Genomic DNA, 226,928 nt, shown 5'->3' with positions numbered 1-226,928 from the left:
GCGAACAGATACCCCTGACACAACCGCACGCCGAGCGCGCGCAGCGTCGCGAGTTCGCCAGGCGTCTCGATCCCCTCGGCAAGCGGCTCGATCCCGAGGTCCGCGCCGAGCGCGACCACCGCCGCAACGATCGACCGCTTGACCGCCGACGTATCGATATCGCGGATCAGCATCATGTCGAGCTTGATGACGTCGGGATGCAATTCCGCGAGCAGCCCGAGCCCGGCATAACCCGCACCGAAATCGTCGATCGCAGTCGTGAAGCCCTGCGCGCGATAGGCCGCGATGATCCGGCGGACATGCGCCACGTCCTGCATCCGCTCGTTCTCGGTGAATTCGAACATCAGGTTGCGCTTGTCGAACCCGACGCGCGCCGCCGCCGCCAGCGTCGCGCGGATGCACGCATTGGGCTCGTACACCGCGTTCGGCATGAAATTGATCGACAGCTTGATGTCGCCGCCGGGTACGAACAGCGCACCGGCCATCTCGACCGCCCGGACCCGGCATGCCTGGTCGAACGCATAGATCATGTCCGCCGAAACCTGGTCGAGCACCGTCTGCGCGCCCTCGCCACCGGCACCGCGAACCAGCGCCTCATACGCCCAGATCTTGCCGGTCAGGATGTCGATGATTGGCTGAAACGCCATCGTGAAGCCGAAGGGCACCCCGCCTCCGCTCCGGCAGGCGCCGCAACGCTGCGTACCGCCTGCAGCGTTCTGCGCATTCCGCCCGACGGCGACACGGTCCATGAAGCTCATCGTCAATTCCAGGCGCACGTCGGCGAAATACGGTCATGAGGAACGGCGCGACCACGCCCCGCACTTTCTGAATGCAACTCATGTATATTGCATGGATTAATAAACCGTCTTGGCGATGGCCCAGCCTTGTGCGCCCGCGGTCGCAATCCCGGATCAGTTGACTGGGGGCTTGCGACGATAGCTCAGCGCCTCGGCGATATGGATCCGTGTCACCTCGGGCGCGCTGGCGAGATCGGCGATCGTCCGGCCGACGCGGAGGATCCGCGTATAGCCGCGCGCGGTCAGCCGCATCGCCTCGGCCGCCTGCGCGAGCAGCTTGCGACCCGCAGCATCGGGCGTCGCGACGGCATCGAGCACGGGGCCATCCGCCTCGGCATTGGTCCGCACGGGATGATCCCGATAGCGCTCGACCTGAATCGCGCGCGCTGCGGCGACGCGTGCACCGACCGCCGCCGACCCTTCCCCCGCGGGCGGCATCACCAGATCCGCCGCCGTCACTGCCCTGACCTCGACGTGCAGGTCGATCCGGTCGAGCAGCGGCCCCGACACCTTTGCCTGATAATCCGCAGCGCAACGCGGCGCGCGTGCACAGGCGAGGCTCGCATCCCCCAGATGTCCGCATCGGCACGGGTTCATCGCGGCGATCAGCTGGACGCGGGCTGGAAACGTGACGTGCGCATTGGCGCGTGCGACGCTGATCGTACCGGTCTCGAGCGGTTGGCGCAGCGAATCGAGCACCGCGCGCTGAAATTCCGGGAGCTCGTCGAGGAACAGCACGCCGAGATGCGCGAGGCTCACCTCGCCCGGCTTGACCTTGAGCCCGCCTGTAAGGCACGTATACCGGTTTGCACTGCGCACCCGCCCCCGCCCGGCTCGGCTCGCACTGACGTTTGCACTAAGGCGCGCTGGGCATTGCACTACATTTGCATACAAGTTCCGCGATAGCATCGGCGCGAAACCCGTTCTGCCAACCTCCTTTTCCCATAAGCGTGACAGTCGTTCGCTAATACGCCCTCGCTTACGCCGCAATGTCCATCGATCATGGCAGTCAGCAAGTGTCCGGATAACGGTTTACCTTGAAGCATTTCGGACACGACCTACCATTAAGTCGATGTAGACTTACCCCGCTGAAAGTCGCATTACCGGTTTCAGTGCACATAGATTGAAGTGACTGGCCAGCATGGGGTTTGCCAAGCGATGAAGGATGCCGAAGACCAATTAGGGCCTATAACTGTAGACGCGGCAGACATGTCCGACAGTCAAATGAAAAAGGCTCTTGAACGAAAGCCCATTATCGACTCACTGTTAACGTCTAGCCAAAATACTGGTGCGCAGGTTCGCGAAGCAGCAGGAAAACTCCATTGCTCGTCAAGGACGGTTTGGTATCTAATCAAACGTTATGGGGCAACCCGGCGCCTTGTCGATCTTGCTCCTAGACGAAGCCACGGGCGCAGCGGCATGACATTCATTAAACCTGGGGTGGAAGACGTCATCTCTGAGGTCTTAAATCGATTTCATCTCAGCCGCATGCGACCAACGGTGACTCAGACCGTCCTTGAGATCAGACGCAAATGCGCCTTGGCGGGTCTTCCGCTTCCTGACGAAGGCACAATCAAACGCCGGCTAAAAAAGATTCCGGATATCGAAATCGTAGCGGCCCGGGAGGGCAAGAAATTCGCCCGCGAACGATACAAGGCGATGCCAGGGAAAACGCTGGATACTCAATGGCCACTTCAAAGGGTTCAGATAGACCATACGATGGTCGATTTGATCGTTGTGGACGAGTTAAATAGGCAACCATTGCGACGGCCCTACCTGACGATAGCAATAGATGAGTTTTCGCGCGCAATTCTCGGCTTCCATGTGAGCTTAGAGGCGCCTTCTGCGACGTCTGTCGGCCTCTGCCTCGTTCATAGCATCTTGCCAAAAGACCAGTGGGCGGGTCGAATAGGTCTACAGTTTGACTGGCCGATGCACGGGCGACCGGACTGCCTTTACGTCGACAATGGCTCTGACTTTCATTCCGAGGCGGTGGAGAAGGGCTGCATCGCTTGGGGGATGAATATTGAATACCGCCCGCCGGGAATGCCGCATTTCGGAGGCATCGTCGAACGTATGATGCGGACTGCTATGGGTGCGGTCAAGATATTGCCGGGAGCGACCGGCGGCTCAATCGCCGAAAAAGGAGACCGCGACCCTAATGCCGGCGCGGCTATGACATTAAAAGAGTTGGAGCGCTTTTTCGCAACTTTTTTTGCCGGTCAATATCACCGAACTCCCCATACTTATCACAGCAAGACGCCCAATACTCGTTGGAGAGAAGGCATCTTCGGCACCGCGTCTCAACCTGGGCGAGGCATCCCACCATTAATCAATGACCCGGAACGCTTATTGATCGATTTCTTACCCCTCGAGCGTCGGCGCATCACGCAACGCGGCATTCGCTGGGGCGGCGTGCATTACATGGACGATGTTTTACGGGAGTACATGGGTTCAAATCACGTTGATCCATTCGTAGTTCGACGAGATCCAAGAGATATCTCGGCTATCTGGTTTTTATCGCCGAATGATGGTCGCTACTATCACATCCGTTCCCGAGATATTGCTAGGCCGTCAGTATCTCTTTGGGAGCTCGAAGCGGCACGCCAAAAAGTGAGATCGGAAAGAAAGTCTGACTATGACGAGGCCGCCCTGTTTGAGGCCGTCGAAGCGCAGCGTAGCATCGTCGAAAGGGCCGCGGAAAGTAAAGCCGCTGCTCGAAAAGGTCGTCTCGCCGTTGAAAGGCGCGCACGAAACGCAGAAGGCACCCGCGCATCGTACGAAGAGCACGGTGACAATCTCGCCCGTTCCAGCTCCCATAGGCCTTGGAGCTTCTCGAAAATGCCTGATTTGCCAGAAGATGATATTTTTGAGATCGACGAATGACGGACGATCGCCGCCTTTCAAAAACGGCGCGGGATTTACTCGGTTCGACTGCCGAGACGCGGATCAATGCGATTCAGCGAATCCCTTTTATATCCTACGCAGCGGCAAAACTTATCCGAGCGCGGATGGAGCAAATTGTCATTGCGCCAAGGTCGCACCGGCCAGCAAGCATGTTAATTGCCGGTTCCACCAACAATGGAAAAACAATGTTGGTACAAAAATTCGTTGAATCACACTCTTACTGCGATGATCCTAACGCAGATGCGTCATTAGCATCAGTTCTTTACGTACAGATGCCCCCCACCCCCGATCCGCGTCAATTCTATATGGCGATACTAGACCGGTTGCAAGCTCCAGTACGAAGAACTGCTGCTTTGAGCCAGCTTCAAAGTCAGACAATACGGCTTCTCGGCCTGGTAGACACTAAGGTCCTAGTCATCGATGAGATTCATAACATACATGCCGGCAGAATAGAACAACAGCGAGGTTTTCTAAATCTTCTCAGGTACATTTCCAATGAGCACGGTATTCATCTCATCGCTTGCGGATTAGCGACATCTGTAAGAGCTCTACAATCTGATGAACAACTCGCGAACCGTTTCGAGCATTGGCCCCTACCTAAGTGGCGGGTCGACGGCTACACCAAGGCGCTATTAAACACGATCGAGACGGTCCTACCGTTACAAAAACAGTCAGGCTTATCCGATCCCGAATTGATTAATCGTATCGTTGGCCTTTCGGAAGGCACGATAGGAGAAATAGTAAGATTGATATTGTCCGCTGCTTGTGAAGCAATCCGGTCTGGGCAGGAATTCGTAGATAACGTACTTATCGACGAACTTCGGTGGATTCCTCCGAGTGAACGTCGCACTGCCGCGGAGCACGTGCTTGGAGTGAGAACGTAAGTGTCTCAACTCCTACCCTGGCGCCCAAAGCCGTTTGATGACGAGCTTCTCTCATCGTGGTTACGACGTGTCGCGTATGGCAACTCATCTAAGCTACATACATTTTGCCATCTGAAGTGGCCCGGCCTTCAAATATGGAACAGGGATTTAGACTCGTTAGGATCTGAGTCTTTCATTAACGACCTTTGTTTGATGACGGGAACGGCTGAAAACCGAGGGCATGCTACATCACTGAGATCTCTGGAAGGTATCGTAATTGATAGACTCAGATTGACCGGCCTCACGCGTTGGATCCTGCCTCTGGGCATCTATCATCGAACCAGGAGACGCTCTGGACAGCAATGGTGCCCTTCCTGCCTAAAAGAAGGAAAGGCTCCATATTATAGAAGGGCGTGGCGATTGGGATTCTCTACGACGTGCTCTAGGCACGGATATGTATTAGCAGATCGTTGTCATCAGTGTGCACAACCAGCATCTCCTCATCGGGGGGAGGACCCATACTGCAACCATTGCTCCACCGATCGTAGGGATCATCCGACGACGTTCGGGGACGCCCTGACACTGCAGCTCGAACATCGCATGCGAGCAATATGGTTAGGCCCGCCCTCCGCCATGCCGGAGCTTGGATGTGGGCACCCGCTCAGCTATTTTGCGCTCGTCCGTCAAATTCTAAGCATCGTGACCTCTAACCCCCGAGCCAGTCGACTCAGGGATGTCGTTTGTCGAGAACATGGCTTAGATTCGGCGCCCCCCCTATTTGAGTCGAAGCTGCCAATGCCTGAGTTTCTTTCGGTTGTTGAACGCCATCGTATGATGGCAATCGTAGCTCGGCTTCTTCAGGGCTGGCCCTTCAAATTTGCCGCGTTTTGTGCGGAAGCTGGGATGTGGCGATCATGGGCCGTCCGAGGCAACTCCGGAGTCCTGCCGTTCGCTTACGATGCAGTTGTTGATACATATTTGACATCACCTGACGCGCCGCCTCGCAAACTAAAGCCCGTGAGCTTACTATCGCGGCCCCACGGTCGTCCTTGAATAGCGATGCAATTCGTGTTCGTAATCGTCCGTGTTGGCGTCGTTCCACGGCTTCGGTCTGAGAAGCTATCACACGCCATGCGAGGTGCCGTCGTTTTGGTTGGCTCCTGATAGGAAGCGGCATGATCGGTTGGGGAATTACAATTTATCGACAGCCGCCGGGGGACTATCCTTTGAGGCTGAACCGTACATCAGTGCTGGCCAACTGGAAGGTTGGGTCAAGAGGTACAATCTGGCTTGATCAACTGGTCGAGCACGGGGAGGCCCAGCTGCTGAAGGCCGGTGGTTATCCCAACCTGTACACCGCGTTGGCGGGGTCGATAGTGCCGCTATTTCTTGGAGAGGTACCTCCAGCAGAGGACGACGTGCCGTGGCGTATGCCACGAGAAATTACTATCAAGCTCGCTGAGCTGGAGCTGTGCCAGGCCGACGAAGTGCTGACCATCACGGCGTGGGATCAGAGCTGAAGGCTGGCCACTGGCCACTGGCCACTGGCCACTGGCGGGGGAGATAACCATTCGCTTACTTGTGAAGCGTGATAACAGTTGCCCAAGGTAATCTTATACTCACGGTTCAGACACCTCTTCGTAACAGCCTGCGCGCCGCAGTTGGCGGACGATCCCGTTGAACGCCGCGGTTACCCCTTGCGCCCTGCCGATCTCGTTTTCCTGCCGGGCGGCGTCCCAATAAAGTTCGAGCGGCCAGCGTTCCGGGCAGTGCGGCAGGAGGCAGCGGAGCGCCAACCGGATCTCGACGACATCGACGCGCGCGTCCGAGCAGCGCGCAACGCCGCCCCGCAATATATGCACCGATAGCGCGATGACAACGCGTTGATGGCGGACGAGCTTGGCCATCAATGAAAGTCGTGAGATTTGAACTTCACGACAGCTTCCGGGTCCATGCCGTCCGCATGGGGCGGCCAGTAAGAGTTACGCGGGTTCGGGTTCCAGCCCTTGTCGCCGCGGTCGGGGGAGCCGGCATGTTTTGCGCCATCACCGCGGCCGGTCCGGTGCAGGAACGACATCTCGCCGACCCGGTGCAGCAAATCCCCATGATCGATGATCCGGTCGCAGATGACGTGGATGACCTCGCCCTCCTTCTGCACCCTGCCCTTCATGCCGATCATCGACGCGGACATGACGGTACGGCGTTGGCGCTCGAACCGATCGGGCCACAGGATGCCGTTGGCGATCCCGGTCTCGTCTTCGATCGTGATGAACAGAACGCCTTTGGCAGACCCCGGCTTCTGGCGAACGAGAATGATGCCGGCGACCTCGACATGGCGTCCATCGCGGATGGTGGCCAGGTCCGCGCATTTGGTTACGCCACGCCTGGCCAGCTCATCGCGGACGAAGGTCAGCGGATGCGCGCGCAGCGAGAGTTGCAGCGCGCGGTAGTCCTCAATCACCTCACGACCGTCGGTCAGTGGCCGTAGTTCGACATCAGGCTCAATCCCTTCCGCGCTGACGGCCTGGTCGGCGCGGTCGGCCGCGGCGAACAGCGGCAACGGCGCTTCGCCGAGCCCCCTCACCTTCCACAAGCCCTGCCGACGATCGGCACCGAAGCTGTGAAAGGCATCGCCGTCGGCGAGCTTCTCGATCGCCGCGCGCTGCACGCCCGATCGCCGCCATACGTCTTCGACGCTCTCGAACGCGGTCAGCTCGCGCGCACCGACGATCTTCGCGCCATCTGCGTTGGACAGCCCGCGGATCTGCCGAAGCCCCAGCCGTACGGCGAGGTACCGCCCGCCATACGGCTCCAGCGTGCAGTCCCAACGGCTTGCGTTCACGCAAGGGGGGCGAACCACGACGCCATGTTCGCGCGCATCGCGCACGATCTGGGCGGGTGCGTAGAACCCCATCGGCTGCGCGTTCATCAGGCTCGCGCAGAACACGTCCGGGTGATGATGCTTCATCCACGACGAGGCGTAGGAGATCTTGGCGAACGACGCGGCGTGACTCTCGGGGAAGCCGTAAGAGCCAAAGCCCTCGAGCTGACGGAAGGTGCGCTCGGCAAATTCACGCGGATAGCCGCGTTCGACCATGCCCCCGATGAGCTTTTCGCTGAAATGGCTGACACCGCCTGTGAACTTGAACGTCGCCATAGCGCGGCGCAGCTGATCGGCTTCGGCTGGCGTGAACCCGGCACCGACGATCGCGACCTTCATCGCCTGTTCCTGGAACAGGGGCACCCCGAGCGTCTTTTCCAGCACCGCGCGCAGCTCGGGCCGTGGGTATTCCGGCTTCTCCAGCCCTTCGCGCCGGCGCAGATACGGGTGGACCATGTCGCCCTGGATCGGTCCCGGTCGCACGATCGCCACCTGAATGACGAGGTCGTAGAAGCGCCGCGGTTTCATCCGCGGCAGCATGCTCATCTGCGCGCGGCTTTCGATCTGGAAGGTGCCGAGCGTGTCGGCCTTCGAGATCATCGCATAGACGTCGGGATCGTCGTCCTGCAGATCGGCCAAACCGACCCGCAGCCCCTTGTCCGCCTCAAGCATGTTGAAGGCGCGGTTCATGCAGCCAAGCATGCCGAGACCCAGCACGTCGACCTTCATGAACTTCAGCGCATCGATGTCGTCCTTGTCCCATTCGATGATCTGCCGATCTTCCATCGCCGCGGGTTCGATCGGGACCAGATCGTCGAGACGGTCATGGGTAAGGACGAAGCCACCTGGATGCTGGCTCATATGGCGCGGTACGCCGATCAGCTTGCGGGCCAGTTCGAGCGTGAGGCGCAGGCGACGATCGCCGATGTCGAGGTTCAATTCGTTGACCTGCTTTTCGCCGACGCCTTCGGCCGACCAGCCCCACACTTGCCCTGCCAATGACGAGGTCAGATCCTCGGGCAAGCCGAGCGCCTTGCCGACGTCGCGCACGGCGCCGCGCGCCCGGTAGCGTGTGACGACCGCGGTCAATGCCGAGTGGTTGCGGCCATAGGTTTCGTAGATCCACTGGATGATCTCTTCGCGGCGTTCATGCTCGAAATCGACGTCGATATCGGGAGGCTCGCGGCGCTCGCCCGATACGAACCGTTCGAACAGCAGCTCGTGCTTGATCGGGTCGATCGAGGTGACGCCGAGCACGAAGCAGACGCAGCTGTTGGCGGCCGAGCCGCGGCCCTGGCACAGGATGCCCCGGCGACGGGCTTCGCGGACGATCGCGTAGACGGTCAGGAAATACGGCGCATACGCCAAGCCCCTTCGCGCGGAGCAGCTCGGCCATGTCGCCGAGCAGATCCTGCATCACCTGCGCGATCGCGTCTGCGGTGACGATCGGTTCGAGCAGCCGGCGCTCGACGACCGGCATGACCTCGTCGGTGCGCGGCGTGATCGGTTCGGCGACCGCGCCGAGGGCTTGATCGAGCCGCGTGATCGCCGCCAGGCCTAGCCGGCGTGCCATAGGCCCGCGTGCGACAGGCAGGAGATCGGCGACGCGTTCGAAGCCGAACTTGCGGGCGGCGACAAGCGCGGTGCCTGCTAGGCGCAAGGCCGCGACCGGTAGGCCGCTGAGCGCGTCGACCGTCCGCCCTGTGGGCACGATCGCGATGTCGGCCGATCCGAACCGGGCAACGGCGTGGGCCGCGCCCGGTGTGTCGGCGACTGCTACGCGTGCCGTGAACCCGGCACGTTGGCAAAAGGCGCGCAGACGCCGACAGAACCGCTCTTCGCCGCCATGGAGATGCGCGCAGCCGGTCAGGTCGAGCCACAGCCCATCGGGCGGCGTGGCAGCTGCGATCGGCGACCAGCGGCGCACCGCGCGCAGTGCGAGCCGGTCCAGCAACGCAGCATCCGCTTCTGTCTCGGACGGTCGGATGTCGAGATCGGACACCAGCGCACGCGCATGGGTCGCGGCCATGCCGATCGTGATCCCCAATGCGGCCGCGCCATCGCAGGCAGCTACCACCTCTTCGCGCCGGCCAACCTTGCCGACCAGCGCGAGCGGCGCCCGGTGGAACGCAGCTACGGTCGCCGCGACCCTGTCGTGACTGTCGGCTTGCGCAAACCCATGAAACGGATGGTTCGCCGCCTCCGATCGTCGGCCAAGTTCACGCATGGGTGGTTTCGCATGCGCGGGCAGCGCTGCGATCTCACCTTCCACATCCTGCCTGGTTGGCATGTCGGTACGAGCCCACCGCGCACCCGGCCGCCACCCGCCGCCCCGCGGTACCGAACACGCACCGGGATCGTCGTCGACGGGAAGCTGAAGGGCTGGCCGCTCAGGCCGCCGCGTAGCGTGCCGGTCCAGCCGTCTCAGCCGCTCGATGGCCAAGTGCGGCAGGAACAGCGAGACAACCCGTCTCATCGCAGCCCTCCAAAATCATCGAAAATGCTTCGCCGCCACGCTGCCGTGCGACCTCGACCTGCCACCGCGATCGGCCGACGCCGGCAACACCGAGGCGCTCGGATGACGCACTGGCGATCCGCCAGCGCGTCCAGGCCGCAGACGGCTCGGCGAGCGGATCCTGGTCGCGATTACGTCTGCGTCGCAGGATGAGAACGGGAATGTCGGCGTCGGCCGCGACCAGTTGCAGGCGCCGGGTCGCCACCATCGACATCCGGCTAACCTCGGCGATCACCGCCGACGGCGTTCCATCGCGCACCGCGTCTTCGACGACGGCCAGCAAGGCTGCATCGTCACGGGGTTGTGCATGGATCAGGTCGGCAGGCGATAGCCCCGCCTGCTCCAAGCCCGGCGCATAGAGATCGTTGCGACAGCTCACCCACAGCACCGGTCCGCCTGTATGCGCCGCTTCTCGTGCGGCGATGCCTGCGAGGAACAGCGTTGCTGCGGCATCGTCGACCATCGAACAACTTTGTGCGGCGACCTCGTGCAGTGCGCCGGCGCGAAGGCCTCTGCTCGCGAGGCGATCGTCGAGCGCAGGGATGCCGAACGGCATGATGCGGTGATCCACAACCGGCGTTGCGATTGTCCGCAGGTGGGCGATGGTTGTCGGCAGGGACTCGAGGGCGGTGATCATGATGTCTAGACTCTACCTGTTCCCTTTATGTTCCGTTACTAGAACCGTTTGGTCAAGCGTCAGACTCGAGACTCATGTGGATAAGGTTCCAGCTACTGACGCTGCGAAGCACGTTTTGCTATGGGCTGCGGAGCTGGGCTAACGCCCTTGCGAATATGCAAACGACGGCCGTTGGACATGGTGATCGGCGTGCGGAATCCGGCCCGTTTCCCGCGCAGTCGTACCTTCGTCAGTAACCCTGTCGTCGAGCTCGGCAGGGAATGAATTTGGCCACAACCTTCTGCCAAGTGCATGAAATGCAATCCAGATTAGACAGATTTGCATTCGCCATTGCCCTGCCTGGCGGATACCAAGGTGACGCCTTTCAGGCATCCTCTCCTAAAACTTCCCGGGTTGCTTTTGGCGGCCCCTTTTTTTGCCCGGACGCATCCGGCACAGCGTTTCCGGTGCTCCGAGCTACCGGACGTTCGCGTATAGCGATCGGCTGTCATCGAGCATGCTGATGGGTGTCGGGGTGATCCAGTCCGCCCCCCGCATCGGATATGGGCCGTAGAACAGATCGCCGAGCGCACGCCGGTAATGCGCGTTCATCCAACGTCGACGGCGATGCTCAGGACCATCGTAAATCATGTGGCAGCGCTGGCAGAGCGCGGCCAACTGGTGAAGCGCGCTGTCGCTAGGGTCGTGATTGAGATGTGCGCAGGCCAGCACCACCGGTGTCCATTTACCTGAATCGAGGATGTTCTCGGTCGGTCGGCGAACACGTCGGCCGTCGCCGTTACGCCAATACGACCGGCTCCTGTCCCACCAGCGTCCGTCGCCCAGGTGGAAGACCCGTTGCCCATGCGGGCGCCCGCAATGTTCGCAGCGTCCGCCTGCCCGCACGAAGCGGACCAGATGCGATAGCTGCGGCCAATCGATCGGGTACAGGAAGACATGTTCGGGGCGGATCGGCATCGGTGCTGTCCACCAACATCATCGCTACCCGTATGTCTAGCGACGCACTGGCCGTTTTATGTTCTTGCTATGTCCTACGGGTAATCATTCGTGCATTCCTGAATTCAACAGCCAGCTGAGACGAGACGGATCGAATGCGATGGGCTTTTCAGGAACACAGTGGCCGGAAGGGCTGAACGACGAGGGGGCGCTGCGGCGTCTGCAGGCGCTGTGTCTGGCTGCTACTGTAGCCCTGGCAACCACGCGTTGGGGATCAGTGAATCATTGAGGCCGCGCCAGTTTTCCGCTTCAAAAACATTATCTTGGTCGCCCCAAGCATGGTGATCAGCATGGTCTAGAACGATGATCTGCAGTTGATTATCGAATTTCTCCTGCGCTCGGGCGAGCGCTGAAAATATTTGTCGCGTGCTTTGAAGGTCGTCCAACGGCTTACGGCCTCGCGGACTTTTGAGTGCTGGTATTCCGTTAGGATCAGTAACAAGCGCATCAAAAGTATCGCTTGGGAAATACACCTGACTCGGCTGGTCAATTACAAGAAAAGACGGAACGGGATTATTAGTTTTCCGAAGGAGGCATACCCCTTGGACCGCAAGAAGCGTGGCCAGATGGTAGGCCATCCAGTTTTCGCCACTGCCGATCTCCCATAGGTAATCTGGCTTATTGGCACCATCTCGCTCGAACTTTAGATTTAGCTCACGGTGGTCAAGAATGGGCCTTCCTTCAGCTCCGGAAACCTCAAGGGCTTCGACGAAGCGTACAATATAATCAGATATTTGCTTGGCCTTGGCCTCTTCCCGGTTCTTGCGTTCCCCGACGTTGAGCAGTCTTTGTAGATCGCGGATCTGATTCTGCAGCACGTTCGCCTGAACCTGCAGCCCGTCGTCCCCTTCGACGTCACCAAGCATTGTCAATGCCTGCTCGGTTCGACCTATAAAGCGATAGACATTCTCAAGACTCTGGCTTCGGCCCTGCTCGCGATCCACAACGGTTTCGAACTCTTTGCGGGTCCGTCGCAATTCCAGAATAGCGCGCTCCGATGCAATCAAGCCACGTTCGATGCCAAGAATTTCGTGATCGACCATGGGGGCGGTCGACGCCGTGCCCGCAGTGAGATCCGACAGTTCCGAAATCGGTCCATCAAGCGCTTCGAGCGCAATCCGCGCTTCATCGGTGTCTGAACCACAAAGCACGCATTTGTCCGCCATGACGGTGCTTTTCAGCCACCCGGCTCCTGCGACCCGGTTCTGTTGATCCTGTAGGACATCGTCATAATCCGATACTGAGCGGCGCAAGCTCTTCAGGCGTCGCATCCTACGCTTATTAGCCGCGATCTCGACATCGAACGCCTGTTCGCGCTTTCGAATGTCTTCCAGCCGCTGGACCGAAACCGACACCCGCCCCGACGCAGCGACGGTCGTGCCGCCAGCATCAACGACGCTCTGAAGCAATATGATGAGCGTCCGTAGATCCTCAGGTACACCACCGGCGGGAAGAAGATTGAGTTCCTGCGCAAGATAAAAGGCGCCAACAGCGTTGGACTGCCAATTATGCAGTCCATTTCGCCGAACTCGCAACTCTGACTCCAGCTTTCGCAGCTGCTCCTGTAGTAGGTGTAAGCTATGCATCCGCATCAAGTCGTCATTTGTTAGAATGCCAAGAGCAAGCGGTAAAACGTTTCGAAGCTTTTCTCGATGGTTAGATGAGTCAGCTTTGAAGAACATCGTATATGGATTGGCGACTATATGCTGTGGAAGAAAGTTAAACGCGGCCATGTCCCGAAAGGACGCACGCTCGCTAAACCCTTTACCCTCCGGATCGAGTTGCAAATTAGAAAGTCCTGAAAGGGCATCCATCATCAGCTTAAAGCTGACGGCCTTCGCATTTCCAATCGGAACGACCGGCAGTGTTGTCTCGGTATCAGCTCCTTGTTGGATCCAATACTCTTGAGATGCTTGCCTTCCATCGGGTTTTTGTCGAGCCACACGCATGGGCCCCGCGTCCGTCTCTAGCACTAGGCCATACCACGACGCATAGTCCCGGATTTCTCCAACCGGAATCGTACAAGTGCCCGCCCCTAAAACATAGTCGATGATCGAGATAATTGATGACTTTCCTGTTGAACTCCACCCGGTGATTACGCTGACCTTTGTTGGATCAAACCTGACGATGCGTGGCGCGTGACTGGTATCAACGGGCCACACGATAAGCTGGTGAATCAAAAGCTTCATATCAAAACTCGATAATTAAACGACGTTGAAGACTTTGGAGAGATTCAGTAGCAAACCACGTTCCAAGTCGTTTGGCGGCCAGAAACATCTCGTTTACGTGCCCACTCGCGTCTCGAATGGCGAGAGGCAATGCGGGCCCGATCGCCCTGAACGCTGGCAGGCCTTCACCTCCCTCTCGTAATAGAAGACCTGACGATACGCCTACTTGCAGCGCTTCGAGAGCTTCGCGGGCATAGCTTTCGATGCGATACTGGAGACCCGCGACGATATCAGGACGATCCGAGACAGCTTTTAAAAGCCCGCTTTCGAATTTCATGCCTTTGATTTTTTGAACCGAACTGCGGTGATACAGCATGCCCGCGGCTACCAAGAATACGGGCAGACTTGGTGGATCGCCGGTTTTACCCTCCGAGTAGGCGTTGGCAAATTGCCAGAAGGTTCGCGCCCCGAGCGCCGGATTTCGAAGAATAACCTCTTCATGATCCATTTTCACGTGCGGTCACCGCTGAGCTTGAAATGTGGATCCCACCAAACCTTATCGTCATCAGCCAAACGATGATAATGGCCGGCGGTCATATACAATTCGTGACAATCCTGCCCGGCAAGTGTCTCGTGGTGGTCGAAAGTCGCCTGTACCAGTATCTGCCTACCGACGTCCGTACGCGATCCCGTCGGTAAGGCCATTTTAGTGCGTCGGACGATATTGCGCCATCGTTGGCCGAGGCGCTCGCCACGATTGAACCATTCCTCAATCGGTATTTCGCCCTCCGCCGCGAGCCGATGCTTTTCGATATTGAACTGAACGAAGTGCTCTACTGCCTCAAGCACCCAATCTTGTTCTAGATCGATGCGACTCAGGTGCTCGACGAATGGGCGGGCTAGCGCTCGATCACGATCCGCTTCGGTCACAATCACATCGCCAGCGGGCTTAGGCAGGAATCGCTGCCTAGCCACTTGTTCTTCAATCGAACGACACTGGAGAACGCAAGCCTGTCGCGATATGACCCCCGGCTGCTGAGAGCCCCAGAGGTTACGCAACACTCCGGTGATCCAACCAAGCAGTTTATCGAGAACCAACGTTGCATCGACCCTTGGATGGATCGCGAACCCGTTGATCATCTCCTTACGAGCGGCCTCAATTTCGAACGCTTCCACAATCTCGATCCGCGCGATCAGTTGCTCAAGGCGTTCGTCGTCGTGTGCAAGAACGGCATCGATCAAAGCCTGGACTTTTGACACCGATTTTGATCGAAGTTGCGCCGCCGAACGCATGAGCAGGACGACATCTGACGGACTTTTGGTTCCCAAGCTTACGGCCTTGAGAGCCATAACGATCGTGCCTTTGGCAACAGTATTAGTCACAAGCAGGTAACGGTCGCAGAGTTGTCCTTCCAACCGGGGCAGCAAATCTAGCCAAATCTCGAACGTACGCCACAAGGCTTTGCTACGGTTCCCGAGAATATCAACGCCGGGACGGACGGAATTTTTGTCTTGCTCATGAAGAATTGGAATCCCGCCACGCAGCGCAGATACGTCATCGAAATACTCGACGGCTATGGAGACGTCGGCATCGACCTTGCTAAGAAGGTAGAGCGCTCGATCCAGCTGCAGTATGTGCGCCGCGCCCTGTGGGGCTGCCGAGCTAGATCTCAATGACGATGCCAATCGACGCCCCCTCCCCTCAAGCCATTTTCCGCGCCTAACATTCTGCCGGAGGCGCGAGCTTATAGCTATACCGGTCCGAGTCTACGGATGGGACTGCTGAATTGAAGCGGTGTCCAAATCGTTACCAAAGCTAGCGCCGAAGCGCTGACGCCGAGATCAAGGCGAACGTGACGGAAGTTGCAATGTCGGGCGGCTGCAAGGAAGGAGTTGCAGTCTGGTAGATCGGTACGGGTAATGGGCATGAGGTAGCACGGCCCATCAAGGGCAAACACTGCAAATTGAAGCGCTTAAGGTATGTCGAGTGACGCGTTGCTCAAGGCGGGGCGGCCTTTCTTCATGGTCGCATCACCGACGTTGCTGGTTATTCTGCCATTTTGGCCGCAATCATTGTTATGGCTGCGCGCATGCTCAGCTAAGAAGGCAGGAGACCCAAATTGTCCATTGTGCAGTCGACACCGGTCGACATCGATAAGATGACGACCGGCTTAGATTGGACAGTCGTCGACCTGCCGGCTCTCGCTCGCATGATCGCAGTCATTGCGCTGGGTCAAGCCGACCATGCCGCTCGGATTGTCGATGCGCTGGAGCCGAGCGGCGCGGCTTATGCCTATGGGACACTGGTCGCCGACGCCCAGGCGCAGATGACAGTTAATGGGGCTACTGCCACTAAGCGCCGCGTCTCGCGTATCCATCGCGACGGTTTCCTGTTCGAATGCATTTCGTGGATCGTCGCCCGTCAAGAAGCAGGCGCACGCACCTTCCTTAAGGACCCGCATATCGATGCGACCTCGCATGGCTTAGACGGCTTGATCGTCGAACTCGACGCGACCCAGCCGAAAGTCGTCAATGCGACGATCTGCGAGGATAAGTGCACGATCGCGCCCCGCGCCTTGTTCCGCAAGGATGTGATGGCGAAGTTCAGCGATCACCACCAGAACAAGCGCGCCCGTGACTTAGTTGCTAACACTGCCGCGCTGATCCGCGAAAGCGGCATCGATGGCACAAGCGCCTCGCGCGCGGCGGCCCGAGTGCTGGACAAACGCTATCGCAGCTACCGTGCGGCGTTGACCAGCAAGCCCATTCCAGATGCTGTTACGCGCGCCGCCTTGTTCAAGGGCTATTCGGCGCTCGACGGGATCAAGCCTAGCCAGCGGATCGCCGCCACACTGACGATCGACAAATCGCTGCGCGGCTGGTTCCAGCTGCTTGCCGCTGCGGTGATCAGCGCGCTCGACGATTTTCTCGAAGAGCTTGGCGATGCGGAGCTCGTTGACGATGTTTGACGCCCGCACCGCTGAATTGATGAGGCTTGCGCCGAGCATGCCCGGGCTCGATGCCAATGATCTGCCCAAGGCGCTAACGCGACATTATGCCAGGCTGGTCTCCAGTCGCCTCTCCGGCGCCCCTGAACAGCCCGGCGAGGCGGATGACTGGCCTATCGATCGGATCGCCGACGTTTATGAAATCGTCGCTTCGCTTGAGGTAAAGCGGGAATTGCGACGTGCCGCAGCCTTTGTTGCCGGGACCGCGCAGCAGATCATCGCTAGGCGAGCTCGCGCATCGGGTGTGCCACAGGCCACGCAGCTGATCGATCGCGACGGCGTCGATGCCTCGGTCGCCGCGTCTCTGCTGTTCCTCGCCGCGGAGCAGTATGCCGATGCCAATGAAGCCGGCGGCGCAATCGTCATTCCGCAAGCCGGGCTAGAGGAAGCGCGCGAGCTCGGGCGTCATGTCCGCGACCTAGTACGCGGCAACCTTGGCGTGATCCTCGAGCGGCGCGACAGCCGAGTCGAACGCGGGCGTGGGTCGTTCAAAGAGGGGCGCCTGCAGATCAGCGCCTTGCGCGCAATGCTGTCGGCACTTGGCCAAGGCGTTGAGCATCTGGCAGCGCATCTTCTCGCGGGCGCCGATGAAGAGGCACATCTTCCCGCCGCGATCGCCACGTTCGAGAAGGTCCTCGCTCTATCGAGCCAAGTCAGCACGCTGCCGCTGATGCTGTCCGATAGGGGGGATGGCGTCGAAGCCCCGCTTGTAACCCGATATCCGGGCCCCGCCCACCTTGCCTCCCTGTTGTTGCTGGCTACAGGCGGCATTGCTGAGGCAGCGCTTACGCGTCTGCCCGCGCCGAATGGCGCTGACGGCGATTTCTGGAAACGCTGGCTGCGCTTTCGCGCCGAACAAACCCCTTACGTGTGGCGCAACCACCGCGAGGCCATTGCTCGTGAATTTCACCTGCCCGGCAAGTCGGCAGTGCTGGTATTGCCGACCGGTGCCGGCAAGACGACGGTCAGCGTCCTGAAAATCGCCGGCACGCTCGCGCGCGGCAAGAAAGTCGTGTTCCTGGCGCCCACTCATGCCTTGGTCGATCAACTGACCGACGATCTGCAGGCGCTTTTCCCTACCGACCAGTTTGCTTTACAAGTGTCGGGGGATTTTGACTCGCTGCTGCTCGACGATACCCAACTCAAGGACATCGAGGTGATGACGCCTGAGCGTTGTCTCGCTATGGTTTCCTTTTCGCCTGAGGCATTTGCACAAGTCGGCCTGCTGGTTTTCGACGAATGTCATTTGCTGAGCCCGTCGCGCAAGATCGGCCGCGCCCTTGACAGCATGTTGTGCGTGCTTGCCTTTCATAGCGCCGCCCCGAGCGCCGACTTGCTGTTCCTGTCGGCGATGCTCAAAAATGGAGGCGACCTGGCTGCCTGGATCGCAGAGCTTACCAAACGGCCCTGCGAGCCAATCGACCTGTTGTGGAAGCCAAGTCGACAAGCGCGTGGTGTAGTCGTCTATGACGGGCGAAAGGTCACCGAGATTGAGAATCTAGCTTTCTCAATCCAGCGGCATATCGACCAGAAAACGGGCAAGCGTATTAAGGGTCTGCGGGCCCAGGCCGAACGGGCGCTGGTCGCGCGACCATGGGTGATCTGGGGTTTGCAGCATAATTGGATGAATGCCGAACGCGCCTATACCTTCACGCGGGTGACGGACGTGGCGCTGCCGCTGGCCGGCGGTACCAACGGTCAGCGTGTTTGGGCAACGCCGAACGCCAACAAGACTGCGGCCGCCATCGCTCGCAATGCCTGCGCAACCGGCCTCAAGACGATCATCTTCGTCAACACGAAGGCCGATGCGGTCCGTACCGCCGCTGACATTGCAAAGGATCTCGACCCCGTCGCGCTGCTGCCGGCGGAAGAAGCGCTGATGGCCGCGCTTGCTGTGGAACTGGGCGACCGGCGCCATGCAATTTTCGGGGAAGGGAGCCTGGGCGCGGTTCCACACAACGCGGCTATGCTTCGGCTAGAGCGGTCACTCGCTGAAAAGCTGTTCCGGCGCCGCGCCGGTGCCCAGGTCATCGTCGCCACACCGACGCTTGCCCAAGGCCTCAATTTGCCCGCTGAACTGGCGATCCTTGCGGGCGACAAAAGGAGCGGCGATGACGGGCGCGAGGATCTCGAGGCGCATGAACTGCTCAACGCTGCGGCTCGCGCTGGCCGGGCCGGGCATCTCGCCAATGGCGTAGTGATCCTCATTCCCGATCCGGTGATACCATTCAGCCGTGCCCAAGGTCTAAACCCAGCGCTTCGCAAGAAGCTCAAATCGGTCCTGCCCGAGGACGATCGCTGCATTACCGTCATCGATCCGCTCGAGACGGTGCTCGACCGGGTAATGGCCGGTGATTTGAACGACCGCGACGTCCGCTATACTGTCAACCGGCTTGCTGCCCTCAGCGCTGCCGATGGCGGCGCGATAGCCCCCGGCAACCTGCTGCTGCGTTCCTTCGCCGCATACAAAGCGCGCGCCCGCGCTGAGGAGGCGGCGTATATGACGAAGGTCAATGTACTATGGGCGGCAGCGAGGGCCATTGTCGATCGAACGCCGGACGGGGACGTCCTGTTGCTCGCCTCGCAAAGTGGGTTAGCGATCGATCTGCTCGACCGGCTCCGGCTTCGGCTGCAGGGCGGGACCGGCGACCTGCCGATAAGCATCCCCGACTGGCTCGACTGGATTCTCGATTGGCTTAAGGAGGACGAAGGCGCGCGTAACGACCTCCTTAGTGATACCGGTCGAGCCATCAATGCCGCGATCGGTCGCCTTGCTACGGCCAAGCTCGATGCCTTGGCCGTCGAAGCGCTGCGCGCGGCTTCTCGGGCATGGCTAGAAGGCACGCCGCTCAACGAGGTCGAACGGCTGCTTGGCGGCGATCCCGACGGCACGACCGCGGCGCTCCGCATTCTGCCCCGCGCTCGCGAATTTGTCGGCTCGGTCGTGCCCCGAGCACTGGCCTTTATCGCCAGCGTGGTGGCGCGGCTAGTCGAGGAACTGGCGCTTGCCGACGCGCAGCCGACCATCGACGAAACCGTGCTCAAGAGCCTTGCAGCTTCGGTACGGCGCGGCTTCGATACGCCCGCCAAACTCGAATTTGCCAATAGCGAGCGTGCGCTGGTTGGGCGAGTCGAAGCGCATATTGCATATCGGCAGCGCTGGCAGCAGCTTCTGGCCGATCTTGATGACCTTTGATGTGTCAAGCACCTCCCCAAACTGTGCGACCAAATGCAAAGCCTCTACCTACCGGAGTTTAACTACCAACACGACAAACAGCCATGGCCAGCCTAATGGATTACGTAAAGTTAGAGCGACCGCTATTGGCCTTATCCAAGCGCTAGTTGAATGGGAACTAAATGGGCGCATCGGTGTCGGTGTCAACTTTTTCAACGAGTGTCCACAAGGGATAGCTCGCTGACCGGAAGTGGACCAGCTGCTATCTACGACAAAACGTCGAAACGCGATCCTACGTCTCGGAGGTTGCTGACGTATCTAACCTAGGGACGAACTTGTAGACGGTGCCTCGGGAGATGCCGAGTTGGCGAGCGATATGTGCGGGCTTTATACCGTCGGCGATTAGTTGGCGCACCGCATCGGAATCAACACGCGGCTTACCGCCTTTGTAGACGCCCCGCGCCTTCGCTGCCTCGATACCTTCAAGTTGCCGTTCGCGTCGGAGGTTCGTCTCGAACTCTGCAAATACGCCGAGCATATCGAGAAATGCTTTTCCCGCTGCCGTGCTTGTATCGATCGGCTGGTCCGTCGCCTTGAGAGCGATCCCCCTGCCCTTTAGCTCGTGCACAATATCCTGCAGATCTTTCATCGACCGAGCGAGGCGATCAATACGGGTCACTACCAGAGTGTCGCCTTGGCGAAGGAAGTCGAGCAGAACTTGCAGTTCGGTCCGTGCGCCGCGCTCGCTCCCTGATTTTTTCTCCGATCGAATGGTCTGGCAGCCAGCGGCCCGCAGCGCGGTTTCCTGTATCCCGAGATCCTGCTCAGAGGTCGATACTCGCGCGTAACCAAAAAGCGTCATTGGAGCCCCATCTGTTCAATCAGGTTCTAGACCACTTGCACGGAGTGTTCAATCTCTATGCAAGTGACCCTGATTGAACGGGAAGACTGTTCAGCGCCGTGTGTTCATTCACGGTATACCCGGACTGACGTTACCCGCGACGTCCAGTCCCTTTTTGGTAGGTGACGGAAAACCTCCAGATTTTGGTTTCCGCGCAATCGGACGAAGCGTCAGGGTTTGTCGCACGTGCCACGCATAGATAGGGATAGCCCCGGTCGCCTGAGCTTCCGCCTGACGACAATCATGTGTTTTCCGACAGGGCGCGGCGGTCACTAAGCGCTCAAAAGAGGCCGGGTCCTTTCCGCCCAACTTCGAATATTCAGCGTCGCCTTATCGGTACCCGAAACCGGGCGTTCGTTTCGATAGCTGCTAAGCCGCCCAGGCAGCACTCCGTCAGAAGCTGGCAAAGCAAGTAGAAGGTGATAGATCTAAGTTAGATCGGGAGGGCGTCGCAATGCTGGAAAACGCTACCCTTTTGTATTTTTAAAGTGCTGCAGCGCAAAATTGTAAAAGCGCTTCGGCGCCTATCACTCCAGCGTACCGCGGTCTTCCCCATCATTCAGAAATTCTAAATAATCTCACTCTATTTAAAACCGTTTAGGGAGGGAGCGCGATGTTCAGATGGTTGTTCCCACTGAGATCGCCCGACTCGCGCCTTGAGGATGAACTGCTGGCTGAGCAGTATGCAGCTCTGCGTCAGCAAATACCGCTCATGTACGGACTGATGTTTATCGACATCATGTTCCTAGCGGTGTCGTCGTTCGATGACGTTTCACTGTCAATGAGCTTGACGATGCCACTCGCCTTGTCGGTCGTTATCGCGATGCGGGCCGGATTGTGGGTCAGGCGAAGAACGGTTGCGGCGTCGCCGACGAATATCCGTAAATACTTCCGCGGTACAATCATCGCGGCCGCAGTCCTCAGCTTGGCATTCGGTGGGTGGGGCCTCATGTTGTTCGAACACGCCGGTCCGGGCCGTAGTATGTCTGTCGCGCTTTATGTTTTTGTAGGGACCATTAGCTGCTGCTACTGCCTTCTTACCCTACCACCTGCCGGCCGACTGGTGCTACTGTTTGGAGCTATGCCGGTGACGATGCGGCTTCTCGCGTCGGGCGACTGGCAGCTGATTGGTACAGGTGCGAACTTCATCATCGTTGCGATTCTCATCCTGCGGACGATGTCCACGAGCTATGCCGGATTTACAGAGGTGGTGCGAAGCCGGTCGGACATGCAGACAGAGCGCGAGCGTGCGCGAGACGCAGAACATCGGGCACAGGAGCTTGCTTATCGAGATGCGTTGACAGGCTTGCAGAACCGTCGGGCTCTAAGCGAGCAGCTCGATGCGTTCGGCTTCCAGGATCGGTCTGCAACCCATCTCGCATTGCTCGTACTGGATCTCGACCGGTTCAAAGCCGTTAATGACGTTCACGGCCATCCGGCAGGCGACAGCTTGTTGAAGGCGGTGGTCGCACGCTTGGTTGAGATCGTAGATGGCATCGGATCTGTCTACCGACTAGGTGGTGATGAATTCGCGATCATTGTCGAGATCGCTGGACCGGACAGCGGTTTCGCCGCGATGCTTGCCCAAAAACTTGTCGATCGCCTTGCTGACCCTTTCAAGCTCGATGGATTTTTCCACCATATCGGCGCGAGCGTCGGTATCACCGTCCGTCATCGTAACGCGGTTGATCGCGAGGGCATGATGCGGCAGGCCGATATCGCGCTGTACAAGGCAAAGGAAGGCGGTCGCTCGCAACATCGGACGTTCGAGCACGAGATGGACGTCGAGATTACACGCCGATCGATGCTGGAGCGAGATCTGCGGAACGACATTAAAAGTAGCGCCTTCGTGCCTTTCTATCAGCCGATCGTCAATTTCGCCTCAGGGCAGATAGCAAGCTTTGAGATGCTTGCCCGGTGGAACCGCTCGGATGGGGAAGAGATCGGTCCGACCGACTTTATCCCGATTGCTGAAGAATGTGGCCTGGTTGGGGAGCTCATGCTGAAGCTATTCGACCAGGCTTGCCTGGATGCCGCGGCGTGGGGGCCGGGCATAACGCTGGCGGTGAATGTCTCACCGGTCCAGCTCAAGGACCCATGGTTCAGTGAGAAGATTTTAGCGGTGCTCGCGCGGACCGGATTTCCAGCGCAGCGTGTGACGCTGGAAATTACCGAAAACGCCCTGATTGCGGAGCCAACGAACGCCAAGCGGCTTATCCAATCCCTGAAGAACCAGGGGATGCTACTCGCCCTAGATGATTTCGGTACAGGCTTCTCATCAATCCAGCATCTCCAGATGCTGCCCTTCGACAAGCTCAAGATTGATCGCTCGTTTGTGCAAAACTTGGAGAAACACAGCGGATCATTCAAGATGGTACTGGCAATCACACGGCTTGCGGCCAGTCTCGGCATGGAAGTAATCGCCGAAGGGATCGAGGATGATTCTGCTCTCGTGATCGTTCAGGAGCTCGGATGCGCCGAAGGTCAAGGCTTCTACTTCGGACAGCCGACGGGTGCTGACGGGGCCGTCAAGTCGCTTCAGTCCTTGAATTCGCTACCCCTTTCACGGTCTGTGACTATCTGATTGCCGTACCAGCAGAATCATTCCTCCGAACAGGTGCTAATAGTTCCGGTACACTTACCGACGACACGGGTCTCATGCTGGCTCCCGTACCACAGTTCAGTCTGGCGAATGCCACCTTGTCCCTCGGCGCGTGCATCGCGCTCAGGACTTTCCGGATGCACGCGCTGTCAGCGGTAATCGTCAGAACGAAACCTGGACGCGCCCTAAAATTCTGTCCCCAGCGTTGCGTCGATCGGCAAATCTGCTGGCGATGGCGGTGCGGGATACGTCAGTCCCAATATAATCGACGCCGATCGTCAGACGGTCACGACGATGCTCGAGACCCAGCCGCCAGTTGGTGTAACTGCCGCCCGGACGAAGACGCTCCACCCGGATGGGGTTGCGGACGCTGCCGGAAGAGTGCCCGACCTCGGCCACCATCGTCAGCGGCGTACCGGGAATACCGGCATTGGCGTTCGTATAGACATACACGTTGCTGCCACCGATTGCGCGCTGCGACGGCGCGCCGATTACGCCGACCGTGGCGTAGAGCGGACCATAGGCATAGCTTGCCGATACGCCGGCCTCGACATAGTCCATGCGGCCCCGTGCGCCCGCGAATGCGTGGCCGGTGGCGTCGGTACGGATACGCACCGCACCCAGATCCCAGTCGGTTCCCACCGAAAGGTCGACGACCGCATCGACGCCACCGTGTCGCACGCTGTTCCGAAGCGTTACCATGCGCGCCGATGCATCGAGCCGGCCGCGCGAGACGCGAATATCGCCTGCCAGCGCGGCACGTCCCTCACTCCAATTCAGCCCGCGCCGTTCCTCCTCACTCATCACCTCCAAGGTTACCGACCCGGCATCCTGTGAAAACGCGGGCGTGATAAGGCCGCAACTTGCGGCACCGAGCACGCCCGCCCATCGAACGCGCCGGATCATCCTGCGCGCTGCGGACCGTGGATTTGGTCGAGCTCGACGCGCAGCATCTGCTCGTCTTCCTGCGCCAGCTTTACCAGATGCTGCTGCATGTCCGCTGACTTCGTCGCGACCTCCTTCTTGATCGCGCCATGGCTCGTAACGCACCAGCCGGGCCGGGTGCCCGAAATCACCGGTTCGCTGTCGATGCTGCGCACCAGCCTGGTACCCGATGCCGCGACCGCGTGTCGTGCCACCGACATGCTCGCGGCCCAGTCGCAGCGTAGCGACGACGGTCTTCCGCCGGGTGCAACCGCGCCCACCTGCTTATGGGTGATGACCACGTCGCCGCGATATTTGACGGCGACCGGACCGCTGCGGTGATCCACCTGGTTCTGATGATCGACAGTTATGCCGAGGGCCGCACCGGTAGCAGCAAGCACCAAGCCGGCGGTCAGAAAATAGGCCATTTTCGCTCTCCTCTTGCCAACCCGATCCATTCTGATCGGTGAAGCCAATCCTTACGGACGATGATTCTACAACGATGGTTCAGCGTGTCGGTTCAGCTGAACTGCGGCCGCAAGGCGCGTGCGTGCAGGCGGTCCTTCACGTCGAGACGCAACCGCTTCAGCCGAAATAGCCGCAAGGTATCGGGCATGCGTCGCTTCATCTCGACGCGGATCTGCTCATCCAGCCGGGCATGCAACTGGGTCAACTTCTGAGAAAATGTAGGCAAAGCCGCTCTCCAACCAACGATTGAACGATCGGATCAGTCGCGATGAAAGCAGGCGAACAGGCCAGGCCTAGACATCGAGATAACCCGATGCGGTCCGACATCACGTTCGTCCTGAGACGATCGCCAGAGGGGCCCGGCCCGCTCCCTCAAGCTAGGGTTTCGCCGGTCAAGGTCAATAGGAGAGCGAATGGATTCGCACGAGTTGACATTAGGACACGGGTCCCCGATGTTACTGACATGTACGCTCCTGCGACACATAAGCGTTTCCGCGACCACGCCGGCCAACTCGCCGCACGCGCTTAGCCCGAGCTCGCGGCCATTGCCGTTCGAGTTCGGGCTTTATTCGATCTGACCTTTGGGACGCGTTCTGCGCGCCCATGATCTCGAATAAGTGGAAACCGTGTAGTGGAAAACCAATCCTCGAAATCCGACGATTTGTGTCAGGATGACCGTCAGCATCAAACTGCCAATCCAGCACCTCAGCCTTTCCTGCGGATGCGCCCACAAAGCTTTTTCTCGAACAAATTCGATCTGGAAATCGTAGAAGGCTATTCTAAGGCTGATGCCGAAGCCCGGCAGAATGAAGGTAAGGACTGGCTGAGCCGACTTATGGAGCTCAACCTGTTACTTTTGATCGTTTTGGTTGGCGTACCGGTGCTGGTATATTGCGTCTTATCCTCCGTACTTTAGAACACGATAAGATACCGCCTTCGCGTCGCAACCGGGATTGTGGATAAAGGCCTCTGGGTCGTCCCACTGAAGCCTCGAGTAAATGACAATATGTCAGGCGCCCGAGGACCGTTTAGGTACGATAGCTCTGAATGCGAGCGAGTTCCTTTGTGACATTGCAACGCGTAAGCCGATCGGCCGTTGTGGAAAAATGGTAACAAATACCTTACCCCAACGGACCGCGTTGAGTCTGCCGCATCTCGCGGTGCCGCTGACAGCAGCGCTTCAAATTTTGACGCCTGTGTTACCGCAGATCGGGATCGGTGAGCCTATCGGATCCCGGTCTCTGGCGGTCCGAACCTTGATAACCCCGGCAGGCTGGGCATTCTCGATCTGGGGCGCGCTCTACCTCGGCGCCACAGTGTTTGCCGTTTATCAGGCAATGCCCGCACAGCGCCAAAATACGTTGCTTCATCACCTGCGCTGGCCGGCAGCTGGCGCATTTTTGGGAGATGCACTCTGGGCTGCTTACACGCAGTTTTACGGGTTAAGTTTCGTATCGGTTCTGATCATTACCTTCACGCTGACGTGCCTGATCGTTGCCTATCATGCCCTGTCGAATGCGACGGTGTCGAAAACTGCGTGGTGGTGCGCGTACCTTCCGTTGAGCGCGCTCGCCGCATGGTTGACCGCCGCTACCACCGTCAACATCGCGGCTAGCTTGAAATATCACGGCGTGGAGGGCGGTGCAGCCGCTCCTGGGATCGGTGCAGCGGTGATCGTGATTGCTGGACTCATCGCGGCCACCGTGCTGGTCCGAGGACGTGGTAATCTACCGTACGCAGCTGTTTTCCTTTGGGCGCTTGCTGCTATCTTCGCTGCAGGTGGCCAAGCTGCAGGACCTATTGCCGTAGCAACCGGCGCTGCCGCGATCCTCGTTATTTCAGGCTTGGTCGCTGGCTACCGGCGCAGGGTATATGCGTCTGGTTCGATTACAGGTTGAACCTAAATCCGTAGCCGAGACCTAGGGTGAATTGGGTCCGGCGCCCGCGTTCGCGGATGAGGGGTGAATCGCCTGCGTTCTGACCTAGTCGATCCAGGCCAGTGAAAAGCGTGATGGCGCTTCGCCGGTTTAGGGGACGAATTACGGTACCGCCTACACCGTAGGACAATAGTCCGCCTGACGCAGAATACGGTCTAAGTCCGGACCGTCGCGACTGGAGCGCATCGATGCCGAAATACGTCTCGATATACTCGCGGCTTGCCAGCGTTGCGCGAGGCCCGATGTTGATGATGGTCCGTCCCCGGCGCGCCTGGTAAGCAACTGACCCGTCGGCGACAACGCCGTCATGCCCGCCGAAGCCGCGACGAACCTCGATCCGTCCACGCCATGGCCCAGCCCGTTTCTCGACGAAGCCTCCCACCTCAACAGCTGCATCTACGTCGCCGAGGCCGCGTAGCGCGTCACTCCCGCCTGTAATGAGGAACGGCGATCCCCCGCGCTCTTCATCCCGCCCAAAGCGGAGCTTGGCGAGCGGTCCTGCCTTCCACCCGTCCCGGTTCACCCCGTTCCAACCCAAACCGTCGGGGATCGAAGCGAAGATGGTGTCCTTGTAGTTGATCCGCAGGTCGGGAAAGATCGACAAGGCCATGTCTCGCGAGCCTTGCCATGCAGGGCTTAAGACTGGTGCGACGCCGACGGTGATGCTCCATCCGGCAGTGCCTGCCTCCAAAGGCCGACCTGCGGGGGGGGGCGGCCGCAGGTCCGTCTGCGCGAAGCAGGGTTGAGCAGAGACTAGCGCAAGGATGGTTAGAGCGGAGCGCATCCTTATCCCTTTTTTCGGCCCCGTTGATGACGGTCGGTCGGTCATGTCAGCAGCCACCTTATCCCCGCGCGTCGTAAACGCCAGTCCCGGTAGATGGAGTACGGCTATACCCACAGCGTATGACCGGTCCGCTTTCAATGCCGGCGGACGCGTTCAAACTCAGGCCGAAGCAGCCGCTCGCGTTTTCCACAGGGACCAGCCGACGCCGCAACCCAGTATCGCAAAGGTTACCGCCAACGACGCTGCGGGCGGGAATTTGGCGAGCCCGAACATGTCGGCAACGAAGATTTTCGAGCCGATAAATACCAGCAACGCGGCCAAGGCGTATTTCAGGTAATGGAACCGGTCGACCATCGCGGCGAGCGCAAAATAGAGCGCGCGTAACCCAAGGATAGCAAAGATGTTCGACGTGTAGACGATGAATGGATCCGTTGTGATCGCGAAGATGGCCGGCACGGAATCGACCGCAAAGATGACGTCAGCGCATTCGATCATGACCAGAGCCAGTAGTAACGGCGTAGCGATCCGGCGCATGCGCCCCGTCGCTGGGTCCTGCTCTTTCACCCAGAAACGTTCCCCGTGAAGTTGGTCGGTAACCGGCATGCGCTGGCGAACCCAGCGTAAAACGGGCGAACTGGCCACGTCATATTCCGTGTCTGCAGTCAGCCACATCTTGATACCGGTGAAAACCAGGAAGGCAGCAAAGACGTATAATACCCATTCGAACCGATCGACCAATGCCGCACCAAAACCGATCATCACTGCACGCAGGACAATGACACCCAGGATGCCCCAGAACAATACACGGTGCTGGTGGATGCGGGGGATGGCGAAGTAGCCGAAGATCATGGCGATGATGAATACGTTATCCATCGCAAGGCTCTTCTCGATGACGAAGCCCGTCACGTAGTTGAGGCCGGCAGTCGGCCCGATATACCACCAAATCCATCCGCCGAACGCCAGTCCCAGCGTGATGTAACTTGCTGACAATGCAAGGCTCTCGCGTACCCCAATTTCTCGTTGTCCGCGGTGCAAGACACCCAGATCGAGGATCAGCAACGTTGCGACGATGCCGAGAAATGCCAGCCACATCCAGACAGGCGTACCAAGGAATAATAAGGAAAGCTGCTCAGGCATGGGGACCTCTGACAAACGTGATGACGTGGGGCGGGATCAGCGATCAGGAGGGCAGGTATCTCGCGGTGGTGCGCACAAGCGACCTTCCAAGTGCAACTCAAAGCGCTTCAATTGCAGCAGAATTGGAGAAATTGGAGTTCGGCGCGCCATCGCGATACGCGCGCGCTCGTCCAACTGCTGATGCAGTTCGGCGAGTCTGTTGGTTTCCATGCTCAGAGCCTCTTTTCAATCGGTGATCGAAAGATCGGATCATCAACGACGACAGGAGGCAAAGCGGCCAGGCCTATATCGAGATAACCCGATGCGGTCCGACATCACAATCACCCAAGGGAAATTGTCAGAGGGGCCCGGCCCGCTTTTTATAGATAGGTTACGGTTTGCGGTGATCAAGCAGTTTCAATATTTGATAACGACCGTAGTCTGCGCTCAATCTGCCGCACTTCTCATCCCAAAACATCACGCCGATCGGGAAGATGAATCGGTCGAAAACGCCCCTTTCTGGACGCTCAGTTTGGCGAGCCGCAAGCCTGAAAGCCATTCGGCCAGCCATAAGCCGCAACGTGCCCCGCCGGCAGGTGCTCTGCTTGCGGCAGGCAAGCCGTGCGGCGTATGTCGCTACTGCTGGTGGGGGGAAATAAATGGCGAATGGCAGTAGCAGCCGCGGAAACTCGGTTGTCGGCGAGCGCTGGCCGCTCTTCTGGGCAGGCTGTGCGGCGATCAGCGTTGGGGTGGCCTTTCACTTACCAATGCTCGCGATGGCCCATACGATGGGCAATCACCTGTCGGGTATGGCTATGGACGGATGGATGTATCTAGGCATGGCGCTGATCGGCATCGGCGTGCCGGCAGCTATATTTGGCGCTTTACCCAAGAAACGGCCTGATCACAGGGCAGCCGTTGGCGTCGCATATGAAGCGCCCGATGATACCCCTCTGACGCGCTCGCATGCTGCCGTTCTGCTGGTGCTTACCCTCGGGCTCATCATCGACACTATGAAGCCAGCAACGCTCGGCTTCGTGCTCCCCGGCATGCGTGGCGAGTATGGGCTCGCTAAATCGACCGTTGCCCTGCTTCCGTTCGTTGCCCTTACGGGGACCACAGTTGGCTCGTTTCTGTGGGGGTGGCTTGCGGACATCTATGGTCGGCGTGTGTCGATCCTGTTGTCGACGATCCTGTTCGTTTCGACATCCATCTGCGGCGCTATGCCTTCCTACAGCTGGAACCTGGTCATGTGTTTTCTGATGGGGTGCTCGGCTGGCGGAATGCTGCCCGTTGTCTACACGCTGTTGGCGGAGATCATGCCTCCACGGCACAGAAGCTGGGTTCTTGTGCTGGTTGGTGGCACGGGACTGGTCGGTGGCTACCTCGCAGCTAGCGGTGCAGCGCATCTGTTCGAGCCCCTGTTCGGCTGGCGTAGCTTGTGGCTGCAGGGCTTTCCCACCGGTTTGCTGCTGCTTGCGATGGCAAGGTGGATTCCTGAGTCCCCGCGCTTTCTGTTGGAACGGGGTATGGACGCCGAGCTAGCTGACATGGCTCGAAAGTTTGGCATCGTCAGGCGTGCGCCACAAGAAGCCCCAGCGGACGCTGGCAGCGCAGCGGCTCACCACCGCGAATTGACCATCGCCCTGGTGATCACGGCCCTGTCCTGGAGCTTCGTCAACTTCGGCTTGTTGCTATGGCTGCCTTCGGATCTTCAAGATCGAGGCTTCAGTGCCGAGATTGCAAGCGGCATTATCGCCAGCTCAGCACTTGTTGCCCTGCCCACGATCATGATCGCGGCCTTCCTTTACAGCCGTTGGAGCAGCAAGCGCACTCTGATCGGCACTGTGCTTCTCATACTCGCCGGGCTTGCCGGAGCCCTACTGCCGGCGCCTACCCTGGCTTGGCCACCACTGCTCATCGCAGTGATCGCGTTACTGGTGGTTGGCACAAACGGATTAATCGCCGTGCTACTTCCCTATGCAGCCGAAAACTACGCATTACGCGTACGTGGACGCGCTACCGGGCTTATCGCGGGTAGTAGCAAATTTGGTGGCGTTGCTGTCCAGCTGGGGGCCTTCGCTGGATTGATCCCGACGATGGGGGGCGCGGCGATCGCGTTGATCATACCAATGACGCTGTCAGCGGTACTGATCGGACGCTCAGGTAGAGAGACGCGCGGCCGCAGCTTACGTGAGCTGGAAGCAACGGCTTAGCTGTCGGCTCGACATAGGCCTGCGGAGTGTCCTCAGTGGTCAGATATGTGAAAAACCCAGTCGCAATCACGACTGCACGACAAACAGGTGTTTTCCGTCATCCCCGTGATACAAGATCGTTGGTGAGCCACGCGACGAGTATCAAAGTTTTATAACGCGAAACTCCGTGACGCGGTCGCAGAAAACAGGACTTCCGCGGCAATGCTGCGAAAGTCCTGTGTTGTTGCAGTTAGGACTGACCAAGCCAACAGGTACACATGCGGTGCACCGCCTGGTTTAGAACTACATCGTCTGAGACACGACGTCAGGACTTCAGCGATTTCGCCATGTTGAGATGCGCTGCAACCGTCGGTGCCAAGCCCGACGCGAACGTCTTAAGCTGGGGCACTTCGCCAGTTGCGGCATAACCCTTGAGCGTATCGAGCGTTTGCTGATGCCCGGCGACCTGGGCCGCTGCGTACGCGGTGTCGAAATCAGCGCCCTGCTTGGTCTTTAGATCAGCAAGCGTCTGCTGCTGCTCGGCACTCAGCGCCGGGTTGGGCGTCAAAACTGGTGACAGCGTTGCCGTCAGTGCTTTTAACTTAGCAGTCGAACCCTCATGGGCGGTGATCATCTGGCCAGCGAACTTCTTTACCGCAGCAGATGCGCCGTTGGTCATGGCCAGCTCCGAGGTCTGAATCTCGAACGCATCGCTTGCCGCCGCCATGTTGACGAAGGCCTGTCCACCGGAGGCGGGTGCTGCCATCGCATCATTAGAACCAGCTGCGTTCACGTCCATGGCGGTCGTATTGGCGTAGGTGCTGTTATCGACGGCAGTCGTATCGTCGGCCTTCTTGCCGCATGCGGCCAATGACAGGGCCGCTGCCGACACCAGTGCCAGGGTCTTAAAGTTCATCATACTCTCCCTCTGCTCGCATATTACCGCTGCCTGCTCAACGCGTGCCTCCTGAGGACCGTTCCGCACGAGCAACGAACTCCGGACCGATCCTGAAGCGAGTTCGTTCTAGCCGTCTGCCGGCACAGCTGCCGGCCTTATCGGGACACGGTTATGAGCATCTTCAGCACGATCATGAACAAGGTTTTTCACCACAAAGCGGCGCCGGCCGCCGCACCGGCCCAGGCTCCTGCCGCGGCGCCGCAGGCTGCACCGCAAGTCGCGCCGACCGCTACCGCCCAGCCCGCCCCAGCAGCGCCCCAGCAGTCCGTTGATGTCGGTGCGGTCCTCAGCGAGATGGCATCGATGAAAGATGGCGGGGGCAACTACCAGAGCTCGATCGTCGATCTTTTGAAGCTGCTGGACCTGGATTCCAGTCTGACCGCTCGCAAGGAACTTGCTGCCGAACTGAATGTCCATGCAGCAGCCGATGGCTCGGCCGAGCAGAACATCGCCCTCCATAAGGCAGTGATGCAGAAGCTTGCCGATAACGGCGGTATCGTTCCAGACAACCTGCGCAACTAACGCGCCCGATCCGGAGGGGACCGCCCACTATGCGGTCCCCTCCAGCCTTAGACTGCTGGCTGACCGCCCTCAATTTACCGAGATGGACTAGCGTTCGAAGGCGTCGCAGCTACGGCCCCCTGCGCTGCCTGAGCTGGCAGCGTCTGACTACCACGCGGTGGTCCATTTGGTTCTTTCGCAAATCCACGCGCGGCGAGCCAGCAGATCGTGACGACGAGTGCCACGATCATCACGAAGATGATAATTGCCACAGGACCGGCTCGCTTGTTTCCTCGTCTCCGCATCACATGCGCTCCCCAGTCATGCCGTCGATGGTATCGCCGTGCCGTAGCCACGTGGCGACGGGATGTTCCGTGATCTCAAGTCCACCGGTTTTATCGAACACGACAGTCTTATATCCGGACGGCTCTATCGCCGCTCCCCAAAGACCGAACCAAGAATGCCCCCCAATCCGCCGCCAAGACCGCCCCCGGGCGCAGCGCCTGCGGCTCCAGCGCCACCCAGGCTGCCGAGTACAGATCCAAGGATCCCGCCAAGGCCACCTTGCTGCCCGCCCGAGCGCCCTGTCAGATGGCCCGCCACCAGCATGACCAGGATCGGCAGCATCTGCTTCAGAAGGTCGGGCGCCAGGCCGCTGCTCTGCGCCGCGTTATCGGCGACCTCACGACTGCCGTCCTTCGACCCGAAGATACCGCCGAGGATCTGATTACCGCGATCGATCTGCGTCGGCTCGTTGCCCAACACGTTCGCAGCAAGGTCTGCGCCGCCAAGCGTGTTCACATGGGCGTCTAATTGCGTCGTGTTATTCCCCATGCCGCCCAGAACCGACGGCAGCAGCGCCTCGGCGCCGCGCTGGGCTTGCTCACGCGGTATGCCTAGTTGGGCGGCGAGTGCATCGATGCCACCATCAGGCAGCACGTCATTGAGATTCATGTCGGCTTCCTTGTTGTGACGGGTACTAACAGATGCTTGGACCTATCGGTCCGGTCACCTTTGATCGAGCTAGGACCTTGGATCAGCAGGCATGCGCTGTCTGCACATATTAGTCAGGAAGTTCGGGCGTACCTGAGCCAACGGGTCGGCCGGATAGCCAACTAAGCCCTCCCCCGATAAAAAGCAGCCCTGCCCCCATAAGCGTCTTGTCACGGCGTCGCAGGAGAACAAGCCCGCCAGTAACGATGACGGACGGTGCCATGCCGACTTTACCCAGGCCGGTTACGCGTGCTGCACGCGCGACCATGCGGCCGGCAGCGTACTCACGCAAAGGTGAAGGCGTAGACGGTGCGGCTCGTGATACCTCCTTGTCACCATTTGAGGGCTGCGGCCCTGGTCCTGGCTGCGGCGCTATCTCCGGTCCGGAAGCTACCGTGTCGGCTGCGTAGGCTCCGCGATCGCCGAGCGATTCGGTAGGCCCCCTGGTCGTGTCTTGCGTGGTCTGTCGCTCCAGCTCGCAATTGAACTCGGCGCCGAGCAGTAGAATGTAGGCGGACAAGTAAAGCCAGGTCAGCAACACGATCGCGGCTCCCAACGAGCCGTAGGTCGCGTCGTAGCTACCAAAGTTTGCCACGTAGAACCCGAAACCAAGGGTAACGACCAGCCACAACACGGTTGTCAGCACCGAGCCAGGCGTCAACCACGTCCACTTCGCCTCATCGCGATTAGGCGCGTAGCGGTACAGGGTTGCCGCTGCTGCAGCTCCCATACCGGCCATGACCATGTAGGAAACGATCTTCCCCGCTATGAGAACGATGGCAGGGGCGGAAGGGAACAGTGTGTCCAGACTGCCCATTGCGGCTATCGCGATGATAGCGACGATGGCGATGAGCACTCCCCCGGCGGTGATGGCTAACGCGACGAGGTTCAGCCGAACAAAGCTCCGCGTTTCCTCTTCGTCATAGGCGATATTCAGCGAAGTAATAAGCGCGGTTGCGCCTTTCATCGCGCCGTACAACGCGATGCCGAGCGCAAGTAGAAGGCCGAACCCCTTCTTACCGTCCGATGTCGTTACAACGTTGGCCAGCTGTTCGCCGATCAGCTTGGCAGCATCTGTCGGCATGACGGACGTCAGCGACTGGACGTTCTTCATCACTGTAGCAGGTGTAGCAACGAGCCCATGCTTAGCACGACGGCGCCCAGCATAGGCACCATGGCGAGCACGCCGCAGAAAGCCACGCCGGAGGCTACAAGGCTGATGTTATCCTGGCCTGCTTCCTTCCATGCTCGCAGAGCAATGTCCTTCCAGCCTTTTGCAGGGATAGCCCAGGGACTGCCAGCGTCGTGCCCCCTCGAGTCCATCTTGTTCGTCTCGGTCATGCCTTGTCCCTTTACGCGTCTCTTGCATCTGGCATGCGATCGTCGTTCTCACGCTACACACCAATTTTGATACGGTCCTTGAGACAAAGTTGTCTCAAGCTCCCACGGCGGGGGGCGCATCCTTGTCTGGATCTCGTCCGTGTTGCTGATCAAGCAATCGCATGATTGGCGTCACTGTGAGGCCGTGAAGAACGATCGAAAACAGCACGACCAGTCCGAGAAGCCCCCACAGACGTTCTGCAACGTCGACGTCGACGTCGATGTGGTTGAGGCCATAGGCCAGATAATAGATCGACCCGACACCGCGGATGCCGAAGAAGGCCAGCGTCAGCTTTTCCGAGCGGTCAGCCCGGTGGCCGGCCAAGCCAATCAAACCAGTAATCGGGCGGATGACCAGCAGGATTACGAGCGCGATCAGCGCATCTGTCAGCGAAACCGATGCTAGAAGCCCGCTGACCAACGCGCCGCCAAACAGAAGTAACAAGACCATCATTGCCAGCCGTTCGATCTGCTCGGTGACATCGTGCATGTCGTGATGAAAGTCGTGCGTTCGGTGCGTCCCGCGAAACGTCAGAGCGGTCACGAATACGGCGAGGAAGCCGTAGCAGTGGATAATTTCCGTAAAGCCGTAGGAGATGCAAGTCGCAGCCAGCGCGATCAGGCCGTCACCGGTCTGCGCAAGCTTGGTTTGCGCGGGGACGTGGAAGGTCAGCCAGCCAAAGGCGCGGCCAATCAGCCAGCCAGCACCGACGCCGGCGCCAACTTCCCATAATACCCGGTAAGTCAGCCACTCACCCAGCCATGGTTTGCTGCTCCCGGCTGCGGTTGCGGCCACTAGCATGATGGCAAGATGGACGAACGGAAATGCAAAGCCATCATTGAGGCCAGCTTCGGACGTCAGCCCAAACCTTACCTCGTCTTCGTCTTCGCTCTTGGGCGGCCCGACCTGAATGTCGGCTGCCAGGACAGGATCCGTGGGGGCCAGGCTGGCAGCAAGCAGCAAAGCGATCGCCCATGGCAGTCCCATGCCCCATGCCGTCACCGCCGTGATGGCCAGAATGCCCAGCGGCATCGTAATTGCCAACAGCCGCCAGGTAACCGCCCAGTCCCGCCACCTGAACACGCGGTCAATCTTCAGGCCAGCGCCCATGAGCGCGATGATCACGACGAACTCGGTGAAGCGTTCAGTGATTTCGGGGTAAAGAAGCGGCAGCGGCCTGAGGGTGACCTGCGGCAAGGAGAACAGCGCAGCGCCAAGCGCGATACAAACGATCGGCAGCGATAGCGGCAGCTTACGAAGCGCCAGCGGCAGCCAGACAACCAGCGCGGTAAGCAGGCCGAAACCGGTGAGAATGAGAATGTACGGATCGGGCAGCGTAACGAGCATGACGGGTCTATCCAAAGGGGAACGAGACTTCGTCGCAGGAAGGCACGCATAGTGTTTCGAAGAGAAGGCTTACGAGCTTAAGATATAACGGCTTTAGGCAAAAACAGACGACACCCGCTGCTCAGCTGATACTTCGGTCAGATAACGGTGCGGGTCGTGATCCACATTCATGCCCGCTGACGTAGTGCCAGCGGGCAATCACTGCTATTCGTCTTCAGCCTGGATATTGACGGTCGTCTCGGCGAGCTTGGTCATATATTCGTCGCCACCATAGATGTCCTTGGTGGCTGCGTTCAGCGCCTTGGTGTCGTCCTTGAGGCCAAGCGCCTTGGCATAGGCAGCGGCCGTACCGAAACCGGCGATGCCGTAATGCGTCATCCGCTGATATTGCGCGATGATCATGACATCGAGCAGTGGCCCCTTCTCGGGACCCTCTTCAAACACATGCTTGGTGGCTTCGGCGACGAGGCCCTCCATGCCCTTGCAATGCTCCTTCGAGACCTTCTCGTCGTTCAAGGCGATCAGGTCCTTAAGCAGATCGGTGTGCTTCTCGATATCCGCCTGCGACTTGGTCAGCATCTCCTTCAACGATGCATCGCTCGCCTTCGTCGTGATCTTCTTCAGGACTTTCTTCATCTGGTCGTTCGCAGACCACAGATCCTTCAGCTCGTCGGTGTAGATTTCCTGGAGATCTTCGGGTGCAGACATGAGAACGTCCTTATGGTTCACCGAGCGGGATGCGCGGCGTTTGGTTCGCTATTTTGCTCAAGCAGTGCGCGATCAGCCAGCACCAGGCTGCTTCTGCTCATCTTCGTAGTCGGCATCGGTACCGATCTTTCCACCAGCCTCGGCTTCGGCGATGCCCGATGTTTCGACAACGTTGATCTTGCTACCTTCGGCCGCGATTTCATGGGGTACGCGGTCGGCATCCGGGTCCGCAGCGATAGTCATGCCATCACCGCCGCCTGAGCCTGCAACGCCGTTACCGGCAGTTCCACCGTCTTCGCCCGCCTGTCCACCGCCGTGATAGGCAATGTCAGTCTGGCCGCCGTGCGCCATGAAGCCTGTGTTCGTCTCGGTCTTGCCGGCATGAGGGTTGGGATAGGCGCCACCGCCACTTTCGCCGCCCTCGCTGCGACCATGGACCTCGGCGCCACCGTTGTCGCGCGGCGAGTCCGATACGCCGTCCGGGGCGCCCTTACTCGCGGGATTGCCGGGTACGGGGGTCTGAACCTTGTCACTCATCGGTATGTCCTTTTGAATGTGGGGGAATACCCAACCCAACCGTTCTATCGGACCAGGACCAGATGGGAGCGGAAGTCACGGACTCGGCACGGCTGAATGAACTGTCTAGCCTCTCGCCTCCATCATACCGCCCAATCGCCTCAGCCTGAACTTCCGCTGTTTGTCGAAGCATAGCGATCCGGGGAACAATATCGTTCCTACGCAAGCGGGATTCCGGAGCGCTTATATTTTGTATTGATGCCTGTTAATCTAACACCAAAGAGTGCCGCCCTGTTTCAGGCAACACCACACTGTATCGGATGGAGTTGTCACCCCTAATCCGCGATCATGATCTTAGGGTTCTCGCGTCGGGCTATGCCCCGATCGCTCAATATGCGTCGATTGGTCAATGACCACACCGTAATCTCACACGTGAACGGTGCCGAACCGAACGGTGATCCGTTGGGCCCTCACTCGCACACTGCGCGTATCACTGGAATACGGCGGTTTTGCTGGCACGTGAGTGCTCTGACGCGCGTATGCACGAGATCAGTTCCGGGGTAACATTATGCAGACCAAAGCAATTCTCTTCGATATCGACGGTACGCTGGTCGACACCAACGACATGCACGTCCTCGCCTGGGAGGAGGCGTTCGCCACCGTCGGCGCGTCGTTCGACCGCCAGGTGATTCACGACCAGATCGGCAAGGGGACCGACATGCTCGTGCCGACGCTGCTGCCCGACGCGGACGAGGATAAGCAGGAAAAGCTCGGCGACACACACGGCGCAATCTTCAAGGCGAAGTATCTGGAGACCGCCAAGCCGTTCGCGCAAGCGCACGATCTGCTGGCCCACGCACATGGTCTCGGGCAGCAGGTCGTACTGGCCTCTTCCGCCTCCGAGGCAGAACTCGACCATTACATAGATCTGCTCGACGCCCGCGACCTGATCACCGCAACGACGAGCAGCGACGACGTCGAGAAGACCAAGCCCGCACCCGACATCTTCGCGACCGCGCTCAAGAAGCTGCCGGGAATCGATCCCGGCGAGGTGATCGTCGTCGGCGATACGCCCTATGACATCGAGGCTGCGGCCAAGTGCGGGATCGCCGCGGTCGCGGTCCGATCGGGCAAGTTCAAGGACGAGCAACTTCAGTGGGCAGGCGCGATCGCGATCTACAACGACGTGGCGGCCTTGCTCGCCGACTACGCAACCTCACCACTGGGACGCTGATCGACATGGCCATCACCTTGAAACCCCTCCGCGACCAGATCATCGTCGTCACCGGTGCAACCAGCGGCAACGGTCTCGCCATAGTCGAGGAAGCCATGCGCCGCGGCGCGGGCGTCGTCGCCACCGCGCGGAACAAAGCAGCGCTCGAGGCCCTGCGCGATCGCCTGTCGGCCGACGGCGGACGCATCGCGATCTGCGTCGCGGACGTCAGCGACATGCCCGCGGTCGAGCGTGTCGCCGGCGTCGCGGTTGAGGCATTTGGCGGGTTCGACAGTTGGGTCAATAATGCCGGCACGGGCACGTACGGTACGCTTGAACAGGTGCCGGTCGCGGATCACCGTCGCGTGTTCGACGTCAATTACTTCGGCGTCTTGCATGGATCCCTGGTCGCGGCACACCATCTTCGCGGACGCGGCGGTGCCATCGTTAACGTCGGCTCGATCTTGAGCGACCGCGCGATCGTCCAGCAAGGGCCGTATTGCGCAACCAAGCATGCAGTGCAGGCGCTGACCGATACGCTACGGATGGAGCTGGAAAAGGAGGGAGCCGGCATCTCGGTCACGCTGATCAAGCCGGGCGCGATCGACACGCCGTTCCCCGAGCATGCGCGCAACTTCATGGACCAGCCACCACGCCTGCCACCACCGCTCTACGCACCGTCGGTCGTCGCCGACGCGGTGCTGTTCGCGTGCAAGACCCCCCGGCGCACGCTGTATGCAGGCGGCGGGGGCCTGTTGTCCGCGCTCCTGTCGAATGCTGCGCCACGATTGAGCGACAAGATCATGGAACTGGTCGGCACCGTCGCGCAGCAGAAGCCCGAGGATCCTGGCGACCCGGCGCGCCGTGACAACCTCTATACGCCGCGAGTTGATGCGTTGCGGGGAAGTCAGGATGTCCACGCCCGCGCTTCGAGCAGCGTTTTGCAGGTTCAGAAGCTTCATCCAGGTTTCTTGTTGCTGGGCATAGTCAGCGCGGGCATTGCCGTGGCCGTCGGCCGGAAAAAGGGCGATCGCGTGTGACCGTACGCGGCCAAGAAGCTGGTGCCGTACGCAACTTTGACGTCGTGTTGGTCCTGAGCGGCGGCAATGCCTTGGGAGCATTCGAAGCAGGCGTGTACGAAGCGCTGCACGAGCACGACCTCCGACTGGATTGGGTGATCGGCGCGTCGATTGGTGCTATCAATGCGGCCTTAATTGCGGGCTCTGATGCCGATCGTCGGATCGAGACCATGCGGGCGTTTTGGCGACCTGCTTTATCGCCGGGAGCATTGACGCTTCCTTGGGCCAGTATGTTCGAAACCAGTCGGCGGACGACTGCGGTTGGATGGTCGGCAACAGCAGGCCGTCCGGGTATTTTCGGCCCTCTATTATCGGCGTTCACCCCTTGGACGGACGATCAGCCATCGATCTTCGAAACCAATCAGCTTGCGATCACGCTAAAAGCACTCGTAGATTTTAAGCGCCTTAATGCTGGTCCGTGCCGCTACACTGCAACTGCGGTCGATCTAGAAACGGGCAACGACGTTGTGTTTGACAGTACCGCAATCGAGATCAAAGCCGATCACATTCGGGCAAGCGCTGCGCTACCGGTTGCGTTTCCGCCGGTCGAGATCGATGGCCGTTGGCTCGTTGATGGGGGCCTGTCTGCGAACCTGCCGCTAGATCCCGTTCTCAGTGCCCCACCGCCACGGGCGACGTTATGCATCGCGGTCGACCTTTTGCCACTACACGGCCCCAAGCCGGCGACCATAGGCGAAGCCGCCAGTCGCATGCAGGATCTGATCTTCGCCGCCCAGTCCCGCCGATCGATAGACCGATGGAAGGCCGCCTATATAGGGCGTGAGGGCATTACGCTGTCGCTGGTTCGGCTGGCCTACACTGAGCAGGACGAGGAAGTAGCAGGTAAGGCGCTCGACTTTTCGGCGCCTACGGTCGAACAGCGTTGGTCGGCCGGCTACCGCGCCGGCATGCTGGCGGTAAAAGGTGTGCAGACCGAGACGATGTTGATCGGGGTCCCAGGTTTCAATGTCATCGAACTTGAGCGCAGCACATCACTTGGCGATTAGAACGTCCGTGAGGCATTACGCTGTGCGCGCGCCTGCAACTTCTGTGCTGATGGTTTGCTACTCTGGTGTCCGATGTTGACGATATAATGTGGCAGTCGACAGCTGATCTTCGCCGCGACCTCATCCGCAATCATACCTAAAGCCAAAAGCCGTCACGGTGCTTGGTTTCGTTTGGCGTAATTAGGGCTCTACGACGAACGCCCTTGCCCGCGCGACGCGCAACATTCAGTGGTGCAGTCGTTCACGCACGAGAAAGCTCCATCTCTGCTATTGTAGCCATATTGAGGAAGCCGTCCTTCTCAGCCTTGCCAGCGGTGCGATCCCATCAGCAAACCGTCAGTGGTAGTCCCGGCACTCGATCTGTCGCTTCTCGCAAGAGCTCCGACCGTTATTACCGATCATGCGCTGCTCGGAGACGATGGCCGCCAAGCACTGCCGCTCTTCCATGCGCCAGCGCAAGTTCAATATGAACATTTTTACTGCGGTCATCGATCGCGTGGCTTGCGCGCCTTCGTTCTTGCTCTGCTCGTTCGCGATGGTAGGCAACCTTTGCAGTCTCATCCATCGACTCCTTGTCCCCTCATGCACCGTGTCTGTTGATAAACATACGTGAGAGACAACGGGAAGGTTCCCTGTCATTGCACCATTTAACGCTCGCAGCGGTCGCCATATGGGATCGGCAAATCATGGAGCCATCGCCGGTCGATCGGAGTTAAACCGTCGAACGCTACACTCTGGACAAAGACCATGACCTCTGCACGCTGGCCGTCTCGGCTCTGGATTGTGCGCCACGGCGAAAGTGCGGGAAATGTGGCGCGCGACGCTGCCCATGCGGCTGGAGCCGAACGGATCGAACTGTCCCATCGCGACGTCGATATTCCGCTTTCCCCGTTCGGCGAAGACCAAGCCCGTGCGCTCGGCAGATGGTTCGCCAGCGCGGTTCCGGACGACCGCCCCGACGCTCTGTTGGTCTCTCCCTATATCCGCGCGCGCCAGACCCTCGACCTTTTTCGAGCGCAGGGCGGCGCGACCGGCGACGATCCGGTCGGTATCGACGAACGCCTTCGCGAAAAGGAGTTCGGCATCCTGGACGGGCTGACCACCAGCGGTGTCGCCTCGGTATACCCGGACCAGGCTGAGTTCAGGCGCATTCTCGGCAAATTCTATCATCGACCGCCTGGTGGGGAGAGCTGGTGCGACGTGATCTTTCGCCTCCGATCGCTGATGGACACGATCGCATTGCACTATGCCGGACGCCGCGTGATGATCGTCGCGCATCAGGTTGTCGTCCTGTGCCTGCGCTATGTCATCGAGAACCTGACCGAGGAGGAGATCCTGGCAATCGATCACCAAGGAGATGTCGCGAACTGCTCGGTCACCGAGTATCGGTTCGATCCCGAGGGACCGCAGGGTGGAGCGCTCAAGCTCGTTCGCTACAACGATGTCGTCGACCACGAAGGGTCCGCCCCCGTCACTGCCGAGCCGGACCGTACCACGGGAGTACGAGGATGACCGATACCATTCCCCTCGATAGCAACTGGATCGCTGCCAACCCGCCTCCCGTTCACGGCAGCGGAACCACCAAGAATAGCCGGGGACGTGTCTTGGCAATCGGCGGTTCGGCTATGGTCCCCGGGGCGCTTCGGCTCACGGGTGAAGCGGCACTTCGAGTTGGCGCGGGCAAGCTCCAGATGGCGACGATCGCATCGGCAGCGATCGGACTCGGTCTGGTCGTACCGGAAGCGGGTGTTCTCGCGCTGCCGCAAGACGCCGACGGAGAGATCGACTGCGCTGCTGGCCCCTTGCTCGAAAAGTCGCTGAAAGGGTGTGATACGCTGATCATCGGACCAGGTATGGGCTCCACCGACGCTGCCAAGGCTCTCATGCGGCTGATCCTGACGCAGCCCTGCGACAAGGTAACCCTGGTCGTCGACGCCTTGGCGATCGGCTCCGCACGGGATCTGCGCGAAGCGCTTGCTGCATTCGACGGTCGCATGGTTTTCACACCGCATCACGGCGAGATGGCCATGCTGACGGGCTTGGAAGAAGACACGATCTCGCAATCACCAGAAAAAGTCGCGCGCGATGTCGCTGTCCAGTACGGAGCTGTTGTGGTCCTCAAGGGCAGCGATACCATCATCGCGGCCCCCGATGGAACGACACTGCATTATGGTGGTGGAGGCACCGGACTTGCGACAGGCGGATCGGGAGATGTCCTGGCCGGCGCGATCGGGGGCTTGCTGTCCCGTGGCGCTTCACCGATCATCGCAGCCGGTTGGGGTGTCTGGCTGCACGGACAAAGCGGACGACGCGTCGCAACTACAAGTGGGCCAATCGGCTTCCTTGCACGAGAAGTTCCCGCCGAGTTCCCTCGCCTGCTTCCGCAATAGCCTGGCGTTCAGTAACTCAGCGGGCTTTGATTTTGCTGTACGGCACAAACTGACCAAGTGAGACAAAGCCGCGCGGAAAACGCGAGCCACGATCAATCAGCCGAACCGTGTCGATGCTGCAAAGCTGCGACCCAATGGTACGCGTGACGAGTATGTCATCGCGATGCAGCGACTGCGCGCCGGATCGCGGTTCGTTGACGTAGAGCCGGCTCCCAACCCGGTAAACGATAGCTTTGCCGTCTATGATTTCAGATGAGTTGGAGCCCGAGAGGCTGATGCAGTTGACGGGTTTACCCGCAACGCGCCCGACAAGCATTTTCTGCAACTGTACATCAGGAGCATCACGACGCGCTGCGATAGCGGGATTAGCGAGAGTCACCGCTGCGAGAAGCATTAGTTTAAGCATAAGCTTTCCTAGACATTGAGTGCTGAACGAATGCTGATCAAACAGCTTGCTCACCTGCATCCGTGCCGTCCAAGCCCTTTGTCGCACCTCATTAAAAAGGACCTACGGCGGGTTACTTAGACTGCTGAGTCTGGCGGACCCCGCCGCCTCCGCCAGGCGTGTCGGCATCATAGTCCTCGGTAGCGTTTCCTCCGCCCGCTCCGGCGCCGCTACCATGCACTTCACCGGTCTTCTCATCGATATAGGCGCGTCGGCCAGCGTCAGGCGGAATGTCTTCGCCCGGCGCCTTGTTCGCCGCTGCGACATTCGCTTCCCGATTGTCCCGACTTACGCCGACCTCGACGTTGCGCGGTTGGTCCTTCTCATAGCTGTCATACTCTTCGCCCGAGTAATGCCCGACGGTACCGTCATCGTTCCCGCGAAACGCCGGATTATCGTCAGTTTCCGGGGGCGGTAAAGGGTCTGCTGACATTGCCTTACTCCAGAAAATCATACGAATTTGAACATGTAGGGACATCGTCGAAAACGGAGCGCCGATAACGGCGCTCCGCCGTTTTACATACCAGACATGTTCGCCATCGGCTTACCCGCCTGCATCTTCATCGCAGCATCGAGATGCTGTTTCACAATCGGTACTGCAGCCTTGGCCGACATGCGTAGGGGCGCCTGATCCCCGCCGCTCGAATAGCTTTGGTGGAGGTCCAGTGCGGCCTGATGCGCCGGAATCTGCTGACCGATGTAGAGGCGGTCGAAATCCGCTGCAGATGCGGTCTGCAGTTCATTGATCGATGCTGTTGCGCCGGCATCAAGCACGGGCGGCGTTGGCGTCAAACCTGCCTTGGTTGCCACCTTCATGGTCGCGGCTGTTGTCTTTTGATGGTGCTTGATCAGCATCGTCGCAAACTTGCGGATCGCAGGCGTCTGCGACTTCTGCAGCGCGACCTGGCTCGAGTTGATCTCGTACAGATCGCTCATACCGGCAGCCATGACATAGGGCATCGCAGCTGTTTTCGCCTCGGGCGGCGGTGGTGGTGGCGGCGTCTGTGCGAACGATGCCGTGCCTACCGTCGCTGCGAGCAGCATACCGATGTGTTTGATATTCATTGGTTCTCTCCTGATAGTTTCTTGTGGGATTTTCATTAGATAAGGCCAGTTCACAGTAGCTTTTACGAACCGTCTCTGACGACGGCAGCTAACGATCCGTCAGGGTTTCGACCCTCGCGAGCGAGGGCAGCATCCTGTTGTGCTTGGCGCACGTCATCTGGACTACCTTCTCTTGCGGCGGGAATGGCGACTTCAGCCGTTCCTCCGACATTCGCCGAACCGTGCAGTGCTCCTGCGATCTCGCGATCGAATTCGCCCGCTTCAATGGCCGATCGCACGTTGACAAGGTAATCGGCGAAGCGATCTGCGGGGATGAAGTTCGTCGTCTGACCGCCGATGGTCAACGTGGCCCCGTTCCGCGTCGTAGGCGTAAACGCTACATGCTCGCCGTCACGGACAAACCATGTGCCTGAGCGAACACCGTCTGTCGCCCATGCCTTCTCGGCCAGATGCAAGTCCTGCAGCACTTCGTCGCGGTCGGAAGCCAGGTTGTTCGAAGACGGTGATACCGCGTCACGTAGGACAGACGTTGCAGCGTTAATAATGCTTTCTAAAGCCACATCTATTCTCCATAACATCTTGCTGTCACGGCCAGTTCGAGAGACCCGAATGCCGTATCGCCGCTACAATTAGCTGGCTCGGCATGTCAGCATCGAATTCGGGTGAGCGGCGTTACCAAGTTCTCCGAAGAGAAGCTCTTTGCAAAATGGGAGCGCAATATCAGTACCCTCACCTCAGGATTGACGGCGACATCATTGCCCGCTGTTGCCTCGGCAAATCACCAGATACGCCCCATCACCGCGACCCGAAGGACACTTTCAATTACCAAACGACCGAGATAGATTTCGGCTTCATAAGCGCCGCGAATATCTACATGATCCAGGTCAATGGAGCTGTCGTTGAGTGGAATCTGCGCCCGTCTTAGGAGGCTATGCCAATTCGCTTGAGCAAATTGGGAGCAATTTCCGGTAAGACCGCCGCAGCAAACTGCGTTTCAACAGAACATTAGCAACACGTAAAGCCCGTCAGTCCAACGATTTTGCTCGCCTAAAACGCAGCCGCACCCGCGCATCACGAAGCAGTGAGACGGGGATCGCCGTCGCGCTTCGCAGACCCGCGACGGTGGAGATGTTGCGGATGCCGCGGCGGGTGTCGTCAAGCATCTTGCCCATCAGTTCCCGCGGCTCGATCTCGCCTTGTTCCTGCACGAGCGACAGCCGATGCATGGCGTAGAGGCCGATCAGTCCGGCGATCAGAAAATAGAAATCCCAGTTGGTTAGTACGAGCGGTAGGCCGAAACTGCGTTCCGGGTTCGACCACCGAATCAACACTTCGAGTTTCCGCTTTGCAAAAACGTCCGCCAGCAGACCGCCGATGATGGGTGCCGTACCCGCAGCGACCGCGGTCACGGTCGCACTTGCCGCCACATAGGCCGTAGCGCTACCTCTAGGTGACAATTTGAGCGCGATGTTGGTGGCGGTAAGCGTGACCCCGGCAACGGACGCGCCCATCAACAGATGCAGTGCGATCAGCCACAGCTTGACCAGATCGCGGTCCCCGATTTGCGATGCGCCGATCATGCCGACGATCGATACGATGTACGCCGGTGCACAGACCGCCAGAACAGATTTGTTGGCGAAGCGATCGCTGAGCATCCCCCAATAGCGTAGCGCACCGATGTTCGCGATCTGGCTGACCACACTCAGCACCAGGACGAAGCTGACGTTGAAATGAAGCTGCCGGACGATGAACACGGTGAAGAACGGCGTCGCCAGGTTCACCGCAAACTGCCAGCTGCCGACGAACACCAATAGCCGCCGGAAATTGCCGTCGCGAAGCGGCTGGCGAAGCAGCTCGACCAACCGCACCTCGCCGACCGGCACCGGCATCATCGGTTCCGGCATCGCACTAACGACCCGGGCGCTCAACAGGCCGGTGATACAGCCGATCGCGAACATGCTGGCAAACACTAGGTTGCGCGCGGGCGAATGCTCCGCGGTTAGGTCCAACGCAAACGCCGCGGCAAGTCCCAGAGCGAGGCTTATCGCGGTCAGCCAGATGGTGCGCCAGGCAAATATCTGCCCGAGCCGGTTTTCCGGTGCCAGATCGCGCAGCCACGAGTTCCACGCGCAGGTGCCGATGGCGCCCAGGCCACAGAGTATCCACTGGGCGCCGAGAAACGTGAACAACGCACCGGTACCCGTGAAGAACGCGGTTCCCGCCATAACGCCTAACATGAGGCGTCCGGCAATACTGGTAAGAACCGAGATGCGTTTTCGCGTGCGCCGGCGTTCGACCAGCAGGATCGCTGGAAGCTGGAGCAGCTGCGCGAGGAACGGTGCGCTCGCGAGGATCCCGATCATGAGATTGGAGGCGCCGAGATGCAGTGCAAAGGCGGTAAGGATAACGCCGGTCGTCAGCGCTGCTGCGCCACCGGAGAATGCAGCCTCGACGATCAGCAGCGACAGCCCGCGTTCACGCTCCTGCTCGCTGACATGAGCTTGCGGATCGAGCTTAATCATTCGGGAGAGGGGTTACCTGCGAATACGAATACCGGGGCTCGTATGGCGATGGCCTGGTGGTGCGGTGCCAGCGTACCGTCGTCCCGTACGCGGAACACGGTGACCGTGTTTCCCTCTTCGTTCGCCAGGACGAGCAGGCGTTCCTCATCAAGCAACACGAAGGCGCGCGGCGAAGCCCCGCCGCTTGGCACGTGCTGGAGCAGATGTAGATTATGGCCGTCGCTCCAGTCGAACACGGCGACGCTGTCATGGCCACGGTTGGTGACGTAGATACGCCCACCTGAACGATCCAGGGACAGGTGGCCGGCGATGCTCTTACCCTCGAAATTATCGGGCAGGGTCGAGACCGAGTGGATCGCTGTCAGGCTTCCCCCTTCGACGCACAATAGCGTCAGCGTGCTGGCAAGTTCGCTCGCGAGTATGGCCAGCGGCAGGGTCGGGTGGAAAACGAGGTGCCTCGGACCTGATCCGGCCGGCGCCGTGTAAGCCAGATGTCGTTCGCCAAGGCGGCCTGTGATCGGATCGAGCGGATAGGCGAACACCTCATCCGTCCCGAGATCGACGTGGAAGAGCCATTTGCCGTCGGGTCCGAAGCGAACGCAGTGCGCATGCGGGCCTTCCTGACGATCCTCGACGGGTCCGCAACCTGTATTCGCACGAACGTCCGGATTGCCGGTCGGGAGTCCGGACGTGGAATCGAGATGGAACACCGCGATACTGCCGCTGCCGTAATTTGCGACCGCCAGCACGCCCTCCTCCGCGTCGAGCGCGACATAACAGGGGTCGGCGCCACCGGTCACGACGCGCCCGACTTCTCGCCAGCCTTCTGTGGTTTCGCAGAACACGCCGACTGTGCCGGTGCGATGCTCGTCGACCAGGTAATGAAGATCGTGACAGGCAGAATAAGCCTCGAACGACGCGTTTCGTGCACCAGGGAACGGGCCTTCGCACGCCCACTCACGGGTTGCATGAAGACTCAGCCGCTGAAGCCCCGGGCCGCCGCTTTCCGCGTAGGTGCCTACGTAGATCGGTCGCATCACGATATCGCGATCGCGACGAACACCGCCCCCGTCTCTTCCTTCGCGTCGGCCGTTTCAAACGCCTCGTTGATATCGTTCAAGTCGAACCGGTGCGTGATCAAGCTCTTCGCGTCGAGCTTTCCTTTGGCCAGCAGGTCCAGCACCATACCCTGTTCGGGATAGATGTCGCGATAGGCGAAGCTGGCGCTCATCACGATCTCGATCTCCGACATCTGGATACGCTGCCATTCGAGCGGGATGGCGATTTCCCCCGCGTCGAAACCGCCGACCACGACGACCTTTCCGCCCCGCCGGACGAGCTTGGTCGCCAGAGGCAGGGTTTCCGGCATCGACAGGCCGCCGGCGCATTCGAAGCAGACTTCGGCCCCGCGTCCGCTGGTAAAGTCCATAACGCGCGAGATCACGTCCTCCCTCGCGCTGTCGACGATCATGTCGGCGCCGAGGTCCCTCGCCAGATCGAGCGAACTGCGGACGCGGTCGATAATCAGTACGTCTGCGCCGCTCATCTTGGCGAGTTGCAGCTGTCCCAGGCCGATCGGGCCCGCACCGATGATCACGATCTTGTGGTTGACCCCGACGTCGGCGCGGTGATGAGCGTGTAGGCACACCGAGAAGGTATCGATCAGCGCCGCTTCCTCGAAGCTGACGTGACCAGGGAGTTTGTAGAACTTATTCCGCGGGCCGCAGACGAACTCGCCATATGCGCGCGACACGTATTTGGTGCGGACGTCGTATAGATGCTCGCAGATATTGTAGCGCTGAATCCTGCAATAGTCGCAGACGTCGTCGCCCATTACGGTTTCGATCACGACACGGTCGCCGGGCTTCAGATCGGTCACGTCTTCGCCGACCTCGACGACTTCGCCGGCCAGTTCGTGACCGACGATATGGCATTCGAGTTCGGGCTCGGCCTTGTTCCAATGGCGCAGGTCGGTGCCGCAGATGCCCGCGACCCGTACGCGTGCGAGTACGAAATCTCCGGTCGGGATGATCGGTCGCTCGACCTCGGCGATCTCGAAGCGTCCTTCGGCGGTTTTCAGCGCAGCCTTCATGGCGGATCCTTCAGCTCGTCTTCTGCACGCGCGGTTCGATGCGAAGATTGACGATGTCTGCGCGTTCGGAGCGGGTCAGGGCGAAAACGATCGTCTCGGCGATCTCGTCTGCGTAGAGCATCTCGTGATCGGCGATCGCTTGTTCCTTCTGATCGTCGGTGCACTCTTGCATGGGCGTCGAGACGGACCCTGGCTGGATCACGCTGACCTTGATATTCTTTTCCGCTACCTCCTTGCGAAGCGTTTCCGCAAAGGCCTGGATGCCTGCCTTGGTCGCGGCGTAGACGCTTTCGCCGACCGCCTTGATCTCGTTGCTGATCGATCCGACGAACAACAGATGCCCCCCCCCCTGCGCATCCATCCGCAGGATCGCCCGGCGGGCGCTGGCAAGCGTACCGATCAGGTTGGTTTCGACGACATAGCGCCAGGAATCCTCCTCCATCTCATGGATCGGTTGCGCACCGAGCGCCGCGGAGGTCACGAGCATGTCGATCCCGCCCTGCGTTTCGTCCATATGCGCGAAGACCGTGTCGATCCCCTCCTTCGTCGCAGCGTCGGCAACGATGCCGTCGACGGTGCCGGGCCCGGACCCCGCCTGTTCGAGCGCGTGGTCGAGGCTGTCCTGGTGGCGGCCGAAGGTGAGCACGCGCGCGCCGTGCCGGACGAGTTGCGCGACCGTCGCGAGGCCGATCCCGGTCGTTCCGCCGGTCACCAGAATGCGCTTGCCGGTCAGGTCGATCCTGTCAGTCATGATCATTCCCACGTGAGTATGAGTTGGCCGCTGGCCGAAACGTTGTAATCGATGCGATCGGCCGTAGTCCGATACGGGCGGATGATATCGCCGCCCGCCATCGTGACGGTGACCTTGCCGAGCTTTCGCCGCTTTCGGCGCACGATGCTGAGACCGGCGATGCACGTCTCACCGCCGTCCAGCGTGATCGTCAGCGCGCGGTCGCCCGTGCGTTCCATCGACTGGATGAAATGATCGCAGAAGACCTCGAACGGTGCATTCTCGATCCGATGTACGCTGCGTGTCGCAAATACCATCGCGGCGCCCGCGCCATAGACCTCCTGCCCCACCTGCCCGGCCAATTCCCCGCCGGCGTAAAGATCCTCGACCGGAAACGAGAGCGTCCGATCGATATGGCCGTTGGTCTCGCGCTGCTTGGGCGATAGCGCTTCGGGCGGCAGGGCGTCGGGATAGAAATACCAGGCGCGGTCCAGTGCATATCGGCAATATTCCGACACAAGCATGCGTGCGGCGGGCTCGAGGTTCGGGCCGCTGTCTTGGAGATAGCGCTGGAACGCGACGAATGAATCAAAGCATTCGTAGATCGCCATGTACGGCGCATCCTGAAGGCAGGTCACGCCCAAGAAGTTCTTGTAGTGCGCAGCGTGGCCGATCTCGCTCTCCCAGATGACGCAATTGTGGAAGAAGCTCGCGAGATAGACGTAGCTCTGTTCGAGATAGACGGCGCGGTTGGTGATGCGCCACAATCGCATGCAGGCGGCAGCCCCCCAGGCGGTGAGGTTCGCCTGATAGTTGACGTTGAACCGCAAGCCGATCGCAGCCTCGATCGCGGCCCGCGCCTCGTCCAGATACTGCTTGTCGTCGGTCAGCTCGAACGCCTGGAGCATCACCCAGGCATAGATCCCGCCGACATCGGTCTGCCCGCGGCCATCGGCGCCCGCGACGTCGGTGATGACGCTAAAATCGGTGACCTTGTACTGGACCGGCCATTTATACTCGAAATGCCGCGCAGCCTTGATCCCGTAGTCAAGGGATTTGAGCAGAAGCGACTTCGCCGTCTCGTCGCCGTTGAGCGCCAAAATGCCGAGGTTGAGCATCGGATGGTACAGGTACCAGCTGTCGACCGCGTCAGCGTCCTTGTCGTCGCCGACGTTGGGCAGGTATCGCCGAAGCGACTTCAATTTGGGATCGTAGAACTTCTCGAGCCCCGCCTTGAACTCGGCCTCGAGTGGGTGCGGTGCGCCGCTCCACTTTCCCCAATCGTGGATCGCCGCGACGATCGACATCTGCACCATGATGTCCGGGTATTCCGCGCCCGTGTAGGGGTGGACGTACCGGTGGCCGTAATGCTCGATCGTGGCCTCGGGTGCCTCGTCGAGGTCGCGCAGAGTGCGCTCGGCGCGATCGACCCAGTCGCGATATTCGACCTGGGGAAGATCGAACGCCTTGTAGGCGACGCCGAGCATCTGGAGAAAACGCCGTGCTGTTTCGCGTTCATGGGGCGGGGCATCGTGACGAAAGACGAGGATCGCATCGGATAGCGTCACTTCAACACCCGCCTCCAGCACACCGGACGTCGCATCGGTGCCGGGCTTCAGGGTAGGCATGAGATAACCGAGCTCGGGCCATGTCCCACCAACCGCGCCGTCCGGGGTCGTGCCCGTTGCCCGGTAATAGTCGTTCAAGGCCGTCAGGTTCTGCACGTACAGCACGTCGCCGAAACGCGGTCGATCCACGTGCAAGTACACCATGCCGACGTTCAGCCCACGCTGACTGGCTTCGACGCTGCCCTTGGCACCGAGCGGATCGTTCGCTTCGTCCAGCGGATACAGGTCGCGGGGCATGAACGGGATCACCATGGGTGCGGCGGGCGTGAACCGCACCGTGACGCGCAGGTTCTCGAGTGCGTTGGCCCCAGCTCGCAAGATCACGAGGTGCTGACCGAGGGCGCTGCTGACGGTCAACCTTGCCGTTTCCCCCGGCTTGGGTTTGACCGCTTTGCAACTGAACGGTCCCGCGAGATAGGCAGCGCGAAGCGCCACGCCTCCCCTGCCTTCCCGCCGAACCACCACCATGACGGAATCGTCGGTAGCGTGAACTGCGACATCCAGCTCGCCCACCGCGAATGCCGCCTTGGGTTTGGGAACCGGATTTTGCTCAAATTGGCGCAGGCCCAGCAGATACGGGCTGACGGCGTCCTCGGTGGTCTTGCTGATCGTCGCCATAGTCGTACGCTCAAACCTTGGCTGCGCTTGAGCCGCCATCAGCGTAGAGCGATGCGTAACGACGGGTCACCATCGGCAACGCTTCGTCGATCCATTGCGCCATGCTCTGCTCTTCGCGCAGGGATTGCTGCAACAACGCGGTCGCCTGGGTGATCCCAGCGTCCTCTGCCAGCGTCAGCAACGACTTGTACGCAGCGATCTCGAAATGCTCGAACGCGTAATTGGCGAAGCTGTTCTTCAGGATTTCATCACCGGCCACGCTGTGCGAAATCGCCGCCATGCTTCCAGTAAAGCTCAGGCCCGCATCCTTCAGCACCGAACCGCTGGTGTCGAACGTCGCTAATATCTCGTCCAGCCGCGCGATCTGATCGTTGGTCTCCTCGATATGCTCGCGTAGCCGGTCGGCAATCTCGGGGTAGTTCTCGATGCGCGCGACTTGCGGCGTCATGATCGAGAGCGCCTGCTTCTCCACCGCATGAAGATTGACGGCGCCGGTGACGAAGAGGGTCTTTAGCGTATCGGGTGAGGTGCTCATATCTAATCCTTCCAGAATAGGAATTGGCCAGGCGCGACGGAGACGGTCGTCGTCACCCCGTTTCTTCGGCGATCATGTTGTTTTCTGCTGCGTTCTTGACGTCGTGGCTGTTGAGCCCGACGAAGGTCATCACAACGATTGCCACGATCGAGATCATCACCACCGCGGCGATGATGGTCGCGCGTGATCGCCCCCCTTTTCCGTTCTCTATCATGCTATCTGCCCCATGCTTTCGAAGCGCGCGCGGCATCCGCACGCGAGTGGAGGAAGGAGCCCACGCCCCCTCCTCCCCGTCTCAGCCGATTTGCTGGTTCTGTGCGCCGCTATCGGGACGCGCCGGCCCCATTACCGGTTCGTCGCCGAGCGGTTCGTTGCGGAACACGGTGAACTCGCCCTTGCCGTCCATTGAAGGACCCGACGTCCAGCGGCCTTCCGGGAATGTCCCGTCGACCGACGTCGCGTAGAAGTTGTAGTTGTTCTGCTGATCTTCCATGTCCTGCGGGAAGCTGTTGGGGATCGGCAGGTTCATGGCTTCTGCCCCCAGCTCCTCGATTACTGCTAGCCACTGTTGCTGGTGCATGGTGTCGCGCGCGATCATGTAATGAAGCATCTTCTTCATGCCCTCGTCGTGCGCCGCGTTAAACAACCGGACCGCGAGGACACGCCCCGTGCTCTCGGCCGCGACGTTGCAATACATATCGGCTGCAACATTCCCGCTGGCGTAGATATGGCTCATGTTGAACGGCACGCCGTCGGAGTCCATTGGCATCGCGGCCATACCGCCCGAAAGCAGGTTCTTGTGGATTATGCCCTCGATGCTGTGACGCGGGTTTTCCCCGCCCATCACCGCACCAACGATACTGTCCTTGACGCCCTCTTCCTGAAGATGCGTCGGCGCCTTCTCAAGATTCAGCGCGACGGCCGTCGCCAGCATCTCGATATGACCGATTTCTTCAGTCGCCGTGTGCAACAGCATGTCACGATATTTGGTCGTCGGCGCGCGATTGCCCCATGCCTGGAAGAAGTATTGCATGCAGACCCGGATCTCGCCCTCGACCCCGCCGATCGCCTGCTGAAGCATACGTGCGAACGCAGGGTCGGGATTGGTGACCTGGACTGGGTACTGCAGTCGCTTGTCATGATAATACATTGCGCACTCCAAAGATGGTCTCTCGATGAACGCCATCTTCAACGCGGTTTACCTGGTCGGTTTCCAATTAATCCGGACGTTTTAACGTGTGTTAACGCGTTTTTCGAAGCGTCCTTATGAAGAGTGTCTAATATCCGTCCGCTACAGGTCGAGCATTACCAGCTAAACCATTGCTCCGTACAAACGGTTGAAAACATTCGACTATCTCAGCATTAACGCGGCAGCCGCGTGACCGCTGATGAGCTGGTACTTGTTGAGAGGATAGGCATGAAGGTTCACCATCTCAATTGTGGCACGTGCTGCCCCATCGGCGGGCACCTGTTCGATGGCTACAGCACCGGGGTCTCCGCTCACCTGGTATGCCACTGCCTTTTGATCGAGACCGATAATGGCCTGGTGCTCGTCGATACGGGCTATGGCGCGCAGGATATCGCTCGACCGCGCGATCGCCTCTCCCGCTTCTTTATCGCGCTGAACCGGCCGCAACTGCGACCCGAGGAAACCGCGGTTGCGCAGGTCCGTCGGCTTGGCTTCGATCCAAGCGACGTCCGGCACATCGTCGTCACACATCTCGATTTTGATCACGCAGGCGGTATTGAGGATTTCCCCAACGCACGCGTACACGTCACCGCACGCGAGAAGGAGGTCGCCGACGAACGCAAGGGCGGTGCGTTCGTGTCGCGCAAACGCTATCGTCCCCAACAATGGAACGATGCAGCGAACTGGTCACTCTACCCGCTGGGCGGTGGCGAGCCTTGGTTTGGCTTCGACGCCGTACGCGATCTTCAGGGCCTCCCGCCCGAAATCCTTCTCGTCCCTTTGGCAGGGCATACCTGGGGCCATGCCGGCGTTGCCGTGCTTGAAGACAGCGGTCGTTGGCTTTTCTATGCCGGAGATGCCTATTTCCAGAATGGAGAGATCCGAGGCGATCATCGGACCTGTCCTCCGGGATTGCGGGCGTATCAGCGCCTGATGGAAGTCGATGCCGCCGCGCGGATCGCGAACCAACGCCGATTGCGCGCTCTCGCCGGACAACAGAGTGATGCCATCCGAATTTTCTGTGCCCACGATCTGACCGAGTTTGAACGGCTCTCGTTGCAGGAACGGCTGGCCTCCCATCCTGTTCTCGCAACCCTTCCCGGCAATTTGTGATGCCGACCTACTACATGAACGTCTGCGGGCGTGACGGCGTGATACTGCAGACCGACTCTGTTAGCGCGAGGGATGCCGAGGGTGCGTTGATCGAGGCAAACCGACTCTTCTGCCGGCTTGCCTCCCGCTCTTCCGACATTCTCGGTTTGCAGGGCCGTATCGATGTCACCGACGACGACGGTCGGACCGTGGCGCGACTGATCATGACGGAATCGATCGCCGCGATGCGATAACGACCGGAGCCTGGTTCTTGCCGTTCGCGGTCGGATTATGCATATGCGCGGTCCGCACGCCGCCAGCCGGCACTGAAAACAAACGGCCTAGGTCGGCAATCCGCGCAGGGACGGACATGTTAGAACGTCATTTTGCGAAGCTTCGCGCCCGCAACGTGCTGTCGCCAGACGACGAACAGACGATCCGAACGGCGATTGGCGAATACCGCGAACATCCTGCCGATCATGTACTGATCAACCCCGGCGTCGAGTTGACCCATAGTACGCTGCTGCTTGACGGCATACTTTGTCGATACCGAGATCTGCGCAATGGCCAGCGCCAGATTACGGAACTGCACATCGCAGGTGACTTTGCCGACCTGCACAGCTTTACGCTCAAACACCTCGATCATTCGATCATGTCGTTGACGCCGTGCCGGGTGGCAACCGTCCCCCATGATCGCTTGACCGAAATCACTCGGCAATCCCCGCATCTCACTCGGTTGTACTGGTTTTCAACAAACCTTGACGCTGCAATCCACCGCGAGTGGGAAATATCGCTCGGCCGGCGTAGCGCACGCGCGAAGCTTGCGGCACTGATCTGTGAATTGTTCGTCCGCTTCAAGATCGTTGGTCTTACGCAGGGCCTCAGCTACGAGCTCCCTTTGACGCAGACCGATTTGGGCGATTGTACCGGACTGACGAACGTCCATGTAAACCGCACGTTGAAAGATTTGCGGGACAGCGAAATCGTCACCTTCCAGGACGGAAAGGTAACGATCCTCGATTGGGCCGCTCTCACTCATGCAGGCGAATTTGATCCTGCCTATTTATATCTGGAAAAACGCGACCGGTAAGTTCGGCTATATAGTCGATATTCGAACAGCATCAGCCGCACCTTATCGCGGACTGAGTATGTCATTTAGCCGGCGCCTCGCCCCCGCAACCGGTAAGAGATGCGGGTTGCGCAGCCCACCTGAATAGCAAATGGACACGGTCCGGTGTCGCTTGTGATACTACACCAGCAGATAGATCGCGCCACCGTTGCTAGCTTCGGCAACGGCGCGCTTGGTTTCGTCACCTGTGAATGTTAGACCGTTGACGGCGACTACGGTTGATCCTGCAACAAGCCCCGCATCCACCGTGCTCAAATGCTGCCGGTCAGCTTCCGCTCGCCCGATTAACGCAAGCACGGGTTACATTACCTATGCAATCGCTGGCTGGCCTACACCGCTGAACGTCCCGATGATCACTCGCTCGAGACCGACCACGTCCCAAAGTGGAATTCGCTACCTGCTTCGCCTCGCCTTGCCTCGCGCAGAGTGACCCTCCGATTGTCGAACTAGCGTAACTAAAAAGACCTCTGATCAGTTGGGAATTTGACCCTGTTTGCACCACCCAAATGCGGAGGTCCGGCAGGGTATACCTTCTTTGACGGCAAGTTGGTACGAGCGAAACCAGTTAGCTAACGAACGGACACGAAAAAGCCGGTCACCTGCATGACCGGCTTTTTCGTTCAAGGGCGAAGGTAAGTTAGCGCGGAGGTATGGTACCTGTCGTACCTCCGGTAGTTGTGCTGCCGGCTGTACCGGTATCCATAGTGCCACCCGCTGTTCCCGGCGTTGTCGAACCAGGCATCGTAGATCCCGATGCCGATCCTCGTGTACGGCTCCGCCCCTTTGATACACTTTGCGGATCGGTCGATGTTGTCGAGCCGTTCGTGCTGGTGGGCGAGTTTGCCTGATCTACGGTTCCGGTGGACATGCCACCATTCATGCCGCCTGTGGTTGATCCACTACTGGCCGTGCCGCCAGTCGTCGTTCCACCGCCAGCCGTTGTACCGCCAGTTGTTTGCGCCATCGCAACGCCTGGAATAATCAATGCTACCGCAGCTACTGATGTCAGAATACGCATTTTTTGCTCTCCTGTCTGATAGATGGAGTAGCGTTTAGGGGATATACTTGTTCCAACAATCAAAACATGAACCTGCTAATCTAAATCAATGCAGAATGGCTATTAGTGATCAATTTGCGATAATGCAGCCCTATAAAACCAGTGTACTTCTTATTCAGGTTCCTACATGTACCTTACCCACCTACTTAACACAGATGAATATGTTTTCGAATTGTCGCTATTTTGGCCCCTCTCGCCGCGTATGCTGTGCCCCTCAGCGGGGGTAAGTCGTTGAGCCTCATGCCGCTTATTGGCTTCCCATTTGCTTAGGAGAGCATCATGAGCTTTTTTGGTAGCAGTACGCACACGCTTGACGATCTGTTCGTCCACGGTCTCAAGACGGTCTATTATGCCGAACGTCAGATTGCCGAGACGCTGCCCAAGATGGCGGCGATGGCGACGAACCGTGATTTACGTGCCGGCTTTGAGCAACACCTCACCGAAACAAAGAACCAGCGCATTCGTCTCGAGCAGGTGTTTCGTCAGTGTGGGGTTGAAGCTGCGGAGACGACCTGCCCCGCAATCGACGGGATTATCAAGGCAGCCAAGGCGACCGCTTCCGATATCGACGACAAACACGTGCTGGATGCGGCGTTGACGTTCAGTGCGCAGATGGTCGAGCACTATGAGATTGCCCAATACGGCACGTTAATCGCATGGGCGCGGGAATTGTGCCGTGAAGACTGCGCAGCCTTGCTCGCCGAGACGCTGGCCGAGGAAAAGGCCACCGATGACAAGCTGACGCGGATTGCCGAAGCGCGCATCAACCGTACGGCAGAAACGCAGACCGCATAATGACGAGCTTGGTGTGCTGCCGATGGCGGCACATCAGGCCGGGCTGGCAACTGCGACACTATCGACGATCTGATCCGGGCTACCTCGCCGGACGCATTGGCCGACGATAGCGAGCTCTGTTTTACTCGCGGAGGCTTTTAGCGAGTGACGCGACCATGAGACGCAGGGGAAAAGCGCGGTTTCGCCCAGACGTTGTCGATCGCTTTGGTCCACGCCGAATGTGAAGTTCGATAAGCATTAGATGGAGAGTAATATGCCTCAAAGCGACAAAGACAAATATACCGATAAGCAAAAGCGCAAAGCCGAGCATATCGAAGAAGGCTACGAAGATCGCGGTACCCCAAAGGATGAAGCCGAGCGTCGCGCCTGGGCGACCGTGAACAAGGAAAGCGGGGGCGGCAACAAGTCTGGCTCCGGCCGCGGAAAGCCCGATACGCATGAATCATCAGAAGCGGGTGGTAAGAAGGGTGGCGAAGCATCCGCGCACCGGTCGGCAGCAGACCGCTCCGCGTCAGCTAAGAAGGCTGCAGCAACGCGAAAGCGTAACGCCGAAAAGAGCTGATGCTCATCTCTTTCCTTGAGGGATGGCTAGGTACAATGTCGGGGATCCACATCCATTAATTTGCCGATGAAATATCAGCTCTGGAGGTCACAAGGCCGACCTGAACGTCGGTCGCGGTAGACGCAGTCAACCCTCCCATCCATAAAACAGTCATGAGAGCTTATTTTGCATTGATGCTGTGTCTTGCCGGGTGCGGCACCCTACCGAAAGATCCAGACGGTACGCTCGACCGCATTCGGCGCGAACACGTGATCAGGGTAGGCCGCGTACAAGGCGGATCGACCATTGACGCAGCGGATTGGAGGCGAGTTCTAAAACGCCTCGAGGCGTCAACCGGGGCAAAGCCCATCCTCCAGTCCGGGATGTTGGAGCCTTTGTTGCTCGATCTGGAGGCCGGCAAGCTCGATGCGGTAGTGGGTGGGCGTTTCGACGAGAAGACACCGTGGAAGACGCGGGTAAGCCTTGGCCCACCGATCCGTATGATCGAGACGTCAACCGGTAAAACCGCCAGTCATATCGTCGTGCGAAATGGCGAGAACGCGTGGATCATGATGGTACAGCGGGAGACCAAAGCGGCGGGAGAAAGGCCGTGAACGGAGGCATTCCCAAAGAGCTGGCGGGCAGTCTGAGACGTGCAGAACGCCTGGAGTGGTGGTCTATCGCGTGGACGATCAGCGTGATCATCGTCATGGGCGCATCAATGGGCTCCAGCCAGACGATGAAGACGGCCTGGATCGAAGATTGTCTCAGCCTTATCCCTCCAGCAGTGTTTCTGATTGCGAGACGTATCGAGCGCCGCCCCGCCAGCGCACGATTTCCGAACGGCTTTGCACGCGTGCCCAGTCTCGCCTTTGCCATCGCCGCGACTGCGCTGACGGCGTTGGGCGGTACGTTGCTGATCGACTCTGCGATCAGTCTGATCTCGCAGGAGCACGCAACCGTCGCTGCCGTCCATATCAGAGACCAAGAAATCTGGTTGGGTTGGATCATGGTCGCAGCCCAGATCTACTCGATCATCGTGCCCTTGGTTCTCGGATGGTTGAAGCTCCCGCTGGCACGGCAACTCAACGATAAGACGCTGTTCACCGATGCCATGACGCAGAAGGCGAACTGGATGACCGGGATTGCAGGCATAGGCGGTGTGATCGGCATTGGTCTTGGGTATTGGTGGGCGGATGCCTTGGCCGCGGGGCTGATCTCGCTCGACATCCTCAACGATGGTATCCGAGCACTGCGGGCAGCGTCAGCGGAGCTCGTCGACGGCGCCCCTCGGGAGTTGGACAGCACCGACATTGCGTCAGACGCTTCAGCGCTGCACGCGGCGTTAGATGCCCAGTTCCCCGGTGCCGAGGTGCATCTCCGAGAGACGGGACGAGTGATCAGCGCACAAATCGTTGGTGCGGTGCCACCTGAAAAGGAGCTCAACGTCCGTGACTATTGGCCAGGTGATCCTGATCGCGCCTGGCGGCTGGGGCATATCAGCTTCGTTCCACCACCTTGCGATAGTGGCGATGCTCTCGAACGCCAAATATCGTGAAACCGATCCAGCGGCACTTCGCCATCTCAGCGCGTCTTGTTCCCTATCATAGATTAATGATGCTAAAGCGGGTTGGCGAGCTAACATTCATATTTGCCGACAAAGCGGGGTTCGCTCGGTAGGCAGGACAAAAACCAATGCCTGTGTCTGACAAAAACCCACTTATCCGAATGGCGGAAAAACTGGCCGAGCACGCCAAAGTCTCAGACGAGGCAAGGGCGGAAATCTTACAGATGCCTTACATTGCTAGGCAGTTCGAGCCGGGAAGCTACTTTGTCCGGGAGGGCGCTCTTGCCGATAAATGCGGCGTCCTGATGTCGGGCCTTGCGGTCTGCCAAAAGACAAGTGGCGCAGGCGATCGACAGATCGTTTCTATCAAGATTGCCGGAGATATACTCGGGCTACAAAATCTCTATTTGAATACGCCAGACCATAATATCCAAACACTTACGCAATGCGACATAATTATCGTACCGAGTAAAGTTTTAAAAACTGCGTCGGACGCATACCCTGAAGTAAGTCAAGCCATAACGTTGATGATGCTGAAAGAAGCCTCCATGCTTCGTGAGTTATTGTTGAATATAGGCCGACAAGATGCTCTCGCCCGTGTCGCACACTTTCTTTGCGAGTTTGCAGTTCGAATCGGAGGCCCGGATAAAATTAATAATCGTTCGTTTGAGCTGCCAATGACCCAAGAGCAGCTTGGTGATGCCCTCGGGCTTACTGCTGTTCATATCAATAGAATGCTCAAGATTCTCGCGCGAGATGGTTTGATAGCGCGAAATGGAAAAACTATCCGTTTCATCGATTGGGACCGTCTGCAGGAAGTTGCCGACTTCAGTACCCGGCACCTGCATCTACATCAGTGAGTCTAGAGGCGAAGTCGGCGGGCCAATTTCTCGGGCAAGGCCTCATCCATATCGACGGTATCCATTACCGTTCCGTCGCCATCGGTGATGACGAAACAACGCGCTGCATTGTCCTGCCCGGCCAGGATTGCTGCGGCCCAGAGCTGCCGCGCTGCGCCTAAGGCTTCCTCGCGGGCAGCAGCCAGATCCAGCAAGTCACTCCCCTCCTCGTCTTCGATCCGCTGGGTCCCATCTTCGATATGAAGGAAAAAACGGGGCATGCTCTCGGTATCCGTAAACTTGATCAGGGTTAGACTGATGGTTCAGCGTAGCTGACCGATCAAGCGCTCATATTCAGCTTCCGGCACGCCGTAGCCGGCACCAGCGAATTCCTCGAGCTCTTCGCGTTTGCGTACCACAATCAGTCCGCGGGTGGCCTTGATGAACCCGAGGCCCTCGAGCGAATGCAGGGCGATCGTGACGCTGGGTCGGCGGACCCCGAGCATAAGCGCCAAAAAGTCGTGGGTCAGAGGTATTTCGTCGTCGTCCTGACGATCATGGCTCATCAGCAGCCAGCGTGCCAGCCGCTCTTCGACGGTATGCATGGCGTTGGACAGCGCTGTGTAAGTGGTCTGCGTCGAGTAGGCCTGAACGTAGCGCAGCAGCAGTTTTCGAATGCTGGCATGATCGTCGAGCACCTGTCGAAAAATTTCCCCATCGACGCCGTAAGCCGCACCGCTAACCTGCATGAAGATGCGATGTGGGGTGCGGTCAGCATCGAGAACGAGCGGCATGCCAACAAGGCCATCGCGACCAGCGAGGCCGACTTCGATACCCTGATCGCTGCCCGCCATGGCAATGATTGAAGTCAGTCCGCTTTCCGGAAACCAGACGCGTGAGATTGGCTCGTCCGGCGATACCAGGACAGTGCCGCGCTCCAGTTCAGACCATCGCAGATGGGCGCGCAAAACCTCTTGATCGGCGAGGGACAGAGCACGAAGAAGCCGATTATTGAAAGCCATGGTGCCCTTGCGACATCTTTCGTATGTGATGGTCTGCGACCACGCAGACCTGCTGTTGTAGTTGATGCAGATTGGTAGATGCGGATTAGGGCTTGAGCGAGAGCTTCGTCTTTTTTGGTTCGATACCGTACCAAACTCTGGTCAGTCGGTGCTGATAAACCGGGCAGGCAAAGCGTCACGAAAGGGGACCTTCAGGAGCATCTGCCCAGCCTCATTGGTAATCTGGAAGGCTGTCCCGAGTGGCGCCACGCCAGTCAAAATAGCGTTGGCCAGAAGCTGGCGCGCAGCCAGTATGGCCTCGTGCTTTGCGGCTGCTAAGTCGACAGCCTCAGTGCCATCCGGATCCTCGATGACGCCATCGGCAATTTGCTGATGCAGATAGAAGCGGCTCAACCGAACGGACCGATCAGACGGCGATATTCGGCTTCCGGGGTGCCGTACATGCCATCGGCAAAGTCGATGAGCGCGTCTCGCTCCAGAATCGTGATGTGCCCGCGCCGCGCCTTGATGAACCCATACCCTTCGATCATGTGCAAGGCGGTGGTAACGCTGGGGCGCTGTACCGCCAGCATGATCGAGAGGAACTCGTGCGTCAGCGCGATGTCGTCGCCGGTCACCCGGTCGTGGCACATCAGCAGCCAGCGAGCGAGCCGCCCTTCGACCGACTGATTGACGTTGGACAGCGACGTGTAGCTCGTCTGCGAGATGAACACGTGGACATAGCGCAGTAGCGTCTCACGCAGCGAGGCTGACTCCTGACATGCGGCGCGCAAGCCATCGATACTGACACGGTAGCCCTCGCCTTCTACCTGTACCATCGTGGTTTGCGGGCACTGATCGACGCCGAGCAAACAGCCAAAGCCCGACAAGCCCTCGCGGCCAAAAATCCCCGCCTCAACCCGCCGGCTGTCCGCGGTACTAACGACGATCGAGCCAATACCGCTGTTGAAGAAGTGCGCATGCGTGAATGGCTCGCCCGCCTCGATCAGTACAGTGCCCTTGGGCAGATCGACGGGTTCGAGATGCGGACCGATTGCGGCGTAGGCCGCTGCATCGATGACCGACAACAGGCCATTGCGAACGAAAGATTGGGTCGGATGCGGCATACGCCCTCCGCTTGTTCGAAGGGCGAAAGCAATTGGCTTCCAGCCATCTACGCCCGGGGTCGTCCGTAGATGATGCAACACTCTTAGCTGACCGGGGCGTTCCCGTCAGTAAGCAACTCCGTCATCTACCATACCAAACTCCGCAACATGGTTGGCAGGTGCGTTAACATATGTATCTTTCCTGAACATCAGCAGGAGATACACGGTGCGTGATGAAGATTACGGCTATCTGGCAGGTCGCCTGGTGGTCGAACAAAATCTCGCCCGTACAGCCAAGTGCTGCGCATCGTCCGCGGCCCATCAAGGTCTGGCGAACGCATACCTGGTACGTCTTCAATCAATGATATTATCGCCTGCCAGATACAGGTCTGAGATGTCATGTACATCTCGCGAGGAATGGTTGCTCGCCGAGCCTGCACAGATCCGTTCAAAGCCAAACCCATCCATACGCATTCCACACGCCGTAAAGGGGTGACTTGTCATGACCGAACTTACTTCGGCTTATGCCCATCAATCCGATCGCTACGACTATTGGCCGTCGAGAAATCTGCGCAGTTCCGGTTTGTGGCGCTCGCCCTTTCTGGCAAAGGCTGAGCAGCGCGCGCTTGAGCACGCGGTGACCTGGTCCAAGTCCTTCGATTCCCACAAGGATCTGGTTTGCGAAGCTGAGAAGGCAGACAATCTGCTGATTGTCGCTAGTGGCTGGGCCTACCGCTACACCTGCGCTCCTGACGGCGGGCGCCAGCTAACTGCCCTACTGGTGCCAGGCGATATCGCCAATCTCGACATGCTTCTGTTCGAGCGCGTCGCGTATAGCGTCCGAACGCTCACCGAGGTTACGATCGTTGCGTTGCCGCGTAATCGAGCGCTCTCTCTTGTCGACGAGCATCCCGGTATCGCCCGCACCTTCACGGGGCTCGCGATGATTGAAAACGCCATCGCCAGTAAGTGGATGCTGTCGCTTGGTCGCCGGTCAGCGCATGCGCGTATTGCCCATCTGCTCTGCGAGATCGCCATCCGCGTTGGGAATGAAGGTGAGAACGACATCACCTTTCCGTTCCCCTTGCGACAGGAGCAAATCGGTGACCTCCTTGGCCTTACAAACATCCACGTGAACCGGACGGTCCGGCAGCTGCGCAAAGACGGCTTGATCCAACTGTGTGATCGCGTGCTGACCATCCCTGACGTCGCCGCCCTGCGGTACGCAGCCGGGTTCGATCCCAGCTATCTGCATATGCACCGGCATATCGATGCTGCGGCGCGTCCGACGGCAGACGTCGCATGACACAAGGTGGCCAACGCTCCGCGGGGTCGTCGAACTCCGTTCGCAACACCTCATCACATCTCCAGGATCACGACCTCCTGCTTCGCGAGACAAATCACAGGTGCAGCAACGACCTGCAACTCGTTGTCAGTCTGCTGGCGCTGCAAAGCCAACGCGCGATGCACCCGGAAGCCCGTCAGGCTCTGACCGATGCCATGGAGCGGGTGTCCATACTGGCACGAGCCCGCAGCACCATGCACGGCGACCAGAAGCCGTCGATAGAGGCCGCGCTACGCCAGGTGTGTGAGGCTCTCCATGCACAGGCGGAACCGCGGTCCATTCTGGTGTCGCTACAGGTCACCGATGACGTCGATGGCCTGACGCCGAATGAGGTGACCACTCTTGCCCTCGTCGCCAACGAGCTTGCGACGAACGCGATCAAGCACGGGTATAAGGACGGCAAAGCCGGCCATATCCGTGTCACGCTTGGCCGGACACCCGCCGGCGACGTATCGGTGATTGTCGACGACGACGGCCTGCCGTTGGCCGATACGGTGAGGCCGGATCGCAGTGGCCTCGGTCTTGGCTTGGCAAAACGGCTTACCGCTTCAATTGGTGGACTTTTTATCCCCCCCGAACCCGGATCCAAGGCATTCGAACTTCGCGTGTCTGAGAAACTGCGCATAGCGCAGACTGGTTGATGCTCACGGTTGGCGAGGACAAGCCGCTCGCTACGTGACGGTGTTCGATAGGCTTGCAGGAGTAGCGTAGTTGACGAACATTCCTCTTGAGAAAGCGCGATCGATGGCAAGCGATATCGACCGTCTGATTGGGCTCGCAGACACCTATAACGATTTTGCTCTGGGCGCCTTGCTTTGCACAGTGCGTGACTACCTTGAGCCAGCGACGGATAAACAGATACCTCCGCCAACCTGACTTGCGGTCCTGCCTCTTTGGCTACATCATGTCTTTTAAAAAAAGCAGGTGTGAAAGGGTAGCGGATGATCGGCAATGACCAAGTCGCCAATTTTGCTGACCTCATGCTGGCGTTCAGGCGTAGTCGTACCCAGGAGCTGCCGCGCTCTCTGTTTGGCGAACCCAGCTGGGACTTTCTTCTCGAACTGTTTGTAGCAGACGCTCGGGGTGTTCGTATGACGGGGCGACAGATCAGCGAACGCCATCAGATCTCGCCCGCTGTAGCGTCGCGTTGGCTCAAGCATTTGTCCGCCGAGGGTCTTATCATTGGCGATGGCAGTGGCGATCTGGACGACGAATTGACGCTGTCGGGCGCTGCGATGGAAAAGATGGAACGTCTTTTGCAGACCGCTGGCGCGGCGAAGCATGTGCTTTTTTGAAAAGCTGAATTTGGCGAAGCTAACAGGTGCGGCTTGTAGTTCCCCGTGCAAGCCTCGCACTGACGCGAACGTGATGGTAGCACTCTTTCGTTGAAATCATTGGCTAAATATCCAATGATCCCCAATGACTGAAATTTCTCACCCGATTGCTCTCGCGCATGCGCAGGGCTTGCAGGCAGGGAAATCCCCAGAGGGGGCACTTTTGGAATGCCCATGGCCTATCCATGAGTACGAGGCATGCCTGGCGTGGTTTTCTGGCTTCGCCGTTGGGGCTTTAGCCAGATCATCCAACGCCCCGGCACGGGGACGTCTCACCTACGCTCCCGATCGCACCGCCTCCTGATCCTTCTCAGCGCCAGCATCACAGGCGAGCGCTGGGAACACCCCAAACGCTGAACAGTTTTATATAAGCTGGAAGCGTCCTGCCCTTTCGGGGGGAACGGCGGTGAAAGCTCGCAATGCCCTGTTGGTCTTCAGATCCGCAGGGCATTTTCGTAAATATGTGCGGAACCGATACCGCCCCACGCTGTTCTAATCATAACCGGCAGGACACTTGCCCCCCCCTTGGTTCCGCTGGTTCTAAAGCGCTCCGCTGCTCCCCCCGCGGCGGGGCATTTTATTGTCTGCGTGCTTGCGGACAACGGACAATCGGGATTCTGCATCCGCAGCGATGGCTTAGAGACGTCAACGCTAAAGATACGACGGAGCCGTTTTCGCACGTGACGGGTTGATGCGGCATGTCTCCATCAACAGTCCCCTATGCGCTTGCCGTTGACGACGACCCGTTCATCCTCATGGATGTCACAGGCATCCTCGAAGATGCGGGTTTCCGCACCTATGAAGCGGATAACGGCGACGCCGCGATCGCGATCGCTCTCTGAGTACGCGCACACAATCACCCTGCTCTTTTCAGACGTCGATATGCCGGGCGATACTAACGGGTTCGCGCTCGCCCACCACGTCGCGGAGAACTACCCCTGGATCGAGATCGTCATCGGCAGCGGTCACCTCCGGCCGAAGGCGGGTGACTTGCCCGAAAAGGCGACATTCGTCTCCAAACCGTTCAATGCGCAGATGATCCATGGCCATCTCCGCGAGACCTTGCCCGATGGTAAGCTGCCGGAGCCTTTAAAAAAAGCGGTCTAGGCTGACATTTACACCGGGTCCAAGTTGCTGAGTCGAAGAAATTCAACACGCGTATCAGGACGAATTGTGATCGGTAAACGACGAGGAAGTCGACGGGCCTAGCGGTGTTGAGCTGAAGGTTGAAGAGACCAAACCGGCTCGACTTATATCAAAAATGCGCAACCTTGCGGTTGGTATATCTCAGCGGACTTTCAATCTTGAGGTTCTCTCAGCCGTTGCTGATCGTCAGGCAGCCGGTCTCATTTGATGAGGCGATCTCACAGAATAACTTTTTGAAAGGTTGCGCGATTATTCGGGGAGCCCTACTTGCCCGTCAGTTAGATGGAGCACTTAATGTCCGACGATACTTACCAGCCCAACGCTGTTGAACTCGCTACCGAGCTGACAATCGCTTGGCTTAGCAATCCAAATACCCGTACGTCGGCCGACGACGTTCCCACTTTTCTATCGCAGATGCACAGCAGCGTTCAGTCGCTTGTTGGCGGTTCGCAGACCGACGAAAGCCCAGCGGAAGAGCCCAAGGAATACGTTGGCGCGGTAACGGCCCGGAAGTCCCTTGCCAGTCCCGATCACATCATCAGCATGATCGATGGCAAGCCGTACAAGACGCTGCGTCGTCACCTCGCCACTAACGGCATGACGCCAGTGGAATATCGCGAGCGTTATGGCCTTAAGGCCGATTACCCCATGGTCGCTCCTACCTACTCGGAAGCACGTCGTACGATGGCCAAGAGCATTGGGCTAGGTCGCAAGCCTGGCCAGACGAATGTAGCCAAGGCAGACAACAAGCCCGCTTCGGCTCCGCGCAAGCGCAAGACCGAAGAAGCAGCAGCGGAATAATCTAGGTGCTGGCTTCCTAAGGAACTGGGAGCCAGCCATTATGGTGCGTGTAGATCGGCTGCATGCTATTGAGCGACATTCTCTTCCGCGCTAATTGCCTCTTGTTCTGGTGCTGGCAAATGGCGGTATAGCGTCGCGAGCGAGACGCCGATGGTTGGAGCTATTTCGCGAGCAGTCATTCCAGAGGATAAAAGTTTTCGCGCGGCCTCGATGCGTTTGGGTGTCATTACTGTCTTCCGGCCACCTACCCTGCCCTCACGCCGAGCGACGATCAACGCAGCCGTCGTGCGCTCACGTACCAAGTCACGCTCCATCTCGGCCATCGCCGCCATGATATGGAAAACGAGTTTCCCGGCTGTGCCTGCGGTGTCGATCCCGTCTGTAATCGATCTTAGCCCGATCCCCCGCGCCGCCAGATCGACCGAGAGATCGATCAGCCCCTTCATGGTACGGCCGAGCCGGTCGAGCTTCCACACAACGAGTATGTCGCCGGTGCGTGCATGGGAGAGAGCGTCAGCTAACCCGGCGCGATCGGCTCTTGCCCCGCTTGCCTTATCTGAGAAGGTTCGCTCGCACCCGGCGCTGTGCAGTGCTTCGAGTTGCGGAATTAGATCCTGTTCTGGGGTCGATACCCGCGCATAGCCGATCAACATGAAGCATTCTCAAAACTCATGTCTGAGGTCTATCATGACATGGCTCAATCGCGAAAGTGTTTTGAGACGCTCGCATCGACTGCTATAGGTTCTCACATGATGGCGCATCAAAAACGATCGTTTGCGAGAAAATTTAAATATTAGCGAACGGGTTACCCATTGCCGAACTAGCAAGCAGAAGGAGTGCTAGATGAGATGGCTGCTTGCTCCAGATCCATATGTTTGGGAGTCACTGGGGCAATGGGTTCAGCGCATAGGTCAGATATACGGACACCAGTCATCGGAACAGTTTCTGGAACTGTATGGCTTCAACAACCTTAGCAGTTCTCGCCTTTTCTACGATCCACCAAGCGATGTTCTAGAATTAATATCTGAAAAGACAAATTATAGCACGTTGTCATTATCTCAGCGTACGTGGCTTTTTTTTCAAAATATTCCAGATCGCATTGATGTTCACGAGTGCAAGTTGCAATTCTTACATCAATATGTGGTTACAGCATCAGATGCTCCCTCTCTATTTAATCGCCATGGCAAACCAGAGGTTTTTGCCAAACCTCAGGCCTATCGTGAAACCGTCCAGCTGTATAAACAAAATGTTCTTGAGGAGATCACTGCCCTGTGCAGGACCCGTCCTTTGACAAGCATCATTTTCCACAACTTGGCAAAGCTTTTTCTACTCACGAACGAGCCAGTAGAGATATGTTCAGTGGTAGTTGGAAATGGCTGCGAACTATTTGACGTGGGCAGCGCATTGCGAGTTTCTAATCGCGTTGAATTAGATACTATCTGTTTTTATGAAATGATGAAATGGCACGCCCTCCAAACAAGAAGCGTCAATCAAAGATTTAGTAAACTAAAGGGCCGAAAATCAGCCCTGTCACCCTCGGAGGCGCGAGAGGCTCTACGTAGTTTTAAAAGTGGCGAAAACGTCTTAGATATCGCGGGCAGATACGGTGTTGCCAGGTCAACTGTATACTTACACTTAAGGGCTCAGCTATCTTCAGAACACCCCACCGAAGAAATTCGTATAAGCTTAGACAAGAGCGGTAGCTAGTTTCGCGACGTTAGCCTTCAGTTTGCCAGTGCAATCGACTAGCCGCCACTGCAATCCGCAATGCCGCAGTGCAAAGTACAAGACCAAGTCTACACCGCCCCCCGTGAGCGCCGCCATCGAGGCCGAGTGATGCGGCGCGCGAAACGGTCGCGTGCGCGTCAGCCGCCCGCCCGTCAGCGTCCCCGCGACCGACTGGACCATCGACACCTCGAGTGCCTCGGCCGCATCGAGCGGGGGCAGGATTCCCGGCAGGCATGCGGCCATCAGCGACTTGCCCGACCCCGGCGGACCGCAAAGAAGAAGATTGTGCCCGCCCGCAGCGGCGATCTCGAGCGCGCGTTTGGCGGTCTCTTGCCCCCGCACCTGCGCGGGATCGGGCCCTGCCGCTGCGGCGTCGACGATTCCGGGCTCGGGCGCACGCAACAGGCCATGGCCTTTGAAATGATTGATCAGCGCGAGCAGATCGGGCGCTGCGATCACGTCGACCGAACCGGCCCAGGCCGCCTCCGCGCCCTGCGACGCCGGGCATATCAGCCCCTTGCCGATCTGCGACGCGTGAAGTGCCGCGAGCAGGACACCCGGTGACGCCGTGATCCGCGCGTCGAGCCCCAGTTCGCCAACGACGACATAATCGGCGAGCATTTCAGCGTCGATCACCCCCATCGCCGCGAGCAACGCGAGCGCGACAGGTAGATCGAAATGCGATCCTTCTTTCGGAAGATCGGCCGGCGACAGGTTCACCGCGATCCGTTTCGGCGGCAGCGCCAGCCCCATCCCGGCGATCGCGCCGCGCACGCGTTCGCGGCTTTCGCCGACGGCCTTGTCGGCCAGTCCGACGAGATTGAACGCAGGAAGTCCGGGAATCAGCTGGACTTGCACCTCGACCGCGCGCGCTTCCAACCCCAGATACGCCACCGTCGACACGATCGCAGCCACTGCGTTTCCCCCGCAACGCCGCGTTTTTGCCACGTCCTGTGCTATTCATACTGGAATGTGCATCCCCGCAATGCCTCCTGGCCTTGCGCCGTCTTGCGATCCTAACACACCAGCGCCAAATGCCGCCCGTGACCGTCATCCGCCCCCGCGTCTTCCGTATCGGCCAGCTTGCACTTGGCGGCCTGCTGATCGTCGTTGCCCCTGCGCTCGCGCCCGTGCCCGGGCCGGCGGGAATATTCCTGTTCGCCGGGGGTATGGTGCTGGTGCTGCGCAACTCGCCGCGCGCCCGACGCCGCTGGGCACGGCTGAAGCGGCGCTGGCCGCGAACGGGGCATCTCGTCGACCGCGTCATGCGTCGGCGAAGCGCTCTGCGCCGCCACATGCGCAGCAAGGCCTCGCCGGCCGGATCATCCACGCTACAAACGCGAAGCGTCAATTGACTTACCCGCCCCGTTTCCGTAAGCGCCCACCCATCAAGGCCGTCCCCGGGGCGGCCGTTTTCTATTTGATGACCTAGGGAATGACCAATGAAGCGGACCTTTCAGCCGAGCAACCTGGTACGCGCACGCCGTCACGGCTTCCGCGCACGGATGGCGACGGTCGGCGGCCGGGCAGTGATCCATGCACGCCGCGCCCGCGGTCGCAAGAAGCTGTCGGCCTAACAATTCTCGACAAACGCCGCGATTTTCTCGCGGCGAATGCGGGGAAGCGCGCGCCGATGCCGGGATTCGTCCTGCTCATGCGCCCCCGCGACGACGGTGACGACACGATGCGAATCGGCTTCACCGTCACCAAGAAGATCGGCAACGCCGTCGTCCGGAACCGCATGAAACGGCGGTTGCGGGCGCTGGCGCGTGAGCTGTTGGCGGACCGCGGCGTTGCGGGTGCGGATCACGTGCTGATCGGCCGCAATGGCGGGATCGAACGCGATTACGCACTGTTGCGGACCGAGCTGGGCAAGGCGTTCCGCAAGGTAACGCCGCAGGACACTTCCGACACCACCCCGGCGAAGGCCGGGGCCCAAATGGGAAAGCGGCCGTGACCACGCGCCGCCATTGGTTACTCGGCGCCCCCAATTGGGCCCCGGCCTCCGCCGGGGTAGTGCGTGGGTATGGGTGGCGTGGGGCCCAAAGCGTCACGTCCCCCAACGCCCTGTTCTCCCGCGAAGGCGGGAGCCCAGCCTGGGTCCCCGCCTTCGCGGGGAAACAGAATTGGGGCAGGATTGCCCCGGCTGCATCATGCTAGCCCGCCTCCTCATCCTCATCGCGCGCGGCTGGCAACTCGGCCCTTCGCTCGTCCTGCCGCCCACCTGCCGCTACGATCCTTCGTGTTCCGCCTATGCAATCGAGGCCGTTGGGCGCTATGGCGCGCTCAAGGGGGGCTGGTTGGCGGCGAAGCGTATCGCTCGCTGCCATCCGTGGGGCGGGCATGGACCCGACCCAGTCCCAGAGCTGAAGCCTGAGAAATTGAAAGACGCCGCCCTGTGAAAGACGACAAGCAGAATTTCGTGCTGTTCGCGGTGATCGCGGCGCTCATCCTGTTCGGATGGCCGATGATCCAGGGCAAGTTCTTCCCCACCGCAAATCCCCCGGTCACCAAGATCGAGGGTGGCAAGACCAAGCCGCTCGCGAACCCCGCCGCGGATCCCGCCGCTGACGGTGCCGCCGCGATCGGTGACCGCACCGCCGTCATCGCGAGCACGCCGCGCATCCGCATCGAGACGCCTCGCGTCTCCGGCTCGATCAACCTCAAGGGCGCGCGGATCGACGATCTCGTGCTCAAGGGCTATGACGAGACGGTTGCGAAGAATTCGCCCCCGATCCGCCTGTTGTCACCCGCCGGCGCGCCCGACGCCTATTTCGCGAGCTTCGGCTGGCGTGCGCAGGGCCTGACCCCGCCCGCCGCCGACGCCGTGTGGGCGCCCTCGGGCGCGACGACGCTGACGCCGACCACGCCGGTCACGCTCGACGCGACCAACGCGACCGGTCAGCGCTTCCGCATCCAGATCGCGGTCGACCAGGATTACATGTTTACGGTCCGCCAGACCGTCCTGAACGCCGGGACCGCGCCCGTCCCCGTCGCGACCTATGGCCTCGTCAACCGCGTCGGCATCTCGAAGGATCCGTCGTCGATGACGATCCATGTCGGGCCGATGTCGGTCGACAATGGCGGCGCGCACTATCGCCCCGACTACAAGGACATCGACGAGGCGCCGCAGAAGTTCACGACGACCGGCGGCTGGCTTGGCTTTACCGACAAATACTGGCTGACAGCGATCATCCCCGACCAGGGCCAGGCGTTCGACGGCCAGTTCCGCGCGGGTGCGAACAAGGCCTATCAGGCCGACTACGCACTCCAGCCCAAGCAGGTCGCACCGGGCCAGGCGATCACGCAGGTCTCGCGTTTCTTTGCCGGTGCCAAGGAAGTTCGCCTGCTCGATCGCTACACCGATCAGGCCGGCGGCGTCGCCAAGCTCGACTATGCGATCGACTGGGGCTGGTTCCGGATCGTCGAGAAGCCGATCTTCTACTATCTCGACTGGCTGTACCGCACGGTCGGCAATTTCGGCCTCGCGATCATCCTGCTGACGGTCACGATCCGCGGGCTGCTGTTCCCGATCGCGCAGCGCCAGTTCAAGTCGATGGCGGCAATGCGCGCCGTCCAGCCCAAGGCGAAGGCCCTGCAGGAGAAGCACAAGGACGACAAGCTGCGCCTCCAGCAGGAGACGATGGCGCTGTACAAGGCCGAGGGCGTCAATCCGCTCGCCGGCTGTGCGCCGACGCTGCTCCAGATCCCGATCATGTACGCGCTGTACAAGGTGCTGATGCTGACGATCGAGATGCGTCACCAGCCGTTCGTCGCGTGGATCAAGGATTTGTCCGCACCCGATCCGCTGACGCCGCTCAACCTGTTCGGCCTCCTTGCCTTCACGCCGCCGCACTTCATCGCGATCGGCGTCGTGCCGATCATCCTGGGCATCAGCATGTACTTCCAGTTCAAGCTGAACCCGACGCCGATGGACGACACGCAGAAGCAGGTCTTCGCGCTCCTCCCCTGGGTGCTGATGTTCGTGATGGCGCCGTTCGCGGTCGGCCTCCAGGTCTACTGGATCACGTCGAACTGCCTGACGATCATCCAGCAAAAGCTGCTCTACGCCCGGCATCCGGGTCTGAAAGTTCCGGTGACCAAGTGAACGACGTCCCCAACCTCGGCCCCGATCTCGAGCAGACCGACGCGCCGTTCACCGCGGAACAGCTCGAGCATGCGCGCAAGCTGTTTGCCGGCCATGTCGGCTTTCTGAAGTCCGCGCCGACGCTCGAATTCCTGCCCGATGCGACGGTGCCGGAGGTGGCGTTTGCGGGGCGTTCGAACGTCGGCAAGTCGTCATTGCTCAATGCGTTGACGGGCCGCAATTCGATGGCGCGCACGTCGAACACGCCGGGCCGCACGCAGGAGCTGAACTTCTTCGACGTCGGCGCGCCGCTCGCGTTCCGTCTCGTCGATATGCCGGGCTATGGTTTCGCCAAGGCGCCCAAGGATGTCGTCAAGAAGTGGCGATTCCTGATCAACGACTTCCTGCGCGGACGTGACGTGCTCAAGCGCGCGCTGGTGCTGATCGATTCGCGCCACGGCATCAAGGATGTCGACCGCGAAATCCTCGAGATGCTCGACAAGGCCGCGGTCAGCTACCGCATGGTCCTGACCAAGGCGGACAAGATCAAGGCGTCCGAACTCGTCGAGGTCATCGAGCGCACCGCGCTGGAGGCGCGCAAGCGTCCCGCCGCGCATCCCGACATCCTCGTCACGTCGAGCGAATATGGCATGGGCATTCCCGAACTGCGCGCGGCAGTCGTCGAAGCGGTAAGCTAACGCCCGCGCATCCGGCGGGGGTCGCAGAGATTGCCCTCGCCCGTCCGGCCCGCTAGTCCCCGGGCCATGAAACTCGTCATCGGCAACAAGGCCTATTCCTCCTGGTCGCTCCGCGGCTGGCTCGCGTGCAAGCACTCCGGGCTGCCTTTCGAAGAGGTCGTCGTGCCGATGTACGACGCCGACTGGGAAAAGCGCCGGCAGGGTGACGAGTTCGCGCCCTCGTCGGGCAAGGTACCCATCCTGTGGGACGGCGAGGCGGTCGTGTGGGACAGCCTCGCGATCGTCGACTATCTCGCGGACAAGGTCGGTCGCGACCGGTTCTGGCCCGCCGACGAAGCGGCGCGGGCGATGGCGCGCTCGATGGCGGCGGAAATGCACTCCAGCTTCGCCGCGCTTCGCAAGAAGCACAGCATGAACGTCCGCCAGATCTTCCCGGCGCAGCGTCCCGACGACGACGTGCTCGTCGATCTGCAGCGGATCATGGAACTCTGGGCGCAGGCGCGCGCGCGATTCGGTGGCGACGGCCAGTTCCTGTTCGGGCAGTTTGGTGCGGCGGACATCATGTTCGCTCCCGTCGTCACGCGGATCGTGACCTATCAGCTTCCGATCGCCCGCTTCGCACAGGGGTATATGCAGGCGATGTTCGAACACCCCTTCATGCAGGACTGGATCGCCGGTGCGCAGGAAGAGGAATGGGTGATCGAACAATATGAGCAGCCCGCGTCGAGCCCGACGCGATGATCGATCCGCTGGCGCTGGCGCAGGCGCTGCTCGCGGCGGACAGCGTCACGCCGGCACGGGGCGCCGTGTTCGATGTTCTCGAAGCGGCATTGCGCCCGATCGGCTTTGCGGTCGACCGGTTCGTCGTCGGCGAGGCGCCCGACGGTCCGGTCGAGAACATGCTCGCGATCCGGAACGGCAGCGGCCCGCATCTGGCATTTGCCGGGCATCTCGACGTCGTGCCGCCCGGCGATGGCTGGACCGGGTCACCCTGGTCCGCCGAGATCCGTGACGGGCTGCTCTACGGGCGCGGCGCGGTCGACATGAAGGGAGCCATCGCCGCCTTCGCCGCCGCCGCCGGCCGCAGCGACGTCGGCACGCTCTCGCTGATCATCACCGGCGACGAGGAAGGGCCCGCGACGTTCGGGACGCGCGCGCTGATCGACCGGATGATCGCGCGCGATGTCGTCCCCGATCTGTGCATCGTTGGCGAGCCGACCTCGACCGCCAGACTGGGCGACGTGATCAAGATCGGGCGGCGGGGTTCGGTCAATATCTGGATCGAGGTCCCCGGGCGGCAGGGTCATGTCGCGTATCCTCATCTGGCGGACAATCCGATCCCGCGCCTGATCGCGATCCTCGCCGACATCGGCGCGATCGAGCTCGACCGCGGCAATGCCTGGTTCCAGCCGTCGAACATCGAGGTGACCGACCTCACCGTCGGTAATCCCGCGCACAACGTGATCCCCGCCAAGGCGAGTGCACGGTTGAGCATCCGGTTCAACGACGAACACCGCGGCGCCGACCTGATCGACCGGATCGCGGCGGTGGCGGCGCGCCATGACCCTGCTGCGCAGGTCACCGGGCGGATATCGGGCGAGGCGTTCCTGACCGAGCCCGGCGCGTTGTCGGCGATGCTGTCCGGCTCGATCGAAGCGGTCACGGGCGTCGTGCCGGAGCTCTCGACGACCGGCGGCACGTCGGACGCGCGGTTCCTGTCGAAGCTGTGCCCCGTGGTCGAGTTCGGATTGATCAACGCGACGATGCACAAGGTCGACGAGGCCGTCGCGGTCGACGACCTGATCATGCTGACGGATATCTACGCAAACATGATCGAGCGTGCGATGAGCGGTTCCTGATCGCGACGACGATCGCGGGGAATGGCTCGAACTGGGGGGAAAGACATGATCAAGGCATTGCTGCTCGGACTGGCGACGACGGTTGCGACATCGGCGCTGGCGCAGACGCCACCCCCGGCGCCCTCGCGAACGAGCTACATACAGGCAGGCGCGGTACTCGATCGCCCGGGCCAGCCGCCGCGCGGGAATACCACGATCGTGGTCCGCGGCGGCAAGGTCGCGGAGCTGCGCGACGGGTTCGTTGCTGCCGAGCCCGGCGCCACGCTGATCGACCTGCGCAACGCGTTCGTCCTGCCCGGGATGGTCGACATGCACGTCCATCTCTGGGGGATCGGTGGCGACCCGATGCGCGCGCGGCTCGAGGCGCTCAACCGCGACCGGTTCGACGACGAGATGACCGCGGTCGCCAACGCCCGCACCACGCTTGCGGCCGGGTTCACCTCCGTACGCGATCTCGGCGGCGACCCGCGCGGCATCAGGGCGCTGCGCGACGCGATCGACGCCGGCGCGGTCGAGGGCCCCACGATCACCAATGCCGGCGCAATGATCTCGGTCACCGGCGGGCACGGCGACGGCGGCAACGGTCTGGCGGAGGAATTCGCCGACATGGTGCATGCGAAGGAGGTCAACCTGTGCGACGGCCCCGACGATTGCCGTCGTGCGGTGCGTGCACAGGTCGCGCTGGGCGCCCGCGTCATCAAGTTCGCGGCGACCGGCGGGGTGCTGTCCAACGTCAGCGGCGGTCTTGGCCGGGCGATGACGCCTGAGGAAATGCGCGCGATCATCGACACCGCGCACACGCTCGGCCGCAAGGTCGCGGCGCACAGCCACGCGATCGAGGGCACGCGCGCCGCACTGGAGGCGGGCGTCGATTCGATCGAGCACGGCACGTTCCTCGACGACGAGACGATCCGGCTCTTCAAGGCCAAGGGCGCGTATCTGGTGCCGACCGAGATTGCGCCGGTGGCCGCGCTTGCGCAGGCCCGCGGCGGTGCGCTGCCGCCCGCGACGATCGTCAAGGCCGAGTCCGCGGCCGCAGCGATGGCGGCGAGCCACCGCCGCGCCTATGCCGCAGGGGTCAAGGTCGCGTTCGGCACCGACACCGGGGTGTCGAAGCACGGCGACAACGCGACCGAATTCGCGCTGCTGGTGCGGAACGGGCTGACCCCGGCGCAGGCGATCGCCGCGGCCACGGTCGGTGCCGCCGACCTGCTGGGTCGCGACGATATCGGCACGCTCGCACCGGGCAAGACCGCCGACATCATCGCCGTCACCGGGTCACCGCTGCAGGACGTCACCCGCCTCGAACATGTCGCGTTCGTGATGCACCGCGGTATCGTCGCAACGCAGAAACCGATCAGCTGACACCGGGCGTGGACCGCGGCCGTCGAAGCCGGCGGGGCCCCCCGCCCAGCCAGGCACGCAGGAGCATCGTCACCTCCCCGGGGCGTTCCATCGGCGACAGATGGCCGCACGCGCGCAGGATGTGGAACGCCGCGCCCGGGATACGCGCGGCCAGCGCCTTGGCATCGTCGGGGGAACAAATCCGGTCGCGGTCGCCGACCGCCACCAGGGTCGGAACGCGGATCGCGGCGATCGCATCGGTGATGTCGGGACGCGCGAGCAGCGCCTCCTGCTGGCGGTCGAACACGCCTGGTCCGACCCGCTCCGCCATCGCCTGGACGGGCCCACTGACGATTGCCGAGAGCTGCGGATCGGCGTGGGGCGCGGTGGCCAGCGACCCCTGATCGGCGACGAACCGCGGTCGCGCCTCCATCGATGCGCGCGTCCCGAACAGGGCGATCCGCGTGACGCGATCGGGCGCCTGCCGGATGATCTCCATCGCGACATAGCCCCCGAGGCTCACGCCGGCGACCGCGAACCGCGGCGGCGCGTCCGCAAGCACCCGCGCCGCCATCGCGTGGATGCTGCTGTCCCGCGACAGATCGCCGAACTCGGGGTGGACCAGATCGCCCAGGTCCATGATCTGGCGCGACCAGAGCCGGCCGTCGCAGCCCATTGCGGGCAGCAGCATCAAGGGTTCGAGATGTCGTTCCATCGCTGGACTCCAGTGTCGGGACAAGGGGCGCGCAAGCTCGGCTCAGCCTGCGACGAACGGGAAGGCGAGCGCGATGATCCCGACCAGCGTCATCACCGCGCAGACCATCACCGCGGGGAGCAGCGTGAAGCGTTGGTGATCTGCGAGATCGATCCCGGCGAGGCTGACGAGCAGATAGGTCGACGGCACCAGCGGGCTGAGCAAATGGACGGGCTGTCCCATCAGCGACGCACGCGCGATCGCCATCGGCGAGACACCGTAATGCGCGCCCGCCTCGGCGAGGATCGGCAGCATCCCGAAATAGAAGGCGTCGTTCGAGATGAAGAAGGTGAACGGCAGGCTCAGCACCGCGGTGATCGGCGCCATATAGGGGCCGAACGCAGGCGGGATCGCACCCACCACTTCCTTGCTCATCGCCTCGACCATGCCGGTTCCGCCGAGGATGCCGGTGAAGATGCCCGCGGCGAAGATCAGCGACACCACCGACAGGACGTTACCCGCGTGCGCGGCGATCCGCTCCTTCTGCTCGGCGACGCCGGGATAGTTGACGATCATCGCGATCGCGAACGCGATCATCATCAGGACCGACAGCGGCAACACGCCCCAGACCAGCAGCGTCAGCAGCGTAACGACGAGCAGGCCGTTGAACCAGATCAGCCTTGGCCGGCGCGCTTCGGGATATTGCGATACCGCCATGCCCGTGAATTCGGCCTCGTCACGCACCTGGACCGCACCGATCCGCGCGCGTTCCTTGCGCCCGAACCAGACCGCCAGCGCCAGCAGGCTGACGAGCCCGGCGATCATCCCCGGGATCAACGGCAGGAACACCGTCGCCGGGTCGAGCTTCAACGCACTTGCCGCACGCGCGGTCGGACCACCCCATGGCGTCAGGTTCATGATCCCGCTGGTCGCCATCAACAGGCAGCACAGATACAGCCGGTTCATGTCGTAACGCTTGTACAGCGGCAGCAGCGCGGCGATCGTGATGATGTACGTCGTCGATCCGTCCCCATCGAGGCTGACGAGCGCGCACAGTACGACCGATCCGAGCAGGATCCGCGTCGGGTCGCCGTGCACCATCCGGATCAGGCGCCCGACCAGCGGATCAAACAGGCCGGTGTCGGTCATCGTCGAGAAGAACAGGATGGCGAACAACAGCATCACGCCGGTCGGGGCGAGGTTCTTGATCCCGTCGATCATCATGTCGCCGAGACCCGCCGCCTGTCCGGCGACGACGCCAAAGATCGTGGGGATGACGATCAGCGCGACCAGCGGCGTCATCCGCTTGGTCATGATGAGCGTCATGAAGGTGGCCACCATCAGGAAGCCAAGCAAAGCCAGGTTCATGCGAGCAATCCTTATGGGGGAGTTAGAAGGTCACCGCGACGCGCGCGCTGACGGTCTCGCCGTCGTCGCTGCCGATTACGGCGCCGCTGCGGTTGTCGGTATTCCAGTGGATCGCGTTGACCTGCAGCCGGGTGAAGCTGTTGAGGTACCAGTTGACGCCGAGCGTCCCTGCCCATCCCTCGCCACCGGTCAGCAGGTCGGTGTAATCGAGGCTTTCATAGCGTCCGGTCAGCTCGATCGCGCCCGGCCCGCCGTCGAAGGTGGGTCGCTTGACCTTGGGCTGGCCGAAGCTGCCCAGTCGCGGGTTGTAGGGCGGCAGGTCGCCTGTCAGGAAGAACCCGCCCGACAGGCTCCACGCCTTGCTCGTGAAGTCGGGGCGCCCGGCATCGAGCCGCGCGTCGCGCCGCCCCGCCTCCGCCATCAGCCACAACGGCCCGCGATAGCCGCCGAGCTCGAGGCCATAGCCGGTCGTTCCGGTTCCGCCGATCAACGGCCCCGTCGACACGCGCAGGCCGCCGTTGAAGCGGCCACCGATCACGGTGTTGCGCGTCAGCGTGGTCGCGGCCGGGGACAGCGATTCGTCGAACCCCCAGGCGCCGAGATGCAGAACCGCGCTGTCGGTCTTGATCGGGTTCCAGTGTGCACGGGCGAGCACGGTGCGGCCGTCGCTGACCGCCTGCGTGCCGTCGACACGGTCGCCGGTGACCGTCAGCGACGCGTGCCCCGTCTTCCAGAACAGGCGGGGCATGATGCCGATGCCGTAGAAGCCACGCTGCGGAATGATCGCGGTCGCGACCGTCGTGCGTTCGAGGAACGGCGTCGAGTCCGACCCGGTCGAGCCCTCGAACCCGCGGTCGTTGAACAGATGCCCGGCGCGCACGTCGTAATCGAGCCCCGGCTTGATCCGGTCGCGCCAGCCCATGAACGCGGTCACGACATCGACCTCGTTCTCCGAAAAGTCCGCTTCCATCTGATAGAAGAAATGCGTTCCGACCCCGCCTTCGAGCCCGAGGCGCAGCGCGCGCATGCCCGTGGTCGTCAGGTTGCGCGTGTCCGATTTCGACCCGAACGACGAGCTCACATCGGCAAGAATGCGGCCCCGGGGCTTGAACGTGTAGACGCCGTCCGCCGAATGGAACACCGGCAGGCCCGCCCCCCATTCGGTGGTGATGCCCGACGGATTGTCGCGCGCGGCGGCGGCCTGCGCGACGTCGCGATCGGCGGGGCCCGGCGGCACGAGCTGCGGCGCGAACGGGATCGTTCGCCGCGAGTCCGGCGTCGCCTGCGCGACCGCGACGGGCGGTGTCGCCGGGGTGGTTGTCGGTGTCGGCGCCGTCGTCACGGGGGCCGGCGACGCGGCAACGACCTGCTGCCCCTCGATCCGGTCGAGCCGGGCTTTCAGCGCGGCGATTTCCGCCGCCTGCGCGCGGACGAGGTCGGCAAGATCCGCCTGGCTCGGCGTCTGTGCCAGTGCAGGAGTGGCGACTGCGAGTGCAATCACTGCACAGCCGGTACGCAACAGGGTCATCGGGAAGCTCCGGAAAGGGTCGCCTGCCAGTCGCGAAGGAAGCGCTGGCGGGTGATGTGATCAAGATTGACGAGCAGTTGCGGCCCGACGCGGATCGGCCGCGCCTGCACGCTCGGCAGGCGACGCGCGCGCACGTCGGTGCGCACCGGCCACAGGCTGCGTTCGGCGAGAAGCGTCTGGCCGCGGCGGGACAGCAGGAAGTCGAGAAACAGCTTGGCGGCGGCCGGCGCACGCGCGTTGCGGGCGATGAATGCGATGCGCGACGTGACGATGGTGTAGTCGGTGGGGAACACCACGCCGAGCCGGCGATCGCGCTTCGCCTGCTCCAGCGCATAGGAGCCGATGACGTTGTACGCGATCGCCTGGCGCCCGGCGGCGACCGCGGCGAGCATCGGCTCGGTCGTTGCCGAGAGAACTGGCCTAGTCGCCGCGATCGCCTGGAAAAGCGCACGGCTGTCGCGGGTGATCGCCAGATCCTCCGCCATGTACAGATAGCCGACATTCGAGCGGGCGGGATCGAAGGTCGTCACGCGGCCGGTGAACACGGCGCGTCGCTGTCGCAACACCGCCTCGAGCGCGGCATGGCTGCGCGGCATTGCCGCATCGGGGATCAGACGGCGATTATAGACGATCCCGATCGGCTCGGCAGTGACGCCATAGCCCATGTTCTTCCATACCGACCGCGCCGGGAGCGCAGGCTTTTCGGGGCTCGCATAGCCTTGCGCGAACCCGTCGTTGATGAGCTTGACCTGCAGATCCATCGCCGACGACCAGACCAGGTCCGCGGACGGGCGACGGGCTCGCGTCTCGGCGACCAGCCTGCGGTAGATTTCGGCCGAGCCGAGATCGGCATAGCGCACCGCTATCCCGGGATAGGTCCGCCTGAACGCGGCGACCACCGTGATGAGTTCGCCGCGGTCGGCATTGCCGTAGACGGTCAGCACGCGCTCGGCCCGCGCATCGGCGATCAGCGCGTCATAAGAGCGCGGATAGCCGACCGGGCGCTGCGCCACGGCATGGCCCGGCTGGGCTGCGCCAACCGCCAACATCATCAGAAATAGGATCTTTCGCATCCCGGCTCCTCTCGCTTTTCCGCTTCTGTGCTCGGATAAGCCTGACGATGCGATACAAGCCCGACCTGTCAGCAACCTTTCACCGCTGGTCGTCATGCGAATCCTGATGATCGAAGACGATGCCGCGCTCGCCCGCAGCATCGGCGCGCTCCTTCGTGCGGACGGCCATGCGGTCGATCACTGCGCGAGCGGCGAGGAGGCGCTGACGCTGGTGTCGAGCGAGCCCTATGCGCTCGTGATCCTCGACGTCGGCCTTCCCGATATCGACGGATTCGTCGTGCTCGAACGGATGCGACGCACCGGCGAGCGCGTCCCCGTGCTGATGCTGACCGCGCGTGACGGGCTCGACGACAGGGTCCGCGGGCTCGACCTCGGCGCGGACGACTATCTGCGCAAGCCGTTCGAACCCGAGGAACTCGAAGCGCGCGTCAGGGCGCTGGGCCGACGACGCGGCGGCGATCCGGTGCCGATGGTCACGATCGGCGCGCTGACGCTCAACCGGTCGACCGGGCATGCCGAGGTCGCGGGTCGCGTGCTCGACCTGCGGCGTCGGGAATGGGCGGTGCTCGACGCGCTCGCGACGCGGGCGGGACAGGTGGTCCCGCGCGACCTGTTGCTGGCCGAGGTCTTCGGGTTCGACGAGCCCGTCGGGCCCAATGCGATCGAGGTCAACGTCACGCGACTGCGCAGCAAGCTCGGCGATGCCGGGCCACAAATCCGGACGATCCGCGGTGTCGGCTATCTGATCGATGCGGGATAGCCGCGGCGGTCCACTACGGCGCGCGATCGCGCTCCGGACACGGCTGCTGCTCGCGATGGTAGGGCCGCTGGTCGCCGTCGCGATCCTGCTCGGGCTGGCAGGCGCGACGCTGATCGCCGACGTCGTGCGCCGCACCAACGACCGCGTGCTCGCCGGCGCGCTCGGCGCGATTGCCGAGACGGTGCAGGTCGAACGCGGCGACGTCACGCTCGACCTTCCCCCCGCCGCGTTCGGGATGCTGGAGAACAGCGAGCGTGACAACGTCTATTACCGGATTGCCGAAGGCGACACGTTGCTCACCGGCTATGCCGACCTGCCCGCCCCCCGCCCGAACGACCTGACGATCGACGAGCCGCGCTTTCGCTTCGCCAGCTACCGCGGACAGCGCATCCGCATTGCCGAAGTCCGCCGCGCCTTGCCCGCGATCGATCGCCCCGTGGTGGTCCAGGTCGCCGAGACGCTCGACGGCCGCAGCGCGTTGTCGCGGCGCCTCATGATCGCGCTGCTCGTCGGCGAAATCCTCCTGGTGGGGATCGCGGTTCTGCTCGTGCGCCCCGCGCTCGGGTGGAGCCTGCGACCGCTCTCGCGGCTGCGGGGCGCGGTCGAGGCGCGTGACGGGCGAGCCGCGCCCGATCTGTCGCCGCTGGAGACCGGCCCGCTGCCGCTCGAGCTGCGCCCGCTCGCCACCGCGTTCGACCGGCTGCTCGCGCAGCTCGACACCGCCACCGCCGCGACCCGACGCTTCACCGCGGATGCCTCCCACCAGATGCGCACGCCGCTGGCGGTGCTGAAGGTCCAGGTCGCGCTCGCCCGCCGGGGATCGAGCGAAGCGCTCGACGAGATCGCGGATGCAAGTGCACGGCTCGAACGCCTGCTTACCCAGTTGCTGGCGCTGGCGCGTGCCGAGGAAGCCGGCGCGTCTGCCCCGCTCGAACGCGTCGACCTGCGCGAGGTCGCGGTCCGCGTCATCAGCCGGCATATCGGGCAGGCGATCGACGCCGATGTCGAGCTTCAGCTTGAGGCGGAAGCCGGGCCGGTGATGGTCACCGGTCACCGCACGCTGATCGTCGAGATCGTCGGCAACCTCGTCGACAACGGCATACGCTATAATCGTCGCGGCGGCATGGTGACGGTGGCGATCGCGCCCGCAGGCGACGTGCCGGGTGACGAAGTGACGCTCGCGGTGCGCGATGATGGCCCGGGGATTCCGCGCGCTGACCGCGACCGCGTGTTCGATCGGTTCATACGGCTGGAGGCGGGCGACGGCGCGGAGGGCAGCGGCCTTGGGCTGGCGGTCGTCCGCTCCGCCGCCACGCGGATCGGCGCGACCATCGCACTCGAAGATGCGGCACCCGGTCTGATCGTTCGCCTCCGCTTTCCCCGCTAGACGACGCCGCGAACGCGCGCATCGCCACGCGGATCGAATTCGTGAAACATTCGGCACACATAAGCGGCATAAAGCGACGACGATGACCAGCAATCCGCCCCTGCCTGCCGAAACGGTCCTGCTCATCGTCGACGACGACCAGGCCATCCGTACCCTCCTGGCCGACAGCCTCGGCATGCACGGCTTCCGCGTGGAGACCGCGGCGAACGCGCAGGACATGGACGTGATGCTCGCGCGACATCCCGTCTCGCTGGTCCTGCTCGACATCATGATGCCCGGCGAGGATGGCCTGTCGGCATGCCGTCGCCTCAGCCAGAAGGGCGGCCCCCCGATCGTTCTGCTGAGCGCGCTCGGCGAGGAGCCCGACCGGATCCTGGGGCTGGAGATCGGCGCGAGCCATTACCTCACCAAGCCGTGCAGCCCGCGCGAGATCCTCGCCACCGTCCGCGCCGCGCTTCGACAACGCACCGATGCCGACACCCGGGCGAGCCGCGCGTTCGGGTTCCTTGGCTGGCGTGTCGATTTTGCCGCGCACGAACTGTTCGACGCGGACGGCATGTTCGTCGACCTGACCGATGGCGAATTCGCTGTCCTGCGCGCCTTTGTCGAGCGTCCGCGCCGCGTCCTCGCGAGGGACGCGCTGCTCGAGGCGGCACGCGGCCCCGATACCGAAGCCTATGACCGCGCGATCGACGTGCAGGTCAGCCGGCTGCGACGCAAGCTCCGGTCGCGGGGTGACGAGGTCATCCGCACGATCAGGAACGAGGGCTATTTCTTCGTGCCCCGGGTCGTCCGGCTGTGATTTCGGCGAGCGCGCCAAACACGGCCACCCGCCTGACCACGGCGCGTCTGCGGCAGCGCTGGCCCCTGTTCCTGCGGATCTTCGTGCTGATCCTCGGTACGGTCCTGCTCGTCCAGGTGCTCAACTTCGCCGCGGTGCTGCTGGTGCCGCCCCCCACGCCGATCGTCTATTCGACGAGCCGGATCGCCGCGGTTGCGCGCGCCGGGCGCGACCCGTCGGGATTGCTCGCAGTCCGGATGACCGACGAGGCGCCGATCGAGCCGGGCGATGCGCGCGACCGCCGGCTTGCGCGCATGATCGCCGCGGATCTCGCGCTGCCTGCCAGCGCGGTCGTCGTCGAGGCGCGTCACTATGGACCGCCGCTGATGGTCGGCGCGTTCCGGACGCCGATGCCGATGGGCGTGCCCAGGCTGCCCCGGCAGTTTGCGGTCGACAACGGGCTGTTCGGCCAATTTGCGGTTTCGATCCGCGCGTCGGGCGACCGGTGGCGCGTGATCCGTCCCGCGCGCGAGTCATTCGGCCCCTGGCAGGCACGGATCGTGCTGTGGTTCCTCGTCGCGGTGGCGGTCGCGGCGCCGATCGCCTGGCTGCTCGCGCGTCGGGTCGCGCAGCCGATCGCGTTGTTTTCGGCCGCGGCGGAGCGTCTCGGCCGCGACCCGCGTGCACCGCCGATGCCCCTGTCGGGATCCCCCGAGATTCGGGACGCGGCGACCGCGTTCAATCTCATGCAGGAACGGCTCAATCGCTATGTCGAGGACCGGACGACGCTGATCGCGGCGGTCGCGCACGATCTGCGCACGCCGTTGATGCGTTTGTCGCTGCGGCTGGAAAAGGCCCCCGCCGACATCCGCGACGCGACCGAGGAAGACATCAGGGACATGAGCCAGCGGATCGGCGCGGCAATGGCGTTCGTCCGCGACATGACCCGCGATGTCCGTCGCCAGCGGCTCGATCTGCGATCGCTGGCCGAGAGCATCACCGACGATTTCGCCGACCACGGCGATCAGGCGGTCCTTCAGCCCGGGCCGCCGCTCGCAATCCATGGTGACGCACCCGCGCTGAAGGCGTTGCTCGCGAACCTGATCGGCAACGCGGTCAAATATGCCGGCCACGCCGAGGTACGGCTCCACCGCGAGCACGACACCGCGATCATCGAGGTCAGCGATGCGGGTCCCGGGATGACCCCCGACGATCTGGCGCGGGCGTTCGAACCGTTCTTCCGCGCCGAGCGCTCGCGCAGCCGGGATACCGGCGGCATCGGGCTGGGCCTGCCCAGCGTGCGCGCCGTCGCGCGGGCGCATGGCGGCGAGGCGACGATCACCAACCGGCCCGGTGGCGGCCTCGTCGCGCGCGTCGTATTGCCGACATGATGCGGCGGCATAGCAAGCCCCTCCCCCTCTCGCGCAGGACAGGACAGGCATGAAGTTGACGACGTTGATCGGGGTCGGTCTTGCAATCATCACCTCCGGCGCAAGCGCGCAGGACCGTCCCGCCAAGCGTGCGCAGCAGGGCCGCGGACAGCTGTTCATCAGTCCGATGGGCGAGCCGTTCCGTTCGACGCAAAAGCCCGGCGCGGCGCAGGCGTTGTGGTTCGCCGAGGCGGATGCCGACCACGATGGCCGGCTGACGGCGAGCGAGTTCCAGCGCGATGCGCTCCGCTTCTTCGCGATGCTCGACCGGCGTCAGGACGGCGAGATCGATCCCGAGGATATCGGCTGGTACGAAAACGTCCTCGTCCCCGAAATCCGCGTCAGGCAGGGGCGCGGCTCGAGCCCGCGGGCCAGTGGCGCGCAGAAGTCCGGCGATCGCGGCGATCGGGGATCGGGCGGCAGACAAGCGACTCCGCTCGCGTCCGAACGGCTGGGCGCGGGCAGATACGGCCTGTTCGATCTTCCCGAACCCGTGATCGCCGCCGACGCGAACTTCAACCGCGGCGTCGACAAGGACGAATTCGTCAAGGCCGCCGCGGTGCGGTTCGCCGCGCTCGATCGCAACCATGACGGCGCGATCACGCGTCGTGAGCTACCGCGCGCCGGCGCCGAGACGTGGCGCAATGGCAGCGACGCGACACCTGCCGTGCCCGGCGCGCGCTGAGCGTCCGCGCGTCGCGATCACCGTGATAGTCCGGCACCTCGCCCGTAACGAGTCCGCTCTCGAGCACAGGGGCTCAGCCGAGCATCCCCGATATGATCCAGCGCCGGCTGATCGCGGACTTGACGATCGTGACGCCGCAACTGCGACACGCCGATCGCTGGACGAGGGCATCGGCGACGTCACGATGGCGTGATCGCGGCAGGTGGCGCCCGGTACTGCAGTCGGTCGATCGTGATGGCATCGGCATAGGGGCGCTCCGGCAAGACTGCGTGAACCGACCCCTCGCACCCGAACTTGTCCCGAATATTTCGGGATGATGTACGAACACCGCCATCCCGTGCCCGACACCCTCCCGACACGGGTATCGACCGCGCCTAATGCGCGGCCGACGCGTCCACCGGGCGCGCAGGGCGCGGCGCCAGCCAGATGATCGCCGCCGACGCGAAGAAGATCACCGCGGCCAGCGCGAAGATGTGATTGGTCGCGAGCGCGAAGCTCTCCTGCTCGACCAGCCGTTCAATCATCCCCCGCCCCTGCTCCGCTGAGAAACCGCGCTGCGTCATCGTCGCGATCACCTGGTCGCTGCCGTTCAGCACGTTGGTCAGCTCGGCGCGGTTCTGCTGCGCGCCGTTCTGCCACAGCGTGCTGCCGATCGACGTGCCGATCGCCGCGGCGAGCGTGCGCAGGAAGCTCATGACGCCCGCGGCCGACGCGGTTTCGTCGGGATCGACCGCACCCAGCGCGATGATCGTCAGCGGGATGAAGAAGAACGGCATCCCCAGCCCCTGCACGAGCTGCGGCGCTGCGAGAATCCAGAAATCGGCACCGCTGAACCAGAAGGTTCGCAACACCGAGGTAAGTCCGAGCCAGAAGATCCCGAAGCAGACCAGCGCACGCGGATCGACCTTGTTGCTGAGCTTGGCGACGATCGGCGAGAATATCACCGCGAGGACGCCGTTGAACGCGGTGACGTAGCCCGCGTCGGTCGCGGTGTACCCCATCGTCGACTGCAGCCATTGCGGGATGATCACCACCGAGGCGAAGAACGTGCCGAAGCTGAATGCAAGCGCCGCGACCGCGACGCTGAACCCGCGATGCCGGAACACGCGCAGATCGACGATCGGGTTACGCTCGGTCAGTTCCCACGCCATGAAGGTCGCAAAGCCGATCGCCGCGATCACCGCGCAACCGACGATGAAGCTCGACCCGAACCAGTCATATTCGCGCCCGAGGTCGAGCATCACCTGCAACGCGGCGATCCACACCACCATCAGGATCAGGCCGACACGGTCGATCGGCACGATTTCTGTCTTCGTCTCGGCCTGACGCAGCAGCGTGAAGACGCCGATGATGCAGAAGATCGCGATCGGCAGGTTGATGTAGAAGATCCACGGCCACGACCAGTTGTCGCTGATCGTGCCGCCAAGAATGGGGCCGAGGATCGGCGCGGTCACCGTCGTCATCGCCCATGCGCCCATCGCGGCCGCCCGCTGCTTGGGCGGAAAGATCGTCAGCAGCAGCGTCTGCGTCAGCGGCATCAGCGGACCGCCACAGAACCCCTGCCCGATGCGGAACGCGACCATCGAGCCCAGCGTCGGCGCGAGGCCGCAGAGCCCCGAGAACACCGCGAAGCCGATCATCGCCGCCATGAACACCCGGATCGTCCCGAACCGTCGCACCAGCCAGCCGGTCAGCGGCACGCAGACCGCTTCGGCAACCGAATAGGAGGTGACGACCCACGTCCCCTGCGTCGGCGACACGCCGAGACCGCCGGAGATGTGCGGCACCGACACGTTGGCGATCGTCGTGTCGAGCACGACCATGAAGTTGGTCAACGCCAGCACGAAGCCGGCGAGGATCAGGCGCGAGCCGGTCAACGGCTGCGCGGACGTGTCTGCGGCCATCGATCGGGTCCTAGCGGTTGCCGCCGCGCTCATCGCCGCCATCGTCGGCGATGTCGATCTCGGCGTCCATCGACAGCCCGACGCGCAGCGGATGCGCGCGCAGTTCACGTTGGTCGAGCACGATCCGAACCGGCAGGCGCTGCACGACCTTGATCCAGTTGCCCGTCGCATTCTGTGCGGGGATCAGCGCGAAGGCCGACCCGGTCCCGCCCGCAAGCCCGACGACGCGGCCGTGATAGACGACGTCGCCGCCATGAAGATCGGACGTCAGCGTCGCGCGCTGCCCGATCCGGACCTTCTGGAGCTGGCCTTCCTTGTAATTGGCGTCGACGTACAGCCGGTCGACCGGGACGATCGACATCGCGGCGGTGCCGGGCGCAAGTCGCTGACCGATCTGGACGTTGCGCTGCGCGACGACACCGTCGATCGGTGCGCGCACGACGGTGCGCGACAGGTCCAGCTTCGCCTGGCGCAGCTTGGCGCGCGCCGCGAGTACTTCGGGTGCGGTGGCCTGCGTCGTGCCGCGCGTCAGGGCGATATTGGCCGCACGATCCTTCTGCGCCGAAACCTGCGTTGCGGTCGCCTGCGCGATCCCTGCCTGCGCGACGGCGACATTGGCGCGCGCGGTCCGCAGCGCGTTCGTCGCTGCCGTCACCTCGTCGCCCGACACCGCGCCCGCCGCGACCAGCGCCTGGCGGCGTTGATAGTCGATCTGCGCGCGCTCGAGATTGCCCAGCGCCAGCGCGAGCTGTGCGCGGGCGGCGCCCACGTCCGCGCCGCGTGCGTTGGCCTGCGCCTGCAACGCGTCGCCCGTCGCCGCGGTCTGACCATAGCGGCGCTCGGCGCCCGCCAGGTCGGCCTCGGCCTGCGCAACCGCGATCTTCAGATCGGCGTCGTCGAGCCGCATCAGGACCTGGCCGCGCTTGACGCTCTGCGTGTCGCTGACGGTCACGTCGACGACCTGGCCGCTGACGAGCGGCATGACCTGTGCGGTCTCCGCCGCGACATAGGCATTGTCGGTGGTCACGCGCTTCGACAGCACCAGCGCGTCGTACAGGAAATAGGCGGCCGCCGCGATCAACACGACGAGCGCGACGATCAGGAGCAGCCGCTTGCGACGGCCCGGGTTGGCCGTATCCGGCTTGGCGGTCTCCGGCGTGTCATCGTCCGATCCAGCCTGGCCGGGGTCAGGCGCGGGCGGCCCCGCCTGCTGCGTGTCGGCCGCGGGCTTGGGCTCAATGGCCCGGTCGCCGTCGTCGTTGGATGGGAAGGCCATTATCGTGTCCCACTGGTCGGGTTGAGGGGTTGAAAGCCGCCGCCGAGCGCGCGGACCAACTGGATGTCGAGCGCGAACCGCCGCGCATCGATCGCCGCGAGCGACCGCCGCGCGGTCAGCACCGTCTGCTCGGCGCTGAGCACGTTGAGAAAGGTCGAGAGCCCGCCACGATAGCGGAGTTGCGCGACGTGATAGGCACCTTCGGCATCGCGCAGCGATTCCTGCGCGTCGACCAGCTGCACGGCGACCTGCCGGCGACTGGTCACCGCGTCGGCAACCTCGCGCAATGCACCGATCACGATGCGGTCATAGGTCGCGACCGCCTCGTCATAGCGGCCGCGCGCCTGGCGATACTGACCCTGGATCGCGCCGCCGCGAAAGATCGGCAGGCTGATCGCCGGGCCGACATTGCCGATGCTCGACCCGCCCTTGAACAGCTGATCGAGCCCGAGCGACTGGAGACCGATCAGCCCCGACAGGCTGATGTCGGGATAGAAGTCGGCGCGTGCGACCTTGATCCGGCTTGCCGCGGCTTCGGCGCGCGCGCGTGCGGCGGCGATGTCCGGACGGCGCCCGATCAGGCCGATGCCCGCGTCGCCGGGAAGCTCTGCGGTCATCACGCGCACGGCGGGCCGCGTGATCGACAGCGCCCGGTCGGGGCCTGCGCCGACGAGTGCCGCGATCGCGTTCTTGGTCAGCGCGATCTGTTCGGCGTTCGACGCCAGATCGACCCGCGATGCAGGCACAGCGGACCGCGCCTGCTTGAGCTCGGCCTGCGTATCGAGTCCGCTCGCGACCCGGTCCGCGACGAGCCGTTCGGTCGAGTTGCGAACCGCGAGCGCGCGCTGCAGCACGTCCTGATCGGCGTACAGACGCGCGAGGTCGGCGTAGCGGGCGGCAATATCGGTCGCGAGCGTCAGCCTGGCCTGCTCACCCTCGATCCGCGCCGCCTCGGCCTCCGAGGTCGCGGCGACCAGCGATGCGCGGTTGCGCCCGAACAGGTCGAGGTCGAGCCCCGCGTTGAGCGCGATCCGGCCGGCGTCGTTCCATCCCTTGGGGACGAACTCGGCAGGGATACCGTTGTTATAGCTCTGCTTGTTGAGGACGGCAAAACCATCGGCGTCGAGCGTCGGCTGATTGGCGGCCCCCGCGGACTGGACCGCACCCTGCGCCTGACGCACGCGCGCGGCAGCAATCGCGATGTCGGGCGCGCCCGCGGTCGCCTCCCCGATCAGCGCGTCGAGCTGCGGATCGCCGTACCGACGCCACCATCCTGCCGCAGGCCAGGTGCCCGCGGCCGGCGGGGCGGGCGATTCCGCAAGGCTGAGGCCGGACGCATAGGTTCCGGGCGTGGCGAGTTCAGGCCGCGGCCCCAGATCGGGAACCGCGCAACCTGCAAGCGCTGCCGCAACGCCCGCGCAGCCCGTCAATCGAATCAGTTGCATTTGACTACCGTACTCCTCGGTACGGCAGCGACATGCTGCGGCGCCGCAACCTTGTCAATCTATAACCGTACTCTATAGTACGGCCATGGAAGACACCAAGACACGACGGGATCTGAACCGCGAAGCACGCCGAACCGCTATTGTATTGCTCGCTCGCGACATTTTCCTCGAGCAGGGATATGCGGCCACGTCGATGTCGACGATCGCGACGCAGCTGGGCGGCTCGAAGGGGACGCTCTGGGCCTATTTCCCCCAGAAGGAGGACCTGTTCGCCGCGGTGCTCGACCAGGTGACGGGGATATTCCGCGAGACGCTGGCAGACGCGCTGCGCCCGGGTCGCGATTGCCGGACCACATTGCTCGACTTCTCCGAGCGGTTTCTCGCCAAGATGACGAATCCCGACAGCATCCGGCTTCACCGGCTGATCGTCGCGGAGGGTGGTCGCTTTCCCGAAATCGGGCAGATGTTCTATGCGCGCGGCCCGCAGATCGTCCTCGATCGCCTTTCTGCGTATATCGAGGAACGGATGGCGGCTGGCGACCTGCGTGCCGATGACCCGATGCAGGCGGCGATGAACCTCATTCAGCTGACGCAGATGCAGCAGTTCAAGCGGATCTGGGGGGTGGTCGGCACCCCGACGCGCGAAGAGATGCACGAACATGCGCTGAAGGCGCTCGACCTGTTCACGCGCGCCTACGCGCCCTGACGTAAACGGCGGCCAATGGGCACGCACCGCCGGCGGTTGGACCCTTCCCCCCACGCGCGATAGGGTGAACGCCAGGCGACGATGAGGCAGGACGATGATCGCAGATACTGCCGGATGGCTCGCGCTGATCGCGACCTGCATCGCTGCGATCATGACCGCATCGAACCTGGGACCGCGCGTGACGGGCTGGGGGTTCGTCATCTTCACGGTCGGCGCCGCCGCATGGATCGTCGTCGGCGCGGCGACGGGTCAGACGCAATTGCTCTATTCCAACGTCTTTCTGGCGGTCGTCGATCTGTTCGGCATCTGGCGGTGGCTCGGCCGGCGCGCGAAGATCAGCGACACCGTCAGCGCCGAGGAGGCCCGCAGCGTCGAGGAGGACGGCGAGACGCTCTTCTCGGCCGCGATCCTCGACGGCCTGCCTGTCCTGTCGCGGACCGGCGTCGTCGTCGCGCATGCCGTCGACGCACTGGTCGCGTGCCGGGGCGGGCGGATCGACTATCTCGTCATCCGCGTCGGCGGGGTTGGCGGTCTCGGCGAGACGCTGCACCGGCTCGCATGGAGCCGTATCGTCGTCGCCGATCACGAGATCCGGACCGACCTCGATACCGCAGCGGTGGCGACGCTGCCCGTCGCAGATGCGCGTTGAGCATTGGCGCGCCTGCGAACATGCGATACCGCGACGATCCCGAGCGAGCAGAAAGGTCCCCGTGACACCGACCGTCATCACCCCCAGCGGCCCCGGCGCGATGGAAGCCGGATTGATCCTCGACGAGGACGGTCAGCGCTTCGTCGTGCTGACCTTCAAGGAGCCGCAGGGCGAACCCGTGCTCGTGACCTTCACCGTGCCGGTCTTCCAGAATTACGTCGAACACCTTGTCCGCACTGCCAGGGCGGCCGGCGAGGAAGCGAACTGGGGCGTGCCGGGCTAGGCGGCGCCCGGCGCGTCTGCGGATCCAAGGCCGGGCGAGCGCATCAGGGCGCAACCTGCCTGACCGGGCGGATCAGGATTTCCTCCACCAGAACGCGGGGCGGTTGCGCAAAGGCATAGACGAGCGCCTGCGCGACGTCTTCCGAGGTCAGCGCGTCGAGGCTTTCGCGACGCTCGCGCATCGCGTCGCTGACGTTCTGGCCGAACTCGGTCCACACGGCGCCGGGTTCGATCACCGAAACGCGGATCCCCTCCCCGCCCAGTTCCTTGCGGAGCGCATCGTGGAAGCCCACCACCGCGAACTTCGTCGCGCTGTAAACCGACCAGGATTCGGTCCCGTAGCGTCCGCCGACGCTGGACACCGACGAGATCATCGCCCCGGCCCGACCCCGCATCAGCGGGATCGCGGCCTGCGTGCAATGGAGAACGCCGTACAGGTTGACGTCGATCATGCGCTTCCAGTCCGCGGGGTCGCTGGCTTGGAACCGCGCATTCACGCCGAGACCGGCATTGTTGAACAACAGGTCGAGCCCGCCGAACCGCCGCTCGACCTCGGCGAACACCGACGCGACGGCCGCGGCGTCGCCGACATCGGCGGTTAGCGCGACCGCCGCATCGCCGAGATCTTCGACCAGCGCCGCGATCCGCTCGCGGCGTCGCGCCACCAGCACCACGCGAACCCCCTCGGACACGAGCAGCCGCGCAGTCGCCTCGCCGATCCCGCTCGACGCGCCGGTTATCACTGCGACCTTGCCGGTCAGGTCCTGCATCTTCATCGCAAACCATCCTCGCGTCTTTGTCCAAGCGCCTGACAACGCTGCTCCCCTGTGAAGGAGCCGAGATACCAGGTGTTCGTACGGTAGCTGACGCATGTGAACGCACCCGGGATTTGCGCGTTGGACACGGTATCGCGTTTCCGAAGCGCGTCTCATCCCCCTTTCGACAGGACCTCGTCATGGCAGAACCGTTCCTCATCGCCGTGCCGGACGACCGGCTCGCCACCATCCGCGCCAAGGTCGAGGCATTCGACTGGAGCAGCATGCCGGACGCGGGCGAGTGGCGATCGGGCGTCGGCCTCGCCGATCTCAAGCGCCTCGTCGATCACTGGCTGACGCGGTACGACTGGCGCGCGCATGAACGCCGGCTCAACGCCCTGCCCCAGTTCACCGCACGCGTGCAGGGCCAGCGGCTCCACTTCATCCACGTGCGCGGCGACGGCTCGCGTCCCCCGCTGCTCCTGCTCCACGGCTGGCCCGGGTCGTTCCTCGAATTCGAGAGCCTGATCGCGCCGCTCGTCGCCGATGGTCACGACGTCGTCATCCCGTCGCTGCCGGGCTATGCCTTTTCCAGGCGACCGCTGTCGCCGATCGGGCCGCGACAGACCGCCGAACTCATGCACGGGCTGATGGTCGACCTGTTTGGCGCGCGGCGCTACCTCGTCCAGGGCGGCGACTGGGGCGCTGCGATCGGCGGATGGATGGCGCACGCGCATCCCGAAGCGATTGCGGGACTCCATCTGAACATGGTGCTGCTGCAGGCCGAGGATGCGGTACCGAAAAAACCAGATGAGCTCGCCTGGGCCGCGCGCCGCGCCGAACTCGCCAAGCAAGAGACCGGCTATTCGCTCGAGCAGGGGACCCGACCACAGACGCTTGGCGTGGCGATGTCGGACAGCCCGGTCGGCGTCGCGGCCTGGATCCTGGAGAAGTTCGGCGCGTGGGCCGACGTGCCGCGCGACACCCACGGTCGACCCGATCTGTGGCAGGCGTTCGACGAGGATTTGCTGATCACCAACATCATGCTGTATCTGGTCGAGGGGGCGTTCGTCACGTCGACCTGGATGTACCGCGGTCGCATGCTCGAGGATTCGGGCAAGTTCCCCGCCGGGACGCGGATCAAGGTGCCGACCGCGATCGCGGCGTTCCCCGACCCCGTCTTTCCGCCGCCGCCACGCTCGCACGCGGAGAAGACCTACGACGTCGTCCAGTGGACCGAGATGGCCGCCGGTGGGCATTTCGCGGCACTCGAGCAGCCCGGACTGCTGCTCGCCGACATGCGCCGCTTCTTCGCGTCACGATCCGTGTCGGACAAGGCCCCGAAACGCTCGACTGCGCTCCGTACGGCGGGGGTCCTCACCGCGACGCTGGCGGTAGCCGCGGCCTACACCCGCGCGACCGTCAGGCGGATCGAGCAGGACGTCCCAGCGGACGGGAGGTTCATCGACGTCGCGGGCGCGCGATTGCATTATGTCGATCGCGGTACGGGCCCGACGATCGTCATGATGCACGGGCTGGGCGCACAGCTTCGCAATTTCTCCTACGGCGTCGCCGATGCGCTGGCGGACGACTACCGCGTCATCCTCGTCGACCGTCCGGGTTCGGGCTATTCGGTACCGACCGGCGAACAGCCCGGCATCATGCGCCAGTCGGCGATCATCGCAGCGCTGATCGACCGGCTCGCGCTCGATCGCCCGCCGCTGCTCGTCGGCCATTCGCTGGCGGGGGCGGTTGCGCTGGGGGTGGCCACGCACCATCCGGGCTCGGTCGCCGGGCTCGCGCTGCTGGCGCCGATGACCCAGCCGCCGCGGTCGATGCCCGCCGCGCTCGCCCAAGGTATCGAGGACAGGAGCAGCGCACGCATGCTCTTCGCCAATGTCCTTGGTACGCCGATCAGCCGTGCGGCGTATGGCCTGCGGTGGGGCAAGATCTTCGCGCCCGACCCGGTCCCGGCCGATTTCGCGACCCGCGGCGGCGGTGCGCTCGGTGATCGCCCCGTATCGGTGAACGCGGCACTGGTCGAACTGGCGAGCGCCGACGTCGACCTCGACGCGATCGCCAGCCGATATGCGGCCTTGACGATCCCCGTCGCGCTGCTCTTCGGCCGCGAGGATCAGGTCATCGCGCCCGCCACCGACGGCGACCGCGCGGCGGCGGCAATCCCGGGCGCTTCGCTCGAGATGACTGATGGCGGTCACATGCTGCCGATCGCGCATCCGCAGGCGACCGCGGCCTTCATTCGCCGATGCGCCGAACGCATGTTGAAGTAACGCTGACCACCAAACAGGCTGGCGCCTGACTTGCAGGAATGACAACCGCGGCGGTTTCCTCAAGGGCCGCCGCGTCTGTCATCCGAGCTCTCGCCGCGGTTACGATATCGTATCGAGGATCCCGGACGACCGGAAGGTTTCGACGATCTCGGCGGGATCGTCGAACTCCTCCTCGTAGCTGTGGGGCACCGTGAGCTTGGCCCATGGCATCGCGCTGCGGACGAAGATCTGCGCGACCGGTTTGACCCACCGCGTGTCATCGAGCGTCGACGGCCGGACGATCACCATGTCCGGCGATCCATCCGTCGTGGTGTGCGTCCACACCGCGCACGTCCCACAGCGATATGCGCGGCTCTCGTTCCCGCTGTCCGCCGTTTTCGTCATGACGGCCGGCTGCCCCGTGAGCGAGAAGCCGTCCTTGTCGACCGGCATCCCGAGTGAGAACGCGCTCGACGTCTGTTGCTGGCAATCCGTGCAGTGGCACGCCATCACGAACAGCGGCGCCGTCGTGACGTCGTAGCGGATGGCGCCGCAGCGACATCCGCCAGTCATTCGAAACGTCTTTTCCCCGTCGCGCATTCGTAATTCTCCTCAGCGGATCAACCGCTTGAGGAGCCAGATCGTTCACCCCGACGCCTCGCAGCGCGCGGACAAGCGCTATAATCCACGGGGATTGGCCGTGCCGGCCGTTAAATAGGCCTCGCAATAGGCCAACGGATGACGAAGGCCGCCCTGTCGGTTCACTCCGACGCGGTCGCTGATCCGCCGTTGAGGGCAGCAGGCGTTTTGGGGAGATCCGCGTGTGGCGCTCCGTCAGCGTTGCTCCCGGCGAGCATGCCGTTCAACGAACTGCCCGTCATGCCGAGCTCGGCCATCAAGCCGTCGATCAGCGGGCCGCCGACGCGGTAGCGCATCGCTGCGGCAACGGCCGCGTCGGCGAGATTGCCTTGGCCGCTGCTCGCCGCGGCATCGCCGCCGTCGCCGTGAATCCCCCTGGCATCGACGATGCTGATCTTGTCGATGTTCTCCATCGGCTTGCTCGCAGCGGCGATGATCGCGGGGAGCGCTTCGAGCATCGCGCGACGGACCAGCAACGCGGTCTGCGCGTCGCTCAGCAGGTTGGTCGCCTCGTTCAGCGAAGCCTGCCCCGCCGCATCGACCTTGAACGCCGCCTCGCGTCCCTCTGCGCGCGCCTTTTCGGCATCGGCTTCGGCGGTCGCTTCGGTACGCAGCGCGCTCGCGCGTGCCTCGGCGGCCTCCTTCTCGGCGGTCGCGGCGACGGTGATGCCGACGGCCTCTTCCTGCGCACGCTGCGTGGCGGCGATCACCGCGACGTTCTTGTTGCGGTTGGCGATCTCGGTCGCCTTGGCCGTCGCGACGCTCTCCTCCGCCCGCACAGCAAGCGCACGCGCCTCGTTCGCAGCCGCGGTGGCGGTCGACTCCTCCTCGGACTTCTGCGCGGTCTGCACAGCGGTCGTGATGCGCGCGATCTCGATGGTGCGGTCGCGTTCGATCGTCGCGGTCTGGATCGCGCCGTCGCGCGCGATCGTCGCGGTCTTGATGACCTTGTCCGCCTCGGTCTGCGCGACCGTCTGCGCCTGGTTGGCGGTGATCCGCGCGATCTCGGCGAGGCGCGTCTGCTCGGCCTCGGCGGTGGCGATCGCGGTCGCCTGTTCGGCGCGTCGGGCCGACAAGGTCTGCTCCTGCGTCAGCCGCGCCTGTTCGGCGGCCTGCGCGATCTCGAGCGACTGGTTGTTCGCGTCGAGGTTACGCTGCTCGATCTCGACGCGGTTGGTCGCGACGATGTCGTTGCGGATCTTCTTGCGCTCCTCGATCGTCCGCGTGAGCACGGTCAGACCCTCGGCATCGAACGCGTTGTTCTCGTTGAAATGCTCGAATGCGGTCTGGTCGAAATGCGTGATGCTGACCGACTCGAGCTGGAAGCCGTTCATGTCCAGATCGGTCATCAGCGCCTCCTGCACCTTCTGGATGAAGTCGGCGCGGTTGGCGTGGAGATGCTCCATCGTCATCGTCGCTGCCACCGAGCGCAGCGCGGACACCAGCTTGCCGTCGAGCAGCGACTTCACCGCGTCGGGGCTGTTGACCGAGTCACCCAGCGTCTGCGCGGCGGCAGCGATCGATTCCGCATCCGGCTTCACCTTGATGTGGAACAGCCCGACGACGTCGACGCGCAGCTTGTCGAGCGTGATCAGCGCATCCTTGTTGAGCCGCGACACCTCCAGCTTCACCGTCGTCAGGCGGACCTGCATCAGTTCGTGCAGCACGGGGATCACCATGATGCCGCCGTTGAGCACGACCTTCTCGCCGCCAAAGCCGGTGCGGATCAGCGCCACGTCCTTGGTCGCGCGGCGGTATAGCCGGGTCAGGATGATGCCGATCACGGCCAGCGCGAAGAGCACGATGCCGGCATAGATCAGGACGTTCAGAAGCTGTGCGGGCATGAGACCCTCCCCGGTTATGATTGTGGTCGGATCGGCTGAAGAAGCGCGTTCGCCTCAGGCAGCGCGTAGAAGAGTTTGCCGTCGCGGCGGACGATGAGCGCGGTCTCGCCGGCGGCGATCGCGTCGGCGTCGTCATGCGGCTCGACCATGATGAAATGCGCCTGGCCGTGCTGGTCGACGATCTTCGCGCGGGCGGGCGATCCGCGGCGGGCGGTGCCTTCCAGGATGGTGCCACGGCGGCGAAGGAAGTCATCGGTCGAGATCACGCTGGTTTCGAACCCGGGCATGATCCGGGCGAGGCCGTTGGCGGCGAGCGTATTGAGCGGTATCCCGGCGATCAAGGCGCCGCCCGCGGCCAGGCCCCAGTGTAGCGTGTCCCCGGTCAGCGCGGTCGCGACCTGCTGGATGGCGATGCCGGCAAGCGTGAAGCAGCCGAGCAGCGACGTCAGCCAGATCAGGATCGGCAGGTCACGACCGATCCCGAGCCAGTCGAGCAGACCGCCGCTCTCGGCATCGGCATGGAGGTCGGCGTCGAGATCGAGCTGCCCGAGCCCCAGGCCGACCGCCTCGATCACCCCGATCCCGATCATCACGACGAACGCGATCGCGAACGGCGCATAGGCGGGCGTCAGGAAGATCGCGAACATGCACGCTGGCCTTGGTTCTGCATCGGCAGACGCGTAGCCGACAGATCGTAACGCTTCGTTACGAAACACCGCATGACCTGATTTCCGCGCCTCATGCGACCGATGTCCCCCGCAGCATGGCTAGGCCGACGTCGCGGCGACGACAACGCATCCGGTCGAGAGACCGGCCGGCTTTGGATATAAAAGCTGCACGGAATCTGGACGGCAACCGGACACGGATCCCATCGGCTCCGCGATCAGGCGCGGACCGTCGTCGTCACGATCCTGGAAAACAGCCGCCAAGCCGATGCGAGACTGATCGCCATCCGTCTCGGCCTCGCGATCTCACGATCGTTGTTGGAGGCGGCTTCGGGGGAATTGGCGCTGGTGGAGGGAGAAGCGCTGGGGTTTGTCGTCCGCCTGCCCGTGGATGCCGGACAAGCATGACAGCGTCGCGCAAGCCGGTTTAGCCTGCGCACCGCCACGGCCGCGGTACGCCCGGCACTTCAGTCGCGTGGAGCGCGCGCGATTATCGCCTGCGCCGGACGCAGCCGGGCCTTCCATATTTTCACCGAAGGGTGCCCGGCGGCGAGGCCGGCGAGACGGCCTTCGATCTGCGCCACCGCCAGCTTTGCCGCCTCGACCTCGGCGAGCGTCGGCGGAGGCTGGATATTGGCGCGCGCATGGGCGCCGGTGCGGCCTTTGCTCTTGGTCATGGCGCCCCTGATGGTCCGGGACGGTCGCTCCGGTCAATGCGGGAGCATCAAGAAACCGCCGGTCGAAGCGGTGCGAGGCGGGATCGGAGCAGCCGGTCAAAGGTCGTGGCGGAACACGGTGCCGCGCAGCCTGGTATCCCGAGCGCCACGAGCGACGCCGACCGCCCGAGCCCGCGCAGCGTCGCGGGCGACTGCGTGCGGTACGACATGCGCACGACGCGGGCGCCGGTACGGACGTCGTGCAGCCGCTCGACGAGCAGCGCTCCACCCGGCGGGACGTCGTTCGTCGCATAGCCGAGAGTCTTCAGATCGATCCGCAGCGCCGCGGCAAGTGCGGTGACGTTGGTGTCGTGGCCCATCAGCACCGTCAGCCGCGGTCCGTTTCCGGACAGCGCCGCGAGGACTTCCCGGCCGAGCGCTGCTGTCTGATGCGCGGCCATGTACGGGGGACGGGTGAACACGGCAAACAGCGCAGCGTGAAGCGCGCCGAGCTGTTTCAGCGTCGCAGCATCCGCCCTGCCCCAGCCGACATGCTCGCGCGGCAAACCCTCGACCTCCTGCAGCAGCAGCACCTGCGCGATGCCCGATGCGGCGCGGATCGGTCCGGCGAGAACGAGGTCGTGGCCGTCGGGGCTCGCGCCGACGGCAGGCGCTCCCGCGGACAGGCATCCTCCTGCCGCCGGGGTGCAGCCGAGCACCATGTCGAGCCGGGCGAGCGCGCCCCGATGACGGCGGGCAAGCGCGGCCATGTCGCCCGTGTCACGGTTGATCGCTGCAATCGCGGCCGCCGCGTCGAACACGGTCGCCCGCGCCCGAAGCGGTTCGAAGATCGGATCGATCGTGCCGAGCGGCTGGTGCTCGACGACGAGCGCGCAGCCGGGGGCGAAGCCGTCCGCATACGCGCGGCCGCTGGCGATCGTCCGGGCCGACGTGTTGGACCTGATCCGGACGCCATCCCCCAGGCAGCCGTTCGCCGCGAACAGCCCGCGCGCTGCGAGCAGGCGCCGGTCATACGCGGCGACATGCTCAAGCGCGCGGACGCCGTGCGGGGTAATCCGGCTTTCCGCGACCGGCCATAGCGGCCAGGGCGCGCGCGTCCGTGTGTCGGGCGGTACCTCGCCATCGAGCGGCGCGCGGATGCCGTGCCGCATCACCAGCACCGCTCGCTCGACCACCAGCGCGCGCGTCGGCGCGGCGCCGTCGACCGGCCCAGGCAGCACCCCCGCGGCCGCGCACAGCGTCGCGAGCACGGTCAGCAGGCGCGCCGCCCTCACGACCGCACCCTGCATCCACCAGCAACGCGCACCGGACTGCACCGCGCCATCGCGCGCCCCGGCAGCGTGACCACGAAGCCCGTCGCCAACGGATCGGGCGCGCCGGGATAATAGTCGGTGCTGACGGCCTGCGCGCCGCTGGCCATTGCCGCATCCGCCTTGGCGTGGTCGCGGCGGCGTGCCTCGACCGTGTTCGCATCGGTACGCGTCCGCACGATCACGCCGTCGCGCACCCAGCGCGTGATCTGCGCTGCGTCGCTCAGCGGGTCCTGGACGATCTGGATCGCAGATTCGGGCTGGTCGTCGGGATACCAGCCGAACATCGCCCGACCGGCAAGCGACGGATGACCGTCGCGGTAGACGTCGGACACGGGCTTGCGCACGTCGAGCAGCACGTAGATCCGGCCCCGTGCCGCCGCCAGCGTCGGCCAGCCCCGCGCGTGCACCGCCTCGCGCAGGGTCGGTGCCGCACCGCGCACCTCGTCGGGGGTGATCAGCCGCTTGCCGGGCAGCACCGAGCGGATCTCGCCGTCGAGCGCGTCGAGCAGCCGCGTGTCGTCGAGCGCTATGGGGGCGGTGATCCCCGGGCGTTCCGATGGCGTGTCGGCTGCGTTGATAGTGATCATGATCGGCAGATGCCGCGGGTGCGCGCGCGACCAGCGATCCACCTCGCCGAGGCACCGCACCAACGTCACGCAGCTGCTCAGATAGTCGACATCGGGAATGTGGAAGACCTTGAACCCCGGCCTGCGCATCGCTGCCTCGTCGAAGCCGGTCGTCTCCCCCGCCGCCTTCGCCAACGCCTCGCCCTGTGGCGACGCGTACCGCCCGCCCTGGGGATCGGCGAACACGTCGATCTCGATCTGGCGCACCCCGCGATCGAGCTGCTGCGCGAGCGGCAGGTGATAATAATCGAGCCCCTCCGCCAGCCGCGGGTCCGCGGCACGGATCTTCGCCATCACCGCGGCGGGGATCCGTGCCTTGAAGCTGTTGTGCGAGCCGACGACCTGGATGTCGTTCATCGCCCGCTGCGCCGTCGCCCCGTTCGACACTAGCGCGACGGCGGACAGGATCATTCCCCTGAGCATCAGAACTGCGCCCGCACGCCGAACAGGATCGTGCGGCCGTAATTGTTGATCTCGCCGAACTGGATCTCCCGTTCGTTGTAGCTGTAGCTATTGGCATTGGCGATGTTGATCGCCTCGACGCTGAAGGTCAGGTCGTCCGTGGCGCGCACCGAGATATTGCCGTCGAGCGATCCGAACGCCGCGACATAGGTCGGCACCTGCGTGGTGCTGCCGATCCCCGCCAGATATTTGTCGCGCCAGGTATAGGAGAGCCGCGCCGCCAGCGGCCCCTTGTCGTAGAAGCCGACGACGTTGAAGCTGTTCTTCGACAGCCCGATCAGCTGGTCCTTGATCGGGCGCGCGCCGGCGGTGTAGCTCGCCTCGACCGAGGTGTGCGTATAGGATGCCTGGACGCCCAGCCCGTCGAACGGCGCGGGCAGGAAGGTGAACACCTGGTTATAGGCGGCTTCGGCGCCATAGACCTTCGCGCTGCCGCCATTGACCTGCGTACTGAGCAGCACCGTGCCGCGACCCGGAATCTCGACATTGATGTTCTGCGCGGTGATGTAATCGTCCATCGCCTTGTAGAACAGCGCGCCGGTCAACGAGCCGGACCGGTTGAAATACCATTCTAGCGATCCGTCGAACTGGGTCGCGAGGAACGGCTGCAGCGCGGGGTTGCCGCCGCTTGCCGTCGGCTGGTCGGTCGACACGCTGATCTGCGGCGCGCTCTGCGTCACGTTCGGGCGCGTCAGCACCCGGCTGGCGGCAAGACGCCCTACCAGATCGCGCGTCAGCTCGGCGCGCAGGTTGAAGCTCGGCAACCAGTTGCTGAACGTCTGCGGGAAGCTAGCCGGCGTTGCCACGCTGCCGGTGGTCAGCGTGCCGCTCGCCACCTGGTCGGTGTGAACATAGCGGACGCCGACATTGCCGCTGACCGCGACGCTGCCGAGCGGGAAGGCATAGTCGGCACGGACATAGCCGCCCGCGGTCTTCTCCGTGACGACATAGGAGGCGCGCAGGTCCCCCGGCGACAGCGGGCTGTTGGCGATCGCGGCGGTGAACAGCTTGTCGTAGAAGACGCTCGTGATCGGCACGAGCCAGGTGCGCGGGATGTTGCCGCCGACGCCGGAAAGGAAATCGTCGAACGGCAGCTCTTCGAAGCCGTTCGGTGCAAAGCCGGTCAGCGACGTGTTGGCCGCGGGGTTCACAGTGAAATCGCGACGGCGGTAATCGCGCTTGCGCCAGTGATATTCGCCTCCCGCCGCCAGCTTGGTGATCAACCCGTCCATCTCGTGATCGACGTCGAGCCGGCCGTAGGTGTCCCAGTCCTTGCTGTTCTTTGGCGCGATGTTGAACGGGTAGAGCGTATAGTTGGCGGGATCGAGCACGTTGACCGGGGTGGAAAGCGACGGCGCCACCTTGTACCCGCCCGACGAGTCATAGCTGAGCGGCGCGAAGAACTGGATGCGGCTGCGCACCGTGCCCTCGGCGTAGCTCGGGTGGTAGCTGTGCGCGAACGACCAGTTGGCGTTGGCGACGACATGCCAGCCCTCGGGAGTCCAGGCCTGTTTCAGCCCGACCGTAATCAGGTCGTGACGGTTGAGGCTGTATTCGCGCGTGCCCATGAACCGCACGTCGTTGATCGTCGCCGCAATCACGGCATTGCCGTCGAGCTTGACCGATCCGGGCACCAGGACGGGCCGGTGACCCGCGACGCTGGCGTCGTCGGGATAGATGTCGAGCCCATATTCGTCATAGGCGATGTCGAGCCGCGTCGCGAGCACGTCGAGCGTGGTTTCCAGCTCGGCGCTCGGCTTCCACTGTGCCGAGATCAGCCCCGACAGGCGCTTGCGATCCTCGGTCTCGACGGTCGGCCGCGTGCGCCCCGGCGTATAGAAACCGGCGCCGAGCGCGGAGGCGAATTTGTCCAGATACCAGCCGGTATTGTACGACCGGTCGTTGCGGACCTGCTTGCCCCAATATTGCGCGGCGGCGAGGATCCCGAAGGTCCCGTCCTCGGTCGTCGCGCTCGTCAGCGCGGTCGCGTTCGGTTTTACCTTGTCGGTCAGCGTGGTGTAGGTGCCGCGCAGGTTGACCGTGGTCTTCGTGCCGACGTCGAGCGGACGGAACGTCTTCACGTCGATATTGCCGCCCAGCGCGCCCTCGGTCATGTCCGGGGTCGGCGTCTTGACCACGTCGATCTGCGACACGAATTCGGCGGGCAGCATCTCGAACCGGAACTGTCGCCCGTTCGTACCGCCATTCTCGATCAGGTCGTTGATCGCCACCGGGCGGCCGTTGAGCAGCGTGCTCTGGAACTGCGGACCAAGCCCGCGGACGCTGACGTACAGCCCCTCGCCGCGCGGGCGGGTGATCGTGACGCCGGGAACGAGCTGGAGCGCTTCGGCCACGTTCTGCGCGGGAAACTTGCCGATGTCGGTGGCGTTGATCGCGTCCACCCCGTAGCCCGCCTGCCGCTTCGTCTCGGTCGCGGCGGCAAGGCTTTGCGCATAGGAGCCGGCGATGACGATATCCCCCGCGGCATCGGCGTCAAAATCGGCGGTCCCCGCCGTCGGCGCAGGTGTCGGCGTCTGGCCAACCGTGCCGGGCGTGCGCGCGTCGGTCTGCGCACGGACCGGCTGCGCGGCACCCAGAGCAGCAAGCGTAAGCGGCAGCGTCGCCCAGAGCAGGCGTGAATCATGCAACATGTCGTGTGTCCCCCCTCCGAGCCAACCGGCCCGGACGAGCGGGGATTAGAGAGCGCCTGTTGCAGTTTGGCGGCCTCGCCGTGTCGTCGACGTGACCTGCGCGCGTCAGATTTGTTGCTGCACTCCTCGCACGCGCGATTGTCGTCGCACGTGCATCGGCAGTCCGAGGCCGCGACGCGCGGGGTCGCTCACGCCCCCCTCATAATCCCCGGGTCACGCGGATGCCGACCGTCCGCGGCGGGCCGACGAGATACGAGAAATAGCTGGTCGCGGTGGTGTTACCCGGCGACGTCGTGAATTCCTGCCCGAACACCGGAACGGCGTCGAACAGGTTGGTGACGAACAGGTCGACGCCGAGCCCGCCGCGCATCCGCACGCCTGCGGAAACATCGACCAGCGTATAGGCCGGACGCGGCAGCACCTCGCCTTCCCCGAACCCGCTGTTCGACGCGCCGACGTGACGCGCTGCGGCAAACAGGCTGGCAGTCACGCCCGCCGTGAGCGGTACCACATATTCGCCGCGCGCGTTCCACGCCCAGCGCGGCACGTCGAGCACGCGCGATCCTGCGGGCAGGATCAGATTGGGGACGTCGTTCCGGTAGGTCGCGTCGGTGAACGACCCACCCGCATGAAGATCGAGCCCGCGGATCGGCGACGCTGACAGCTCGAGCTCTCCGCCCCGGCTGCGGACACGCCCGGCGTTGACGGTGAAGGAGATCGTCGTCGCGTTGTTGATCCCGCACGCGGTCTGGAACGCCTGCTGATACGCCTTCCAGTCGATCGCATAGGCAGCGCCGTTGACCCGCAGACGGCCATCCCACAGGCTGGTCTTGGCGCCGATCTCGTAATTGTCGGTCCGGTCGCTGTCATAGGGTGGCGGGACGTCGGGAATGCCCGCCACGCGACGTTCCGCGGGGGAGCAGATAGCGTCGGTCACGGGTGCGTTGACGCCGCCGGTGCGGAACCCCTGCGAATAGCTCGCGTAGACCGTGGCCTCGCGGCTCGGCGCATAGCTCAGCGAGACGCGCGGCGTGACGCCGTTCTCGCGGTTGCGTTCGTCATAGTCGTAGGCGAGATCGCCCGCGGCGACGCCGCCGACGCCGTACCGCCGGCTCGCCTCGCGCTGGCGATAGGCAAAGGCCCGCGCGCCCGCGGCGACCTTGACGCGCGGCACGACCGCATAGGTCAGCTCGCCGAACGCCGCGACCTCTCGCTCACGAAAGCGCACCGTGGCGTCCTGGATGACGGCCGGGCTGCTCGCGCCGAGCGGCAGCGGTGGGGGCACGCCGAACAGGTCGGCGACGGTGATCGTCCGCCCAGCCCCCTGGCGAAGCCCGCGGTAGAAGCCGCCGAGGACATATTGCAGCGGGCCGGCGCCGTCGGACACCGCGCGCACCTCCTGCGTGAACTGTTTCGTCCGACCGAAATCCACGAGCGGCGTCGGGTACAGCGTGCCGCCGGGTCCAGGCCCGACGATGTCCTCGACGATCGGCGAGTCGAACGCGGTCACGTCGAACGAGAGCCGGTTGCGGCGGTCGAGCCAGGACGAGCTGGACGACAGCGTGAACCCACCCAGCGCGTCGAACCGGCGCTCGACCAGAAGCGTGCCGATGGCGAACCTGTCCTTGGCGAACGTGTCCGCGTACCGCGCCTTGAGCCGCGCCCGCTTGCCGAAGGTCACGTCGCTGTGCGGCCGATCCGCGTTGCTGTAGCCGTTTTGCCAGATCAGCGATGGCGTGATCGTCAGGCTCGGCGTGACGTCCCACCGCAGCGCGGCGCGAACCGTGCCCGTCCGCGTCCAGTTGACGTCCTTGCGGACCGCCGACGTTCCGGCGTTTTCGGTCAGGTTGCCCGTGGTTGGTCGCAGATCGTCGATCCATCCCCCCTGCCGGACGAACCCGCCCGAGATGCGCAGCGCCAGCGCATCGGCGACGATCGGCAGGTTGAGCATCGCCTTGGCGTCCCAGCTCGTGCCGCCATCCTTGACCGTCGCGACGCCCGCCTGTCCCTGCGCAGCGATGGCCGTGGCGTCGGGCTGGTTCGTGACGATGCGGACGAGGCCGCCCATCGTCGACGATCCGAACAGCACGCCCTGCGGCCCGCGCAGGACCTCGACGCGCGCAACGTCGAACAGCTGCGGATCCGGCTGGGAAAAGCCGCGCAGCGCGCGCGTCTGGAGCGGGGTTTCGTCGAGATAGACCCCCGTGGTCGGCGACTGGACGAAACCCACCCCGCCGACACCGCGGATGATGTATTGCGCATTGCCGACACCCGTCGTCGCGAACGCCACGCCCGGCACCGAGTCCGCGACGCGCGAGAAATCCTGCGCATCGAGGCGGCGAAGCAGCTCGGCAGACAGGATGGTGACGCTGGCGGCCACGTCCTGGAGCGCCTGCGGACGCTTGAGCGCGGTGACGATGATGTCGGGTGTTTCGAGTATGGCTGGCTGCGGCGCGGCCGCGACCCTGGCTTTGGATATGTCGGCCTGCTGCGCGAACGCGGATGTCGAGAGCAGCAGGCTTGAGACGGCGATCCCCGCCGACGAGGGAAATCGGATCATGGATATGCCCTTGCCCCTTTCGTGAAAGCGAACCGGCGTCGACGAGGATCGCGACCCGCGGTGTCGCCCGACCGGCCTGCCGTCGTCCAGTCTCAGGCCTCCCTGCCCGCTTTCCAGATCCCGTCTATCACCGGGCCCAGCAGGTAATCGAGCGCCGATCGCCTTTTCAGCGGGATGAGGATCTCCGCGGGCATCCCCGGCTTCAGGGCGCCCTTACCCTTGAGCACCGTCAGCAACCGGTCGCTGTGCGCGAGCAGCGATGCCTCGGCGCGATAATAGCGGTTGCCGGTGCGTTCCTCGGTGAAGCTGTCCGCCGACACCGACTCGATGCGCGCATCGAGGACGGGCATCGTGCGGTCGTGAAAGCCCGAAAAGCGGACCTGCGTCGTCTGCCCCGCATGAAGATCGTCGGCGTCGTCGGGCGAAACCTGCACCTCGACGACAAGCTGGCGCTGCTGCGGGACGATTTCCATCAGCATCTGCCCGGGCGACACGACGCCGCCCACGGTGAACACCGACAGGCCGACGATCGTACCCGTCACCGGCGCGCGGACCAGCGACCGTGCGAGCTGCTCACGCGCGGCGAGCAGCTTCGGGCGGAGCTCGTTCATACGCACGAGCAGGTCGCGAAGGCTGCCTTCGACTTCCTCACGCTGCCGGCGATCGACCCCTGCCGCGGACAATTGCGCCTCGCCGATCGAATCGCGGGTCTGCAGGATCTGCGCACCGAGCGCGCCGCGTTCGCCATCGAGCGCCGCCTGATCGCGTTCGAGCGCGCGGATCCGGTTGACGGACGCATAGCCCTTTTGCGCGATGATCCGCATGCCCTCCAGCTCGTCGGTCAGCAGCGAATATTGCCGGCGGTTCGAGTCGATCTGCTGCGTGAACCCGCCAATCTGTTCCTGATTGGCATGCGCCCGCTGCATCCAGACCGCCTTTTCGGTCTGCGCCGTGCGCAGCCGCGCGGTCAGCAATAGCCGCTGTCCGCGCAGCGCATCGTCGGCGAGGATGCGGTCGGCGGCGGGCAGGTCGTGAAACTCGACCGGTTCGACGATGACGTGGCGCCCCTCGCGCTCGGCATGCAGCCGCTCGCGCTGCGCATAGAGCATCAGCAATTCGGAGGTCATGCCGCGTTCGAGCGCGTGCAGGTCGGCGGACGATATCTCGAGCAGCACCTGCCCGCGGACGACCCTGGCGCCTTCGCGAACGTGCAAGGCGGTGACCACGCCGCCGTCGCGGTTCTGGACCGCCTGCCGCTTGCCCGAGACCATCACCGTGCCGTGCGCATAGACGCCCGAGTCCAGCGGCACCATGGCGGCGCCTCCCAGCAACCCGATGAAGAACAAGGCGGCGACGCGCAGGCCGAGCCGGATTTCGCTCCGCGGCGTGTGGTCGATAGCGGTCATGCCGTGGCTCCTTTCAATCCGACGACGTTGCCGGAGGTTTCGCCCGCGCGCTTGGCCAGCACCGCCAGCACGTCGTCGGCGGGGCCTTGACAGTCGACCGCCCCGTTGCTGAGCACCAGCAGGCGATCGGCGGCAGCCAGCACCCCGGTTCGATGTGCCGCCACGATGACCGTGGCGCCGCGCCGTCGCGTCGCGTCGAGCGCGCGGATCAGCGCCGCCTCCCCCTCGGCGTCGAGTGCGGCATTGGGTTCGTCGAGGATCAGGATCGCGGGGTCGTCGAACAGCGCGCGCGCGAGCGCGACGCGTTGACGCTGCCCGGCCGAGAGCGCGACGCCGGCACGGCCGATCGGGCAGTCATAGCCGCCTGGCAGCGACAGGATCAGCGCGTGACATCCCGCCACCTGCGCCGCGGCGATCACGCGGTGATCGAGATCCTCGGCATCATGTGGATCGGCCGCCGCGAAGCGTGCGATGTTCTGCGCGATCGTTCCCGACAGGAACGCCGGTTCCTGCGGAACATAGCCGCGGTACGTCGCAAGCCGTTCGGGATCCCACATGCCCGTGTCGGCCCCGTCGATCATGACCGTGCCCGCTTCGGGGGTGATCCCCCCCGCCAGGACGCGGATCAGCGTGCTCTTGCCGGCACCCGACGCGCCGACGATCCCGAGCATCTGGCCGGGCTCGACATCGAAGCTGACGCCTTTCAAGAGCACGCTCAATCCATCAGGGCTGCGGACCACGATCTTCCGCGCGGAGACGCGGCCCTCGGGCGCAGGCAGCGCGGTCGCGACCGACGCGACGCTCGTGTCGTCGAGCAGCCGCTTCAGCGACGCAATCGCTTCGCTCGCGTTCTGCAGATTGGCCCAGCCGCCGATCAGCATCTCGATCGGCTGCAGCGCGCGGCTCAACAGCACCGACGCGGCGATGATCGCGCCGACGGAGATCTGCCGCTCGATCGCGAGCATCGCCGCCACGCCGAGCGCCAGCGACTGCAGCAGCAACCGCATGAATTTGGCGATCGCGGCAAAGCGGACCGTGGCCATCTGCGCGCTGGCGCCAGCCGCCTGGCCCTGCGCGCGCTCGCCGATCTGGCGATCGACCATCGCGCGTCCCATGCCGAGCGCGCGAATGAGCTCGGCATGCTGCGCGATCTCTTCCTGCACGATCGCCGATCGCGTCGCGGCACGATGCGCCGTTCGCGTGAGCCGGCGCGTCGCCCGGTCGGAGAACACGGTCAGCAGGACGAGGATCGCACCCGCACAGACGACGAAGAGGCCGAGCAGCGGATGGATGAGAACCGCCGCGATCACGTAGATCGGCGTCCAGGGTGCGTCGAACAGGCCGATGAGCGTCGGCGCGGTGATGACGAGGCGCACCGTATCGAACTCCCGCATCGCCTGCGCGGAGGACGGGTCGCCACGCCCGCCCTGCCCCTTCGCGATCAGCCGCGCGAGGATCGTCCGCGCGAGACGGTCGTCGAGCTGGAGCGACGCCTTCACCATGAGGCGCGACCGCACCGCCTCGAGCATCGCGATCGTGGCGATCGCCGCCGCCAGCACCAGCGTCAGCGCGAGCAGGGTGACCACGCCGCCCGTCGGGACGACGCGGTCGTATACCTGCATCATGTACAGCGTGGGGGCGAGGTACAGGATGTTCACCAGCGCGCTGAACAGCAGCGCGGCGATGAAATGTCCCCGACACCCCGCCAGTGCCTCGCGCGCCGCCGCGGGCAGCCTGTCACCGAAGTTGCTCACCGTTTCGCTCCCCCGCAACCGCTGCTCAGAGACCGAAGTCGGTGTGGTCGATCGTCACGGCGCTGACACCGGCGAGCGTGATCGTCTGCGTGCCGATCGCGATGACGGTATTGGCGCCGACCTGCGAGACGAGCACCTGCGCACCGAAGTTTCCGGCATTGACCCCGAACCCCGAGATATCGAGCAGGTCCTGCCCACCCGCCGCGTCGAAGTCGAAATCGACCACGACATCGTTGCCCTGCCCGGTGCCGAACACGAAGGCATCGGTGCCGGCGCCGCCCGTGAGACGGTCATTCCCCGTTCCGCCGATCAGCCGGTCGTTACCGCCGCCGCCCAGCAGCTGGTCATTGCCTCCAAAGCCCTGCAGCAAGTCGTCGCCCTCGAAGCCGGACAGGATGTTGATCGCCGAATTGCCGGAAAGGCTGTTGTTGGCGCCGTTGCCCGATCCGTTGATCGCGACCGTACCCGTCAGCGTGAGGTTCTCGACATCCGTCCCCAGCGTGAAGGTCACGCTGCTGCTGACGCTATCGACGCCGTCCCCGCCGGCCTCGTCGACAACGTCTGCCGCCGTGTTGACGATATAGAGATCGTTCCCCAGACCGCCCGACATCACGTCTACGCCCGCTCCGCCATCGAGCGTGTCGTCGCCAGCGCCACCGAGCAGATGGTCGGCACCGTCTGCGCCACGCAATATGTCGGAGCCATCGAGACCGGAGAGCGTGTTTGCAGCGGCGTTCCCGGTCAGGATGTTGGCGTCGGCGTTACCCGTGGCATCGACCGCCGCCACACCGGTCAGCGTCAGGCGCTCGACCCCCGCCGCCAACGTGAAGGTCACGCTGCTGTTGACGGTATCGACACCATCGCCGCCGGTCTCGTCGACGACGTCGCCGACATTGTCGACGAGGTACGTGTCGTTGCCAAGGCCGCCGGCCATCACGTCCGCGCCGGTGCCGCCGTCGAGCGTGTCGGCACCCGCACCAGCGACGAGCTGATCGTCGCCGTCCATGCCGAACAGGCTGTTCGCGGCAGCATTGCCCGTGAGGATGTTGGCGGCCGCATTGCCCCGCCCGTTGATCGCCGCCGTACCCGTCAGCGTGAGCCGCTCCAGGCCTGCCGCAAGCGTGCGGGCGACGCTGCTGTTCACCGTATCGACGCCATCGCCGCCCGTCTCGTCGACCACGTCAGTGCTGCTGTCGACGACATAGGTGTCGTCGCCCAGCCCACCCAACATGGTGTCGGTGCCCGTACCGCCATCGAGCAGATCCGCCCCCTCTCCGCCGACGAGGCGATCATTGCCGCCGAGACCGATCAGCGTGTCGTTTCCAGCCAGGCCGGTCAGCGTGTTGGCACTCGCATTGCCCGTCACGACATTGGCCGCGGCGTTGCCGGTTCCGCTGGTCGCGCCGGTGAGCAACGTCAGGTTTTCGACGTTGGTGCCCAGCGTGAAGGTCACGCTGCTCCTGACGAGATCGACGCCGTCACCGCCCGTCTCGTCGACCACGTCGCCAGCGTTGTCGACGGCGTACGTATCATCGCCCAGACCGCCGAGCATGACGTCGACACCCGTACCGCCGTCGAGGCTGTCCGCCCCCTCGCCGCCGATCAGCCGGTCGTTGCCGCCAAGCCCCGACAGGATATCGTCACCGGCGAGACCCGAGAGGATGTTGGCGGCGACATTGCCGGTCAGCGTGTTGCGATCGGCATTGCCGGTGCCGTTGATCGCCGTCGTGCCCGTCAGCGTGAGGTTGTCGACGCCGTCCGCCAGCGTGAAGGTCACGCTGCTGCTGACGATATCGATTCCGTCGCCGCCGATTTCATCGACGACGTCGCCGATAGTGTCGACGACATAGCTGTCGTTGCCGAGGCCGCCCGACATGGCGTCCGCTCCAGCTCCACCGTCGAGCGTATCGTTGCCGCCGCCGCCGACCAGCGTGTCGTTGCCCCCCAGGCCAGACAGCACGTTCGCCGCGTCATTGCCCGTCAGGATGTTCGCGCCCGCGTTGCCGGTGCCGTTGATTGCACCGCCACCGATGAGGGACAGGTTTTCGAGCGCGGCCGCCAGCGTGTAGGTGATGCTGCTGCGCACGCTGTCGATGCCATCGCCGCCCGTTTCGTCGACCCCGTCGCCGCCACTGTCGACGACGTAGATGTCATCCCCCAGGCCGCCGGCCATCGTGTCGGCGCCCGTTCCGCCGTCGAGCAGGTCTGCCCCCGCGCCGCCGCTCAGCGTGTCGGCACCGTCCATCCCGAACAGCTGGTCGTCGCCGGCCAGACCGGCGATCCTGTTGGCCGCAGCATTGCCGGTCAGGACATTGTCCGCGCCGTTGCCCGTCGCGTCGATCGCCGCCACGTCGGTCAGAAGCAGATTCTCGACCTCCGACCCCAGCGTGTAGCTGATGCTGCTTTCCACCGTGTCGGTGCCGCTCGCGGCGCCTTCCGAGACACCGTCGCCGGCATCGTCGACGACATAGGTATCGTCGCCAACGCCGCCGGACATCGCGTCGGCGCCCGTGCCGCCATCGAGCAAATCGTTGCCTGCCCCCCCCAACAGGCGGTCGTTGCCGCCAAGCCCGAACAGCACGTCGTCACCGCCGAGCCCGAGCATGAAATCGGCGCCGGCCGTACCCGTCAGCGTATTCGCAGCGCCGTCGCCGACAATGGCATCATCCGGGACCGCAACGGGCACGGTCGGATCGGAATAGACCACCCCCTCGGACTGGTTGGTGCCGCTTGAGCTGAACCCGCGATTGTCGGTGTAGCTCGTCGCGACCCGCAATGCCTCGCCGACATAGTCGACGGTGACCTGGTAGCTATCCCCCGTCGCGCCCGGGATGTCGGTCCACACGCCCTCGACCAGATGCTGCCACTGGCGCGAGAATGTCGTCGTCCCGTCGTAATCGACGAACGACCCGGTCGTCACCGCGAGCGTCTGGCCGACCTTCGGCGTCGTCTGGTCGATCGCGAAGGTGCCGAGGTGCTTGCGGTTGATCTCGAGGATGCCGTCGGCAAACTGGATATGCTCGATGTTGCGCAGCATGTCGTCGCCTTCGTCGCCGATATTGTCGACGAGATTGACGCGTCCGTCGGGGCGGAAGGTGATCGTGAAATCGGACCGGTTGCCGATATAGACCGCGGTGTCCATCCCCTCGGTCACCGTCGCCGCGCCGATCGCGTAGCCGTTGACGGTCTCGCGGTAGACGATCTCGCGCGAGGCGACGAGCTGGCCGGGGTTGATCGTACGATCGAGCAGCCGTGCCTGGACTTGGGTCAGCGAGTCGGCGCGGAACAGCTCGGCACCGGTTCCGTCCTTGTTTTCCCGCACGCTGATAAAGACGTGCATATACGCATCGCCGTCGATGATGTCGTTGCCGGCGCGGCCCTTGATGACGTCGCTGCCGCCACCGCCGATCAACAGGTCGTCGGTCGTGTCGCCGTCGATCACCAGTGCATCGAGATTGCTGGCATCCCAGGTCTTGAAGTCGAGCAGCTCGCGCAGCCCGTCGATCCGGCGGACGCCGTCCTCGTACAGATCATTGCCGAGGATCCGCGGATTGGTGTCGCCGAGCAGATCGGAGAAATTCGCCCCCGTACCGACCAGCCCGAGCGGGATCTGCCGGCCGGTCAGGATATCGTCGTGCTTCCAGCCCGACAGCGCCTCGACCAGGTCGTTGCGATCGCGCAGCGTGAACGCCTGCTGGTTGACCGCCGCGCTCAGCCCGAGATCGGAATTCGCGTTGCTGACATCCCCCTGGTGGATCGACCAGTCGAACCCCGCCATGCCGTTGTTGCGCTGGATGCCGGCGCCCTGGACCATGATGTCGTCGCCGGTCTCGCCGTCATAGTCGGTATCGTTGCCCTGACCGTCCATGATGTCGTGGCCGATGATCGGGCTGTTGAAGAACAGGTTCGAATTCTCGCCCGTCAGGCTGTCGAGACCGTCGCCTCCCTCGAGCCAGTCATCGCCCTCGTTGCCCATCAGATTGTCGCTGCCGCTCCCGCCAAGCAGGAAGTCGTTGCCGCGTCCGGCGAACATCTCCTTGGCGTCGGTCCCGCCGACCATGAAGTCGTTGCCGCCCCCGCCGAACATGATGTCGAGCCCTGGGCCCGCGCTGACCACGTCATTGCCCTCGCCGCCACGCAGGAAATCATCGCCGAACGGATCCTCGATGATGTCGTCGCCGTCGCCGCCGAAGACTTCGTCCGATTCCATCCCGGGGTTGAGATAATCGTCGCCGCCGTCGCCCCACAGCGTGTCGATACCCTTGTCGCCATACAGGAAGTCGTTGCCCTCGGTGCCGCCGAGCGTGACATGCTCGCCACCGCTGTACTTGAGCAGCCCGCCATCGCCGAAGCCGTCGCCGTCGACGTCCGCACCGGGAGCGATACGCACCACCTTGGGGTCGATCGCCTGCAGGAATGCGTTCGACCATTGCGGATCGAAGGTGCCCCCGGCGAGGAAGTTGCCATCCTCGTCGAGGTTGGTGATCTGCCGCGTCAGCGGATCGAGCTCGAGCGTATAGTCGGCTGTGTCGAAGAGCGCTCCGGCAACGTGCGTCGAGTGAAGATCGCCGAGATTGGTATTGCGCATCACGAGATCGGAAAAGGTATTCTTCTCCAGCTCGTTGAGCATGTTGAGCCCCTGCGTACGGCTCAGATAATACATCCGGTCCCCGTTCTGCAGGTCCTCCATCTGGTGTTCGAACACATAGTTGAAGGTCGAACCCAGCATGCCGCCGAATTCCATCTTCTCCTCGGCCAGGCCGCCGATCCACAGGTCGACGAGGTTCAGACCGCTCTCATGCGTGTTCACGCCGCCGACGTTGTTCGGCGCCCAGCTGCCCTTGCTCTGCAGGAAGTCGAGCCGGTCCGTCGGTGCATGGATCGTGTGCTCCGCGACGCCCATCGCCGCGTTCGCATGGACGAGCATATCGGCGCCGCCCATGACCAACAAAGTCGCCGCAGCGCGTTTGCCCTCGAGCGTCAGCTCCCCGGTGATCAGCGGGTGCGTCCCATAGGCGGCGATGAAATTGACGATCGAAACCGGGTTCTTGATGTTCTGCGCAAAGTCGAGCCAGCTCGTATAGGGCTTGAGCTGCGCGTCGTTGGTCGCGGCATAGAGCTGCGCGCGCACGACGTTGAACGCCGCGACACCCGCGTCGCGACCGCGGGCGATGTTGAGCGCCGCGAGGTCGAGCGGCAGTCCGACGAGGAAGTTGCGCAGCGAGTCGACGACGAACTCGTCGATCTCGTTGCCCTCGACACGCGTCATGCCGCGAATGATATCGCCCGCCGCGGTCCCCGCATCGTACAGGCCCGTCGTGCCGTCGAGGCTCGCGGCGGTGAACGCCTGCGGGTTGAGGAACGCCTCCACCAGCGTCAGCGACTCGGTGGTCAGCGTCGGATCGGAAACCTCGATCGTGTCGGTCAGCATCGAATGGCCGAACCGGTACACCGCGTGCGCGAATTCCGCCGTGATCGCAGGGTCGATATTGGCCGAGTTGCTGAACACGAACGGGTCGATGTTCGGCTGGATCTTGCGCGCGAATTCCTCGAAGACCAGATGCTGATACTGCATTTCGGTGCTGAACCGCCCAGCCTGGAACAGCCGTTCGCCGTCCCAGTTCAGCGCGTCGATCGCCGCCACCCTGACGCTCCCGGTCAGCGCATTGATCGCATCGAGCTCCTCCTGCGTGATCGCGTCGCGCGTGGTGCCCGTGGTGGGCAACAGCCACTCGTTGACGATCGCGAGATCGCCCGATGCGATGATCGTGTCCTTGTCGGCCTCGACCACGCGGTTGTGCTCGGCATGGAAAATGGTGTGGACCGCGGTCAGCCCGATATTCTCGTTGCCGCGCCCGTCGCCGGTCACGAAATGCGCGTCGAGCATCTCGTTGTCGTAGGTCAGCGGATTATTGTCGTCCGCGACGAGATCGCTGGCGTCGATCCTCCCGTCGAGGTTGACGTCGGCGAGATCGGCAACCGTGATCTCGCGGTCCTCGTTCGCATCGACGATGAACGCGGCACCCGCCACCAGATCGGCCTCGTCCGAGACGCCGTCGCCATTAAAGTCGAGCAGATCCGTGTCCGCGATCTGCCGCACCGGGTCTGTCGCCGGGTTGTGGTCGAGATCGAGGAGCACCGGCTCGGCATGATGCGCGATGTCGTTGAGGAAGGCGTGACCCGTGAAATACGCATTGGCCGGGATCGCGACACCCTCTGCGGTGCCTTCGAGCAGCGTCCCGTCCTTGAGCATGATCTGCGCATAGCCGTTCGCGCCCGGGATGAACTTCCCGTACGCGTCGGTCAGCAGCAGCGGCACGTTGAGGACGTCGTAGTCGTCGAGCCTGATGCCGAGCATCGACAGCGCCTGCGCCTTCGTGTCGCCCCAGGTCGCCATGCCGCCGATCGCGCCGTCGAGCAGGCGACCGGTCGCGACGGCCCGCGAATCCTTGACGCCGTCGCCGTCGGAATCGACCGAGAACCTGTACTCGCGCAGGAACACCTGGTGCGACGCGTGCGAGGTGTAGGTCTGGTTCTGGTCGATGAACGGCGTGGTGGTGTTGACCGTCTCGGTCCCGCCGACGACCTGGTTGCCGTTGGCGTCATACTGCGTCGAGCGCGTCAGCGGCATGAAGTTCGGGCCGCCGGGGACGTACAGCGGATCATCGGGCTGGAGCGGAATGAAGACCGTGCCGTTGCCCCCCTTGGTGATCAGATCGAGCCCATGATCGAAAAACTGCCCGAAGAACGTCATCCACGCGTTGAATGACGGCGACAGGCCGATGTCCGGCGACAGGTTGGGGATGAGCGACAGTTCCTCGTCAGTCGGGACATAGCCGTTTGGCGGCGGGTTGCCGTCATGCGCGTCGGCATAGGCGGATTGCGCGTGCGCGTTGACATACCAAGCGGCGATCGCCGCGGGATTGCTGTTGGTCATGTCGACGATCAGGTTGCTGATGAGCCGCGGATCGGCATCGACGACGCTTCCCGGCGTACCGTAATCCGTGTTGGTCAGGGCCGGTGCGCCCGGACCGGGCGTGAAGGTGCCGCCGTCGTTGAGGTTGCGAAAGACGGGCGTGGTCAGCCGTGGCAGCAACTGGTCGGCCGCGCCATAGACTGCATTCCCCGGCAGCAGGTTGTTGTAGGTGCCGTCCACCGTCCGCAACCCGTACGGAATGAGCTGCCCCTGTGGTCCCATGATTCCGGCAAGCGATTCACCGGCGGCATTGCGTTCGGCAATCTTGATCTGCGCGAGAATGAAGTTGAGATCGCCGAGATCGACCGTGAAATCACCAGACATGGCAGGGTCCTCATCTAAGATGATGGCCCCATCTTCTTGCCCGACACTGTTGCGACGCCGGGATCGGAAGTCAGGACCTTTGTTGGCTCGCCTGCATGTTCCCATCAATATGGCGGGTTGCTAAGTCATATGAAGGACGTACCCGCACCATCTGTTGTCTAGGCCATGCCCTAGGCGGAACGGATTAGGGCGACCCGGCACATGGCGGACAGGGCGAGCCGAACGCGGCGTCCACGCTCGCTCGACGGATGCGTTCCCAAGCACAGCGTCACGCTCGCGATCCGACCCGCGGGACCGCTGCGGCATCATGCGTGCTGTCGTGATGACGGCAGGCCGCCGCCGCACCCCGCCGCCGGCGCGGAGGGGCAAGGTGCGGCGGCGGGGGCCCGATCCGGTGACGATGTCGACCGGCCGAGACGATGGCGGAAACGGCGTGCTGGCGCGTCAGGTCATGCGCGCCAGTTGCCGCAATGTTCGCTCGATGTCCGCCACCGACTGGTCGTGCATCGCATAGCCCGCGACACGCGTGTCGGGCGCGAGGAAATAGATCAGCGACGAATGGTTGATGCTGTGGCCGAGCTCGCCCGGCCGCGGCGGAATATGCTCGCGGGCGACCGCAAAGGCGCGGGTCGCGGCGGACAGTTGCGCGCGCGTGCCCGTGGCGACGATCAGCTTTCCGTCATAGGCCTTGGCGAGCGCGCGCATCGCCGCGACGCGGTCGAGTTCGCCATGACCATGCGCATGCCCCGAATGCCCCGCCATCGCGGCGGCCGCACCCGGTCGGCGAAACCGCATGACGCCGAGCGGCGGCACGTCGATATCGACGAACATCGCGCGCGCAGCGACACCCGACTGACGCAGCAGGTCCGCCGTCCGCACCATCTTGGGGATCGCAATAGGGCAGCTCGCACGACACCGGCTATAGCCGAAGAACAGCAGCGTCCAGCGCCCCCGGAAATCCGCCTGTGCTATCGTGCGACCCACGGTGTCGGAGAAGGCGAACGCGCCGCCCAGTTGGGCGATGCCCGGCGCGACGACGCCGTGATCATGGCCACCCGGCATGCCGCCTGCATGCCTGTTTGCGGAAGGAACGGGCACCGTCGCACCGGTTGCCGCGCGCGTGTTGGACGGGCCGGTCATGACACGACGATCTGTGTCTTGGCCACGCCGCGGCCATTGTCGTGCACGCGGCGGGTGATCCAGTGCAGATACTCGATCGTCGCGCCGATGCTGCCTCGCTGCGTCGCCGTGAACAGAAGGTCCAGCCGCCCGGCGGTCGTCAGTTCGATCGGCGTGCCGGCGGGGAACACGATCGGCGCATTCCAGCTTTCCTTGCCGAGCCGGTGCCCGTCGCAGGACACACAGGTCACCGCCACCTGGAAGGTGACGCGCAGGATGCAGTAGCTCGCATTCAGGACACGGATCAGGACGGTGTCGCCGACCCGCGCGGTCGCCGCGACCTTCTGGTCGTTCATCGTCTTGGTGTTGAACACGCCGTTGATCAGGAAATATTGCGGCTCGAAGCGGTTCATCCCGACATTTTCGCCGCACATGCCGGCATCGTGTTTCTGGCCCATCACATTGTGCCAGCGGATGTCCATGTCGTCGCACACCCAGAGCCGCTCGACCTGGTAGCGCTGGTTCGGGGCATTCGGCATGCTCGAGGAATAGAGATATCCAGGCCCCTCCGGCGGGTCGACAATCAGACCGCCGAAAAGCCCCATCTCGAAATGCAGCGGCGTATTGCGATGGCAATGATAGAAGAACGTGCCCGCGTTCGCCGGCTTCCATTGATAGGTATATTGGTCCTTCACCTCGAACGACACGTGACCGACGCCATCGTTCATCGTCGATGGCTCGATGCCGTGGTGATGGATGGTATGCGCATTCTTCGCGGTCAGCAGTTTGACGTGGACGACCTGCCCCTCGCGCACGCGCAGCAGTGGAGAGGGATACGGCGCCTTCACGCCGCTCGCCGGGTCCTCGAACGACCAGTAGCGCAGCTTGGCACCATCCGGCGCCATCAGCTGCCCGCTGGTCGAGACCTGCCGCACGAAACTGATGTCGGGTGACAGCTTGTCGGGCGTCGGGGGACTTTCCTGAAAGACGTTGCAGCCGAACGTCTGGTAATTGCTGATCCCCTTGACCCCGGTCTTGGTCCAGTCGATCCCCGATGCACTGACGGTATCCGCGCCCATGGTCTGTTCCCGCTGTCAGAAAGTGTAGATCGGGCCGGTCATCGTCCAGTGCGTGACGAGCCCCTGCGGATAGTTCCCGCCGCCCGCGGTCTGCGACATCTCGGTGTGGCAGTGCATCACGTAGCGCAGCGGGAACGGCTCCTGCTTCGGCGGCCAGACGGCGATGTCGGGCGGGCGTTCGAACGGCAGGATCATGTCCTTGCGATCCATCGGCCGCATGATCCACACGTCGCGCTCGTAAACATTGGTCTCGCAATAGGGCACGCCGCTCGCGTCGGGCTCGGTGCATTCGAACAGGTGGTTGCCGTGGATATGCGCCGAATGCGTGCAGAGCCCGGCGTTCATCACGCGCAACAGCGTCGGCTGCCCCTGTCGCCCGACCGGCTCGATCGCCTGCGTACCCGCGAGGTCCGCGCTCGTGGTGGTGGAGTGGGTCGCCGTATCGAAGCCGCTGAGCCCGTTGATGTGGAAATAGTCGGGCAGGAATGCGTCGACCAGCGCCTGGCCCGAAATGCGGTTTCCCGATGCCGCGCGCGCATTGATCGTCGAGTCCGTCTGCGAAAACACCCAGACCTTGTCGCGTGCCGCATCCTGCGGGTTCCAGCGGTCGCCGGGGAAACGCGGATGCCGGCCGAACGCATCGAAGACTGCGGCAATCTGCGGCGTGTGCATCGCGCGACTGAACGGCGTCGGCGACCCCATCGCCGTCGTGCCGAGCGCGGGGTCGACGACGAACGCGCCGTGCAACCCGAGGATGCGGTTGAGCGGCGCCTCGAGCGGATCGTGATACAGATACGAGCCACCGACGGGCGCGACAAACATCGGCACCAGCCGTGTCTCGCCAGGCGGGATCGCCGCGACCGTCGCCTGCGGGATCCCGGTGATCGCAAAGCCGTGCGCGACGATGTCGTTGTTGGTGACGCTTAGCGAAACCGTCTCGCCCTCGCGGTACCGCAGCACCGGCTGCGGCTGTCCCGTCGTCAGGAAATAGAACACCATGTAGACGATCTTGCCGTCGATCATCTCCTTCTCAACGGGTTCGATCACGAGCTGGAGCAGCCCCGCCATGCCGGTCGAGGACGATGTCACCGTCGGCGCCGCGGGCCGCGGCGCGACCGCGAGCGGCTCCGTCGACGGGGTGATGAGCTGCTGCGCCGTCGCCGCCAGCGCGACGGTGGTTGCCCCAGCCCCGACCTTGAGGAAATCTCGACGCTCCATCGGTTGCCCTTCGCCCTTGAGACGTAATGTTCGCCAGTCCATGATCTCTCGTGGTGACGTACTGATGCCTCGTGCCTGGTCGCGCGATCAATTAGGCCAGTCGACCTAGTCTGGTGGATAGACCGTACCGGCCGGGCACGGGCGAACGGTCTAGCCGGACACCCTGCCTTGTGCGTTCGTCAGTAGGCACGCGCATGGACCGACGCGACGGCACCTGCCCGGCTGTGCACGCCCAGCGCCTTGAACAGGCCGCTCAGATGCACCTTGATCGTCCCCTCCGCGAGGTTGAGCCGGTGCGCGATGTCCTTGTTCGACGCCCCCTCGGCGAGCAGGTGCAGGACCTGCTCCTGCCGCCGCGTGAGTGCGCCAGTGCGCCGGTCGTCGGCGTGCTCGGGGATCGCGAGGTCGGCGACGCTGTCCGGCAGGTAGACATGACCCGCGGCGACCATCCGCACCGCCTTCGCGATCACGTCCATGGGCATCGATTCGAGGACATAGGCGTGCGCACCGGCACTGATCAGCGCGAGGATCTTCATCCGCTCCTGCCCTTGTCCGACGAACACGATCCGCAGGCGGGGATAGGCAAGGCGCAGGTTTCGCACCGTGGTATGACACTGGCCGTTGATGACGTCGGTGTGGATGATGATCAGGTTGGCCGTCTGCCGATGCACCAGATAAGACTGTGCAACACACCAGCTGGATGCTTCCAGAACGGTCGCTATGCAAAGTTCGCGTCGCAGCAAGTTGGATATTCCAAACCGGAATATCTCTGATCCACTTGCCACAACCGTGCACGAAGTATTGACTACATGCTCAATAACAGCATCGTTTCTCATGGTGCCCCCATGCGACTAGATGTTCATCAAATTATCGGGATGATAACTCCAACTATCGTCGGGACGAACGGTGCGGCACCGCGGTGAAGCGGGCAACTCCGTAGGATTACCCACGCTGTCCCAAAGTGTTACAGCCTGAAACGGTCGGACGTGCCCCGCTGCTGCGGCGCAAGGGCGCAAACCGGCCGGCGCCGCCGCGATCTGCCTCGGCACCGACGCGCATGCGGCGCGTCCCGGAACGATATTCGATCGGCTGGCGGCTGTGCCAGCCTCCGTATCTTTACGGATATACGCGGCCGACCGTTCAGCTAAGCTTAAGTAATTCCTTCTGTACGCGCACAGCCGGCATCTCGACCGGTGCAGATGAAATTGGGGGAGAGGGCTGCCGTGCAGCGACTATGGGCGAAGGTCGATCAGCAAGCGCCGTCGACGGAATGGCCTCGCAGGCTCGCCCATGGCGTCGCGCTCGGCGGCGCCGCGCTGCTCCTGACGACGATCAGCCGGCACCTGATCGGCGTCGACCTGCCCTTTGCCTTTGCGCTGGTCGCGGTCGCGCTGGCGGCGGCGTGGGGCGGGGCGCTGACCGCGGTCGCAGTTGTCGTCACCGCAATCCCCGCGGCGGTCATGCTCAACCCCGACCATCCGTTCGTGACACCGGTCAATATCGTGGTCGTCATCGTCTTTTCGCTCATCCTGGCGCTGTTCGGCGGGCACACGACCGCGCTGCGCAAGCGCGCCGACGTCGAGGCCAGCCGGTCGCGCCGGCGCGAAGACTATCTCCAGTCGATCTTCGGGACCACGCCCGCGGCGATGCTGATCGCCGATGCGGCCGACAACATCCTCGCGATCAACACGAGTGCGCGCGACATATTCGGGATCGGGGACGAGGACGTCGAACGCCTGACACTGGCGACGCTGCTGCCGGGCTGGTCCGATGCCGACGTCGATCCCTGCTGCGTGCAACGGGCCGACGGAAAGCGGTTGACGCTGTCGGTCTCGAGCGTCGCTTTGCCGTCCGCGACGGACGACCTGCGCACGATCTACATCCGCGACGAGACCGACCGGATCGCCGCCGCGGAAGCGCTCGCGCTGCTGCAGGCGGAGCTCCACCAGCTCGCACGCGCGACCGCTCTTGGACAGCTCGGCTCTGCGATCGCGCATGAAGTGAACCAGCCGCTCGCGGCGGCTGCCAACTACGCCAAGATCGCGCAGGTCACGGCGTCGCGTGGCCCGATGACCGCAGAGGTCGGCGACGCGCTCGACTCCGCGCTGCAACAGATATTCCGTGCCGCCGACGTGCTGAAGGGCCTGCGCCGGTTCGTCCAGCGCGGCCCGTTGCAAGCGGAATGGGTCGATGCGCGGCAGATCATCACGGAGGGGGCAAAGCTCGGCGCCTTTGCGGTGCGCCAGGCGGGCGCCGAACTGACGGTGACGATCGATGATGACATTGGCGAGGTGTTCATCGACGCGACGCAGATCCAGCAGGTCCTGCTCAATCTCATCGCGAATGCCGCCGATGCGGTTGCCGACAGCGCGACACGCACGATCACGCTACGCGCATTTCCCGGCCCCGAGGAACGCTGCACGATCACCGTGTCCGATACCGGCCCGGGCCTGGCGGCGGAGATCGAGAGCGCCCTCTTCACCCCATTCCAGACGACCAAGCGCAACGGCCTCGGTGTCGGCCTTGCGATTTCTAGGACGATCGTCGAGGCGCATGACGGCCGGATCACGGGCGCCTCGAACCCGCGGGGCGGCGCCAGCTTCTCGTTCACGCTGCCACGACGGTCCTGCCGCGAGGAGTTGGCGGGTGCCGCATGACGGGATCATCTACGTCATCGACGACGAGCCCGAGATGCGTCGGTCGCTCGAAATGCTGTTCGCCGTCGAAGGTCTCGAGAGCCGGTCGTTCGCGAGCGCCGAGGCGTTCCTCGACGCGCTCCACGGCTTGCCGAAGGGCATCATCCTCGGCGACATTTCGCTCGGCGGCATGAGCGGGTTCGAGCTTCTGCTGGCGCTGCCGTCGCTCGGCCGGTCCGATCCCGTCATCCTCATCACGGGGAATGGCGACATCCCGCTCGCGGTGGCGGCGATCAAGGCGGGCGCCGCCGATTTCCTCGAAAAGCCGTTCGAACCGCACGAGCTTCTGAACGCGTTGAAGCAGGTCCGCCAGCGCATATCCTCCTCGACCGACATCGAGAAATGCCTCGCCTCGCTATCGCGGCGCGAACGCCAGGTGCTGCGGCATATCGTCGAAGGCATGACCGCCAAACAGACCGCCGCGCGGCTCGAGATCAGCCCGCGCACCGTCGAGACGTATCGCGAGCAGTTGATGAAGAAGACGGGCGCGACCGGCCTGTCCCAACTCGTCCGCTTCGGGATCGCGGCGCGGGTCTGAGCAACGACGCGACGGGGCGGCGATGCCCGATACCCGGCCGTCACGCTTGGAACGACGGCCTTATGCCCCTACTCTAACGATAACACGGCGCCGGCTCGGCCAGCCGATGGCCATACGCGCTTGGCGGGACGCTGCGCCGCCGCGCCACAAAAGGATGATGAAGACGCCATGACCTTCGAAAAGAACCCCCATCTCGAATTGCGGGTCCTTGACGACCGCCTCTACGACTGGGGGCTTCCCAAATATCAGACGGACCTGTCCGCCGGGATGGATCTGCACGCCTGCATCGCCGAGCCGATGACGTTGCACCCGCAGGCGCCCGCGGTGCTGATCCCGTCGGGGATCGCCATCCTGATGAATTCGCCCGACATGGTCGCCTTCCTGCTTGCCCGGTCGGGGCTCGGCCACAAGAAGGGCCTCGTGCTCGGCCAGGCGGTCGGCACGATCGATGCCGATTACGCCGATCAGATCTTCATCAGCGCATGGCTGCGGACACCCCCCGGCAGCGAGCCGATCGTCATTTCCCCGGGCGATCGCATCGCGCAACTCGTCTTCCTGCCGATCGTCCGCCCGACCTTCTCGATCGTCGATCGCTTCAGTGCGTCGTCGGCGCGAGGCCTCGGCGGCTTCGGTTCGACGGGCGTGACCGCCACGCAACCCGCGGCCTCGGGCAGCGACTGAACCGCAGACGGACGATCGCAGAGGCTGCGATCGATGAAAGGAACGCGAATGTATCGTTTATCCAGCGCGGCATGCTCGCCGCCTCGGGTGACCCCAGGCGCCCCGGCCCTTGCGATGCGCGGGCCCGGGGGTTGCGGGGCGACCAGGCGATGATGGGGCTTTCCATGACCGTCTTGGCGCTGTCCGCGGCAATGGCGCAGGTCGCGGTCCCGCGGGATCCCGTGGCGGCGATCCCGGCGCAGGAGGGTGCGTCACCGCACAAGGCTCCGATGCCGGCCCCGGCTCCTGTCATCCCCGCCGGTCCTGCCGCGACCCCGCTGCCGCCACAGGACTGGTCGGCGTTGCCCGTGCTGCGGTTTCGCCGCCCCGTCACGCCAACGACCGAATCGACGGCGTTCGTCGCGGGCCAGGTCAGTTCGGGACAGTGTTCGGGCGCAGCACGCACGCGCGACGGCTGGCAGCTGACGATCGACCTCGCGCTGTTCGCCACCGCCGACGGCCGGATACGCCGCGTGACGCCGCGCGCGATCGACTGTCCGACGGTCGAGCAATATGCGGCGGGGCTGCTGCTTGGCGCCGCGCGCGACAACATCGACCTCCGCGGTGCGGCGGGCGACATCTGGTATCGCACGACGATGACGTTCGGGTGGAAGGCGTGACGCTCGGCGATGACGAACTGACGCGCTACGCCCGGCACATCGTGCTCAAGGAGTTCGGCGGCGCGGGTCAGATGCGGTTGAAGGCGGCGACCGTCGCCGTGATCGGCGCGGGCGGGATCGGCTCGCCGGCGATCCAGTATCTCGCCGCTGCGGGCGTCGGGCGGCTCGTGCTGATCGACGATGATCGCGTCGAGCCGTCGAACCTCCAACGCCAGACGATCTTCCGAACGGAAGATCAGGGCATCGCGAAGGTCGAGGCCGCGGCGATCGCCGCCCGCCGCATCAACCCGCACGTGACGGTCGATACGCACCAGCTCCGGATCGACCCCGACAATGCCGGCGTGCTGCTCGCGGGGGTCGATGTCGTGCTCGATGGCTGCGACAATTTCGCGACCCGGTTTGTCGTCGCGGACGCCGCGTTCGCCACGCGGATCCCGCTGGTGTCCGCGGCGGTCGGGCAATTCGAGGGGCAGCTCGGCGTGTACCGCGGCTGGGAAAACGATCGCCCCTGCTATCGGTGTTTTGTCGGGCAGGATCCCGAGCGCGCGGAGACGAGCTGCGCGGAGGACGGTATCCTCGGCCCCGTCACGGGCGTCGTCGGCAGCCTCGCCGCGCTCGAGGTGCTTCGCGCGATCGCTCCGTTCGGGGAGGACATTGCGGGCAAGTTGCTGCTTGTCGATCTGATGGCGCTGCGCTTCCGCACAATCCGCCTGCCGAAGGACCCCGGCTGTCTCGGCTGCGGAACTGACTGCTCCGGAGGTTGAGGATCGGGAGGGGGCCCGCTGAGCCCCCTCCCCTGCACTCAGCCCAGCAGCGTCTTGGCGAACGCGCGGACGGCAGGCCCGATGTCATCACGCGCCAGCGCGAGCGCCAGATTGGCCTGGATATACCCCGCCTTGTCGCCGCAGTCGTAACGCTGCCCGTCGAAGGTGAAGCCGTGGAACGGCTGGTTGCCGATCAATTGCGCCATCGCGTCGGTCAGCTGGATCTCGCCGCCGGCACCCTTTTCCTGACCCTCGAGGATCCGCATCACCTCGGGCTGAAGGATGTAGCGGCCGGGGATCATGAGATTGGACGGCGACGTGCCCTTGGCGGGCTTCTCGACCAGCGCGGTGACCTCGGTCAAGCGACCATCGATCGCACCCGGCGAGATGATGCCGTATTTGTCGGTTTCCGAATCCGCGACTTCGAGCGCACCGATCACGTTGCCGCCGACCTGGTTATACGCCTCGACCATCTGCTTCATGAAGCCCGGCTTGCCGACCATCAGCTCGTCGGGAAGCAGCACCGCGAACGGCTCGTCACCGACGATCTCGCGTGCGCACCACACGGCATGACCGAGGCCGAGCGGCTCCTGCTGCCGGACGTAGACGGGCGAACCGGGCTTCTGCCGGATGCCGTCGAGGATCGACAGCGACTTGCCGCGCGCGCGCATGGTCGCCTCGAGCTCGAACGAAATGTCGAAATGGTCCTCGAGCGCACCCTTGCCGCGTCCGGTCACGAAGATGATCTGCTCGATCCCCGCCTCGAGCGCTTCTTCGACCGCATATTGGATCAGCGGCTTGTCGACGACGGTCAGCATCTCCTTCGGCATCGACTTGGTCGCAGGCAGGAAACGCGTTCCTAGTCCGGCGACGGGAAATACGGCCTTGCGTAGCGGTTTGATCGTCATTCGGTGCTCCCTTTGGTCTTCCCGTTCCGGCGCACGTCGCGCATCGTCTCGAGCAGTCTGGTATCATCTATCCGCATATCGACGCCGAAACGGCTCGGCAAATCGATCGCGGCAGTTAGCGCGTCATTAAAGACGTTCGGTGTAGGCGAGTTCCATGTCAAAAATACTCGTCATCTTCGGCACGCGCCCGGAAGCGATCAAACTCTTCCCCGTCATCGCGGCCCTCGCGGCACGGCCCGGGCTGTCGGTCCGGACCTGCGTGACGGCGCAGCACCGGGGTCTGCTCGACCAGGTTCTGGCGATCGCCGGACTGGTGCCCGACATCGATCTCGACCTCATGGAACCCGGCCAGACGCTCGACCGGCTGACCGCGCGGCTGCTGGTCGGGCTTGGCGAGGTGATGGATTCCGAACGGCCCGACCTCGTCGTCGTGCAGGGCGACACCGCGACCGCGATGACGGGGGCGCTGGCCGCCTATTACCGCAAGGTCCCGGTCGCGCATGTCGAGGCGGGACTGCGCTCGGGCGACATCCACCACCCCTGGCCCGAAGAGGTGAACCGCCGGATCGTCGCACCGATCGCGATGCTCCACTTCGCACCGACGCAGACCGCCGCCGATGCGCTGCTGCGCGAGAACGTCGCTGCGGAGACCGTCCACGTCACGGGCAATACGGTGATCGACGCGTTGCACTGGACGCGCGACCGGGTCGCGGGGGATCCAGGGCTCGGTGCCGGCCTCGACGCGGTCGTGCAGCGGTTTGCGGGCAAGCGCGTCATCCTGGTGACGACGCACCGGCGCGAGAATTTTGGCGACGGCATGGCGTCGATCGCGCGCGCGATCGCGCGGATCGCCGCGCGCGACGACGTCGCTGTGATCTTCCCCATCCACCCCAATCCCAATGTCGTCTCGGTGATGGACGCGATCCTCGGCGACCGGTCCAATATCGCGCGGATCGAACCGCTCGACTATCCGACCTTCGTGCGCGCGCTGGGTGTCGCGGAGATCGTCCTGACCGATTCGGGGGGCGTTCAGGAGGAGGCTCCCGCGCTCGGCAAGCCCGTGCTCGTCATGCGCGAGACGACCGAGCGCCCCGAAGGCGTCGCAGCCGGCACCGCCAAGCTGATCGGCACGGACGAGGACCGGATCGTTTCCGAAATCTTCACGCTGCTCGACGACAAGGCGGGCTATGCGGCGATGGCGCGGGCGCACAACCCGTTCGGCGACGGGCGGTCGGCGCCAAGGATCGCGGCGATCATCGCGCAGAGGTTCGCACCGACCCTCGCGCCAGCCGGCACTCGTTAGGATCATCGTCCATGCTTTCGGATACTGAAATGACCGTCGTCGTGATGGGGCTCGGCTATATCGGCCTGCCGACCGCAGCGGTGATCGCGCGCACCGGCGCGCGCGTGCTGGGCGTCGACGTCACGCAGCGCGTGGTCGACACGATCAACTCGGGGCGGATCCATATCGAGGAGGTCGATCTCGACGGACTGGTGTCGGGCGTCGTCGCGCGCGGGACGCTGCGCGCCTCGATGACGGTCGAGCCCGCCGACGTCTTCGTGATCGCGGTACCGACGCCGTTCGACGACTCGCATGCCCCCGACATAACCTATGTCCTCAATGCCGCGACGACGATCGCCCCCGTGCTGAAGACCGGCGACACGATCATCCTCGAATCGACCTCGCCCGTCGGCACCACCGAGAAGGTGCGCGACCTGATCGCCACGCTGCGCCCCGATCTGCGCGTGCCCGGGCGGACGGGCGAACAGGCCGACATCGCGATCGCCTATTGCCCCGAACGCGTGCTGCCGGGGCGGATCCTCGTCGAGCTGATCGACAACGACCGCGTCATCGGCGGCATCACGCCGCGCTGTGCGCGCAAGGCGCTCACCTTCTACCGCCGCTTCGTCCGCGGGGCCTGCGTCACGACCACCGCGCGCGCGGCCGAGATGACGAAGCTGACCGAGAACGCCTTTCGCGACGTCAACATCGCGTTCGCCAACGAATTGTCGCTGATCGCCGATACGATGGGGGTCGATGTCTGGGAGGTCATCCGCCTCGCCAACCGGCACCCGCGCGTCAACATCCTCCAGCCAGGCCCGGGCGTCGGCGGCCACTGCATCGCGGTCGATCCATGGTTCCTCGTCCATGCGGCACCCGACCAGACGCCGCTGATCCGCACCGCGCGCGAGGTCAACGACGGCAAGACCGAGCATGTCATCGCGCAGGTCGCGGCGATGATCGACGCACAGCCCGGTGCCGCGGTCGCCTGCCTCGGGCTCGCGTTCAAGGCGAACATCGACGATTTCCGCGAAAGCCCCGCAATGAAGGTCGCCAAGGCGGTGGCCGAGCGGTTCGGCGAGCGCGTCCGGATCGTCGAACCCTATGCCGCGACGCTTCCCCCCGCGTTCGACGGGACGGGCGCGACGCTGATCGACGTCGATACCGCGATCGAGACATGCCCGATCATGGTCGTGCTGGTCGATCACGACGTGTTCCGCTCGATCCCGCTCGAGGAACGCGTGACCAAGACCGTCCTCGACACGCGCGGGATCTGGACCGACCAGCCGCGCCGTGCACCGGGCGACGCGCTCAGGCTCGCGGGATAGGCGATCGCGCATGCGGGCGGTCGCATTTCTGCGTGACCGTGACGATCAATCGGCTAGACCCGTCGCAAACAGGGGGATCGCCGTACCGTGAAGCACCGCGCACTGACCGCACTCGCACTTTGTCTCGTCGCCGAACAGATTTCCGCCCAGAGCGCACCGCCGCCCGCCGCCAGGCCCGTCGAACGGACACAGGCGCCCGAGGACAAGGCGACGGCACCGCTTGCGTCGCCCGCCGGTCCGCTCCCAGCGCCGACGCCGGCGCCGACGCCCGCCGCCACACCCGCACCTGACGCCGCCACGACGCCGCCGGCGACCGCGAAAAGCGACAAGAAGCCGCCTGCATGGGACGTCAACAAGCCCCGCGGCCTGCGCACCCGCGAGGTCCGGATGCAGGTCGACGAAGGCAGCTGGATGAACGTCGACGTCTCGCCCGACGGGCGGCTGATCGCGTTCGACCTGCTCGGCGACATCTACACGATGCCGATCGCGGGCGGCACGCCGACGCGCATCGCCGAGGGGCTCGCCTTCGAGCACCAGCCGCGCTTCTCGCCCGACGGCCGTCGCATCGCCTTCACCTCCGACCGTGGCGGCGGCGACAATATCTGGGTGATGAATGTCGACGGTGGCGACAAGCGACAGGTCACCAAGGAGGATTTCCGCCTGCTCAACCAGCCGAGCTGGAGCCCGGACGGCCGGTTCATCGCCGCCAAGAAGCATTTCACGACCGGCCGTTCGCTCGGCACCGGCGAGATCTGGCTGTACCACGTATCGGGCGGCGGCGGCGTCCAGCTCGTCAAGCGCGCAAGCGAACAGCTCCAGAAGGAGCTTGGCGAGCCGATCTACGCGCCCGACGGGAAGAGCATCTTCTATACGCGCAACGTCTCGCCCGGGCCGATCTTCGAATATGCGCAGAACTCGCGCACCGATCTGTTCGACATCGAGCGCTACGACATCGACAGCGGCGAGGTGACCACCGCGGTATCGGGCGTCGGTGGCTCGGTGCGCCCGACCCCGTCGCGCGACGGCAAGCGGATCGCGTTCGTCCGGCGCGAGAACAACATCACCAAATTATGGGTGAAGGATCTCGCCAGCGGGGTCGAGCGCGTCGTCTACGGTGCGCTTGATCGCGACGTTCAGGAGGCTTGGGCCGTCACCGGCGTCTATCCGGACATGGCATGGACGCCCGGCGACACCGCGATCGTGTTCTGGGCGGGCGGCAAGCTGCGCCGCGTCGCGCCCGACGGCTCGGGCGGCAGCGTCATCCCGTTCCGTATCGACGACACCCGCGTGATCGTCGACGCGGTCCACCCGCAGATCGCGGTCGCGCCCGATCGCGTCACGACACGCATGCCGCGCTGGGCGACGGTTTCGCCCGATGGCCGGACCGTCATCTTCGAGACGCTCGGCAAGCTGTGGACCAAGCCGGTTGCAGGCGGCACCGCGGTCCGGCTGACGCGGGGTTCGGACGAGCTCGAGCTGTTCCCAAGCTGGTCCCGCGACGGCCGCCAGATCGTCTTCGTCGGCTGGACCGATGCGGGGCTGGGCCAGATCCGGACGATCGCGGCGCGCGGCGGGTCGCCGCGGACCGTCACCACGCTGGCCGGGCACTATCGCCGGCCGCGATTCTCGCCCGACGCGCGGACGATCGTCTTCGAGCAGGGCGAGGGCGGCGGCCTGACCGCGGCACGCGGCAACCCCGGCAGCGGCGCCTACCGCGTCGCGGCGAGCGGTGGTGCGCCGGTCCGGATCGCCAAGGACGTCGCCGCGCCGCAATTCGGCCGGAGCGACGACCGCGTCTTCCTGATCGCGACCGAGAAGGACAAGCGTCAGCTGGTCAGTACCGACCTCAGCGGCCAGGACCGGCGCGTCCACGCGTCGGGCGAACTCGTCAACGACTACCAGATTTCGCCGGCGGGCGATTACGTCGCGTTCCGCCAGAATTACGAGGCGTTCGTCATGCCGTTGATCCCCGGCCGGCAGGCGGTCGAGGTCGATGCCAAGGGCGGCCCCCTGCCCGTCACGCGCGTCAGCGGTGATGGCGCCGACTTCATCAACTGGTCGAACGACGGCGCGCAGATCCACTGGAGCGCGGGCCCGACGCTCTACACCGCGACGACCGAGAGCCTGTTCCGTACGCAGCCGGTGCCGAGCGGCGAGGAGGCGCCCAAGTTCGTCGCGCCGCGGACCGGCGTTTCGCTGTCGATGGAGGTCGCCGCCGACAAGGCGACCGGGACGACCGCGCTGACCGGCGCGCGCGTCGTGACGATGGCGCGCGGCGATGGCGGGATCATCGACGACGCGACGATCCTCATCCGCGGCGACCGCATCGTCGCGGTCGGGCCACGTGCATCGATCGCGATCCCGGCGGGCACCAGGACGATCGACGCGACGGGCAAGATCATCATCCCTGGGCTTGTCGATGCGCATGCGCACGGCCCCCAGGGTGACGACGAGATCGTGCCGCAGCAGAACTGGTCGGCGATGGCGAACCTCGCCATGGGGACTACGACGGTCCACGATCCGTCGTCGCGTTCGGCGGAAATCTTCCCCGCCGCCGAGATGCAGCAGACGGGCATGCTCCTCGCGCCCCGGACGTTCTCGACCGGGGAGATCGTCTATGGCGCGAAGGCGCCCGACGTCTACGCGCAGATCGACACCTATGAAGACGCGCTGGCGGTCATCCGCCGCCTCAAGGCGCAGGGCGCGCACAGCGTGAAGAACTATAACCAGCCCCGCCGTGAACAGCGCCAGATGGTCGTTGCCGCCGCACAGGCGGAGAACATGGAGGTCGTGCCGGAGGGCGGGTCGCTGTTCACGCTGGACATGAGCCTCGTCCAGGACGGCAACGCGACCGTCGAGCACAACGTGCCGCTCGAGCATTTCTATGCCGACGTCGTGAACCTCTGGTCGCAGACGACGGTCGGCTACACACCCACGCTGGTGGTGGCGTATGGTGGCCCTGCGGGCGATCCGTACTGGCGCGCGCACAGCGACGTCTGGCGGCATCCGCTGCTCTCGCGGCATGCGCCGCCCGCGCTGCTCGCGGCGCAGAACGCCCGCCGCGAGATCGCGCCCGAGGAGGATTATGTCGACGGCGCGACCGCGCGCGAGGCGGGCAAGCTTGCGGCAAAGGGTGTTCCCGTGGCGATCGGCGCGCATGGGCAGCAACCGGGGCTCGGTGCGCACTGGGAGCTGTGGAGCTTCGTCCGAGGCGGCTTCACGCCGATCGAGGCGTTGCGCGCGGGCACCATCGCGTCCGCGACGTCGCTCGGCTACGCCCGCGACGTCGGATCGCTCGAGCCCGGCAAGCTCGCCGATCTGGTCGTGCTCACCGCCGACCCGACGGTCGACATCCGCAACAGCGACAAGATCGCCCAGGTCATGCTCGGCGGGCGGCTTTACGACGCCGCCACGCTGAACGAGACCGCCACCGGCACGCGCAAGCGGCTGCCTTACTGGTGGGAGGGCGGCAACGGTGGTGCGGACACCGGCGCCAAGATCACGATCGGCCACGGCCATGGCGACATCGACTGACACGCTAAGCCCCGCCGAGCGCGACGCGTTCGGCGGGGCTGCTCGCTCCACTCCCAAATGCCAGCCCTAACCTTTGGAGGCAGCGCGGCGTGACGACCTAACCCGCGCGTCGCGATTTCGCGGCGGCAAGATCCGCTTGCGGCGCCGCGTCGGAGCGTGGTGGTGACCGATCGTCCACCATCATCGAGAGTTCTTGCTGGATCGTGCCGATGCAGTCGCTCACCTTCGCGCCGACCAGTGCATGCCCCCCCTCGTCAGCGATACGCAGCGACTCCTCGAGCAGGAACAGCATAGACCTCAACCGGGCAACAGTCTGCGCATAACCCTGCATTGCCAATCCCCTGCCCGTCATCATGACGCTGTTTATGCAAACGAGACTAGGACCATCCGAGGACTTTGCGAAGCGATTTCGCCACTGTAAAACCGTGTGAAATCCAGTGTTTGCGGTATCAGGCTACAACCGGCGCGTCACCGCCCGCCGATCGCATTTCGACCCCTCCGCGCCGTTTTCCTGATAGCGCGCACGCGATCGGCCACCGTCAAATAAACTACGCCGTTTCAATATCTTCGAGCGAATTTTACGGCAAATGCAACCTACCGTCGGCCGAGCCGTTTGCGTGACAGGGAGCTTTGAAATCAGCATGACTAAAGACGATGGATTCGCCGTTTCGCGCCGCGGCGTGATTGCAGGCGGCGTTGCGACGGCGACTCTCGGCGGTACCGCGGTCAGCGCGCAGACGCAGCCCGCACAGCAGCCCGCCCCGACGACGATGCCGGTGACGTTCAAGGTGAACGGTCGCAACACGAAGATCGATGTCGACACGCGCACCACGCTGCTCGACGCGCTGCGCGAGACGATGCGGCTGACCGGGACGAAGAAGGGCTGCGATCACGGCCAGTGCGGCGCCTGCACGGTGATCGTCGAGGGTCGCCGCATCAACAGCTGCCTGACCCTGGCAGTGATGCACGAAGGCGACTCGATCACGACGATCGAAGGGCTCGGGACGGAGGAAAAGCTCCACGCGATGCAGACTGCGTTCGTGAAGCATGACGGCTATCAGTGCGGCTATTGCACGCCTGGCCAGATCTGCTCGGCAGTCGCGACGCTCGACGAGATCAGGGACGGCATTCCCAGCCACGCGACGTCCGACATCGCCGCGAAGCCCGGTGTCACCACGGCGGAGCTCAAGGAGCGCATGAGCGGCAACATCTGCCGCTGCGGCGCCTATTCGAACATCATCGACGCCATCCATGATGTCGCCGGTACGGAGCGCACGGCATGAAGGCGTTTACCTACGAACGCGCAAAGACCCCGACCGAGGCAGCCAGTGCAGCGGCGCGCAATCCCGGGGCCAAGTTCATCGCGGGCGGCACCAACCTGCTCGACCTGATGAAGCTCCAGATCGAGACGCCGCAGCATCTGATCGACGTCAACGGCCTCGGCCTCGACAAGATCACGCCGACCAGCGACGGCGGGCTGCGGGTCGGTGCACTCGTCCGCAACACCGATCTCGCCGCGGACAGCCGCGTGCGGACCGACTATGCCGTGCTCAGCCGCGCGCTCGTATCGGGTGCGTCGGGCCAGTTGCGCAACAAGGCGACGACCGCGGGCAATCTGCTCCAGCGCACGCGCTGCCCGTATTTCTACGACACCACGAAGCCGTGCAACAAGCGCCAGCCCGGAACGGGCTGTGCCGCGATCGGCGGTTTCAATCGCAACCTCGCGATCATGGGAACGAGTGATGCCTGCATCGCCACGCACCCCAGCGACATGGCGGTCGCGATGCGCGTTCTCGATGCCACCGTCGAGACGGTCGATGCAGCAGGCAAGGCACGTGCGATTCCGATCGCCGACTTCCACCGGCTTCCCGGCACGACGCCCAACATCGAGACTGCGCTCGCCCCCGGTGAATTGATCACCGCGGTCACCTTGCCCAAGCCCATCGGCGGGACGCACATCTATCAGAAGGTCCGCGACCGCGCATCCTACGCGTTCGCGCTGATCTCCGTCGCGGCGGTGATCCAGCCCGGCAATCGTGGCCGGCTTGCCTTTGGCGGGCTTGCGCACAAGCCCTGGCGTGTCGAGGCCGCGGAAGCACAGCTCCCCGCGGGCGCAAAAGCCACGGCCGCCGCGGTGCTCGCCGGTGCGCGCACGACCTCACAAAATGCATTCAAGCTGCCACTGGTCGAGCGAACGATCGGTGCCGTGCTCGAAGAAGCGAAGGCCTGATCGCCATGAAGTTCGATACACCCGCAACGACCAACCCGATCGACCGCATGACCGTCATCGGCAAGCCGATCGACCGGATCGACGGCAAGCGAAAGACGACGGGCACCGCGCGCTATGCCTATGAGCGCAACGACGCCGCGCCAGACGCGGCCTATGGCTATATCGTCGGATCGGCGATCGCGAAGGGCCGGATCGACAGCATCGACGTGACCGACGCAAAGGCCGCACCCGGCGTGCTGGCGGTCGTGACGCACGAGAATGCGGGCAGGCTCGCCAAGGCCAAGGCGCATACCGCAAACATGCTCGCCGGCCCCACCGTCCAGCATTACGATCAGGCCGTCGCGATCATCGTCGCCGAGACGTTCGAGCAGGCACGTGCGGCCGCCAAGCTCGTTCGCGTCGGCTATGGCCGCAGCAGCGGATCGTTCGACCTCGCCGCATCGCAGTCGAGCGCGGTCAAGCCCAAGGACGGGACGCCCGACACCGCCGTCGGCGACTTCGCCGGCGCGTTCGCCAAGGCCCCCGTCAAGCTCGATCAGCGCTACACGACGCCCGACCACAGCCATGCGATGATGGAACCCCATGCGACGATGGCCGCCTGGAAGGGCAGCAAGCTGACGCTGTGGACTTCGAACCAGATGCTCAACTGGGCGGTTCGCGACATGAGCGAGACGTTGCTGATCCCCAAGGAGGACATCCGCGTCCTGTCGCCGTTCGTCGGCGGCGGGTTCGGGTCGAAGCTGTGGATCCGCAGCGACGCGGTGATGGCCGCTCTGGCTTCGCGGGCGATCGGTGGCCGCGCGGTCAAGGTCGCGCTGACGCGTCCGCAGATCATGAACAACACCACGCACCGTCCGGCGACGATCCAGCGGCTGCGGATCGGCGCGCAGAAGGATGGCAAGATCACCGCGATCGCGCATGAAAGCTGGTCCGGCGATCTCCCCGGCGGCGGGCCCGAGACGGCGGTGAACCAGACCCGGCTGCTTTATGCCGGGGCGAACCGGATGACCGCGACGCGGCTGTCGGTCCTCGACCTGCCCGAGGGCAATGCGATGCGCGCGCCGGGCGAGGCGGTCGGCCTGCTCGCGCTCGAAATCGCAATGGACGAGCTTGCCGAGAAGCTGAAGATGGATCCGGTCCAGTTGCGGATCGTCAACGACACGCAGGTCGATCCTGAGAAGCCGACGCGCCAGTTCTCGCAGCGCGATCTCGTCGGGTGCCTCAAGACCGGCGCCGAGCGCTTCGGCTGGTCCAAGCGCAACCCCGTCCCCGGGCAGGTGCGCGAAGGCCGCTGGCTGATCGGCATGGGCATGGCATCGGCGTTTCGCGACAACGTCGCGATGAAGTCCGCGGCGCGCGTCGGGATCGACAAGAAGGGCATCGTGACCGTCGCCACCGACATGACCGACATCGGCACCGGCAGCTACACGATCATCGCGCAGACGGCGGCCGAAATGATGGGCGTACCCGTCGACAAGGTCGTCGTGCTGCTCGGCGACAGCAGCTTCCCCGTCTCGTCCGGGTCGGGCGGTCAGTGGGGTGGCAACAGCTCGACCGCCGGCGTGTACGCGGCGTGCAGCGCGCTGCGCGACAGCATCGCGCGCAAGCTGGGCTTCGATCCGGCCGCCGCGGTGTTCGAGGGCGGCAAGATCCGCGTCGGGGACCGCAGCGCCTCGATCGCCGACGCGGCGGGTGACGCCGGGCTGTCCGCGGAGGAGACGATCGAGTTCGGCGATCTGACCAAGACCTATGCGCAGGCGACCTTCGGCGCGCATTTCGTCGAAGTCGCGGTCGACTCGGCAACGGGCGAAGTGCGCGTCCGCCGCATGGGTGGCGCGTTCGCCGCGGGGCGTATCCTCAATCCCAAATCCGCGCGCAGCCAGGTCATCGGCGCGATGACGATGGGCGTGGGCGCCGCGTTGATGGAGGACGCGATCGTCGACAAGCGGTTCGGCTATTTCGTCAATCACGACATGGCCGAATATCATGTCCCCGTGCATGCCGACGTGCCGCATCAGGACGTGTTCTTCATGGACGAACTCGATGAGAAATCCTCACCGATGAAGGCCAAGGGCGTGGGCGAGCTTGGTATCTGCGGTGTCGGCGCGGCGGTTGCCAACGCGGTCTACAATGCCTGCGGCGTCCGCATCCGCGAATATCCGCTGACGCTCGACAAGGTGATCACGGGAATGCCGCAGGTCGCCTGACCTCACTACCCGTCCCAACCCGACCGCCGTATCGCAGCCCCGTCGCCGACGGGCAGCGATACGGCGGTTTCGTTTTGATCGTCGGTGCGGCAGGAGGGCGTTGAGGAGAATCCGGCATGCCCCTATACGCGCTTGGCGATAAACGCCCGACCTGCCACCCCGGCGCCTGGATCGCCCCCAGCGCGGACGTCATCGCCGACGTCGTGCTCGGCGAAGACTCCAGCGTCTGGTTCGGGGCAGCGATCCGCGGCGACAATACGACCATCACGATCGGCGCGCGCAGCAACGTGCAGGAGGGCGCGGTGCTGCACTCGGACCCCGGCGCGCCGCTGACCGTGGGGGAGGATTGCACGATCGGTCACCGCGCGATCCTGCACGGCTGCACGATCGGCGACGGATCGCTGATCGGCATGGGCGCGATCATCCTCAATCGTGCGGTGATCGGCGAGAACTGCATCGTCGGCGCCGGCGCGCTGGTGACGGAGGGCAAGGTCTTTCCCGCCGGCAGCCTGATCGTCGGCAGCCCGGCGCGCGTGGTGCGCGCGCTCGACGACGCCGCGATCGCGCTGCTCGCCGTGTCGGCACGGCACTATGTCGACAAGGCGCGCGCCTGTGCGTCGGGATTGACCCCGATCGCGTGACGCCCCCGGTCCGGCCTGGACCGGACCGGGAGCTGATCGCTTATTGCGCCACCCATTTCGAGACGGCGGGCTGCAGCTGCGCAGCCGCCGCCTTGCGGACCGCGATTGCCGACAGCGACCGCGTCACCCCGCCCCGCGACGAGGCGGCCAGATATTTGTCCGCATAGGCCGTGATCTTGCGCGGCATCGCCGGATCGTTCGACCCTGCACCCAGTCCGACGATATATCCCGCGCGCGAGCTGTCCTCGATGAACCCGTCGACGAGCGTCCGGTTCGCCACCGCCCAGTCGAATGCGAGATCGGGATGCGAGCCCGCCACCGCACGCAGCAGGCCGGCCTTTTGCGGCGCACTGATCGTATCGGTCTTGAGCAGGTCGAGCGCGCGGCCGGCGATCGCGGGATTCCGCGCGGCGCCCAGCAACGACACGAACCGGTTCTTCGCGACCGGGTTCTTCTCCGCCTTGGTCAGCGCGAGCAGCGCGTCCCATTCCGCCGGTGTCGCGTTCACCGCATAGGTCGACAGGATCGGCTGGCGGATCGACGGCGGGATCGCGGTGGGATCGGTTGCGAGCGCCGCGACATAGCGCCGCGCGCGGTCGGCCACACCGGTGTCGCCGTTGACGCCGAGCCGTCCGACCAGCGTCTCGCGCAGGTTGCTCGTCAGCGGCGATTCGCCCGGTTTCGGCTCGAACCCGATCTGCGTCAGCACCGGCGAGAGGATCTTCACCGACCGCGCGCGCAGCGGCGCCTCGAGCGGCGTCTTGTCGTACAGCCCGGTGATCCGCCCCAGCGCGCCCGCGACCGAGGACCATTCAAGCGGATCCGAGGCCGGCCCGACCTTGGCCATCACGTCGAAATAGCGCGACAGGTCCTGATAGCCGCCCGCCGCGAGCGCGAAATCGTCGCCAAGCGTCCCCAGCCGGTCCGCCAGGTCGAGCTTTGCATAATCGCGGACGATCGCGGCATGCCCCGCCTCTTCGTACATCACGCGCGTATAGCTGCCCTTGCCGCGGTTCAGCACGACCGTACCGCATCCCTTGATCGTGACGTTCGACGGCGCGGTGCCCGTCACGATCGTCGACGTCTGCGCGCCGCCGAGCGTCCCGACCACCAGCGGGACGTGCCACGTCTGCGGCACGCGCGAAGCGGCGTCGAGGCCGAACCGCCCCTGCGTCATCGTCGCCGTCGTCGTGCCGCCCGCGCAGCGCGCGCCCGTCATCGTCACCAGCGGCACGCCGCCCTGCAGCGTGAAGTCGTGCGCGATCTCGGCAACGGGCTTCCCGGCGGCGGCGGACAATTCGGCCCAGAGCTGCTCGGTGACGGTGTTGCCGTATTTATACTTGGCCATGTAGCTGCGGATGCCCTTGCGGAACACGTCGGGCCCGAGCGTCGATTCGAGCATGCCGATGACGGCCTGGCCCTTCGAATAGGTGATGCCGTCGAACGCCTCGCCGATCTGGTCGACCGTCTCGATCTTGCGGATGATCGGATGCGTCGCGGCGGTCGCATCGATCCCCATCGCCCCTTCGCGCTCGCCCGAGACCGCGGCGGCCTCGGACTTCCACGCCGGCACCAGATCGGCGCTCGACTTGCCCTCCATCCATGATGCGAAGCCCTCGTTCAGCCAGAGGTCGTCCCACCATGCCATCGTTACCAGGTCGCCGAACCACTGGTGCGCCATCTCGTGCGCGACGACGGTATAGATGCGCTGTCGGCCGCTCTCCGTCGCCCGCTTCGGATCGAACAGCAGCTCGTTTTCGAAATAGAAGATCGCGCCCCAATTCTCCATCGCACCGAAGAACTGGCTCGACCCCGGGCCTGCGATCATGTCCATCTTGGGCAGCGGGTAAGGCTGGCCGAAATACTCGTTGTAATAGGCGAGCAGAGTCTTCGCCGAAGCCAGCGCATAGTCGCCCTGATCGACGACACCCTTGCGGCTGATGATGCCGATCTCGACATTGCCCGCCATCGCAGTCTTGCGTTCCATGTCGCCCATGCCGAGGAACAGCAGATAGCTCGACATCAACGGCGTCTCGGCGAACCGGTAGAGCTGCGTCCCGTCGGCCTGTTTCGTAATCGCGCTCGCCGGCATGTTGGAGAAGGCGAGCTGCTGCTCCGGCGCGACCGCGGAGAGGCGGAACTTCGCCTTGAATGCGGGCTCGTCCCACATCGGCGCGAAGCGGCGCGCGTCGGGCGCCTCAAACTGCGTCGCGAGCATCCGCGACGACGAGCCATCGGTATTGGTATAGTCGATCGCGAAGAGCCCCGCCGCCGACTGGTTGATCTTGCCCGTCCACGCGAACGAAAGCGTGTGCCGCCCGACGCTTGCCGCCTTGGGCAGCGTCACCGTCAGCCGCTGTGCCGCCGCGTCGGTCTTGACGCTCGCCGGGCGCCCGTCGAACGTCGCGGTACCGATGGTGAGATCGGCGGCATTGAGCTGGATCGTCTGCGTCGCCTGTTTCACGTCGATCGTCACGCTCTCGGTACCCGTGAAGGTCATCGCCTTCGCATCGGGACGGATCTGGATATCGTACACCAGCGGAACGACGGTGCGGGGCAACTGGCCGGCGGCAAGCGCGGGCGCGGAAACAGTCAGCCCGAGCAGGGCGGCAACGGCGGATTTCATGAAAGGGGACGCTCCGTAAGTCGTGATGTCATGGGTGTACGCCTTTGCTGACACAGCGCAATTACGCGCGCAAAATACGCCTGCGCTGACCGCTGGCATTGCCGTTTCGGGTGCGCTATGAAATCGCCATGACCGTACCCGCCATTCTAAAGAGCCTCCGCCTGCCCGTCATCGGGTCTCCGCTGTTCATCATTTCCGGGCCGGAACTGGTGATCGCGCAGTGCAAGGCGGGGATCGTCGGATCATTCCCGGCCCTCAATGCGCGCCCGCAGACGATGCTCGACGAATGGCTGCACCGGATCACCGAGGAACTCAGCGCGCATAATCGCGCGCACCCCGAGCGCCCCGCCGCACCGTTCGCGGTCAACCAGATCGTCCACAAGTCGAACGACCGGCTCGAGCGCGATCTGGAGACCTGCGCGAAATGGCAGGTGCCGATCGTCATCACCTCGCTCGGCGCACGCGAGGATCTCAATACCGCGGTACATGGCTGGGGCGGCATCACGCTGCACGACGTGATCGACGACCGGTTCGCGCGCAAGGCGGTCGAGAAGGGTGCGGATGGCCTGATCGCGGTCGCGGCGGGCGCGGGCGGTCACGCGGGACGTCTGTCGCCGTTCGCGATCATCCAGGAGATCCGCCAGTGGTTCGACGGACCGCTCGCGCTGTCGGGCTCGATCGCGACGGGCGACGCGGTGCTCGCGGCGCAGGCGATGGGTGCCGATTTCGGCTATATCGGATCGCCGTTCATCGCCACGACCGAGGCGAATGCGGATCCCGCCTACAAGGCCGGGATCGTCGAGGGCCGGGCGGCGGACATCGTCTATTCGAACCTCTTCACGGGCGTTCACGGCAATTACCTGCGCGCCTCGATCGTCGCGGCGGGGATGGACCCGGACGCACTGCCCGAGGGTGATCTCAAGACGATGAACTTCGGTGCCGGCGCCAATGGCGAGGGTGGATCCAAGCCCAAGGCGTGGAAGGACATCTGGGGATCGGGTCAGGGGATCGGGGCGGTCACCGCGGTGGAAAGCGTGGCCGATCGGGTCGATCGGCTCGAGCGCGAATATCGCGCTGCCAGAGCCCGCCTCTCGCTCTAGCGATCAGAGCGCCAGCCCCAGACGTATCTGCATCGACAGCGCGGGGCTGGTCGCGCGCGCCGGCGTCAACAGCGCCTGCTCGATATGCGACAGGCGGCGGTGCAGGTCGATGCTCGCCTCGACAAGTCCGCGCGCCTTCGTCGGCAGCGCGTCGAGCATCGCTTCCTCGGTCCTCGCGGCCGTGCCGAGCCGGTGCGACGGCTTCGCCGCGTCGTCCGCGTTTATCTCGCCCGCGAGCACGGCCTTCTGCGTCAGCAGCCACGCGATCACGTGCATCAGCCGGGTCGTCAGCTTGAGCGATTCACAACTGAACGCCACCCGCACGAACGGATCCAGACCACCGCGGTCGCCTCGGTCGGGCTCGTCGAAATAGCTGCGCGCCTCATCGGCCAGCAGCATCGCCTCTTCGTACAGCGCGTCGATCAGTCTTCGGTGCAAGGGTGCGTGATGCGGTCCACGAATCATCGAAGACGAGTGGCACGGCCTCGCTGCGTCGCCCACGCCGAAAACCGGCGCCTGCGCGGCGACTGTCCCGAAAAGATTCGTTTGCCAGGAAAAATGGTAAAAAAGTCTTAATTCATTTGAGGGGCATGCGATTCGCGGCGCCGCCCCGTGGCGAGTCGGTTCAGGCGATGATGTCGGGAATCAGCTGATCCTCGAACGCCGCGATCTCATCGCGCAGCCGCAGTTTGCGCTTCTTGAGCCGCGCGATCTGAAGCTGGTCGGGCACCACATTGCTCCAGAGCGCGGCAATCGCCGCGTCGAGATCGCGATGCTCGGTCCTGATCTCGCCGAGACGAACCTTGATCTGCGCCTCATCCACCATAATCACCCCGGCCCGCCCTGCTGCTCCAGCGCCTTTAGCAAATGACCCCGGCTTCGCGAGCATCAAAAATTGCGCGTGACGGTCTACGCCAAGGCCTTCGCCCTGCGTGCCGACCGCTTTTGCAGGAATCTCGGCCCGTCCCTCGAAACCGGTCGGCCAATCGATTTCATCAACCTTCGTTAAAGACTTTTTACGAGGTGGGTGGTTTACTTGGTTCCCCAACACGAATGCAGAAGGAGCTTTTCCACCATGCAGACGACGCACCAGGCTGCGCTAGAAACCAAGCACGAGATGCTCGATCGCCGGATTTCCGAGGAGATCCACAGGCCCATGCCCGACGCCCTGGCGCTTGCAGGATTGAAGAAGCAGAAATTGCGTCTGAAGGAAGAGATTGCCGGCCTATAATAGTTGACTTCGCGCGGGTAATCGAACCGTCCACCCGGCGGTTTGATCACCCGCTCGAACGACGCGGTATGCAGGCCGCGCGGTCTGCATGTCGTGGCATCCCTCCGGTCGCCTTCCCCCTCAAGACCGGAGGGATTAGCGTCCTCGTGGCGCGCGGAACACGATCGGCTTGGCGAATGTCGGCGTCGTTGCCCCCGCCCCCACCGGTTTACGCGCCTTTTTCGGGTCGATCGGCGCATCGAGCGCGATCCCCATCCGCCCCTCGGTGCACCATGCGATCCGGCCGGCGACCTCGCCGATCCCGCGGATATCGAGCATCACCGCGGTATCGACCGCGAGCGCACGATCGAACTCGATCATCATCCCGCCCTCGGACAGGTTCCTGATCCGGACGTCATGCGCCTCGGTCGCCGAACCGATCCGCATCGACGCGCTCAGCAGCAGGCTGTCGCGCGAACGTCGCTGTTCGCCGGAACCCGCGCCCTGTGCCTGCGCCGCCGCGACAGCCTCGACGCCATCGACCAGACGATGGTCGACGTCGTCAGCGGCGGGACGGTCAAAGCCCAGGCGTTCGTCGTTGATCTTGTCCATGCCCAGTCTCGCGCCCTGTCATTCCGTCGTCTCTTCGAACGGCGCGTATACCAAAAGCGTTACGGACTGCCTATCCGCGAACGACAGCCGCCGGGACGATCAATCTTCGCGCGAGATTTTCTCGTTCCGCTCGTGCCGCTCCTGCGCTTCGACCGTCATCGTCGCGATCGGCCGCGCTTCGAGCCGCGCGAGGCTGATCGGTTCGCCGGTCACTTCGCAATAGCCATATTCGCCATCGTCGATTCGACGCAGCGCTGCCTCGATCTTCGATACCAGTTTGCGCTGGCGGTCGCGGGTGCGCAGCTCGATCGACCAGTCGGTCTCGCTCGACGCGCGATCCGTCAGATCCGCCTCGCGCAGCGAATCGACCTGCAGCTGCGACAGCGTTTCCTGCGATTCCCGGAGGATCGCATCGCGCCATTGCTGCAACTTCTGACGAAAATAGGCCTGCTGACGCAGGTTCATGAACGGCTCTTCGCCGTCGGGTCGATAGCCATCGGCATCATTGGCCGCCGATTGGCTGGAACTGGTCTCGTCTACGCGATTCATTACCGTTGCCATACCACTCTCCCTCAGGCCCGTTCGGTCGGAAAGTCCGGACCGTCGGGGCCACCCCCAAATGGTGAATGCGCCTATAGTCTCACCCGCCCGGCACCACAAGCGATCCACCTTGCGCATCGATGGAGTTCGACGACAGATTATTGCGCCATGTTGTATTGCGGTTACACATGGCGGAGATCGTTCCGAAATGGACCGATTGTTCCGCTCCATCCAGCGTCACGGATTGTCCCGCACCGGCACGACGCGCGCCAATTTGTCGCATGACTTATCGCACCCGCTCGCTTAATTCTTTCACGGCTTGGGTATGATCTTGCGCTTAACGGTTTGTTTTGCGCTGCGGTGATAGTGACGGTGCCAGAGTGCCGTGAAGACGGGATCCGACGCCTCGTACGCGTCGGCAACGAAAGAGTGACCTATGTCGGTGCGGATGGCGTTGGCCAAATTATGTGCATGTGCGTGCGGTGGCGCTGTCATCGGCGGTGGCGCAGTCCATGTCGCCGAGCGCCCGAAGCGTGAGATCTACGCCAAGACACAGACCAAGACGCATATGACCAAGCGCGTCGTCCGCCGGCAGGTCGCATCGACGACGCGTCCGCGCGTCCGTCGCGTCGTCCGGACCACGACCAGCACCGCCTGCGCGCCGACCGTCGTAACGGTCGCCAATGCAGCGCCGGTGCCCGTTCCGCTCAGCGACGGCTTTGTCGGCGGCGGCGGTGGTGGCGCGCCCGCGGTAATCGGCGGCGGGGGCTTTTTTGGCGGTGGCGGTCTTGGCGGCGGCTTTGGCGGCGGCGGTTTCTTCGGCGGCGGCAGCTCGGGGTCGAGCGGCAGCATCGTCATCTCGTCGACGTCGAGCGGCGGGTCGACCAGCACCGGCGGCGGCTCCTCGAGCACGAGCGGTGGCTCTTCGAGCACCAGCGGCGGGTCGTCGAGCACCAGCGGCGGATCGACGTCGAGCGGAAACGTCAGCAGCACCTCCTCCACCGGCGGATCATCGACCAGCACGGGCGGCGCGAGCGTCTCGAGCACCTCATCCTCCGCGAGCGGCGGCAGCAGCGGCAACGTCTCGTCCTCGTCGAGCGGCAACGTCTCCTCCTCGTCGAGCGGAAACGTCTCATCCTCCTCGAGTGGCAACGTGTCGTCGTCGTCGAGCGGGAACGTGTCGTCCTCGTCGAGCTCGAGTGGCAACGTGTCCACATCGACCAGCTCGAGCGGCAACGTCTCGTCGAACAGCAGCGGATCGACGTCGACCTCGTCGTCGAGTTACGGGTCGAGCAGCAAGGGCTGGAGCAGCAACGGCGGCTGGAGCTCGAATGGCGGCTGGCACGGCTCCAACGGCAGCAATGGCGGGACCGGATCGAATGGCGGGTCGCCCGCACCAGTCCCCGCGCCGCCGATGGTCCTTCTGTTCGGCGCCGCCGCCGCGGCATTGATCGCGCGCAAGCGGTTCTCCAAACCGACCGCCTGACCTGTCAGGCACGCACTACACGGAAAAGGGCTCGCGGACGACGATCCACGAGCCCTTTTTCATACGATCGCTACCCGGCCTCAGGCGTTCTTGAGCGCGGTCTCGATATCCGCGATCGGGTGGCCCGTCAGGTCCTTGGCGAGTTCGCCCGCCAGACGGTTCTGCACTTCCTTGTGGTAATGCTTGCGCATCTCGCCGAGCGTCTTCGGCGGCGCGACCACGATCAGCGAGTCATAGTCGTTCTTGAGCGCACGCGTCTTGAGCACGTCGGCCGCCTCGGCGGCGAACCGGTCCTCCTCGAGCTGGTGCAAGTCGGTCGGCTCGACCGAACTTTGCGCGGCGCCCTGGGGCGAGGAGGCGCGGCCGGCCGAGTCGGTCGCCTGATCGCGCGTCGCGGGGTTCTCCTGCTCGACCGCCTGTTCGACGACCAGGTTCGGATAGGCGGCATCGCCTTCGTTGCGCAGGAACAGCATCTTGCGGCCGTCCACGACCAGGACGACGGAATTGTGCGGAAGCTCCACGGGCGTTCTCCTTGATTTGCCTGCTACGACGATAACGCCCTGGATCATGGCCCGGTTGCGCCGATCCGCCGAGCGGGTCGGTTACGGGGGCGACTTGCGCCGACATACGCGTCTCGGCATAGCCCGGGCCATGCATGATATCCGCCTCATCCGTGAAAATCCCGCCGCTTTCGACGCCGCGCTCGCGCGCCGCGGCGCCGCGCCCGTCTCCGCCGCGCTCGTCGCGATCGACGAACGCCGCCGCGCGACGATCGCGGAGGCACAGACCGCGCAGACGCGTCGCAACGAGCTGTCCAAGGCGATCGGCCAGGCCAAGGCGCAGAAGGACGAGCCGCGCGCGCAGGCGCTGATGGCCGAGGTGGCCGCGTTAAAGGCGGCGTTGCCGACGCTCGAAGCCGACGAGGCCGCGCTGACCGCGGAGCTCGATAACGCGCTCGCGGCGATCCCCAACCTTCCCGCCCCCGAAGTCCCCGAAGGCACGGATGAGACGGGCAACGTCCTGATCCATGCGCGCGGCACCAGGACCGATTTCGCTTTTCCCCCGCGCGAGCATGATCTGATCGGCCCCGCGATCGGTCTCGACTTCGAGACGGGGGTCGCGATGTCGGGCGCCCGGTTCACGCTGGTGCGCGGACCCGCCGCACGGCTCCAGCGCGCGCTTGGCCAGTTCATGCTCGATCGCCTGACCCGCGACCACGGGTTCGAGGAGGTCGCGCCGCCGCTGCTGGTACGCGACGAGGCGGTCTTCGGCACCGGGCAGCTGCCCAAATTCGCCGAGGACCTGTTCCGCACCACCGACGGCCGCTGGCTGATCCCGACCGCGGAGGTCAGCCTGACCAACATCGTGCGCGAACGGATCCTGAGCGAAGGCGAATTGCCGCTGCGGTTCGCTGCACTGACCCCCTGCTTCCGCTCGGAGGCGGGATCGGCCGGCCGCGATACGCGCGGCTATATCCGTCAGCACCAGTTCGACAAGGTCGAGATGGTCGCGATCGTCACCCCGGATTCGTCGGACGCCGAGCACGAGCGCATGACCCAGTGTGCCGAGGGTGTCCTCGACGCGCTGCAGCTTCCGTTCAGGCGCATGCTCCTATGCGGCGGCGATATGGGTTTCACCGCATCACGCACCTATGATCTCGAGGTCTGGCTTCCTGGCCAGAACCAGTATCGCGAGATCTCTAGCGTCTCGACCTGCACCGACTTCCAGGCGCGCCGGATGAACGCGCGCTATCGCCCCGAGGGCGAGAAGAGCCCGCGGTTCGTCCACACGCTCAACGGATCGAGCCTCGCGGTCGGTCGCACGCTCGTCGCGGTGCTCGAAAATTACCAGCAGGCCGATGGATCGGTGGCGGTGCCCGAGGTGCTGCAGCCCTATCTCGGTGGGCTCACGATGCTCGAGGCGCGACGCTGATGCGCATTCTTCTCACCAACGACGACGGCTATCATCCGTCGGGACTGAAGGTGCTCGAGGCGATCGCGGCGACCTTGTCGGACGATGTCTGGGTCGTCGCGCCTGCGGACGAGCAATCGGGCGCAGGCCATTCGCTGACGCTGTCGCGGCCGCTTCGCGTGCGCAAGTTCGGGGAGAAGCGCTACGCCGTCGCCGGGACGCCGACCGATGCGGTGATGATGGCGCTTGCAAGGATCATGAAGGACAGCCCGCCCGACCTGATCCTCTCAGGGGTCAATCGCGGCGCGAACCTGGCGGAGGACGTCACCTATTCGGGAACCGTCTCGGCGGCGATGGAGGGTGCGCTCGCGGGCGTTCGCTCGATCGCGCTGAGCCAGGTCTACAGCCGGGAAGGCATGGGGGACAGCGTACCGTTCGAGGCCGCCGCCGCGTGGGGCGAACGCGTCCTGCGCCCGTTGCTCGACGCGCCGCTCGCGCCGCGGACGCTGGTCAACGTCAACTTCCCCGTCGGCGCCGCGGACAAGGTGAAGGGGATCCGCGTCGTCAGCCAGGGGTTGCGCGATTACGGCCGGCTGAAGATCGTCACCAACACCGACCCCCGCGGCTATGACTATCACTGGTTCTCGCTCAGCGGCACCGCCGAGACACCGATGCGGGCCACCGATCTGGAAGCGGTGATGGACGGCTATATCTCGGTCACGCCGCTTCATCTCGACCTTACGCATGGCGAATCGCTGGACATGCTCGGGCAAGCCTACGCGTGAAGCGCGGCGCCGTGATCCTGGGCACGGCGCTCGCGGTTGCCGGTTGTATCCCGAGCGTCGATGCGCCGGTGCTGCGCGACGAGGCCCCGGCGCGTGCCCCGGCGGAACGCATCCAGCGGCTGCCGCCATCCGACGACGATCGCGCGCGCCAGTACAAGCCCCAGTACGAGCGCCGGGCTGAAAGGGGCGACTTCGATCGCGCCGACACGCGTCGGCGTCCCGAACAGCGCCGTACCATTGACCGAAGCCCACCACCCTATCCGCCCACCGATCGCCAGCGCAGCGACGGCGAGCAGGTCTCCACCCTCCCCGCGCCGCGCCCCGCGTGGGAGGCGAGCCCGGTGGTCGCAGACGCGCGCACGGTGGACGACTCGACCTATCCCGTCCGCCCGGGCGATTCGCTGCGGCTCGTCGCCGAGCGCACCGGGGTCAGCAGCGACGCGATCGCGCGCGCCAACCAGATCGACCCGCCCTTCACGATCCGCACGGGCGAACGCCTCACGATCCCCGGCGGCCGCTATCACCTCGTCCGCCGGGGGGAGACCGGGATCGCGATCGCGCGGGCTTACGGTGTCGAATGGTCGCGGATCGTCACCGCCAACGCGCTGCTCGAACCTTATGTGCTGCGCGCGGGTCAGCGGATCGCGATCCCTGCGCCGCCGGGCGGCACCAGCCTCGCCGATCGTGCGGCCGCGTTCACGCTCGACGTCGACGACATCCTGACCGGCGGCGAGCCCGCGCTCGCGAGCAATCAGGCGCCGGTGAAACCGACCGCAACGCCGAGGCGCGTCCTGCCCCCGAGCGCGGTCGTCACCGCGCCTGCCCGTCTCGCGGGCGGCAGCTTCCTCTGGCCGGTCGATGGCCGCGTCGTGAAGCGGTTCGGCCACGGCGCGAGCGGCGAGCGCAACGACGGGATCAAGATCGCCATCCCGGTCGCGACGCCGATCCGCGCCACCGCGGACGGCGTCGTCGCCTATGTCGGCGACGGAATCGCCGCGCTCGGCGGGCTGGTGATCGTCAAGCACGGCGGCGGCTGGACCAGCGTCTATGGCCACGCCTCCAAGCTGATGGTGCAGCGCGGCCAGAGCGTGAAGCGCGGCCAGACGGTCGCGCTGTCGGGCGATACCGGGTTCGCGGATCGTCCCGAGCTCCACTTCGAACTGCGCAAGGGACGCACGCCGGTCGATCCGACCACGCAGCTGCCGCGGCTGTAACCGGCGCGTATGTCGCGGCAGACGGACCTCACGAATATCCGTCATCCTGACGAAAGTCAGGATCCCGGGTTACAGGCCCTGGCGCTGATGGCTCTGGATCCTGACCTTCGTCAGGATGACGGCTCGCGGTAACGATGACCGCGCCGCCGGGATGACGGACCGCGCAACCGCTGCTAGTGGCTGCGCCATGACCTACCAGTCCGACCTGCTCACCACGCTGACCTCGCGCGGCTATGTCCACCAGATGACCGATGCGGCCGCGCTCGACGCGCTCGCGGGCAAGCAGGTCGTGCCAGGCTATATCGGCTTCGACCCGACCGCGCCGTCGCTGCATGTCGGCAGCCTCGTCCAGATCATGCTGCTGCGCCGGTTGCAGCAGACCGGGCACAAGCCGATCGTCCTGATGGGCGGCGGCACCGGCAAGATCGGCGATCCGAGCTTCAAGGACGAGGCGCGCAAGCTGCTCGGCGAGGACGGGATCAAGGCCAACGTCGCCTCGATCCGCCGCATCTTCGAACGCTTCCTCACCTTCGGCGACGGCCCGACCGACGCGGTCATGCTCGACAATGCCGAATGGCTCGATGCGCTCGAATATATCCCGTTCCTGCGCGATGTCGGCCAGCATTTCTCGGTCAACCGGATGCTCGCCTTCGACTCGGTCAAGCTCCGCCTGGACCGCGAACAGTCGCTGAGCTTCCTCGAATTTAACTACATGATCCTTCAGGCGTATGATTTCCTCGAGCTTTCGCGTCGCGCCGAGTGCAGGTTGCAGATGGGCGGATCGGACCAGTGGGGCAACATCGTCAACGGCATCGAGCTGTCGCGCCGGATGGACGGGACCGAGGTGTACGGCGTCACCACCCCGCTGATCACGACCGCGGACGGCGGCAAGATGGGCAAGACGATGTCGGGCGCGGTCTGGCTGCACGAGGACCAGTTGCCGCACTTCGATTACTGGCAGTTCTGGCGCAACACCGACGACCGCGACGTCGGCCGGTTCCTGCGGCTGTTCACCGACCTCCCGCTCGACGAGATCGCGCGGCTCGAGGCGCTCGAGGGCGCGGAGATCAACGCCGCCAAGATCGTGCTCGCCAACGAAGCCACCGCGATGTGCCGCGGTCGCGCCGCCGCGGACCAGGCCGCGGAGACCGCACGCAAGACGTTCGCGGAAGGCGCATCGGGCGACGCGCTGCCGAGCCACCCCGTCAGCGACGCCGATATCGGCATCGTCGAGGCGCTGGTGGCGCTCGGCTTCGTCGCGTCGAACGGCGAGGCGCGGCGCAAGATCGGCGAGGGCGCGGTGCGCGTCGATGGCGAACCGGTCCGTGAGGCAACGGCAAGGATCGCCGTCGCCGCCCCGGTCCGCCTCAGCCTCGGCAAGAAGCGGCACGGGATGCTCGTCCCCGCCTGATACCGGCCCGGCGCATGTGGTAAATCGCCCATTAGCCATGCCGGTTCTCATGCGCTTCACGGCGTCTGTTTTAGGACCGAAGCGGAACTCAAGCGGGACACGATCGATGCCAGACCAGGCGATGGCGATTCAGGAGACGCGGTCCGAACCGCGCGACGAGGTCATGCACCGCACGCGCGCGACCGACGGCGAGGGCAACGGCGTCAAGCTCGTTCTCGTCAACGTCTCGCCGAGCGGGTTGATGGCGCGCTGCGACCGCGATCCGGTCGCGGGCGACATGTTGCGCGTCGTGCTGCCGATCATCGGCGAGGTCGTCGCGCAGGTCCGCTGGTCGCTCGGCGGCCGGATCGGCTGCTCGTTCGACACCACGATCCCGCTAAAGGCCTATTACGGCATGCTCACCGCGATGCTCCGCAACAGCTGAGCGCGGTCAGCCGGCGCGGACCAGCAGGACGCCGCCGATCACCAGCGCGACACCCGCCAGCCGCGCGAGGCTGATCGGCGTCGCGCTGAGGCCGAGCAACCCGAACCGGTCGAGGATCAGCGCGGTCACCAGCTGACTCGCGACCGCCATCGTAAGCGCGGATGCCAACCCCAGCCGCGGCGTCGCATAGGCGAGCGCGGCGACGAAGCAGGCGCCGTACACGCCCCCCAGCCAAGCCCATCCGGGCGCGCCCTTCAATGCCGCCGGCATCGTCCGGTCGGTTGCCGCCCAGACTGCGAACAGAATGACCGTCCCGACCGCGAACGACACCAGCGAGCCCAGCCACAACGAGCCCGACGCCTTGACCAGCGCGGCGTTGGTGGGCGGCTGGATCGCGAGGCCGATACCGGCGAGGAGAACGACGAGGATGGGAAGCAGGGCGGCCATCGCCGGTCCGTGATCGCTCGCCCCACCCCGGTCAACCCGCCCCGGTCAACCCGAGCGGAGCAATGCGACTCCCGCATCGCGGTCGAACAGGTACAGCGCGGTGCGCGCCGCCTGACCACGCGGCCCTTCAAGCCCGCCGTCGCGGTCGATCAGCAACCGCGCGTCGTCGTGTGCGCATTGCAGCAGGTCGGCCATCATGTCCGGCGTCGCGAGCCGGAACGCCATCTCGCCCGACTGCTTCGTGCCGAGCAGCTCGCCCGCGCCGCGCAACCGCAGATCCTCCTCGGCGATTCGGAACCCGTCATTCGTTTCGCGCATCAGCGCCAGCCGCGCGCGCGACGTCTCGCTGAGCGAGCTCCCACGCATCAGCAGGCAGATCGACCGCCCGCTGCCCCGCCCGACGCGCCCGCGCAGCTGATGGAGCTGGGCAAGACCGAATCGGTCGGCATGTTCGATCACGATCAGCGTCGCGTTGGGCACGTCGACGCCGACCTCGATCACCGTCGTCGCGACCAGCACGGCGGTGCGCGCGGCGGAGAACTCGGCCATCACCGCGTCCTTCTCCGCGGGCTTCATCCGGCCATGGACCAGCGCGACCTTGTCGCCGAACCGCGCACGCAGCGTCTCCGCACGCATCTCCGCGGCGGCGAGGTCGCTCTTCTCGCTCTCCTCGACCAGCGGGCACACCCAGTACGCCTGCCCCCCGTCCGCCAGATGCCGGCCCAGCGCGTTGACCACGTCGTCGAGCCGGTCCTCGGAGATCACCCGCGTCTCGATCGGCTGGCGGCCCGGCGGCATCTCGTCGAGCCGGCTGACGTCCATCTCGCCATATTGCGCGAGCGTCAGCGTGCGCGGGATCGGCGTCGCGGTCATCGCCAGCAGGTGCGGCGGCGCGATACCCTTGGCCTGCAGCGTCATCCGCTGCGCGACGCCGAACCGATGCTGCTCGTCGACCACCACCAGCGCGAGGTCCTTGTAGGCGACCGCATCCTGGAAGATCGCGTGCGTGCCGACGAGAATGTCGATCTCGCCGCTCGCCAGCGCCATCAACGTCGCCTCGCGCACGCGGCCCTTGTCGCGTCCGGTGAGCACGCCGACCGCGATCGGCAGCCCGGCGAGCGTCTTCCTGAGCGTCTCGTAATGCTGGCGCGCGAGGATCTCGGTCGGCGCGAGCATCGCCGCCTGTGCGCCCGCCTCGACCGCGATCAGCATCGCCATCGCCGCGACCAGCGTCTTCCCCGAGCCGACATCGCCCTGCAGCAGCCGCAGCATCGGCGCGGTCTGCCCAAGATCGCCCTCGATCTCGCCCACCGTCCGCGATTGCGCGCCGGTCAGCGTGTAGGGCAGCTTGAGCATGCCCCGCAGCCGCCCGTCGCCGTGGAGCGCCCGCCCCCGCCGCTTGCGCGTGTCGGCGCGGACGAGCGTCATCGCGAGCTGGTTGGCGAACACCTCGTCATAGGCCAGCCGCTCGCGCGCCTTGGCATCGGACGGGTCGGCATGGATGCGCGCCAGCGATTCGTGCCAGCCTGGCCATTCGCGTTTCGCCTTCAGCCCGGGCTCGATCCACTCGGCCAGGTCCGGCGCGCGCGCGACCGCCTGCGTCGTCAGCGCCGCCAGCCGCCGCGAGGTCAGCCCCTCCGACAGCGGATAGATCGGCTCGCGCTCGCGCAACTCCTCGTCGGGTTCGACGATGTCGGGATGCACGATCTGCAGTTCCTGGCCATATTCGTCGAGCCGCCCCGACACGCGCTTGGCCTCGCCGATCGGCAGCAGCTTCTTCGCCCAGCCCGAACTCCCGCCGAAGAAGACGAGGCTGACATAGTTTCCATGCGCGTCGGTCGCCTGCACGCGCGTCGGGCCACGCCCCGCGCTCACGCGGTGCTCGCGCGCGGTCAGCGTGATGACGATGATCCGCCCGGCATCGCTCGACATCAGCTCGGTGCGCGGCAGGCGATCGACATAGCCGGTCGGCAGATGGAAGGCGACGTCGACGACACGCGCGAGCCCGAGCCGGTCGAGCGGCTTGGCGAGCGCAGGCCCCACCCCTTTCAGGACGAGGGTTTCGGCGAACAGCGGATTGAGGATTTCGGGTCGCATGACTATCTGCTCCCTATAGCCCAGCCGACGCCCGCCGCCAGCGGTCGCCGGTCAATCGGCGTTGGAGATATCATGGACCACGAAACCCGCCTCAAGCGCCTCGGCTTCCGCAGCTCGCACCGCGGCACGCGCGAAGCCGACATGATGATCGGCGGCTTCTTCGAAACCTATGGCCGGACCTGGACGCCCGAGCAGCTCGACTGGTTCGAGGCGCTGCTCGAGGAGCAGGACGTCGACATCATGGGCTGGGCGATCGGCTCGATTCCGTGCCCGCCCGAATGGAACGGCCCGATGATGCAGGCGATGCGCGACATCAATTACGTCACGGTCGTCAAGTAACCTACTCCCTCTCCCCTCCGGGGAGAGGGTCGGGGTGAGGGGCAGCCAAGCAGCGCAGCGCCTAGGACAGCCCCTCACCCAACCCTCTCCCCATAGGGGAGAGGGCTTCAGGAACGATATGCCAGATCTGAACACCACCCTCTCCGCGACGACCCCGCTGACGCTGTCGGGCGTGCCGTCGGGGTTCCAGCCGTCGCTGCTCGCCGATCTCGCCCGCGCCGCAAAGACGCGCGCGGTGTTCATCGCGCCCGACGATGCGGCGATGCGCGCGATCGCCTCGACCGCGGCGTTCTTCGCGCCCGATCTCGAAGTGTTGAGCTTCCCCGCCTGGGATTGCCTCCCCTATGACCGTGCCTCGCCCACGCTCCGCGTCATGGCCGAGCGAGTCGCCGCGTTGCAGCGCCTGCAAGGCAAGCCCAAGGGCCCGCAGCTCCTCCTGACCACCGCGAACGCGGCAACCCAGCGCGTCCTCACCCCGTTCCGCATCCGCCAGCTCGTCGCGCGGCTCGCCCCCGGCGAGCGGATCGGTCGCGACAAGCTCGCGACTTTGCTCCAGGCGAACGGCTATGTCCGCACCGACACCGTCCACGACCAGGGCGAATATGCAGTGCGCGGCGGGATCGTCGACCTGTATCCGTCGGGCGAGGACCACGCGCTGCGCCTCGACTTCTTCGGCGACGAGATCGAGAGCGTCCGCACCTTCGACGCCGCCGATCAGCGCACGACCGGCCGGATCGACGGCTTCGTCCTGCTCCCCGCGTCCGAGGCCTTGCTCGACGAGGACTCGATCAAGCGCTTCCGCACCCGCTACCGCGACGCGTTCGGCGCGACCGCGACGGGCGATCCGATGTACCAGGCGATCTCCGAAGGCCGGCGGATCGCGGGCATGGAGCATTGGCTGCCGCTGTTCGAAGAGAAGATGGCGACGCTGTTCGACCATCTCGGCGCCGACGACGTCGTGGTGCGCGACAGCGGTGTCGCCGCGGCGGCAGAGAGCCGGCTCGAATCGATCGCCGACTATTACGAGAACCGCAAGCGTGCCGAGGCCGCGCAACCCGGCAGCTACCGTCCGATGCCCGCCAAGGCGCTCTATCTCGACGCGCAGGACTGGTCGGGCGCGACCGAGGCGTTCGCCGCGCACATCACCTCGCCCTTCCACGAGCCGGAAAGCGCGACCGTGCTCGACTTCGCGGTCGACGGCCCGCGCGACTTCGGCCCCGAGCGCGCTGCACAGGCGAACATCTACGAGGCCGTCGCCGACCATGTCGAGAAACTGCGCAAGCAGGGTCGCAAGCCGATCCTCGCCAGCTATTCGATCGGCGCGCGCGAACGCCTGGGGAGCCTGCTCGCCGACCACGGCCTGAAGGGCGGCAAGCACGCCGAAACCTGGCAGGAGGCGCTCGGCGTCGCCGATACCGCGAAAAGCTTCGGCGTCGCGCTGATCGTCCTGCCGCTCGATCACGGGTTCACCGCGCCGGGCGTCGCCGTCCTCACCGAGCAGGACATGCTCGGCGACCGTCTCGTCCACCGCAAGAAGCGCAAGAAATCCGCCGACGCGTTCCTCGCCGAACTCGCGACGCTGACGCCGGGCGATCTCGTCGTCCATACCGAGCATGGCATCGGTCGCTATGAAGGCCTGACCTCGATCCCGGTCGGCCAGAGCCCGCACGACTGCGTCGCGCTGAGCTATGCCGGCGGCGACAAGCTCTACGTGCCGGTCGAGAATATCGACGTCCTCTCGCGCTACGGCTCGTCGGAAGAGGGCGCATCGCTCGACAAGCTCGGCGGCGAAGGCTGGCAGCGTCGCAAGTCGAAGATGAAGGAGCGGATCCGCGAGATTGCGGGCGAGCTCATCGCGACCGCCGCCGAACGCGCGCTGCATCCCGGCGACGTGCTCGAACCCGACGCCAGCGGCTACCCCAGCTTCGTCGATCGCTTCCCGTACGAGGAAACCGAGGACCAGGACCGCGCGATCGAGGAGGTTCTCGCCGATCTGTCCGCAGGCAAGCCGATGGACCGGCTCGTCGTCGGCGATGTCGGCTTCGGCAAGACCGAGGTCGCGCTGCGCGCCGCATTCGTCGCGGCGATGGGCGGCAAGCAGGTCGCGATCGTCTGCCCGACGACGCTGCTCGCGCGCCAGCACTACAACAACTTCGTCAGCCGGTTCGAAGGCTTCCCGATGAACATGGGCCGCCTCTCGCGGCTCGTCACCGCGAGCGAGGCGAAGGCGACCAAAGAAGGGCTGGCGAACGGCACGATCGACGTCGTCATCGGCACGCACGCGCTGCTGGCGAAAAACATCGACTTCAAGCGGCTCGGCCTCGTCGTCGTCGACGAGGAACAGCGGTTCGGCGTCACGCACAAGGAACGGCTGAAGGCGCTCCGGGCCGACGTCCACATGCTGACGCTCACCGCGACGCCGATCCCGCGCACGCTGCAGATGGCGATGTCGGGCATCCGCGAGCTGTCGGTGATCCAGACCCCGCCGGTCGATCGCCTCGCGGTGCGCACCTACATCATGCCGTTCGACCCCGTCGTCCTGCGCGAGGCGCTGCTGCGCGAGCATTATCGCGGCGGGCAGAGCTTCGTCGTCACCCCGCGCGTCGCCGACCTGCCCGAGATCGAGGAGTTCCTGCGCGAACAGGTGCCCGAGATCCGCTTCGTCGTCGCGCACGGCCAGATGTCGCCGACCGAGGTCGAGGAGCGCATGTCCGCCTTCTACGACAAGAAGTTCGAGGTACTCGTCTCGACCACGATCATCGAAAGCGGGATCGACATCGCCTCCGCCAACACGATGATCGTCCACCGCGCCGACCGCTTCGGCCTCGCCCAGCTCTACCAGCTGCGCGGACGCGTCGGCCGCTCGAAGACGCGCGCGTACGCGTATCTGGTGACGCCACCCGAGCGGCAGATGACGGTGACCGCCGAAAAGCGGCTGAAAGTGCTGTCCGATCTCGATTCGCTCGGCGCCGGGTTCCAGCTGGCGAGCCACGATCTCGACATCCGTGGTGCCGGCAACATGCTCGGCGACGAGCAGACCGGGCACATCAAGGAGGTCGGGTTCGAACTCTACCAGGCGATGCTCGAGGAGGCGATCATGGACGCCAAGTCGGGCGGCCTCGCCTCCGCACGCCCGAAGGACTTCTCGCCGCAGATCACGGTCGACGCGCCGATCCTCATCCCGGAGGACTATGTCCCCGATCTCGATCTCCGCATGGGGCTGTATCGCCGCCTGAACGAGCTCGACGAGGGCCAGGAAATCGAGGCGTTCGCCGCCGAGATGATCGACCGCTTCGGCCCGCTGCCCGACGCGACCGAGAACCTGATCAAGGTCATCGAGATCAAGCTGAACGCCAAGCGCGCCTGCGTGTCGAAGATCGACGTCGGCCCGCGCGGCGTGCTGGTGTCGTTCCACAACGACACCCCGCCCAATGTCGACAAGCTGCTCGCCTATGTCGAACGGCTCAACGGCGTCGCGCGGCTGCGCCCCGACAGCAAGCTCGTGCTTCAGCGCGCGTGGGGCGACCCGAAGGCGCGGCTCCACGGCGCGCTGCAGTTGTCGAAGGGGCTGGCAAAGGCGGCGGGCTGAGCGCCGCCGCGCTCAGCTGCTGTGATCGGTGATGATCTTCCACGCACCGTCGCGCCGTTCGAAGACGAGCGTCGTCATCCCCGTCTCGCTGCTCGTCGCGCCCGTCAGCGTCCACCGCGCGATCAGCACCGCATGCGTCGGATCGATCCCGCGCATCTCGAGAAACGCAAAGCTTAGCCGCCCACGACTGTTGCCACCCGAACTGAAGCTCGGTGCGTACCGCGCGGATATCGCGGACTTTCCGCGCAACACTCCCTTCGGCGTGACGAACAGCGCGTCGTCGGCATAGATTGCGACGAACCGCGCGAGGTCGCCGGCGTTCCACCCCGCCGCGCTCGCCTCCATCGCGTGCCGGATCGCCACCGATGCAGGGGTCTGCGCCGCCGCCTGCGCGCGGCTGCTCGTCGGTGTCGCGCCCGCGGTGATGAGCGCGAGGCCAGCCAGCGGCATCAGGATCGCGCGCATCATGTCCGCGCCATCAGTTCGAGCAACGCCGCCTCGCCGACCGGTTCGGACAACAGGAACCCCTGGTACAGCCGCGTCCCGCACGCGGCGAGCAGCTCGAGCTGGTCGGGCGTCTCGACCCCTTCCGCGATCACCGACAGTCCCAGCGAGCGCGCCATCGTGATCGCCCCGGCGACGACCACCCGGTCCCGCTGGCTGCCGCCGATGTCGCGGACCAGCGCCTTGTCGATCTTCACGTAATCGAGCGGCAAGTCCTTCAGATAGGCAAGGCTCGAATAACCCGTTCCGAAATCGTCGATCGCCACCCGACACCCCGCGCCGCGCAGTTCGGCGAGCAGGACCGATGCGATCGCGAGATCCTCGATCAGCCCCGTCTCGGTGATCTCGACGGTCAGACGCCCGCGCGGAAAGCCGCTGGCGTCGACCCGCGCGAGGAACAGCGCCGCGAACCCCGGCCGCGTGATATCCGCCGCGGTCAGGTTGAGCGACACGCGCAGCGCCGACAACGCCTCCGGCCACGCGACCGCCCGCGCGAGGACGAGGCGCTGGATATGATCCGACAGCGCGATCCCCAGGTCGGCGCGATCCGCCGCGGCGAACAGCGCGTCCGCGCCGAGCGGTCCGAGCTTGCGGTGGTCCCAGCGCGCGAGCGCCTCGACCCCGACGATCCTGCCGCTCGCGATCTCGACCTGCGGCTGGAAGCGGATGTCGATCTCGTTGAGTTCGATCGCGTGGTGCAGATCGATCGCGAGCGTATCGAGCGGGACGCCATTCGGCGCCGACGCGACCTGCAACACCGCGCCGTCGCTCGCCTTCGCATCCGCCAGCGCATCGCTCGCGCGGCGCAACAGCGACGCGGCTCCGTCTTCCGGATCGCGCATCGGCTCGGCGCGCCCGGTCGACGGCGGATGGCTCGCGACGCCGAACCGGCAACCCAGCACCGCGAGCGCCGATGCCACCGCGAACGGCCGCGCGAGCGCCGCGTCGAGCGCCGCGATCAACCCGGCAAGATCCGCATCCATCGCCTCGACCGCGACGACGAACTCGCCGCCGCCGGTCCGCGCGACGCAGGCGGGGGCTTCGATCGTGCCCCGCGCCACCGCTTCGGCGCGCGCGACGGCCTCCTCGATCAGCGCGTCGACGGCCGAACGCCCATGGGCGGCATTGACGATGTCGAGCCGTGACAGCGACACGAGGACGAGCGAGACGGGTCGCGCGGCCGAGATCCGGTGCGCGATCCATCCGCGGGCCGCATCCGCGCCGCGATCCATACGCTCCGCAGGTATCCCCAGCCGGCGATCGGCGGGCTTTCTGACCGCCCGCGCGGCATGGCGTTCGGCGAAGCGGACACTCTGCACGATCACTTCGTCCTCCGCCGGCATCGTCAGGAAATGCGTCGCACCCGCATCGTAGATCGCCGCGATCGACGCCACGTCCGTCTGCGCCAGCAGGACGAGCAACGCGCCCCCCTTCTCCGCGACCCCCGGTGCAAGCGCCCGCGTCGCGGCGAGCGCATCCGCGATCGCATCGCGCGCGTCGAGAATCGCGACCCGCGCCCGGCTCGAGGCATAGCCCGAGACGATCGCACCGATCCCGGCGGCGGCAGTCGTCACGTTCCAGCCCCCGGCCGTCGCTATCTCGGCGATCTCGTCGCCGTGACGGAACGCGCAGGCGAACAGCATCGTTCTGTTCACTATGTCAGTATTTTCAAGTGCGGCAGGTCTCATCCCCGAGAGCCTAGCCCTCGCATCGCCTGCCGCCAATCCTGGAACGCACTTGTCGCCCGCGACGGCAGCACCTAGCTCTGTGTCGATGGCGACCGACACCAATCTCGAAACTCCGTCGGCGCTCGGTCGTCCGCTGATCGACCGCCACCAGCGGACCATCCGCTATCTCCGGATCTCGGTCACGGACCGCTGCGATCTCCGTTGTCGCTATTGCATGTCGGAAAAGATGACCTTCCTCCCGCGCAGCAAGTTGCTGAGCCTCGAGGAGATCGCAATCATCGCCGAGCGCTTCATTGCGCGCGGCGTGACGAAGATCCGGCTCTCGGGCGGCGAGCCGCTCGTCCGGCGCGACGTTGGCGAACTCGTCACCCGGCTTGGCGGCAATATCGGTCGCGGGCTCGAAGAACTCACGATGACCACCAACGGGACGCGGCTCGCCGAACACGCCGAGGCGATCGTCGATGCCGGCATCCGCCGCGTCAACGTCAGCATGGACAGCCGCGACCCCGACCGGTTCCGCTACATCACGCGTCATGGCGACGTCGATCAGGTGATCGGCGGCATCATGGCGGCACGCGATGCGGGTCTCGCGATCAAGATCAACATGGTCGCGCTCAAGGGATTCAACGAGGACGAGATCGCCCCGATGCTCGCCTGGTGTCGCGACGAAGGGTTCGACCTGTCCCTGATCGAGACAATGCCGCTTGGCGCCATCGATGAGGATCGCACCGATCGCTTCCTCCCGCTGACGACGGTGTTCGAACAGCTCGGGACGCAGTTCACGCTGGCACGCGACGCGCACAAGACGGGCGGTCCCGCCCGTTATTGGAACGTCGACGGTTCGCAGACGCGGCTCGGGCTCATCTCGCCATTGACCGCGAACTTCTGCGACGGATGCAACCGCGTCCGGCTGACGACCGAGGGCAAGCTCTACATGTGCCTCGGCCATGACGATCAGGTCGATCTGAAGGCAGCGCTCCGCGACGGCGGGATCGCCGGTCTCGATACCGCGATCGACGCCGGGCTCTATGCAAAGCCCAAGCGCCACGACTTCCGTATCGGTCAGGGCGAGGGTCCCGCGGTCGCGCGTCACATGAGCGTCACCGGCGGATGACGCATTACGCGCGCCGGGCGCTGGTCGTATCCTCGACGCCCCAGGCGCGCGAAGCCGCGGCGCAGCTGACCGATCTCGGCGACTGGGTCGGCGAGGACGAGGCCGACGTCGTCATCGCGCTCGGCGGTGACGGGTTCATGCTCCAGACGCTGCACGCGATGCTTGAGCGTCGCAAGCCGGCGGTGCCCGTGTTCGGGATGAACCTCGGCACCGTCGGGTTCCTGATGAACGAATGGCGCCACCACGGCCTCGACGACCGCTTGTCGCGTGCCAAGCCGTTCAAGGTCACGCCGCTCAGCATGACCGCGGTCGGGATCGACGGGCGCACGCACACGCTGCCCGCGATCAACGAAGTGTCGCTGCTTCGCGAGACGCGCCAGACCGCCAAGCTCGAGGTTACCGTCAACGACCGCGTCGTGCTGCCGGAGCTCGCCTGCGACGGCATCCTCGTCGCCACCCCCGCAGGTTCCACCGCGTACAATTTCTCCGCGCAGGGGCCGATCCTGCCCTTGGGCTCGGGGATGGTCGCGCTGACGCCGATCAGCCCGTTCCGCCCACGTCGCTGGCGCGGGGCGATCCTGCCCGACAAGGCGCGGATCCGCATCCGCGTGCTCAACCCCGGCAAGCGCCCCGTCTCGGCCGTCGCCGACCAGCGCGAGATCCGCGACGTCGCGCAGGTCGACATCTGCATGGACCGCGCGCGCGAGCTCACCCTGCTGTTCGATCCCGAGCACGCGCTCGACGACCGCATCACGATGGAGCAGTTCGCAGCCTAGCCTTTTTCTGGTTTTTCGCGACAAACCGGGTTGCATCGTCCGACTGGCCGTTTATAGAGCCGCCTCCGGCAACGTTCCCTGATAGCTCAGCGGTAGAGCTCTCGACTGTTAATCGAGTGGCCGTAGGTTCGAATCCTACTCAGGGAGCCATTTCCTCGTTCGCGGGGGTGCCGAGAAGGCCGCGACGGCTTGCAAGCCCGCGGAAATCCTCACATTTGAAGTTCACGGCGGTTCGGCGCCGACCGGGGGCATCCAGCCTCAAGCGGGGGCACTTTGGGGACACCGATTTTCAGAGCTAGGGGCACCGCGTGCTGACCGACACAAAGTGTCGAAATGCGCGGAAGGCCGAGAAGCCTCAGAAACTTTCCGACGCGCACGGTCTGTATCTCTACGTCACGCCGACCGGGTTCAAATCCTGGCGGATGAAGTATCGGTTCGGCAACAAGGAAAAGCGGCTGACGTTCGGTGGATATCCGGAGGTCTCCCTGCAGGACGCCCGAGAACTGCGGAACGCTGCGCGACTACTGCTCCGGTCCGGGATCGACCCAGCGATCGAGCGGAAGCAGCGCGAGGCGACGATCGCATCCGAATCGCTCCGCCTGTTCGAGCCGATCGCCAGGGCGTGGCACGATTCGCAGAAATCTACCTGGTCGCCGCGATATGCATCGAAGGCGCTGGCGAGCATGGAGAAGGACGTCTTTCCCTCGCTCGGCAACGTACCGATTGGCTCGATCACCGTGCCGATGGTCCTGAAAACGCTTCGAGCGGTCGAGGAACGCGCGGCGATCGAAACGGCGCACCGCTTGCGCCAGCATATGTCGGAGATCTTCCTCTATGCCATCGGAGCTGGTCTGACCGAGTCGGATCCCGCGCATGTCGTGAAACCAGCGCTGCTGCCTATGACGAAGGGACGGCGACCAGCAGTTCGGCTCGCGAGCGAGGCGACCGCGGTCCTTGGAAGGGTCGAGGCTATGGACGCATTCCCCGCGACCAAGCTAGCCTCACGACTACTCGCGCTGACGGCAGCACGCCCTGGCGTGGTCCGGATGGCGGCGCCGCAGGAGTTCGAGGGGCTCGATTCGACGACGCCGCTGTGGCGCGTGCCGGCGGAAAAGATGAAGCTGACGGTCGAGCGCAAGAACGACGCGGACTTCGAGTTCGTTATCCCGCTGTCAACGCAGGCGGTGGAGGTCGTTCGTGCAGCGTTGCTGCGATTCGGGAGTGGGCCCCTGCTCTTCCCCAGCGTCCGGAGTCCGAAGAACCCGCTGAGCGACAACACGCTGTCCAAGCTATATCGGGACGCCGGCCAGCGCGGCCGCCACGTTCCCCATGGCTGGCGAGCTACGTTCTCGACGGTAATGAACGAGCTGGCGGCGGTAGACGACCGCACTGGCGATCGCGGCGTGATCGATCTGATGCTGGCCCACGTTCCCGCGGGAATGTCGGCGTCGGAAGCCGCGTACAATCGAGCGATGTATATGCCGCGACGACGCGCGATCGCACAGGCGTGGGCGGACCTGCTGATCGTCGATCTTCAGTCAGCTCAACAACTAGCGGAGCGCACCGCGCAGTAGCAGGTGCAGCGTGATGCGCCGCTCAGACGGTGCCCCAACCGCGCAGGCTGTCCACAACCTGATCCGCGGCACTGGCGCGAGGTTCGCCGAGAAGTCGCGCGGGACGGATCATGGCGAGGGCCGCAAGGTCCCGCGGCGGAACAGCTACGACGTCGACGACAAGCGAGCCCAGCCCTGGAAGAAGGTTGGCGACGGATCGCATGCGCAGGCCGTGATCCACCGCGAGGCGCTGATCAAAACCGCCAAGGAGCAGCGCCGGACGGATTGGGAGCGCTTGCCCAACCGTCGCCTCCGCGAGATCCGCGAGCAGCGCGACGCGCTCGCGGCCGAACTGGCGGCGCTCACCGCGCAGGGGCAGGCCCCCATTGGTCGACCGGCGACGATCCGGCACGAGATTGAACGGCTCGACGCGACGATCGCGCGCGCCGATGTCAGGCTCACCCGCATCGACATCGCCGTCCTCGATGCGTTGCTTGAGCGGATCGACCACGCCACCGGCGCGCTGTTCCCATCGTACGAGACGATTGCCGAATGGGCAGTCTGCAGCCGCAACGCGGCGATCGAGGCCATCGCGCGCCTGAAGACCCGCGGCTTCATCGATTGGGTTCGGCGGAGCATCCGGACGAACAACGAAGGCGAGTTTGCCCCCCAGCGCGAGCAGACGTCGAACGCCTATTATTTCGACCACCGGCGCAGCATGGAGCGCGGGACCTGGCAGCGGTACATGCAGATCTTGGTGGCCAAGCTTCGCCGCCTGGGGGCCGTCCCTGCCGCCCTAGCGCCCGACGCGCCGCGCGAAGTCCAATACGCGCCGCTGCGTGAAGCCCTCGCGAGCGCGGCTTCTTCGTTCGACAACGCGAGTACATGAAATGTGCTCTATCCTGCATTCAGACATAATGAATAAGGAACGTCTCCGCTGAACGCGGAGCCGGCGTTGATTTGATATTCCCCCAGAGCCGAAACGGCATGCCTCAAGGACCCGACCGCCAAGACCCGGCTGTCGGAACGAGGCGGCTTGCGCCGCCCCGGGCTGTCGGTGGGGGAGTGAAACGAAAATCCGTCAACCTCTCAGGCGGCGCGAACGCGGAGAGGTAGGCGCGATCGTCCGCCAATTGGCCGATCGGCCGTGGCCGATCTTTCTACCCTGAAACACCTCGCAGTGCGCACGGTCCCCCTACGCGGTGTCCGGCAGGCCACCCTTCTCGACTTTACCCCCCCCGGGGGTCAGGCGACCGCCACTGCCGCCGCCGCGCGCGCGGCGCCCGCGCCGTCGAGCTCGTCCGCCCATGCCTGGAACAACCGCCGCCGGCGGGCGAGCTGCTCGCTCCGATCGTACGCGGCCGCGACCTTGTCCTTCGGCGAATGCGCGAGCGCGCGATCGATCGGGGTATGCTCGCCCGGGCACAGCTCGTTGAGGATCGTCGCGAACGTTGCGCGCCATCCATGGGGAACATGGCGGCCGCCGAACCCGGCGCGCGAATAGAGCGCGCCGATCGCCGCCTCCCCGATCGCCTTTTCCCCAACGCCGACAGGAAAGATCAGATCTGACGGGCGTCGGTGCGGAAAGATCGAAACGACAACGCGCAGCAGCTGTACCGCTTGGCGCGATAACGGCACGATGTGATCGTTCTTGGCATCGAGCTTCTTCGCTGCCGCGAGCTTCATGCGCGCCGCCGGCACCCGCCACAGCGGCGCCGGGCCATCGAGATCCTCGATCTCGTCCCATCGGGCGCCCCGTACCGCCGCCAGTCGGACGGCCGTCAGCGCGAGGAAGCGCGACGCCAGCCGCACGACCGGCGCGACGTCGACCAGCTCGGCCGCGGCGAGCAGTGCGCGAGCGTCCACGATCTCGAGCAGCGCGGGGTGATGGCGTGCCGGCGCCGGTGGCGTGAGCGCCTTGGCGACGATCGCCGCAGGATCCTGGTCGACGAGATCCTCGGCCATGGCAAAGCCGAACACCGCCGAGATCCGCTGCCGCACGCGACGCGCGGTCTCGAGGCTACCGCGCTCCTCGATGACGCGCAGCGCGTTCAGGATCACCGGCACGGTGATGGCGCCGATCGGCATCTCGCCGATCGCCGGAAAGACGTCGCGCTCGAGCGTGCGAAGGACGTCGCCGGCATGCACGTCCGTCCAGCGCCGGCGCATGTGGGCATGCCATTGGCGCGCGACGTTCTCAAAAGCACGTGCCGCGCCGACCTGCGCGAGTTCGACCACACGCGGATCCTCGCCGCGGCCGAGCTGCGCGCGCACCTGGTCGCAACGGACGCGGGCATCATTGAGCGACACTTCAGGAACGGCACCGATCGTTAGCAGCTGTTCCTTGCCGCTGAATCGGAAGCGCATGCGGAAGGACTTCCGACCGGTAGGCGCGACGTAAAGATGCAAGCCGCCCTGGTCGAATAGCTTGTATGCAGCCGTGCGCGGCCGCGCGGCTTTCACCGCAGCGTTTGTGAGCATAGTATCCTCGGAATTTGTAAGCGGGGCTAACGATGTTTGAAGTGCGAGGCCGGCCACTGCGACGATCGGAGCGTATTGAAATTCGTGTTGCACACGAAGCTCGTCGGCAGGAGGCTTTGGAGGCTGAAATCGCCATAGCGAAGGCGGCCATTGAAGAACGTCAGGTGAAGATTGCCGAACTCAAGGATCAAATGTCCGAAATCGATACTCGTCGGAATGTACTTGAGACGCAGATGAGTCGTATGATTGCTGTCACACAAAAAGTAGCCGACCGTGATCAGCAGACCGTTGCCACCTTAGCAGCTTGGCTATTGACCTCATCTCTGGCCGCCAACCTAGCCGGACTATGGGCTTTAATTAGCGACAAAAGCACAGACAAAAATTCTCTTTTCTGGGCTATGATATGGTTTGCTCTTGGCGTCCTGACGTCATTTGTTGCCGGAACCGTTCGTTTAGCTATTGCCTCGCGAAATTGGACAGCGATGATTCGTACTTTAGGGCGTGCAGCGGCAACCGGTGACGGATTCAAGAAAACGAGCCCTGCAATCGAGGGGAATAAAGTAGACGCAGCGATCATCGCATTGACAGCTATTCCAATCTGACTTTTTATCACTGGTTCTATAGTGATAGTCTGCGCGCGTCTGTCATAAGGCTACGACACGCGCTGCGGAATGCGGGTATCATTCGCTCAGCTTGAAAGAGGCTGTTCTGGTCAAGCGGTTCCGCCATAGCGTGGGGTAGCATTAATTCTGCTTTTGGTTACTTATAATGACTTGTCTATCCACTTGATGGAGCAGGAAACGGGGCGGAATGGCGGACGAACAAAGAGGCGCGCGGCGACCTAAGACTGTGATCGAATGGGCCACGTGGTGGCAACGTCCGTTTGCTCCGCTACCAAAACAGATCAATTGGAGTGGTCCAAACTGTTGGATCGCGGCCATTTTGCTATTGGCCGCCCTTTCGACAAATATTCCGCTCAAGGCAAAATATTTTGGCTTGCTCGATCGCACTCAACTGTTCTGCGGGCTATCCTATTTGGCCGCGTTACTGACGCGCCGCGTGGCGGCTAGCTTCGCCAGTGCAGTAGAAGGCTTTGAGCCCGCTACGTCGGTCGAAGCAAAGAGGGCGAACGAGCAGATCAAGCTAACCGCAACGCTTATTAACGGTGCTGCTGGCGCCGCAGTCAGTATATTTGCGCTTGCCGAGCTTATCCAGCCTCACCCCAGTTACCTTCAGATTATCGCCGCGGTTGGAGCCGCAGTTTGGGTGCACAGCGGTGCGCGTTCGCTGATTGGTTTGCTGAAAGACGAGGTCATCACTTTATCAAAACCAAACCTCGCTAGCTAATTGCGGCGGAGGTGACCTCCACCGCTGGCACGGTTTTGTAGGCTTCTCGATGGCGACTATACCCCGCGGTTGGTGCGCGACACCCCGGCGATATGTTATGGCAATGACGCGACAGATTGCCTCCGCAGGTAGTAGGTTGGCCTTAACACAATCGATTTACGGGCTGCGGTGCTTTTGCTTTCTATTAGGTATTCCTTCCAATCATGACAGACCCGACAACGCCATCAACGGCTCGAACTGAGGGGCTGGCGGCGGGCAAGGCGCTGGAAGGGCGGCTTGAACAATGCCCATACGATGAGGCTCAAAACCCAGTTCTACGAGCGATCTGGCAAAATGCCTTTGTGACTGCGCGCCTCTACGGCGACGAATGATCGAGCGGGCGCGGCAGAAAACAGAGTCAATCCGTCTCAATACGGGACGCCGCTAGGTGATTAATTAGTAAGAGTATTTGCGATTAGCCCACACTGCCGTAACAGCTCGCCCTTCAAATAATGGCGAGGGTTCTGTGTGCCTTACGAGCAGCCTGAAGACGATTTCGAAAAATTAGCATTGGACGAACTCAAGGCCGCTGCGTCCGCCGAAACCATAGACCAGCGCCGAGCTCATTTAGACCAAGCGGCCGTATACGCCGCCCTTGGCGAGCGCAGTCGGAAGTCGGACAGCTCGTCGGCTCGCTAAGCCACGGCGCAGGTTTCCTCCGCCGCCTCGAATGTAATTGGATAAGCGCATGCGATGCCGCTGCTTCAGATCAGCATGATTGGGTATAAATTCCATCACATGTCTGATGGACCTACTATCGACTAGCCTAGGAGGCATCAGTTAAGTGAGCGGTATGCTATCGAAGCCCCCGATTTCGCCGGATGAGCTGCGCACCCGTCTGAACGAGCTGGTCGAGCAAGCGGATCAATTGAAGTTGTATGCTGTCGCCGCGATGCTTGACTTAGCGGTAAGCCAAATCCCAACAGACACGCAGCGCGAGGTGTAGCGGCAGAGATGCCCTCCGCCGCCAACGCGGTTTTCTGCGGCTTTCCGCGTCGGCATACCCCGCTTTTCGGCGCTCGATACCCCCGGCGCTGGCGATCGATCAGGTAACTGAAAGCACGCGGCCCGGGGTTTTCCGAGTCAAAGCACGAAGTCGGTCAGGCCGCCTTGTTGCGAATGATCAGCTCGGTGACCTTCGCGCCGGCGCCGGTCGCTACCGCCCCGATCGTCCAGGTCGTCTCGACTTCCTGGATGTCGAAGGCAGCGAATGCCTGGCGGATGAACGGCGTGTCGTTGATTGACATGATGAAGCTGCCGGCAATCGTCGCGAGCTGCGCAGCCATCGCGAGATAGTCGTCGCGGCCGAACTCGACGCCATAGCCGGTCGTTTCGTCATAGGGCGGATCCAGATAGAACAGCGCGCCGGCGTGATCGTACCGCCGAATGACCTCGGCATAGGTCAGCTGCTCGACCTGAACAGGCTCGAGGCGCCGGCTGAGCAAGCGCAGCTCGGCGCGAAGCTTGCCGAGGTTGAACCGCGACGGCGACTTCCGGTCGACGCCGTAGTGCCGACCGATAATCTTGCCTCCGAATGCCAGGCGCTGAAGGTAGAGGAAGCGGACCGCACGCTCGACGTCGGTCAACGTGGTCGGGTCGATCGACCGCTGCCGTTCGAATTCCGCCCGACTGGCGATCATCCAGCGCAGCTCTTTCACGAACGGCTCGTAGTGCCGGCGCACCACGCGAAAGAGGTTGGCGACGTCGCCAGACAAGTCGTTGATGATCTCGACATTCGGCCGGCGTGATCGACGCAGGAAGACGCCACCCATGCCGACGAACGGCTCGATATAGGCCTTGTGCGGGGTGGCATCGATCAGCGCGCACAGGCGCGTGGCGAGGTTGCGCTTGCCGCCCATGTACGGTGCGGGCGGGCGAGCGGTGATGGTGGCATGCATAGTGGTGGTGTGACCTTCATGACGAGGCACGGGCTACGCGCGCCATGATGGCCGCCGATCGACGCGATCGGCGGGGCCCCGGCCGGTCGGCCGTGGGATGGATGGTGCGACGATCGTCGCGAAACTGTTTGGAGGGTCGCTACGCGGCTGACCCACCGGACGGACCGGGTGGTTAGCCGCGCAGGATCCCGGGGAACTACGCCCCGCGTGTTTCCCCGAAGGGTCTTCTATTCCGCGGGCCACCCGGCGAACCGGAACCCGGGGATCAATCCGCGCGCGCGGACCGGTCATTGCGGCTAAGCTCGGACCGGTGCGGTATCTATGCCACGCGGGTCCGAACCGAGCAATCGGCGCTCGAGCTACTTGGCGATCTCGTACCAGGTGCCGCCCGTCGAGCGCAGCGTTGTACCGGTGGCGAGCTTGAATTGCTTCGCCTTCACCGCGCCGAGCTTCACCAGGCCGTCGCCGTCCTTGTCGAGCAGCACCTCGCCGGCGTCGAACCCGCGCGACACCGCCATGACCGGCGTGTTGATCGCATAGCTCTTGGCATCCCGGGTGCAGTTCTTGCCCCAGGTCACCCGGGCAGCCTTACCGCCCCACTGGAGTAGCGTGCCGGCCGGGACCGCGAGGAAGCATTCCTTGACCGTGATCGAGACCGCGTACGTGTTCTCGATGCGCAGCACCGGCGCCGTGGTCTTGCTGCTGACGACCAGGCGGTCGATCGTGACGTTCTGCGGTGCCTTGGCGTTCAGCCAGACATGCGCGCCCGACGGATCCTTGCTGATCAGCGTGGTCGCCGTGATGTCGTTCCAGAATCGATAATTGCGGCCATTGCGCTCGGCCGTCAGATCCTCGAGGCGGGCCTGCCCCTTCAGGTCGAAGCCCCCATCACTGTTGTCCGTCGAGACGTCACGCCGATACCGTGAACAACAAATGGGTGGCGACGTATCACTGGCGCGGTTCGGGCGACCTCAACCGCATCGGCATGATGTCTGGGCCGCTTGTTGCGCCTGTGGCATCGACACCACTCAACCCGAACATCGCAGATCTGACCGAAGAGCGGTTCGAGCTGCGCAACGCCGCATCCCGGCCCGCGGCCCTGACCACGGCCGGGTTTGGCACGCAGACCGGCAGCCCGACGATCAGCTTCAATGCCCAGGGCATGCAGGCGCGGGTCTATGGCGGCGCGACGGCCGACAGCGAGGCCAACATCTATTACGATGCCGGCATCGTTCCGTCCGACTTCTCCGTCGTCGATTTCTATGTCGAGTCCGTGAAGGAAGAAAACGGCAACGCCGCGCGCAAGCTGTTCGTCGGGTTCGCTACCCAGAAGGCGGTATCGATCAGCGCACAGACCGACGCGATCTATGTGTCGAACGTCGTGCAGTCGGCCGGCGCGATCCCAGCGGCCGGCTCGGCCGCAGCGACGGGCTACTCGCATATCTTCCAGGGCGGCGTCGATAAGGCGCGGGCGTCCGTCGTCTACCCGGGCTTCGGCGTTGGCTCGGGGCTGGCCGAATTCACCCGTTCCTTTGGCGTCAGGCTCTACCCCAAACTGAACCGCATCATGTGGCTCGACGAGGCTGGGGTGGAGATGGAGGAATTCGACCCGCCAGTCGGCTGGGATTGGTCGAAGCGCCTGTACCCGTTCATCTCGCTCATGACGACGTCGAGCGGGACCATCAACAGCTACACCCGCATGGGTGCAATCATCGTGAGGCGCAAAGCATGACCCGTCACCGTTACATCGCATTTGCCGCTCTGATGTTCGCTGCCCCCGCGCTTGCCGGTCCCGCCCGACCGCTCAAGCCGGGGACGGTCATCACAAAGGCCGAGAACCTGACCAGCTATCGCTACATCGATGCGCTGGCCGAGGCGAACGGCCTGCGCATGGATGGCTTCACCCTCCGCTATGGTCGCGCCGGCATTCGCTTGCGCGGCGACGCGCACGACGTCGTGATCCGCAACGGCGCGATGACGACCAAGGGCATCACGTCGGGCAGCGACCTGCCGGTCGGGATCGACATTGGCGGCACCGTGCACGACGTCCTGGTCGAGGGCGTGACCGCCAGCGGGCACCGGATGGTCTACATCCCCAAGAAGTACACCAACGGCGACGGCTTCAGTCAGGAAGAGAAGGTCTACCGCGTGACCTAAGGCGCGCGGGTTTGCGCTCCGGGAACCGAGGGTCCCAGAGGAGGATGGTCTTCATCGCCGAATTCCTTGTTAGTTCGGAGTGGGGCAGCCTGGCGGCGTCGGGTGGACCGAGATCATCAACAACATCGCCGGCTATTTCATCGACCAGGATCCGGCGCCGATCATGGTGATGCAGCCGACGCTGGAGATGGCGGAGGGCTGGTCGACCGACCGCCTGGCGCCGATGGTGCGCGAGGCTGCCCCATGCAGCCAGGAATTCGCCGAGCGTCGCGCCGTCTGGCGGCATCTCGCCCTTTGTTCGCAGGTCCGAAATCCACCGGCTCGACTTGCCAAATAACGCGGCGACTTCACCGAGCGTCGGCCTGTAACCCGCCAAATCCATGGGTTTTCACTCCAATGATGATGAAGTGACGATTTTGCCTGTAGCTAGGAAACACATGCGCCATCGGCCCCCGCATACCGATCTGGTCCGGGAGGACCCAAAGGGTGGGGGTGGTGGTAGGTCCGATCCGGTCCGGTCGGGCTCCGAGGGGGGGCGATCGGTCCGGTCCGGTCCCGATCCGTCACCGGTCGGGCGGTGTCTCGCGGGGGCCGACAAGAACGTCGCACCACCGATCGGCGTTCGTCTGACCTCGTGGGGGCAGCGCCGCCTGCGCGCGCGCCGTGGGGGAGTCAGCCTGCCGCGCTATCACGATGGCGAACAAAGGCTGAAGGCGGCGGAAGTTGGTGGTCAGCACGCCGTTGATCAGGAGGGCGCCCACCGGGCTGGTCAGCGGCGGAAGCCGCGGCCGCGGACGATCGCGCGGACGTCGCCGGCGACGGTCTCGATCTCGTCGCGCAGGCGATCGACGGCCGAGTGAGCGCGCTGCGGCGTCTCGGCCAGGTCGGCGAGGAGGAAGAGCTGATCGCCGGCGTCGCGCAGCTGCTCGGCCACGGTGCGGGTCTGGGGTGCGGCCATAGCCACCTCCGGATGTTCGACATGCTTACGACTTCCTCCGCGACGGGTCGCGGGGAAATGATGGCGGGCGCGCAAGAGCCGAAGCTCCAGATCGTCTGTCCCGAAGGCCGCTTAAGCGGCGAGGCCCAATGCGGCCGATGTGTCTGAGTCCGACAACGATAGCCGCCATCCCTCAATTTTCCATGAATGCGAGCCGAAGCGCACCCAGGCATGAATGCCGTCACTGGTCTCGACCACGCCCGCTACGCCCGCCAGCGCTGGCATCTCCGACACCTCGACCTCGGTGCCGGGCTCGAAGGTCTTGCGCGTCGACCGTAGCGCTGCGCGCTGCTGCCGTTCCAGATCCTTGGTAGCGCGACGTCGCGCCGCCTCGGACTTAATAGCCGCGATGCGGATCTTCTCGCCCTCGGCATAGCTCTCGGCATCACGGATGGCCTGGTGCAGCGCGACCACCCGCGCCTCCTCCTCCCGAAGCCCCCTCACCTCGGCATCGCCGACGATCGGGACGCGCCCCCCGTAACGGAAGACTGAGAACGCGGGGTGCGGGCTGATCGACAGCGCGGCGATATCGCCCAGCGCTGCCAGGTCACGGTCGCTGGCGAACACGAACGTCGGCAGGATCGGGACCTCGGTCTCGATCAGCCGCGTCCCGCTGGGCGTCTTGGCGCGGAGCGTGCGGCGGATAGGCTTGGCTGGAGACCAGACGTCGAAGCCGGCCTCGCGCAAGGATCGCATCAGCGGTAGCGTCTGGCCACCACTGGTGCGCAGGATTGCCCACCGGGTCATGCCGAGGCCAAGTCGATCGTTACGGCCGACCAAGGCGCGTCACCCGCTGGCCGATCATAGAAGCGCACGTACTGGCGCGAGCCGATCGTGCGGATGGATTCGCGGATTGCCTCCATGGCGCGGATCCAGCGCGGCTCGTCGATGTTCACGCGCAGCAGCATGAACATCTCGGCCCGGTTGATCTGGCCTTCCTTGTCGACCTGGAACACGCGGTTCACAAGCGCTCGGATCTGCGCGCTGCCATCGGCCGCCCACTCCGTCAGGCACTCGTCAATCAACGCCTTTGCCGACAGCAATTCGGGGCCGAACTCGATCCGGTCCGCGACCTGAACCTGCACCTTCTCGCGGCCGTCGAACGTCGTGAGCGTGATGTTGCCCTTCGCGCCGCCCACCGTCGCGCCGTAATTTTGCAGGAACAGCGCCTGCAGATCGCCGACGCGCTCGAACGTCCGGATCTTGAAGTCCGCGATCAGCTTCGACACGGCACGCGCGTCCTCGAGGATGCTGCGCACGGTCTCATCCATGAGCAGATCGGCAGGCTTGACGGCCGACAGCGGCACGAGGCTGCCCTTCGCATCGCGCAGATACGGCTGGCCGTTGACCTCGATCGCGCCGGGATGGCTCGGCGCGCTCATGCAGCGATCGCCATGCCGCGAACATGCTGGCTCATGCCGGCGAGCTGGTCGGCGATGCGGCCGAGATCCACCGCGTCGAGGAACGACCGGATCTGGTTCTTTTCGAGGGCCATGCGATCGCCAGGCGCGGCATCGATCAGCGCATGCAGATGACTCTTGTCCATCGCCATGCGATCGCCGGGAGCCGCGTCAATCAGATCCCGCATGCTCTTCGTGTCGACCGCCATGGTACCTCCGCTCAGTGTGGGTCGGGCGGTAGCTCGATCAGGGGCAGCAACGGCAGGTGCTCAAATGTGGAGGGGGCCTCGAGCGCACCAAGCGCTTTGGAATGATGCCAGCCCTTCTGTCCGAGTGCTTCGTCGATCAGCTCGCGACAGCGCTGCAGATCACGGATGCGAATGCCCCGGCGCGACGCCGGCGGGCGCTCGATCACACCCAGCGCGACCAACTGGTTGACCAGCTGCCGCGCACGCGACTTGTCCACTTCCGGACGTAACGCCCGCCCGATCTCGCCGTAGCTCGGGCTGGTCCCCGAACGCTGGATGCGTTCGATGATGTAGGCCAGCGCTTCGATGCGACGAGGCGTAGCAGGTGACGAGCGAGCGTATGCCCCCATCGATTGTGAAACCCCGTATTCCCCCGGAGGGAACATAGGGTGAATCACGATCAATCGCTACAGTGCTTCGGGCCATGAAATACTGCTGTGACTTAGCCAGGCAGGGTGTCATTTTCTAAGAGATGGTCGAGGTGATCCAGGAGCTGAGCAGTCAGCGCTGCTGCGTCACGATCGAGGCGAATTTCCGTGGTCGAGAAATCGGTCAATTGCTGGCGTAGCTCTCTCGCAATTGAGGTCGCGCCGAACATCATGTCGAATTTATCCATGGTCTGCTTACAGTTAGCCGGAAGTCCCTCCACGGCGTTATTCGAAGGCTTCGAAAATATCGCGGATATGCACGTGCACGATCACAAGCGGAGCTAACGTATCAAAGTCATACCTTGCCGGTCGGTCGCTCGATACGACACCTTCTACAAGCTTGTTTTCTCCAGCGTCCTGTGTCGTTTTCGACATACGGAAAACAACGGACGAACCTGCTGGTGGAACACAGTCGGCTTCCCCGGAGTAAACCGTGGCGCTGCCAGACTCGAAGCGCAGAAGCATAGGCATCTCCCTTAATATGTTTTGCGGCGAAGACACCCTCCGCCACATCATTCGATAAACCAACTGATCCGAGATACAAAAAACGCCGCCCATATCACTAGATCGTCGGAGGCATGATTGCGGACAACCGGAGATGAGAAGGCTTAAAATCACCAGCTTCCTGCAAGGCGATCATGTCTTTGATCTTGTAATAACGGCCGTGGCGATGGATCAGTCCGTCTAATTCCAAACCGCGCAGCGTGCGATTAATATGTACGGCGGTCAAACCTAGAACGTCCGCAAGCTGATGCTGGGTGACGCCCATGTCGATTGTTTTGTTTTCCACCAAGCCTCTTCCCGTCATGCGTGCTGCATGTTCGCAGAGGAAGTGAGCGACGCGGGCTCCAGAGGGCCGGCGTGTCACATTCAAAAGCCAGTCACGACCGATGGATGCGTCAACGAGCAACGACGCCAATACGGCCGCACGGACGGCTGGCCGGTCGTTAAAAAGGGCCAGAGCAGCTTCTCTTGGTATAAGCGCTACTGTTGCGCCGGAAACTGCCGCGACCTCATAGTCGATATCGTTCAAGAACATCGCGGAGGTGTTCAAGGCGTCACCGGCAATGTTGACCGCCGAGATATGTCGATGACCGGATGATGTCAGCTTTTGCCTTAGTGAAAAGCCGTCCAGGAGAATGACTAATTCAATGTCCGCCTGACCTGGATAAGAAATCCGTTTATTGTTGACGATCGCTCGGGTTTCGAACGGCAGGGCTAGTATAGCCTCACGGTCGTTTGCATCGATTTGGGCGTATGTGCTGAGTTGCGTCGCGAAGGGTGCGAGATCGTACGGCACGAGCCATCCTTTGCCCATATAGGCTTACTGTAACCTGGAGCGCCCCTTAACGCAGATTACTGGCGCGTCAACTCGTCTTAGCTTAGATTATTAAACTGTATTGCTATTGGTTACAGAAATTTGCCGTATGGCGGCGGAGGAGAGACCCTCCACCGCAAGCGATCAATCCGGAAGATAACCGGGGTTTGTGCGACGCGTATGGCACAATGTACCCCAGCGATACCCCAGTCAGGCCACGCTCTATGCCCTGCGCCATCGCAAATGGATCACAGCCCCACCACTCGTCCGCTTGCGCATGAACGATACGGCGAACCTTACGATTGCGACATCGAGCGGTTGGTGCTCAATTGCGATCTCACGCTAATGACGAGGGCGTGGTCGGACCGGACGGGCTGGCACGCTAGGGGATGCTAAATGAAAAAGCTGGTGATGCTGAGCGCGCTTCTTGGCGCGCTCTCAGCCGCCTCAGCGCCAAGCGCTGAAGAGGCGATTCCGCTGGCGATCTATCAAGGCAAGCAGTTCACGGTCGAGGCTACGGTAGCTGGAAAGCCGCGCACTTTCCTGTTCGACACCGGTGAAGGGGTGACCATGATCAACCCAGCGCTGGCCCGCGAAGCCGGCTGCGAGCCATGGGGCAACATCGCCGGATTCCGCATGACGGGCGATCGCATCGATACCAAGCGATGCGACGGCGTCGCGTTCAATATGGGTCGGCGCCGATACGTTGCGCCGTCGGTGATGGTCTACGACTTGGGGGAGATCACAGGTAAAGACGCGCCGCCATTAAGTGGCGCGATCGGCCTCGACCTATTTGCCGGGCGCACGATCACGCTGGATTTGCCGCATCGGCGCGTGGTGGTGGAAACACCCGCCTCGCTTCGGGCAAGGCTGCGCGACGCAACTGAGGTGCCGTTGCGGCTAGTGCAGGGCGATGCCGGGGGTTTGGACGTAAACCTGGGCGTCACTACTGTGAAGGGGTTTGCTTGGATGGAGTTGGATACCGGCAACGCTGGTCCGACGATCTTCGTATCGCAGGCGATGGCGCCGCTGTTCGGCCTCAATCCCGAGACGCGGGAGCCGCAGGACGTGGTCGCGCGGCTTGGCACGACCGTGCTGAAAACGCGGGCCCGAGTGTTTCCCAACATGATCATGGACGGCAACATTGGCATGCAGCTTGTGCGCGAGCGCGCCATCACGCTTGACCTGAAAGAAGGTCGCGCATGGTTGGCGCCGGTAGCAGCGAGGCGCTGACGTGCGCCAGCGGCGGCGGAGGAGACACGCTCCGCCGCGACCAGCTCAAGCCAACGGAAAGCGCCCCCTTTTTTGCACGGTAAGTGCCGACGTTCGTTACTGATACGTCCCGTGGAGGATGCGACGGAACCAAAACGGCTAGGCGTTCGCTACTAGAGCATCGCTTTCGAAAGCGACTGAGAGACTCAGTGCTCCCGCTTTATTTCGGGAGTTGAAATGTCGATTTACTTTTTTGAAATAGCCGACGCTAACCCACCGATCCCCTGCGTGGGTGAGAACCTTGCATCTCTCGATGATGCCCGACGTTTTGCGCTAAAATATGCTGCTGCGCTTCTATGCGAGCAGAAAGAACCGTTTTGGAATGGCGATGAGTGGTCAATGACGGTAACAGACGCGAACCGGCTAAACCTATTCACGCTAATGATATATTCGACTGCCGCACCTGCAACATTAAAGCTTGCACACTAGATCGGCTGGGTTTCGAAGTGTGTTACTAAGTGGAACCCGCGCTGATCGTAGATACCAGTGCAGCCGCCCGGGATGCACGTAGACTTGGCGGAATTTAGCGCAACGCATTAGCAGATCCTCGCGCTAGTATGCGCCGAACCGTAGCCGGCACGATTTTGCGGACATAAACATCTCTAGAAGACCGATCCGCTCGCTCTCTTCTAGACGTTTCACATTCGTGCGGCGGAGGACCCCTCCGCCGCCGCCGATACAACCCCGCAGATAACCACGGTTTATGCGCAGCCTATGGCGCGATGTACCCCAGCGATACCCCAGTCAGGCAGGGCGGCATGTCCAGCCCGATCAATAATGGACCATCTGTTCGCGCACGTCCGCTTTCGCCCAATTGCGGACATCGGCTTAGGTATGGCAACATCGGTAAATGCTCCAGCTACTCGCCATTCTTTTGCAGGCCTTGCCGTCCCCACCCGTGCCAGCACCGCCGGCCGACAGCCTTGCGGCAGCCATCCAGCTGTGGGCGGACCATCCACCGGAAGAATTTACGAAGCAGCAGGCGATTGATAGCGCCGTGGCGGAAGCAACGAGGCAAGCCCTCCTCATGGTTGGCATGCAGCCGAGCCCGAAGTTGTCGGTGACCAAGATCTATCTGGGTGCATACGACAGATTAAAGCCGCTGATCGCCCGCCAGGTGCCCGTGAACCGAAGCCAGCTGGACACTGCGGTTGCGGCATGTGCGGTGGACGGGATAGCGCGACGGCTATCAACTTCTGAGATAGCGGAGGTTCGGAAATCTCTCTCGACCGCAGCTGGGCAGAAATTCTGGGAGGCGGCAGGGATCACAGATCGGCCGCTGGAAGGCTGCTATCAAGCTGCCCTCAATCTCAAGCCGGTAGCTGCCGACTATCTCGCCGCCGGCTTGCGTCCGCCAACGCCGCCCAAGCCGCTGAAGCAGGACATGTCGATCGTCTACTGACAGATCGGGAACGACCGCTAACCACCATTCTGGACGTTCCAAAGCCGGTCACATCGAATGACCGCTGACGCCCAAAGTCGGTCATTCGAGGCTTGTCCCGCCGATCCCCAAAGCCGCCGTTCGTGATGCGAAAATCAAAAGTTTTGCATCAAGTTTAATCGCTAGCGCTGGCTGCATTTCAGATCGATCGCACGCCGATCGAGGTCGCTGAGTGTTTCCCCGATCCTAGCGGATTCATTATCCCAGCAACGCTGCTTAGGCGTGCGATCGTCCCTCTGTTGGACGGGCACCACGTACACAGGATATGGAAAAACAGGCGTTTTGCTATCGGGGACGGCAGGCGCTGCCTGTTGAAACGATGAATACGCCTTTGACGTATCCTGTGCCTGCAAGGATGCGATCAGGGCCATTCCGAACGTGATTATCGTTGCCATCATCACCGCGTCTCCCCGTTGCCGAGCCGAGAGTTACCTCCGCGCGCTGTCGGATCCTGACAAACGCGACCGCCTGACGATCGAAGACGCGATCAAGCTTGACCTCGAATATCGCGCTGGCGGTCGCGAAGGCTACCCGTTGCTCGATACCTATGCCCGCATTGTCCAGGCGGCAGCAGACGCAAAGTTCGCCGAAGAGCATGCAACCGGTCGCTTAACTTACGACTTTGTCAAAGAGGCGGGCGAAGCGTCTTGCGCCTTGATCGCCGCCCAGCTTCCGGGTGCCACGCTGACCACCCTGCAGACAGCGCTGCATGAGGTCGAACAGGCTGACAATGCGTCGGCGACCGTCATCGCGCATCTGCAGGCGCGGATCCGCCGCGCGCGCGACGGCCCCAACCGACCGGACGGCTGACGCCGGCCATCCACTGACATCGCCGCCCAACTCGCCCGCCCGCTGATCACCGCGATCAACGGGGCGGAAAACTGCTGCCTGGGACTTTCTGCCATGCCCGACGAACGCCGATCTCTCACGAATATACTGACGCCGCCGGACCGCGTGATGACGCCTGGCGCCTATCTAAAATACCGGCGCACCGCTGCAGGCCTTGGCTTGCATGACGTCGCTGCGACCGTTGCGACTGAACCGCGCTTGGCCGAGCATGTTCGTGGCGCGTGGATCGAGCGTATAGAAGCGGACGTTGCACCAATGTCGCTCAACACGATCGTAGCACTTCGCCGTGCCTATCGCTTCGACCTCGACGTACTCGCGCAGCTCGCCGCCATCTCGATGCATTTGCGGGTTCAGCCCCCGCGCATCTGTCGAATTTGCGCCTGCAGCGATGCTGATCCGTGCCTAGGTAATCGTGGCCCGTGCTCATGGGTCAGTCCAGATCTCTGCAGCGCCTGCTTCACCCCCGGAAAAGGTGACCGCTGATGCCAGCCACCAATGTAGCTAGTGGAAGATACTTACGTCTGCCCGACGTGAAAGCCGAAACGGGCCTTGGCAAAACCTCGATCTATCACCTGATACGGGAAGGCGAGTTCCCCAAACCGGTGAAAATCTCGAGTCGCGCTGTCGCCTGGCGGGAGGGCGCGATCGAGGCCTGGAAGGCAGATCGCCAAGCCCTATCCGAACAAACCTAGCGCACAAATGGGGGCACTGACGGGGGCACTAAATGCCCCGTCATCCCAAATAATCCGTAAATTTCAGTGGGTTTAGCCATGCAGTTTATGACGTACTCAGGGAGCCATTTTTCGCCGACACACCCCCGATCAATATCTGCCCGTGCGTAATTGCGAAGACGCTCGGCCACCCGCCCGATGGGCCTTCCCACTCCAGCGATACTGGCTCGACCCGTGCGTTTCGGGCAGGAAGCCGACCCGTCGGGAACCCGGCTTATCGTATTGGGTTATTGATCGCGGTTACTTTTTGCATCCAAGGTCGTTCAACGACCGCGGCCTCTATGGCTGCCCTTATCGGGAGACTATATATGATGAAGACTTTGATCCTCGGCGTGAGCGCACTGTCCATGACCGCCCTGCCCGTCGCGGCAAACGCTGCGACCGCAGCTCCTGCAGGCGCGAATGCCGCTCGTGCGTTGTCCGTTTCCCCCGCGGTCCGTGCGGGTACGTCGACGTCCAAGTCCAGCAAGCTCGCCGGGCTGCAGGGTGCCAGCATCGCACCGATCGTGATCGGTGTCGGCATTCTCGCGGGCGTCACGTATCTCATCATCGACAATGAGAACGACAACGACCGTTCCGACAGCAACTAAGATGGTGGGCCGAGGATAGTCTCGGCCCATTTTTCTTGTGCGCACTGCACGGGCATCGTGATCGGTGGTGCGGCACAGGCGGTATCACCTTGTGATACTCTACTCCGCGGTCGATCATGGTCCCGTCAGAACGATGACCATTCCTCTCCCGCGTCTGCCATCTCCCGTTGGAACGTAGTTGCAACACTGCCCTGCCCGTTCGCCGAACGCGGCCTCGGAGTGACGGTCGAGACCGGGCGATCCGATACCACCGCGCTGCGGCGTGATGGCTCGCCGATCCTGAACCTCGCGGCCTGATCCGATAGTCCCGCGACCTCCGTGGTGAGGTTGCGCGCGGCGGCGGACGTCTGCTCGACCATCGCTGCATTCTGTTGCGTCGCGCGGTCCATCGCGCCCACCGCTGCGCTCACCTCGGTGATCGCCGAGGACTGCGCCTGGTTGTCGGTCGCGATGTTCGCGAGCAGCGCATGGACTTCGCCGACATCGCTCGCGATCGCCGACAGCGCGCCGTCGACGCGCTGCACATGTTCGACCGCTGTCCCGATATCCGTCTGCGTTGCGGTCAGCTGCTGGCGCGCACGCCCCGCTTCCTCCTCCGCGCGCATCGCGAGCGCGGACACCAGGTCCGCGACGACCGCGAACCCGCGTCCCGCCTCACCCGCTCGCCCCGCCTCGACCGCCGCGTTCATCGCAAGGACGCGTGTCTGGAACGCGATCTTGTCGAGCCCTTCGATCACGCTGTCGATACCCTTGGCGCTGTCGCTAACGCGGGTCATCGCCTGGACCGCCTCGTCGGCGATGCCACGTCCCCCCGCGACCGTCGTGATCGCACCGTCCGCGCGCTCGACGGTCCGCTCGGCAGCCACCGCGGTCGCCTTGAGCCGCTGATCCATCTGCGCGATCGCCGCCGAGGTCTGCTCGAGGCTCGCCGCATTGCCCTCGGTGCGCCGCGCGAGGTCCTCGCTTGCGTGCGCGATCTCGTCGGAACCGGTGCGGATCATCGTCGCGCTGTCGGCGACCGACCCGATCAGCGACCGAAGCCCGACCAGCGCGCTGTTGAAATTGTCCTTGAGCCCGGTGAAGGGCGCGTGGAGATCCGCAACGATCTCCGCGGTCAGATCGCCCTGCGCTAGCGCGGTCAGCCCGGTCCCGAGACTGTCGACGATCAAGTGCGCCTGCGCCTGCTTCGATGCCTCGGCGGCCTGCAGCTGGTCGCGGAACGCGAGCATCGCCTTGGCCATGTCGCCCAGTTCGTCGCCGCGCCCGGCGCCTGCGACCTCCGCCTTGAGATTGCCGCCGGCCAGCGCGCGCATCGTGGTCGCCAGCGTGACCATCGGGTCGACGACGCGCCGGATGGCGAGCACGACCACGAGCAGCGTCCCGGCGACCCCCGCGAGCAGCGTGATGACGAGCACGATCATCGCGATCCTGCCCATCCGTTCGGCCGCCACCACCGCACGCGCGCTGTTCGCCTCGATCGCGTTGGTCGCCTCGGCCATCGACACTTCCAGCTTGCGGAATTCACCGAAGAACGCGGGCAGCATCCGTCTGGCCCGCGCCGGATTCTCGTCGATCTTCGCCATGATGGCCGTCGCGGAGGCGACATATCCCGCCATCGGCGCGCCGAGTTTCGCGGTCAACGCAGAGACCTCTGCCGCTCCCGTATAGTGCGTGTCAGCACCGATCGCGCGCTGCAGTTCGGCGCGGTGGGTCACGAAGTCCTTCATGACGTCGTCGTGTCGGAGCGGGCTGTCCGGTTCCGCCGCCTGGAACGCGGCCAGCACGTCGCTGCGGATCGCGTCGTGCATCATGTCCGCCTGTCCGTGGTTGACCAGCAGCGCGGCGGACTCGGTCTGCCGCTTGAGCGCGGCGGGCTGCATCCAGGCCGCGCCGATCCCCGTCCCGCCGCACAGGAGGATCAGCCCGACTAATATCCCCCCGGCGATGCGGATCGAGCGTCCCAGCGACATCGTACCCGCGTCGCTCTTGTACTTGCTCAACATTGTTTGGCGCCCATCCACAAAGGAGAAATTCACCATCCTATAATAGCCGGTATTGGCGCGGCTGGAGGATGATCGGTGGATATTGTCACGAGACGCCGCCTATTCGGTGCAGCCCTGCCCCTGGCATTGCTGTGGCCGACATCGATATTCGCGCAAGCCATGTCGGACGATGCCGCCCCTGCCCCGCATCCGGTCACTATGGAGGTTCGCTATGTCGCCGACGCGATCGGCGTCCTCGCGGGTGGCAGCGATCGCGGCGCGCGTGCACTCGAGAATCTCGACGTGACGACCGACGGCGATCTCGATCGCCTGATCGGGTGGCGCGGTGCGAAGGGGCATGTCCATCTGCTGAGCAACCATGGCGGTGCGATCAACACGCTGGCGGGCACGATCCAGGGCGTCGACAACATCGAAGTCGCGGACGGACGGACCAAGCTGTACGAAGCCTGGGTCGAACAGAGGCTCTGGCAGGATCGCGTCTCGCTGCTGGTCGGACTGTCCGATCTCAACGTCGATTTTTATCAGGACGATTCCGCCGGGCTGCTGATCGCGCCTGCGTTCGGGATCGGGTCGGAACTGGCGGCGACCGGACCCAACGGCCCCTCGATCTTTCCGTCGACCGCGCTGACGTTCCGCGCGGACGTCAGGGTCGGTGGCGCAGGCTATGTGCGCGCCGCGATCGTCAATGCGCGCGCGGGCGTGCTGGGCGACGCTGCCGGGATGGACCTCGGCATGCATGACGGCGCGTTGCTGATCGCGGAGGCGGGTATGACCGCGAACGGCAAGCTGGCGATCGGCGCATGGCGATACACCAGGCGGCAGGACGATCTGTTCGCGCGCGACATTGCCGACGCGCCGGTACACCGCATCGCGACGGGGGCCTATGTCCTGCTCGACCAGCGCGTGTCGGGCGGCGATGACCGGGGCGTCGACGTCTTCCTCCGCGCAGGTCTGTCCGAGGGCAGGACCACGCCGTTCGTCGGTGGGTTCCAGACCGGCGTGCTGGTCCGCGGCGCCATATCGGGCCGGCCCCGGTCGGAACTGTCGACGGGCGTCTTCCAGGGCGCGCTGTCGTCCGCGTTCCGGCGCAACCTCGCGACCACCGGCCAGCACCCCGATGCGACCGAGACGGGGTTCGAGATCACCTATCGCGACACCGTCGCGTCGTTCCTGACGATCCAGCCCGATCTGCAATATGTCCGCCGCGCGCATCTCGAGCGCGGGCACCGCGGCGTGCTGATCGGCGGGGTCCGGATCAGCATGACGTTCGACCGGTCCTGAACCGATCGAGCCGGGGCAACATTGGTCCTGCCCGAGGCTCGTCGATCGAAGCGTCTCAGCCCTCGACCTGCCCCAGCCCCCTGACCGCGGCTCGGTACAGCGCGGCGCGTGCCTGGCTGAGCGCTGCCTCCTGATCGCCGCCCTGCCCCACGACGATCCCCGCGGACGCCGTCACCACGCCGATCCACTCGCCACTGCCGCGCAGCTTGAGCCGGCGTGTCTCGAACGACGCGAGAACCTCCTCGGCCAGACCGCGCGCGGCGGCCAGCGCGACGTCGGTCACCACCAGGACGAACTCGTTGCCCGTCCAGCGGATGACCTCTTCCCCGTGGAACGCCTGACGCAGGTTCGCGACGAAGGCGCTCAGGACGTTGTCCCCGACCGCGTGGCCGAAGCGTTCGTTGATCCCGGCCAGATCTGCGACGCTGAAGATCAGCATGACATAGCTGCGATGCTGATCCGCCAGATGCGCGAACATCGGCCGCGCGCCCTCCGGGGTGAGCGCCTGCGTGGCGGTATCGCGCATCGGGTCCGCGCGGCGTTCGCCGAGCGACCCCAGATCCGCCTGCAGCCGCGCGACATCCCTGCGCAGATCCGCGAGTTCGCGCTCGGCATCGGACAACCGCGTCACCAGCGCGGTCGATTCGGGCCACCCTTGCGCGTCGATCGACATCGCGGTGACATCGTTGCTCAGCGACTGCGTCAGCGCCTGTGCATCCGACGTCAGTGCGTCGAGCTGGTCGGCATGGCGGGTGACCGCGGTCTCGCGCTCCGTCGCCCTGTCCGGCCTTGCGGGTAGATAGCGGTCGCTCAGCGTCTCCAGCGACCGCGCCGTCAGCCGCAGGCCACCATCCGTTTCCGATGCCACGGCACGCGCGAGGTCCGAGTTTGGATCGCCGACGACGGCAAGCGCGAAGGCGTAATTGGCGGCCATGGGCTCGAGACGGTGCACCTCGAGGAATGCCAGCGCATCGCGCGCGGCAACGAACGCATTCGGCATGCTCGTAAAGGACCCTTCGCTAACCCTGCGCTGCCTAACGCGGCGTCACGGTCGTCCGTTTCACGCCGGTGGCACGAATTAGCAAATGTTCTGTTGTCGCAAGCGACCCCGCATCGCCCCGCAGGCCAGGCGGGCATCGCCGGTTTCACCGCCGACACTGGGCTGCCCGGCGGGCGAACGCGTCCGTTTCGGCCGAACCGAGCCTGCGATGTGACGAACTGCTCTGTCATGTTTCGCAACCGATGCTAGCGTATGTCCGTGCCGAAACGTCGCTGACGTGCCGGCCTCGGTGCCCCGCCCGGATGCGAGAGTGTCACACGGACGGGCGGGGCACCTCGTTCATTTGAAATTCACTTATGTTTGTCATATCGACGGCTAGAGGCATCGCTTTCAGTATCGCGTAACCTTCAGCGCCCCGCCAGCTTCAGTCACACGGACCGGCGGGGCGCGCAGCCTCCCGGCGCAAACGACCGATTCGCGACGATAGGTCCGCCCCGATCGATACCCCGCCTCCGCGCCCTGGCGCTCGACGGCTTCCCCGGTCTGTCTCCAGCGATATCTTCTTGATAATTCTGCGCCCGGATCACCCGATCGGACGTTGACCCTGCAGGTATGCCGGGTCGTCGATCCTTTGGCTCGTCACCAAGGCGGCCCGGCATACTGAAGTTTCAAAACCCTTGAACTGCCAGACCATTAGGTCCATATTCGATCTGTCCGACGCACTACCCCAAGACGGTGACGTCGGCACTGGACTGCGGCCCGCACGAGTTTCCCCCCTTTCTCGAGCGGGCCGTTTCGGTTCCGTATACCGGCCCGCCAGAAATGAGCATCGCCGATGGGGCAATCCGCACTCTGTCAGCGCCGGACGTTGAGCCCGCCAGCCAGATAAGCATCGATATCCGCCTGCCGAAACATACGCGCGGTGCCCGGAAAGCGAGTGCCACCAGCGTTGCCTCGCCGATCTCCTCGCCCACCTAGTGCGCCGCTGTTATTCCCACTCGATCGTGCCGGGGGGCTTCGAGGTGTAGTCGTAGGTCACCCGGTTGATGCCCTTGACCTCGTTGATGATCCGCGTCGCGACGCGCGGCAGGAAGTCGCCGGGGAACTGGAATGCCTGCGCGGTCATCCCGTCGGTCGACGTCACCGCGCGCAGTGCCAGCACGTTGTCATAAGTGCGGCCGTCGCCCATCACGCCGACGCTGCGAACCGGGAGCAGCACCGCGAACGCCTGCCAGATCGTATCATAGAGCCCCGCCGCGCGGATCTCCTCGAGGTAGATCGCGTCGGCCTTGCGCAGGATGTCGCAGCGCTCCTTGGTGACTTCGCCGGGAATGCGGATCGCGAGGCCGGGTCCGGGGAACGGGTGACGGCCAACGAAGATCTCGGGCAGCCCCAGCTCGCGACCTAGCGCGCGGACCTCGTCCTTGAACAGTTCGCGCAAGGGCTCGACGAGCTTCATGTTCATGCGCTCGGGAAGACCGCCGACATTGTGGTGGCTCTTGATCGTCACCGACGGCCCGCCGGTGAAGCTGACGCTCTCGATCACGTCGGGATAGAGCGTACCCTGAGCCAGGAACTCCGCCCCGCCCAGCTTCTTGGCTTCGGTATCGAACACGTCGATGAAGGTCTTGCCGATGAACTTGCGCTTCAGCTCGGGGTCGGTGATCCCGGCGAGACCCGTGAGGAACAGCTCCTCGACGTTCACATGGATCAGCGGAATATTGTAGGCGCCGCGGAACAGGCTGACGACCTGTTCGCTCTCGCCCGCGCGCATCAGGCCGTGATCGACATAGACGCAGGTGAGCTGCTCGCCGATCGCCTCATGGATCAACACCGCCGCCACCGCCGAATCGACGCCGCCTGAAAGGCCGCAGATGACACGGCCGCTGCCGACCTGAGCGCGGATCTCGGCGATCTTGGTGTCGCGGAACTCGGCCATCGTCCAGTCGCCGCTGAGACCGCAGACGTGCCGCGCAAAGTTCGCGATCAGCTTGCCGCCATCGGGGGTGTGGACGACCTCGGGGTGGAACTGAACGCCGTAGAAGCGCCGCGCCTCGTCGGCGACGATCGCATAGGGCGCGCCGGTCGACACCGCGACGGGGGTGAAGCCTGGCGGGATCGCGTCGACCTTGTCGCCGTGGCTCATCCAGACCTGATGCCGCTCGCCCTCGGCCCACAAACCGTCGAACAGCGCGCAGGGCGACTTGACCTCGACGAAGGCGCTGCCGAACTCGCCGCCATCGCCCGAGACGATCACGTTGCCGCCCAGCTGTGCAGACATGACCTGCTGGCCGTAACAGATGCCGAGGATCGGGATTCCCGCCTCGAAGAAGCGCTGCGGCACGCGCGGGGAATTCTCCGCGGTGACCGAGGCGGGACCACCCGAGAGGATGATGCCCTTGGGCTGCATCCGGTCGAACGCGGCCTCGGCCGACTGGAAGGGGGCGATCTCGCTATAGACGCCGGCTTCGCGCACGCGGCGGGCGATCAGCTGGGTTACCTGGCTGCCGAAATCGACGATGAGAATGCTGTCTGGATGCTCCATGTCGGGCGCATAGCCGGATGGGACCCGTAACGAAAGAGGCCGCGCCTCCCGGATGGGAAACGCGGCCTGCAATTCGACTAACGAGAGGCGGGGATTATGCCGCTTCGTTGTAATCTTCGTCCGACATCACCGGACCCGAATCCTGGCCCTTCGCCGAGACGTCGCGGTCGACGAACTCGATGACGGCCATCGGCGAGGCGTCCGACATGCGGATACCGGCCTTGATGACGCGGGTGTAACCGCCGTTGCGATCCGCATAACGGGTCGCCAGAACGTCGAACAGCTTGATCAGCTGCGCGTCGTCGAGCAGCTTGGCATGCGCGAGACGACGGTTGGACAGTCCACCCTTCTTCGCGAGCGTGATCAGCTTCTCAATGTAGGGACGCAGTTCCTTCGCCTTGGCGACGGTGGTGGTGATCTGCTCGTGCTTGATGAGCGCAGCGCTCATGTTGCGGAACAGGGCAAGACGGTGGGCCGAGGTCCGCTGAAGCTTACGGCCGCCTACGCGATGGCGCATGTTTAATACCTTTTCGTTCGTTCAGGGGCCGTATGAGGTACCCGGGAGCTGGTGGGGACGGCGGCCCACCCGATTATCCGTCATCCCAGCGAAGGCTGCGATCCAGGGTAGAATACGGTGCCGTCCGTTATCCTGAATTGCGTCAGGATAACGGACGGCTTCGCACTCAGCCCATGATTTCCTGCTCGAGCTTCTTGGCCATCTCTTCGATGTTCTCAGGTGGCCAGCCCGGGATTTCCATCCCCAGACGAAGACCCATCGACGACAACACTTCCTTGATCTCGTTCAAGGACTTGCGGCCGAAGTTAGGTGTGCGCAGCATCTCGGCTTCGGTCTTGCCGACCAGATCACCGATATAGATGATGTTGTCGTTCTTGAGGCAGTTCGCCGAACGCACCGACAGCTCGAGCTCGTCGACCTTCTTGAGAAGGTACCGGTTGATCTGCTGCGTGTCGCCAGCCGGCTCCGCACCACCGGCAGCGGGTGCTGCCTGGCCGATCGGGGCCGACGAACGCGTCACCGACGAATCGTCGAAGTGGACGAACAGCGCGAGCTGGTCCTGGAGGATGCGACCGGCATAGCCGACTGCGTCTTCCGGGGTGATCGTGCCGTCGGTTTCGATCGTCAGCGTCAGCTTGTCGTAATCCAGGTCCTGACCGACGCGGGTCGGGTCGACCTTGTACGACACCTGACGTACCGGCGAGTAGAGCGCGTCGACCGGGATCAGACCGATCGGCGCGTCGGCCGGGCGGTTTGCGGTCGCGGGCACGTAACCCTTACCGATGTCGGCGGTCAGCTCCATGTTGAGCGTCGCACCCTCATCGAGGTGGCAGATCACGAGATCCTTGTTCATGATCTCGATGTCGCCCGAGACGGCGATATCGCCGGCCTTGACTTCACCCGGACCCGTTGCCGAGAGCTGGAGGCGCTTGGGCCCCTCGCCCTGCATGCGGATCGCGATCTGCTTCACGTTGAGGACGATGTCGGTCACGTCCTCGCGGACGCCTGCCAGAGACGAGAACTCATGCAGCACGTTCTCGATCTTGATCGAGGTGACGGCCGCGCCCTGCAGCGACGAGAGCAACACGCGACGCAGCGCGTTGCCGAGCGTCAGGCCGAAGCCACGCTCGAGCGGCTCGGCGATGAAGGTCGCCTTGCGCTTGGTGTCGCCACCGGCCTTTTTCTCCAGGCCGCTGGGCTTCTTGAGTTCCTGCCAGTTCTTTGCGTTGACAGACACTTGCTTCCCCTAATTTGGGGGCCGGCGGAAAGGACTCCCGCCGGCCATGAATATGCACCCGTGCCGCGCGATCAACCGCGCACGGGCAACGTCGGAGAAATCAGACGCGACGACGCTTCGAAGGACGAACGCCATTGTGCGGGATCGAGGTCACGTCGCGGATCGACGTGATCTGGAAACCGACCGCCTGCAGCGCGCGCAGTGCCGACTCGCGACCCGAACCGGGACCCTTCACTTCGACTTCGATCGTCCGGACGCCGTGCTCGGCGGCCTTCTTGCCGGCGTCTTCCGCTGCGACCTGCGCCGCGTACGGGGTCGACTTGCGCGAGCCCTTGAAGCCCATTGCGCCCGCCGACGACCACGAGATCGCGTTGCCCTGGGCATCGGTGATCGTGATCATGGTGTTGTTGAAGCTGGCATTCACGTGAGCGACGCCAGAGGTGATGTTCTTGCGCTCGCGCCGCTTAATGCGCTGAGGTTCGCGTGCCATGGTGTATTTCCTGACCTGTATCTTCATGACGCCGGGCGGTCCCTTCGGACCGGCGCCGGCGGAGTAATCCGGTTAAGGGATTACTTCTTCTTACCGGCGATCGGCTTGGCCTTGCCCTTGCGGGTGCGCGCATTGGTATGCGTGCGCTGGCCGCGGACCGGCAGGCCCTTGCGGTGACGCAGGCCGCGATAGCAGGCGAGATCCATCAGGCGCTTGATGTTCATCGACGTCTGGCGACGCAGATCGCCCTCGACGGTGTGATCGGCGTCGATCGTCTCGCGGATGTGCAGGACTTCCTGGTCGGTCAGGTCCTGGACTCGCGCCGTGTCGGCGATGCCGAGCTTGGTGACGATTTCCTTGGCCTTGGTCGAACCGATGCCGTGGATATAGGTCAGCGCGATTACCACGCGCTTGTTGGTCGGGATATTAACACCCGCGATACGTGCCATGAACTTGGTTCTCCTGCTCCACGGGCCCCGGCATGGCTGCACGGCGCCCATCTCCTAGCGATGATCCGAAACGCACGACGACGGCGTACGCAAAAAAGCGCCGCCGGGAACCGTCGTATCGGGAAAGCCGAATTAGGCGCGGGCAAACGAACTGTCAAGCCGCGGGTTCCGCGCGGTGCCGCAGCAGCGCGACGGTTCAGGCTGCGGGATCGACCACCAGCCGCATCGTCTGCCAGCGCCGGATCGCCACCACGAACCAGATCAGTTCGACCGCGCCGAACGGCCACGCGCCCTGCAGGAAACCATAGACCGACCCGAGCAGGCACCCGACCGCGAAACCGAACGTCCACCAGTGCGACCCCGCCTCCTTCGCATAGCAAAGCAGTGTGAACGAAACGGCAGCGAGGCCGAAGAGCGAGAGCGCGTCCATAGCCGCCCTTAATCCCGTCCGCCCCGACAACGCCACCCCCTGCGGTAACGAAACGGCGTACACCCGGCTTGGCGTACGGCTTAAAAGGGCAGGACGATCCGCGCGACGAGGCCCGGCGCGTTGTCGCCGAGTTCCAACCGGCCATCGTGCAGCCGCGCGACCGCCTCGATCAGCGAGAGCCCGAGCCCGGCGCCGGGCGTCGTCCGCGCGCTGTCGAGCCGGCCGAATCGCTTGAGCGCCTGCGCGCGATCCGACTCCGCGATACCCGGGCCACGATCCTCGACCTGGATCACGACGCCGTCCCCGCGCTCGATCAAACGCAGCGTCACCGATCCGCCGGTTGCACCATGCCGCAGCGCATTGTCGATCAGGTTCGCGATCGCCTGGCTGATCAACTCGCGGTGCAACGCCATCGGCATCGGCCGGTCGTCGATCGCGACCTGGAACGTCAGCCCGGCATCCTCCGCGACGGGCGCATAGAGCTCGCCGATCTCCTCGATCAGGTCGGCGGGCGACACCTCGATAAAACGGTCGCGCGACACCGATCCCGACCGGCTGATCTCGATCACCATCGTCAGCATCCGCATGACGAGATCGGTCTCGGTCAGCAGCCCGCCAAGCGCGACCTCGCGCGCATCGGGGTCGGCGATCAGCACCGCCTGCTCGGTCTTGGTGCGCAACCGCGCCAGCGGCGACCGCAGATCGTGCGCGAGGCTGTCGGTGACGACGCGCAGTTCGGCCATCACGCCTTGGAGCTTGCCGAGCATGACGTTCAGCCGGGCGGCCAGCCGATCGAACGCATCACCCCCGCCCGCCACCACGCCGACGCGCCGTGACAGGTCGCCCTCGCCCGCCGCCTCGATGACGTTGGCGATCGCGTCGAGCCGTCGCCCGACATAGCGCGCGAGCACCAGCCCCCCGAAAATACCCAGCGCGAGCGACAGCGTGATCGCAAACGCCAGCGCGCGCTCCATCGCTCGCTCTTCCGCCGCGATCAGGTCGAGATTGCGTCCCGTGAGCAACCAGTTCCGGCCAATGGGATAGAGCGCATAGCCCGTCTCCCGCGCCGCCCAGAGCGAATCATTGCCGAGCCGCGCGATACGGAACGTCGTCGTCTTCAGCGGGATCGTCACGCGATCCGGCGCCATGCCCTGCAGACTGCGCCCGTTCGCGTCGAGCAGCGCGAGCACCTGCGATACGTCGCCCGGATTGTCCGCCTCGCGGATCGCCGCGCGAAGCTCCGGCAGCCCGCCGATCTGCCAGACGGTGCGCAGCGCATCCGACTGCTCGGTCGTCTCGCGCCGGATCGCATCGATCGCATCCGCACTCGTCTGCTTCCAGACGAACCCGATCAGCGCGAGATTGGATACCAGCGACAGGATGATCGCGAGCAGCGCGATCCGTGCGGTGATCGACAGCCGCAACGCGGGTCAGCCGTCGACCGCGAGCCGATACCCTGCCCCGCGCACCGTATGCAGGATCGGCGTCGGGAATCCGTCCTCGAGCTTGCGGCGCAGACGACCGATATGCACGTCGACGACGTTCGAGCCTGGGTCGAAATGATAGTTCCAGATCTTCTCAAGCATCATCGTCCGCGTCACCACCTGTCCGGCATGACGCGCGAGAAACTCGAGCAGGTTGAATTCGCGCGCGCCGAGCGGGATCGTGTTGCCGCCGCGCGACACCACGCGCGCGAGCAGGTCGATCTCCAGGTCGCCGACCGAAAGCTTCGTCTTCTGCGGGTCGCTCGCCAGCCGGTCGGAGCGGCGCACCAGCGCCTCGACGCGCGCGGACAGTTCGGCGAACGAGAAGGGCTTGCACAGATAATCGTCCGCGCCCGCCTTCAGCCCGTCGACGCGGTGGTCGACCGCCGCGAGCGCAGACAGGATCAGGACCGGGGTGACGATCCCCGCCGCCCGGATCGCGCTGACCATCGCCAGCCCATCGAGACCCGGCAGCATGCGATCCGCGATGATGAGGTCGAAGATGCCCTCGCTCGCGAGGAACAGCCCGTCGCGACCATCGCCGCACGACTCCACGGCATAGCCCGCCTCGGCCAATCCCTTGACGAGATAGCTCGCGGTGGAGGCATCATCTTCTACGATCAGGATCTTGCGGTTCACGGCGTCATCGCTTTCACCTGTCTCCATAACGGAAAGGCCGGCGGAAAGCACGTTTCCGCCGGCCCCCACGGTACCCCCGGGAGTGACGGGCACCGATCTCTGGAAACGCTTCCGGCCGTTGCTGGCCTTGGCGCTGCTCTAGGATCAGGTGACCGTCGCCGTGATGACCCAAAGATGACAATTTTGTCATGTCACCGACGCCGTACGCGACGTCGGTCGATACGGGCCTATTTCTCGTCGAGGATCGCTGCGATCGCGGACCCGACATGCGCGATGTCCGCCATGCCGTCGACCCGGCGCACCAGACCGCGCGATTCGTACAGCGGCAGGATCGGCGCGGTCTTCGCGCGATACTCCGTCATTCGGTTCGCGACGGTCTCGGCATTGTCGTCCGGGCGGCGCTTGAACTCGGTCGAGCCGCACACGTCGCACACGCCCGCCACGACCGGCTGCTTGTGCCGGTCATGATAGCCCGCACCGCATTTGGCGCAGGTGTAGCGGCCGACCACGCGGTCGATCAGCGCGGTCTCGTCGACCGCAAGCTCGATCACGAAGTCGAGCGTCCGGCCGCGTTCGGCGAGCAGCGCGTCGAGCGCGTGCGCCTGCGCCTCTGTCCGGGGATAGCCATCGAAGATCACGCCCTCGGCCGTGTCCGGCTGGTCGAGCCGCTCACCGATGATGCCGGACACGATCTCGTCGCTGACGAGGCCGCCCGCGGCCATCACGGCCTTCGCCTGCAGCCCGACGGGCGATCCGGCGGCGACCGCAGCGCGGAGCATGTCGCCGGTCGACAACTGGACCATGCCGCGATCGGCGACCAACGTGGCCGCCTGCGTACCCTTGCCCGCGCCTGGCGGGCCAAGAAGGATGATATTCACGAAACGCACTCCCCTCGTTCGTGCAGGATAATAACTCGGTAACCCCGCATCTTAGCGAAGTCGACCGCCCTTCAGCTTCGCCTTCTTGATCAGGTCGCCATATTGATGCGCGAGCAGATGGCTCTGGATCTGCGTCACCGTGTCCATCGTCACGTTGACGACGATCAGCAGGCTGGTGCCGCCAAGGTAGAACGGGATCGACAGCGCGGTCACCAGATATTCGGGCAACAGGCAGATGATCGTGAGATAGGCGGCACCGATGACGGTGATGCGCGTCAGTACGTAGTCGAAATAATTCTCGGTGTTCTTGCCCGGACGGATGCCGGGGATGAACCCGCCATGCCGCTTCAGATTGTCCGCGGTTTCCTCGGGGTTGAAGACGATCGCGGTGTAGAAGAACGAGAAGAAGATGATGCCGGCGCCGTACAGTAGCATGTACACGGGGCTACCGTGCTGCAGATACTGGTTGAGGGTGATGATGAAATCGCCCCACTTCGACTCGCCCGCGACGCGCTGGCCCGCGAACTGCGAGATCGTCAGCGGCATCAGCAGCAGCGACGAGGCGAAGATCGGCGGGATGACGCCCGCGGTGTTGATCTTCAGCGGCAGATGGCTGCGATCCGCCTGCATCCCGCGCTGCGTCTGGCGCTTGGGGTACTGGATCAGGATGCGGCGCTGCGCGCGCTCCATGAAGCAGATGAACAGCACGAGCAGGACCACCGCGACGATGATGCCGATCAGCTTGATCGGATCGAGGCTGCCCGAACGGCCGCCCTCGAGCAGGTTGACCAGCGTCGTCGGCAGATGCGCGACGATACCGGCCATGATGATCAGCGAGACGCCGTTGCCGATGCCGCGGCTGGTGATCTGCTCACCCAGCCACATCAGGAACATCGTACCGCCGATCAGCGAGATGACGGCCGCGATGCGGAACGTCATGCCGGGTTCGATGACCGCGGCGATGCCCTGGTTCGCGCCGAGCGTCTCGAGCCCGACGGCGATGAAATAGCCCTGCACCGCGGTCAGGCCGACCGTGCCGTAACGGGTGTACTGGTTGAGGCGCTTGCGGCCCGATTCGCCGTCCTTCTTGATCGCGGCGAGCGTCGGCGACAGCGAGGTCGCGAGCTGCACCACGATCGAGGCGGTGATGTAGGGCATCACGCCGAGCGCGATCAGCGACATGCGGCTGAGCGACCCACCCGAGAAGGTGTTGAAGAAGTCGAGGACGCCGCCCTGCGTCTGCTGCGAAAGCAGGCCGAGCGCGGTGGGATCGACCCCCGGCAGCGGCACGTAGCTGAGCAGGCGGAAAACGATCAACGCGCCGATCGTGAACCACAACCGCTTCTTGAGGTCGGTTGCCTTTGCGAATTTCGAAAGGCTGATGCTTTGCGCCATCTGGTCGGCTGCGGATGCCATGCGTGTGATCGTCCTGGAAACAAAGAAGGCGGGATGCGTTATGACCGCCCCCGCCGCTCATATAGGCGCACGAGCGCGCTTGTCTAATGCCTAGGTGGGATATGGCGAGGTGGCGAGCCACCCGATCGGCTCAATTCCACCGCCGCGTCACTGTCCTCACCGCATTCCGTTCGTCCCGAGTAGCCCTCGAGCTTGTCGAGATGGCGTATCGAAGGACTTGCCCGCTCGGGTCTTGTACCTCGATACGACGTCTCGACTACGCTCGACCTCTACTCGGCACGAACGGAATGCGCGAGGGACGGACTTCGCGCTGAACCCTAGGCAGCACGAACAAAAAAGGGAGGGAACGCACCCGGCGTTCCCTCCCCCTTCAAGGTCAGGCGTTGAACGACGCCTTGTGCGCCGCACGCTCCTTGTACTTCACGCCCTTCTTGGCGGCAGCCTTCTCGGCTGCGGGGACGAAGTGGATCACCTCGACCTTGCCGCCGATCTTCTCGACCGCTTCGATCGCGCCCTTCGACGCGCCATCGACGGTGAACGAGAGGACCGTGGTCAGCTCACCCTTGGCGAGGAGGCGGACGCCGTCCTTGCCGCCGCGTGCCAGGCCAGCGGCCTTCAGCGCGTTGTGGTCGAGCGTGGCGTTCGCCTCGATCTTGCCGGCATCGACCGCGAGCTGGATCGCGCCGAGGTTGACCTCTGCGAAGTCCTTGCGGAAGATGTTGTTGAAGCCGCGCTTAGGCAGACGCATGTGGAGCGGCATCTGGCCGCCTTCGAAGCCGGCGATGGACACGCCCTCGCGGCTCTTCTGGCCCTTCTGGCCGCGGCCGCCGGTCTTGCCCTTGCCCGAGCCGATGCCGCGTCCGACGCGCATCTTGGACTTACGGGCACCTTCGTTATCGCGGAGTTCGTTGAGCTTCATGGTAATGCACTCGCTTTCGCTTGTTACGCGCTGTGGAAATGGATTCTGGAATAAGAAAGGGGGCCGTTAGCCCCCTTTCCCGTATTTGTCACGTGGGTCGTGAAGGCTCAGCCTTCGACCGACACCATGTGCTGCACCTTGCGGATCATGCCGCGGACCTCTGGGCTGTCTTCCAGCTCGCGGGTCTTGTGCATCTTGTTCAGGCCGAGACCGATCAGCGTTGCGCGCTGGTCCTTCTCGCGGCGGATCGGCGAACCGGTCTGCGTGATCTTGATGGTAGCCATGATCGCTTACTCCGTGATCGCAGCTGCATCAGCCTCGGGGGTCTTCGACCCACCGTGGCCGAGCAGGTCGGCGATCTTCTTGCCGCGACGCTGTGCGACGGCCTTGGGCGAGGTCTGCTCGCCAAGGGCTTCGAACGTTGCGCGGATCATGTTGTAGGGGTTCGACGTGCCGACCGACTTGGTCACGACGTCCGCAACGCCCAGCGATTCGAAGACGGCGCGCATCGGGCCACCGGCGATGATGCCCGTACCCTGAGGCGCCGACCGCAGCGTGACCTTGCCTGCACCGAAGTGACCGTTGCCGTCATGATGCAGCGTGCGACCGTCCTTGAGCGGAACGCGGACCATCTTCTTCTTGGCAGCTGCCGTCGCCTTCGAGATGGCTTCCGGCACTTCGCGTGCCTTGCCATGACCGAAGCCTGCACGGCCCTTGCCGTCGCCGACGACGACGAGTGCTGCAAAGCCGAAGCGCTTGCCGCCCTTGACCGTCTTCGAGACGCGGTTGATGTGCACCAGCTTCTCGATCAGCTCTTCGCCGCCATCGTCCTGACCAGGACGACCGCCACGATTGTCACGACCACCGCGACCGCCGTCACGACCACCGCGGTTGCCGCCCGGGCCACCGCTGCGACCGCCACCGGGTCCACCACGACCGCCACCGCCGCCGCCACCGGGACGACCACGGCCACCGCCGGTGTTGCCTTGGTAGCCGGTGCTCTGCGGCACGTTCTGAGCCGTGACGTCCTGTGCGGTCGTCTCGGGTGCGATTACCGCTGGCGTGTTGTTTTCGTCAGCCATGTCTTAGAACTCCAATCCGGCTTCGCGCGCGGCATCGGCAAGAGCCTTCACGCGACCGTGGTAGAGGAAGCCGCCGCGATCGAACACGACCTGAGTCACGCCCGCTGCCTTGGCAGCCTCGGCGACGCGCTTGCCGACCGAAGTCGCCGCGTCGATGTTGGCGCCGGACGTGTCGCGCACGTCCTTCTCCAGCGTCGAGGCCGAAGCGACCGTCGTGCCAGCGGCATCGTCGATCACCTGGGCATAGATGTGCTTGCCCGAACGATGCACCGACAACCGCGGACGGGTGCCTGCGCGTGCGCGGAGCGCGGTACGATTGCGGCGACGCCGCTTTGCGAAAAGAGAGAGACCCTTGGTCATTACTTCTTCTTCCCTTCCTTACGGAAGATGAACTCGCCGTCGTACTTGATACCCTTGCCCTTGTAAGGCTCGGGCTTGCGCCACTGACGGATTTCGGCGGCCAGCTGGCCGACCTTCTGCTTGTCGGAACCCGAGATCTCGACCGTGGTGTTGTCCGGGGTCTTCACCTCGATGCCTTCCGGCACGTCGATGTTCACGTCATGGCTGTAGCCGAGCTGCAGCTTGAGGTTACGACCCTGGGCAGCGGCACGGTAGCCGACGCCGGTGATCAGCAGCTTCTTGGTGAAGCCTTCCGACACGCCCGTAATCAGGTTCTGCACCATCGTACGCTGCATGCCCCAGAACGCGCGAGCGCGCTTGGTGTCGTTGGCCGGCTGCACCGAGATGCCGCCGTCTTCGATCGTGTAGCTGATCTCTTCGCGCAGCGGCATCGTGAGCGTGCCCTTGGGGCCCTTCACGGTCAGCTGCTTGTTCTCGATGGTCGGCGTAATGCCGGCCGGTACCGAAACCGGCTTCTTACCAATACGGCTCATCAGAACACCTCCGCGAGGACTTCGCCGCCGACGTTCTGCTCGCGTGCTTCGGAATCCGAGAGCACGCCGCGAGGCGTCGAGACGATGGTGATGCCGAGGCCGTTACGGACGCGCGGGAGTTCCTGCGAGCCGGAATAGACGCGACGGCCGGGCTTCGAGACGCGCGCGACATGCTTGATCGCAGGCTGGCCCTCGAAATACTTCAGCTCGATGCGAAGGCCGGCCGCGGGGCCCATCTGCTCTTCGCTATAGCCACGGATATAGCCTTCGCGCTGCAGAACGTCGAGCACGCGGACGCGCAGCTTCGACGCCGGCGTCAGGACGGAGTCCTTCTTCGCGCGCTGGCCATTACGGATACGGGTGAGCAAATCACCCAGGGGATCGGTCACTGCCATGATTAGTCCTTACCAGCTCGACTTCGTGACGCCGGGGATCAGGCCCTTGTTGGCCAGATCGCGCAGCTGAATACGGCAGAGCCGGAACTTGCGGTAATAAGCGCGCGGGCGACCGGTCAGCTCGCACCGGTTACGGATGCGGGTCGGGTTCGCGTTGCGCGGCAGGGCCGCCATCTTGAGGCGAGCGATCAGACGCTCACCATCGTCGAGCGTCTTGTCCGCTGCGATCGCCTTCAGTGCCGCGTACTTCGGGGCATACTGCTTGACCATGCGCTTGCGGCGCTCGTTCTTGTTGACTGAACTCAGTTTCGCCATCGACTTAAGTTCTTTCTTTCTTCTGCCCCCTCGCCCCTCCGGGGAGAGGGTCGGGGTGAGGGGCAGCCCAGCAGGACCGCGCCTCCAGTTTTCGGGCGGGGTAAGGGAGACTCACTCCCCCTCACCCCAGCCCTCTCCCCGAGGGGAGAGGGAGTCTCTTACGCTGCCTTCTTCGCGTCGGCAGCGTCGTCTTCGATCGGGAACGGGAAACCGAACAGACGCAGAAGCTCGCGAGCCTCGTCGTCGGTCTTTGCGGTCGTCGTCACGATCACATCCATGCCGCGGACCTTGTCGACCCGGTCATAGCTGATTTCTGGGAACACGATCTGCTCCTTGATACCGCAGGCATAGTTGCCACGGCCATCAAAGCTCTTCGGGTTGAGGCCGCGGAAATCGCGGACGCGGGGAAGAGCGATCGTGATGAAACGGTCGAGAAACTCGTACATGCGCTCGCGGCGAAGCGTGACCTTCACGCCGATCGGCATGCCTTCGCGCAGCTTGAACTGTGCGATCGACTTCTTGGCCTTCGTCACGACAGGCTTCTGGCCGGCGATCAGCTCCATTTCGGAAGCAGCCTGGTCGACCTTCTTCTTGTCCTGCGTGGCTTCGCCGACGCCCATGTTCAGAACGATCTTGTCGATCCGCGGGATCTCCATGACGTTCTTGTAGCCGAACTTGTCGACCATCGCCTTGATGATCGTCTCGTCGTACATCTTCCGCATGCGCGGCGTGTAGGCGACCTCGGTGCCAGCGGCGTCTGCGCCAGTGTTCTGATCAACCATTGATCTTCTCCCCGGTCTTGACGGCCACGCGGACCTTCTTGCCGTCCTGCTCCTCGAAGCGGACGCGGGTCGGCTTGCCGTCGGCGGTCACGTGCGCGACCTTCGAAACGTGCATCGGTGCTTCCTTGCGGACCAGGCCACCCTGCGGGTCGCCCTGGGTCGGCTTGGTGTGGCGCACCGCGATGTTGACGCCCGCGACGACGACCTTGTCGGCCTTCGGCATCGACATGGTGACTTCACCGGTCTTGCCCTTGTCCTTGCCGGACAGGATGATGACCTTGTCGCCCTTCTTGATACGCTGGCTAGCCATTACAGCACCTCCGGCGCGAGGCTGATGATCTTCATGTGCTTCTTGCCGCGCAGCTCGCGAACGACTGGGCCAAAGATACGAGTGCCGATCGGCTCCTCGTTCTTGTTGACCAGCACCGCGGCGTTGCCGTCGAAGCGGATGACCGTACCGTCTGCACGGCGGATATCCTTGGCGGTACGCACGATCACCGCGCGGTGAACGTCGCCCTTCTTCACACGGCCCCGTGGCTGCGCTTCCTTGATGCTGACGACGATGATGTCGCCAACGCCTGCAACACGACGCTTGGAACCCCCAAGCACCTTGATGCACTGCACCCGCTTCGCGCCGCTGTTGTCAGCGACGTCGAGATTGGACTGCATCTGGATCATGGATCCGTATCCCTTCTCTGTCTCTGGGGTCGATACCGACCGAACCCCGCCTAAAAAATCACCCCGCCGCGGCAGAACCGCAACGGGGAGGAGCGGCCGCTTAGCCGTTCCCTCGGTGGAACACAAGGTTCCAATGTAAACCGTCATCCCGGCGAAAGCTGGGATCCGGAGTGATCAGGCGTTACGCCCTTGGCTCTGGATCCTGGCTTTCGTCAGGATGACGGGAACCCCGTTCAGCCCTCGGCCGAAGCCCGCTCCGGCGTCGCGTGGGTGTTTACCCGCTCGATCACCTTCCAGGTCTTCAGCTTGGAGATCGGTGCGGTCTCTTCGATCCGCACGGTCTCGCCCTGCTTGAACTCGTTGCTCTCGTCATGAGCATGATACTTCTTCGAGCGACGGATGATCTTCCCGTAGAGCGGGTGCTTCACCTTACGCTCGACGTTCACGACCACCGTCTTGTCGCCCTTGTCGGACACGACCAGACCGGTCAGCACGCGCTTCGGCATGATGTGTTCCTTACTTCGCGGCGTCAGCGCTGGTGCGCTGAGCCTGCAGGGTCTTGATGCGAGCGATGTCGCGGCGGACCTCACGAACGCGGCTCGGCTTTTCGAGCTGGTTCGTGGCGGCCTGGAAGCGCAGGTTGAACTGCTCGCGCTTCAGTTCGCCGAGCGACTCCGACAGCTGGTCGTCGCTCTTGGCCTTCATGTCGTCGATACGAGCCATGATCTTACTCGCCTCCCAGATGCGAGGTGTCACCCAGGCGGGCAACGACCTTTACCTTGATCGGCAGCTTCATGGCCGCCCGCTCGAATGCCTCAGCGGCGATCCGGCCCTCGACACCGTCGAGCTCGAACAGAATCCGGCCCGGCTTGACGCGCGCGGCCCAGAACTCGGGCGAACCCTTGCCCTTACCCATGCGGACTTCGGCAGGCTTCGACGAGACGGGGACGTCCGGGAAGATGCGGATCCACAAACGCCCCTGGCGCTTGATGTGACGCGTGATCGCGCGGCGAGCCGCCTCGATCTGGCGTGCGGTGATCCGGTCAGGCTCCATGGCCTTCAGCCCGTAGGATCCGAAATTGAGCGAGAAGCCACTCTTGGCGTCGCCCGAAATCTTCCCCTTGAAGGCCTTCCGGAACTTGGTCTTTTTTGGTTGCAGCATGTCTGTTCCTGACCCTTAGCGACGATCGTCGCGCTGCGGACGCACGCCGGAGGTCTGAGCCTCCATCATGATCCGGTCATACGACGTCGGATCATTGCCGAGAATCTCGCCCTTGAAGACCCAGACCTTCACGCCGCAGACGCCGTAGGACGTGTGCGCCGTAGCCTCGGCATAATCGATGTTCGCGCGCAACGTGTGCAGCGGAACGCGACCTTCGCGGTAGCTCTCGGAGCGGGCGATCTCTGCGCCGCCAAGACGGCCGCCACAGTTCACGCGGATGCCCTCGGCACCGAGACGCATCGCCGACTGGACCGCACGCTTCATGGCGCGACGGAAGGCAATACGACGCTCGAGCTGATCGGCGATGCCCTGCGCGACGAGACGCGCATCGACTTCCGGCTTGCGGATCTCGACGATGTTCAGCGACACGGTCGACGACGTCATCTTGCCGATCGTCGAACGCAGCTTCTCGATGTCCGCGCCCTTCTTGCCGATGATCACGCCGGGGCGTGCAGCGAAGATGGAGATGCGGCACAGCTTGGCAGGACGCTCGATCACGACCTTCGAGATCGCGGCCTGCGGCAGCGTCTTGATGATGTACGCGCGGATCTTGAGATCCTCGAGCAGCAACCGACCATAGTCGGCGCCCTCGGCGTACCAGCGGCTGTCCCAGGTGCGGTTGATCTGCAGACGCAGACCGATGGGATTGCTCTTCTGACCCATTATGCTTCTTCCTGCTCGCGCACGACGATGCGCAGACGGCTGAATGGCTTGAGGATGCGGGTCGACTTGCCGCGGCCGCGGGTAGCGAAGCGCTTCATCGTGATCGACTTGCCAACCGAGGCCTCGGCGACGACCAGCGAGTCGACGTCGAGGTTATGGTTGTTCTCCGCATTGGCGATGGCCGAGGCCAGCACCTTGCGCGCTTCGATCGCCATGCCCTTGGTCGAGAAGGCGAGGATGTTCATCGCATCGCCGACCTTCTTGCCACGGATCAGCGCAGCCACGAGGCCGAGCTTCTGCGCGGAACCACGGATCTGCGTACCGACCGAAAGCGCCTCGTTGTCCGCGACCTTGCGCGGGCTGACTTGCTTAGACATCAGCGCTTGCCCTTCTTGTCGGCGGAGTGACCGGGGAAGTAGCGCGTGGGCGCGAACTCGCCCAGCTTCATCCCGACCATGTCCTCGTTGACCGAGACCGGCACGAACTTGCGGCCGTTATAGACGTTGAACGTGAGGCCCACGAACGACGGCAGGATCGTCGAGCGGCGCGACCAGGTCTTGATCGGCGAACGCGCGTTGGTGTCCTGGGCGGTTTCTGCCTTCTTGAGCAGATGAAGGTCCACGAAAGGACCCTTCCATACGGAACGAGCCATCGTTTAGCCCTTCTTCTTCGCGTGACGCGACCGGATGATCATCTTGTCGGTCGACTTGTTATGACGAGTGCGAGCACCCTTCGTCGGCTTGCCCCAAGGCGTGACCGGATGACGGCCACCCGAGGTGCGGCCTTCACCACCGCCGTGCGGATGGTCGACCGGGTTCTTGGCGACACCACGGGTCAGCGGACGGATACCCATCCAGCGCGAACGCCCTGCCTTGCCGAGGTTCTGGTTCTGGTTGTCGGGGTTCGAGACCGCGCCAACCGTCGCCATGCAATCGCTGCGGATGTAGCGCTGCTCGCCCGAGTTCAGGCGGACCATCACCATGCCCTTGTCGCGACCGACGACCTGCACGTACGTGCCGGCCGAACGGGCGATCTGGCCACCCTTCATCGGCTTCATCTCCACGTTGTGGACGATGGTGCCGACGGGCATCTGACCGAGTTCCATGGCATTGCCTGGCTTCACGTCGGTCTTCTTGGCCGCGATCACCTTGTCGCCGACGCCCAGACGCTGCGGCGCCAGGATGTAGGCCAGTTCTTCGTCCGGGTACTTGACCAGGGCGATGAACGCGGTGCGGTTGGGATCATACTCGATCCGCTCGACGATGCCCTCGACGTCCCACTTGCGACGCTTGAAGTCGATGTAGCGGTACTTCTGCTTGTGACCGCCGGCGATGCCGCGCGAGGTCACATGGCCCTTGTTGTTACGACCGCCGGTCTTGTGCTTGCCTTCGGTCAGCGCCTTGACGGGGCGACCCTTCCAGAGCGACGACTTGTCGACCAGGATGAGACCGCGGCGTGCCGGCGATGTCGGATTATAATGCTTGAGTGCCATGGCCTCAGATCCCCGTCGTCACGTCGATGGACTGACCGTCCTTCAACGTCACGATTGCCTTTTTCATGTCCGAGCGCGAATAGTTCGTGCCCTTCCACTTCTTGGTCTTGCCCTTCTGGACGAGCGTGTTCACGCCGACGACGTTCACGTCGAACAGCGCCTCGACGGCCGCCTTGATCTCGGGCTTCGTGGCGTCGTTGGACACCTTGAACACCACCGCGTTGTGCTCCGACAAAGTCGTCGTCTTCTCGGTGATGTGCGGCGCGAGGATAACGTCGTAATGACGGTTATCGATCGTGCCCTTCTGCTTCTTAGCCATGGAAGCGCGCCTCCAGCTTTTCGACAGCGGCGCGCGTCAGCACCAGCGTGTCATGCTTCAGGATGTCGTAAACGTTCGCGCCGGCTGCCGGCATCACGTTCACTTCGTACAGGTTGCCCGCAGCGAATGCGAAGCTGGTGTCGACCATGTCGCCGTCAATGACGAGCGCACGCTTGCCGAAGCCGAGCTTTGCGAGATCGCCGAGCAGCGTCTTGGTCTTGCCACCCTCGACAGCCAGGCTGTCCATGATGACCAGCGAACCCGCCTTGGCGTGGCTGCTGAGCGCCATGCGCAGGCCGAGTGCGCGAACCTTCTTGTTCAGCGACGGGTTGAAGTCACGGACGCGGGCGCCGTGAGCCTTACCACCACCGATGAACACGGGTGCGCGACGATCGCCGTGACGCGCCGTACCGCCGCCCTTCTGGCGACCGAACTTCTTGCCGGTGCGTGCGACGTCTGCGCGCTCACGCGTGCCGCGAGCCGTCTCGCGACGCTTCTCGAGCTGCCAGGTGACGACACGGTGCAGGATGTCGGCGCGCGGATCGAGACCGAAGACCTCGTCGTTGAGCTCGATGTCCGCAGCGTCGGTACCGGCGAAAGATGAAACCTTGATCTTCACGCTCAGCCCTCCTGGCCGTCGGCTGCAGGTGCGTCGGTCGTTTCGGCCGGCGTGTCTGCTGCAGTATTGCTGTTGGTGGTCTTGAGACCGGCGGGGAACGGTGCGTCGGCGTGGCGCGCGACCTTCACCGAGTCCTTGACGAAGAGCCAGCCGCCCTTGGAGCCAGGAACCGAACCCTTGACGAACAGGAGACCACGCTCGACGTCCGTCGATACGATCTCGAGGTTCTGCTGGGTGCGATACTTGTCGCCCATGTGGCCGGCCATCTTCTTGTTCTTGAAGACCTTGCCCGGATCCTGGCGCTGACCGGTCGAACCGAGCGAACGGTGCGAGACCGACACGCCGTGGGTTGCCCGCAAACCGCCGAAGCCCCAACGCTTCATGCCGCCCTGGAAGCCCTTACCCTGGGTCTTGCCCTGGATATCGACGATCTGACCTGCGACATAATGGTCGGCCGAGATCTCGGCGCCAACGTCGAGCAGGCCGTCTGCGTTCACACGGAACTCATGGACGACAGCCTTGGGCTCCACTTCGGCCTTGCCGAAATGGCCGCGCTGTGGCTTTGCAACATTCTTCGACTTGGCAACGCCTGCACCAAGCTGGACGGCGGTGTAGCCGTCACGATCCATTTCGCGAACGGAAACGACCTGATTGCCTTCGAGTGCCAGAACGGTGACCGGCACGTGCCGACCATCTTCCTGGAACAGGCGGGTCATCCCCATCTTCTTCGCGATCACGCCAGTACGCATGATCTTGTCCCTTCCTAGACAGAGGCCCCGTCGGACTATTCCTCGGGGGCTTGCGGACCATGTCCGGAGCAAGCTCCATGATGCATCCACCTGACCCCATTCCCGGCCAAAGCCCTGAATGGAGTCGGATCAACCCGGTAAATACGAAACGCGCCCCGTCCCGGGCTGGTGCTCCTGCGAATGCGGGAGCGTGACGGGGGACGCTGCCCCGTCGGTTTGCACCGACGGCGGTATCCCAATGTCGAACGGCGCGGGACCGTTACCGGTCGACCGCGCCGCGCTCGCCCTTAGGCGAGCTTGATCTCGACGTCAACGCCAGCGGCGAGGTCCAGCTTCATCAGCGCATCGACCGTCTGCGGCGTCGGCTGGACGATATCCAGCATACGCTTGTACGTACGCACCTCGAACTGCTCGCGCGACTTCTTGTCGATGTGCGGGCCGCGGTTCACGGTGAATTTTTCGATGCGCGTCGGAAGGGGAATCGGACCGCGGATGAGCGCGCCGGTGCGGCGTGCGGTGTCGGCGATGTCGCCAGTGGCCTGATCGAGCACACGGTGATCGAACGCCTTCAGACGAATGCGGATATTGCTGTCCATAGTCCCTACCGATGCGAAAGAGCGGGCCCGTTTCCGGGCTCTTGCTGGTTGATGTTTAAACCGAAGGCGGGCCATTACGGGAGAGTCGGGTGAAATGCAACCGGGGGGTTGCGGGTTTTCGGGCGACCGCAATAACGAAGGGCATCCTGTCCTCCCCCTCCGTCACCTTCGGTGCCACCTCCCCCTTGCGGGGGAGGATTGTAGATGTCGACGCTCTGCCGCTAAGATTGCCCCGCGACTTGATCCTCCCCCGCCAGGGGGAGGTGGCACGCAAAGCGTGACGGAGGGGAAGGCACGCGATGCGGCTCCAGGGATCTCTACGAAGCCATAGCAACGCCAAGCGCCTGCGAAAACAGATGACCCCACCAGAGATCGCCCTCTGGCTAGCGCTACGACGTAACGAAGAAGGCCTCCGTTTCCGAAAACAACACGCAGCAGGCCCCTACGTCCTCGACTTCTACTGTGTTCCAGCCCGACTCGCGATCGAGGTCGACGGCGAAGCTCACAACCACGGCAACCGCCCCGAAAGAGACGCAACCCGCGACGCCTGGCTAGTCACCCAAAACATTCAAGTCCTCCGCTACTCAGTCCGCGAAATGCTCGTCAACCTCGACGACGTCGTCCGCCAGATCACCGCCATAGCGGTCCAGCACCGATCCATATTCGAAAGCTAATCTCCCCCTCCCCCTCCGACGCCTCCGGCGCCACCCCCGCCCTAGCGGGGGAGGATTGGGTGGCGCAGCGCATTTTCACACCACCAACTCCTAAGCGGCCACTATTGCTGCTATTCGCAGTCCCGCAACGGAAGGGCACCCTGCCCATCCGGGACCTCGTAAATTCGCCACTTTGTTGCGACCTCGGCCACAACTCGGTTCGCGAACTGCCGAGCGATATCTGGTTTACTTCCGTTGAAGCCGATGGCGATCTGCCGGGTTGGCAAGCCCAAGTTACCCGCGCCGAAGCTGAAATCACCCGACCGGTCCGCTCCGATATTCACGTGCGGGTGAGCGACCGGTACGTCTGCGTTGCCGATGCTTCGCAACTCAGCTTCTGCCGCACCACTTCGGTTCGTAAACGTCATCCGATTAGCCTGCGCTATCTGATCCATTAAACCGACAAAAGCCGGGACTTCCTCCGCTCCTGCAAGACAGATTTGTACTGTTCGGAACGAAGCCTGGCCGCTGGAACAGCCAATGAGCATGATGCTCCCGCTAATCAGAGTGGCAGCGCAGCATAAAGCAGTTCGGTTCACGTACGCACCCTACCTACCAGCATTCAGGAATGATCTACCAACCACCTGACGCCTGCAAGCGGCAAACCCCAAACACGAAAAAGCCCGGCCTCTCTCGAGAGAAGCCGGGCTCTTTTCGATCAACTCCCGAAGGAGAAGATGCTTACTTGTCGATCTGGCTCACAACGCCTGCACCGACGGTACGGCCGCCTTCGCGGATCGTGAAGCGCTGGCCCACGTCCATGGCGATCGGGGCGATCAGCTTGATGCCGAGCGACACGTTGTCGCCTGGCATGACCATCTCGGTGCCCTCAGGCAGCTCGACGGTGCCGGTCACGTCCGTCGTACGGAAGTAGAACTGCGGGCGGTAGTTGGCGAAGAACGGCGTGTGACGGCCACCCTCTTCCTTCGACAGCACGTACACTTCCGAGTTGAAGTCGGTGTGCGGCTTGATCGTGCCTGGCTTGCAGAGCACCTGGCCACGCTCGACTTCGTCGCGTGCAACGCCGCGGATCAGCGCGCCGACGTTATCGCCAGCCTGGCCCTGGTCGAGCAGCTTGCGGAACATCTCGACGCCCGTGACCGTGGTCTTGCGAACGGTCGGGTGAATACCGACGATCTCGACTTCCTCGCCAACCTTGACGATGCCGGTCTCGACGCGGCCGGTGACGACCGTACCACGACCCGAGATCGAGAACACGTCCTCGATCGGCATCATGAACGGCTTGTCGAGCGGACGCTCGGGCTGCGGGATGTAGTCGTCGACAGCCTGCATCAGCTCGGTGACGGCGTCGGCGCCGAGCTTCTGGTTCGAACCCGACAGCGCGCAGGTTGCCGAACCCTTGATGACGGGGATGTCGTCGCCCGGGAAGTCGTACGAGCTGAGCAGCTCGCGGATTTCCATCTCGACCAGCTCGAGGATTTCCTCGTCGTCGACCAGATCGACCTTGTTCATGAACACGACCATGGCAGGCACGCCGACCTGGCGTGCGAGCAGGATGTGCTCACGGGTCTGTGGCATCGGGCCATCGGTCGCCGAAACGACGAGGATCGCGCCGTCCATCTGGGCTGCGCCGGTGATCATGTTCTTCACATAATCGGCGTGGCCCGGGCAATCGACGTGCGCGTAGTGACGGTTGGCCGTCTCGTACTCGACGTGTGCGGTCGAGATCGTGATGCCGCGCTCGCGCTCCTCGGGAGCCTTGTCGATGTTGGCGAAGTCGACAGCGGTACCGCCGGTCGTCTCTGCCAGAACCTTCGTGATCGCAGCGGTGAGCGACGTCTTGCCATGATCGACGTGACCGATGGTGCCGATGTTGAGATGCGGCTTGTTCCGCTCAAATTTTGCCTTGGCCATTGTTTCCTACCTTCTGATTCGTATTCCGGTGCCACACCGGGAACCGCGCGAACGCGGCCCCATAGCGGCTGTTAAAGCCTGACGCTAGCCCTACCCCCTTAAAGGGTTAGGCCAGTTTCGCCTTCACCTCGTCAGCGACGTTCTGCGGCACTTCGTCGTAATGCGAGAACTGCATCGAGTATTGTGCACGGCCCTGCGTGAACGAGCGGAGCGAATTCACATAGCCGAACATGTTGGCCAGTGGCACCATCGCCTCGACCGTCTGCGCGTTGCCGCGGCTGTCGGTGCCCTGGATCTGGCCACGACGGCTGTTCATGTCGCCGATGACGTCGCCCAGATAATCCTCCGGGGTGACGACCTCAACCTTCATGACCGGCTCGAGCAGCGTGATGCCCGACTTCTGTGCAGCTTCGCGCATTGCGCCACGGGCACAGATTTCGAACGCCAGTGCCGACGAGTCGACGTCGTGATACGCGCCGTCATACAGCACGATCTCGAAATCGATGATCGGGAAGCCGACCAGCGAACCCGACGCTGCGGTCTCGCGGAAGCCCTTCTCGATCGCAGGCAGATATTCCTTCGGAATGTTGCCGCCCTTGATCTCGTCCTTGAACGTGATGCCCGACCCGCGCTCGCCCGGCGTCAGCTTCACCTTCACGCGACCGAACTGCCCGGTACCACCCGACTGCTTCTTGTGCGTGTAGTCGATGTCGACCGGCTTCTTGAGGTACTCGCGATACGCCACCTGCGGCGCGCCGACATTGGCCTCGACCTTGAACTCACGCTTCATGCGGTCGACCAGAATCTCGAGATGGAGCTCGCCCATGCCCTTGATGATGGTCTGGCCCGACTCGGGGTCTGACGACACGCGGAACGAGGGGTCCTCGCGTGCGAGACGATTGAGCGCGACGCCCATCTTCTCCTGATCGGCCTTCGTCTTCGGCTCCACCGACAGCTCGATCACGGGCTCGGGGAATTCCATCCGCTCGAGGATGATCGGTGCGTTCATCGCGCAGAGCGTGTCGCCCGTCGTGGTATCCTTGAGGCCTGCGAGAGCGACGATGTCGCCAGCGAAGGCTTCCTGGATATCCTCACGGCTGTTCGCATGCATAAGCAGCATGCGGCCGACCTTTTCCTTCTTGTCCTTGACCGAGTTGGTGACCTGCGATGCGGTCTCCAGCTTGCCCGAATAGATGCGGGCGAAGGTCAGCGTGCCGACGAACGGATCGTTCATGATCTTGAACGCCAGTGCCGAGAACGGAACCTCGTCCGACGAAGGACGCTCGTCCGGCGTCACGCCATCGAGCTTCAGGCCCTGAATCGCGGGAACGTCGAGCGGCGAAGGCAGATAGTCGACCACGGCGTCGAGCAGAGGCTGGACGCCCTTGTTCTTGAACGCCGAACCGCAGACCACCGGCACGAATGCCATGCTGAGCGTACCCTTGCGGATCAGCTTCTTGAGGTCGGCGACGCTTGGCTCGTTACCCTCGAGATAGGCTTCCATCAGAGCATCGTCCTGCTCGACGGCCATCTCGATCAGGTCACTGCGATACTTGGCGGCCTTGTCGGCCATGTCCGCCGGGACGTCCTGATATTCGAACTTCGCGCCCAGGCTCTCTTCGAGCCAGATGATCGCGCGGTTCTCGACGAGGTCGACGAGGCCCTTGAAGCCGCCTTCCATGCCGATCGGCAGATACAGGACCGCCGGGCGTGCACCGAGACGCTCGATGATCGAGTCAACGCAGAAATAGAAGTCGGCACCGGTGCGGTCGAGCTTGTTGACGAAGCACATGCGCGGAACGCCGTACTTGTCGGCCTGACGCCACACGGTCTCGGACTGCGGCTCGACGCCGGCAACGCCGTCGAAGCATGCGACCGCGCCGTCAAGGACGCGCAGCGAACGCTCGACTTCGATCGTGAAATCGACGTGGCCCGGGGTGTCGATGATGTTGATAAGGTGCTCTTCGCCCTTACCTTCTTCGGCGCGCCACTTGCAGGTGGTCGCGGCCGAGGTGATCGTGATCCCGCGCTCCTGCTCCTGCTCCATCCAGTCCATCGTCGCGGTGCCTTCGTGCACTTCGCCGATCTTGTAGGACTTGCCGGTGTAATAGAGGATGCGCTCGGTCGTCGTCGTCTTGCCGGCGTCGATGTGCGCCATGATGCCGATGTTACGGTAACGTTCGAGCGGATGGCTGCGGGCCATGATCGTGCTTCCTTAAGGATATGGGGAGCCGAACGTGCCGGCTCCCCAATATATAGGTGTTTGCGTTACGGGCGAAAGGCCGCCCGCGACACGGTTACCAATGCTAGGCTTCGAAGCCCGCTGTTACCAGCGATAGTGCGAGAATGCACGGTTGGCTTCTGCCATCCGGTGCGTGTCTTCGCGCTTCTTGACCGCGTTGCCGCGGTTGTTCGCGGCGTCCATCAGCTCGCCCGACAGCCGTGCGGCCATCGTGTTCTCGCTGCGCGAACGTGCCGCACCGATCAGCCAGCGGATCGCCAGCGCCTGTGCACGCTCGGGACGCACTTCGACGGGAACCTGGTAGGTTGCACCACCGACGCGACGCGAACGGACTTCGATGCCCGGCTTCACGTTGTTCAGCGCATCGTGAAACACGCCGATCGGATCGCGCTTGGCGCGGCTCTCGACGGTTTCGAATGCACCGTACACGATCAGCTCTGCGACGGACTTCTTGCCGTCCAGCATGACGCTGTTCATGAACTTCGACAGAACCTCATCCCCGAACTTGGGATCAGGCAGGATGACCCGCTTTTCGGGACGACGACGACGTGCCATTTTATATTCCTTCTAAACTTCAGCCATAGTGATCAGATACCTGATCGGCTTACTTCGGACGCTTGGCGCCGTACTTGGAACGCGACTGACGCCGGTCCTTCACACCCTGTGTATCGAGCACGCCGCGCAGGACGTGATAGCGAACACCGGGAAGATCGCGGACACGACCGCCACGGATCAGGACAACCGAATGCTCCTGAAGATTGTGGCCCTCGCCCGGGATGTAGCTGATGACTTCGCGCTGGTTGGTCAGGCGAACCTTGGCCACCTTGCGCAGAGCCGAGTTCGGCTTCTTCGGGGTCGTCGTGTAGACGCGCGTGCAAACGCCGCGCTTCTGCGGGTTGGCTTCCATCGCAGGGACCTTCGACTTGGCCTTCTGCGGATCGCGGCCCTTGCGGACCAGCTGGTTGATCGTCGGCATTGAAGCCTTCACCTTTCAAATGGTTACTTTGCTGGAGCCATTGAGGCGCCTGAGAATACAAAAAGGACCATCGACGCGCACACGGCGCCCCTCAGGTCCTGGAATGCATCCAGCAATGTTCAAGCATGCCCGGCGGGAAACACTCCCGAAGAACAGGGCGCGCCTATAGGTCAGGACGCAGCGCGGGTCAACGGGCCGGAATCGGTTTGCGACGCCTGCAATCCTCCCCCAGACGGGGGAAGATCGTCGGGCGGCCCTACCGCGACCGCGCCCCGATCACCGTCAGCAGTGTCTTCTCGAATCGCACCGGATCCTCGACCTGTGGCGAATGGCCGAGCCCCTCGAGCGTCAGCAGCGTTGCATTGGGCATCTGCTTGACGGCGCGCGGCGCGATCACGGGGATCGCCTCGAGGAACTTGCGCAGGTTCGCCGGGGCCTGCGCGCGGCCAAAGGCGGTCTTGTCGAGCGTACCGACGATCAGCGTCGTCGGCGGGGTGACACGATAGAGTTCGTGCGCGACCGGCTGCGTCCGGATCATCTCGCTGGTCTTCGCCTGTGCGAGCGCCACGCTGTCGCGCCCCGCCCCCTGGTACATGCCCGCCTGCATCCAGACCCAGCGGTCATAGGACGGCTTCCACGTGCCGTGATAATAGTTCTCGAGCTGGTATGCCTTGATCGACGCGTAGCTCGTCTTCTTCTCGCCGGCCCACAAGGTATCGACATCGGTATAGGGCACGCCGTCCTCCGACCGATCCCTCAGCCCGAGCGGATTGACGAGAACCAGCCGCTCGACCGCCGCCGGGTACAGGATCGCGTAGCGCATCGCGAGCATCCCGCCCATCGAATGCCCGACGATCGTCGCGCGCGGGATCCCCCGCGATTCGAGGAGGCGCCGCGTGAACGTCGCGAGCATCTCGAAGCTGTACTGCGCCGCGCGCGGCTTCGACGACTTGCAGAAGCCGATCTGGTCGGGAACGATCACGCGGTAGCCGGCGCCGCTCAGCGCGCGTGCCGCGCTCCCCCAGGTCGCGCCGCAGAAATTCTTGCCGTGGAGCAGCACGACCGTGCGGCCATTCGGACGCTGCGGCGCAATATCCATGAATGCCATCTGCGCGGGCGCGCCGACGATATCGACCTCCATCGTCTGGACCGGCCAGGGATAGGCGAACCGCTCGAGCATCGGTCCGAAATCGGGAACCGCGGGCGGCTGATCCGCTGCAACCAGTATGAGCGCGGCAGGCAGGACGGTGGCGCGCGCGACCGCGCGGCGGAAATAACGTGACATAACAGGCTCCCTTTGCCCGCTTCCTATCCTGCACATCGGCCATCGTCACCCCGACGCCTGACACGCGGAGCGCGCCGCCTCACGGGCCCGGCCGCTGACACCATCCGGGGCACGACGCGTGCCCGCCGGTTGCACGAACGGCAATCGTCACGATCGCATGATCGGGCGCTTGCCCTCCCGCGGACATGGCGCTAGAGCCCGCCACCGCACAGGAGTGTAGCTCAGTTGGTTAGAGCGTCGGTCTCCAAAACCGAAGGCCCTCGGTTCGAATCCGAGCACTCCTGCCATTTCTCGCATCGTCGTCCGCATCCGGCACCTCGACCATCGCGTCCAGGGACCCCGCTTCTTTGCGAACACCACGATTGCAAGAAATGCATTTGTTAATGCAATTTGCGCAGTTGTGAAGTTCGGTGCTGCGATGCACAAAGAGTGTGCCTTTCAGGCATCCTCTCCTAAAACTTTCATGGCCGGTCTCTGACCGGCCTTTTTTTTCGTCCGCAGCAGGTGTATCCAGATCACGCGATCGTCACGCCGGACAATAAAACAGAAACGTGGGAGCGGAGCCGCCGGCATGACCGGCACCGGCAGACGGCCGACGGGGGATCGAGCCAATCGCTCTCCCCCGTACCTTCCTCCCCAATCGCCCACGCTGTCGCGCGCCCTCCCCATTACGAGTCCCATCGGCCGCGCCCCGGCCCCTCGCCGTGCGCCCCCTTGCGTTCCCCCTGCGCGGAAGCTATCTGCGCCGCCATCCGACAGCAGACCGGACCCACGCCCCTGCTCTTGCAGGCTGCCCTCACCGGGGCGCCCTTCACAAGAAGCGGGTAACGGGTCTATGACTTGCTTCCTTCTTTTCCCAATCAGGCGGGTTCGAACAGCATCGTGGCTAAAACGTCCCCACTCGAATTCATCCGGCAGGTCCGCACGGAAACCTCCAAGGTCACGTGGCCGACGCGTCGCGAGACGATCATGACCGGCGTGATGGTCGTCATCATGACGACGATCCTCGCGGTCTTCTTCTTCGGCGTCGACTCGATCCTTCAGGCGATCGTCACCGCCCTTCTGAAACTCGCTCAATAAGGTCCGCACATGGCGCGCTGGTACATCATTCACGCCTATTCGGGTTTCGAGGGCAAGGTCCGCGACTCGATCATGGCAGAGGCGACCCGCATGGGTCTCGAACAGCTCGTCGAGCAGATCGAAGTCCCGACCGAGACGATCACCGAGGCCCGTCGCGGCAAGAAGATCGCGGTCGAGCGCAAGTTCATGCCGGGCTATGTGCTCGCCAAGCTGAACATGAACGACGACGTCTATCACCTCGTCAAGAACACCCCCAAGGTGACCGGCTTCCTCGGCAGCATGGGCAAGCCGCAGGCGATCAGCGAGGCGGAAGCCACGCGGATGCTCAACAGCAAGGAAGAGGCCGCCGCTGCGCCCAAGCAGAAGGTCAAGGTCGACTACGAGATCGGCGATCAGGTCAAGGTGCTCGACGGTCCGTTCGCGAGCTTCAACGGTCTGGTCGAGGAACTCGATTTCGACCGCAGCCGCGTCAAGGTGTCGGTCTCGATCTTCGGCCGCGCGACGCCCGTCGAGCTCGAGTTCGAACAGGTCGAACGCTCGAAGTGATCCAATGGGGCGGCACATCAGCCGCCCCGCTCACCCCGCGATCCTGACGACCGTCAGGACCGCGGCTCTTTTCAGGCCGTGACCGCCGGCTCGCCCTAGCGCTTCGCCACGACGCGTGCCGCCGTCGCCTCGATCTCCACGAGGAAATTGGGCCCCGCGAGCGCTGCCACCTGCACGGTCGACCGCGCGACCGTTTCGGGGTTTGCGGCCGTGCCGAAGAACATCTTGAACCCCTCGTTCATGCCCGCGAAATCCATCTTGCCATCGGTCCGCTTTGGATCTGCCGCGACGAACACCGTCAGCTTGTAGACGTCGCGCATGGTGTAGCCATGCTCGGCAAGGATCGCCTTTATCTTGGTCAGCACGCTGATCGTCTGCGTCCTGGTATCGCCGAACGAATCCACCCCGGTGACGGGCTTGGACGGATCGATCGGCGCCGCAAGCTGACCCGACAGCACCAGCGTCTCCGCCCCCGCCGGGATCGTCACGCTCTGCAGGATCAGCGAGGGCGTCGCTCCCGGATTGGCATGCCGGACGATCTGCGCCGCACAGGTCATCGGCGTGAGCAACGCCGCCGCGACTCCCGCCGCCATGATGCTCCAGCGCGCCGCGATGTTCGTGTCAAAAGCCATTATCGTTTCTCCCGTGAATGTGAGGCCGGCACCGTCAGGCGCCGGCCGGATCGTGCAGCGTCTTGTGCATCGGCACGAACGGCACCGCGATACCGCCCGCGTCGACGGTCACGCCCGCCGCGGCGATGAAACCATGGCCGCGATAGAAGGCGACGCCCGATAATGTCGCCATCAGCGCGAGTGCGTCGAACCCCGCTGCGCGCGTCGCCCGCTCGCTGGCGTGCATGATCGCCGAACCGACGCCGCGGCGTCCGTATTCGGGTGCCGTGAACATCGCGCGGATCCGGGCGGCATCGCGTCCGGGCACCAGCAAAGCCGGTGACCGGTCGGCATAGCGGTCGCTGCCGAACAGCGTCGCGAACCGGCTCCAGCCGCCGCACCCCGCCAGCCTGCCGTCGATCTCCGCGACCAGATAGCTGCCGTCGTCGACGAGCTGGCTGTCGACCCCGAAGATGTCGCGGATGGCCATCGCCAGCGCATCGGGGGCGTAGAACGTGCGCCCCAGCGCGGCGGCGGATCGCGCGATCAGCGTTTCGAGTGCGGGGATGTCGTCCCGGGTCGCCACCCGGACCGACACGCTGCGCCCGTCGCTTGCCGCGACACCCCCCGCACCGGTCACCCGCGCACCGGTCGATTCCGCACCGGTCACCCCCGCATCCGCCATCACGCCGCCGCTTTGACCGGCTGGGTGACGCCATCGCCGCGCTGCATCGCTGCAACCGACGCGATCGCGTGATGCGCGGACTGGATCGCGCCTTCCTGCCAGCCCGGCGTCTGGCTGAGCGCGGCGCTTGCAAAGACCGTGCGCCCCGCCGGCCGGTTGAGCAGGCGATAGCCGTCGGTGTCGATATCCCCCTCCTGATGCCCCGCCATCCCGACGAACCAGTTGGGCCACGGCCCAAGGCTGTACGGCACCTTGTTCCAGTTGACCGCGACGCCGTTGATCAGGTCCTTGCCATGCCCCGGGTGCAGCCGTTCGACCGCGTCGCGCGCGCGCGCGACCTGGTCCGCGATCGGCAGCTTCGCGAACCCCTCGGCGCGCTCGCCCGAGGTATAGCAGGCGAGCAGCATCCCGCGCGGACTGAACAGCCCAGCGCTCGGATACCAGATCAGCGACGTATCGCCGCCGACGAACGAGATCCCGCCATAAATCTGGTCCTTTTCCCAGAAGCGCGGCGCATCGAACGCGACCTTGTTCGAATGGTCATAGACCACGCCGGCGATCGCTTCGGTCACGGGCTTGGCAAAATCGCAATCGACCTTCGCGAGGACGGGGAACGGGATCGTGCACACCGCAAAGTCGGCCACCGCGATCCGGCCCGCACCGGTCTTGGCATCGCGCCAGGCGATCTCGACGCTGTCGGGGCGATTGCGGATCCGCGTCACCTCGGCGCCGCGCACGACCTTGCGCGTCAGCGCGCGCTCGAACCCGGCCGGGATCCGGTCCATCCCGCCGACGGGCTGGAACATCGTCGCCTGCATGTAGACATTGTCCTCGAACAGCATCGCCGGAAGCTGTTCGTTGGCGAGCAGCTGCCCGAGCGGGACGGGCGCTGGCGGTCGCGCGAACACCCCGACGCCCGCATCGGGAAACGCCTGGAACCCCGACCGCAACGTCCCTGCGAAATGTCCCTGCGGATCGAGGTCGCCATAGGTCTTGAGGAACGGCAGCAACGCCTGCTTGTCCGCAACGCTCAGGCTCTGGTCGAGCGATCCCTGGTTGACCGCCTTCATCAGCAGCTCGGCGACGTGGCCGCGCGTATCGTTGATCGCGGTGCGCATCCGCACCTTGTCGCCCTTTGCATTCATCAGGAAGGCGCTGCGGCTGGAATTGATCTCGACCTCGAGCGGCACGCCCAGCTTGCCGCAATAGCCAAGGATGCGGTGATGGAAGCTCGGCAGGCGCGCCGGCCCCGCGTTGAAATAGGCGCCCTCCGAAAAGCGTGCGATCTGGTCCGCCTCGCCGTTCATCACGATCCGGTCGCCGTCACGCACCGTCCAGTTGCGCCCGCCGACCCGGTCGCGCGCTTCGAGCACGGTGACGTCGAACCCGGCAGCCTGAAGTTCATAGGCAGCAACCAGCCCCGCAATCCCGGCGCCCAGCACGATCACCGACTTGCCCATGCCGAACCCGGCCGGCAGGTCGGGCATCGGTGCCGCCGCCGCGACGTTGCCGGCAATCCCCAGTGCCTCCATCGCACCGAAGGTCGCGGCCGCGCCGCCCGCCATGCCGATATGCTGTAGAATCGATCGCCGCGTGATCATGTGTGCCGCCCCCGTTTACGCGCCGCAACCGCGGCGCTTCCCCTGGAAAGTCGCTCACCTTTCCAAGCGGCCGGACCTTGCGGCCCGGACACCGGCACACTCCCCCATCGACCGAAATGCCATGCATCTCGGCTCGTTATCGTTCGTCCCTGACTTTATTATGCTTGCATGACACCCTAATGGGATCGCGTACGCAAGCGATATTTTGTCGTTTTCGACGGCACGCCTATACCAATATTGCGCATGACGGGATCACGACCATCTTTCGACATCGTTTATCCATCCAGTCGTTTCGCTGGTCTTTTCGGCGATCTGTTGGCCGGACGATAGCGACGTCGGCAACCCCCGCAGCATCCGCGGCGTTATCCCCCCGCACATGATCAAGGTCGCCAGCTACAACATCCACAAGGGCATCGGGCTCGATCGCCGGCGCAACCCCGAACGCGTGATCGAGGTCCTGCGCGAGATCGACGCGGACGTCGTCGCGCTGCAGGAGGCGGACCGGCGGTTCGGCACACGCGCCTGCGTCCTGCCGTTCCACATGCTCGAGGATCACAGCGACTGGAAGCCGATCCCCGTCGGTCTCAACGCGCTGAGCATGGGCTGGCACGGCAACGTCGTGCTCGTCCGCAAGTCCGCGACGATCGAGGCCTGCGACGCGATCCATCTCCCCTCGCTCGAACCGCGCGGGGCGGTGATGGCGGATGTCCGGACGGCGGGCGGGATGATCCGTGTCGTCGGGATGCACCTCGACCTGTCGGGGCTCTGGCGGCGGCGACAGGCATCGGCGATCCTCGCGCATGTCGACGCGTGCGCGGCGCGGCATCCGACGGTGTTGATGGGCGACCTCAACGAGTGGAGTGCCGGGTCGGGCTGCCTGCGCGATTTCGGCCGCGACTTCGCCTTTGCCGAGACAGGCGCGAGCTTTCATTCGCGGCATGCGATCGCCCGGCTCGACCGGATCATGACATCGCGCGATCTCCGCGTCGTCGAATGCGGCGTCCATACGAGCCCGGCCGCGCGCAAGGCCTCGGATCACCTGCCGATCTGGGCAACGCTGGCCCCCGCATGACCGCCCACGCCCCCCATATCGCCTCCCTCCGGATCCGCGGCGGCTGACCCGGTGCGCGAGAAGGAACTTCGCCTTGCCCTTGTCTGCTACGGCGGGATCAGCCTCGCGGTCTACATGCACGGCATCACCAAGGAGATCTGGCACCTCGTCCGCGCCAGCCATGGGCATCATGACGGCAGCCCACGCGGCGGCGGGAGCCAGGCGGTCTACCGCGACCTGCTCGAGGAGATCGAGGCACAGGGCGAGTTACGCGTCCGCGTCCTTGCCGACATCATCGCGGGCGCGAGTGCGGGCGGGATAAACGGCATCTTCCTCGCGCAGGCGGTCTCGACGGGGCAGAGCCTCGACCCGCTGACCGACCTTTGGCTGAGTTCCGCCGACGTCGAAGCGCTGATCGATTCGACCGCGGCGCCGCGGTCGCGCTTCTCGAAGGCGTGGGCGCTCCCGCTTGCATGGGTCGCGGCGGGGCGCACCGCCGACAAGGTCCAGACGCTCGATGATCCGACGCGCGAGGAGGTCAAGGCGAAGCTGTCGCACTTCGTCCGCTCGCGCTGGTTCGAGCCGCCATTCGGCGGCGCGACCTTTACCGGGCTGCTGCTCGATGCGTTCGACGCGATGGCAGCGAGCACGCGCGGGCCGCGACTGCTTCCCCCCGGCCAGCCGCTCGACCTCTACGTCACCGTCACCGACTTCACGGGCCATCCCGAACGGCTCAAGCTCAATTCGCCGCCCGAGGTCGTCGAGACCGAACACCGCGTCGTCGTCGACTTCTCCGATCATGGCATCGCGACCGACAGCCTCGCCGACATTCCCGAGCTTGCGTTTGCCGCACGCGCGACGTCGAGCTTTCCGGGGGCGTTCCCGCCGTTCGTCGTCGCCGAACTCGACGGCGTGCTCGATGCGCGGACGACGACATGGCCGGGCAAGGCCGCGTTCCTCAAGCGCATCCTGCCGCGTCAGTCCGCGACCAATACCGCCGAGCAGGTCGTGCTGATCGACGGGTCGGTGCTTGCCAATGCCCCGTTCCGCCCCGCGATCGACGCGCTGAAGGACCGCCCCGCGCGTCGCCAGATCGACCGGCGGTTCGTGTATATCGACCCCTCGCCCGGGATGAAATTTCGCCTGCCGCCGCAAGACGGTACGCCGGGTTTCTTCCAGACGATCATCGGCGCGATCAGCGAGCTCCCCCGCCAGCAGCCGATCCGGGACAATCTCGACGCGATCGCGGCGCGTTCGGCGCAGATCGACCGGATGCGCGCGATCGTCGATGCGATCCGTCCCGACGTCGAGGCGGAGGTCGAGTCGCTGTTCGGGCACACGCTCTTTCTCAACCGCCCGACCGCCGCGCGGCTCGTCGCATGGCGCGCGCGCGCGCAGAAGGCGGCCGCGGCCAGCGCGGGCTATGGCTATGCCGCCTATGGCCATTTGAAGGTCGCGGGCGTCGTCGAGACGCTCACCGGGCTCCTGTACCATGCCGGTGGCGAGCCGGGCCCCGAGCGCTGGGCACGGATCCGCGCCGCGATCGCGACGACGGTCACCGCAAGCGGTGCGGAGGCGATCGGTGCGGCGCATGGCGGGGGCGCGAGTGCGGAGACGATCGCCTTCCTGCGCCGGTTCGACCTGTCGTTCCGGATCCGCCGCCTGCGGCTGATGGCACGACGGCTGACCGTGCTCGAGGCCGATGTCGACGAGGCCGGGCTCGCCCCGATCCGCGATGCGATCTACGTCGCGCTCTCGGCCTATCTCGAATGCCAGCGCGCCGACAAGCATACGGAGCTTCGCCATGCGGTCCGGTCGCTGCGCGGCGACGCCACCGCATTGCTCGACGCGCTTGGCCAGTCGCTCGACCTGGCGCGGCTCGATGCAGAAACCGACGTCCGGCTGGCGGACGCATTCGCGGCGCTCGACAAGCCCGTCCGCCGATCGATGCTGCTCGCCTATCTCGGCTTCCCCTATTTCGACACCGCGACGCTGCCGCTGCTGCAGGGCGAAGGGCTCGACGAATTCGATCCGATCAAGGTCGACCGGATCGCCCCCGACGACGCGGTCGCGATCCGCTCGGGTGGCGCCGAGGCAACGCTGAAGGGTATCCAGTTCAACAGCTTCGGCGCCTTTTTCAGCCGTGCCTACCGCGAGAACGACTATCTTTGGGGACGGCTGCACGGTGCGGAGCGGATGATCGACATCACCGTGTCGACGTTGCCGGCGTCGGTCCGGATGAAGCCCGGCCGCGTCGCTGCGATCAAGCGCGCCGCCTTCGTCGCGATCCTTGATGAGGAGGAGGGCCGGCTGACCGCGATCCCTGCGCTTTTCGCCGATCTGCGCCGCGAAATCGGGTGATCGCGCGAATCCTCCGAAAAATCCCGCGACGCTCAAGGCTGGCCAAACCCGACCTCGACGATTACCCCTGCGCAAATGCAAGGGGATAAGTCATGCAGTTCCTGAAAATCCTGTTCTGGTGCCTGCTGGCGTTCATCGCCGCGGTGTTCACCATCGCCAACTGGGCGACCGTGCCGATCCGGCTCTGGGGCGGGCTGATCGCCGACGTTAATCTGCCGATGCTGTTGCTCGTCACCTTCCTCGTCGGGTTCGTCCCGACCGCGCTCTACAATCTCGCGCTCCGCTGGCGTCTGCGTCAGCGGCTCGCGACCGCCGAGCGCACCATCCTCGACCTGCGCACCGCGCAGACACCGCCGGCGGGCGCCTATCCGGCCACTGCGACACCGGTCCGGACGTCGCCGGCCGCGGCTCCGACGATACCCGCAAGCGCATCGACGACGACCACGACGATCGCGCCCGTACCGAGTACGACATTGTGACGAACCGGATCTATGTTGCACTCGACACGCCCGATCTGGCGCGTGCCAAGGCGATCGCCGCGCGCGTCCGCCATCATGTCGGCGGGATCAAGCTCGGGCTCGAATTCTTCTCCGCGCATGGTCAGCCCGGCGTCCATGCGATGGCCGAGTTCGGTCTGCCGATCTTCCTCGACCTCAAGCTGCACGACATTCCCAACACCGTCGCGAAGGCGGTGCAGGCACTCGGGACGCTCAACCCGGCGATCCTGACGGTGCATGCAAGCGGCGGGCGGGCGATGCTCGAGGACGCCAAGGCGGCAGCGCCGGCTAATACCAAGGTGATCGCGGTTACGATGCTGACGAGTCTCGACGCGTCCGATCTCGCCGCGACGGGCATCACCGGCAGCGCGCACGACCAGGTCTCGCGGCTGACCGAACTCGCGCATGAGGCGGGCGTCGACGGTATCGTCTGCTCTGGTGCGGAGGTCGCCGCGGCGAAGGCGATCTGGCCAAAGGGGTTCTTCGTGGTGCCCGGCGTGCGGTTGCCCGACGGACAGACCGGCGACCAGAAACGCGTCGTCACGCCGCGCCAGGCGCTTGACGCGGGCGCGTCGATCCTCGTGGTCGGCCGCCCGATCACGCAGGCCGAAGACCCCGACACCGCCGCCCGCGCGATCGGCGCGACACTGTAAATTGGCCTCGTCATCATGACGGGCGGCCCCTGCGCAATCATGCCACCTTCCGTCATCCTGACGAAAGTCAGGATCCAGGGTTACTCAGGGCAGCGCATGGTACTCTGGGTCCTGACTTTCGTCAGGATGACGGGGGGTTGCGAGGGTGGCCCACGCCTCTCTCGCTCGGAGGCATAAAAGGAACACCATGACCACCGCCAAGATCTGCGGCCTCTCGACCCCCGCGACGCTCGACGCCGCGATCCGGCACGGCGCGAGCCATGTCGGCTTCGTCTTCTTCCCCGCCTCGCCGCGGCACGTGACGTTCGCCAAGGCCGCGGAACTCGCCGCGCGCGTCCCGAGGCACGTCGCCAGGGTCGGCGTGTTCGTCGATCCGGAGGACGAGATGCTCGAACAGGCGGTCGCGTCGGCCGCACTCGACGTGCTGCAGCTTCACAAGGTGACGCCCGCGCGCGCCGCCGCAATCCGCGCGAAGTTCGGGATCGAGACCTGGGTGGCGGTCGCGGTGCGCACGCGCGGTGACCTCGACGCCGCGCACGGCTTTACCGGGATCGCCGACCGCATTCTCTACGACGCAAAGACGCCCGATTCGGCCGCATTGCCGGGCGGCATGGGGCTCCGGTTCGACTGGGACCTGCTCGACGGGTTCCGGCACCCCCTGCCCTGGGCGCTGTCGGGCGGGCTCGATCCGGCGAACGTCGCGGAAGCGATCCGGCGAACGGGAGCAGAACTAGTCGACGTGTCCTCCGGGGTCGAGAGCGCACCGGGCACCAAGGACGAAACCAGGATCGCGGCGTTCCTGAAGGCTGTCGCCACGCGCTAGCACCACCCCGGCGAAGGCCGGGGCCCAATTGGGAGACGCCTGTGACAGGCCTTTGCCGCCGTCACCAAAACCTTCCCACTTGGGCCCCGGCCTTCGCCGGGGGGTAGGTATCGGAAACCGAAGGGGTGACAGCGATTTCGGAAGTGCTAAACGCCCAGTCATGAACGCTCCCCTCGCCCCCAATTCCTACCGCGCCCAGCCCGACGAGCGCGGCCATTTCGGCGACTTCGGCGGACGCTATGTCGCCGAGACGCTGATGCCGCTCGTCCTCGAACTCGACGAGGCCTACCGCGCCGCCAAGGCCGACCCTGCGTTCAAGGCGCAGTTCGACGACCTGCTCGAACATTATGTCGGCCGCCCAAGCCCGCTCTACTATGCCGAACGCCTGACCGAGGCGCTGCGCGAGTCCGCTCCCGAAGGCATGGGCGCGCAGATCTGGTTCAAGCGCGACGAGCTGAACCACACCGGCGCGCACAAGATCAACAACTGCATCGGCCAGATCCTGCTGGCGATCCGCATGGGCAAGACGCGGATCATCGCCGAGACCGGCGCTGGCCAGCACGGCGTCGCGACCGCGACGGTCTGCGCGCGCTTCGGCCTGCCTTGCGTGATCTACATGGGCGCCAAGGACGTCGAGCGTCAGGCGCCCAACGTGTTCCGCATGAAGCTGCTCGGCGCCGAGGTCCGCCCGGTGACGTCGGGCGCGCACACGCTGAAGGATGCGATGAACGAGGGCATGCGCGACTGGGTCGCGAACGTCCACGACACCTTCTACATCATCGGCACCGCCGCGGGGCCCCACCCCTATCCCGAGATGGTCCGCGATTTCCAGAGCGTGATCGGCACTGAGGCGCGCGCGCAGATGCTCGCGCGGACCGGTCGCCTGCCCGACATGCTCGTCGCCGCGATCGGCGGCGGATCGAACGCGATCGGGCTGTTCCATCCGTTTCTCGACGATGCCGACGTGCAGATGCTCGGCGTCGAGGCGGCGGGCCACGGGCTCGACAAGCAGCACGCGGCGAGCCTGGCGGGGGGCTTCCCCGGCGTGCTCCACGGCAACAAGACCTATCTGTTGCAGGACGAGGACGGTCAGATCACCGAGGCGCATTCGATCTCGGCCGGGCTCGACTATCCCGGCATCGGCCCCGAGCATGCGTGGCTGCGCGACATCGGCCGCGTGCAATATGACAGCGCGACCGATACCGAGGCGCTCGACGCGTTCCAGTTGCTGTGCCGCACCGAAGGCATCATCCCCGCGCTCGAACCATCGCATGCCATCGCCACCGTGACGAAGAAGGCGCGCGCGATGCGGCAGGACCAGATCATCCTGGCGAACCTGTGCGGCCGCGGCGACAAGGATATCTTCACCGTCGCCGAAGCGCTCGGGGTGGCGATTTGAGCCGCCTCGCCGCCACCTTTACGCGCACCGCAGCCGCCGGTCGAGCAGCGCTCGTCGCGTTCGTTACCGCGGGTGATCCGTCGACCGCCGCGACGGCTGCGATCCTCGACGCGCTCGTCGCGGGCGGGGCCGACGCGATCGAGCTCGGCATGCCGTTCACCGATCCGATGGCCGACGGCCCCGCGATCCAGGCCGCGAACATCCGCAGCCTTGCGCAGGGAACGCGCACCGCGGACATCCTCGCGATCGCGACCGCCTTCCGCGCGCGGCATCCGGACGTGCCGCTGGTGCTGATGGGCTACGGCAACCCGATGCTCCGCCGCGGCGCCGACTGGTTCGCCGACGCGGCAGCGCAGGCCGGCGTCGATGGCGTGATCTGCGTCGACGTGCCGCCCGAGGAGGACGATGCGCTCGGCCCGCAGTTGCGCGCCGCGGGGATCGACCTGATCCGCCTCGCCACGCCCACGACGGATGCCGCGCGCCTGCCGACCGTGCTCGATGGCGCCAGCGGGTTCCTCTATTACGTCTCGGTCGCCGGCATCACCGGGCTGCAACAGGCACAGCAAGGCTCGATCGAAGACGCCGTCGCGCGGCTCAAGGCACAGACCGATATCCCGGTCGCGGTCGGCTTCGGCATCCGTACGCCCGAACAGGCCGCCAACGTCGCGCGCGTCGCCGATGGCGTGGTGGTCGGCTCGGCGATCGTCGAACTGGTCGCGCAACACGGCACCGCTGCGGCCGAGCCCGTCCGCGCCTATATCAAATCTCTCGCCGACGCCGTCGCGTCCGCACGGAAGGTTTCCGCATGAGCTGGCTCAACAGCGTCCGCAACGTCCTCCCCTTCGTCGCGAAGCGCGAGACGCCCGAGAATCTCTGGCACAAGTGCAAGGGCTGCGGGCAGATGGTCTTCACCAAGGAACTCGAGGATAATCTCTACGTCTGCCCGAAATGCGATCACCACGACCGCATCGGGCCGAAAGTCCGCTTCGCGCAGCTGTTCGACGAGGGTAGCTGCAGCGAGCTCCCCGCGCCGAAGGTCCCCGAGGATCCGCTCAAGTTCCGCGACCAGAAGCGCTACACCGATCGCCTGAAAGCCGCGCGCACCGACAACAGCGAGCAGGATGCGCTGATCAACGCCCGCGGCGCAATCGACGGCCACCGCGTCGTCGTCGGCGTGCAGGATTTCGGCTTCATGGGCGGCTCGATGGGGCTCGCGGTCGGCGAAGCGTTCGTCCGCGGCGTCGAGGCGGCGATCGAGGACCGCGTGCCCTATGTGATCTTCACCGCGAGCGGCGGCGCGCGCATGCAGGAGGGCATTCTCAGCCTCATGCAGATGCCGCGCAGCACCGTCGCGATCCAGATGCTTCACGATGCGGGCCTGCCCTACATCGTCGTGCTGACCGATCCGACCTCGGGCGGCGTGATGGCAGCGTATGCGATGCTCGGTGACGTGCAGATCGCCGAGCCCAAGGCGACGCTGGCGTTCACCGGCCGCCGCGTGATCGAGAGCACGATCCGCGAGAAGCTGCCCGAGGATTTCCAGACGTCGGAATATTATCTCGAGCACGGGATGATCGACATGGTCGTCCACCGCAAGGATCTGCGCGAACAGCTCGGCACCGTCATCGGCTATCTGAGCGCCCGCGAAGCGGCGTAACGTACTCCCTCTCCCCTCCGGGGAGAGGGTCGGGGTGAGGGGCCGCCCAGCACTGCTGCGCCCGGAACCGGGGGGGGGGGGGGGGGGGGGGGGGGGGGGGGGGGGGGGGGGGGGGGGGGGGGGG

The 226,928-nt window shown here is 64.0% G+C and carries 226 protein-coding genes, 2 tRNA genes and 4 pseudogenes (1 of these 232 cut by a window edge); 103 read left to right on the top strand and 129 right to left on the bottom strand.

Annotation, left to right across the window (positions count from 1 at the left end; genetic code table 11):
- Together AC0CH3_RS03495 and AC0CH3_RS03490 are read right to left on the bottom strand one after the other, a co-directional pair.
- Positions 1-749, bottom strand: the 5' portion of a protein-coding gene (locus AC0CH3_RS03495; RefSeq protein WP_354302033.1) for an EAL domain-containing protein. Its footprint begins 49 nt before the window's first position; 749 of the gene's 798 nt are visible here — the first part of the coding sequence; the start codon lies at positions 747-749; the stop codon falls past the left edge of the window.
- A gap of 162 nt (positions 750-911) precedes the next feature.
- Positions 912-1,718: pseudogene (locus tag AC0CH3_RS03490) on the bottom strand (ATP-binding protein); the annotation flags it as partial.
- Between the two features lie 237 nt (positions 1,719-1,955).
- Between AC0CH3_RS03490 and AC0CH3_RS03485 the strand changes: the two are divergent.
- From AC0CH3_RS03485 to AC0CH3_RS03470, 4 genes are all read left to right on the top strand, one after another.
- The gene (locus tag AC0CH3_RS03485; RefSeq protein WP_465237614.1) at positions 1,956-3,683 is read left to right on the top strand and encodes a transposase; all 1,728 of its coding nucleotides are present in this window, start codon (positions 1,956-1,958) and stop codon (positions 3,681-3,683) included.
- A complete protein-coding gene (locus AC0CH3_RS03480) occupies positions 3,680-4,588 on the top strand; it encodes a TniB family NTP-binding protein (protein WP_465237613.1) in 909 nt (302 codons plus the stop codon). The genes AC0CH3_RS03485 and AC0CH3_RS03480 overlap by 4 nt, the downstream gene beginning before the upstream one ends.
- Positions 4,589-5,620: a TniQ family protein gene (locus AC0CH3_RS03475; protein ID WP_465237612.1), complete on the top strand. Its 1,032-nt coding sequence runs from the start codon at positions 4,589-4,591 to the stop codon at positions 5,618-5,620.
- A 122-nt stretch (positions 5,621-5,742) separates the two neighbouring features.
- Positions 5,743-6,087, top strand: coding sequence for a hypothetical protein (locus AC0CH3_RS03470; protein WP_465237611.1), 345 nt, complete (start codon positions 5,743-5,745; stop codon positions 6,085-6,087).
- A 99-nt stretch (positions 6,088-6,186) separates the two neighbouring features.
- Here AC0CH3_RS03470 and AC0CH3_RS03465 read toward each other — a convergent pair whose 3' ends face one another.
- The 8 genes and pseudogenes from AC0CH3_RS03465 to AC0CH3_RS03430 form a co-directional block, all read right to left on the bottom strand.
- Positions 6,187-6,474: a hypothetical protein gene (locus AC0CH3_RS03465; RefSeq protein WP_332756706.1), complete on the bottom strand. Its 288-nt coding sequence runs from the start codon at positions 6,472-6,474 to the stop codon at positions 6,187-6,189.
- A pseudogene (locus AC0CH3_RS03460) lies at positions 6,474-8,816 on the bottom strand (error-prone DNA polymerase); the annotation flags it as partial. The gene AC0CH3_RS03465 and the pseudogene AC0CH3_RS03460, both read right to left, overlap by 1 nt.
- Before the next feature lie 388 nt (positions 8,817-9,204).
- Positions 9,205-9,675 (bottom strand): annotated as a pseudogene (locus AC0CH3_RS03455) (Y-family DNA polymerase); the annotation flags it as partial.
- A gap of 163 nt (positions 9,676-9,838) precedes the next feature.
- Positions 9,839-10,600, bottom strand: a complete 762-nt coding sequence (locus AC0CH3_RS03450; RefSeq protein ID WP_353461190.1) for an ImuA family protein — start codon at positions 10,598-10,600, stop codon at positions 9,839-9,841.
- Positions 10,601-11,056: 456 nt separating this feature from the next.
- Positions 11,057-11,557 (bottom strand): hypothetical protein, encoded by a 501-nt coding sequence (locus AC0CH3_RS03445; RefSeq protein WP_465237610.1) that lies wholly within the window; start codon positions 11,555-11,557, stop codon positions 11,057-11,059.
- A 221-nt stretch (positions 11,558-11,778) separates the two neighbouring features.
- On the bottom strand, positions 11,779-13,785 hold the full coding sequence (locus tag AC0CH3_RS03440) for a DUF3732 domain-containing protein (RefSeq protein WP_465237609.1): 2,007 nt from the start codon (positions 13,783-13,785) through the stop codon (positions 11,779-11,781).
- A gap of 1 nt (position 13,786) precedes the next feature.
- Positions 13,787-14,272 (bottom strand): three component ABC system middle component, encoded by a 486-nt coding sequence (locus AC0CH3_RS03435; protein WP_465237622.1) that lies wholly within the window; start codon positions 14,270-14,272, stop codon positions 13,787-13,789.
- Between the two features lie 2 nt (positions 14,273-14,274).
- Complete coding sequence (locus AC0CH3_RS03430) at positions 14,275-15,450, bottom strand: ABC-three component system protein (RefSeq protein WP_465237608.1); 1,176 nt, start codon at positions 15,448-15,450, stop codon at positions 14,275-14,277.
- A gap of 434 nt (positions 15,451-15,884) precedes the next feature.
- Between AC0CH3_RS03430 and AC0CH3_RS03425 the strand changes: the two genes are divergently transcribed.
- Together AC0CH3_RS03425 and AC0CH3_RS03420 are read left to right on the top strand one after the other, a co-directional pair.
- Positions 15,885-16,733, top strand: a complete 849-nt coding sequence (locus AC0CH3_RS03425; RefSeq protein ID WP_465237607.1) for a hypothetical protein — start codon at positions 15,885-15,887, stop codon at positions 16,731-16,733.
- Positions 16,726-19,968: a DEAD/DEAH box helicase gene (locus AC0CH3_RS03420; RefSeq protein ID WP_465237621.1), complete on the top strand. Its 3,243-nt coding sequence runs from the start codon at positions 16,726-16,728 to the stop codon at positions 19,966-19,968. The genes AC0CH3_RS03425 and AC0CH3_RS03420 overlap by 8 nt, the downstream gene beginning before the upstream one ends.
- Before the next feature lie 271 nt (positions 19,969-20,239).
- Here the strand turns inward: AC0CH3_RS03420 and AC0CH3_RS03415 are convergent, their stop codons facing one another.
- Complete coding sequence (locus AC0CH3_RS03415; RefSeq protein WP_465237606.1) at positions 20,240-20,809, bottom strand: recombinase family protein; 570 nt, start codon at positions 20,807-20,809, stop codon at positions 20,240-20,242.
- A 652-nt stretch (positions 20,810-21,461) separates the two neighbouring features.
- Between AC0CH3_RS03415 and AC0CH3_RS03410 the strand changes: the two genes are divergently transcribed.
- On the top strand, positions 21,462-23,432 hold the full coding sequence (locus AC0CH3_RS03410; RefSeq protein WP_465237605.1) for a putative bifunctional diguanylate cyclase/phosphodiesterase: 1,971 nt from the start codon (positions 21,462-21,464) through the stop codon (positions 23,430-23,432).
- A gap of 180 nt (positions 23,433-23,612) precedes the next feature.
- Here the strand turns inward: AC0CH3_RS03410 and AC0CH3_RS03405 are convergent, their stop codons facing one another.
- From AC0CH3_RS03405 to AC0CH3_RS03395, 3 genes are all read right to left on the bottom strand, one after another.
- Positions 23,613-24,152, bottom strand: a complete 540-nt coding sequence (locus AC0CH3_RS03405) for a TorF family putative porin (RefSeq protein ID WP_465237604.1) — start codon at positions 24,150-24,152, stop codon at positions 23,613-23,615.
- A 200-nt stretch (positions 24,153-24,352) separates the two neighbouring features.
- The gene (locus AC0CH3_RS03400) at positions 24,353-24,802 is read right to left on the bottom strand and encodes a hypothetical protein (protein WP_465237603.1); all 450 of its coding nucleotides are present in this window, start codon (positions 24,800-24,802) and stop codon (positions 24,353-24,355) included.
- Between the two features lie 92 nt (positions 24,803-24,894).
- The gene (locus AC0CH3_RS03395) at positions 24,895-25,038 is read right to left on the bottom strand and encodes a DUF465 domain-containing protein (protein ID WP_333997061.1); all 144 of its coding nucleotides are present in this window, start codon (positions 25,036-25,038) and stop codon (positions 24,895-24,897) included.
- Positions 25,039-25,473: 435 nt separating this feature from the next.
- Between AC0CH3_RS03395 and AC0CH3_RS03390 the strand changes: the two genes are divergently transcribed.
- Together AC0CH3_RS03390 and AC0CH3_RS03385 are read left to right on the top strand one after the other, a co-directional pair.
- Positions 25,474-25,758, top strand: a complete 285-nt coding sequence (locus AC0CH3_RS03390) for a hypothetical protein (RefSeq protein WP_156363480.1) — start codon at positions 25,474-25,476, stop codon at positions 25,756-25,758.
- Positions 25,759-25,981: 223 nt separating this feature from the next.
- Positions 25,982-26,740 (top strand): hypothetical protein, encoded by a 759-nt coding sequence (locus tag AC0CH3_RS03385; protein WP_465237602.1) that lies wholly within the window; start codon positions 25,982-25,984, stop codon positions 26,738-26,740.
- Here the strand turns inward: AC0CH3_RS03385 and AC0CH3_RS03380 are convergent.
- Both AC0CH3_RS03380 and AC0CH3_RS03375 read right to left on the bottom strand, forming a co-directional pair.
- Positions 26,730-27,563, bottom strand: a complete 834-nt coding sequence (locus tag AC0CH3_RS03380; protein ID WP_221211942.1) for a MipA/OmpV family protein — start codon at positions 27,561-27,563, stop codon at positions 26,730-26,732. The genes AC0CH3_RS03385 and AC0CH3_RS03380 overlap by 11 nt on opposite strands.
- 159 nt (positions 27,564-27,722) lie before the next feature.
- Positions 27,723-28,700, bottom strand: coding sequence for a TerC family protein (locus AC0CH3_RS03375; RefSeq protein WP_465237601.1), 978 nt, complete (start codon positions 28,698-28,700; stop codon positions 27,723-27,725).
- A gap of 638 nt (positions 28,701-29,338) precedes the next feature.
- On the opposite strand from AC0CH3_RS03375, the gene AC0CH3_RS03370 reads away from it, so the two are divergent.
- Positions 29,339-30,895, top strand: coding sequence for an MFS transporter (locus AC0CH3_RS03370; RefSeq protein WP_465237600.1), 1,557 nt, complete (start codon positions 29,339-29,341; stop codon positions 30,893-30,895).
- Positions 30,896-31,199: 304 nt separating this feature from the next.
- Here the strand turns inward: AC0CH3_RS03370 and AC0CH3_RS03365 are convergent, their stop codons facing one another.
- Positions 31,200-31,790, bottom strand: a complete 591-nt coding sequence (locus AC0CH3_RS03365; RefSeq protein WP_465237599.1) for a DUF4142 domain-containing protein — start codon at positions 31,788-31,790, stop codon at positions 31,200-31,202.
- 153 nt (positions 31,791-31,943) lie between these two features.
- Between AC0CH3_RS03365 and AC0CH3_RS03360 the strand changes: the two genes are divergently transcribed.
- Positions 31,944-32,354, top strand: coding sequence for a DUF3597 family protein (locus AC0CH3_RS03360; RefSeq protein WP_465237598.1), 411 nt, complete (start codon positions 31,944-31,946; stop codon positions 32,352-32,354).
- Positions 32,355-32,762: 408 nt separating this feature from the next.
- On the opposite strand, the gene AC0CH3_RS03355 is transcribed toward AC0CH3_RS03360, so the two are convergent.
- The 6 genes from AC0CH3_RS03355 to AC0CH3_RS03330 all read right to left on the bottom strand — a co-directional run bounded on the left by AC0CH3_RS03355 (position 32,763) and on the right by AC0CH3_RS03330 (position 37,299).
- Complete coding sequence (locus tag AC0CH3_RS03355) at positions 32,763-33,287, bottom strand: DUF937 domain-containing protein (RefSeq protein WP_465237597.1); 525 nt, start codon at positions 33,285-33,287, stop codon at positions 32,763-32,765.
- A 109-nt stretch (positions 33,288-33,396) separates the two neighbouring features.
- Entirely contained in the window at positions 33,397-34,440 is a 1,044-nt protein-coding gene (locus AC0CH3_RS03350) for a YihY/virulence factor BrkB family protein (protein ID WP_465237596.1), read from the bottom strand.
- Positions 34,440-34,667: a hypothetical protein gene (locus tag AC0CH3_RS03345; protein WP_465237595.1), complete on the bottom strand. Its 228-nt coding sequence runs from the start codon at positions 34,665-34,667 to the stop codon at positions 34,440-34,442. Before AC0CH3_RS03345 ends, AC0CH3_RS03350 begins: the two co-directional genes overlap by 1 nt.
- Before the next feature lie 94 nt (positions 34,668-34,761).
- Positions 34,762-36,054, bottom strand: a complete 1,293-nt coding sequence (locus AC0CH3_RS03340) for a cation:proton antiporter (RefSeq protein ID WP_465237594.1) — start codon at positions 36,052-36,054, stop codon at positions 34,762-34,764.
- 204 nt (positions 36,055-36,258) lie between these two features.
- On the bottom strand, positions 36,259-36,762 hold the full coding sequence (locus AC0CH3_RS03335; protein ID WP_465237593.1) for a ferritin-like domain-containing protein: 504 nt from the start codon (positions 36,760-36,762) through the stop codon (positions 36,259-36,261).
- 72 nt (positions 36,763-36,834) lie between these two features.
- Positions 36,835-37,299 carry a hypothetical protein gene (locus AC0CH3_RS03330; protein ID WP_465237592.1) on the bottom strand — a complete coding sequence of 155 codons (465 nt, stop codon included), beginning with the start codon at positions 37,297-37,299 and terminating at the stop codon, positions 36,835-36,837.
- Positions 37,300-37,846: 547 nt separating this feature from the next.
- Between AC0CH3_RS03330 and AC0CH3_RS03325 the strand changes: the two genes are divergently transcribed.
- The 5 genes from AC0CH3_RS03325 (at position 37,847) to AC0CH3_RS03305 (ending at position 42,967) form a co-directional block, all read left to right on the top strand.
- Positions 37,847-38,512, top strand: coding sequence for an HAD family hydrolase (locus AC0CH3_RS03325; RefSeq protein ID WP_465237591.1), 666 nt, complete (start codon positions 37,847-37,849; stop codon positions 38,510-38,512).
- 5 nt (positions 38,513-38,517) lie between these two features.
- Positions 38,518-39,531 carry an SDR family oxidoreductase gene (locus AC0CH3_RS03320; protein WP_465237590.1) on the top strand — a complete coding sequence of 338 codons (1,014 nt, stop codon included), beginning with the start codon at positions 38,518-38,520 and terminating at the stop codon, positions 39,529-39,531.
- On the top strand, positions 39,528-40,577 hold the full coding sequence (locus AC0CH3_RS03315; protein ID WP_465237589.1) for a patatin-like phospholipase family protein: 1,050 nt from the start codon (positions 39,528-39,530) through the stop codon (positions 40,575-40,577). The genes AC0CH3_RS03320 and AC0CH3_RS03315 overlap by 4 nt, the downstream gene beginning before the upstream one ends.
- Positions 40,578-41,324: 747 nt before the next feature.
- Entirely contained in the window at positions 41,325-42,089 is a 765-nt protein-coding gene (locus AC0CH3_RS03310) for a histidine phosphatase family protein (protein ID WP_465237588.1), read from the top strand.
- Entirely contained in the window at positions 42,086-42,967 is an 882-nt protein-coding gene (locus tag AC0CH3_RS03305) for an NAD(P)H-hydrate dehydratase (RefSeq protein ID WP_465237587.1), read from the top strand. The genes AC0CH3_RS03310 and AC0CH3_RS03305 overlap by 4 nt, the downstream gene beginning before the upstream one ends.
- A gap of 16 nt (positions 42,968-42,983) precedes the next feature.
- Here AC0CH3_RS03305 and AC0CH3_RS03300 read toward each other — a convergent pair whose 3' ends face one another.
- From AC0CH3_RS03300 to AC0CH3_RS03245, 12 genes are all read right to left on the bottom strand, one after another.
- On the bottom strand, positions 42,984-43,373 hold the full coding sequence (locus AC0CH3_RS03300) for a hypothetical protein (protein ID WP_465237620.1): 390 nt from the start codon (positions 43,371-43,373) through the stop codon (positions 42,984-42,986).
- Between the two features lie 112 nt (positions 43,374-43,485).
- A complete protein-coding gene (locus AC0CH3_RS03295; RefSeq protein ID WP_465237586.1) occupies positions 43,486-43,845 on the bottom strand; it encodes a hypothetical protein in 360 nt (119 codons plus the stop codon).
- An 83-nt stretch (positions 43,846-43,928) separates the two neighbouring features.
- Positions 43,929-44,477, bottom strand: a complete 549-nt coding sequence (locus AC0CH3_RS03290) for a DUF4142 domain-containing protein (RefSeq protein ID WP_465237585.1) — start codon at positions 44,475-44,477, stop codon at positions 43,929-43,931.
- Positions 44,478-44,539: 62 nt separating this feature from the next.
- Complete coding sequence (locus tag AC0CH3_RS03285; protein WP_465237584.1) at positions 44,540-45,037, bottom strand: hypothetical protein; 498 nt, start codon at positions 45,035-45,037, stop codon at positions 44,540-44,542.
- 465 nt (positions 45,038-45,502) lie between these two features.
- On the bottom strand, positions 45,503-46,999 hold the full coding sequence (locus tag AC0CH3_RS03280; protein ID WP_465237583.1) for an MFS transporter: 1,497 nt from the start codon (positions 46,997-46,999) through the stop codon (positions 45,503-45,505).
- Entirely contained in the window at positions 46,996-48,036 is a 1,041-nt protein-coding gene (locus tag AC0CH3_RS03275) for a lactonase family protein (protein ID WP_465237582.1), read from the bottom strand. The genes AC0CH3_RS03280 and AC0CH3_RS03275 overlap by 4 nt, the downstream gene beginning before the upstream one ends.
- Positions 48,036-49,091 carry a zinc-dependent alcohol dehydrogenase gene (locus AC0CH3_RS03270; RefSeq protein ID WP_465237581.1) on the bottom strand — a complete coding sequence of 352 codons (1,056 nt, stop codon included), beginning with the start codon at positions 49,089-49,091 and terminating at the stop codon, positions 48,036-48,038. Before AC0CH3_RS03270 ends, AC0CH3_RS03275 begins: the two co-directional genes overlap by 1 nt.
- A gap of 10 nt (positions 49,092-49,101) precedes the next feature.
- The gene (locus AC0CH3_RS03265) at positions 49,102-49,842 is read right to left on the bottom strand and encodes an SDR family oxidoreductase (protein ID WP_465237580.1); all 741 of its coding nucleotides are present in this window, start codon (positions 49,840-49,842) and stop codon (positions 49,102-49,104) included.
- Positions 49,843-49,844: 2 nt separating this feature from the next.
- Positions 49,845-52,067 (bottom strand): hypothetical protein, encoded by a 2,223-nt coding sequence (locus AC0CH3_RS03260; protein ID WP_465237579.1) that lies wholly within the window; start codon positions 52,065-52,067, stop codon positions 49,845-49,847.
- A 10-nt stretch (positions 52,068-52,077) separates the two neighbouring features.
- On the bottom strand, positions 52,078-52,602 hold the full coding sequence (locus AC0CH3_RS03255; protein ID WP_465237578.1) for a ferritin-like domain-containing protein: 525 nt from the start codon (positions 52,600-52,602) through the stop codon (positions 52,078-52,080).
- 52 nt (positions 52,603-52,654) lie between these two features.
- Complete coding sequence (locus AC0CH3_RS03250) at positions 52,655-52,852, bottom strand: hypothetical protein (protein ID WP_465237577.1); 198 nt, start codon at positions 52,850-52,852, stop codon at positions 52,655-52,657.
- Between the two features lie 45 nt (positions 52,853-52,897).
- The gene (locus AC0CH3_RS03245; RefSeq protein WP_465237576.1) at positions 52,898-53,752 is read right to left on the bottom strand and encodes a manganese catalase family protein; all 855 of its coding nucleotides are present in this window, start codon (positions 53,750-53,752) and stop codon (positions 52,898-52,900) included.
- Between the two features lie 267 nt (positions 53,753-54,019).
- Here AC0CH3_RS03245 and AC0CH3_RS03240 point away from each other — a divergent pair, with 267 nt between their 5' ends.
- From AC0CH3_RS03240 to AC0CH3_RS03205, 8 genes are all read left to right on the top strand, one after another.
- Positions 54,020-54,904: an MBL fold metallo-hydrolase gene (locus AC0CH3_RS03240; protein ID WP_465237575.1), complete on the top strand. Its 885-nt coding sequence runs from the start codon at positions 54,020-54,022 to the stop codon at positions 54,902-54,904.
- Positions 54,904-55,137, top strand: coding sequence for a DUF6894 family protein (locus tag AC0CH3_RS03235; protein WP_465237574.1), 234 nt, complete (start codon positions 54,904-54,906; stop codon positions 55,135-55,137). Before AC0CH3_RS03240 ends, AC0CH3_RS03235 begins: the two co-directional genes overlap by 1 nt.
- Positions 55,138-55,253: 116 nt before the next feature.
- Positions 55,254-55,973 carry a Crp/Fnr family transcriptional regulator gene (locus AC0CH3_RS03230; RefSeq protein WP_465237573.1) on the top strand — a complete coding sequence of 240 codons (720 nt, stop codon included), beginning with the start codon at positions 55,254-55,256 and terminating at the stop codon, positions 55,971-55,973.
- Positions 55,974-57,348: 1,375 nt separating this feature from the next.
- Positions 57,349-57,864: a YciE/YciF ferroxidase family protein gene (locus tag AC0CH3_RS03225; protein WP_465237572.1), complete on the top strand. Its 516-nt coding sequence runs from the start codon at positions 57,349-57,351 to the stop codon at positions 57,862-57,864.
- 253 nt (positions 57,865-58,117) lie between these two features.
- Positions 58,118-58,426: a plasmid stabilization protein gene (locus AC0CH3_RS03220; protein ID WP_465237571.1), complete on the top strand. Its 309-nt coding sequence runs from the start codon at positions 58,118-58,120 to the stop codon at positions 58,424-58,426.
- Positions 58,427-58,578: 152 nt separating this feature from the next.
- Positions 58,579-59,019, top strand: coding sequence for a hypothetical protein (locus AC0CH3_RS03215; RefSeq protein WP_465237570.1), 441 nt, complete (start codon positions 58,579-58,581; stop codon positions 59,017-59,019).
- Positions 59,016-59,963 carry a cation efflux transmembrane domain-containing protein gene (locus tag AC0CH3_RS03210; protein WP_465237569.1) on the top strand — a complete coding sequence of 316 codons (948 nt, stop codon included), beginning with the start codon at positions 59,016-59,018 and terminating at the stop codon, positions 59,961-59,963. The genes AC0CH3_RS03215 and AC0CH3_RS03210 overlap by 4 nt, the downstream gene beginning before the upstream one ends.
- A 137-nt stretch (positions 59,964-60,100) precedes the next feature.
- A complete protein-coding gene (locus AC0CH3_RS03205) occupies positions 60,101-60,832 on the top strand; it encodes a Crp/Fnr family transcriptional regulator (protein WP_465237568.1) in 732 nt (243 codons plus the stop codon).
- Between the two features lie 2 nt (positions 60,833-60,834).
- Here the strand turns inward: AC0CH3_RS03205 and AC0CH3_RS03200 are convergent, their stop codons facing one another.
- The 4 genes from AC0CH3_RS03200 to AC0CH3_RS03185 all read right to left on the bottom strand — a co-directional run bounded on the left by AC0CH3_RS03200 (position 60,835) and on the right by AC0CH3_RS03185 (position 62,939).
- A complete protein-coding gene (locus tag AC0CH3_RS03200) occupies positions 60,835-61,092 on the bottom strand; it encodes a DUF6894 family protein (protein ID WP_465237567.1) in 258 nt (85 codons plus the stop codon).
- 42 nt (positions 61,093-61,134) lie between these two features.
- The gene (locus AC0CH3_RS03195; RefSeq protein ID WP_465237566.1) at positions 61,135-61,833 is read right to left on the bottom strand and encodes a Crp/Fnr family transcriptional regulator; all 699 of its coding nucleotides are present in this window, start codon (positions 61,831-61,833) and stop codon (positions 61,135-61,137) included.
- 141 nt (positions 61,834-61,974) lie between these two features.
- Complete coding sequence (locus AC0CH3_RS03190) at positions 61,975-62,226, bottom strand: DUF6894 family protein (protein ID WP_465237565.1); 252 nt, start codon at positions 62,224-62,226, stop codon at positions 61,975-61,977.
- On the bottom strand, positions 62,223-62,939 hold the full coding sequence (locus AC0CH3_RS03185; RefSeq protein ID WP_465237564.1) for a Crp/Fnr family transcriptional regulator: 717 nt from the start codon (positions 62,937-62,939) through the stop codon (positions 62,223-62,225). Before AC0CH3_RS03185 ends, AC0CH3_RS03190 begins: the two co-directional genes overlap by 4 nt.
- Positions 62,940-63,420: 481 nt before the next feature.
- Between AC0CH3_RS03185 and AC0CH3_RS03180 the strand changes: the two genes are divergently transcribed.
- From AC0CH3_RS03180 to AC0CH3_RS03155, 6 genes are all read left to right on the top strand, one after another.
- A complete protein-coding gene (locus AC0CH3_RS03180; RefSeq protein WP_465237563.1) occupies positions 63,421-64,224 on the top strand; it encodes a Crp/Fnr family transcriptional regulator in 804 nt (267 codons plus the stop codon).
- A complete protein-coding gene (locus tag AC0CH3_RS03175; protein ID WP_465237562.1) occupies positions 64,221-64,904 on the top strand; it encodes a sensor histidine kinase in 684 nt (227 codons plus the stop codon). Before AC0CH3_RS03180 ends, AC0CH3_RS03175 begins: the two co-directional genes overlap by 4 nt.
- A 300-nt stretch (positions 64,905-65,204) precedes the next feature.
- Positions 65,205-65,558 (top strand): hypothetical protein, encoded by a 354-nt coding sequence (locus tag AC0CH3_RS03170; RefSeq protein WP_465237561.1) that lies wholly within the window; start codon positions 65,205-65,207, stop codon positions 65,556-65,558.
- A gap of 737 nt (positions 65,559-66,295) precedes the next feature.
- Positions 66,296-66,439, top strand: coding sequence for a hypothetical protein (locus AC0CH3_RS03165; RefSeq protein ID WP_465237560.1), 144 nt, complete (start codon positions 66,296-66,298; stop codon positions 66,437-66,439).
- Positions 66,440-66,479: 40 nt separating this feature from the next.
- The gene (locus AC0CH3_RS03160; protein ID WP_465237559.1) at positions 66,480-66,704 is read left to right on the top strand and encodes a hypothetical protein; all 225 of its coding nucleotides are present in this window, start codon (positions 66,480-66,482) and stop codon (positions 66,702-66,704) included.
- 333 nt (positions 66,705-67,037) lie between these two features.
- On the top strand, positions 67,038-67,544 hold the full coding sequence (locus AC0CH3_RS03155) for a Ros/MucR family transcriptional regulator (RefSeq protein ID WP_465237558.1): 507 nt from the start codon (positions 67,038-67,040) through the stop codon (positions 67,542-67,544).
- Positions 67,545-67,609: 65 nt separating this feature from the next.
- Here AC0CH3_RS03155 and AC0CH3_RS03150 read toward each other — a convergent pair whose 3' ends face one another.
- On the bottom strand, positions 67,610-68,197 hold the full coding sequence (locus tag AC0CH3_RS03150) for a recombinase family protein (protein ID WP_465237557.1): 588 nt from the start codon (positions 68,195-68,197) through the stop codon (positions 67,610-67,612).
- 190 nt (positions 68,198-68,387) lie between these two features.
- On the opposite strand from AC0CH3_RS03150, the gene AC0CH3_RS03145 reads away from it, so the two are divergent.
- On the top strand, positions 68,388-69,251 hold the full coding sequence (locus AC0CH3_RS03145; RefSeq protein ID WP_465237556.1) for a helix-turn-helix domain-containing protein: 864 nt from the start codon (positions 68,388-68,390) through the stop codon (positions 69,249-69,251).
- A 90-nt stretch (positions 69,252-69,341) separates the two neighbouring features.
- On the opposite strand, the pseudogene AC0CH3_RS03140 reads toward AC0CH3_RS03145, so the two are convergent.
- Positions 69,342-70,187 (bottom strand): annotated as a pseudogene (locus AC0CH3_RS03140) (ATP-binding protein); the annotation flags it as partial.
- A 119-nt stretch (positions 70,188-70,306) separates the two neighbouring features.
- On the opposite strand from AC0CH3_RS03140, the gene AC0CH3_RS03135 reads away from it, so the two are divergent.
- The 9 genes from AC0CH3_RS03135 (at position 70,307) to AC0CH3_RS03095 (ending at position 77,281) form a co-directional block, all read left to right on the top strand.
- Complete coding sequence (locus AC0CH3_RS03135) at positions 70,307-70,627, top strand: hypothetical protein (protein ID WP_354301892.1); 321 nt, start codon at positions 70,307-70,309, stop codon at positions 70,625-70,627.
- Positions 70,628-70,714: 87 nt separating this feature from the next.
- Entirely contained in the window at positions 70,715-70,849 is a 135-nt protein-coding gene (rpmH, locus tag AC0CH3_RS03130; RefSeq protein WP_031393806.1) for a 50S ribosomal protein L34, read from the top strand.
- A 2-nt stretch (positions 70,850-70,851) separates the two neighbouring features.
- The gene (rnpA, locus tag AC0CH3_RS03125; RefSeq protein WP_354302103.1) at positions 70,852-71,229 is read left to right on the top strand and encodes a ribonuclease P protein component; all 378 of its coding nucleotides are present in this window, start codon (positions 70,852-70,854) and stop codon (positions 71,227-71,229) included.
- Between the two features lie 196 nt (positions 71,230-71,425).
- Complete coding sequence (gene yidD, locus AC0CH3_RS03120; RefSeq protein WP_056015392.1) at positions 71,426-71,674, top strand: membrane protein insertion efficiency factor YidD; 249 nt, start codon at positions 71,426-71,428, stop codon at positions 71,672-71,674.
- Positions 71,671-73,380: a membrane protein insertase YidC gene (gene yidC / locus AC0CH3_RS03115; RefSeq protein ID WP_354301890.1), complete on the top strand. Its 1,710-nt coding sequence runs from the start codon at positions 71,671-71,673 to the stop codon at positions 73,378-73,380. The genes yidD and yidC overlap by 4 nt, the downstream gene beginning before the upstream one ends.
- Positions 73,381-73,460: 80 nt before the next feature.
- Positions 73,461-74,057 carry a ribosome biogenesis GTP-binding protein YihA/YsxC gene (yihA, locus tag AC0CH3_RS03110; RefSeq protein ID WP_457326556.1) on the top strand — a complete coding sequence of 199 codons (597 nt, stop codon included), beginning with the start codon at positions 73,461-73,463 and terminating at the stop codon, positions 74,055-74,057.
- 66 nt (positions 74,058-74,123) lie between these two features.
- The gene (locus AC0CH3_RS03105; protein ID WP_056015398.1) at positions 74,124-74,798 is read left to right on the top strand and encodes a glutathione S-transferase family protein; all 675 of its coding nucleotides are present in this window, start codon (positions 74,124-74,126) and stop codon (positions 74,796-74,798) included.
- A complete protein-coding gene (dapE, locus tag AC0CH3_RS03100; protein WP_354301886.1) occupies positions 74,795-75,916 on the top strand; it encodes a succinyl-diaminopimelate desuccinylase in 1,122 nt (373 codons plus the stop codon). Before AC0CH3_RS03105 ends, dapE begins: the two co-directional genes overlap by 4 nt.
- Before the next feature lie 45 nt (positions 75,917-75,961).
- Entirely contained in the window at positions 75,962-77,281 is a 1,320-nt protein-coding gene (locus AC0CH3_RS03095) for a metal-dependent hydrolase family protein (RefSeq protein ID WP_465237555.1), read from the top strand.
- Here the strand turns inward: AC0CH3_RS03095 and AC0CH3_RS03090 are convergent.
- Genes AC0CH3_RS03090 through AC0CH3_RS03075 form a run of 4 tightly spaced genes read right to left on the bottom strand, consistent with a single transcriptional unit; the run spans position 77,274 to position 81,923 of the window.
- Entirely contained in the window at positions 77,274-77,975 is a 702-nt protein-coding gene (locus AC0CH3_RS03090) for an alpha/beta fold hydrolase (RefSeq protein ID WP_354301882.1), read from the bottom strand. The two genes, AC0CH3_RS03095 and AC0CH3_RS03090, sit on opposite strands and share 8 nt — an antisense overlap.
- 42 nt (positions 77,976-78,017) lie before the next feature.
- A complete protein-coding gene (locus AC0CH3_RS03085; protein ID WP_333993936.1) occupies positions 78,018-79,322 on the bottom strand; it encodes a CitMHS family transporter in 1,305 nt (434 codons plus the stop codon).
- Positions 79,323-79,344: 22 nt separating this feature from the next.
- Complete coding sequence (locus tag AC0CH3_RS03080) at positions 79,345-80,850, bottom strand: OprO/OprP family phosphate-selective porin (RefSeq protein ID WP_056015408.1); 1,506 nt, start codon at positions 80,848-80,850, stop codon at positions 79,345-79,347.
- On the bottom strand, positions 80,847-81,923 hold the full coding sequence (locus tag AC0CH3_RS03075; RefSeq protein ID WP_465237554.1) for an ABC transporter substrate-binding protein: 1,077 nt from the start codon (positions 81,921-81,923) through the stop codon (positions 80,847-80,849). The genes AC0CH3_RS03080 and AC0CH3_RS03075 overlap by 4 nt, the downstream gene beginning before the upstream one ends.
- A gap of 106 nt (positions 81,924-82,029) precedes the next feature.
- On the opposite strand from AC0CH3_RS03075, the gene AC0CH3_RS03070 reads away from it, so the two are divergent.
- From AC0CH3_RS03070 to AC0CH3_RS03050, 5 genes are all read left to right on the top strand, one after another.
- Positions 82,030-82,683 (top strand): response regulator transcription factor, encoded by a 654-nt coding sequence (locus tag AC0CH3_RS03070; RefSeq protein ID WP_333993942.1) that lies wholly within the window; start codon positions 82,030-82,032, stop codon positions 82,681-82,683.
- Complete coding sequence (locus AC0CH3_RS03065) at positions 82,673-84,070, top strand: sensor histidine kinase (RefSeq protein WP_354301878.1); 1,398 nt, start codon at positions 82,673-82,675, stop codon at positions 84,068-84,070. Before AC0CH3_RS03070 ends, AC0CH3_RS03065 begins: the two co-directional genes overlap by 11 nt.
- 82 nt (positions 84,071-84,152) lie before the next feature.
- Entirely contained in the window at positions 84,153-84,872 is a 720-nt protein-coding gene (locus AC0CH3_RS03060) for a response regulator (protein WP_156350017.1), read from the top strand.
- Complete coding sequence (locus tag AC0CH3_RS03055) at positions 84,869-86,242, top strand: sensor histidine kinase (protein WP_354301876.1); 1,374 nt, start codon at positions 84,869-84,871, stop codon at positions 86,240-86,242. The genes AC0CH3_RS03060 and AC0CH3_RS03055 overlap by 4 nt, the downstream gene beginning before the upstream one ends.
- A gap of 49 nt (positions 86,243-86,291) precedes the next feature.
- Positions 86,292-86,966 carry an EF-hand domain-containing protein gene (locus AC0CH3_RS03050; RefSeq protein WP_354301875.1) on the top strand — a complete coding sequence of 225 codons (675 nt, stop codon included), beginning with the start codon at positions 86,292-86,294 and terminating at the stop codon, positions 86,964-86,966.
- Between the two features lie 374 nt (positions 86,967-87,340).
- Here AC0CH3_RS03050 and AC0CH3_RS03045 read toward each other — a convergent pair whose 3' ends face one another.
- The 3 genes from AC0CH3_RS03045 to AC0CH3_RS03035 are packed head-to-tail and all read right to left on the bottom strand — an operon-like array spanning position 87,341 to position 91,591.
- The gene (locus tag AC0CH3_RS03045; RefSeq protein ID WP_056015418.1) at positions 87,341-88,870 is read right to left on the bottom strand and encodes a DHA2 family efflux MFS transporter permease subunit; all 1,530 of its coding nucleotides are present in this window, start codon (positions 88,868-88,870) and stop codon (positions 87,341-87,343) included.
- A gap of 10 nt (positions 88,871-88,880) precedes the next feature.
- A complete protein-coding gene (locus tag AC0CH3_RS03040) occupies positions 88,881-90,146 on the bottom strand; it encodes an HlyD family efflux transporter periplasmic adaptor subunit (protein ID WP_354301873.1) in 1,266 nt (421 codons plus the stop codon).
- On the bottom strand, positions 90,146-91,591 hold the full coding sequence (locus AC0CH3_RS03035; protein WP_354301871.1) for an efflux transporter outer membrane subunit: 1,446 nt from the start codon (positions 91,589-91,591) through the stop codon (positions 90,146-90,148). The genes AC0CH3_RS03040 and AC0CH3_RS03035 overlap by 1 nt, the downstream gene beginning before the upstream one ends.
- Positions 91,592-91,784: 193 nt before the next feature.
- Between AC0CH3_RS03035 and AC0CH3_RS03030 the strand changes: the two genes are divergently transcribed.
- From AC0CH3_RS03030 to AC0CH3_RS03020, 3 genes are all read left to right on the top strand, one after another.
- Positions 91,785-92,297, top strand: coding sequence for a TetR/AcrR family transcriptional regulator (locus AC0CH3_RS03030; RefSeq protein WP_235532172.1), 513 nt, complete (start codon positions 91,785-91,787; stop codon positions 92,295-92,297).
- 94 nt (positions 92,298-92,391) lie between these two features.
- Complete coding sequence (locus AC0CH3_RS03025) at positions 92,392-92,946, top strand: PRC-barrel domain-containing protein (RefSeq protein ID WP_354301869.1); 555 nt, start codon at positions 92,392-92,394, stop codon at positions 92,944-92,946.
- Between the two features lie 61 nt (positions 92,947-93,007).
- Positions 93,008-93,229 (top strand): hypothetical protein, encoded by a 222-nt coding sequence (locus AC0CH3_RS03020; protein WP_156350021.1) that lies wholly within the window; start codon positions 93,008-93,010, stop codon positions 93,227-93,229.
- Between the two features lie 43 nt (positions 93,230-93,272).
- Here AC0CH3_RS03020 and AC0CH3_RS03015 read toward each other — a convergent pair whose 3' ends face one another.
- Positions 93,273-94,004, bottom strand: coding sequence for an SDR family oxidoreductase (locus AC0CH3_RS03015; protein ID WP_354301867.1), 732 nt, complete (start codon positions 94,002-94,004; stop codon positions 93,273-93,275).
- Between the two features lie 179 nt (positions 94,005-94,183).
- On the opposite strand from AC0CH3_RS03015, the gene AC0CH3_RS03010 reads away from it, so the two are divergent.
- Positions 94,184-96,274, top strand: coding sequence for an epoxide hydrolase family protein (locus tag AC0CH3_RS03010; RefSeq protein WP_354301865.1), 2,091 nt, complete (start codon positions 94,184-94,186; stop codon positions 96,272-96,274).
- 99 nt (positions 96,275-96,373) lie between these two features.
- Here AC0CH3_RS03010 and AC0CH3_RS03005 read toward each other — a convergent pair whose 3' ends face one another.
- The 15 genes from AC0CH3_RS03005 to AC0CH3_RS02935 all read right to left on the bottom strand — a co-directional run bounded on the left by AC0CH3_RS03005 (position 96,374) and on the right by AC0CH3_RS02935 (position 122,237).
- Complete coding sequence (locus AC0CH3_RS03005) at positions 96,374-96,853, bottom strand: GFA family protein (RefSeq protein WP_354301863.1); 480 nt, start codon at positions 96,851-96,853, stop codon at positions 96,374-96,376.
- A 161-nt stretch (positions 96,854-97,014) separates the two neighbouring features.
- On the bottom strand, positions 97,015-98,736 hold the full coding sequence (locus tag AC0CH3_RS03000) for a flotillin family protein (protein ID WP_354301862.1): 1,722 nt from the start codon (positions 98,734-98,736) through the stop codon (positions 97,015-97,017).
- A gap of 14 nt (positions 98,737-98,750) precedes the next feature.
- Positions 98,751-99,383, bottom strand: coding sequence for a YqiJ family protein (locus tag AC0CH3_RS02995; protein ID WP_354301860.1), 633 nt, complete (start codon positions 99,381-99,383; stop codon positions 98,751-98,753).
- 485 nt (positions 99,384-99,868) lie between these two features.
- A complete protein-coding gene (locus tag AC0CH3_RS02990; RefSeq protein ID WP_056015433.1) occupies positions 99,869-100,078 on the bottom strand; it encodes a hypothetical protein in 210 nt (69 codons plus the stop codon).
- A gap of 47 nt (positions 100,079-100,125) precedes the next feature.
- Entirely contained in the window at positions 100,126-101,352 is a 1,227-nt protein-coding gene (locus tag AC0CH3_RS02985) for a histidine-type phosphatase (protein ID WP_354301857.1), read from the bottom strand.
- On the bottom strand, positions 101,349-102,428 hold the full coding sequence (locus AC0CH3_RS02980) for a Ca2+-dependent phosphoinositide-specific phospholipase C (RefSeq protein WP_465237553.1): 1,080 nt from the start codon (positions 102,426-102,428) through the stop codon (positions 101,349-101,351). The genes AC0CH3_RS02985 and AC0CH3_RS02980 overlap by 4 nt, the downstream gene beginning before the upstream one ends.
- Before the next feature lie 11 nt (positions 102,429-102,439).
- On the bottom strand, positions 102,440-105,130 hold the full coding sequence (locus AC0CH3_RS02975) for a TonB-dependent receptor (protein WP_354301853.1): 2,691 nt from the start codon (positions 105,128-105,130) through the stop codon (positions 102,440-102,442).
- 199 nt (positions 105,131-105,329) lie between these two features.
- Positions 105,330-107,690, bottom strand: a complete 2,361-nt coding sequence (locus tag AC0CH3_RS02970) for a TonB-dependent receptor (protein WP_354301851.1) — start codon at positions 107,688-107,690, stop codon at positions 105,330-105,332.
- 92 nt (positions 107,691-107,782) lie between these two features.
- The gene (locus AC0CH3_RS02965) at positions 107,783-109,096 is read right to left on the bottom strand and encodes an HlyD family type I secretion periplasmic adaptor subunit (protein ID WP_354301850.1); all 1,314 of its coding nucleotides are present in this window, start codon (positions 109,094-109,096) and stop codon (positions 107,783-107,785) included.
- The gene (locus AC0CH3_RS02960; RefSeq protein ID WP_354301848.1) at positions 109,093-110,850 is read right to left on the bottom strand and encodes a type I secretion system permease/ATPase; all 1,758 of its coding nucleotides are present in this window, start codon (positions 110,848-110,850) and stop codon (positions 109,093-109,095) included. Before AC0CH3_RS02960 ends, AC0CH3_RS02965 begins: the two co-directional genes overlap by 4 nt.
- A gap of 25 nt (positions 110,851-110,875) precedes the next feature.
- Positions 110,876-118,150, bottom strand: a complete 7,275-nt coding sequence (locus AC0CH3_RS02955; RefSeq protein WP_354301846.1) for a peroxidase family protein — start codon at positions 118,148-118,150, stop codon at positions 110,876-110,878.
- A gap of 444 nt (positions 118,151-118,594) precedes the next feature.
- Positions 118,595-119,290 (bottom strand): SCO family protein, encoded by a 696-nt coding sequence (locus AC0CH3_RS02950; protein ID WP_354301844.1) that lies wholly within the window; start codon positions 119,288-119,290, stop codon positions 118,595-118,597.
- Complete coding sequence (locus AC0CH3_RS02945; protein WP_354301842.1) at positions 119,287-120,348, bottom strand: multicopper oxidase domain-containing protein; 1,062 nt, start codon at positions 120,346-120,348, stop codon at positions 119,287-119,289. The genes AC0CH3_RS02950 and AC0CH3_RS02945 overlap by 4 nt, the downstream gene beginning before the upstream one ends.
- A 15-nt stretch (positions 120,349-120,363) precedes the next feature.
- Entirely contained in the window at positions 120,364-121,566 is a 1,203-nt protein-coding gene (locus AC0CH3_RS02940) for a multicopper oxidase domain-containing protein (protein ID WP_465237552.1), read from the bottom strand.
- Between the two features lie 179 nt (positions 121,567-121,745).
- Complete coding sequence (locus tag AC0CH3_RS02935) at positions 121,746-122,237, bottom strand: response regulator transcription factor (RefSeq protein WP_354301841.1); 492 nt, start codon at positions 122,235-122,237, stop codon at positions 121,746-121,748.
- A gap of 552 nt (positions 122,238-122,789) precedes the next feature.
- Between AC0CH3_RS02935 and AC0CH3_RS02930 the strand changes: the two genes are divergently transcribed.
- The 5 genes from AC0CH3_RS02930 to AC0CH3_RS02910 all read left to right on the top strand — a co-directional run bounded on the left by AC0CH3_RS02930 (position 122,790) and on the right by AC0CH3_RS02910 (position 126,904).
- Positions 122,790-124,223 carry a PAS domain-containing sensor histidine kinase gene (locus AC0CH3_RS02930; protein ID WP_465237551.1) on the top strand — a complete coding sequence of 478 codons (1,434 nt, stop codon included), beginning with the start codon at positions 122,790-122,792 and terminating at the stop codon, positions 124,221-124,223.
- Positions 124,213-124,800, top strand: a complete 588-nt coding sequence (locus AC0CH3_RS02925) for a response regulator transcription factor (protein ID WP_465237550.1) — start codon at positions 124,213-124,215, stop codon at positions 124,798-124,800. Before AC0CH3_RS02930 ends, AC0CH3_RS02925 begins: the two co-directional genes overlap by 11 nt.
- Before the next feature lie 168 nt (positions 124,801-124,968).
- A complete protein-coding gene (dut, locus tag AC0CH3_RS02920; protein WP_354301835.1) occupies positions 124,969-125,481 on the top strand; it encodes a dUTP diphosphatase in 513 nt (170 codons plus the stop codon).
- 164 nt (positions 125,482-125,645) lie between these two features.
- On the top strand, positions 125,646-126,140 hold the full coding sequence (locus AC0CH3_RS02915; RefSeq protein WP_354301833.1) for a hypothetical protein: 495 nt from the start codon (positions 125,646-125,648) through the stop codon (positions 126,138-126,140).
- Positions 126,137-126,904: a HesA/MoeB/ThiF family protein gene (locus AC0CH3_RS02910; RefSeq protein ID WP_354301831.1), complete on the top strand. Its 768-nt coding sequence runs from the start codon at positions 126,137-126,139 to the stop codon at positions 126,902-126,904. Before AC0CH3_RS02915 ends, AC0CH3_RS02910 begins: the two co-directional genes overlap by 4 nt.
- Before the next feature lie 38 nt (positions 126,905-126,942).
- Here AC0CH3_RS02910 and galU read toward each other — a convergent pair whose 3' ends face one another.
- Positions 126,943-127,812, bottom strand: a complete 870-nt coding sequence (gene galU / locus AC0CH3_RS02905) for a UTP--glucose-1-phosphate uridylyltransferase GalU (protein WP_056015459.1) — start codon at positions 127,810-127,812, stop codon at positions 126,943-126,945.
- A 154-nt stretch (positions 127,813-127,966) separates the two neighbouring features.
- Here galU and wecB point away from each other — a divergent pair, with 154 nt between their 5' ends.
- The 3 genes from wecB (at position 127,967) to AC0CH3_RS02890 (ending at position 133,956) form a co-directional block, all read left to right on the top strand.
- Positions 127,967-129,115, top strand: coding sequence for a non-hydrolyzing UDP-N-acetylglucosamine 2-epimerase (gene wecB, locus AC0CH3_RS02900; protein ID WP_354301829.1), 1,149 nt, complete (start codon positions 127,967-127,969; stop codon positions 129,113-129,115).
- Between the two features lie 11 nt (positions 129,116-129,126).
- The gene (gene wecC / locus AC0CH3_RS02895) at positions 129,127-130,422 is read left to right on the top strand and encodes a UDP-N-acetyl-D-mannosamine dehydrogenase (RefSeq protein ID WP_056015464.1); all 1,296 of its coding nucleotides are present in this window, start codon (positions 129,127-129,129) and stop codon (positions 130,420-130,422) included.
- 87 nt (positions 130,423-130,509) lie between these two features.
- The gene (locus AC0CH3_RS02890) at positions 130,510-133,956 is read left to right on the top strand and encodes an amidohydrolase family protein (RefSeq protein ID WP_465237549.1); all 3,447 of its coding nucleotides are present in this window, start codon (positions 130,510-130,512) and stop codon (positions 133,954-133,956) included.
- Positions 133,957-134,053: 97 nt separating this feature from the next.
- On the opposite strand, the gene AC0CH3_RS02885 is transcribed toward AC0CH3_RS02890, so the two are convergent.
- A complete protein-coding gene (locus tag AC0CH3_RS02885) occupies positions 134,054-134,287 on the bottom strand; it encodes a hypothetical protein (RefSeq protein WP_354301825.1) in 234 nt (77 codons plus the stop codon).
- A 310-nt stretch (positions 134,288-134,597) separates the two neighbouring features.
- Between AC0CH3_RS02885 and paoA the strand changes: the two genes are divergently transcribed.
- From paoA to AC0CH3_RS02865, 4 genes are all read left to right on the top strand, one after another.
- The gene (gene paoA / locus AC0CH3_RS02880) at positions 134,598-135,239 is read left to right on the top strand and encodes an aldehyde dehydrogenase iron-sulfur subunit PaoA (RefSeq protein WP_354301823.1); all 642 of its coding nucleotides are present in this window, start codon (positions 134,598-134,600) and stop codon (positions 135,237-135,239) included.
- The gene (locus tag AC0CH3_RS02875; RefSeq protein ID WP_354301821.1) at positions 135,236-136,186 is read left to right on the top strand and encodes an FAD binding domain-containing protein; all 951 of its coding nucleotides are present in this window, start codon (positions 135,236-135,238) and stop codon (positions 136,184-136,186) included. The genes paoA and AC0CH3_RS02875 overlap by 4 nt, the downstream gene beginning before the upstream one ends.
- Positions 136,187-136,191: 5 nt before the next feature.
- Positions 136,192-138,393 carry an aldehyde oxidoreductase molybdenum-binding subunit PaoC gene (gene paoC, locus AC0CH3_RS02870; RefSeq protein WP_354301819.1) on the top strand — a complete coding sequence of 734 codons (2,202 nt, stop codon included), beginning with the start codon at positions 136,192-136,194 and terminating at the stop codon, positions 138,391-138,393.
- Positions 138,394-138,509: 116 nt separating this feature from the next.
- Positions 138,510-139,034, top strand: coding sequence for a gamma carbonic anhydrase family protein (locus AC0CH3_RS02865; RefSeq protein ID WP_354301817.1), 525 nt, complete (start codon positions 138,510-138,512; stop codon positions 139,032-139,034).
- Positions 139,035-139,074: 40 nt separating this feature from the next.
- On the opposite strand, the gene AC0CH3_RS02860 is transcribed toward AC0CH3_RS02865, so the two are convergent.
- A complete protein-coding gene (locus AC0CH3_RS02860) occupies positions 139,075-141,660 on the bottom strand; it encodes a M1 family metallopeptidase (protein WP_465237548.1) in 2,586 nt (861 codons plus the stop codon).
- A 128-nt stretch (positions 141,661-141,788) separates the two neighbouring features.
- Here AC0CH3_RS02860 and AC0CH3_RS02855 point away from each other — a divergent pair, with 128 nt between their 5' ends.
- Entirely contained in the window at positions 141,789-142,760 is a 972-nt protein-coding gene (locus AC0CH3_RS02855) for an NAD(P)H-dependent flavin oxidoreductase (protein ID WP_333994010.1), read from the top strand.
- A 3-nt stretch (positions 142,761-142,763) separates the two neighbouring features.
- Here AC0CH3_RS02855 and AC0CH3_RS02850 read toward each other — a convergent pair whose 3' ends face one another.
- On the bottom strand, positions 142,764-143,198 hold the full coding sequence (locus tag AC0CH3_RS02850; RefSeq protein ID WP_235532175.1) for a DUF1465 family protein: 435 nt from the start codon (positions 143,196-143,198) through the stop codon (positions 142,764-142,766).
- Positions 143,199-143,385: 187 nt separating this feature from the next.
- Positions 143,386-143,586: a YdcH family protein gene (locus AC0CH3_RS02845; RefSeq protein WP_457326554.1), complete on the bottom strand. Its 201-nt coding sequence runs from the start codon at positions 143,584-143,586 to the stop codon at positions 143,386-143,388.
- 249 nt (positions 143,587-143,835) lie between these two features.
- On the opposite strand from AC0CH3_RS02845, the gene AC0CH3_RS02840 reads away from it, so the two are divergent.
- Complete coding sequence (locus AC0CH3_RS02840; protein ID WP_082445703.1) at positions 143,836-143,991, top strand: YdcH family protein; 156 nt, start codon at positions 143,836-143,838, stop codon at positions 143,989-143,991.
- Positions 143,992-144,126: 135 nt separating this feature from the next.
- Here the strand turns inward: AC0CH3_RS02840 and AC0CH3_RS02835 are convergent, their stop codons facing one another.
- The 3 genes from AC0CH3_RS02835 to AC0CH3_RS02825 all read right to left on the bottom strand — a co-directional run bounded on the left by AC0CH3_RS02835 (position 144,127) and on the right by AC0CH3_RS02825 (position 146,337).
- Positions 144,127-144,582: a PilZ domain-containing protein gene (locus AC0CH3_RS02835; RefSeq protein ID WP_333994015.1), complete on the bottom strand. Its 456-nt coding sequence runs from the start codon at positions 144,580-144,582 to the stop codon at positions 144,127-144,129.
- Between the two features lie 99 nt (positions 144,583-144,681).
- Positions 144,682-145,143 carry an RNA polymerase-binding protein DksA gene (dksA, locus tag AC0CH3_RS02830; protein ID WP_056015485.1) on the bottom strand — a complete coding sequence of 154 codons (462 nt, stop codon included), beginning with the start codon at positions 145,141-145,143 and terminating at the stop codon, positions 144,682-144,684.
- A 519-nt stretch (positions 145,144-145,662) separates the two neighbouring features.
- On the bottom strand, positions 145,663-146,337 hold the full coding sequence (locus AC0CH3_RS02825) for a hypothetical protein (protein ID WP_354301812.1): 675 nt from the start codon (positions 146,335-146,337) through the stop codon (positions 145,663-145,665).
- Between AC0CH3_RS02825 and AC0CH3_RS02820 the strand changes: the two genes are divergently transcribed.
- Positions 146,330-146,608 carry a hypothetical protein gene (locus tag AC0CH3_RS02820; RefSeq protein WP_354301810.1) on the top strand — a complete coding sequence of 93 codons (279 nt, stop codon included), beginning with the start codon at positions 146,330-146,332 and terminating at the stop codon, positions 146,606-146,608. The genes AC0CH3_RS02825 and AC0CH3_RS02820 overlap by 8 nt on opposite strands.
- An 80-nt stretch (positions 146,609-146,688) precedes the next feature.
- Here AC0CH3_RS02820 and AC0CH3_RS02815 read toward each other — a convergent pair whose 3' ends face one another.
- On the bottom strand, positions 146,689-147,129 hold the full coding sequence (locus AC0CH3_RS02815; RefSeq protein WP_354301808.1) for a host attachment family protein: 441 nt from the start codon (positions 147,127-147,129) through the stop codon (positions 146,689-146,691).
- A gap of 130 nt (positions 147,130-147,259) precedes the next feature.
- On the opposite strand from AC0CH3_RS02815, the gene serS reads away from it, so the two are divergent.
- The 5 genes from serS to AC0CH3_RS02790 all read left to right on the top strand — a co-directional run bounded on the left by serS (position 147,260) and on the right by AC0CH3_RS02790 (position 152,353).
- A complete protein-coding gene (serS, locus tag AC0CH3_RS02810) occupies positions 147,260-148,540 on the top strand; it encodes a serine--tRNA ligase (protein WP_354301806.1) in 1,281 nt (426 codons plus the stop codon).
- Positions 148,540-149,304, top strand: coding sequence for a 5'/3'-nucleotidase SurE (surE, locus tag AC0CH3_RS02805; protein ID WP_354301804.1), 765 nt, complete (start codon positions 148,540-148,542; stop codon positions 149,302-149,304). Before serS ends, surE begins: the two co-directional genes overlap by 1 nt.
- Before the next feature lie 236 nt (positions 149,305-149,540).
- Positions 149,541-150,518: a M23 family metallopeptidase gene (locus tag AC0CH3_RS02800; protein WP_354302099.1), complete on the top strand. Its 978-nt coding sequence runs from the start codon at positions 149,541-149,543 to the stop codon at positions 150,516-150,518.
- 187 nt (positions 150,519-150,705) lie between these two features.
- A complete protein-coding gene (gene tyrS / locus AC0CH3_RS02795; RefSeq protein WP_354301802.1) occupies positions 150,706-151,929 on the top strand; it encodes a tyrosine--tRNA ligase in 1,224 nt (407 codons plus the stop codon).
- Positions 151,930-152,035: 106 nt separating this feature from the next.
- Positions 152,036-152,353 carry a PilZ domain-containing protein gene (locus AC0CH3_RS02790; RefSeq protein ID WP_354301800.1) on the top strand — a complete coding sequence of 106 codons (318 nt, stop codon included), beginning with the start codon at positions 152,036-152,038 and terminating at the stop codon, positions 152,351-152,353.
- 6 nt (positions 152,354-152,359) lie between these two features.
- Here the strand turns inward: AC0CH3_RS02790 and AC0CH3_RS02785 are convergent, their stop codons facing one another.
- Together AC0CH3_RS02785 and recG are read right to left on the bottom strand one after the other, a co-directional pair.
- The gene (locus tag AC0CH3_RS02785) at positions 152,360-152,800 is read right to left on the bottom strand and encodes a DMT family transporter (RefSeq protein ID WP_333994027.1); all 441 of its coding nucleotides are present in this window, start codon (positions 152,798-152,800) and stop codon (positions 152,360-152,362) included.
- A gap of 45 nt (positions 152,801-152,845) precedes the next feature.
- Complete coding sequence (gene recG, locus AC0CH3_RS02780; protein ID WP_354301796.1) at positions 152,846-154,897, bottom strand: ATP-dependent DNA helicase RecG; 2,052 nt, start codon at positions 154,895-154,897, stop codon at positions 152,846-152,848.
- 72 nt (positions 154,898-154,969) lie between these two features.
- Here recG and AC0CH3_RS02775 point away from each other — a divergent pair, with 72 nt between their 5' ends.
- On the top strand, positions 154,970-155,236 hold the full coding sequence (locus AC0CH3_RS02775; RefSeq protein ID WP_056410591.1) for an FAD assembly factor SdhE: 267 nt from the start codon (positions 154,970-154,972) through the stop codon (positions 155,234-155,236).
- Positions 155,237-155,354: 118 nt separating this feature from the next.
- Positions 155,355-158,825, top strand: a complete 3,471-nt coding sequence (gene mfd, locus AC0CH3_RS02770) for a transcription-repair coupling factor (protein ID WP_354301794.1) — start codon at positions 155,355-155,357, stop codon at positions 158,823-158,825.
- Between the two features lie 12 nt (positions 158,826-158,837).
- Here the strand turns inward: mfd and AC0CH3_RS02765 are convergent, their stop codons facing one another.
- Together AC0CH3_RS02765 and AC0CH3_RS02760 are read right to left on the bottom strand one after the other, a co-directional pair.
- Positions 158,838-159,293 (bottom strand): YybH family protein, encoded by a 456-nt coding sequence (locus AC0CH3_RS02765; RefSeq protein WP_354301792.1) that lies wholly within the window; start codon positions 159,291-159,293, stop codon positions 158,838-158,840.
- Positions 159,290-160,984: an EAL domain-containing protein gene (locus AC0CH3_RS02760; protein ID WP_354301790.1), complete on the bottom strand. Its 1,695-nt coding sequence runs from the start codon at positions 160,982-160,984 to the stop codon at positions 159,290-159,292. Before AC0CH3_RS02760 ends, AC0CH3_RS02765 begins: the two co-directional genes overlap by 4 nt.
- A gap of 118 nt (positions 160,985-161,102) precedes the next feature.
- Here AC0CH3_RS02760 and moaA point away from each other — a divergent pair, with 118 nt between their 5' ends.
- The 5 genes from moaA to AC0CH3_RS02735 all read left to right on the top strand — a co-directional run bounded on the left by moaA (position 161,103) and on the right by AC0CH3_RS02735 (position 165,349).
- Positions 161,103-162,131, top strand: a complete 1,029-nt coding sequence (gene moaA / locus AC0CH3_RS02755; RefSeq protein WP_354301788.1) for a GTP 3',8-cyclase MoaA — start codon at positions 161,103-161,105, stop codon at positions 162,129-162,131.
- Positions 162,128-162,907, top strand: coding sequence for an NAD kinase (locus AC0CH3_RS02750; RefSeq protein ID WP_056015511.1), 780 nt, complete (start codon positions 162,128-162,130; stop codon positions 162,905-162,907). The genes moaA and AC0CH3_RS02750 overlap by 4 nt, the downstream gene beginning before the upstream one ends.
- 75 nt (positions 162,908-162,982) lie before the next feature.
- Positions 162,983-163,057: transfer RNA gene (locus AC0CH3_RS02745), tRNA-Asn, on the top strand.
- Positions 163,058-163,215: 158 nt separating this feature from the next.
- On the top strand, positions 163,216-164,481 hold the full coding sequence (locus AC0CH3_RS02740; protein ID WP_465237547.1) for a tyrosine-type recombinase/integrase: 1,266 nt from the start codon (positions 163,216-163,218) through the stop codon (positions 164,479-164,481).
- A 13-nt stretch (positions 164,482-164,494) separates the two neighbouring features.
- Complete coding sequence (locus AC0CH3_RS02735; RefSeq protein ID WP_465237619.1) at positions 164,495-165,349, top strand: helix-turn-helix domain-containing protein; 855 nt, start codon at positions 164,495-164,497, stop codon at positions 165,347-165,349.
- A gap of 356 nt (positions 165,350-165,705) precedes the next feature.
- On the opposite strand, the gene AC0CH3_RS02730 is transcribed toward AC0CH3_RS02735, so the two are convergent.
- A complete protein-coding gene (locus AC0CH3_RS02730) occupies positions 165,706-166,941 on the bottom strand; it encodes a tyrosine-type recombinase/integrase (RefSeq protein ID WP_465237546.1) in 1,236 nt (411 codons plus the stop codon).
- 32 nt (positions 166,942-166,973) lie between these two features.
- On the opposite strand from AC0CH3_RS02730, the gene AC0CH3_RS02725 reads away from it, so the two are divergent.
- Together AC0CH3_RS02725 and AC0CH3_RS02720 are read left to right on the top strand one after the other, a co-directional pair.
- Positions 166,974-167,543, top strand: a complete 570-nt coding sequence (locus AC0CH3_RS02725) for a hypothetical protein (RefSeq protein WP_465237545.1) — start codon at positions 166,974-166,976, stop codon at positions 167,541-167,543.
- Between the two features lie 247 nt (positions 167,544-167,790).
- Positions 167,791-168,288 carry a hypothetical protein gene (locus AC0CH3_RS02720; RefSeq protein ID WP_465237544.1) on the top strand — a complete coding sequence of 166 codons (498 nt, stop codon included), beginning with the start codon at positions 167,791-167,793 and terminating at the stop codon, positions 168,286-168,288.
- Between the two features lie 1,139 nt (positions 168,289-169,427).
- Here the strand turns inward: AC0CH3_RS02720 and AC0CH3_RS02715 are convergent.
- Together AC0CH3_RS02715 and AC0CH3_RS02710 are read right to left on the bottom strand one after the other, a co-directional pair.
- Positions 169,428-170,186 (bottom strand): DNA adenine methylase, encoded by a 759-nt coding sequence (locus AC0CH3_RS02715; protein ID WP_465237543.1) that lies wholly within the window; start codon positions 170,184-170,186, stop codon positions 169,428-169,430.
- A gap of 398 nt (positions 170,187-170,584) precedes the next feature.
- The gene (locus AC0CH3_RS02710) at positions 170,585-170,803 is read right to left on the bottom strand and encodes a hypothetical protein (RefSeq protein ID WP_465237542.1); all 219 of its coding nucleotides are present in this window, start codon (positions 170,801-170,803) and stop codon (positions 170,585-170,587) included.
- 61 nt (positions 170,804-170,864) lie between these two features.
- Between AC0CH3_RS02710 and AC0CH3_RS02705 the strand changes: the two genes are divergently transcribed.
- The 4 genes from AC0CH3_RS02705 (at position 170,865) to AC0CH3_RS02690 (ending at position 172,719) form a co-directional block, all read left to right on the top strand.
- Complete coding sequence (locus AC0CH3_RS02705) at positions 170,865-171,047, top strand: hypothetical protein (protein ID WP_465237541.1); 183 nt, start codon at positions 170,865-170,867, stop codon at positions 171,045-171,047.
- Between the two features lie 100 nt (positions 171,048-171,147).
- The gene (locus tag AC0CH3_RS02700; RefSeq protein ID WP_465237540.1) at positions 171,148-171,957 is read left to right on the top strand and encodes a hypothetical protein; all 810 of its coding nucleotides are present in this window, start codon (positions 171,148-171,150) and stop codon (positions 171,955-171,957) included.
- Positions 171,954-172,382, top strand: a complete 429-nt coding sequence (locus tag AC0CH3_RS02695) for a hypothetical protein (protein ID WP_465237539.1) — start codon at positions 171,954-171,956, stop codon at positions 172,380-172,382. The genes AC0CH3_RS02700 and AC0CH3_RS02695 overlap by 4 nt, the downstream gene beginning before the upstream one ends.
- 79 nt (positions 172,383-172,461) lie before the next feature.
- Positions 172,462-172,719 carry a phage terminase large subunit family protein gene (locus AC0CH3_RS02690; RefSeq protein ID WP_465237538.1) on the top strand — a complete coding sequence of 86 codons (258 nt, stop codon included), beginning with the start codon at positions 172,462-172,464 and terminating at the stop codon, positions 172,717-172,719.
- Between the two features lie 432 nt (positions 172,720-173,151).
- On the opposite strand, the gene AC0CH3_RS02685 is transcribed toward AC0CH3_RS02690, so the two are convergent.
- From AC0CH3_RS02685 to AC0CH3_RS02650, 8 genes are all read right to left on the bottom strand, one after another.
- Positions 173,152-173,340, bottom strand: a complete 189-nt coding sequence (locus AC0CH3_RS02685; RefSeq protein ID WP_465237537.1) for a hypothetical protein — start codon at positions 173,338-173,340, stop codon at positions 173,152-173,154.
- 111 nt (positions 173,341-173,451) lie between these two features.
- Entirely contained in the window at positions 173,452-174,126 is a 675-nt protein-coding gene (locus tag AC0CH3_RS02680) for a hypothetical protein (RefSeq protein WP_465237536.1), read from the bottom strand.
- The gene (locus tag AC0CH3_RS02675; protein WP_465237535.1) at positions 174,123-174,761 is read right to left on the bottom strand and encodes a DUF3164 family protein; all 639 of its coding nucleotides are present in this window, start codon (positions 174,759-174,761) and stop codon (positions 174,123-174,125) included. The genes AC0CH3_RS02680 and AC0CH3_RS02675 overlap by 4 nt, the downstream gene beginning before the upstream one ends.
- Positions 174,758-174,988, bottom strand: coding sequence for a hypothetical protein (locus AC0CH3_RS02670; RefSeq protein WP_465237534.1), 231 nt, complete (start codon positions 174,986-174,988; stop codon positions 174,758-174,760). Before AC0CH3_RS02670 ends, AC0CH3_RS02675 begins: the two co-directional genes overlap by 4 nt.
- A gap of 11 nt (positions 174,989-174,999) precedes the next feature.
- Entirely contained in the window at positions 175,000-175,431 is a 432-nt protein-coding gene (locus tag AC0CH3_RS02665) for a hypothetical protein (protein WP_465237533.1), read from the bottom strand.
- Positions 175,432-175,469: 38 nt separating this feature from the next.
- Complete coding sequence (locus AC0CH3_RS02660) at positions 175,470-175,643, bottom strand: hypothetical protein (protein WP_465237532.1); 174 nt, start codon at positions 175,641-175,643, stop codon at positions 175,470-175,472.
- Between the two features lie 37 nt (positions 175,644-175,680).
- Positions 175,681-175,920 carry a hypothetical protein gene (locus AC0CH3_RS02655; RefSeq protein ID WP_465237531.1) on the bottom strand — a complete coding sequence of 80 codons (240 nt, stop codon included), beginning with the start codon at positions 175,918-175,920 and terminating at the stop codon, positions 175,681-175,683.
- A 97-nt stretch (positions 175,921-176,017) separates the two neighbouring features.
- The gene (locus AC0CH3_RS02650; RefSeq protein WP_465237530.1) at positions 176,018-176,755 is read right to left on the bottom strand and encodes a Crp/Fnr family transcriptional regulator; all 738 of its coding nucleotides are present in this window, start codon (positions 176,753-176,755) and stop codon (positions 176,018-176,020) included.
- Between the two features lie 414 nt (positions 176,756-177,169).
- On the opposite strand from AC0CH3_RS02650, the gene AC0CH3_RS02645 reads away from it, so the two are divergent.
- From AC0CH3_RS02645 to AC0CH3_RS02615, 7 genes are all read left to right on the top strand, one after another.
- Positions 177,170-178,006, top strand: coding sequence for an aspartyl protease family protein (locus AC0CH3_RS02645; protein WP_465237529.1), 837 nt, complete (start codon positions 177,170-177,172; stop codon positions 178,004-178,006).
- 216 nt (positions 178,007-178,222) lie between these two features.
- Positions 178,223-178,474: a DUF6894 family protein gene (locus AC0CH3_RS02640; RefSeq protein ID WP_465237528.1), complete on the top strand. Its 252-nt coding sequence runs from the start codon at positions 178,223-178,225 to the stop codon at positions 178,472-178,474.
- A gap of 421 nt (positions 178,475-178,895) precedes the next feature.
- Positions 178,896-179,447, top strand: a complete 552-nt coding sequence (locus AC0CH3_RS02635) for a hypothetical protein (RefSeq protein WP_465237527.1) — start codon at positions 178,896-178,898, stop codon at positions 179,445-179,447.
- 417 nt (positions 179,448-179,864) lie between these two features.
- Positions 179,865-180,296, top strand: coding sequence for a hypothetical protein (locus tag AC0CH3_RS02630; RefSeq protein WP_465237526.1), 432 nt, complete (start codon positions 179,865-179,867; stop codon positions 180,294-180,296).
- Between the two features lie 93 nt (positions 180,297-180,389).
- Positions 180,390-180,818 (top strand): helix-turn-helix domain-containing protein, encoded by a 429-nt coding sequence (locus tag AC0CH3_RS02625; RefSeq protein WP_465237525.1) that lies wholly within the window; start codon positions 180,390-180,392, stop codon positions 180,816-180,818.
- Positions 180,818-181,027 carry a helix-turn-helix transcriptional regulator gene (locus tag AC0CH3_RS02620; RefSeq protein WP_465237524.1) on the top strand — a complete coding sequence of 70 codons (210 nt, stop codon included), beginning with the start codon at positions 180,818-180,820 and terminating at the stop codon, positions 181,025-181,027. Before AC0CH3_RS02625 ends, AC0CH3_RS02620 begins: the two co-directional genes overlap by 1 nt.
- A gap of 347 nt (positions 181,028-181,374) precedes the next feature.
- Complete coding sequence (locus AC0CH3_RS02615; RefSeq protein WP_056015513.1) at positions 181,375-181,656, top strand: hypothetical protein; 282 nt, start codon at positions 181,375-181,377, stop codon at positions 181,654-181,656.
- A gap of 125 nt (positions 181,657-181,781) precedes the next feature.
- Here AC0CH3_RS02615 and AC0CH3_RS02610 read toward each other — a convergent pair whose 3' ends face one another.
- The gene (locus AC0CH3_RS02610; protein WP_465237523.1) at positions 181,782-183,659 is read right to left on the bottom strand and encodes a methyl-accepting chemotaxis protein; all 1,878 of its coding nucleotides are present in this window, start codon (positions 183,657-183,659) and stop codon (positions 181,782-181,784) included.
- Between the two features lie 198 nt (positions 183,660-183,857).
- Here AC0CH3_RS02610 and AC0CH3_RS02605 point away from each other — a divergent pair, with 198 nt between their 5' ends.
- Positions 183,858-184,940: a carbohydrate porin gene (locus AC0CH3_RS02605; RefSeq protein ID WP_465237522.1), complete on the top strand. Its 1,083-nt coding sequence runs from the start codon at positions 183,858-183,860 to the stop codon at positions 184,938-184,940.
- Positions 184,941-184,995: 55 nt separating this feature from the next.
- Here the strand turns inward: AC0CH3_RS02605 and AC0CH3_RS02600 are convergent, their stop codons facing one another.
- The 32 genes from AC0CH3_RS02600 to rpsJ form a co-directional block, all read right to left on the bottom strand.
- Positions 184,996-185,940 carry a GGDEF domain-containing protein gene (locus tag AC0CH3_RS02600; protein ID WP_354301782.1) on the bottom strand — a complete coding sequence of 315 codons (945 nt, stop codon included), beginning with the start codon at positions 185,938-185,940 and terminating at the stop codon, positions 184,996-184,998.
- A 988-nt stretch (positions 185,941-186,928) separates the two neighbouring features.
- Entirely contained in the window at positions 186,929-188,485 is a 1,557-nt protein-coding gene (guaA, locus tag AC0CH3_RS02595; protein WP_354301780.1) for a glutamine-hydrolyzing GMP synthase, read from the bottom strand.
- 94 nt (positions 188,486-188,579) lie between these two features.
- Positions 188,580-189,002 carry a 50S ribosomal protein L17 gene (gene rplQ / locus AC0CH3_RS02590; protein WP_056015519.1) on the bottom strand — a complete coding sequence of 141 codons (423 nt, stop codon included), beginning with the start codon at positions 189,000-189,002 and terminating at the stop codon, positions 188,580-188,582.
- A 166-nt stretch (positions 189,003-189,168) separates the two neighbouring features.
- Complete coding sequence (locus AC0CH3_RS02585) at positions 189,169-190,239, bottom strand: DNA-directed RNA polymerase subunit alpha (RefSeq protein WP_031395236.1); 1,071 nt, start codon at positions 190,237-190,239, stop codon at positions 189,169-189,171.
- 100 nt (positions 190,240-190,339) lie between these two features.
- Positions 190,340-190,729, bottom strand: coding sequence for a 30S ribosomal protein S11 (gene rpsK, locus AC0CH3_RS02580; protein ID WP_031395237.1), 390 nt, complete (start codon positions 190,727-190,729; stop codon positions 190,340-190,342).
- Between the two features lie 80 nt (positions 190,730-190,809).
- Positions 190,810-191,178 carry a 30S ribosomal protein S13 gene (rpsM, locus tag AC0CH3_RS02575; protein ID WP_333994044.1) on the bottom strand — a complete coding sequence of 123 codons (369 nt, stop codon included), beginning with the start codon at positions 191,176-191,178 and terminating at the stop codon, positions 190,810-190,812.
- A 196-nt stretch (positions 191,179-191,374) separates the two neighbouring features.
- Positions 191,375-191,608 carry a hypothetical protein gene (locus AC0CH3_RS02570; protein WP_056015524.1) on the bottom strand — a complete coding sequence of 78 codons (234 nt, stop codon included), beginning with the start codon at positions 191,606-191,608 and terminating at the stop codon, positions 191,375-191,377.
- Between the two features lie 80 nt (positions 191,609-191,688).
- The gene (locus tag AC0CH3_RS02565) at positions 191,689-193,032 is read right to left on the bottom strand and encodes a sensor histidine kinase (protein WP_354301776.1); all 1,344 of its coding nucleotides are present in this window, start codon (positions 193,030-193,032) and stop codon (positions 191,689-191,691) included.
- A 6-nt stretch (positions 193,033-193,038) separates the two neighbouring features.
- The gene (locus tag AC0CH3_RS02560) at positions 193,039-193,731 is read right to left on the bottom strand and encodes a winged helix-turn-helix domain-containing protein (protein ID WP_056018595.1); all 693 of its coding nucleotides are present in this window, start codon (positions 193,729-193,731) and stop codon (positions 193,039-193,041) included.
- Positions 193,732-193,958: 227 nt separating this feature from the next.
- A complete protein-coding gene (locus tag AC0CH3_RS02555; protein WP_056018598.1) occupies positions 193,959-194,609 on the bottom strand; it encodes an adenylate kinase in 651 nt (216 codons plus the stop codon).
- Between the two features lie 51 nt (positions 194,610-194,660).
- Entirely contained in the window at positions 194,661-196,025 is a 1,365-nt protein-coding gene (secY, locus tag AC0CH3_RS02550) for a preprotein translocase subunit SecY (protein WP_056015528.1), read from the bottom strand.
- A gap of 376 nt (positions 196,026-196,401) precedes the next feature.
- Positions 196,402-196,944: a 50S ribosomal protein L15 gene (rplO, locus tag AC0CH3_RS02545; RefSeq protein ID WP_056015531.1), complete on the bottom strand. Its 543-nt coding sequence runs from the start codon at positions 196,942-196,944 to the stop codon at positions 196,402-196,404.
- Positions 196,945-197,051: 107 nt separating this feature from the next.
- Positions 197,052-197,228: a 50S ribosomal protein L30 gene (rpmD, locus tag AC0CH3_RS02540; RefSeq protein ID WP_055872633.1), complete on the bottom strand. Its 177-nt coding sequence runs from the start codon at positions 197,226-197,228 to the stop codon at positions 197,052-197,054.
- A 6-nt stretch (positions 197,229-197,234) separates the two neighbouring features.
- On the bottom strand, positions 197,235-198,026 hold the full coding sequence (gene rpsE / locus AC0CH3_RS02535) for a 30S ribosomal protein S5 (protein WP_082445708.1): 792 nt from the start codon (positions 198,024-198,026) through the stop codon (positions 197,235-197,237).
- Positions 198,027-198,029: 3 nt separating this feature from the next.
- Entirely contained in the window at positions 198,030-198,386 is a 357-nt protein-coding gene (gene rplR, locus AC0CH3_RS02530; RefSeq protein WP_056015533.1) for a 50S ribosomal protein L18, read from the bottom strand.
- Entirely contained in the window at positions 198,386-198,919 is a 534-nt protein-coding gene (rplF, locus tag AC0CH3_RS02525) for a 50S ribosomal protein L6 (RefSeq protein WP_056015535.1), read from the bottom strand. Before rplF ends, rplR begins: the two co-directional genes overlap by 1 nt.
- Positions 198,919-199,314, bottom strand: a complete 396-nt coding sequence (gene rpsH, locus AC0CH3_RS02520) for a 30S ribosomal protein S8 (RefSeq protein ID WP_031393751.1) — start codon at positions 199,312-199,314, stop codon at positions 198,919-198,921. The genes rplF and rpsH overlap by 1 nt, the downstream gene beginning before the upstream one ends.
- A 9-nt stretch (positions 199,315-199,323) precedes the next feature.
- Positions 199,324-199,629, bottom strand: coding sequence for a 30S ribosomal protein S14 (gene rpsN, locus AC0CH3_RS02515; RefSeq protein ID WP_056015537.1), 306 nt, complete (start codon positions 199,627-199,629; stop codon positions 199,324-199,326).
- Between the two features lie 158 nt (positions 199,630-199,787).
- Positions 199,788-200,411, bottom strand: coding sequence for a 50S ribosomal protein L5 (gene rplE, locus AC0CH3_RS02510; RefSeq protein ID WP_200916134.1), 624 nt, complete (start codon positions 200,409-200,411; stop codon positions 199,788-199,790).
- On the bottom strand, positions 200,404-200,721 hold the full coding sequence (rplX, locus tag AC0CH3_RS02505; RefSeq protein ID WP_333994048.1) for a 50S ribosomal protein L24: 318 nt from the start codon (positions 200,719-200,721) through the stop codon (positions 200,404-200,406). The genes rplE and rplX overlap by 8 nt, the downstream gene beginning before the upstream one ends.
- Positions 200,721-201,089 carry a 50S ribosomal protein L14 gene (gene rplN / locus AC0CH3_RS02500; protein ID WP_031393755.1) on the bottom strand — a complete coding sequence of 123 codons (369 nt, stop codon included), beginning with the start codon at positions 201,087-201,089 and terminating at the stop codon, positions 200,721-200,723. The genes rplX and rplN overlap by 1 nt, the downstream gene beginning before the upstream one ends.
- 233 nt (positions 201,090-201,322) lie before the next feature.
- Positions 201,323-201,595 (bottom strand): 30S ribosomal protein S17, encoded by a 273-nt coding sequence (rpsQ, locus tag AC0CH3_RS02495; RefSeq protein WP_031393756.1) that lies wholly within the window; start codon positions 201,593-201,595, stop codon positions 201,323-201,325.
- Positions 201,596-201,605: 10 nt separating this feature from the next.
- Positions 201,606-201,812, bottom strand: coding sequence for a 50S ribosomal protein L29 (gene rpmC / locus AC0CH3_RS02490; RefSeq protein ID WP_031393757.1), 207 nt, complete (start codon positions 201,810-201,812; stop codon positions 201,606-201,608).
- 4 nt (positions 201,813-201,816) lie between these two features.
- Entirely contained in the window at positions 201,817-202,251 is a 435-nt protein-coding gene (gene rplP, locus AC0CH3_RS02485; protein ID WP_056015542.1) for a 50S ribosomal protein L16, read from the bottom strand.
- A 15-nt stretch (positions 202,252-202,266) separates the two neighbouring features.
- Complete coding sequence (gene rpsC, locus AC0CH3_RS02480; protein WP_056015544.1) at positions 202,267-202,974, bottom strand: 30S ribosomal protein S3; 708 nt, start codon at positions 202,972-202,974, stop codon at positions 202,267-202,269.
- Complete coding sequence (gene rplV / locus AC0CH3_RS02475; protein ID WP_037529220.1) at positions 202,974-203,351, bottom strand: 50S ribosomal protein L22; 378 nt, start codon at positions 203,349-203,351, stop codon at positions 202,974-202,976. The genes rpsC and rplV overlap by 1 nt, the downstream gene beginning before the upstream one ends.
- The gene (gene rpsS, locus AC0CH3_RS02470) at positions 203,351-203,626 is read right to left on the bottom strand and encodes a 30S ribosomal protein S19 (RefSeq protein ID WP_031393761.1); all 276 of its coding nucleotides are present in this window, start codon (positions 203,624-203,626) and stop codon (positions 203,351-203,353) included. The genes rplV and rpsS overlap by 1 nt, the downstream gene beginning before the upstream one ends.
- A 3-nt stretch (positions 203,627-203,629) precedes the next feature.
- On the bottom strand, positions 203,630-204,466 hold the full coding sequence (gene rplB, locus AC0CH3_RS02465; RefSeq protein ID WP_056015546.1) for a 50S ribosomal protein L2: 837 nt from the start codon (positions 204,464-204,466) through the stop codon (positions 203,630-203,632).
- 4 nt (positions 204,467-204,470) lie between these two features.
- Positions 204,471-204,785 (bottom strand): 50S ribosomal protein L23, encoded by a 315-nt coding sequence (locus tag AC0CH3_RS02460; RefSeq protein ID WP_056015548.1) that lies wholly within the window; start codon positions 204,783-204,785, stop codon positions 204,471-204,473.
- Complete coding sequence (gene rplD / locus AC0CH3_RS02455) at positions 204,778-205,404, bottom strand: 50S ribosomal protein L4 (RefSeq protein WP_055872651.1); 627 nt, start codon at positions 205,402-205,404, stop codon at positions 204,778-204,780. The genes AC0CH3_RS02460 and rplD overlap by 8 nt, the downstream gene beginning before the upstream one ends.
- 2 nt (positions 205,405-205,406) lie before the next feature.
- Entirely contained in the window at positions 205,407-206,153 is a 747-nt protein-coding gene (rplC, locus tag AC0CH3_RS02450) for a 50S ribosomal protein L3 (protein WP_055872654.1), read from the bottom strand.
- 287 nt (positions 206,154-206,440) lie between these two features.
- Positions 206,441-206,749: a 30S ribosomal protein S10 gene (gene rpsJ, locus AC0CH3_RS02445; RefSeq protein ID WP_007406109.1), complete on the bottom strand. Its 309-nt coding sequence runs from the start codon at positions 206,747-206,749 to the stop codon at positions 206,441-206,443.
- A gap of 299 nt (positions 206,750-207,048) precedes the next feature.
- On the opposite strand from rpsJ, the gene AC0CH3_RS02440 reads away from it, so the two are divergent.
- Positions 207,049-207,423 carry an endonuclease domain-containing protein gene (locus AC0CH3_RS02440; RefSeq protein ID WP_354301767.1) on the top strand — a complete coding sequence of 125 codons (375 nt, stop codon included), beginning with the start codon at positions 207,049-207,051 and terminating at the stop codon, positions 207,421-207,423.
- A gap of 59 nt (positions 207,424-207,482) precedes the next feature.
- Positions 207,483-207,860, top strand: a complete 378-nt coding sequence (locus AC0CH3_RS02435; protein ID WP_354301765.1) for a hypothetical protein — start codon at positions 207,483-207,485, stop codon at positions 207,858-207,860.
- Between the two features lie 283 nt (positions 207,861-208,143).
- Here AC0CH3_RS02435 and tuf read toward each other — a convergent pair whose 3' ends face one another.
- From tuf to AC0CH3_RS02410, 5 genes are all read right to left on the bottom strand, one after another.
- The gene (tuf, locus tag AC0CH3_RS02430) at positions 208,144-209,337 is read right to left on the bottom strand and encodes an elongation factor Tu (RefSeq protein WP_031393767.1); all 1,194 of its coding nucleotides are present in this window, start codon (positions 209,335-209,337) and stop codon (positions 208,144-208,146) included.
- 106 nt (positions 209,338-209,443) lie between these two features.
- Positions 209,444-211,540, bottom strand: coding sequence for an elongation factor G (gene fusA / locus AC0CH3_RS02425; protein ID WP_465237521.1), 2,097 nt, complete (start codon positions 211,538-211,540; stop codon positions 209,444-209,446).
- Between the two features lie 123 nt (positions 211,541-211,663).
- Entirely contained in the window at positions 211,664-212,134 is a 471-nt protein-coding gene (gene rpsG / locus AC0CH3_RS02420) for a 30S ribosomal protein S7 (RefSeq protein ID WP_031393769.1), read from the bottom strand.
- A gap of 49 nt (positions 212,135-212,183) precedes the next feature.
- Positions 212,184-212,555: a 30S ribosomal protein S12 gene (rpsL, locus tag AC0CH3_RS02415; RefSeq protein WP_010164594.1), complete on the bottom strand. Its 372-nt coding sequence runs from the start codon at positions 212,553-212,555 to the stop codon at positions 212,184-212,186.
- Between the two features lie 256 nt (positions 212,556-212,811).
- On the bottom strand, positions 212,812-213,840 hold the full coding sequence (locus AC0CH3_RS02410) for an alpha/beta hydrolase (RefSeq protein WP_354301763.1): 1,029 nt from the start codon (positions 213,838-213,840) through the stop codon (positions 212,812-212,814).
- Between the two features lie 210 nt (positions 213,841-214,050).
- Here AC0CH3_RS02410 and AC0CH3_RS02405 point away from each other — a divergent pair.
- The 3 genes from AC0CH3_RS02405 (at position 214,051) to nusG (ending at position 215,466) form a co-directional block, all read left to right on the top strand.
- Positions 214,051-214,127, top strand: a tRNA-Trp gene (locus AC0CH3_RS02405).
- Between the two features lie 595 nt (positions 214,128-214,722).
- A complete protein-coding gene (gene secE / locus AC0CH3_RS02400) occupies positions 214,723-214,920 on the top strand; it encodes a preprotein translocase subunit SecE (protein ID WP_056018608.1) in 198 nt (65 codons plus the stop codon).
- 9 nt (positions 214,921-214,929) lie between these two features.
- On the top strand, positions 214,930-215,466 hold the full coding sequence (gene nusG / locus AC0CH3_RS02395) for a transcription termination/antitermination protein NusG (RefSeq protein ID WP_031393771.1): 537 nt from the start codon (positions 214,930-214,932) through the stop codon (positions 215,464-215,466).
- Between the two features lie 95 nt (positions 215,467-215,561).
- Here the strand turns inward: nusG and AC0CH3_RS02390 are convergent, their stop codons facing one another.
- The 3 genes from AC0CH3_RS02390 to AC0CH3_RS02380 are packed head-to-tail and all read right to left on the bottom strand — an operon-like array spanning position 215,562 to position 218,363.
- Entirely contained in the window at positions 215,562-216,098 is a 537-nt protein-coding gene (locus tag AC0CH3_RS02390; protein ID WP_354301760.1) for a RidA family protein, read from the bottom strand.
- A 34-nt stretch (positions 216,099-216,132) separates the two neighbouring features.
- Positions 216,133-216,747, bottom strand: coding sequence for a GNAT family N-acetyltransferase (locus AC0CH3_RS02385; RefSeq protein WP_354301758.1), 615 nt, complete (start codon positions 216,745-216,747; stop codon positions 216,133-216,135).
- 14 nt (positions 216,748-216,761) lie between these two features.
- Positions 216,762-218,363 carry a flavin monoamine oxidase family protein gene (locus AC0CH3_RS02380; RefSeq protein ID WP_354301756.1) on the bottom strand — a complete coding sequence of 534 codons (1,602 nt, stop codon included), beginning with the start codon at positions 218,361-218,363 and terminating at the stop codon, positions 216,762-216,764.
- A gap of 376 nt (positions 218,364-218,739) precedes the next feature.
- Here AC0CH3_RS02380 and AC0CH3_RS02375 point away from each other — a divergent pair, with 376 nt between their 5' ends.
- The 8 genes from AC0CH3_RS02375 to accD all read left to right on the top strand — a co-directional run bounded on the left by AC0CH3_RS02375 (position 218,740) and on the right by accD (position 226,804).
- Positions 218,740-219,435 (top strand): endonuclease/exonuclease/phosphatase family protein, encoded by a 696-nt coding sequence (locus AC0CH3_RS02375; protein WP_354301754.1) that lies wholly within the window; start codon positions 218,740-218,742, stop codon positions 219,433-219,435.
- Positions 219,436-219,486: 51 nt separating this feature from the next.
- Positions 219,487-221,775: a patatin-like protein gene (locus tag AC0CH3_RS02370; RefSeq protein WP_465237520.1), complete on the top strand. Its 2,289-nt coding sequence runs from the start codon at positions 219,487-219,489 to the stop codon at positions 221,773-221,775.
- Positions 221,776-221,867: 92 nt separating this feature from the next.
- Positions 221,868-222,254, top strand: a complete 387-nt coding sequence (locus AC0CH3_RS02365) for a LapA family protein (RefSeq protein WP_354301750.1) — start codon at positions 221,868-221,870, stop codon at positions 222,252-222,254.
- Positions 222,251-222,925 carry an orotidine-5'-phosphate decarboxylase gene (pyrF, locus tag AC0CH3_RS02360; protein ID WP_056015567.1) on the top strand — a complete coding sequence of 225 codons (675 nt, stop codon included), beginning with the start codon at positions 222,251-222,253 and terminating at the stop codon, positions 222,923-222,925. Before AC0CH3_RS02365 ends, pyrF begins: the two co-directional genes overlap by 4 nt.
- Positions 222,926-223,112: 187 nt before the next feature.
- A complete protein-coding gene (locus AC0CH3_RS02355) occupies positions 223,113-223,748 on the top strand; it encodes a phosphoribosylanthranilate isomerase (protein ID WP_354301748.1) in 636 nt (211 codons plus the stop codon).
- 160 nt (positions 223,749-223,908) lie between these two features.
- Entirely contained in the window at positions 223,909-225,147 is a 1,239-nt protein-coding gene (gene trpB, locus AC0CH3_RS02350; protein WP_056015571.1) for a tryptophan synthase subunit beta, read from the top strand.
- Positions 225,144-225,956, top strand: coding sequence for a tryptophan synthase subunit alpha (trpA, locus tag AC0CH3_RS02345; RefSeq protein WP_354301746.1), 813 nt, complete (start codon positions 225,144-225,146; stop codon positions 225,954-225,956). The genes trpB and trpA overlap by 4 nt, the downstream gene beginning before the upstream one ends.
- Positions 225,953-226,804 (top strand): acetyl-CoA carboxylase, carboxyltransferase subunit beta, encoded by an 852-nt coding sequence (gene accD, locus AC0CH3_RS02340; protein WP_130322166.1) that lies wholly within the window; start codon positions 225,953-225,955, stop codon positions 226,802-226,804. Before trpA ends, accD begins: the two co-directional genes overlap by 4 nt.
- Positions 226,805-226,928 lie beyond the last annotated feature (124 nt).

Source organism: Sphingomonas sp. AC449 (assembly GCF_979253475.1).
The sequence above is the reverse complement of the archived record's forward strand: the minus strand, read 5'-3'. Positions and strand labels throughout refer to the sequence as shown.

Bases quoted from the DNA above. Each gene is read 5' to 3' on its own strand.
- AC0CH3_RS03485 (WP_465237614.1), top strand. From the start codon at position 1,956: ATGAAGGATGCCGAAGACCAATTAGGGCCTATAACTGTAGACGCGGCA.
- AC0CH3_RS03480 (WP_465237613.1), top strand. From the start codon at position 3,680: ATGACGGACGATCGCCGCCTTTCAAAAACGGCGCGGGATTTACTCGGT.
- AC0CH3_RS03470 (WP_465237611.1), top strand. From the start codon at position 5,743: ATGATCGGTTGGGGAATTACAATTTATCGACAGCCGCCGGGGGACTAT.
- AC0CH3_RS03465 (WP_332756706.1), bottom strand. From the start codon at position 6,474: ATGGCCAAGCTCGTCCGCCATCAACGCGTTGTCATCGCGCTATCGGTG.
- AC0CH3_RS03450 (WP_353461190.1), bottom strand. From the start codon at position 10,600: ATGATCACCGCCCTCGAGTCCCTGCCGACAACCATCGCCCACCTGCGG.
- AC0CH3_RS03445 (WP_465237610.1), bottom strand. From the start codon at position 11,557: ATGCCGATCCGCCCCGAACATGTCTTCCTGTACCCGATCGATTGGCCG.
- AC0CH3_RS03440 (WP_465237609.1), bottom strand. From the start codon at position 13,785: ATGAAGCTTTTGATTCACCAGCTTATCGTGTGGCCCGTTGATACCAGT.
- AC0CH3_RS03435 (WP_465237622.1), bottom strand. From the start codon at position 14,272: ATGGATCATGAAGAGGTTATTCTTCGAAATCCGGCGCTCGGGGCGCGA.
- AC0CH3_RS03420 (WP_465237621.1), top strand. From the start codon at position 16,726: ATGTTTGACGCCCGCACCGCTGAATTGATGAGGCTTGCGCCGAGCATG.
- AC0CH3_RS03415 (WP_465237606.1), bottom strand. From the start codon at position 20,809: ATGACGCTTTTTGGTTACGCGCGAGTATCGACCTCTGAGCAGGATCTC.
- AC0CH3_RS03410 (WP_465237605.1), top strand. From the start codon at position 21,462: ATGTTCAGATGGTTGTTCCCACTGAGATCGCCCGACTCGCGCCTTGAG.
- AC0CH3_RS03405 (WP_465237604.1), bottom strand. From the start codon at position 24,152: ATGGTAACGCTTCGGAACAGCGTGCGACACGGTGGCGTCGATGCGGTC.
- AC0CH3_RS03400 (WP_465237603.1), bottom strand. From the start codon at position 24,802: ATGGCCTATTTTCTGACCGCCGGCTTGGTGCTTGCTGCTACCGGTGCG.
- AC0CH3_RS03380 (WP_221211942.1), bottom strand. From the start codon at position 27,563: ATGCGCTCCGCTCTAACCATCCTTGCGCTAGTCTCTGCTCAACCCTGC.
- AC0CH3_RS03375 (WP_465237601.1), bottom strand. From the start codon at position 28,700: ATGCCTGAGCAGCTTTCCTTATTATTCCTTGGTACGCCTGTCTGGATG.
- AC0CH3_RS03370 (WP_465237600.1), top strand. From the start codon at position 29,339: ATGGCGAATGGCAGTAGCAGCCGCGGAAACTCGGTTGTCGGCGAGCGC.
- AC0CH3_RS03365 (WP_465237599.1), bottom strand. From the start codon at position 31,790: ATGAACTTTAAGACCCTGGCACTGGTGTCGGCAGCGGCCCTGTCATTG.
- AC0CH3_RS03360 (WP_465237598.1), top strand. From the start codon at position 31,944: ATGAGCATCTTCAGCACGATCATGAACAAGGTTTTTCACCACAAAGCG.
- AC0CH3_RS03355 (WP_465237597.1), bottom strand. From the start codon at position 33,287: ATGAATCTCAATGACGTGCTGCCTGATGGTGGCATCGATGCACTCGCC.
- AC0CH3_RS03350 (WP_465237596.1), bottom strand. From the start codon at position 34,440: ATGAAGAACGTCCAGTCGCTGACGTCCGTCATGCCGACAGATGCTGCC.
- AC0CH3_RS03345 (WP_465237595.1), bottom strand. From the start codon at position 34,667: ATGACCGAGACGAACAAGATGGACTCGAGGGGGCACGACGCTGGCAGT.
- AC0CH3_RS03340 (WP_465237594.1), bottom strand. From the start codon at position 36,054: ATGCTCGTTACGCTGCCCGATCCGTACATTCTCATTCTCACCGGTTTC.
- AC0CH3_RS03335 (WP_465237593.1), bottom strand. From the start codon at position 36,762: ATGTCTGCACCCGAAGATCTCCAGGAAATCTACACCGACGAGCTGAAG.
- AC0CH3_RS03330 (WP_465237592.1), bottom strand. From the start codon at position 37,299: ATGAGTGACAAGGTTCAGACCCCCGTACCCGGCAATCCCGCGAGTAAG.
- AC0CH3_RS03325 (WP_465237591.1), top strand. From the start codon at position 37,847: ATGCAGACCAAAGCAATTCTCTTCGATATCGACGGTACGCTGGTCGAC.
- AC0CH3_RS03320 (WP_465237590.1), top strand. From the start codon at position 38,518: ATGGCCATCACCTTGAAACCCCTCCGCGACCAGATCATCGTCGTCACC.
- AC0CH3_RS03310 (WP_465237588.1), top strand. From the start codon at position 41,325: ATGACCTCTGCACGCTGGCCGTCTCGGCTCTGGATTGTGCGCCACGGC.
- AC0CH3_RS03305 (WP_465237587.1), top strand. From the start codon at position 42,086: ATGACCGATACCATTCCCCTCGATAGCAACTGGATCGCTGCCAACCCG.
- AC0CH3_RS03300 (WP_465237620.1), bottom strand. From the start codon at position 43,373: ATGCTTAAACTAATGCTTCTCGCAGCGGTGACTCTCGCTAATCCCGCT.
- AC0CH3_RS03295 (WP_465237586.1), bottom strand. From the start codon at position 43,845: ATGTCAGCAGACCCTTTACCGCCCCCGGAAACTGACGATAATCCGGCG.
- AC0CH3_RS03290 (WP_465237585.1), bottom strand. From the start codon at position 44,477: ATGAATATCAAACACATCGGTATGCTGCTCGCAGCGACGGTAGGCACG.
- AC0CH3_RS03280 (WP_465237583.1), bottom strand. From the start codon at position 46,999: ATGATTAAGCTCGATCCGCAAGCTCATGTCAGCGAGCAGGAGCGTGAA.
- AC0CH3_RS03275 (WP_465237582.1), bottom strand. From the start codon at position 48,036: ATGCGACCGATCTACGTAGGCACCTACGCGGAAAGCGGCGGCCCGGGG.
- AC0CH3_RS03270 (WP_465237581.1), bottom strand. From the start codon at position 49,091: ATGAAGGCTGCGCTGAAAACCGCCGAAGGACGCTTCGAGATCGCCGAG.
- AC0CH3_RS03265 (WP_465237580.1), bottom strand. From the start codon at position 49,842: ATGACTGACAGGATCGACCTGACCGGCAAGCGCATTCTGGTGACCGGC.
- AC0CH3_RS03260 (WP_465237579.1), bottom strand. From the start codon at position 52,067: ATGGCGACGATCAGCAAGACCACCGAGGACGCCGTCAGCCCGTATCTG.
- AC0CH3_RS03255 (WP_465237578.1), bottom strand. From the start codon at position 52,602: ATGAGCACCTCACCCGATACGCTAAAGACCCTCTTCGTCACCGGCGCC.
- AC0CH3_RS03250 (WP_465237577.1), bottom strand. From the start codon at position 52,852: ATGCCGCGCGCGCTTCGAAAGCATGGGGCAGATAGCATGATAGAGAAC.
- AC0CH3_RS03245 (WP_465237576.1), bottom strand. From the start codon at position 53,752: ATGTATTATCATGACAAGCGACTGCAGTACCCAGTCCAGGTCACCAAT.
- AC0CH3_RS03240 (WP_465237575.1), top strand. From the start codon at position 54,020: ATGAAGGTTCACCATCTCAATTGTGGCACGTGCTGCCCCATCGGCGGG.
- AC0CH3_RS03235 (WP_465237574.1), top strand. From the start codon at position 54,904: ATGCCGACCTACTACATGAACGTCTGCGGGCGTGACGGCGTGATACTG.
- AC0CH3_RS03230 (WP_465237573.1), top strand. From the start codon at position 55,254: ATGTTAGAACGTCATTTTGCGAAGCTTCGCGCCCGCAACGTGCTGTCG.
- AC0CH3_RS03225 (WP_465237572.1), top strand. From the start codon at position 57,349: ATGAGCTTTTTTGGTAGCAGTACGCACACGCTTGACGATCTGTTCGTC.
- AC0CH3_RS03220 (WP_465237571.1), top strand. From the start codon at position 58,118: ATGCCTCAAAGCGACAAAGACAAATATACCGATAAGCAAAAGCGCAAA.
- AC0CH3_RS03215 (WP_465237570.1), top strand. From the start codon at position 58,579: ATGAGAGCTTATTTTGCATTGATGCTGTGTCTTGCCGGGTGCGGCACC.
- AC0CH3_RS03205 (WP_465237568.1), top strand. From the start codon at position 60,101: ATGCCTGTGTCTGACAAAAACCCACTTATCCGAATGGCGGAAAAACTG.
- AC0CH3_RS03200 (WP_465237567.1), bottom strand. From the start codon at position 61,092: ATGCCCCGTTTTTTCCTTCATATCGAAGATGGGACCCAGCGGATCGAA.
- AC0CH3_RS03195 (WP_465237566.1), bottom strand. From the start codon at position 61,833: ATGGCTTTCAATAATCGGCTTCTTCGTGCTCTGTCCCTCGCCGATCAA.
- AC0CH3_RS03185 (WP_465237564.1), bottom strand. From the start codon at position 62,939: ATGCCGCATCCGACCCAATCTTTCGTTCGCAATGGCCTGTTGTCGGTC.
- AC0CH3_RS03180 (WP_465237563.1), top strand. From the start codon at position 63,421: ATGACCGAACTTACTTCGGCTTATGCCCATCAATCCGATCGCTACGAC.
- AC0CH3_RS03175 (WP_465237562.1), top strand. From the start codon at position 64,221: ATGACACAAGGTGGCCAACGCTCCGCGGGGTCGTCGAACTCCGTTCGC.
- AC0CH3_RS03170 (WP_465237561.1), top strand. From the start codon at position 65,205: ATGATCGGCAATGACCAAGTCGCCAATTTTGCTGACCTCATGCTGGCG.
- AC0CH3_RS03165 (WP_465237560.1), top strand. From the start codon at position 66,296: ATGTCTCCATCAACAGTCCCCTATGCGCTTGCCGTTGACGACGACCCG.
- AC0CH3_RS03160 (WP_465237559.1), top strand. From the start codon at position 66,480: ATGCCGGGCGATACTAACGGGTTCGCGCTCGCCCACCACGTCGCGGAG.
- AC0CH3_RS03155 (WP_465237558.1), top strand. From the start codon at position 67,038: ATGTCCGACGATACTTACCAGCCCAACGCTGTTGAACTCGCTACCGAG.
- AC0CH3_RS03150 (WP_465237557.1), bottom strand. From the start codon at position 68,197: ATGTTGATCGGCTATGCGCGGGTATCGACCCCAGAACAGGATCTAATT.
- AC0CH3_RS03145 (WP_465237556.1), top strand. From the start codon at position 68,388: ATGAGATGGCTGCTTGCTCCAGATCCATATGTTTGGGAGTCACTGGGG.
- AC0CH3_RS03135 (WP_354301892.1), top strand. From the start codon at position 70,307: ATGCCGCCCGTGACCGTCATCCGCCCCCGCGTCTTCCGTATCGGCCAG.
- rpmH (WP_031393806.1), top strand. From the start codon at position 70,715: ATGAAGCGGACCTTTCAGCCGAGCAACCTGGTACGCGCACGCCGTCAC.
- yidD (WP_056015392.1), top strand. From the start codon at position 71,426: ATGCTAGCCCGCCTCCTCATCCTCATCGCGCGCGGCTGGCAACTCGGC.
- AC0CH3_RS03105 (WP_056015398.1), top strand. From the start codon at position 74,124: ATGAAACTCGTCATCGGCAACAAGGCCTATTCCTCCTGGTCGCTCCGC.
- dapE (WP_354301886.1), top strand. From the start codon at position 74,795: ATGATCGATCCGCTGGCGCTGGCGCAGGCGCTGCTCGCGGCGGACAGC.
- AC0CH3_RS03095 (WP_465237555.1), top strand. From the start codon at position 75,962: ATGATCAAGGCATTGCTGCTCGGACTGGCGACGACGGTTGCGACATCG.
- AC0CH3_RS03090 (WP_354301882.1), bottom strand. From the start codon at position 77,975: ATGGAACGACATCTCGAACCCTTGATGCTGCTGCCCGCAATGGGCTGC.
- AC0CH3_RS03085 (WP_333993936.1), bottom strand. From the start codon at position 79,322: ATGAACCTGGCTTTGCTTGGCTTCCTGATGGTGGCCACCTTCATGACG.
- AC0CH3_RS03080 (WP_056015408.1), bottom strand. From the start codon at position 80,850: ATGACCCTGTTGCGTACCGGCTGTGCAGTGATTGCACTCGCAGTCGCC.
- AC0CH3_RS03075 (WP_465237554.1), bottom strand. From the start codon at position 81,923: ATGCGAAAGATCCTATTTCTGATGATGTTGGCGGTTGGCGCAGCCCAG.
- AC0CH3_RS03070 (WP_333993942.1), top strand. From the start codon at position 82,030: ATGATCGAAGACGATGCCGCGCTCGCCCGCAGCATCGGCGCGCTCCTT.
- AC0CH3_RS03065 (WP_354301878.1), top strand. From the start codon at position 82,673: ATGCGGGATAGCCGCGGCGGTCCACTACGGCGCGCGATCGCGCTCCGG.
- AC0CH3_RS03060 (WP_156350017.1), top strand. From the start codon at position 84,153: ATGACCAGCAATCCGCCCCTGCCTGCCGAAACGGTCCTGCTCATCGTC.
- AC0CH3_RS03050 (WP_354301875.1), top strand. From the start codon at position 86,292: ATGAAGTTGACGACGTTGATCGGGGTCGGTCTTGCAATCATCACCTCC.
- AC0CH3_RS03045 (WP_056015418.1), bottom strand. From the start codon at position 88,870: ATGGCCGCAGACACGTCCGCGCAGCCGTTGACCGGCTCGCGCCTGATC.
- AC0CH3_RS03040 (WP_354301873.1), bottom strand. From the start codon at position 90,146: ATGGCCTTCCCATCCAACGACGACGGCGACCGGGCCATTGAGCCCAAG.
- AC0CH3_RS03035 (WP_354301871.1), bottom strand. From the start codon at position 91,591: ATGCAACTGATTCGATTGACGGGCTGCGCGGGCGTTGCGGCAGCGCTT.
- AC0CH3_RS03030 (WP_235532172.1), top strand. From the start codon at position 91,785: ATGTCGACGATCGCGACGCAGCTGGGCGGCTCGAAGGGGACGCTCTGG.
- AC0CH3_RS03025 (WP_354301869.1), top strand. From the start codon at position 92,392: ATGATCGCAGATACTGCCGGATGGCTCGCGCTGATCGCGACCTGCATC.
- AC0CH3_RS03015 (WP_354301867.1), bottom strand. From the start codon at position 94,004: ATGAAGATGCAGGACCTGACCGGCAAGGTCGCAGTGATAACCGGCGCG.
- AC0CH3_RS03010 (WP_354301865.1), top strand. From the start codon at position 94,184: ATGGCAGAACCGTTCCTCATCGCCGTGCCGGACGACCGGCTCGCCACC.
- AC0CH3_RS03005 (WP_354301863.1), bottom strand. From the start codon at position 96,853: ATGCGCGACGGGGAAAAGACGTTTCGAATGACTGGCGGATGTCGCTGC.
- AC0CH3_RS03000 (WP_354301862.1), bottom strand. From the start codon at position 98,736: ATGCCCGCACAGCTTCTGAACGTCCTGATCTATGCCGGCATCGTGCTC.
- AC0CH3_RS02995 (WP_354301860.1), bottom strand. From the start codon at position 99,383: ATGTTCGCGATCTTCCTGACGCCCGCCTATGCGCCGTTCGCGATCGCG.
- AC0CH3_RS02990 (WP_056015433.1), bottom strand. From the start codon at position 100,078: ATGACCAAGAGCAAAGGCCGCACCGGCGCCCATGCGCGCGCCAATATC.
- AC0CH3_RS02980 (WP_465237553.1), bottom strand. From the start codon at position 102,428: ATGATCCTGTCCGCCGTCGCGCTAGTGTCGAACGGGGCGACGGCGCAG.
- AC0CH3_RS02975 (WP_354301853.1), bottom strand. From the start codon at position 105,130: ATGTTGCATGATTCACGCCTGCTCTGGGCGACGCTGCCGCTTACGCTT.
- AC0CH3_RS02970 (WP_354301851.1), bottom strand. From the start codon at position 107,690: ATGATCCGATTTCCCTCGTCGGCGGGGATCGCCGTCTCAAGCCTGCTG.
- AC0CH3_RS02965 (WP_354301850.1), bottom strand. From the start codon at position 109,096: ATGACCGCTATCGACCACACGCCGCGGAGCGAAATCCGGCTCGGCCTG.
- AC0CH3_RS02955 (WP_354301846.1), bottom strand. From the start codon at position 118,150: ATGTCTGGTGATTTCACGGTCGATCTCGGCGATCTCAACTTCATTCTC.
- AC0CH3_RS02950 (WP_354301844.1), bottom strand. From the start codon at position 119,290: ATGACCGGCCCGTCCAACACGCGCGCGGCAACCGGTGCGACGGTGCCC.
- AC0CH3_RS02945 (WP_354301842.1), bottom strand. From the start codon at position 120,348: ATGGGCGCGGATACCGTCAGTGCATCGGGGATCGACTGGACCAAGACC.
- AC0CH3_RS02940 (WP_465237552.1), bottom strand. From the start codon at position 121,566: ATGGAGCGTCGAGATTTCCTCAAGGTCGGGGCTGGGGCAACCACCGTC.
- dut (WP_354301835.1), top strand. From the start codon at position 124,969: ATGACCTTCGAAAAGAACCCCCATCTCGAATTGCGGGTCCTTGACGAC.
- AC0CH3_RS02915 (WP_354301833.1), top strand. From the start codon at position 125,646: ATGACCGTCTTGGCGCTGTCCGCGGCAATGGCGCAGGTCGCGGTCCCG.
- galU (WP_056015459.1), bottom strand. From the start codon at position 127,812: ATGACGATCAAACCGCTACGCAAGGCCGTATTTCCCGTCGCCGGACTA.
- wecB (WP_354301829.1), top strand. From the start codon at position 127,967: ATGTCAAAAATACTCGTCATCTTCGGCACGCGCCCGGAAGCGATCAAA.
- wecC (WP_056015464.1), top strand. From the start codon at position 129,127: ATGCTTTCGGATACTGAAATGACCGTCGTCGTGATGGGGCTCGGCTAT.
- AC0CH3_RS02885 (WP_354301825.1), bottom strand. From the start codon at position 134,287: ATGCAGGGTTATGCGCAGACTGTTGCCCGGTTGAGGTCTATGCTGTTC.
- paoA (WP_354301823.1), top strand. From the start codon at position 134,598: ATGACTAAAGACGATGGATTCGCCGTTTCGCGCCGCGGCGTGATTGCA.
- AC0CH3_RS02875 (WP_354301821.1), top strand. From the start codon at position 135,236: ATGAAGGCGTTTACCTACGAACGCGCAAAGACCCCGACCGAGGCAGCC.
- paoC (WP_354301819.1), top strand. From the start codon at position 136,192: ATGAAGTTCGATACACCCGCAACGACCAACCCGATCGACCGCATGACC.
- AC0CH3_RS02865 (WP_354301817.1), top strand. From the start codon at position 138,510: ATGCCCCTATACGCGCTTGGCGATAAACGCCCGACCTGCCACCCCGGC.
- AC0CH3_RS02860 (WP_465237548.1), bottom strand. From the start codon at position 141,660: ATGAAATCCGCCGTTGCCGCCCTGCTCGGGCTGACTGTTTCCGCGCCC.
- AC0CH3_RS02855 (WP_333994010.1), top strand. From the start codon at position 141,789: ATGACCGTACCCGCCATTCTAAAGAGCCTCCGCCTGCCCGTCATCGGG.
- AC0CH3_RS02845 (WP_457326554.1), bottom strand. From the start codon at position 143,586: ATGGTGGATGAGGCGCAGATCAAGGTTCGTCTCGGCGAGATCAGGACC.
- AC0CH3_RS02840 (WP_082445703.1), top strand. From the start codon at position 143,836: ATGCAGACGACGCACCAGGCTGCGCTAGAAACCAAGCACGAGATGCTC.
- AC0CH3_RS02835 (WP_333994015.1), bottom strand. From the start codon at position 144,582: ATGGACAAGATCAACGACGAACGCCTGGGCTTTGACCGTCCCGCCGCT.
- dksA (WP_056015485.1), bottom strand. From the start codon at position 145,143: ATGGCAACGGTAATGAATCGCGTAGACGAGACCAGTTCCAGCCAATCG.
- serS (WP_354301806.1), top strand. From the start codon at position 147,260: ATGCATGATATCCGCCTCATCCGTGAAAATCCCGCCGCTTTCGACGCC.
- surE (WP_354301804.1), top strand. From the start codon at position 148,540: ATGCGCATTCTTCTCACCAACGACGACGGCTATCATCCGTCGGGACTG.
- tyrS (WP_354301802.1), top strand. From the start codon at position 150,706: ATGACCTACCAGTCCGACCTGCTCACCACGCTGACCTCGCGCGGCTAT.
- AC0CH3_RS02790 (WP_354301800.1), top strand. From the start codon at position 152,036: ATGCCAGACCAGGCGATGGCGATTCAGGAGACGCGGTCCGAACCGCGC.
- AC0CH3_RS02785 (WP_333994027.1), bottom strand. From the start codon at position 152,800: ATGGCCGCCCTGCTTCCCATCCTCGTCGTTCTCCTCGCCGGTATCGGC.
- recG (WP_354301796.1), bottom strand. From the start codon at position 154,897: ATGCGACCCGAAATCCTCAATCCGCTGTTCGCCGAAACCCTCGTCCTG.
- AC0CH3_RS02775 (WP_056410591.1), top strand. From the start codon at position 154,970: ATGGACCACGAAACCCGCCTCAAGCGCCTCGGCTTCCGCAGCTCGCAC.
- mfd (WP_354301794.1), top strand. From the start codon at position 155,355: ATGCCAGATCTGAACACCACCCTCTCCGCGACGACCCCGCTGACGCTG.
- AC0CH3_RS02765 (WP_354301792.1), bottom strand. From the start codon at position 159,293: ATGATGCGCGCGATCCTGATGCCGCTGGCTGGCCTCGCGCTCATCACC.
- moaA (WP_354301788.1), top strand. From the start codon at position 161,103: ATGGCGACCGACACCAATCTCGAAACTCCGTCGGCGCTCGGTCGTCCG.
- AC0CH3_RS02750 (WP_056015511.1), top strand. From the start codon at position 162,128: ATGACGCATTACGCGCGCCGGGCGCTGGTCGTATCCTCGACGCCCCAG.
- AC0CH3_RS02735 (WP_465237619.1), top strand. From the start codon at position 164,495: ATGCGCCGCTCAGACGGTGCCCCAACCGCGCAGGCTGTCCACAACCTG.
- AC0CH3_RS02730 (WP_465237546.1), bottom strand. From the start codon at position 166,941: ATGCTCACAAACGCTGCGGTGAAAGCCGCGCGGCCGCGCACGGCTGCA.
- AC0CH3_RS02725 (WP_465237545.1), top strand. From the start codon at position 166,974: ATGTTTGAAGTGCGAGGCCGGCCACTGCGACGATCGGAGCGTATTGAA.
- AC0CH3_RS02715 (WP_465237543.1), bottom strand. From the start codon at position 170,186: ATGGGCGGCAAGCGCAACCTCGCCACGCGCCTGTGCGCGCTGATCGAT.
- AC0CH3_RS02695 (WP_465237539.1), top strand. From the start codon at position 171,954: ATGACCCGTCACCGTTACATCGCATTTGCCGCTCTGATGTTCGCTGCC.
- AC0CH3_RS02685 (WP_465237537.1), bottom strand. From the start codon at position 173,340: ATGGCCGCACCCCAGACCCGCACCGTGGCCGAGCAGCTGCGCGACGCC.
- AC0CH3_RS02680 (WP_465237536.1), bottom strand. From the start codon at position 174,126: ATGACCCGGTGGGCAATCCTGCGCACCAGTGGTGGCCAGACGCTACCG.
- AC0CH3_RS02675 (WP_465237535.1), bottom strand. From the start codon at position 174,761: ATGAGCGCGCCGAGCCATCCCGGCGCGATCGAGGTCAACGGCCAGCCG.
- AC0CH3_RS02670 (WP_465237534.1), bottom strand. From the start codon at position 174,988: ATGGCGGTCGACACGAAGAGCATGCGGGATCTGATTGACGCGGCTCCC.
- AC0CH3_RS02660 (WP_465237532.1), bottom strand. From the start codon at position 175,643: ATGGATAAATTCGACATGATGTTCGGCGCGACCTCAATTGCGAGAGAG.
- AC0CH3_RS02655 (WP_465237531.1), bottom strand. From the start codon at position 175,920: ATGCTTCTGCGCTTCGAGTCTGGCAGCGCCACGGTTTACTCCGGGGAA.
- AC0CH3_RS02645 (WP_465237529.1), top strand. From the start codon at position 177,170: ATGAAAAAGCTGGTGATGCTGAGCGCGCTTCTTGGCGCGCTCTCAGCC.
- AC0CH3_RS02640 (WP_465237528.1), top strand. From the start codon at position 178,223: ATGTCGATTTACTTTTTTGAAATAGCCGACGCTAACCCACCGATCCCC.
- AC0CH3_RS02635 (WP_465237527.1), top strand. From the start codon at position 178,896: ATGCTCCAGCTACTCGCCATTCTTTTGCAGGCCTTGCCGTCCCCACCC.
- AC0CH3_RS02625 (WP_465237525.1), top strand. From the start codon at position 180,390: ATGCCCGACGAACGCCGATCTCTCACGAATATACTGACGCCGCCGGAC.
- AC0CH3_RS02620 (WP_465237524.1), top strand. From the start codon at position 180,818: ATGCCAGCCACCAATGTAGCTAGTGGAAGATACTTACGTCTGCCCGAC.
- AC0CH3_RS02615 (WP_056015513.1), top strand. From the start codon at position 181,375: ATGATGAAGACTTTGATCCTCGGCGTGAGCGCACTGTCCATGACCGCC.
- AC0CH3_RS02610 (WP_465237523.1), bottom strand. From the start codon at position 183,659: ATGTTGAGCAAGTACAAGAGCGACGCGGGTACGATGTCGCTGGGACGC.
- AC0CH3_RS02605 (WP_465237522.1), top strand. From the start codon at position 183,858: ATGGAGGTTCGCTATGTCGCCGACGCGATCGGCGTCCTCGCGGGTGGC.
- AC0CH3_RS02600 (WP_354301782.1), bottom strand. From the start codon at position 185,940: ATGCCGAATGCGTTCGTTGCCGCGCGCGATGCGCTGGCATTCCTCGAG.
- guaA (WP_354301780.1), bottom strand. From the start codon at position 188,485: ATGGAGCATCCAGACAGCATTCTCATCGTCGATTTCGGCAGCCAGGTA.
- rplQ (WP_056015519.1), bottom strand. From the start codon at position 189,002: ATGCGCCATCGCGTAGGCGGCCGTAAGCTTCAGCGGACCTCGGCCCAC.
- rpsK (WP_031395237.1), bottom strand. From the start codon at position 190,729: ATGGCACGCGAACCTCAGCGCATTAAGCGGCGCGAGCGCAAGAACATC.
- rpsM (WP_333994044.1), bottom strand. From the start codon at position 191,178: ATGGCACGTATCGCGGGTGTTAATATCCCGACCAACAAGCGCGTGGTA.
- AC0CH3_RS02570 (WP_056015524.1), bottom strand. From the start codon at position 191,608: ATGGACGCGCTCTCGCTCTTCGGCCTCGCTGCCGTTTCGTTCACACTG.
- secY (WP_056015528.1), bottom strand. From the start codon at position 196,025: ATGGCATCCGCAGCCGACCAGATGGCGCAAAGCATCAGCCTTTCGAAA.
- rplO (WP_056015531.1), bottom strand. From the start codon at position 196,944: ATGAAGCTCAACGAACTCCGCGATAACGAAGGTGCCCGTAAGTCCAAG.
- rpmD (WP_055872633.1), bottom strand. From the start codon at position 197,228: ATGGCTACCATCAAGATCACGCAGACCGGTTCGCCGATCCGCCGCGAG.
- rpsE (WP_082445708.1), bottom strand. From the start codon at position 198,026: ATGGCTGACGAAAACAACACGCCAGCGGTAATCGCACCCGAGACGACC.
- rplR (WP_056015533.1), bottom strand. From the start codon at position 198,386: ATGACCAAGGGTCTCTCTCTTTTCGCAAAGCGGCGTCGCCGCAATCGT.
- rplF (WP_056015535.1), bottom strand. From the start codon at position 198,919: ATGAGCCGTATTGGTAAGAAGCCGGTTTCGGTACCGGCCGGCATTACG.
- rpsH (WP_031393751.1), bottom strand. From the start codon at position 199,314: ATGGCAGTGACCGATCCCCTGGGTGATTTGCTCACCCGTATCCGTAAT.
- rpsN (WP_056015537.1), bottom strand. From the start codon at position 199,629: ATGGCGAAACTGAGTTCAGTCAACAAGAACGAGCGCCGCAAGCGCATG.
- rplE (WP_200916134.1), bottom strand. From the start codon at position 200,411: ATGGTTGATCAGAACACTGGCGCAGACGCCGCTGGCACCGAGGTCGCC.
- rplX (WP_333994048.1), bottom strand. From the start codon at position 200,721: ATGGCTAGCCAGCGTATCAAGAAGGGCGACAAGGTCATCATCCTGTCC.
- rplN (WP_031393755.1), bottom strand. From the start codon at position 201,089: ATGATCCAGATGCAGTCCAATCTCGACGTCGCTGACAACAGCGGCGCG.
- rpsQ (WP_031393756.1), bottom strand. From the start codon at position 201,595: ATGCCGAAGCGCGTGCTGACCGGTCTGGTCGTGTCCGACAAGGGCGAC.
- rpmC (WP_031393757.1), bottom strand. From the start codon at position 201,812: ATGGCTCGTATCGACGACATGAAGGCCAAGAGCGACGACCAGCTGTCG.
- rplP (WP_056015542.1), bottom strand. From the start codon at position 202,251: ATGCTGCAACCAAAAAAGACCAAGTTCCGGAAGGCCTTCAAGGGGAAG.
- rpsC (WP_056015544.1), bottom strand. From the start codon at position 202,974: ATGGGTCAGAAGAGCAATCCCATCGGTCTGCGTCTGCAGATCAACCGC.
- rplV (WP_037529220.1), bottom strand. From the start codon at position 203,351: ATGTCTAAGCAAGTCAGCCCGCGCAAGGTCGCGGACAACGAGGCGCTT.
- rpsS (WP_031393761.1), bottom strand. From the start codon at position 203,626: ATGGCTCGTTCCGTATGGAAGGGTCCTTTCGTGGACCTTCATCTGCTC.
- rplB (WP_056015546.1), bottom strand. From the start codon at position 204,466: ATGGCACTCAAGCATTATAATCCGACATCGCCGGCACGCCGCGGTCTC.
- AC0CH3_RS02460 (WP_056015548.1), bottom strand. From the start codon at position 204,785: ATGGCTAAGAAGCAGAAGGGCACGATCGATAACCGTCATTACGACGTT.
- rplC (WP_055872654.1), bottom strand. From the start codon at position 206,153: ATGCGTACTGGCGTGATCGCGAAGAAGATGGGGATGACCCGCCTGTTC.
- rpsJ (WP_007406109.1), bottom strand. From the start codon at position 206,749: ATGGACAGCAATATCCGCATTCGTCTGAAGGCGTTCGATCACCGTGTG.
- AC0CH3_RS02440 (WP_354301767.1), top strand. From the start codon at position 207,049: ATGCGGCTCCAGGGATCTCTACGAAGCCATAGCAACGCCAAGCGCCTG.
- tuf (WP_031393767.1), bottom strand. From the start codon at position 209,337: ATGGCCAAGGCAAAATTTGAGCGGAACAAGCCGCATCTCAACATCGGC.
- fusA (WP_465237521.1), bottom strand. From the start codon at position 211,540: ATGGCCCGCAGCCATCCGCTCGAACGTTACCGTAACATCGGCATCATG.
- rpsG (WP_031393769.1), bottom strand. From the start codon at position 212,134: ATGGCACGTCGTCGTCGTCCCGAAAAGCGGGTCATCCTGCCTGATCCC.
- rpsL (WP_010164594.1), bottom strand. From the start codon at position 212,555: ATGCCGACGATCAACCAGCTGGTCCGCAAGGGCCGCGATCCGCAGAAG.
- AC0CH3_RS02410 (WP_354301763.1), bottom strand. From the start codon at position 213,840: ATGTCACGTTATTTCCGCCGCGCGGTCGCGCGCGCCACCGTCCTGCCT.
- nusG (WP_031393771.1), top strand. From the start codon at position 214,930: ATGGCGCGCTGGTACATCATTCACGCCTATTCGGGTTTCGAGGGCAAG.
- AC0CH3_RS02390 (WP_354301760.1), bottom strand. From the start codon at position 216,098: ATGGCTTTTGACACGAACATCGCGGCGCGCTGGAGCATCATGGCGGCG.
- AC0CH3_RS02380 (WP_354301756.1), bottom strand. From the start codon at position 218,363: ATGATCACGCGGCGATCGATTCTACAGCATATCGGCATGGCGGGCGGC.
- AC0CH3_RS02375 (WP_354301754.1), top strand. From the start codon at position 218,740: ATGATCAAGGTCGCCAGCTACAACATCCACAAGGGCATCGGGCTCGAT.
- AC0CH3_RS02365 (WP_354301750.1), top strand. From the start codon at position 221,868: ATGCAGTTCCTGAAAATCCTGTTCTGGTGCCTGCTGGCGTTCATCGCC.
- AC0CH3_RS02355 (WP_354301748.1), top strand. From the start codon at position 223,113: ATGACCACCGCCAAGATCTGCGGCCTCTCGACCCCCGCGACGCTCGAC.
- trpB (WP_056015571.1), top strand. From the start codon at position 223,909: ATGAACGCTCCCCTCGCCCCCAATTCCTACCGCGCCCAGCCCGACGAG.
- accD (WP_130322166.1), top strand. From the start codon at position 225,953: ATGAGCTGGCTCAACAGCGTCCGCAACGTCCTCCCCTTCGTCGCGAAG.